137 protein-coding genes and 2 tRNA genes are annotated in these 185,570 nt (G+C 61.3%); 69 read left to right on the plus strand and 70 right to left on the minus strand.

Annotated elements, in window-relative coordinates; translation table 11 throughout:
* The first annotated feature begins 144 nt into the window (after window positions 1–144).
* Both GE027_RS02100 and GE027_RS22995 read left to right on the plus strand, forming a co-directional pair.
* Window positions 145–3,342, plus strand: a complete 3,198-nt coding sequence (locus tag GE027_RS02100) for a PVC-type heme-binding CxxCH protein (protein ID WP_153555518.1) — start codon at window positions 145–147, stop codon at window positions 3,340–3,342.
* 123 nt (window positions 3,343–3,465) lie between these two features.
* Window positions 3,466–5,550: a 3-keto-disaccharide hydrolase gene (locus tag GE027_RS22995; RefSeq protein WP_237607181.1), complete on the plus strand. Its 2,085-nt coding sequence runs from the start codon at window positions 3,466–3,468 to the stop codon at window positions 5,548–5,550.
* A gap of 24 nt (window positions 5,551–5,574) precedes the next feature.
* Here GE027_RS22995 and GE027_RS02110 read toward each other — a convergent pair whose 3' ends face one another.
* Window positions 5,575–6,612, minus strand: a complete 1,038-nt coding sequence (locus tag GE027_RS02110) for a Kelch repeat-containing protein (RefSeq protein ID WP_153555519.1) — start codon at window positions 6,610–6,612, stop codon at window positions 5,575–5,577.
* 105 nt (window positions 6,613–6,717) lie between these two features.
* On the opposite strand from GE027_RS02110, the gene GE027_RS02115 reads away from it, so the two are divergent.
* Window positions 6,718–7,662, plus strand: a complete 945-nt coding sequence (locus GE027_RS02115; RefSeq protein ID WP_162006539.1) for an endonuclease/exonuclease/phosphatase family protein — start codon at window positions 6,718–6,720, stop codon at window positions 7,660–7,662.
* Between the two features lie 20 nt (window positions 7,663–7,682).
* Here the strand turns inward: GE027_RS02115 and GE027_RS02120 are convergent, their stop codons facing one another.
* Window positions 7,683–8,438: a 3-keto-disaccharide hydrolase gene (locus tag GE027_RS02120; RefSeq protein WP_153555521.1), complete on the minus strand. Its 756-nt coding sequence runs from the start codon at window positions 8,436–8,438 to the stop codon at window positions 7,683–7,685.
* Window positions 8,439–8,572: 134 nt separating this feature from the next.
* On the opposite strand from GE027_RS02120, the gene GE027_RS02125 reads away from it, so the two are divergent.
* The gene (locus GE027_RS02125; protein ID WP_153555522.1) at window positions 8,573–11,152 is read left to right on the plus strand and encodes a DUF4838 domain-containing protein; all 2,580 of its coding nucleotides are present in this window, start codon (window positions 8,573–8,575) and stop codon (window positions 11,150–11,152) included.
* Window positions 11,153–11,179: 27 nt separating this feature from the next.
* Entirely contained in the window at window positions 11,180–13,684 is a 2,505-nt protein-coding gene (gene uvrA, locus GE027_RS02130; RefSeq protein WP_237607182.1) for an excinuclease ABC subunit UvrA, read from the plus strand.
* 13 nt (window positions 13,685–13,697) lie between these two features.
* Here the strand turns inward: uvrA and GE027_RS02135 are convergent, their stop codons facing one another.
* On the minus strand, window positions 13,698–15,242 hold the full coding sequence (locus GE027_RS02135) for a neutral/alkaline non-lysosomal ceramidase N-terminal domain-containing protein (protein WP_153555524.1): 1,545 nt from the start codon (window positions 15,240–15,242) through the stop codon (window positions 13,698–13,700).
* A 193-nt stretch (window positions 15,243–15,435) separates the two neighbouring features.
* Here GE027_RS02135 and GE027_RS02140 point away from each other — a divergent pair, with 193 nt between their 5' ends.
* The 7 genes from GE027_RS02140 to GE027_RS02170 all read left to right on the plus strand — a co-directional run bounded on the left by GE027_RS02140 (window position 15,436) and on the right by GE027_RS02170 (window position 22,386).
* Complete coding sequence (locus tag GE027_RS02140; RefSeq protein ID WP_153555525.1) at window positions 15,436–16,476, plus strand: NAD-dependent epimerase/dehydratase family protein; 1,041 nt, start codon at window positions 15,436–15,438, stop codon at window positions 16,474–16,476.
* A gap of 4 nt (window positions 16,477–16,480) precedes the next feature.
* Window positions 16,481–17,554 (plus strand): dihydrodipicolinate synthase family protein, encoded by a 1,074-nt coding sequence (locus GE027_RS02145; protein WP_153555526.1) that lies wholly within the window; start codon window positions 16,481–16,483, stop codon window positions 17,552–17,554.
* Between the two features lie 291 nt (window positions 17,555–17,845).
* Entirely contained in the window at window positions 17,846–18,856 is a 1,011-nt protein-coding gene (locus GE027_RS02150) for a DUF1559 domain-containing protein (protein ID WP_153555637.1), read from the plus strand.
* Window positions 18,857–18,891: 35 nt separating this feature from the next.
* The gene (locus tag GE027_RS02155; RefSeq protein WP_153555527.1) at window positions 18,892–19,317 is read left to right on the plus strand and encodes a hypothetical protein; all 426 of its coding nucleotides are present in this window, start codon (window positions 18,892–18,894) and stop codon (window positions 19,315–19,317) included.
* A gap of 388 nt (window positions 19,318–19,705) precedes the next feature.
* Window positions 19,706–20,107: a hypothetical protein gene (locus GE027_RS02160; protein ID WP_153555528.1), complete on the plus strand. Its 402-nt coding sequence runs from the start codon at window positions 19,706–19,708 to the stop codon at window positions 20,105–20,107.
* Window positions 20,108–20,209: 102 nt separating this feature from the next.
* The gene (locus GE027_RS02165) at window positions 20,210–21,271 is read left to right on the plus strand and encodes a DUF1559 domain-containing protein (RefSeq protein ID WP_237607185.1); all 1,062 of its coding nucleotides are present in this window, start codon (window positions 20,210–20,212) and stop codon (window positions 21,269–21,271) included.
* A 152-nt stretch (window positions 21,272–21,423) separates the two neighbouring features.
* Window positions 21,424–22,386: a nitrilase family protein gene (locus GE027_RS02170; protein ID WP_153555529.1), complete on the plus strand. Its 963-nt coding sequence runs from the start codon at window positions 21,424–21,426 to the stop codon at window positions 22,384–22,386.
* A 318-nt stretch (window positions 22,387–22,704) separates the two neighbouring features.
* Here the strand turns inward: GE027_RS02170 and GE027_RS02175 are convergent, their stop codons facing one another.
* Window positions 22,705–22,977, minus strand: coding sequence for a DUF3565 domain-containing protein (locus tag GE027_RS02175; protein WP_153555530.1), 273 nt, complete (start codon window positions 22,975–22,977; stop codon window positions 22,705–22,707).
* A 324-nt stretch (window positions 22,978–23,301) separates the two neighbouring features.
* On the opposite strand from GE027_RS02175, the gene GE027_RS02180 reads away from it, so the two are divergent.
* Window positions 23,302–24,606 (plus strand): Lpg1974 family pore-forming outer membrane protein, encoded by a 1,305-nt coding sequence (locus tag GE027_RS02180; RefSeq protein ID WP_153555531.1) that lies wholly within the window; start codon window positions 23,302–23,304, stop codon window positions 24,604–24,606.
* On the opposite strand, the gene GE027_RS02185 is transcribed toward GE027_RS02180, so the two are convergent.
* The 8 genes from GE027_RS02185 to GE027_RS02220 all read right to left on the minus strand — a co-directional run bounded on the left by GE027_RS02185 (window position 24,545) and on the right by GE027_RS02220 (window position 30,423).
* A complete protein-coding gene (locus GE027_RS02185; RefSeq protein WP_153555532.1) occupies window positions 24,545–25,069 on the minus strand; it encodes a YbaN family protein in 525 nt (174 codons plus the stop codon). The genes GE027_RS02180 and GE027_RS02185 overlap by 62 nt on opposite strands.
* Window positions 25,062–25,205 carry a hypothetical protein gene (locus GE027_RS02190; protein WP_153555533.1) on the minus strand — a complete coding sequence of 48 codons (144 nt, stop codon included), beginning with the start codon at window positions 25,203–25,205 and terminating at the stop codon, window positions 25,062–25,064. The genes GE027_RS02185 and GE027_RS02190 overlap by 8 nt, the downstream gene beginning before the upstream one ends.
* A gap of 68 nt (window positions 25,206–25,273) precedes the next feature.
* Window positions 25,274–25,609 carry a cupin domain-containing protein gene (locus tag GE027_RS02195; protein WP_153555534.1) on the minus strand — a complete coding sequence of 112 codons (336 nt, stop codon included), beginning with the start codon at window positions 25,607–25,609 and terminating at the stop codon, window positions 25,274–25,276.
* Between the two features lie 125 nt (window positions 25,610–25,734).
* Window positions 25,735–26,064 carry a hypothetical protein gene (locus tag GE027_RS02200; RefSeq protein ID WP_153555535.1) on the minus strand — a complete coding sequence of 110 codons (330 nt, stop codon included), beginning with the start codon at window positions 26,062–26,064 and terminating at the stop codon, window positions 25,735–25,737.
* Window positions 26,061–26,879: a 4Fe-4S dicluster domain-containing protein gene (locus GE027_RS02205; RefSeq protein WP_237607187.1), complete on the minus strand. Its 819-nt coding sequence runs from the start codon at window positions 26,877–26,879 to the stop codon at window positions 26,061–26,063. Before GE027_RS02205 ends, GE027_RS02200 begins: the two co-directional genes overlap by 4 nt.
* 13 nt (window positions 26,880–26,892) lie before the next feature.
* Window positions 26,893–27,702, minus strand: a complete 810-nt coding sequence (locus tag GE027_RS02210) for a nitrate reductase cytochrome c-type subunit (protein ID WP_237607188.1) — start codon at window positions 27,700–27,702, stop codon at window positions 26,893–26,895.
* Complete coding sequence (locus GE027_RS02215; RefSeq protein WP_237607189.1) at window positions 27,699–30,149, minus strand: molybdopterin-dependent oxidoreductase; 2,451 nt, start codon at window positions 30,147–30,149, stop codon at window positions 27,699–27,701. Before GE027_RS02215 ends, GE027_RS02210 begins: the two co-directional genes overlap by 4 nt.
* The gene (locus GE027_RS02220) at window positions 30,130–30,423 is read right to left on the minus strand and encodes a chaperone NapD (protein ID WP_153555537.1); all 294 of its coding nucleotides are present in this window, start codon (window positions 30,421–30,423) and stop codon (window positions 30,130–30,132) included. Before GE027_RS02220 ends, GE027_RS02215 begins: the two co-directional genes overlap by 20 nt.
* Window positions 30,424–30,636: 213 nt before the next feature.
* Here GE027_RS02220 and GE027_RS02225 point away from each other — a divergent pair, with 213 nt between their 5' ends.
* From GE027_RS02225 to dsrP, 3 genes are read left to right on the plus strand one after another with little or no spacing between them, the layout of a single operon-like run.
* The gene (locus tag GE027_RS02225) at window positions 30,637–31,320 is read left to right on the plus strand and encodes a hypothetical protein (RefSeq protein WP_153555538.1); all 684 of its coding nucleotides are present in this window, start codon (window positions 30,637–30,639) and stop codon (window positions 31,318–31,320) included.
* Window positions 31,307–32,260: a 4Fe-4S dicluster domain-containing protein gene (locus tag GE027_RS02230; protein ID WP_153555539.1), complete on the plus strand. Its 954-nt coding sequence runs from the start codon at window positions 31,307–31,309 to the stop codon at window positions 32,258–32,260. Before GE027_RS02225 ends, GE027_RS02230 begins: the two co-directional genes overlap by 14 nt.
* A 20-nt stretch (window positions 32,261–32,280) precedes the next feature.
* Window positions 32,281–33,531 carry a sulfate reduction electron transfer complex DsrMKJOP subunit DsrP gene (gene dsrP, locus GE027_RS02235; RefSeq protein ID WP_153555540.1) on the plus strand — a complete coding sequence of 417 codons (1,251 nt, stop codon included), beginning with the start codon at window positions 32,281–32,283 and terminating at the stop codon, window positions 33,529–33,531.
* A gap of 170 nt (window positions 33,532–33,701) precedes the next feature.
* On the opposite strand, the gene GE027_RS02240 is transcribed toward dsrP, so the two are convergent.
* The 7 genes from GE027_RS02240 to GE027_RS02270 form a co-directional block, all read right to left on the minus strand.
* Window positions 33,702–34,316, minus strand: a complete 615-nt coding sequence (locus tag GE027_RS02240) for a response regulator transcription factor (RefSeq protein WP_153555541.1) — start codon at window positions 34,314–34,316, stop codon at window positions 33,702–33,704.
* A 96-nt stretch (window positions 34,317–34,412) separates the two neighbouring features.
* Window positions 34,413–35,171, minus strand: coding sequence for a 5'/3'-nucleotidase SurE (gene surE / locus GE027_RS02245; RefSeq protein WP_153555542.1), 759 nt, complete (start codon window positions 35,169–35,171; stop codon window positions 34,413–34,415).
* Window positions 35,172–35,210: 39 nt separating this feature from the next.
* On the minus strand, window positions 35,211–36,386 hold the full coding sequence (locus GE027_RS02250; RefSeq protein ID WP_153555641.1) for a glycosyltransferase: 1,176 nt from the start codon (window positions 36,384–36,386) through the stop codon (window positions 35,211–35,213).
* A 2-nt stretch (window positions 36,387–36,388) separates the two neighbouring features.
* Window positions 36,389–37,600 (minus strand): glycosyltransferase family 4 protein, encoded by a 1,212-nt coding sequence (locus tag GE027_RS02255; RefSeq protein ID WP_153555543.1) that lies wholly within the window; start codon window positions 37,598–37,600, stop codon window positions 36,389–36,391.
* Window positions 37,601–37,606: 6 nt separating this feature from the next.
* Window positions 37,607–38,242, minus strand: a complete 636-nt coding sequence (gene hpt / locus GE027_RS02260; RefSeq protein WP_153555544.1) for a hypoxanthine phosphoribosyltransferase — start codon at window positions 38,240–38,242, stop codon at window positions 37,607–37,609.
* Between the two features lie 186 nt (window positions 38,243–38,428).
* Complete coding sequence (locus GE027_RS02265; RefSeq protein ID WP_153555545.1) at window positions 38,429–39,172, minus strand: MBL fold metallo-hydrolase; 744 nt, start codon at window positions 39,170–39,172, stop codon at window positions 38,429–38,431.
* A gap of 72 nt (window positions 39,173–39,244) precedes the next feature.
* Window positions 39,245–40,468: a GIY-YIG nuclease family protein gene (locus tag GE027_RS02270; protein ID WP_153555546.1), complete on the minus strand. Its 1,224-nt coding sequence runs from the start codon at window positions 40,466–40,468 to the stop codon at window positions 39,245–39,247.
* Between the two features lie 248 nt (window positions 40,469–40,716).
* On the opposite strand from GE027_RS02270, the gene GE027_RS02275 reads away from it, so the two are divergent.
* Together GE027_RS02275 and GE027_RS02280 are read left to right on the plus strand one after the other, a co-directional pair.
* Window positions 40,717–42,327: a vWA domain-containing protein gene (locus tag GE027_RS02275; RefSeq protein WP_202617303.1), complete on the plus strand. Its 1,611-nt coding sequence runs from the start codon at window positions 40,717–40,719 to the stop codon at window positions 42,325–42,327.
* A gap of 165 nt (window positions 42,328–42,492) precedes the next feature.
* On the plus strand, window positions 42,493–45,291 hold the full coding sequence (locus GE027_RS02280) for a hypothetical protein (protein ID WP_153555548.1): 2,799 nt from the start codon (window positions 42,493–42,495) through the stop codon (window positions 45,289–45,291).
* 154 nt (window positions 45,292–45,445) lie between these two features.
* Here the strand turns inward: GE027_RS02280 and GE027_RS02285 are convergent, their stop codons facing one another.
* Together GE027_RS02285 and GE027_RS02290 are read right to left on the minus strand one after the other, a co-directional pair.
* Entirely contained in the window at window positions 45,446–46,456 is a 1,011-nt protein-coding gene (locus GE027_RS02285; protein ID WP_153555549.1) for a zinc-dependent peptidase, read from the minus strand.
* A gap of 104 nt (window positions 46,457–46,560) precedes the next feature.
* Window positions 46,561–47,853, minus strand: a complete 1,293-nt coding sequence (locus tag GE027_RS02290; protein ID WP_202617304.1) for a hypothetical protein — start codon at window positions 47,851–47,853, stop codon at window positions 46,561–46,563.
* 468 nt (window positions 47,854–48,321) lie between these two features.
* Here GE027_RS02290 and GE027_RS02295 point away from each other — a divergent pair, with 468 nt between their 5' ends.
* Window positions 48,322–49,599: a S1C family serine protease gene (locus GE027_RS02295; protein ID WP_153555550.1), complete on the plus strand. Its 1,278-nt coding sequence runs from the start codon at window positions 48,322–48,324 to the stop codon at window positions 49,597–49,599.
* A 142-nt stretch (window positions 49,600–49,741) separates the two neighbouring features.
* Here GE027_RS02295 and typA read toward each other — a convergent pair whose 3' ends face one another.
* Both typA and GE027_RS23000 read right to left on the minus strand, forming a co-directional pair.
* Complete coding sequence (gene typA, locus GE027_RS02300; RefSeq protein ID WP_153555551.1) at window positions 49,742–51,559, minus strand: translational GTPase TypA; 1,818 nt, start codon at window positions 51,557–51,559, stop codon at window positions 49,742–49,744.
* Between the two features lie 347 nt (window positions 51,560–51,906).
* A complete protein-coding gene (locus tag GE027_RS23000; protein ID WP_153555552.1) occupies window positions 51,907–52,455 on the minus strand; it encodes a hypothetical protein in 549 nt (182 codons plus the stop codon).
* 614 nt (window positions 52,456–53,069) lie between these two features.
* Between GE027_RS23000 and GE027_RS02310 the strand changes: the two genes are divergently transcribed.
* The 10 genes from GE027_RS02310 (at window position 53,070) to folD (ending at window position 62,739) form a co-directional block, all read left to right on the plus strand.
* Window positions 53,070–54,407 carry a Na(+)-translocating NADH-quinone reductase subunit A gene (locus GE027_RS02310; RefSeq protein WP_153555553.1) on the plus strand — a complete coding sequence of 446 codons (1,338 nt, stop codon included), beginning with the start codon at window positions 53,070–53,072 and terminating at the stop codon, window positions 54,405–54,407.
* A 4-nt stretch (window positions 54,408–54,411) separates the two neighbouring features.
* Window positions 54,412–55,698, plus strand: coding sequence for an NADH:ubiquinone reductase (Na(+)-transporting) subunit B (locus tag GE027_RS02315; RefSeq protein WP_153555554.1), 1,287 nt, complete (start codon window positions 54,412–54,414; stop codon window positions 55,696–55,698).
* Window positions 55,685–56,650 (plus strand): Na(+)-translocating NADH-quinone reductase subunit C, encoded by a 966-nt coding sequence (locus GE027_RS02320; RefSeq protein ID WP_153555555.1) that lies wholly within the window; start codon window positions 55,685–55,687, stop codon window positions 56,648–56,650. The genes GE027_RS02315 and GE027_RS02320 overlap by 14 nt, the downstream gene beginning before the upstream one ends.
* A gap of 3 nt (window positions 56,651–56,653) precedes the next feature.
* Window positions 56,654–57,280, plus strand: coding sequence for an NADH:ubiquinone reductase (Na(+)-transporting) subunit D (locus GE027_RS02325; RefSeq protein WP_153555556.1), 627 nt, complete (start codon window positions 56,654–56,656; stop codon window positions 57,278–57,280).
* Window positions 57,281–57,287: 7 nt separating this feature from the next.
* On the plus strand, window positions 57,288–57,932 hold the full coding sequence (gene nqrE, locus GE027_RS02330; RefSeq protein ID WP_153555557.1) for an NADH:ubiquinone reductase (Na(+)-transporting) subunit E: 645 nt from the start codon (window positions 57,288–57,290) through the stop codon (window positions 57,930–57,932).
* An 85-nt stretch (window positions 57,933–58,017) separates the two neighbouring features.
* Entirely contained in the window at window positions 58,018–59,247 is a 1,230-nt protein-coding gene (gene nqrF / locus GE027_RS02335) for an NADH:ubiquinone reductase (Na(+)-transporting) subunit F (RefSeq protein ID WP_153555558.1), read from the plus strand.
* Between the two features lie 81 nt (window positions 59,248–59,328).
* Window positions 59,329–60,519, plus strand: coding sequence for an FAD:protein FMN transferase (locus tag GE027_RS02340; protein WP_162006540.1), 1,191 nt, complete (start codon window positions 59,329–59,331; stop codon window positions 60,517–60,519).
* Entirely contained in the window at window positions 60,512–60,751 is a 240-nt protein-coding gene (nqrM, locus tag GE027_RS23270; RefSeq protein WP_237607190.1) for a (Na+)-NQR maturation NqrM, read from the plus strand. Before GE027_RS02340 ends, nqrM begins: the two co-directional genes overlap by 8 nt.
* A gap of 356 nt (window positions 60,752–61,107) precedes the next feature.
* Window positions 61,108–61,752 (plus strand): PilZ domain-containing protein, encoded by a 645-nt coding sequence (locus GE027_RS02350; protein WP_153555560.1) that lies wholly within the window; start codon window positions 61,108–61,110, stop codon window positions 61,750–61,752.
* A gap of 93 nt (window positions 61,753–61,845) precedes the next feature.
* Window positions 61,846–62,739: a bifunctional methylenetetrahydrofolate dehydrogenase/methenyltetrahydrofolate cyclohydrolase FolD gene (gene folD, locus GE027_RS02355; RefSeq protein ID WP_153555561.1), complete on the plus strand. Its 894-nt coding sequence runs from the start codon at window positions 61,846–61,848 to the stop codon at window positions 62,737–62,739.
* Between the two features lie 118 nt (window positions 62,740–62,857).
* Here folD and GE027_RS02360 read toward each other — a convergent pair whose 3' ends face one another.
* Complete coding sequence (locus GE027_RS02360) at window positions 62,858–65,299, minus strand: efflux RND transporter permease subunit (RefSeq protein WP_153555562.1); 2,442 nt, start codon at window positions 65,297–65,299, stop codon at window positions 62,858–62,860.
* 317 nt (window positions 65,300–65,616) lie between these two features.
* Between GE027_RS02360 and GE027_RS02365 the strand changes: the two genes are divergently transcribed.
* The 4 genes from GE027_RS02365 (at window position 65,617) to GE027_RS02380 (ending at window position 68,561) form a co-directional block, all read left to right on the plus strand.
* Complete coding sequence (locus GE027_RS02365; RefSeq protein WP_153555563.1) at window positions 65,617–66,228, plus strand: hypothetical protein; 612 nt, start codon at window positions 65,617–65,619, stop codon at window positions 66,226–66,228.
* Window positions 66,221–66,499: a hypothetical protein gene (locus GE027_RS02370; RefSeq protein WP_153555564.1), complete on the plus strand. Its 279-nt coding sequence runs from the start codon at window positions 66,221–66,223 to the stop codon at window positions 66,497–66,499. The genes GE027_RS02365 and GE027_RS02370 overlap by 8 nt, the downstream gene beginning before the upstream one ends.
* A gap of 1,344 nt (window positions 66,500–67,843) precedes the next feature.
* Window positions 67,844–67,930, plus strand: a tRNA-Ser gene (locus GE027_RS02375).
* A gap of 151 nt (window positions 67,931–68,081) precedes the next feature.
* Complete coding sequence (locus GE027_RS02380) at window positions 68,082–68,561, plus strand: cupin domain-containing protein (protein WP_153555565.1); 480 nt, start codon at window positions 68,082–68,084, stop codon at window positions 68,559–68,561.
* A gap of 39 nt (window positions 68,562–68,600) precedes the next feature.
* Here GE027_RS02380 and GE027_RS02385 read toward each other — a convergent pair whose 3' ends face one another.
* The 3 genes from GE027_RS02385 to GE027_RS02395 all read right to left on the minus strand — a co-directional run bounded on the left by GE027_RS02385 (window position 68,601) and on the right by GE027_RS02395 (window position 70,906).
* Window positions 68,601–68,945 (minus strand): hypothetical protein, encoded by a 345-nt coding sequence (locus GE027_RS02385; RefSeq protein ID WP_153555566.1) that lies wholly within the window; start codon window positions 68,943–68,945, stop codon window positions 68,601–68,603.
* Between the two features lie 152 nt (window positions 68,946–69,097).
* On the minus strand, window positions 69,098–69,964 hold the full coding sequence (locus GE027_RS02390) for an alpha/beta fold hydrolase (RefSeq protein ID WP_153555567.1): 867 nt from the start codon (window positions 69,962–69,964) through the stop codon (window positions 69,098–69,100).
* 42 nt (window positions 69,965–70,006) lie between these two features.
* Window positions 70,007–70,906 (minus strand): halocarboxylic acid dehydrogenase DehI family protein, encoded by a 900-nt coding sequence (locus tag GE027_RS02395; protein WP_162006541.1) that lies wholly within the window; start codon window positions 70,904–70,906, stop codon window positions 70,007–70,009.
* 210 nt (window positions 70,907–71,116) lie between these two features.
* Here GE027_RS02395 and GE027_RS02400 point away from each other — a divergent pair, with 210 nt between their 5' ends.
* Complete coding sequence (locus GE027_RS02400) at window positions 71,117–71,974, plus strand: endonuclease/exonuclease/phosphatase family protein (protein WP_153555569.1); 858 nt, start codon at window positions 71,117–71,119, stop codon at window positions 71,972–71,974.
* Between the two features lie 186 nt (window positions 71,975–72,160).
* Here the strand turns inward: GE027_RS02400 and GE027_RS02405 are convergent, their stop codons facing one another.
* Window positions 72,161–72,496: a helix-turn-helix domain-containing protein gene (locus tag GE027_RS02405; protein WP_153555570.1), complete on the minus strand. Its 336-nt coding sequence runs from the start codon at window positions 72,494–72,496 to the stop codon at window positions 72,161–72,163.
* A gap of 141 nt (window positions 72,497–72,637) precedes the next feature.
* Here GE027_RS02405 and GE027_RS02410 point away from each other — a divergent pair, with 141 nt between their 5' ends.
* From GE027_RS02410 to GE027_RS02435, 6 genes are all read left to right on the plus strand, one after another.
* Window positions 72,638–75,769: a BPTD_3080 family restriction endonuclease gene (locus GE027_RS02410; RefSeq protein WP_153555571.1), complete on the plus strand. Its 3,132-nt coding sequence runs from the start codon at window positions 72,638–72,640 to the stop codon at window positions 75,767–75,769.
* Entirely contained in the window at window positions 75,766–77,688 is a 1,923-nt protein-coding gene (locus GE027_RS02415; RefSeq protein ID WP_153555572.1) for a DUF262 domain-containing protein, read from the plus strand. Before GE027_RS02410 ends, GE027_RS02415 begins: the two co-directional genes overlap by 4 nt.
* 42 nt (window positions 77,689–77,730) lie before the next feature.
* Window positions 77,731–80,817, plus strand: a complete 3,087-nt coding sequence (locus GE027_RS02420; protein WP_153555573.1) for a site-specific DNA-methyltransferase — start codon at window positions 77,731–77,733, stop codon at window positions 80,815–80,817.
* Entirely contained in the window at window positions 80,814–83,180 is a 2,367-nt protein-coding gene (locus tag GE027_RS02425) for a protein kinase domain-containing protein (protein WP_153555574.1), read from the plus strand. Before GE027_RS02420 ends, GE027_RS02425 begins: the two co-directional genes overlap by 4 nt.
* Entirely contained in the window at window positions 83,173–85,233 is a 2,061-nt protein-coding gene (locus tag GE027_RS02430; protein WP_237607191.1) for a UvrD-helicase domain-containing protein, read from the plus strand. Before GE027_RS02425 ends, GE027_RS02430 begins: the two co-directional genes overlap by 8 nt.
* Window positions 85,234–85,338: 105 nt before the next feature.
* Window positions 85,339–91,566 carry a DUF4011 domain-containing protein gene (locus tag GE027_RS02435; protein ID WP_153555575.1) on the plus strand — a complete coding sequence of 2,076 codons (6,228 nt, stop codon included), beginning with the start codon at window positions 85,339–85,341 and terminating at the stop codon, window positions 91,564–91,566.
* 374 nt (window positions 91,567–91,940) lie between these two features.
* Here GE027_RS02435 and GE027_RS02440 read toward each other — a convergent pair whose 3' ends face one another.
* The 4 genes from GE027_RS02440 to GE027_RS02455 all read right to left on the minus strand — a co-directional run bounded on the left by GE027_RS02440 (window position 91,941) and on the right by GE027_RS02455 (window position 95,812).
* Entirely contained in the window at window positions 91,941–92,831 is an 891-nt protein-coding gene (locus GE027_RS02440) for a TIGR02452 family protein (protein ID WP_153555576.1), read from the minus strand.
* 120 nt (window positions 92,832–92,951) lie between these two features.
* A complete protein-coding gene (locus GE027_RS02445) occupies window positions 92,952–93,632 on the minus strand; it encodes a YqjF family protein (RefSeq protein ID WP_237607192.1) in 681 nt (226 codons plus the stop codon).
* Between the two features lie 198 nt (window positions 93,633–93,830).
* Window positions 93,831–94,553, minus strand: a complete 723-nt coding sequence (locus tag GE027_RS02450) for a ZIP family transporter (protein ID WP_153555577.1) — start codon at window positions 94,551–94,553, stop codon at window positions 93,831–93,833.
* 149 nt (window positions 94,554–94,702) lie between these two features.
* Window positions 94,703–95,812, minus strand: a complete 1,110-nt coding sequence (locus GE027_RS02455; RefSeq protein WP_237607193.1) for a ThuA domain-containing protein — start codon at window positions 95,810–95,812, stop codon at window positions 94,703–94,705.
* 531 nt (window positions 95,813–96,343) lie between these two features.
* On the opposite strand from GE027_RS02455, the gene GE027_RS02460 reads away from it, so the two are divergent.
* The 8 genes from GE027_RS02460 (at window position 96,344) to GE027_RS02495 (ending at window position 110,705) form a co-directional block, all read left to right on the plus strand.
* Window positions 96,344–97,369, plus strand: a complete 1,026-nt coding sequence (locus tag GE027_RS02460; RefSeq protein ID WP_237607194.1) for an AAA family ATPase — start codon at window positions 96,344–96,346, stop codon at window positions 97,367–97,369.
* Window positions 97,366–98,376, plus strand: a complete 1,011-nt coding sequence (locus GE027_RS02465; RefSeq protein ID WP_202617305.1) for a DUF58 domain-containing protein — start codon at window positions 97,366–97,368, stop codon at window positions 98,374–98,376. The genes GE027_RS02460 and GE027_RS02465 overlap by 4 nt, the downstream gene beginning before the upstream one ends.
* Entirely contained in the window at window positions 98,373–100,523 is a 2,151-nt protein-coding gene (locus GE027_RS02470; RefSeq protein ID WP_153555579.1) for a BatA domain-containing protein, read from the plus strand. Before GE027_RS02465 ends, GE027_RS02470 begins: the two co-directional genes overlap by 4 nt.
* 44 nt (window positions 100,524–100,567) lie before the next feature.
* The gene (locus tag GE027_RS02475) at window positions 100,568–104,356 is read left to right on the plus strand and encodes a hypothetical protein (RefSeq protein WP_153555580.1); all 3,789 of its coding nucleotides are present in this window, start codon (window positions 100,568–100,570) and stop codon (window positions 104,354–104,356) included.
* A complete protein-coding gene (locus GE027_RS02480) occupies window positions 104,353–106,785 on the plus strand; it encodes a glutamine amidotransferase (RefSeq protein ID WP_153555581.1) in 2,433 nt (810 codons plus the stop codon). The genes GE027_RS02475 and GE027_RS02480 overlap by 4 nt, the downstream gene beginning before the upstream one ends.
* 56 nt (window positions 106,786–106,841) lie before the next feature.
* Window positions 106,842–107,987, plus strand: coding sequence for a hypothetical protein (locus GE027_RS02485; RefSeq protein ID WP_202617306.1), 1,146 nt, complete (start codon window positions 106,842–106,844; stop codon window positions 107,985–107,987).
* A 202-nt stretch (window positions 107,988–108,189) separates the two neighbouring features.
* Window positions 108,190–109,737, plus strand: coding sequence for a hypothetical protein (locus GE027_RS02490; protein ID WP_153555582.1), 1,548 nt, complete (start codon window positions 108,190–108,192; stop codon window positions 109,735–109,737).
* A 245-nt stretch (window positions 109,738–109,982) separates the two neighbouring features.
* Window positions 109,983–110,705, plus strand: a complete 723-nt coding sequence (locus tag GE027_RS02495; protein ID WP_153555583.1) for a hypothetical protein — start codon at window positions 109,983–109,985, stop codon at window positions 110,703–110,705.
* Window positions 110,706–110,725: 20 nt separating this feature from the next.
* Here the strand turns inward: GE027_RS02495 and GE027_RS02500 are convergent, their stop codons facing one another.
* The 3 genes from GE027_RS02500 to rpsU form a co-directional block, all read right to left on the minus strand.
* Window positions 110,726–112,567, minus strand: coding sequence for a dockerin type I domain-containing protein (locus tag GE027_RS02500; protein WP_153555584.1), 1,842 nt, complete (start codon window positions 112,565–112,567; stop codon window positions 110,726–110,728).
* Between the two features lie 382 nt (window positions 112,568–112,949).
* Window positions 112,950–113,023 (minus strand) — tRNA-Val (locus GE027_RS02505).
* A gap of 189 nt (window positions 113,024–113,212) precedes the next feature.
* Window positions 113,213–113,410 (minus strand): 30S ribosomal protein S21, encoded by a 198-nt coding sequence (rpsU, locus tag GE027_RS02510; RefSeq protein ID WP_153555585.1) that lies wholly within the window; start codon window positions 113,408–113,410, stop codon window positions 113,213–113,215.
* Window positions 113,411–113,779: 369 nt separating this feature from the next.
* Here rpsU and GE027_RS02515 point away from each other — a divergent pair, with 369 nt between their 5' ends.
* The 3 genes from GE027_RS02515 (at window position 113,780) to GE027_RS02520 (ending at window position 116,768) form a co-directional block, all read left to right on the plus strand.
* Entirely contained in the window at window positions 113,780–116,209 is a 2,430-nt protein-coding gene (locus tag GE027_RS02515) for a YidC/Oxa1 family insertase periplasmic-domain containing protein (protein WP_153555586.1), read from the plus strand.
* Between the two features lie 118 nt (window positions 116,210–116,327).
* Complete coding sequence (locus tag GE027_RS23005) at window positions 116,328–116,498, plus strand: hypothetical protein (RefSeq protein WP_202617307.1); 171 nt, start codon at window positions 116,328–116,330, stop codon at window positions 116,496–116,498.
* Between the two features lie 39 nt (window positions 116,499–116,537).
* Window positions 116,538–116,768 (plus strand): hypothetical protein, encoded by a 231-nt coding sequence (locus GE027_RS02520; protein ID WP_153555587.1) that lies wholly within the window; start codon window positions 116,538–116,540, stop codon window positions 116,766–116,768.
* A 382-nt stretch (window positions 116,769–117,150) separates the two neighbouring features.
* On the opposite strand, the gene GE027_RS23275 is transcribed toward GE027_RS02520, so the two are convergent.
* The 4 genes from GE027_RS23275 to GE027_RS02545 form a co-directional block, all read right to left on the minus strand.
* Window positions 117,151–118,224: a DUF4142 domain-containing protein gene (locus tag GE027_RS23275; RefSeq protein WP_237607197.1), complete on the minus strand. Its 1,074-nt coding sequence runs from the start codon at window positions 118,222–118,224 to the stop codon at window positions 117,151–117,153.
* Window positions 118,225–118,402: 178 nt separating this feature from the next.
* A complete protein-coding gene (locus GE027_RS02535; protein ID WP_153555588.1) occupies window positions 118,403–119,530 on the minus strand; it encodes a GTP-binding protein in 1,128 nt (375 codons plus the stop codon).
* 10 nt (window positions 119,531–119,540) lie between these two features.
* Window positions 119,541–120,335: a YggS family pyridoxal phosphate-dependent enzyme gene (locus GE027_RS02540; protein ID WP_153555589.1), complete on the minus strand. Its 795-nt coding sequence runs from the start codon at window positions 120,333–120,335 to the stop codon at window positions 119,541–119,543.
* A 41-nt stretch (window positions 120,336–120,376) separates the two neighbouring features.
* Window positions 120,377–121,240 (minus strand): DUF58 domain-containing protein, encoded by an 864-nt coding sequence (locus GE027_RS02545; RefSeq protein ID WP_153555590.1) that lies wholly within the window; start codon window positions 121,238–121,240, stop codon window positions 120,377–120,379.
* A 53-nt stretch (window positions 121,241–121,293) separates the two neighbouring features.
* On the opposite strand from GE027_RS02545, the gene GE027_RS02550 reads away from it, so the two are divergent.
* On the plus strand, window positions 121,294–121,437 hold the full coding sequence (locus tag GE027_RS02550) for a hypothetical protein (RefSeq protein ID WP_153555591.1): 144 nt from the start codon (window positions 121,294–121,296) through the stop codon (window positions 121,435–121,437).
* A gap of 176 nt (window positions 121,438–121,613) precedes the next feature.
* On the opposite strand, the gene GE027_RS02555 is transcribed toward GE027_RS02550, so the two are convergent.
* The 3 genes from GE027_RS02555 to GE027_RS23545 all read right to left on the minus strand — a co-directional run bounded on the left by GE027_RS02555 (window position 121,614) and on the right by GE027_RS23545 (window position 129,267).
* Window positions 121,614–125,558, minus strand: a complete 3,945-nt coding sequence (locus tag GE027_RS02555) for a hydantoinase B/oxoprolinase family protein (RefSeq protein WP_153555592.1) — start codon at window positions 125,556–125,558, stop codon at window positions 121,614–121,616.
* A 566-nt stretch (window positions 125,559–126,124) separates the two neighbouring features.
* The gene (locus GE027_RS02560; protein WP_237607199.1) at window positions 126,125–126,700 is read right to left on the minus strand and encodes a class I SAM-dependent methyltransferase; all 576 of its coding nucleotides are present in this window, start codon (window positions 126,698–126,700) and stop codon (window positions 126,125–126,127) included.
* Between the two features lie 26 nt (window positions 126,701–126,726).
* Window positions 126,727–129,267, minus strand: coding sequence for a hypothetical protein (locus GE027_RS23545; RefSeq protein WP_153555593.1), 2,541 nt, complete (start codon window positions 129,265–129,267; stop codon window positions 126,727–126,729).
* Window positions 129,268–129,592: 325 nt separating this feature from the next.
* Between GE027_RS23545 and topA the strand changes: the two genes are divergently transcribed.
* Together topA and GE027_RS02575 are read left to right on the plus strand one after the other, a co-directional pair.
* Entirely contained in the window at window positions 129,593–132,313 is a 2,721-nt protein-coding gene (gene topA / locus GE027_RS02570; protein ID WP_153555594.1) for a type I DNA topoisomerase, read from the plus strand.
* Window positions 132,314–132,488: 175 nt separating this feature from the next.
* Window positions 132,489–132,668, plus strand: a complete 180-nt coding sequence (locus GE027_RS02575) for a DUF6800 family protein (RefSeq protein ID WP_153555595.1) — start codon at window positions 132,489–132,491, stop codon at window positions 132,666–132,668.
* 80 nt (window positions 132,669–132,748) lie between these two features.
* Here GE027_RS02575 and GE027_RS02580 read toward each other — a convergent pair whose 3' ends face one another.
* A complete protein-coding gene (locus GE027_RS02580; protein ID WP_153555596.1) occupies window positions 132,749–133,423 on the minus strand; it encodes an NAD(P)H-hydrate epimerase in 675 nt (224 codons plus the stop codon).
* Between the two features lie 204 nt (window positions 133,424–133,627).
* Between GE027_RS02580 and GE027_RS02585 the strand changes: the two genes are divergently transcribed.
* Window positions 133,628–133,852, plus strand: coding sequence for an FmdB family zinc ribbon protein (locus tag GE027_RS02585; protein WP_153555597.1), 225 nt, complete (start codon window positions 133,628–133,630; stop codon window positions 133,850–133,852).
* On the opposite strand, the gene GE027_RS02590 is transcribed toward GE027_RS02585, so the two are convergent.
* The 3 genes from GE027_RS02590 to nagB form a co-directional block, all read right to left on the minus strand.
* Window positions 133,843–135,222: an MATE family efflux transporter gene (locus GE027_RS02590; RefSeq protein ID WP_153555598.1), complete on the minus strand. Its 1,380-nt coding sequence runs from the start codon at window positions 135,220–135,222 to the stop codon at window positions 133,843–133,845. The genes GE027_RS02585 and GE027_RS02590 overlap by 10 nt on opposite strands.
* A 12-nt stretch (window positions 135,223–135,234) precedes the next feature.
* Complete coding sequence (locus GE027_RS02595) at window positions 135,235–136,239, minus strand: rhomboid family intramembrane serine protease (protein ID WP_153555599.1); 1,005 nt, start codon at window positions 136,237–136,239, stop codon at window positions 135,235–135,237.
* Between the two features lie 114 nt (window positions 136,240–136,353).
* Window positions 136,354–137,139: a glucosamine-6-phosphate deaminase gene (gene nagB / locus GE027_RS02600; protein ID WP_153555600.1), complete on the minus strand. Its 786-nt coding sequence runs from the start codon at window positions 137,137–137,139 to the stop codon at window positions 136,354–136,356.
* 286 nt (window positions 137,140–137,425) lie between these two features.
* Between nagB and GE027_RS02605 the strand changes: the two genes are divergently transcribed.
* Together GE027_RS02605 and GE027_RS02610 are read left to right on the plus strand one after the other, a co-directional pair.
* Window positions 137,426–138,862, plus strand: a complete 1,437-nt coding sequence (locus tag GE027_RS02605) for a lipase family protein (protein ID WP_153555601.1) — start codon at window positions 137,426–137,428, stop codon at window positions 138,860–138,862.
* Between the two features lie 351 nt (window positions 138,863–139,213).
* On the plus strand, window positions 139,214–140,362 hold the full coding sequence (locus tag GE027_RS02610) for a hypothetical protein (RefSeq protein ID WP_237607201.1): 1,149 nt from the start codon (window positions 139,214–139,216) through the stop codon (window positions 140,360–140,362).
* On the opposite strand, the gene GE027_RS02615 is transcribed toward GE027_RS02610, so the two are convergent.
* On the minus strand, window positions 140,359–141,636 hold the full coding sequence (locus GE027_RS02615; RefSeq protein ID WP_153555602.1) for a BON domain-containing protein: 1,278 nt from the start codon (window positions 141,634–141,636) through the stop codon (window positions 140,359–140,361). The genes GE027_RS02610 and GE027_RS02615 overlap by 4 nt on opposite strands.
* A 213-nt stretch (window positions 141,637–141,849) precedes the next feature.
* Here GE027_RS02615 and GE027_RS02620 point away from each other — a divergent pair, with 213 nt between their 5' ends.
* A complete protein-coding gene (locus GE027_RS02620) occupies window positions 141,850–143,691 on the plus strand; it encodes a hypothetical protein (protein WP_153555603.1) in 1,842 nt (613 codons plus the stop codon).
* 115 nt (window positions 143,692–143,806) lie between these two features.
* On the opposite strand, the gene GE027_RS02625 is transcribed toward GE027_RS02620, so the two are convergent.
* The 4 genes from GE027_RS02625 to GE027_RS02640 are packed head-to-tail and all read right to left on the minus strand — an operon-like array spanning window position 143,807 to window position 149,326.
* Window positions 143,807–145,513: an ABC transporter permease gene (locus GE027_RS02625; protein ID WP_153555604.1), complete on the minus strand. Its 1,707-nt coding sequence runs from the start codon at window positions 145,511–145,513 to the stop codon at window positions 143,807–143,809.
* A complete protein-coding gene (locus GE027_RS02630) occupies window positions 145,510–146,481 on the minus strand; it encodes an ABC transporter ATP-binding protein (RefSeq protein ID WP_153555605.1) in 972 nt (323 codons plus the stop codon). Before GE027_RS02630 ends, GE027_RS02625 begins: the two co-directional genes overlap by 4 nt.
* Window positions 146,478–148,814, minus strand: a complete 2,337-nt coding sequence (locus tag GE027_RS02635) for a hypothetical protein (RefSeq protein WP_153555606.1) — start codon at window positions 148,812–148,814, stop codon at window positions 146,478–146,480. The genes GE027_RS02630 and GE027_RS02635 overlap by 4 nt, the downstream gene beginning before the upstream one ends.
* Window positions 148,814–149,326 carry a hypothetical protein gene (locus GE027_RS02640; RefSeq protein WP_162006542.1) on the minus strand — a complete coding sequence of 171 codons (513 nt, stop codon included), beginning with the start codon at window positions 149,324–149,326 and terminating at the stop codon, window positions 148,814–148,816. The genes GE027_RS02635 and GE027_RS02640 overlap by 1 nt, the downstream gene beginning before the upstream one ends.
* A gap of 155 nt (window positions 149,327–149,481) precedes the next feature.
* Between GE027_RS02640 and GE027_RS02645 the strand changes: the two genes are divergently transcribed.
* Window positions 149,482–150,984, plus strand: coding sequence for a TlpA disulfide reductase family protein (locus GE027_RS02645; RefSeq protein WP_153555608.1), 1,503 nt, complete (start codon window positions 149,482–149,484; stop codon window positions 150,982–150,984).
* Between the two features lie 8 nt (window positions 150,985–150,992).
* Window positions 150,993–151,703 (plus strand): 4'-phosphopantetheinyl transferase family protein, encoded by a 711-nt coding sequence (locus GE027_RS02650; RefSeq protein ID WP_153555609.1) that lies wholly within the window; start codon window positions 150,993–150,995, stop codon window positions 151,701–151,703.
* A 148-nt stretch (window positions 151,704–151,851) separates the two neighbouring features.
* Here the strand turns inward: GE027_RS02650 and GE027_RS02655 are convergent, their stop codons facing one another.
* The 4 genes from GE027_RS02655 to GE027_RS02670 all read right to left on the minus strand — a co-directional run bounded on the left by GE027_RS02655 (window position 151,852) and on the right by GE027_RS02670 (window position 158,253).
* Entirely contained in the window at window positions 151,852–152,883 is a 1,032-nt protein-coding gene (locus tag GE027_RS02655; RefSeq protein WP_237607203.1) for an AAA family ATPase, read from the minus strand.
* A 71-nt stretch (window positions 152,884–152,954) separates the two neighbouring features.
* Entirely contained in the window at window positions 152,955–155,960 is a 3,006-nt protein-coding gene (locus tag GE027_RS02660; protein WP_153555610.1) for a PVC-type heme-binding CxxCH protein, read from the minus strand.
* Window positions 155,961–156,117: 157 nt separating this feature from the next.
* Window positions 156,118–157,119, minus strand: coding sequence for a 3-keto-disaccharide hydrolase (locus tag GE027_RS02665; protein ID WP_153555611.1), 1,002 nt, complete (start codon window positions 157,117–157,119; stop codon window positions 156,118–156,120).
* Between the two features lie 750 nt (window positions 157,120–157,869).
* The gene (locus tag GE027_RS02670) at window positions 157,870–158,253 is read right to left on the minus strand and encodes a hypothetical protein (protein WP_153555612.1); all 384 of its coding nucleotides are present in this window, start codon (window positions 158,251–158,253) and stop codon (window positions 157,870–157,872) included.
* Between the two features lie 399 nt (window positions 158,254–158,652).
* Here GE027_RS02670 and GE027_RS02675 point away from each other — a divergent pair, with 399 nt between their 5' ends.
* The 3 genes from GE027_RS02675 to GE027_RS02685 all read left to right on the plus strand — a co-directional run bounded on the left by GE027_RS02675 (window position 158,653) and on the right by GE027_RS02685 (window position 162,216).
* Window positions 158,653–159,219: a YaiI/YqxD family protein gene (locus GE027_RS02675; RefSeq protein ID WP_153555613.1), complete on the plus strand. Its 567-nt coding sequence runs from the start codon at window positions 158,653–158,655 to the stop codon at window positions 159,217–159,219.
* Between the two features lie 127 nt (window positions 159,220–159,346).
* Entirely contained in the window at window positions 159,347–160,378 is a 1,032-nt protein-coding gene (bioB, locus tag GE027_RS02680) for a biotin synthase BioB (RefSeq protein WP_237607204.1), read from the plus strand.
* A gap of 269 nt (window positions 160,379–160,647) precedes the next feature.
* Entirely contained in the window at window positions 160,648–162,216 is a 1,569-nt protein-coding gene (locus GE027_RS02685; protein WP_162006543.1) for a C25 family cysteine peptidase, read from the plus strand.
* A 37-nt stretch (window positions 162,217–162,253) separates the two neighbouring features.
* Here the strand turns inward: GE027_RS02685 and GE027_RS02690 are convergent, their stop codons facing one another.
* Complete coding sequence (locus GE027_RS02690) at window positions 162,254–162,466, minus strand: hypothetical protein (RefSeq protein ID WP_153555616.1); 213 nt, start codon at window positions 162,464–162,466, stop codon at window positions 162,254–162,256.
* A gap of 292 nt (window positions 162,467–162,758) precedes the next feature.
* Here GE027_RS02690 and hemL point away from each other — a divergent pair, with 292 nt between their 5' ends.
* Complete coding sequence (gene hemL, locus GE027_RS02695; RefSeq protein ID WP_153555617.1) at window positions 162,759–164,075, plus strand: glutamate-1-semialdehyde 2,1-aminomutase; 1,317 nt, start codon at window positions 162,759–162,761, stop codon at window positions 164,073–164,075.
* A 146-nt stretch (window positions 164,076–164,221) separates the two neighbouring features.
* On the opposite strand, the gene GE027_RS02700 is transcribed toward hemL, so the two are convergent.
* The 7 genes from GE027_RS02700 to GE027_RS02730 all read right to left on the minus strand — a co-directional run bounded on the left by GE027_RS02700 (window position 164,222) and on the right by GE027_RS02730 (window position 173,510).
* Window positions 164,222–165,037, minus strand: coding sequence for a hypothetical protein (locus GE027_RS02700; protein ID WP_237607205.1), 816 nt, complete (start codon window positions 165,035–165,037; stop codon window positions 164,222–164,224).
* Window positions 165,038–165,263: 226 nt separating this feature from the next.
* Window positions 165,264–167,459 carry an assimilatory sulfite reductase (NADPH) hemoprotein subunit gene (locus tag GE027_RS02705; RefSeq protein ID WP_153555618.1) on the minus strand — a complete coding sequence of 732 codons (2,196 nt, stop codon included), beginning with the start codon at window positions 167,457–167,459 and terminating at the stop codon, window positions 165,264–165,266.
* On the minus strand, window positions 167,456–169,243 hold the full coding sequence (locus tag GE027_RS02710; RefSeq protein ID WP_153555619.1) for an aspartate kinase: 1,788 nt from the start codon (window positions 169,241–169,243) through the stop codon (window positions 167,456–167,458). The genes GE027_RS02705 and GE027_RS02710 overlap by 4 nt, the downstream gene beginning before the upstream one ends.
* A gap of 95 nt (window positions 169,244–169,338) precedes the next feature.
* Window positions 169,339–170,565 (minus strand): cofactor-independent phosphoglycerate mutase, encoded by a 1,227-nt coding sequence (locus tag GE027_RS02715; protein ID WP_153555620.1) that lies wholly within the window; start codon window positions 170,563–170,565, stop codon window positions 169,339–169,341.
* 95 nt (window positions 170,566–170,660) lie between these two features.
* The gene (locus tag GE027_RS02720; protein ID WP_153555621.1) at window positions 170,661–170,954 is read right to left on the minus strand and encodes a hypothetical protein; all 294 of its coding nucleotides are present in this window, start codon (window positions 170,952–170,954) and stop codon (window positions 170,661–170,663) included.
* Between the two features lie 562 nt (window positions 170,955–171,516).
* Window positions 171,517–172,479, minus strand: coding sequence for an ABC transporter permease subunit (locus GE027_RS02725; protein ID WP_237607206.1), 963 nt, complete (start codon window positions 172,477–172,479; stop codon window positions 171,517–171,519).
* A complete protein-coding gene (locus GE027_RS02730) occupies window positions 172,476–173,510 on the minus strand; it encodes an ABC transporter ATP-binding protein (RefSeq protein ID WP_153555622.1) in 1,035 nt (344 codons plus the stop codon). The genes GE027_RS02725 and GE027_RS02730 overlap by 4 nt, the downstream gene beginning before the upstream one ends.
* Before the next feature lie 176 nt (window positions 173,511–173,686).
* On the opposite strand from GE027_RS02730, the gene GE027_RS02735 reads away from it, so the two are divergent.
* The 5 genes from GE027_RS02735 to GE027_RS23550 all read left to right on the plus strand — a co-directional run bounded on the left by GE027_RS02735 (window position 173,687) and on the right by GE027_RS23550 (window position 177,438).
* A complete protein-coding gene (locus GE027_RS02735; protein ID WP_237607207.1) occupies window positions 173,687–174,694 on the plus strand; it encodes a DUF1573 domain-containing protein in 1,008 nt (335 codons plus the stop codon).
* Window positions 174,695–175,014: 320 nt separating this feature from the next.
* Window positions 175,015–175,689: a ribulose-phosphate 3-epimerase gene (rpe, locus tag GE027_RS02740; protein ID WP_153555623.1), complete on the plus strand. Its 675-nt coding sequence runs from the start codon at window positions 175,015–175,017 to the stop codon at window positions 175,687–175,689.
* Between the two features lie 31 nt (window positions 175,690–175,720).
* Window positions 175,721–176,317 (plus strand): histidine phosphatase family protein, encoded by a 597-nt coding sequence (locus tag GE027_RS02745; protein ID WP_153555656.1) that lies wholly within the window; start codon window positions 175,721–175,723, stop codon window positions 176,315–176,317.
* A 90-nt stretch (window positions 176,318–176,407) separates the two neighbouring features.
* Entirely contained in the window at window positions 176,408–177,202 is a 795-nt protein-coding gene (locus tag GE027_RS02750; protein ID WP_153555624.1) for a class I SAM-dependent methyltransferase, read from the plus strand.
* Window positions 177,203–177,315: 113 nt separating this feature from the next.
* Window positions 177,316–177,438 (plus strand): hypothetical protein, encoded by a 123-nt coding sequence (locus GE027_RS23550; protein WP_261344026.1) that lies wholly within the window; start codon window positions 177,316–177,318, stop codon window positions 177,436–177,438.
* A gap of 80 nt (window positions 177,439–177,518) precedes the next feature.
* On the opposite strand, the gene GE027_RS02755 is transcribed toward GE027_RS23550, so the two are convergent.
* From GE027_RS02755 to GE027_RS02785, 7 genes are all read right to left on the minus strand, one after another.
* Window positions 177,519–178,316, minus strand: coding sequence for an ankyrin repeat domain-containing protein (locus GE027_RS02755; protein WP_153555625.1), 798 nt, complete (start codon window positions 178,314–178,316; stop codon window positions 177,519–177,521).
* Between the two features lie 212 nt (window positions 178,317–178,528).
* Complete coding sequence (locus GE027_RS02760) at window positions 178,529–178,861, minus strand: hypothetical protein (protein WP_153555626.1); 333 nt, start codon at window positions 178,859–178,861, stop codon at window positions 178,529–178,531.
* Window positions 178,862–180,842: 1,981 nt separating this feature from the next.
* A complete protein-coding gene (locus GE027_RS02765) occupies window positions 180,843–181,220 on the minus strand; it encodes a hypothetical protein (RefSeq protein ID WP_153555627.1) in 378 nt (125 codons plus the stop codon).
* A gap of 568 nt (window positions 181,221–181,788) precedes the next feature.
* A complete protein-coding gene (locus GE027_RS02770) occupies window positions 181,789–182,778 on the minus strand; it encodes a tetratricopeptide repeat protein (protein WP_153555628.1) in 990 nt (329 codons plus the stop codon).
* A gap of 1,092 nt (window positions 182,779–183,870) precedes the next feature.
* Window positions 183,871–184,422, minus strand: coding sequence for a hypothetical protein (locus GE027_RS02775; RefSeq protein ID WP_153555629.1), 552 nt, complete (start codon window positions 184,420–184,422; stop codon window positions 183,871–183,873).
* 101 nt (window positions 184,423–184,523) lie between these two features.
* Entirely contained in the window at window positions 184,524–185,006 is a 483-nt protein-coding gene (locus tag GE027_RS02780) for a hypothetical protein (RefSeq protein ID WP_153555630.1), read from the minus strand.
* Window positions 185,007–185,128: 122 nt separating this feature from the next.
* Window positions 185,129–185,570, minus strand: a 442-nt coding sequence (locus GE027_RS02785; protein ID WP_237607208.1) for a hypothetical protein, incomplete at its 5' end; no start/stop codon positions are given.

Raw genomic sequence — 185,570 nt, forward strand, 5'->3', positions numbered from 1 at the left:
CCCCGCGGTCCAGCGCTTCGCGGCTGATCGTTGGCGGTGCGCGCCGGCGACCACAACGCCTCGAAGCTTCGGCTACACTAAAGAACCCACCGCTGGACGCGTCGCCAGCCGAATCCCCACCCGAAACTAGCTCCTCTCCGACTTATGAAAACTCTGTCCTACGCGCTGTGGATGTGGTTGTTGTGCCCGAACGACTACGCTTTGGCCGTGTTGGCTTCGCAAACGTACGCCCAAACGATTCGCCAATCCCAGCCGGTCCCTTACTGGCGACTGCACGACGGTAACCGTAACGGGTCCCGTGACGGAGGCCGCAACGATAACTTTGCTAACTTCCAGGGCATCATCGACGAGGTCGCGGTTTACGATCGCCCGCCGGCCCGCGAAGAAGCCAAAACGCACTTTGTCGCCGCCGGAACAAAACCGACCGCCGCAAAACCGACCGCCGGAACAAAACCGACCGCCGCAAACCCAAATCCGTCGCGCGAACTTCGGCCGACCGCCGCGGAAGACTCCTTGAAAGCAATCCACGTGCGAGATGGTTTCGAGGTCCAGTTGGTCGCCAGTGAGCCGCTGGTTCGAGATCCTGTGGCCATCGACTGGGGCCTCGACGGCCGATTGTGGGTCGTGGAGATGGCGGACTATCCGTTGGGCATCGATGGCCAAGGCAAGCCCGGTGGGCGCATCCGCGTGCTGGAAGACGAAGACGGCGACGGCCGCTACGATTCGGCGACACTATTCGCTCAAGACCTCAGTTTCCCCAACGGAATCCTGGTCTGGGGCGATGGCGTGCTGGTAACGGCCGCGCCCGAGATTCTGTATCTGGAAGACAGTACCGGCGACGGCAAGGCCGACATCCGCCGCAGCGTGTTCAGCGGGTTTTTGGAGGGTAACCAACAGTTGCGTGTCAACGGCCTGCGGTGGGGACTGGATAACTGGGTTCACTGCGCCAGCGGCAGCCACCATTCGGGGTACGGCAAAGGCAACCAGATCACGTCGGTGCTGACCGGCCGTGCCACCCGTATCGGTAGCCGCGACTTTCGCATCCGGCCCGACCGGGGCGACATCGATCCGCAGAGCGGACCTTCGCAATACGGTCGCAACCGCGACGACTGGGGCAACTGGTTCGGCGTCCAGAACAGCCTTCCGCTGTGGCACTATGTGTTGGCCGATCACGACATCCGTCGCAATCCTCACTTCGCCCCGCCCGACCCCAAGCGACAGGTGGTAACGCCCAGCAACCCGCCCGTTTATCCGGCGGCACAGCTGCAGAAACGCTTCCACAGCTTTGACCAATCCGGCCGCTTCACCTCCGCGTGTTCGGCGATCATCTATCGCGACGAGGTGTTGTTCCCGCGGGTCGATGGCCAACAGCACGCCTTCACCTGCGAGCCGTTTCACAACCTGGTCCAGCACAACATTCTCAGCGACGACGGAGTCAGTTTCCGCTTTCACCGCGATCCGGCGGAGGCAGACTTTGATTTCTTCGCCAGCGAGGACCGCTGGTGTCGTCCGGTGATGGCCCGAACCGGCCCCGACGGCGCGCTGTGGATCGTGGATATGTACCGCTACATGATCGAACATCCGCACTGGTTGCCGCAGAACGGCAAAGATGAACTTCGGCCGCATTACCGCCTGGGTGAAAACCATGGCCGCATCTATCGCGTCGTGCCGAAAGGGCAAACGCTCACCTCGCCGCGGCTTGCCGCGTCGACGAGCGGCTTGCTCGATGCGCTGAAAAGCTCCAATGGATGGCAGCGCGACGCGGCCCAGCAACGACTGGTTCGCGGCAAAGATCCCCAGCAACATGCCGGCGTTGTGGTGCAGATCGAAGCGTTGGCAACCAGGGGCGAAACGCCGCTCCAGCGGCTGCAGGCGCTGTGCACGCTCGATGGCATGCAGCGCCTGCGCACCGGCGTTCTACAGCAGGCCCTGCAGGATCCGCACGCCGGCGTCCGCCGCCAAGCCGTCAGGCTGGCGGCACTGTACCCGGTCGACGTAACGCAGCTCGCCTCGCTCGTCAACGACCCCAACGCCAAAGTGCGGCTGCAGTTGGCGGCGACGCTGGGCGCCTACGACGACCCGCTGGCGGCGGAGTGTTTGGCCCGGTTGGCGGCCGCTTCCGCCGACCAGCCGTACATCCTGGCGAACGTAATGAGCTCGCTTAATCGACGTAACATTGCGGCGGTGCTGACGGCGGCGATTGCGATGCCGGCCGAAGCAAACGCCTCGCAAACGTCGCAGCGCCGCGTGCAACAGCACCTGTTTGCACAGGTCGCCGCTCTGGGTGACGCCACGGCCATCGGACAAGTCGTAGAGCGAATCTGCTCCGCCGCCAACCGGACGATAGAACCTTGGCAGATGGCCGGACTGGCCGAGCTCTTGGACGGCTTGGCAAAGCGCAAGTTCTCGCTGACGCAGTTGACTGCCGAGCAACAGCAATTGATCGACCAAACCATCGAAGCGGCCCGGTCGGCCGTTTCGGCCAGGGCCGAGCAATTGCATCCTTCCACGGCCGCCGCGCTGCGGTTGTTGCTGCGGCAGGATGAAGCGTACCAGGACGATCTGCGGCGATTGGCGGACCTGTTGACTCCCCAGTCGGCGGTCTCGCTGCAGTTGGCGGTCGTCGATCGCCTGGCCCAAAAGGACGATCCGCAGATCGCCGACGTGTTGCTGACGCCCTGGCGTTCCTACGGCCCTTCGCTGCGGGCCCGCGTGCTGGATGTGCTGGCCAGCCGTACGCAGTGGAATTCCGCCTTGCTGGCAGCGGTGGTTGCCGAACGGGTTTCCAGCGGCGAAATTAGCCCCTCGATGCGAGAGCGTTTGTTGGCGACCAAAGACGCGGCGCTGCGTGCCGCTTGGACCGAAGCCTTCACCGCGTCGACCAGTCCGGATCGGAAAGCGGTGCTGGAGCAATACCAGTCGGTGTTGACCTTGGAGGGCGACATCGATCGCGGACGCAAAGTATTTGCAGCCAGCTGTGCAGCCTGTCACAAGTTCGGCAACGTCGGGCACCACATCGGCCCCGACCTGGCCTCGATCACCGACAAACGGCCACAAACCCTGCTGGCCAACTTGCTCGATCCCAGTGCCGAAGTCGAAGCACGCTACTTGACCTATATCGTCGTTACCGTCGATGGCCGCGTCCATAACGGTTTGTTGGCAACCGAAACGGGCAGCAGTATCACGCTGCTATCCAACGAAGGCAAACGCGAAACCATCCTGCGATCGGAGATCGAGGAATTGCGTGCTTCCGGAAAATCGCTGATGCCCGAGGGGCTGGAAAAAGATCTCTCGCCTCAAGCGATCGCCGACGTGATCGCTTTGCTGAACGAGAAACCCTGACGACGACCACGATCGCTAACCCACCTTACCTTTTGTTACTCCTTCCCGATGCAGAGAACCAGAATGAACCGCTCGCTTTGTCATTCATCCACGTCCATGCTGCTTTTGTTGGCATTGGTTTGGATGAGTCCCACAGTTCCCACGACCCACGCCGAAGTGCCGGACGGTTTCACGCCGTTGTTCAACGGCACCGATCTGACGGGCTGGAAGGGGTTGGTCGGCAATCCCAAGTCGCGAGCCGCGATGTCGGCCGACGAGCTCGCCGCGGCACAAAAAACAGCCGACCAGCGCATGCGTGCGCACTGGAGCGTCGTCGATGGCGTGCTGCAGTTCGACGGCCAGGGCGACAGCCTGTGCACCGCGAAGGACTACGGCGACTTTGAAATGTACGTCGACTGGAAGATCCTCGAAGGCGGCGACAGCGGAATCTATCTGCGAGGCAGCCCCCAGGTACAGATCTGGGACACCGAATATCCAGACTACTTTCGGCACGGGGCCGAGAACGGTTCGGGATCGCTGTGGAACAACAAAGACAACCCACGTTTTCCGCTGGTCAAAGCCGACAAGCCGGTGGGTCAGTGGAACACGTTTTTCATCCGCATGGTCGGGGAGAGAGCAACCATCAAACTGAATGGGCAACTGGTTGCCGACAACGTCGTTCTGGAAAACCTCTGGGACCGCGATCTGCCGATCTACCCCCGCGGCCAAATCGAATTGCAAAACCACGGCAACACGCTGTACTTTCGCAACCTGTATATCCGCGAAATCCCCGCCTCAGAAGCCAACGAAATCCTGGCCTCGGAGTCTGCGGAAAAGTTTGAAACCGTTTTTAACGGACGTGACTTCACGGGTTGGAGCGGCGCTCTAGAAAACGCTGAAATCGTCGACGGGGCGATTCTGTGGAAACAGGGCAAAGCCGGCGTCATCCATACCGACAAACAGTACACCGATTTTGTCGCCCGCGTGGAATTCAAACTTCCGCCGGCCGGTAACAACGGTCTGGCGCTACGTTACAGCGGCAAAGGCACGGCGCACCAGGGCGGGCTGGAACTGCAGGTGCTGGATTCCGAACACCCCAAGTACGCCAAACTGGATCCGCGTCAGTACCACGGTTCGGCCTATGGTCTGGTGCCGGCCCACCGCGGTTACCTGCGGCCGACCGGCCAGTGGAATTTCCAGCAGGTCACCATGCGGGGATCGAATCTGAAGGTCGAATTGAACGGAACCACGATCCTGGATGCCGACCTTTCGGAAGTGAAAGAATCGAAGGATGGTCCGGTGAATCCGAATGCGCTGCGCAAGACGGGTCACTTTGGCTTTGGCGGACACAGTGATCCGGTTGCGTTTCGCAATGTCTCGATTCGCGAACTGCCGGGCGAACCCGCTTCGCCGCCCACTCGCGAGACGGCGATCAGCCCCACCGATGGCCCGATCGAACTGTTCAACGGCCGCAACCTGGAAGGCTTCTATCCTTGGCTGCGAGATTCGCAGTACGCCGACCCCAAGAAGATTTTTACCGTCAGCGACGGCCTGCTGCGCATCTCTGGCGACGGCTATGGCGGCTTGATTACCAATGAACGATACCGCGATTACCACTTGGTTCTGGAATTCAAGTGGGGCGAGAAAACCTGGGGCGATCGAGAGGATCGCGCCCGCGATTCCGGCTTGTTGGTGCACGCTTGGGGACCCGACGGCGGATTCTGGAACACCTGGCCGGCATCGATCGAAGCGCAGATCATCGAAGGCGGCGTCGGAGACATTCTGGTGTTAAGTGGCGAGGATCCGGAAACCGGTCAAGCGTATCCCGTTTCCTTAACGGTGGAGGTCGGCAAAGACCGTGACGGTGAGAAAGTTTGGCAAAAGGGAGCCGAACGCGTGACGCTGTCCAGAGGCCGCATCAACTGGTTCGACCGCGACGAGGACTGGGCCGACAAAGTGGACTTCCGCGGTAAGCACGATGTGGAAAGCCCGTTCGGCGAGTGGACGCGGATGGAAGTCATCGCCGACGGTGGCCACTTGCTGTACAAGGTCAACGGCGTGGTCGTCAACGAAGGCTTCGAAGCCTCGCCCGATGCAGGCCGCTTGGTCCTGCAGACCGAGCAGGCCGAAATGTTCGTTCGCAAGTTCGAACTGTGGCCCCTGGGCGAAGCTCCGGCGACCGATGCGGACGCCGCGTCTGAGCCAGCGGAAGCCCCGGCGGCAGAATAAATCGCCAGCGTTATGGGGTCGCGTTTATTTGCCCCAGTCCTGGGGTAAATGCAGTGACCAGACTTCGTTGCTGAGTGGTTTGGCGTGGCCTCCCGCCACGAAAATTCGGTCCTTGAACACATAAGCCGAATGCTCGTGGCGGGCTTTCCAAACCACGTCGCTGTCCAGCCGTGTCCAGTCGCGACCATTTTGCGAATGCCAGACATCGTCGTGGTTCGTCGAACCCGGTTGCGACCATCCGCCCAGAACCCACATCCGGTCGCGGTACACGACCGACGAGAACCATAGCCGGGCGGCCCACGGGGCCGCATCGGTTTCTTTTCGCCACCGAACGCCATCGGCAGAGCTCCAGACATCATTGAAAGCCTGGTATTGCGGGACATAGTTGCCGCCGCCCATGACATAGATGCGGTCGTTCAAAACGACCGCCTGGTGGTAGGCTCGCGGAGCCCAGGGAGCCTGGGCGGTTGCCAATTCCCAGGAGCGGCCGTCTGCCGAAGACCAAACGTCGTTCTTGAGGCTGTCCGCGTCGCCAAAATAATAATTCTCGCTGCCGCCCAGGATCCATATCCGGCCGCGGAACTCGACCACCGCGGCGGCCAATCGCGGTGACCACCCCGCCGCCGCGGTTTCCTGAGTCCACTGCCTGCCGTCGGTGCTGGACCACACGGCGTTGCTGGCCGAATGGCCCTCGAGTCGTCCGTTGTACCAGCCGCCCATGAACCACATCCGCTGGTCGAACGTGATCGACATGGACAGGTCGCTGTGCAGCCACGGCGCTTCCGGGGTGACCTGTTCCCAGTGGCGACCGTCCGCCGAACTCCATACGTCGCGCGGGGGAGCTTCGTAGGAATTGAACCAGCCTCCGAACAACCACAACCGATCGTTGAAAACCACCTCGCCCTGCGAGTCGCGAGCCTGCCAGCCGGCCTCAGGCGTGACGAGTTGCCAGTCGTAAGGCTCCGCGGCCAGAGCCTGGGAACAGCCCACGGGCAAAGCGACAACCGCCGCCAGCAAACAGGCCAGAAGGAGCTTCGCCGCGATATTCTGTGTCAAACGCATCGGTCTCGCCAATCAGTAGGGTAAGCAAATCGTGGGTGTCGCCGTACCGTTGATAACCTACTAAACTTTGCGCCCGAAATGTTCTTTCCCACCAAGCGAAGTGATATGCGACGATTCAAATGTTTGTTGATCGTTCTGTGCGTCTTGCCTCTGACGTGCTTGACGCCTCTGACCTGTTTGCATGCGGAAGAGGTCAGGGTGATGACCTTTAATGTCTGGAATGGCGGAGACAGTGGCGGTCAACCGCTGGAACAGACGGTCGAAGCGATCCGTCAATCACGGGCCGATATCGTGGGGATGCAAGAGACGCATGGACGCGAAGTCGACGGCGTACGCCCCGATCATGGCCGACGCATCGCACAGATGCTGGGGTGGAACTACGTCGATCAGGGCGGACGGACCGCGATCCTGTCCCGGTTTCCGCTCGGTGCGACCACCAAACGGAAGTGGGGCGTCGAAGTCGAATACGCACCCGGCGAAACGTTGTTGTTTTTCAACGCACACTTTCCCGCCTCGCCGTACCAACCCTACCAGTTACTAAATATCCCCTACGGGAATGCTCCGTTTATCAGCACCGAATCGGAAGCCATCCAGTGGGCCGAGCGTTCTCGCGGGCCACAGGTGCAGCGTTTGCTGGCGGAGATCCAACAAGCGGTGGCCAGCGGGCGGCAAATCGTCCTGACCGGTGACTTCAATGAACCCTCCTTTCAAGACTGGACGGAGCGAGCCGCGGCGGCGGGTGTCTGTCCTTTGAAGGTCCGCTTTCCGGCCACCCGGCGGATTACCGACGCCGGACTGCGAGACGCATGGCGGGTGGCGCACCCCGACGAAGTCGCTCGGCCGGGCTGGACGTGGACGCCGCTGACCAGCCCAGACGATCCTGACGATCGACACGACCGCATCGACTTTGTCTTCGTCGGGCCGCACGGCATCGCGGTCACGGCCTGCCAGCGCGTCGGGGAACCGGAGAACTCCGAAATCGTTGTCCGGCCCTGGCCCTCGGATCACCGGGCGGTGTTGGCTACGTTGAACCTCGCGACGGAAGAATAAGCACGGCTCGGCGGGTCAGGCTACTTTTTACCGGCCGACTCGGCCAAGACCTGTTGGGCTTCCTGCTGGTCGATGTCCCGGACGAAAATGTTTCGCCAGCGGATTTCGCCGCCATGCGTCTGCAACATGATCGGGCCGGTGGCGGGCAGTGGCTGGTCGCGGTCCCAGAAGTTTTCCATGACCGCTCCGTCGACGACCAGTTTGCCGTTCAGCCAAACCCAAGTGCGGTCGCCGATCTGCCGAATTCGAAATTGATTCCACTGGCCGAACGGTTTGTCGGCCAGGACCAAAGGATGACGTCCCGCTTTGCCAGGCGAGTTATTGAACAGGCCGCCGGAACCGAGGTGCGGCTTGCGTGTCGGCCGCTTGGGATCATAAACCTGATTCCAGTCCCAGATTTGGACCTGCGGTGTGCCTCTTAGATAGATGCCACTGTCGGCTTTGGCGACCGTTTTATAATCGACCAACAGTTCGATGTCTCCGAATGCTTCTTCGGTCGTTGCGTAGGGTCCATGCCCATCGTTGACCAGTTCACCGTCCTCGACGCGCCAGTGCTCGGCGAATTCGTCTCGCTGCTTCTTCAGGTTCGCAGCTTTCTTCTCGCCGGTCAGCTTTGCCGCAGCGTGGGGATTCAATCCGTACCAGCCCGTCAGGTCCTGGCCATTGAACAGGGCCCGAAAACCTTCCGGCGGCACGGGGTCGGCTGCGGTCCCGGCGGTGGGCGAAAGCGTGGCGGTGAAGATAACAAGTGCAATCAGAACACAAGAACGATTCATGATGCTCGAACTCAGAAAGAGGACTACAGGCGGGAAGCAACCTGCCACGGGGGGATGAACTGGCAGGCCGCACATGGTTGGCTTACAAATATAACGACCCCGCATACCATCGTCAGAAGGAAGCCGTGGAAATTATGACAGAAGCAACTCCCGGGCTGCGAAACGCCCGATGCACCACCGGCCTGTTGATTCTGTGCGTCTTGTGTGGGACGTCGACCGCGTTGGTGCAAACTGCCGGAGCGCAGAACGAGACCCCACACAGTCAGGCCACGCCGAACGAGGTGGTGCTGGCGTCGGCCGGGCAAGCAAAAATCCCGGTGAGGGTTCGCGAACATGCGGATCCGCAAATTGTGGAAGCGGCGACGGAACTGGCGGAACAACTGAGCCGCATCAGCGGCGCATCGTTCCGCGTGGAAACGATCACGCCGCCGGCCACCGCAAACACACCGGGCATCGTGGTGGGATTAGTAGGCGACGTCCAAGACGTGCCTTTCGACGTGACCCTGCCCGCGCAATCCGGAAGCCCGGATCAGTACCTGCTGCGAACCACCGCCGATGGACTGTACCTGCTGGGCACCACTGCGGAGGCTGTCCAGTGCGCGGTCTGGGATCTGTTGCACCGCCTGGGATACCGGCAGTACTTCCTGACCGACACCTGGGAAGTCGTTCCGCAAACGTCGCATCTGACGGTCGCCGTCAATGTCGTCGAGCAACCCGATTTTGTGACTCGGCAGGCGCCGCGCGGCGCACCCTGGTCCGATACCCAGCTGTGGAACCGGTGGCGGAAACGCAATCGGATGAACGCTTCTTTCTCGCTGAGCACGGGACACGCCTACGGTGGCATCGTCCGCCGGAATCGAGAAACCTTCGAACAACATCCGGAATACTTTGCCCTGGTTGACGGCCAGCGGCGAAACGGGGCCAACGCAAAGTTTTGTATCAGCAACGCAGGTTTGCGAGAGCTGGTGGTTGCCGATGCAGTGCGGCAGATCAAAGCGGATCCGCAGCGCGACAGTTTGTCGGTGGATCCGTCGGACGGCGGTGGCTGGTGCGAATGCCAAGCCTGTGCGGCGATGGGCAGTGTCAGCGACCGCGCGGTCACGCTGGCCAATGAGACGGCCACGGCGATCAACTCGCTGGGAGCGGGCGAAAAGTACGTGGGAATGTACGCCTACAACGATCACAGCCCGCCGCCGAGTATCGAGGTGCATCCGCACGTCGTGATCAGTGTGGCGACCGCCTTTATTCGCGGCGGGTACTCGGTCGAGGAACTGGTTTCGGGCTGGCAGCGGCAGGGCGCGACGTTGGGCATCCGTGATTACCACGACGTGTTTGCCTGGAGCCACGACCTTCCCCGAAAAGCTCGCGGCGGCAATCTCGATTACTTGACCCGCACCGTCGCGTATTTCTACGACCACGGTGCGCGGTTCATGAACTCCGAAAACATGGACAGCTGGGGCGCCAATGGATTGGGGTACTGGTTGACGCCACAGATGCTGTGGGATGTCGACAACACGCAGCGCGTCGATACGCTGGTTGACGATTTTCTGGACCGCGCGTTCGGGGCGGCTCGCAAACCGATGGGTGAGTTTTATCGTTTGCTGAATCGCGACCACGACGCGGTCCGTTCGCATCAGGACGTGGTCGCCAGGATGTATCGCCGCTTGGCCGAGGCCCGCGAATTAAACGAGGATGCGGCCGTCGACGCACGGCTGGATGATTTGATCCTCTACACGCGTTACCTGGAACTGTACGGCCAGTACCGCAGCGCCGACGGACCGCCCCGCCAACAGGCGTTCGAGCAGGTTTGGCGGCATGCCTACCGGATGCGTGACCGCATGATGTTGTCGACCGTCGCCCTGTGCGATCGAGATCGGTTTCGCGATTCCCGCGTGCAGGTCCCCGAAGATCCCAGCGACTGGCAGAGCAGCGAACCGTTCACAGCCGCGGAGATCGCCGAAATCCTCTCGGCGGGCATCGCCGCCAACGAGCCCACGGTGTTGGATTTCGCAGCCAAACGCTACAGCGAAGATCTGGTGCCGGCCAGCGGGCTGGGGCTGTCGCCGGTTCCGCCTGGCCGTTACGACCCACGCGGACGCGGCCGACAACAGGTGTTCACTTGGTTGGCGGAGGATCAGCGAGAGGTTCGGCTGGACGTCACCGGGGGACTGATCGCGCACTACCGGGATCGCGGCAACGTTCGGTTCTGGTTGTACTCGCCCAAGGAAGCCACGCTGGAGGCCGTCGATGAAGACCGCAGCGTGCCACCGGACGGCCAGCCGCGGCAAGTCGTCTTGTCCAGCCCCTACAGTGGCCTGCATCGTTTGGAATGGAACGACGGCAGCGACATGACGCGAGTGGTTTTGCCGAAAGACCTGCCGGTGACGATTCGTTCGACACTGGAGGACCCGATGCGTCTGAGTGGACGTTGGGACCTGTATTTCTACGTGCCGCGGGGGACCAAGGTCGTCGGCGGCTATACGGACTCAACACGCGGCAGGTTGCTCGGTGGCGATAATCAGGTCGTCTTCGACTTCGGTACGATGCCGGCGGCCGGGTACTTCAGCGTGCCCGTCCCGGAGGGGCAAGATCGATCGTTTTGGAAATTCTCTAACTCCCGTGGCCGGCGGATGCTGATGACCGTCCCACCGTACCTGGCGCCCAGTGTCGAGAGCCTGCTGTTGCCGCGCGAAGTCGTCCAAGCGGATCGTTGACAGCCGATGCCACGAAAGTCGAGAACCATGCGAGTTCCCTGTGACCCCGACCACTGCATTCAGGTGCGCGGGGCCCGCGTCCACAACCTGAAGAACATCGACGTCGACTTGCCTCGCAACGCCCTGGTGGTGTTTACGGGGATTTCCGGTTCGGGCAAATCTTCGCTGGCATTCGGGACGTTGTTCGCCGAATCCCAACGCCGTTATCTGGATTCGGTGTCGCCCTATGCGCGGCGGTTGATCGATCAGGTGGACGAACCCGATATCGATGCCATCGACGGGTTGCCGCCGGCGGTGGCCCTGCAGCAGCATCGTGCGGTGCCCTCGGCGCGATCCTCGGTGGGCAGCGTGACCACGATTTCCAACGGGTTGCGGATGCTGTATTCCCGGGCGGGAACTTATCCACGTGGCCAGCGGATGTTGTATGCGGACGCCTTCTCGCCCAACACGCCCGAGGGAGCCTGTCCGCGCTGTCACGGGATCGGGCGAGTGTTTGAGGTCACCGAAGATCTGCTGGTTCCCGACGATACCAAGACGATTCGCGAGCGGGCGATCGCCGCGTGGCCGCCCGCCTGGCAGGGGCAAAACCTGCGTGACATCCTGGTGTCACTCGGTCACGACATCGACAAACCATGGCGCAAACTGCCGCGTAAAACCCGGGACTGGATTCTGTTTACCGACGAAACGCCCGTGGTGCCGGTCTATGCGGGTTACGACCTCAAACGAACGCAGGCGGCAATCGAAGCGGAGGAGTCGCCCAGTTACATGGGCACCTTTACCAGTGCCCGGCGTTATGTGCTGCACTCCTTCGCGACGACGCAGAGCCAACGCACCAAGAAACGCGTCTCACAGTTCATGCAGATCTCGGAATGTCCCGATTGCGAGGGCAAAAAGCTGAAGCGAGAATCGCTTTCGGTGAAGTTCGCCGGTCTGGACATCGGCCAGTTGTCGCAGTTGTCGTTGACCGAACTGGCCGACAAACTGCGTGATCCGGCCCATGCGGCGGCTCAAGAACGCGAGCTGCACCGCGAGAAAGCGATCGTTGCTCAGCGGATCGCCGACGACATTCTGGCCCGCGTCGAAGCGCTGACAATGTTGGGACTGGGATACCTGTCGCTGGAGCGGAGCACACCGACCCTGTCGCCGGGCGAGCTGCAACGGTTGCGGCTGGCCACGCAGATTCGTTCACAGCTGTTCGGTGTGGTCTACGTCCTGGACGAACCCTCGGCGGGACTGCATCCGGCCGACACCCAGGCCCTGCTGAGCGCACTGGACGAACTCAAAGACGCCGGCAATTCGTTGTTCGTCGTGGAGCACGACGTCCGCGTCATCAAGCATGCGGATTGGATCGTGGACATCGGCCCAGATGCGGGGACCCATGGCGGGGAAGTTCTTTATAACGGTCCGGTCAAAGGCCTTCGCAAAGTCAAGCATTCGCATACCGCGCGGTACCTGTTCGCCAAATCGAGGGCCGCGGAGCGCACGGTTCGCAAGCCCACGGGGTGGCTGAAACTCAAGGGCGTCGAGCGAAATAATTTGCGCGGACTGGATGCGGAATTCCCGCTGGGTGTGCTGACGACCGTGACCGGCGTGTCGGGGTCGGGAAAGTCCAGTCTGGTCAGTCAGGCTCTGGTCGAACTGGTCGGCGAGCGATTGGGACACAAGAAAACGGTGGAGCTGCCCAGCGACGAAGGCGATCTGCTGGAACGCGAGCTGGAGAGCGCGACGGGAGGTCGGATCGTGGCGGGAATCGAACAGGTCCGCCGACTGGTGACCGTCGACCAGAAACCCATCGGTCGCACTCCGCGTTCGAACCTGGCCACCTACACCGGTCTGTTCGATCACGTCCGGCGTTTGTTCGCGGCCACGCGCAAAGCCCGCTCGCGGCGCTACGACGTCGGCCGGTTCTCCTTCAATGTTGCCAAGGGACGCTGTGCCAACTGTGAAGGCGCCGGTTTTGTCAGTGTGGAGTTGTTGTTTTTGCCCAGTGTCTACACGCCCTGTCCGGTGTGTCAGGGCCGACGCTACAACGAGAAAACGCTGGAGGTGACGTATCGCGACAAAAACATCGCGGAAGTGCTGGACCTAACCGTGGAATCCGCTCGCGAGTTTTTCGAGGAGGATCCGCCGGTCCTGCGTTCGCTCGATGCGCTGCTGCAAGTCGGTCTCGGCTACCTGCGGCTCGGCCAGCCCGCCACCGAGCTGTCGGGTGGCGAAGCCCAGCGGATCAAACTGGCGACGGAACTGCAGCGCACCCAGCGTGGCGACACGCTGTACGTACTGGATGAACCCACCACCGGCCTGCATCCAGCGGACGTGGCGATGTTGATGAACCAGTTGAATGGGCTGGTCGACGCCGACAACACGGTCATCATGGTAGAACACGACATGCAGGTGGCCCGCACCAGCGACTGGATCATCGACATCGGTCCCGGAGCCGGCGACCAGGGCGGCGAGGTCGTCGCCGCGGGGCCGCCACAGACCGTCGCCAAATCCGAACGCAGTCGCACCGCCCCGTTTCTAACGTCGTGAGGATGTCGTTGGGTTACGGCTTCGCAGGTCGGAGGTCCGCGTCCGCAGCCTCTTGCTCACCCGTCTCGTCCGCCGGGGCGATGGCTTCGATTTGGCGGTGCACCGCGGCGACGATGTCGTTCTCGATGGCCGGCGCCCAGGTGGTCGGCAAACCGTAGTAGACCATCGCGCCGGCGCCTTCATAACCGCCTTCGGCCAGCACGCGTCGCGAGGGAATGTAGGCCATGACATCGTGACTGTAACCGGCCACCCACGTGCCGGGCTCGCCCAGTTCGAATTTCAGCCGCAGAGCATAGTCCACCACCACTTCGCCGCCGAGCCCGATCAGCCGCACGTCGTCGCCGATTCGCCAGACGCTGATCGGATAGGGATAGCTGGGCTCGAGCGGTTGGCCTCGGTCGATCTGTGCCAACAGCATCTGGGCACGCGCGGCGGCGTAGGGATTGTTCGCCTGAGCGTCCTGGCGGAGATGTTCGGTTGTCGGCAGGGGGCCCAGAGGCACGTCCGGCTCTTCATAGGACGTGGCCAGAGCGCCGCGAACCGGCGGCATCTCGGTGGTCAGCAGTACTTTGTCGACCGCCGTGGCCAGACGGCGTCCGTAGTGGCGAGCCAACCGGGTGGTGCGGCGAGGCAAGGGGTTCTGGTCCGCTCCGCACCCCGCGAAGAACAACGCCACGCACCCCGGGTGGCTCTCCTCGAGTTCCCGCTGGGCGAATCCCGGATAGTCGCCCGACCACTCGTAACTGCTCAGCACCGTGGCGTGACAGGCATAGCCGAACAGCACGGCCAACAACTGGCCGTCGGCATCACGGGCGGCCAGGACGGGCACGTCGTGGTCGACTGGCCCCTCTAGCGTGCCCGCCGTGCGGCGCTCCGGCACCGCGCCTTCGGGACGGTTCTCTCGGCGGTTCACCGCGAAATCCGCTCGACCGTGTCCCCACGACAACTCGCACGGTGCCAGCTTTTCGAGCGCGTCGCCGACCACGTCCAGGACGTCTTGTGTGAGCGTTTGCACCCAGTCGTCAATCGCTCGCTGCTGGGCTTCCGGCAGTCGCAGGTAGTGCAGCGGAGCCAGGTTGCGGCCGACCACCGGACCGGAATGCGTGTGCGAGCAACAGATTAGAACCTGATCCCGTGAAAACCCATAGCGCTCTGCCAGGGCCTCGCACAGGTCGACCGAAAGCGTGCGGTCGATGCCCACCAGGTCCAGCGTCAACACCAGCCCGCGTTGTCCCTGGGCGTCCTGCAGTACCAGTGCCTTGGCCCACAGCTCGGTCAGCTTGCCTTCGACCGGTCGATCTCGCGATCCGTAGCCGGCCATAAACAATTTTTCTTCAGGCGTGATCGCTACTTTTGCTGCGCCAGCCTGCCAGCCGTCACGAGCCGGTTCGGAAGGGTTGGCGAACGTCGGAGCGACAAAGCCCACCAGGACCAGAATCAATCCCAAGACGCAAACGCGGGACTTGCTTCGCAGCGGGGCGAGCTGTCGAGACGTTTGCGGTGCTCGCAGCGTCCGGGGGTGCGAAACGGGACAGGCCGACGGTTGATAACACGACATCGATTGAGGACTCCTGGAGGAACGAACGAATCGATACCAGGATAGGCGACCCGCCTCCCCTCGTGGGCGGCGAGCGGAGGCGGCAAAAAAATTGCGGCGTCGATCGAGTTCCGGATCGATCGCCAGCACGTTAGGCTAGGCTCCGCCCGAGAACCTAAGCCGAACGCGCGCCTCCGTAACTGGTGAACCATCGATGACTACCTCTGCATTGCCGGACCTGATCGAGAACGAATCCCAACTCGATGCGTTGCTTGCGCGGCCCAGCGATGCCTTGGTCGAACGGATGGGGTCGCTGGAAGGTGATCTGATCATCTGTGGCGTGGGCGGCAAGATGGGCGTCAGTCTTGCCCAATTGGCCCTCGCCGCGATTCGGCGTGCCGGGGTGCGCAAGACTGTCTACGGTGTATCTCGATTCTCCTCGCCGGAGGCCCGCCGGAAGCTCGATGCGATGGGCGTCAAGACGATTGCCTGCGACTTGCTGGACCGTACGGCTGTCGCCGCTTTGCCTCAGGTCGATCAGGTCGTCTACATGGCCGGCCGCAAATTCGGAACCGGCGATGCGCCGGCCTTGACCTGGGCGATGAACACCCTGGTTCCGGCCAACGTCGCCGACCATTTTCGTGCTTCGCGTATCGTCGCCTTCTCGACCGGTTGCGTTTATCCACTCGCTCGCGTCGGTGAGGCGCCCGACGAGACGGTCCCGCCTGCGCCGGTTGGCGAGTACGCTCAGTCCTGCCTGGGGCGGGAACGGATGTTTGAGTACGCCAGCGAAACATTCGGGACGCCCGTTTGCCTGTTCCGTTTAAATTATGCGATCGACTTGCGGTACGGCGTGCTGTTCGATATCGCCGACAAGGTCTGGAATGAGCAACCGGTTAACAATGGCGTGGAGGCCTTTAACGTGATCTGGCAGGGTGATGCCAATCAGCAGGCGCTGCTGTGCCTGGGTCAGTGCAGCAGCCCCGCCAATGTGATCAATGTCACCGGCCCCGAAACCCTGTACACCGAAGCGGTGGCTCGGCGGTTCGGCGAGCTATTCAACAAACCGGTTCGTTTTGCGACGACGCCGAGCCCGCTGGGATACTTGAGCGACAGCGGCCGCGCGACGGCGTTGTTCGGCGAGCCGTCGGTCACGGCCGACCAATTGATCCGGTGGCAGGCCCACTGGATTCGTTGTGGCGGCCGGTCGCTGGGTAAACCGACACATTTCGAAGTCAGCGATGGAGGTTATTGATTCCGTGCGTATTGAAGATCTGTCCGAGACCCTGTTGGCCGGCGTCCGTCGTGGAATGGTGATCCCGGCCCAGCCCCTGGCCTTGGATGCCCAGCGACGTTTAGATCCGCGCTATCAGACCGCCCTGACCCGCTACTATATCGACGCCGGCGCCGGTGGCATCGCCGTCGGCGTGCATACGACGCAGTTCGCGATTCGCGATCCCAACGTGGGATTGTTCCAGCCGGTGTTGCAGTTGGTCGCTCGCGAGATCGACGCGTATGCAGGAACCAAAGGACGAGAGATTTTCAAAGTTGCCGGGCTTTGTGGCGACACTTCGCAGGCGGTTGCCGAAGCGACGTTTGCGGTTTCGCAAGGCTACCATGCGGGACTATTAAGTCTGGCGGCGCTGGCCGGAGAAAGCGACGCACGGTTGCTGGCCCACTGCCGTGAGGTGGCCGAGGTGATGCCCGTGATCGGTTTCTATCTGCAGCCGGCCGTGGGAGGCCGCGTGTTGTCCTACGGTTTCTGGCGCGAGTTTGCCGAAATCGAGAACGTGATTGCAATCAAGATGGCACCGTTTAATCGTTATCAAACTCTCGATGTGGTCCGGGCGGTGTGCGACGCCGGACGCGAAGAAGCGATCACCCTGTATACCGGCAACGACGACAACATCATCGCGGATCTGATCACCGAGTATCGGATCGTGACCGCCGCTGGTCCTCGTTCGGTGCGCATTCGAGGCGGCCTGCTGGGGCACTGGAGCGTCTGGACACGAAGAGCGGTAGAGATGCTGGAACGGCTGCAGGCGCTGCCCGGCGCCGGCGGTGACATTCCGGCCGAGTGGCTCCGGCAGAACATCGAAGTCACCGACTGCAATGCCGCGTTCTTTGACGCGGCCAACCGGTTTGCGGGCTGCATTCCCGGAATCCACGAGGTTTTACGCCGACAAGGCCTGTTGCCCGGAACCTGGTGTCTGGATCCGGACGAAGTGCTCTCGCCGGGACAGGCCGAGGAAATCGACCGCGTCCTGGCCAGTTATCCCCATCTGAACGACGACGACTTCGTACGGGCTCATCTCTCGCAGTGGTTGGCTTGAACCCTGTGTCGATTCCCCAACCCCGCGGGAATAAATCTTTCGCCGCCCCCCTGACAACCCTCTCCCGTACGGCGTGAGGGTGATGCCCACATACACATTGCGGTGGGCTTAAGGGCGGCGCCTCACCCGAAACGATGCGCAAAGGGGGCGAGGGCGGCCGCGCAGGGGGCGGCTGGCTGGTTATATCGGGTGCGTCAGAAGTGGCATTGTGACTTGACCATTCGGTACTATCCAACCAAGATGACCGCGTCTTAACAATCCGTTTCACAAATCTTTACTATAGTTTTTTTAATGAGTCACAAATATCGCCCCACCCGAGGGGGTTTTACGCTTGTCGAACTACTGGTCGTTATCGCGATTATTGGAGTCTTGGTTGGGCTGCTGTTGCCGGCGGTCCAGGCCGCACGTGAAGCAGCGCGGCGAATGCAGTGCAGTAACAACCTAAAGCAAATGGGGTTGGCATTGCATAATTTTCACGACACGTTCAACGAATTTCCTGCTGGCTATGGTTTCAATAATGATGCCAATAAAGGCAGCTGGCGTAAGGCGTGGGGTTGGGGAGCCCGAATCCTGCCTTATATCGAGCAGGGCAATATGTATGACACCCTGGGCGTCGGCTCGCGGGAATTCAACGACGCGTTGCCGGGCAATGATTCCTCGACTTGGCCTGCTCTGGAGTTGGCCGCCATCCGAACCAACCTCCCGACATTCCGCTGCCCCAGCGACATCAGCCCAGATATCAATACCTCGGTCGATTTCTGCCATTCCGGTGGTCCCGATTCCACCAAGCCCGCCACAAGCAACTACATCGGTGTTTACGCCTACCAGTACTCCAACTGGAATCCCGGCGGAGCTCCGCCCTCGACCAATGGGATTTTTCAGCCGCAGAACGGATCTCGCATGGCTTCGGTCACCGACGGATTATCCAATACGTTCATGGTCGGCGAGCGTGGCTGGGCGCACCAGGCGGGATATTGGGTCGGTGTCGGAAACGTCAATAGCGAAGCGTCTTGGTCATCGCCCAAAGTGGTCGGGCGGAGCTTTATGCTGAAGTTGAACATGCCGCTGACCAGCCGATACTACTCCACATTTTCCAGTTACCATCCCGGTGGAGCTCAGTTTGTGTACGGCGACGGCAGTGTCCATTTCATCGCCGACACGATCGATTTCAACGACGGCCTGAAGACCGATGGTACCCCCCATCACTGGTCGACGCCCTTCAGCAACATCGACAAAACGACCCTCGGTCTGTGGCAACGACTGGGTTGCAAGAACGATGGCCAACCCGTTGAATCCCCGTAATGACTGTTAGCGAGCAACCCATGAAAATGAATCGAATGACAACCAGCTTGGTTGCGTCCAGTGTGTTACTGCTGGCGGTTGGCTGCGGGGATGGATTGTCCACCGCGGAAGGGACCGTGACCATCGACGGGAACCCGGCTGCCGAAGGTCTCTCCCTGCAGTTCACGCCGGTCGATGGCGGTGCCCCCTCGTACGGCAGGACCGACAGCTCGGGGCATTACGTTGCCCAGTTTACGTTTAACCGCGTGGGCATCGAGACCGGCGAGCACAGTGTCAAGCTGGTGCCCGGTGGTGGCGGCGCCGACAGTGGTCAGATGCCGGTCGTTGGCGCCGACGGCAAGGTGCAAGCACCTGCAAATCCCGCCGCAAATCTTCCTGCGGAGTACTACGAGGAAATCCAGCGGGTAACGATCGAACCGGGCAGCAATCAGGTGGACTTGGCTTTGGAAACCCAAGGCTAGGCTGTTCCAAAACCTCCATGGGCAACGCTATGACACGGACCGGTGGCATAGCGTTGCCGCGGTAACGCTCGACTTTTCAAGGGTCTTCTTACCTCTTCGCGCGTTCGCAGGTCTCGCCCATCCGCTGGACCGATACTTTTTTTCCCCCAGAACCGCCGATTTCGCTTGCAGGCGGTGAATACTGGCCCTATAACCGAACACTTGGGGTGGAAAAGCCCCGCAAGCGCTTTTCGGGTGCTGGCAGCCATCGGATGCCGGCATGCGGTCCCGCCGAGCAGTGACGCCCGGCTCTTTTCTTTAAATTTCTGGAATCGCTATGAGCAATGTAGATCTTGGGTGGATCGAACGATCGACCTGTAGGGTTTTGGGTGCGGTCTTATCGGTCGCGATGATCGCTTCGCTGGTCGGTTGCGGTGAGGACACCGGCGGACGCGTCCCTGTCGGCGGCACCGTAACGCTGGGTGGCGAAATGCTCGACCGCGGCACCATTGAATTCCATCCGGTTTCCAGCGGCACCATTACCGGGGGTACGATTCGCGATGGACGATTCGATATCCCGGCTACCAGCGGCGCTTTGCCCGGCAAGTACGAGGTACGGATTTTCTCCACTGACGTGGATGCTGAGGCGGTCGCGCAAGAAGTCCCCGAAGATGCCCCTCCAGGACCCGAATCCGAACGCCGCCCGTTGCAGCCTGAAAAGATCAACAAACGGTACAACATCGAATCCGAGCTGACCGCCGACATTCCAGAGGGCGGAACCAAGGAGTTGTCGTTCGACCTCGAAACCTGAGCCCTTCCAAGAAGCAACAAACGGCCCACGTTGCACCTCGCGCTGGGCCGCATTGGGTGTCCATGATGCCTTCGATTTGTTTTCCTTTCTAATCCTTCTCTTTTGGCTCCGCGACCCATCGAACTTGTCCATTTTCTTGCTTTGGAAGAGGAGTGCAAACTTAAACGCATTGAGACGATTCGAGAGACTTCCTGTCGGGTCAGCCCGCATGCTGTGAAGACGATTACCGCACTGCTGACCTGGGCATCCTTTTCTTTTTTTCGGAGTTATCCTGAAATGTCTAAAAGACAAAAACGCGGTTTTACGCTTGTCGAGCTATTAGTCGTCATTGCAATTATTGGTGTTCTCGTTGGTTTGCTTTTACCTGCCGTTCAGGCCGCGCGTGAAGCTGCCAGACGCATGTCTTGCGGAAACAACCTGAAGCAGATTGGGTTGGCGATGCACAATTACCACGACTCGCTGGGTAGTTTTCCCACTGGAACCTCTTCGTGCTGTTGGGGAACTTGGCTCCCGCTGATCCTGCCGTATATGGAGCAAGGAAACCTCTCCGATTTGTATGTTAGTTGGGGCGACTCCTCCGGCCCCCGTTACTCGCAGTCGCCTAACACGAATGTGACGACCACTCGACTGGAAGCGTTCAGCTGCCCCAGCGACCTGGACAACAGCCCGTTCTCGAATATCACCAACCACAGTTATGCGGTGAACTACGGCAATACCGGTTACAGCCAGCAGGCGACGCTCAACGGCGTGACTTTCGGCGGCGCGCCGTTCTCTCGCCATTCCGGCAAAGAATTTGGTTTCCGCGATGTGATCGATGGAACCAGTTCAACGCTGATGGTTGCGGAAGTCCGGCAAGGTCAGGGACGCGATCTTCGCGGGTTCCTGTGGTGGGGCGATGCCTCGGGGTTTGAAACCTATTTGCCCCCAAACAGCCCGCTTCCCGACCGTATCTATTCCGCGTACTACTGCAACGAAGTCCCCAACATGCCCTGCGATGTTTCTTCCAGCACCAACCCCACGATGTTCGCCTCGCGGTCGCTGCATCCGGGCGTGGTGCAGGCGGTCAACTGTGACGGCTCGGTCCAGATCTTCAGCGATACGATCGACCTGAACCTCTGGCGGGCACGAAGCACCACGCAAGGTGGCGAAGTGATCAACGACTAAACCGGTTGTCCGGCGATGTCCCCAAAACGCGAAGCTAGAAGAGCCTGCTCTTCTAGCTTTTTTACTGCGCCATACGAAGCGATTTCTTGTATCCTGGCACCGCCCTTGCCCGGTCGCTCCTGCCCCCTTCTGCCCCCCACCGAGCCGCAACCGTGACGATCCCTATTGCTTCGGTCCAGTTTCATCACCACCCCGGCGACAAAGCCCGGAATCTGCAGCAGATCGAACGGCTGTGCGAGTCGGCCGCCCAGCGCGGTGCGGCCGTGGTTGCCTTTCCGGAAATGTGCATCACCGGCTACTGGCATGTTCGGCGCTTGAGCGACCAGCAGGTTCGCGAATTGGCCGAACCCGTCCCCGGCGGCCCCGCGACCGGGCGGTTGCAGCGTCTGGCCGAAAGACACCGCTGCATCGTCGCCGCGGGGCTGATTGAGGTCGCGGACGATGGCAGGTTGTTCAATACCTACGTCCTCGCGCATCCGGACGGCCGCGTCGATTCGCATCGCAAACTGCACTGCTTCATCCATCCGGCGATCAGCAGCGGCGACACCTACACCGTGGTCGACACGCACTTGGGTTGCAAACTGGGCGTGCTGATCTGCTACGACAACAACATCGTGGAAAATGCGCGGATCACGGCAATGATGGGAGCCGACATCTTGCTCGCGCCCCATCAGACGGGTGGCTGCGATTCGAAAAGCCCCTGTGCGATGGGCACGATCGACCCCGAGCTGTGGCGGAACCGTCATCAGGATCCCGAAGCGATCCGTGCGGAATGCTTTGGCCCCAAAGGCCGTGAGTGGCTGCTGCGCTGGCTGCCGGCCCGGGCCCACGACAACGGGATGTTCGTCGTATTCAGTAACGGCATCGGCGTCGATGACGATGAAGTCCGGACCGGCAACGCCATGATCATCGACTGCTATGGGCGAATTATGGCCGAAGCGGAATCGGTCGAGGACGAGATCGTGCATGCCGAAATCGATCTCGGCTTGCTGAAGAATTGCACGGGGCGACGCTGGATGCGGGGCCGCCGACCCGAACTGTACACGCCACTGGGCACGCCCACGGGCCGCGAACTGGACCCCCGCGCCGCCCGCTTCGAAGAAAACACGGCGTAACGACAGGCAATCTGCTTAGGAGTTGGCCGCTTGGAAGCCCGACCAGAATCGAACCGTATCAAAGTGAACGACCTGTTCATCGATCGGTGCGGCTTGCGGCAGCGTAGCGGCGTCTCGCGGTGATCTCATCCATAGGACGGCCAGCAAAGATGCCAATAGGAAGCACCAAAAGATCGCCGCGGTTCGCATCGAACGCGCTGCCGACGCGAGGTTTGCCTTGCTCATTGTCTGCTCCACCAATTCCAGTCCGGGGTAGTGCTCGTCTGAGAACACAGATCCCGGCCCGGGGGAAGGGGAGCGCAGGAACAGAGAAAGATCTTATCCGTCGGGTGATGCTGGGCCGGTCGACTCTGGCGGAACGGAAGGCCGCTCGTCGGCCGGAGCGCCTTCGACACATTTCTTGCATTCCAGCTGGAAACCGATCATCGCAGCGCGACCCGCGGCGGTTTGCGTCCAATCTCGGCGGACCAGCGGCGGGTCATGTCGAACGTGTTGGTTGTGGCCGCAGGCCAACTGGGCGACCCAGTGATCTTCGTCGTCACGATGAAAACCCACGATAGCCTGTGGCCGGGAGGTTGCGGGGACGGTCATGGTGTCACGCTCTCGCACAGCGGAACGATTGGATTGGTCGAATCTCGCAGAGCGTATTCAGCGGTCTTGGAAATCATGAAACCGGGCCGGTGGCGGCCGAATCATGCGGAGCCAGGCTCACCAGGAAACTACTCCTTTAGATGCACAATTAATTCTAGCCTTGGTTCGAGCGTTTAGCAATCGCTGCTGCGTGGTTTCCGCATCAACACGGTCTCACCAGCCGCTTCTGTCGCCGCACCTAGCCCGCACAATCGCCAAGTTCCGTGTCGCAGTGCCGTCCTCTTCCGCAACGCTGGCGATCCACATCAAATCCTGCACCCAGACATGCAGATAAGGCAAGTACAGCGAAACGATTCGCGCGGCGCGTACGGCGTCGCTGACCACATGGAGGACGTGACGATGATGAAATGGATGACCTTGGCCGCGGTGTCGTTCCTGACGAGCTGCGGCGCGGCGGCTCAGTGGCAGCACGCTCCACCGGCGACTCCGCCCTACGCGTCCACCCGGCACACGGCTCCAGCTTATGCGGCTCCGCCCTACGCGGCTCCTCAGCATGCGATTCCCCAGCAGGCGGCTCCCCAGCACACGGCTCCGGCCTGCGCGGGTCCCCGGCACGCACTCGCCGGTGGTCCCTGCGGTCACGCGGCGGAGCCCCCTTGGTGTGCACCTTCTTCTCCGGTCGCCGGGTACCCGATGGCTTCCTGCCCGCCTCAACCGGCCTCGGAACGCTTGCGTTGCGACCTGGAGCGCAGACGTCGGCAGTGGGTCGATTGTGGATGGTTGGGCGGCTTCGAATTCCTTTGGCTCCGAGCCAGTTTCGATCAAGACGTGGCGCTGGTCATCGATCCTCCGGTCGGCAATGTGTTGGTGCCGTTCGATTATTCGGCCAATTTCTCGCCGCGAGTCTGGTTGGGGTTGCAGTCGTGCAGCGGTTTGGGATTCCGGACAACCTATTTTGGTTTTGACGAGGATGGTCCGTCCCGATCGGCGGCGGCGGTGGCCGGAGCGACGCCGGTGTACGTCAGTGTGAATGGCGCCGACGGAAACCTCACACGCAACGCCACGGCCAACGTCGGCGAGACGCTTTCGTCGGCGCATTGGTTACAGATTCAAGCGGTCGATCTGGAGGCCACGCACGCAATCGTCTGGGCGGAATTCCGAACCTTGCTGGGAATCGGAATTCGCATCGGCGACATCGATCAAGCCTTTCGCGCGAACGTAACCGACGCGGGCGGGATGCTGCAGCAAGCCGTCGGCAACACCTTGGACTTCACCGGTGCTGGGCCCACCTTGTCGGCTGAACTGACCCGCGACCTGGGACGCAAAGGTTGTCAGCTTTACGCTTCGGGCCGAACATCCCTGTTGATTGGCGACATCGAGCAGCGGATCTATGAAATGAAGGGCGCTTTCACAACCGAGCTGGAAGACTACGCCGAGCAGCGCAAGACGATTGGCAATCTGGAATTAGCGTTGGGGCTGCAGTACGGACAGTCGATCGGTCGTGCGGCCGGTGCTTTCGCCCGTGTCGGTTACGAAGCCCAGTGGTGGACCGAGGCAGGTGGACCGGTCAATGCGACTGACTCGATCGGACTTCATGGTGTCGCTTTTGCTCTGGGTCTGAACTTCTAGCAGGGTCTGAACTTCTAGCAGGGTCTGAACTTCTAGCAGGGTCTGAACAACTAGTGGGGTCCGCACTTCTAGCGGGTTCCAAGTCGACGGTCGGCAATCGCCAGACGACCGAGATTCCATAAACGGCGGCGATCGCGATGAGGAGTTTGACGACGCTCGGCAGGGTGCCAAAGATCAGGGTAAAGCCGACCAAGAGCGTCACCATCGCGAATGCGAGTCTTTTGACGCCGCGAGTCACGCCGCGGTGATCCCGCCAGTGGCGAAGTGGGCCGCCAACAACCGGCCACGCCATCGCCTTGGCATGCATTTCCGGCGAGACGCGTAGCAGAAAGTAGGCCATCAACAGGAGAAACGGTGTGGTCGGAATGCCGGGCAGAAGCACGCCGATCATGGCCAGTGCAAAGAAAAACGCGGCCAGTATCCAGTAAGCGATGCGGCGGAGTCCTCGAGCCGGCTCAACCATCGAAAAACTTTTTGATCACATGCACGCTGGTGATATTCAAGCCGGGTTCGTAGTCCAGCATGAACGTTTGCCAGTAGGGTGACTGGGTCGGATGATCCTGCCGCTCGACGCGAACGGCGAACTGCTTTGGCGACACGGCGAAATTCCTCGGCAACAAAGACTGGACGATGAGCGCTGGGGCGGTCGGTACCGGGGGGTGTGCAATCAGCGGCGGTTGGTAAACACGATCGTCACCAAGACGGTGGAGTCCTCGGTGGCCTCGACAGCGTGCGGTTCGGATTCGGCCAGGTACAGCATGTCGCCCGTTTTCATCGCCCGCGGCGTCCCGCCGGCCGTGAACTGGATATGCCCTTCCAGGCACTGCACGATCAGCTCGCCCGGCGCTTTGTGTTCGGGAAGGATTTTCCCGGCCGGCAGCACCAGTCGAATCGCTTCCATAGCGGCCGTCTTGAACAGGGTGTGCGTCTTGGTGTCCGCGATTTTTTCGCCCAAAGGCTGCAGCGAAATGACTTCGGCGGGATCGGCGTGATGAATGGCCATGGGTTGCGTCTCGGTTAAAAAAAGGATGGGGGTTGGCAACTTCGCAAAGTACACCCAAAGGTACAGAAACAAAGGCCTGTGTCAAGTTGTCCGCACTGCGATGCGGCTTGCCTTTGACGCGACGTTCAAGGGCTGGGCAAGCGATTGCGGATAATCTTTGTGGTCGGGTTGCCCGGCATGATCGTGTCGCACCACATCTCGCCTTCGAACACGTATCGCACCTGAATCGCTTGCGCGTCACCGGCGGCAAACGCAGCCTGGGCTTCGGCCAGTGCGACGGCCGCATCGGTCGCGGAGGATCGCAGCTGGACGTGCTGGACATCGGCTCCGGCGGCCAGGTCCGCGAACAGCTGCAGGACTTGGTCCCGAGCCCATTCGGCCTGCAGGATTTCGGGCAGGGGTTGGTTGTCTTCGAGACGATGAAGGTCTTCGAGTCTCAGCTTTTCCGAACTCATTGGTGGGGCAATCCGGGACGGGTCAGAGCGGGCATCAGAAGGATGGCGTTTTCCGGTGCGGGACAGACATAGCGGCACATGCCACAGCCGGTGCAGACGTCTTCGTTGACGGTGGGTTTGCCGTCGGCCAGTGTGATCGCACCGGCGACCGGACAGCGTTCGCTGCACACCGTGCAGAGCGTATTGTGGTGAGCGAGGCAGAGATGCGGGGTGACCTGGGCGGTGCCCATGATCGGGGCGACCGAGGGGCTCAGGACGCCGGGTTCGCAGGCGGTGATGCAAGGAAAATCCTCGCACATCGCACAGGCCGCCGTGTCGGCTTCGATGATCGGGGTGCCGGCGACGGCGCCGAGACGCTCCGCGGCGGTAACGATCGCGTCGTGGGGACACGCCGTGATGCAGTCGCCGCAGCGAGTGCACCCGGCCATGAACTGCGGCTCGGCGATCGCACCGGGTGGGCGAAACACCGGGACGGTGGGCGGGCTAGGTTGGCGTTTCAGGTCTGTCGCCGGGACCGGATCAATGTTGATGCCGCCGATGTTTCGCGGTTCGGCCCGCGGTGGGCGTTGGTCGGGAGGCAGCGGTTTGGGATAGCGCGTGACCAGCGGCGGGAACCGCGACGCGGGGACGAATCGCCAGAACCGTCCGTGCAGCAAATCGCGGCGACTGCGGTTCAGCTTTCTCGGAGCGAACAGGGCTCGTCCGGCCGCGCGGACCCAGCGGCGCAGCAGGCGGCCGGTTTGCGCGGCGACCGAACGCGGGTTGGTCGGGGTTGGGCGGGACGGGTCGGAGCGACGTTGGTGGCTGGGGGGCAATGCTTCTCCCGAATTAGTTGGTCGCGACATCCAGCGGTGGCAACATGGGAACATTCTCCGGGCTGAACAATTCCGCTTCGGGCATTTGGTCCAGCGTCGCACTCGGCGCGTGGCACTGGGTGCAGTTAGTTCGCCAAGGATGAGTCGATTCCATGCCAGCCCAGCCGTGCGGACCGCCGTGACAGGCGTTGCAGTTCTCGCGCATCCAGCGCGAGTGCGGGATGGTCGGCGGGGCTCCGGGATAGGCCCGCTGGCCCTGCTTGGGAGCCGGCAATCCGGCGAAGCTGGTTTCGACCGAGGCGTCGACATCTTGAAACGGTTTGGGAGCCATCGGTGCATGGCACTGAACGCAGTTTCCCAGGAACTGGTGCGACATCACACTGGCTTGTACGCCGTCGATCTTCACGCCGCCGCCGTGGCACGCGTAGCAGGCGGCATCCGACGTGTTTTCGATTTGATGCGGGATGATCGGCGGGGCGCCGTTATAGGCCCGTCGCGACGCCCTCAATTTGCTAGACGCTTCCTTCTCGGCTTCGCTGGGTTCGAACTTCGTGTACAAATCGTACTCGGACTGCGGCAAGGGCTGAGCCAGTTCGCGCCAGGTTGCCGTCGGGCCCATGGGGGTTTGTGGGACCTCGGCGTAGGAGACTGCCGGAACCAATTTGGGGTTTTGGGCGATCAAGTCCGTGTCGAACCGGGCGACCAACGCCGTTTGGTGCAAGCCGTCCGGCTGGGGAACGCCGTCCATAATACCGACGAAGTAACCGACGACGGCAACGGCGATCACGCCGGCGAGAAAAATCGGTACCAGGCGGCGCATCATGACGACACCTCGGTGCTTTTCACAGAGTTCTTCTTCACCACGCGGGCAGCGCACTTTTTATAGTCGGGCTGTTTGGAGAACGGGTCATGTTCCTCCAGCGTACAGTCGTTGATCAGTTTGGATTCGTCGAAGAAGGGGACGAAGATCGTCCCGGCCGGTGGGCGTCCGCGGCCGTCGATCCAGACGGGCAATTCGGTGCTGCCGCGACGGGTTTCGATCACCACGGTCTCGCCTTGGCGGATGTTGGCCGCCTTGGCATCGGCGGCGTTCATTTCCACATAGGCCGTCGGCATGGCTCGGTTCAGCGGCGCCAGTCGGCGGGTCATCGTGCCGCTGTGCCAGTGCTCGAGCACGCGGCCGGTACACAGCCACAGCGGGTACTCCTCGTCGGGCTGCTCCGGCGGTGGCAGGTAATCGTGAAACCAGATTTGGGCTCGGCCATCATCAGTGGTGGAGTGATAGAAATCGAACTCCTGGCCTTCGGCGACGAATGGATCGTCGAAGGCGGCAAACCGAAATCGAGTCTCCCGCCACGAGCCATCGTCCTGCTGGACGACCGGCCAACGCAAGCCGCGGGCTTTGACGTATTCGTCGTAGGGGGCCAGATTCTTGTGCTTCAGCGTCGTGAACTGGCGGTACTCTTCGAACAAATGCTTGTCGACATTGGTGTCGTAGTAGTGAGCGAAGTCCCAGATCGGGATCTCTTCGCCCTGATCGTCCTCGATGGCGAAGAGGAACTTGTCGTCCTTGTCCCGCATGCCTTCGTGGCCCATCTCGAACAATTTGCGAGCGATTGCGATGGTCATCCAGCAGTCATCGCGAGCCTGGCCCGGCGGGTCGACCATTTTGAACCACTGCTGGGTGCGTCGTTCGCTGTTGCCGAACAAGCCATTCTTTTCGACCCACATCGCCGCCGGCAAAATCAGGTCGGCCAGGGCGGTCGTCGCCGTCGGATAGACGTCGCTGACGATCAAGAATTTGTCTTCCAGACCCTGTTTGCTGTTGAACAGTTTGTTCAGGTTGGGCAGCGTCTGGCCGGGGTTGGTGACCTGGACGAACATCGTGGTGATGTCGCCGCCTTCGTCGGTCGGTTTGGTGAACGCCTCGAACATCTGGACCGTGTGGTAGCCCGGGTCGGGGCTGATGCTGCCGGGACGCACGTTCCAGAACGCTTCGCTCTGGGCGCGGTGTTCTGCGTTGGCAACCACCCGGCCACCGGGCAGGGCGTGGGCCAGCGTGCCGACTTCGCGGACTGTGCCGCAGGCCGACGGTTGTCCGGTCAAACTGGTCGGTGCGTCGCCGGGACGGCCAAAGTGACCGGACATCAAGTGCACGCCGTGTACCAGCGAATTGATCGCGGTGCCCATCGTGTGCTGGTTCATGCCCATGCACCACAGACTGGTGATGCGTAGGTCAGAATCGGCAAACAGATCGGCCAGCATGCGAATCTTGTCGGCCGGGATGCCGGACAGTTCTTCAACCAACTCCGGCGTGTATTTGGCAATTCGCTTGCGATACTCTGCTTCGCTGATCGGTTCGCCTTGCAGGGTCGGCAGCGAGGCTTCGAGTGCTCGGAAGTTGCAGTGCTGTTCGACGAACGCTTTGTCGTAGTTGTCGTTTTCGATCAACAAGTGCATGATGCCCAGGGCGATCGCCACATCGCCATGCGGTTTCATTTCCAGGTAATCATTGGCCGCATCGGTGGTGCGCGTGCGCCGGGTACCGATGTCGATGATACGAACCGTCTCGCCGCGCGAGCGGCGGTCGGTGACGCGGGAGAACAGTACGGGGTGCATCTCGGCCGGGTTGTTGCCCCAGGTGATCAAGACGTCGCATTCGTCCAGATCCTGGTAGCAGCCGGCCGGTTCGTCGACGCCGTAGGTGGCAATGAAGCCGGTGACTGCCGAAGCCATGCACAGCCGAGCGTTGGGGTCGATGTGATTGTTCCCCAGTCCGCCCTTCATGAATTTTTGGGCGGCGTAGCCTTCGGGAATCGTCCACTGGCCCGAACCATAGAAGGCGAACGTCTCGGGCGAATCAAAGATCCGTTTGGCGATGATCTCGATCGCTTCGTCCCAGGCGATCGGTTTCAAGGAGCCGTCCTCCTGACGCAGCAGCGGCTCGGTCAAGCGGTCTTTGCCGTACAGGATGCCGCCGACATGATAGCCTTTGACGCACAGCAGCCCCTTATTTACATCGGCCGCCTTGTCGCCAGCTACCGCGACCACACGACCATCCTCGACACCGACCTGCACGTGGCAACCCGTACCGCAGAAGCGACACGGGGCTTTGTTCCATGACAGACCGTCGCCGTCGGGCAAGTCATCGACCGCCTGGTCGGCTTGCACCACCGGCAGCGAGGCTTTGCCGGCGACCAGGGTTCCGGCGGCGGCCATCGCGGCGGCCTTCATCACTTGACGACGATCGTTATTCAACCGGTTCATCATTGCGCTCGCTCGTTCTAGCCCGCGGGTCGTTTTCGTCCGTGTGTTTGTCAAAAGCCACCAGCGCGATCGCGACATCCGCGACGCCTGGCAATTGTTGCACCGCTTCCCAAACAAGCCTATCGTGTTCTTGTGTCTCCGTGTCGACCACGACTGCCAATTTGTTCTCTTCGGCGTGCCCCAAGTCAACTTCCGGCATCGCCCGCAGGGCGGAGATCGCAGCGGAGCACTGCGCGACCGGACGATCGAACGTGATGACGAGTCCACTGATTGGCATCGCGGAAATCCACAGATTGAGATGCGAAGAGTGCTTTGCGTTGCGGATCGCAACCGCCCAAGACCGTCGGAATGCGGCACGAAGTGGGGTTTCGGCAACGTGCACATGAGCGTATACCTTTAACAGAGACAGCGAAACCTCGGTTAGGGTGAAAAATTGAGAAGGACACTGACAAATTTGGCGCTAGCCGGCGCCGTTTGTTGCACAGTCGCGATGGTCGGGATCGTTGTCTGGCAGCAAGGCCATCGCGCGGGCGAACGGATCGAGCATCCTGAGGATCCATTGGCGGCGAGGTATGCCGGAGCCGCGTCGCCCGACGCCGAATCATCTTCGGCCGCGCAGGTGTCCGGCGAACACGAGGCGGACTCGGCGGAATTGTTTTCCGTGTTGATTCGCAAGCCGGACGGACCGCCGCGAGTCAAGCTGGCCGGCCGCGACCCTCAGGGCCGCAGTCCCGAAGCCGCCTGTTCGACGTGTCACAGCATCCGCGATCCGAATTTCGGCAACACGACACCGGCGACACTGGACGAGTTTCACCAGGGATTGAGCGTCGCGCACGGCAACCTGGCCTGTTACGCTTGCCATAACCCCCAAGACGCCGACACGCTGCGTTTGGCCGATGGCACCGCGGTCGCGTACCAAGACGTGATGACGATGTGTTCGCAGTGTCACAGCCAGCAAGCCGAATCGTTTGCCCACGGAGCCCACGGCGGCATGACTGGGCACTGGGATTTGCGCCGCGGCCCGCAGATGAAAATTAACTGCATCGATTGCCACGACCCGCATTCGCCGGTCTATCCCAAGATGGTCGTCGGCTTTAAACCCAAAGATCGCTTCAACGTACCTGCGGACGACCATCACGATCACGAAGGAGCGGACTCGCATGGCGAACACTGAATCGACCCCTCAACCGACTTCCAAGCCGTCGCTTCCGGTCGTCCAAAACTTTACGCGGCGAGCCGCCGTGAAGGGAGCCTTTGCGACGCTGGGCGCCGGTGCCTTTGTGGCCGCTGTCTCGCCGCTGCGACAGGCTGCGAAGAATACGACGGCGGCCGAGTTCATGCAGCAGCACTACACCGAGCTATCGCCCGAGCAAAAGGCCGATGTGATCGCTCGATTGGAAGCCGAGGCCAAAGAGCAATACGGGGCGGACGTTCAAATCGCCGATGACCGTCCGATCCCCGGCACCAAGTTCGTCTACGCGATCAATCTCAGTGTGTGTAACGGCAACGGCAAATGCGTCGAAGCCTGCCACAAGGAAAACAACCACGACCGTGACACGAACCAGTCCTACATCCGCGTCGTGGAAATGCCCAAGGGCACCATGGACATGGAGAAAGGCTCGACGACCTATACCGGCACGGTGCCCAAGGACGACAAGTTTTATCTGCCGGTACAGTGTCAGCAGTGCGACGAGCCGCCGTGCGTGGACGTGTGCCCGGTAAAAGCCACGTGGAAAGAGGAAGATGGCATCGTGGTCGTCGATTACAACTGGTGCATCGGTTGTCGCTACTGCGAAGCGGCCTGCCCCTACCACGCGCGGCGTTTCAATTGGAAGAAACCCGTCGTGCCGGCCGAGGAAATCAATCCCGACCAAAGCTACTTGAGCAACCGCGTGCGTCCCGTCGGCGTGGTCGAAAAGTGCACCTATTGCCTGCACCGAACCCGCCGCGGTCGCTTGCCGGCTTGTCTCGAAGCCTGTCCGACCGGGGCCCGCGTGTTCGGCAACATTCTCGACAAAGATTCCAATATTCGCTGGATCCTTGAAAACAAACGCGTCTACATCCTCAAAGAGGAACTCGGCACCAAGCCGGCGTTCTTCTATTACTTCGATTAAATACTTCGATCAAATCGACCATGAGCAGTATCACGGCGCCACCGGGCGAGAATGAATCGCACGTCACCAGCTACCCTCGGTTCCTGGGGCGTTCGCTGTGGCTGGCGACCGAAGGCTCGCTGGCGTTTTATGCCTGGATGACGGTTCTGACCGCACTGTTCCTGGTCGGCGCGAACGCCTGGGCCAATCAGGTCGCCGGCGGCATGATCGGGACCAATATGACCGACCATGTCAGTTGGGGACTGTACATCGCCAACTTTACGTTCATGGTCGGCCTGGCCGCGGGCGGGGTGATGATGGTCATCCCGGCGTACCTGTACCGCGACCGCAAGATGCACGACGTCGTGATCATCGGCGAACTGCTGGCCATCGCGGCCATCGTGATGTGTCTGATGTTCGTGATCGCCGATCTCGGCCGTCCCGATCGGTTCTGGCACATGATGCCGGTGATCGGCAAGTTCAACTTTCCGATCTCGATGCTGACCTGGGACGTGATTGTCCTGAACGGTTACCTGCTGTTGAACCTGCACATCTGCGGCTATCTGTTGTACATGCGCTACCTGGGCCGCAAGCCCAACCCGGTGTGGTACGTGCCGTTTGTGATGTTGTCGATCGTATGGGCGATTTCGATCCACACGGTCACCGCGTTTCTATACTGCGGTCTGGGCGGGCGACCGTTTTGGAATACCGCGCTGCTGGCTCCGCGGTTTCTGGCCTCGGCCTTCGTATCGGGCCCGGCCTTCATCATCGTGTCCATGGTGTTGATCAAACGCGTCACCGGGGTTGGTGGCCTGGACCAGCCCATCGCCACGCTGACCAAAATCGTTCGGGTAACCATCCTGATCAATCTGCTGATGGTGACCTCGGAGCTGTTTACTGAGTTCTATACCGGCGGCAGTCACACCAGCGCGGCGAAGTATCTGTTTTTTGGCCTGCACGGCAAGACCGCGCTGGTTCCTTGGATCTGGACGGCGATCGGATTGAACATCACGGCGGCGCTGCTTTTGCTGTGGCCGGGGCTGCTGGAGCTTCGCCGCAGACCACTGCTGGTCGCGGCGTGTTGCATGGCATTTGTAGGGGCCTGGATCGAGAAAGGCATGGGCCTGATCGTCCCCGGTTTTATTCCCAGCACCTTGCACGAAATCGTCGAATACGTGCCCAGTCAACTGGAGTGGAAAGTCACCGTCGGCATCTGGGCGTTCGGTTTGATGGTCTTTACGATCGCGATCAAAACGGCCCTGCCGACGCTGAGGCATCCGGCGGAACATTAGGCCCCCCGCCCTTGGCTTTCGGTCTGTGAAAGTGGCATAGGCTAGTGGTGCGTCGAAGCCCAATCTTAGGGTAGCTGATCTCGCCAGAGATTGGATTGAAGCTGCGAAAAGGTCCAAAGTCTGGCGACTTCAGCTACGGCCAGACCCTCAAATCTAACGCTGACGCAGCACTAGGTGGGCTGGCCGGGGTCTTCGGGGGCGCGCTTGCGGAGCTTTCGCTGCAGCGAGCGGCGATGGATGCCCAGTCGCCGCGCCGCTTCGCTGATGTTGTTGCCGCAGTCGGCCAGCACGCGATGGATGTGCTCCCATTCGCTGCGGGCCAGCGACGGGGCGGGGAATTCCGCATCCGGTTTCGGCAGCGGGCCGGGTTGATCACCCTGCAGGAATTTGGCCAGGATGTCGTCGGCGTCGGCCGGTTTGCTCAGAAAGTTCGTGGCCCCCAGCCGCACCGCGTCGATGCCGGTGGCGATGCTGCCGAAGCCGGACAGAATCAGCACGCGGGTCTCGGGCCGGAGCTGTTTGATCTTCTGCAGCAGGTCCAGGCCGCTGCGGCCGGGCATCCGCAGATCCAGCACGGCCAGGTCGGTGGGCCGCAGGGAAAACACGCTGACCGCCTGGTCGTAGTCCTCGGCTGTCTCGACGCGAAAGCCACGCTGTTGGAAGGCGATGGCCAAGCGGTCCCGAAGGATAAAAGCGTCGTCGACCACCAGAATGCTCTCGGCTCCGGCGTCCGCAGCCGTATAAACCGGAGGGCGTTCGGTTTCGTTGCCTTCGACTGGAACCATCACTATCTGCCTCGTCGTGCGTCGGTCGCGAAAAATTGAATTCTACGTTGGCTGCGGACAGCCCCGGTACTGTAACTATAGCTTGCGTGTCCAGGTTCAGCTGCGGAGGTTCCAGTCCTGCATGTCCGCGGCCAGCTGTCGGCGGGTCAGATCGAACTGCAGGGGCGTCACCGTCACGCGGCCTTCCCGCAGTTCCGTGACATCGGTGCCGTCCTGCGGCGGTTTTTCCGGTGCATTCCAGACCGCCCAGTAGTAGTCGCGTCCGCCGGGATCCTGGCGTTTCTCATAGCGGTCGCCGTAGTGAGCCAGGCCCATCGGTACGACTCGCACTTCGGCCGACCGCAGCGTGGCGGCGGTGGGGATATTAATATTGAACAACCCGCCGGACGCGGCGGGGCGGTCGACGATGCCGCCGATCACGTTGCGAGCGACGACCGCGGCGGCTTGAAAATCCGCATCGGGATCGTACTCCAGCGACACCGCACAGCTGGTCACGCCGAAGAAGGCGCCTTCGATCGCGGCGGCTACGGTCCCGCTGTACAGGACGTTGATGCCGGCATTCAAACCGTTGTTGATGCCGCTGACCACCAGATCGGGACGCCACGGACACAGTTCGGCGATCGCCAGTTTCACGCTGTCCGCCGGCGAACCTTCGACGGCCCAGGCCGCGCTGCGATCCTGACGCATCACGCGTTTACAAACCAAGGGCGTGAGAAACGTGATCGAATGCCCCACGCCGCTTTGTTCGGTCGCCGGCGCGGCCACAAAGACTTCGCCCAGGTGCCGCAGTTGGGCTTCCATCGCGGCCAGCCCCGGTGCGTACACGCCGTCGTCATTGGTCAACAGAATCTTCATCGTGTTTACGAGGTCCCCAAGCGGACGAGAGAAAGGTGTTCAGCTGCGGCGGGACAGCGTTTGATACAGGTCGACGTGACGCTGGGTCATGTCGTCGATCGAAAAGTGTTCGATGATTCGGGCTCGGCCGGCTCGACCATAGTCCGCCGCGCGGTCGGCGTCCTCCAGCAGACCGTTGGTCACCTTGGCGAATTCGGCCGCATCGCCCAAGCCCACCAGAATGCCGGTCTGGCCGTCGACGACCAGATCGCGATTGCCGGGAATATCCGACGCGACCACCGGCACAGCGGCCCGCATGGCTTCCATGACCGCGTTGCTTTGGCCTTCGTAGGCGCTGCCAATCCAGAACGCCTCGGCGTGGGGCAGCAGTTCCGGTACGTCCTGTTGCGGCCCCGCAAACCAAACTCGCTGGGGATTGGTGACCGCGTCGCGGTAACGCATCAATTCTCCGCGTTGCGGTCCATCGCCCAGGATGACCAGCGTGGTATCACCGCGCAGCAGCCCTAGCATCTCGCCGCCCCAGATCAGGTCGCGGTAGCGTTTCTGTGGCCACAGGCGTCCTACGGCGAAGATCAGACGACGCCCGGGATCGACCCCCAACCGCCGACAAGCGGCGTCGCGGTCCAACCGGCCGGCGGCGGCGGAGGAGGCGGCCACCGGCGACGCGCCCGCTGCTTCCGGGGTGTTTGGCCAACGCCGCACGGCGTCGTCGGGCGAGGTTTCGATTCCGTTGGGCACCACATGAAAGCGTGCCGCGTCGATTCCGTGACGAGCATAGAAATCGATGACGCCCTGGCTGTTGGTTGTCAGGCCGGTAGTTCGCCGCGCCAGATAGCGATCGATGGCAAAATGCCGGCTGGTCTTCCACAGATCGACGCAGCGTTCGGAACCGAGGATCGTGGGTACAGCGAGTGATCGGGCGGCCGTCCGGCCGTAGCTGTTGGCGGCGAACAGCCAGGTGTGAACGATGTCGGGTCGCAGGCGTTTGAGGCATCGTCGCAGCCGGAAGTAAGCGGTCGGATCCGCTTTCAAGCGTTTGCCGATCACCGTCACCGGCACATTCGCCTCATCCAGTAGCCGCCGCCGCGGCCCATCGCGCGTCAGCAGCACGACGTGGACATCGAAGCGGTCGCGGGGCAGTCCGGCGGCCAGCAGACACAACTGCTTTTCGGCTCCGCCGCAATCAAGGGTCGGGATTACCAGGCACAGGCGGATCGTCACGGTAGCGGCTCGGCAGTCTTCGGAGTGCCCGCCAGGGTTTTGCCGGTTAATTGGCAAAACAGGCGGAGGTGTTTTTCGACGGAGTGCTGGAAGCTGTGCTGCAGGACGCGTTGGCGGACCAGACGAGCCTGAGCGAGGGTTTGCTGGGGCGTGGCGAGCAGGCGTTCGAGGGCCCCGAGCATCGCCGGGTGATCCTCGGCGGCAAAGCTGGGCAGCGATGCGAAGTCCTCGCCCAGCAGCCGGCGGGTCTCTACCGTATCGACCACCGCGGCCGGCACGCCAGCCCCCAGAACTCGCGGGAAATAATACTCCAGCCCATCCTCGTCGCCGGGCAACACATAGGCGTCCGCCGCCGCCAAGACCTCGTCCAGCGAGGCAAAGCAACCGGGCATCGCCACCTGGCTGCGGACGCCCATGCCCCGCAGGTAGTCGTACAGTTCTTCGCGCAGCTGCCCGTCGCCCACCAGCCAGACCCGCAGCTTGGGATGCCGCTCCAGCAGGGGCGGCAAGGCGCGGGCCAGGGCGTCCAGTCCGGTACCGGGCAGCATCTGGTTGGTCGACAGCAGCACCTGTCCGTCGACCGGGACGAACAGGTCGCTGTTGACCTGCGAAAGGACCCGCCGGGCGGCCTGGCGGTGCGCGTTATCGGGCGGTGCGGTGGGCAGGAAGCCGTTGTCGATACGAACGATCCGATCCTGGCCGACGCCGGCGGCCAGCAAGCGTTGTTCGGCCGACGCGCGGGTGGCGATGATGCGATCGGCTTTTAAACAGATCGAAAACCAACGCCTGGCATTGCGCGAGCCCAACGACCAGGCGTGATCCGAGCGGCGTCCCACGCCGCCGTAGCGGACCACCGAGGCGACGCCGACGCGGCGCGCCGTTTCCACGGCCACCGCACCCTCTTCACGCATCGCGTCGGCGTAGATCAGGTCGTAGCCGGCGGCTTGATCGCGAAGCCAGTTCGAGAGGGCCCGGGTGTAGCGCGACATCGACCAATCGCTGCGCGGGGCCGGAGCCGGCCGAGACAGCTGGGTCTCGCGGACGACCAGGGCCTTGGGCCAAGACGCGGCGTAGCGAGCGGCTACGATGTGAGGGTGCGCACCGCTGCGCCGAAATCCCTCGGCCAGGGCGGCCAATCGACACGCTGCGTCGTCGCCGACATGCGGCCAAAAGCGACGGGTTACCAGCAATGTGCGAAGGACACCCATGACAGCTCACACCGACTCGCGATCGGTTGTCGAATCCGGCGCACGACTTGTCTCGGCCGTACCGCTGGCGTTGCTCGTGTCGCCGGAATCCGCGACACCGCTCTCCAGCGACGGCTCGGCACCGCGCGCGATTTCCTCTTCGTCCAGGATCGCCAGATAGGGCAGATTGCGATACATGTCGCGGTAGTCCAAGCCGTAGCCGACAACGAATTCGTCGGGAATCTCGAAGGCCACAAAGTCCGGCTGGATCGCTACGTCGTGTTGGCGGCGTTTGCGAAGCAGCATGGCGCTCTTGACCGAGCTCGCACCGCGTTGCTGGATGATCTGAACCAACCGCTCCAGCGTCCGACCGGTATCGAAGATATCGTCCACCAACAGCACGTCGCGGCCTTTGATGTCCAACAACATCTGGGTGTCAACCGTCAACTCGCCGGACTTGACGCCCCCGCGGTAGCTGCTGGCCTGGATCACGCCGACCCGCAGCGGCATGGACAGCATGCGGATCAAGTCGGCGAACAACACGACCGAACCGGTCATCACCGCGACGACCGTCAAGGGACGTCCTTGGTAATGGGCATCGATTTCTGCTGCCAGCCGCCGGACCCCGTCGAGCAACTGTGATTCATCGAACAGAACGCGCATCTACCTCTCGACTGTAAACAACCAGACAGCAGGACAGGAACCAACTCTGCAAACGCACCTCAGCGGGTACGGGATGAAGTGTAACCGAAAACGACGCGGTTTCGCAGGTCACTGAGAGGGCTCCGCCGGGGACAGCCGAGCCGGCTAATTTGGTCTCGGCTGGGGACAGCCGAGCTACTCTGGAGCCTAAAACTCCAGGACCATCTTGTCGGCGGCGATTTGGGTTTGCGGAAAGAGTTGCCGAGCGGAATCGATGCCCACCGGGTCGTCGCCGTTCTCCAAGGGATTCAAGTGCGTCAGGACCAATTGTCGCACTTGGGCCATCTGTGCGACGCTGGCCACACGGCTGGTCCACGAGTGCCCGGTCTTCTCGGCCCACTGCGTCTGGTCATCGCGAAAGTTGCATTCGTGCAACAACAGATTCACACCGCGGATCGTCGACACGTAATCGGCGATCGGATCGGCAACCGTGTCGGAGACGTAGGCCAAGGAGTGGCCGGGCCAATCGATCCGGTAACCGACCGAGCCGCCGGGATGTTCCAGTGAGAACCAGCGGACCTGGGGCTTGCCCAACAGCTCCGGCGGCCCATCTTCCAGCGCACACCACTGCACCTCCAAGGGCACCGGAAACAGGTCCTCGGCGAACAGGTGGGTCCGGATCGCGTCCAGTTTTTGGCGTTTGCCCCAGATCCGCACCACCTCCACCGGCCGCTGGTACAGCGTGGCCAGCAGGAAGGTCAACCCGACCACATGATCGAGGTGCGCATGGCTGAGCAGGATGTCGACCTGGTCGGTTTCGATCAACGGCGCCAAGCGAAACATGCCGGTACCGGCGTCCAGCACCACCCCGGCTTCGGGAACCGCGTAACAGGAGGTGTGCCGGTGTTCGTTGGGGTGATACCCCGCCGTACCAAGGCAGTGCAGTTGCATGATGCCGATTCGTCGATTGCCACGGGTGCGGAAGGAAGAGATGGGGGTCGATTATAGCAGCATCGACGCTGGCTAGCCGACGATGGTGTAGCGCCGTGGATTGACCGTGGGACTGCGGTATTTGCGTCCGGCCTGGCTGGGCAAGAACGTCTGTTGGTGAGCCTGTTTGTGTTTGCGAAACCATCTGGCAACCAGCGACAGCGTGTGGGGGTACAAGCTGGCCGGTCCGGCCGTCGGCGGGCCACCGGTTCCCTCCAGTTCGGCGGCCCAGCGGCGCAGATCGGGACGGGCCTGGGCGAACGTTTCTTTGCACTTGGGGGCTACCAAGCGGTCGGCGATCTCGCCGTTGCGAATCAGATACCAGATCCCACTGCCGTCGTATCCGGCAACGGAATAGACGAACGAATAAGTGCGGCGAACATCCGCCAAAAACAGCAGTTTCTTGTGCAGCCGTTCCAGCACCCGCAGGCTGTCTCGAGCCCGCGCGGCCAATTCAAATTGACGACGCAGCGCGGCCGATTCCATCGCGGACTGCAAATCGTCCAGAATTTCCGCATTCATGCCCTCCAAGAAACTCTTGGCCGCGGCCACTTGAGCGTCGTACTGGCTGCGGCTGCATGCCGCCGCGCAAGGCCCCAGACAACTGCCGATCTCCAGCCGCAAACACCCCGGCCGGTGGTCCAGTTGGAACAGCGACAGTTGATCCGCAAAGTGCATCGCTTGTTGGCTGCTGCAATCGCGAAGTTTAAAGTGCTTGTTCAACACGTCGACAGCGTGGCCCATCCGCCCGGCACCGTGGAACGGGCCTTCACAGGCGACGTAGTCCTTGGGCGGAAGACGAGTCAAAAAGAAGTACGGCGCCGGCGCTCGTCCCAGGCAGAGATAAACCGGCCGCTGGCGTTTGGGGATCTCCTGCACGTTCCAGCGCGGCGCAAGCGTGCGGATCAAATGCTGTTCGCGGAGCAGCGCCGCAAACTCGCTGGGCTGCGTCTCCCACTGGATGGCCCGCGTCGCGGCGATGATCCGGCCGCCCTTCTCTTCGGCGTTGCACTCACTGAAATAGCTGAGCAAACGCGAACGCAACTGTTTGGATTTGCCGACGTAGATCAGTTGTCCCTGCCGGTCCAGCATCCCGTACACCCCGGGCAACTTAGGACAGGTCGCTTGAATCTCCTGGCGAAGCTGCTTTTTGCAGTGGCCACCGATCCGCGTCAGGGGCCGGGCAAACGGATAGGGATTAAACGGATCGGGGCCGAAGCCGCCGCGAGGTTCGTCGGGTTTCCACATCGCGTCCATGCTGGACCATCCCTGGGTGTGAAGTGAGCTCGATCAACCTACCACCGAGTTTGCATACCGTCGACGGTTTGTCCGGCGGAAAAATGAATTAATTCCAATCCGCCCCGGGGGGTAGCTCGTCTGATTGGTGTGTCTGGTTTCCCTCCCCCCTCTCCTTCGACTTGCGGAGACGATCGATGACCCTCCTCGGACCGTTCCAGCCGTACCGGCTACCTTCCCGATGCCTGGGATTTGCGCTGTGTGGGTGTGTGCTAGCAATCGCGGGATGCGGGACGGAACAGATCGGCCAACCCGCGGCCGACTCCGCCGCATTGAGCTCGCGGGCGACCTCCGAACCGGCCGGGATGCCGCCGCCGGTCGCGGTCGATGCGGAAGGGCCGCCGGAAACCGACGAGGGCACCGGTCCGGGCTCCGGCGGTGATCGCTATGACGAGATCGTCGAAAACCCGTTTCTGCGCGTCGTGGCGCAACCACTCAGCACGTTCTCGATCGACGTCGACACGGCTTCGTACAGCAAAGTCCGCCAGTTTCTGCTCCAGCACAACCGCTTGCCGCGCCCCGATGCGGTGCGTATCGAAGAACTGGTGAACTACTTCGATTACGACTACGCCGGACCCTCGCCCGAAAAAAGCGAACCGTTTACCACCCATGTTGCGGTCAGCAGTTGTCCGTGGAATGAGGAACATCGCTTGGCCCGCATCGCCATCAAGGGCCGCCCGATGCAGCTGGACCAGCGTCCGCCCAGCAACCTGGTCTTTCTGATCGATTCCTCCGGTTCGATGGATTCGCCCAACCGCTTGCCGCTGCTCAAACGCGGCTTGCGGTTGATGCTCGAGCAACTCGACGGCCAGGATCGGGTGGCCGTGGTGGCCTATGCCGGGTCGGCCGGATTGGTTCTGGACAGTACCCCGGGTGACCAGCAAGCCACGATCCTCGCCGCGATCGATCGCCTGGACGCCGGCGGCAGCACCAACGGCGGGGCGGGCTTGGAATTGGCCTACAACGTCGCGCGGGAAAACCTCGTAGAGGGCGGAACCAATCGCGTGCTGTTGTGCACCGACGGCGATTTCAACGTCGGCCGCACCGGGACCGACCAGATGCTGGACACGGTCGAAATGCAGTCCAAGGCGGGGGTCGAACTGACCGTCTTGGGTTTCGGTATGGGCAACTTCAACGATGCGATGCTGGAACAGATCAGCGGTCGCGGCAACGGCAATTACGCCTTCATCGACACCTATAACGAAGCCCGCAAGGTGTTGGTCCAACAGTTGTCCGGGACCCTGGTCACAATCGCCAAAGACGTGAAGATCCAGGTGGAGTTCAACCCGCACGCGGTCGCGGCGTATCGGTTGATCGGTTATGAAAACCGCGTGCTGGAAAGTCAGGATTTCAACGACGACACCAAGGACGCTGGCGAGATCGGTGCCGGTCACAGTGTGACGGCGCTGTATGAAATCGTTCCGGCCGGCGCGGCGACCGTGGCAGAGCTGCCGGAAACGGATCCGCTGAAGTACCAGACGCCGGCCGAGCCGTCCTTGGCCGCCGCGTCCGGCGAACTGATGACCGTTAAACTGCGTTACAAACAACCCGGCCAGGAGCAGAGTATCCTGCAGCAGTGGGCCGTGGACGACAGCGGGCGGGCTTTCTCCGAAACCGATACGGATTTCCAATTTGCCGCCGCAGTGGCCGGTTTTGGGATGCTGCTTCGCGATAGCCGCTACGCGGGCGACTGGACGCTGGACGCCATTGAAGAGGTCGCGCAGTCCGCGCTCGGTGACGACCCCTGGGGGTTTCGGCAAGAGTTCGTAGAGATGGTCGCGGCCGCCGCGTCACTGCGCCGCGGTACACGCACCGACTGAGCCCTTCGGGCGCGGGCTCCGGTTTTCGCTGCTACGCGGTTCTGCCCGGCTGTGTTAGGATTGCCCTGGGCCCGGGGAACGTACACAGAATCGACTAGCAGGAGTGAAACCATGCGATCCAAACGGATGCATTTTGGTAGGGCGTCAGGGATGGAAGCGAGCGGTTTGTCGATCCCGATTTTGTTGACGGTTGGGCTGGGCGTGCTTGCCGCCGGCCCGTGGATGGCTCGCGCCCAGGGTCCGATCGATCCTGCTCCGGCGGCCCCACCGGCGGTCAAGGTCACGGCGGTGGCCGGAGAACCGTTCGGCGTGGCTCGGGTGCAGCTGCCACTATCGCTCAGCGAGTTCCTGGTTTCCGGTCGAGAGATCTCGGTGACCGATGTCCAAGGCCGCGTCCAATATCCAGTCTCGCGAAACATCGTTCCCGAAGCCGGACCGGCTCGTCCCGACGAATCGATCATCGATCGGGGCGCGCGCCGCCGCCGCGCGCTGAGGCGGCTGGAAATGGCCCTGCAGAATTTGACGACGCCACCCGAACAACGCGCCACCGGACGCGAGGTGTATTTTCTGTTTCGCGGGCGACAGCCCTTTGCGGTTCAGTTCAGCGGGGCGACCGAGCTGGCGCTGGAGGTGCGTCCGACGGCCGCCGCCGATCAGCACCGGATGCTGCTCGATGGCTGGTGGCAAGCCTACGGCGAAACCGCCGTCCACGCGATCGAAAACGCTTCCTACCCACCGTTCGTCGAAACCTATCTGCTGTCGATGCTCAGCCGGCGGCTGGACCTGCCGTATCCGCAAGCGGCTGAGAACGCGTTGGCCGAGCGCGAGCAACAGTGGAGTTCGGTGCTGGAGATGATCGGCGGCACCGAGCGGTTGCGGGCGACGTTGCTCGAGCAGGCCGCGGCCCGTGTGTCGGCCACCCAGGCGCTGGCCAGTCTACCTCTGCCGGAACCGCCGGCTTGGCAAGACGGTCCGCCGATCGATCTGCCCGAGGAGGTGATCGTCGAGGAGACCGCTCGCCACGTCCCGCCGGAATGTTTCTACCTGCGGTTTGGTTCCATTGAGAACTACCTCTGGTTCACCGATCTGTCGCGTCTGTACGGGGGCGACATCACCGCGATGGTCAGCTTGCGCGGCGTCAATCAGGGTGGAACGCGGCGCGTCGAAGACCAGTTGGCGATGAAGTTGACCGAGGTGTCGCGGTTGCTGGGCGCCACGGTCGTCGAAGACCAAGCCATCGTGGGAACCGACCTGTTTCTCTCCGAAGGCGCGTCCCTGGGCGTGTTGATCAAATCCAAGAACAACTTCCTCTTGGATGCTTCGCTCCGCAATGAACGCAGCGGGCGAGCGCGCGCGGAATCCGACGCGACGCTGGAGGATGTGGAGATCGCCGGACGCTCTGTCAGTCTGTTGTCCACGCCGGACAATCGCTTGCGTTCGTTCTTGGCGGTCCACGGAAGTTATTTCTTGGTGTCCAACAGTCGGCATCTGGTCGAACGATTTTTTGCCGTCGCCGATGGAGCCCCCTCGCTGGGCGAAACTCGCGAGTTCCAGTTGGCTCGCCGGCTGATGCCCGTAGACCGCCAGGACACGTTGTTCGCGTACTTTTCACCGGGCATGCTGCGAAACCTGGTCGGCCCCAAGTATCAGATCGAACTGCGTCGCCGTTTGGTTTCCCATGCGGACATTTCACTGCTGCGACTGGCGGCCCTGACGGCGGCCGGCGAGGGGCGGCCGCTGGAATCGATCGAAGACCTGATGGCCGCCGGTTACCTGCCCCGCGGATTCGGACTGCGTCCCGATGGCAGTGGGCCGCTGCGCCAGCAAGACCGCGTCGTCGATTCCCTGCGTGGCAGCCGCGGATCATTCCTGCCAATCGCCGACGTTGCGATCGACAGCGTCACCGAAGAAGAAGCCGCTTGGTATCGACGGCGCGCCGATTATTTCAGCGAACATTGGAAACAGTTCGATCCGATCATGGTTGGCATCGGACGCAACGACATCGAGGGCGGGATGGAACGCTTGACGATTCACGCCGAAGTCGCACCGCTGGTTCCCGAGAAATACGGAACGCTGGCTCGCCAGTTGGGACCGCCGACCCGGGCCTCGATCCGCTTTGCGCCCGACGACATCGTCTCGGTGCAGGCTCACGTGGAGAGTCCGGAACTGGGCGGGACCATCCCGCCGCATCACCTGTTCGCCGCGATCAAAGATGCTCATCCGCCCGAACCAGAACAGTTCAGCGGCGTGCTGCGAACCTATATGGCGCTGCGAGCCCTGCCGGGATACCTGGGCGCCTGGCCCCAGCCGGGACTGCTGGACCGGTTGCCCCTGGGACTGGGCCAAGGGGTGCTCGTGGAACCGGGGCTGACCCGGTTGTTGGGCGGCCTGTACCGATTTCAGGGCGGCGATTTCAGCGTGCTGTCCTTCCAGCCCGAAGTGTTGGCCAACTCGCTGCCGGAAATCGCCGTGGTCCAAAGCGATGACGAAGCCCAGGTTCGGTTGCATGTGGGCAACCTGGTGGGCAGCCAGCTGGAAGGCTGGGTCAATGACCAGCTGTATCAACAAGCGGCCGAGCTTTCGCAGGCCGGCGCGGCGTTCCTGGACCGGTTGAGCGAGCAACTGAAACTGGACGAGGCGTCGGCGCTGGCGGCCAGCGAGCAATTGCTGGACGCCCGGTTGGTCTGTCCGCTGGGCGGTGAGTACGAGCGCCGCGAGACACCGCGTGGCCGGCGCTGGGTCAGCACTGCCTGGGATTCCACGGCCGCCGCCCCCCACCGTCACGCGCCGCCGGACTATACCGCCCCGGTGCTGAAATGGTTCCGCGGCGCCGATGCGAACCTCACGCAGTACGAGGATCGCTTGGTGATCGATGCCGCCATCGATACCCAGCACGAACGTCCGGGTCCCGCCAAGCCGCGCACCCGCTCCGATAGCACCACGATCCGCAAGGCCGATTTCTAGGCGGCCAATGTGGCATAGGCTTCCAGCCTGTGAACAGTGGCATAGGCTTCCAGCCTGTGAACAGTGGCATAGGCTTCCAGCCTGTGAGCAGTGGCATAGGCTTCTATGCCTGTGAAAGTATCTTCACAGGCTAGAAGCCTATGCCACAAGGCTTCTATGCCGCTTTGGCCACGGGCATCCCACGCATCGCTTTGCGGCGGCAACAGCGTTTGTACTTTTCGCCGCTGCCGCAGGGGCAGGGCGAGTTGCGTCCGACCCGCCGCCGCCGTCGACGACGTTTCCCAAAAATCCGCTTCGGGTTCTGGTGATAGATCCGCTGTAGCATCGCGTACAGTTCGGGGTTCTTTTGCTCAAGCAGCGCCGGGGCTTCGAAGAAGTACTCGCTCAGCACCGCAAAGTATTCGGCTTCGTTGGTGTAGGCGTAGTCATCGATATGCTCGCCTTGGCGGACCTCTCGCTTCAGTTCCTCGCCGACCCAGCGAACCCAGGGCTGGTAGGCCGCCTGGTCCAAACCCGGCGGGATCCCGTCCACGTCGCCATCGGCTTTGTCCACCAGATGTGCAAATTCATGGATGCCGACATTGCGTTTATCGGTCTGGTTGCGGAACCCGGCCAACAACGACGGCTTGGACAGAATCATCACGCCGCTCAAATGGCCGACCCCCACCATCCCCAGCGTATTGGCGTTTTCGACGTTGTCGGTCTGGTAGTCTTCGCTGAAGGAACTGGGATAGATCAGCACCTCGCCCAGCCCCGCGTACTCCCAGTCCTCAAAGCCCATGATCGGGATGACCGCACTGGCCGCGACCAAGACCCGCGTGCTCTCCTCGACCTCGGTGCCGATTCCCGTGATCGTGACCTCGTCCAGGAAGACTTTTACCAGATTGCGAAACCGCTCCCGTCGTGGCTCGTCCAGCACGCGAAAGTAATCCACCTGCGATACCAGTGCCGCTTCCCAGACCTCGGGAAAGCGGCTCGCCAGCACCTGTTTGCGGCGCAGTGTACGGCGACGCAACAGGTAGTAGACCAACGGTGCGGTCGCCGCCAACAGCAACCACCAGGGTGCCCAGACGAACGCAAGTGCGCCGCCAACAAGCAGAACGATTGCCGCAACGGTCGCAGCCAGAATCTGGTTGCTGCGATTGCTTTCCGGCGTGACCAACATGGCTGTCTCGTAAAGAAATGAAAACGGTCGATACGAGACAGCGTACTCGGGCGGTCAAACCGTCGACGAAACAGACATCGCGCCGGGACGGAAATCGCGCCGCATCAGAAGTCGGGATGCGTGTCCCGGAGGATTTCCAGAATTTCCTTCCGCACGTGCGCGTCGAGATGCGCGAACTGTTCCGAGTCGTCCTGTCCCTGCAGGATCTCTGTGGCCCGGCGGAGTACGCGCCGGCGGACCTCCTCGGGCAGGCTGACAAAGGCTTCGGAATAGACCAGGAAACTGCAGGGATAACGGAACAGTCGCGTCTGCAAGTCCAGGTCTCGCAGCGATCGGCCTTGCGAATCGCGGACTCCCGCCGCCGCAAACTCCTCGGCAAATCGGCTGGTCCCCGTTACGGGTGATTCCAGCGGATACTCCTCGCACATAAACATCCGCTCCACCAGCTTTTCGGTCACACGATCGATCCGGCGATTGGCACTGTCGCTGATGAAGTCCGGTTCGCGCTCCAACAGACGGTTCATCGTAAAGGATTGATGCAGCGCCTCACGCGTCTCGAAATTGGCCGCCGTGATGGCGTTGTGCATCTGGGTCTGATGCTGCAAGACCATCAGGGCCACGATGTCGCTGTGGGGCGTCAGGTAGGGTTTGGTGGAAACCAAATCGTCCAAGCTGGTAAGGTTCGCACCCTGATCCAAATCCATCTGCTCCGTACCGCTGGTCATCTGGTTGCCCATGTGTCGCATCTCGCCGTGTTGGCCCGTCACGTACCATCCGCCCCAGCGTTCTTCAAACGGACTGGTCTCGTCCGTGACATAGGTTCCTCGGCCCAACAGCGGACGACCGCCGCGGTCGCTGTAAACGCTGCGCATCAGATAGCCCGGAACGTTCTGGGTGCGGCTGGTCGCGTGACACGTCAAGCACTGTCCCTGGTCGCGGACGAACTGAGGACGCGGCTGCGGTGTCTGTTCAAGCGTGTAAAAGATCGCTCCCTGCTGCGGATCGGTGACCGCGATCTCCAGAAAGTCGCCCCGCTGGCACCAGCCTACGTACACCGTTTCGTTGAAGTATAGGGCTCGCGGTCGCAGGGGACTGATGCGGTGGATCTGTTGGCTGGTCTTGGAAAACACCAACGTCTGCGAGCTGACCGGCACGTCCAACTGGTCCAACAAAGCCGGCAGGTACCCGTGCTGGTCATCAAAGTCCAGTTCGACTTCGCCCCGCTCGATCCGCTCGGCCAATTTGGCGACCGCGTCGTGGACCTCGGCATCCAGATAATCGATCGGCGACAATTCATAAGAGGCCGATTGGGCGCTCAGCTGCAGAGGGCAGCACGCCGCGAGAAGCACGATGGCCAGCAAGCGGAAAAACCATCGGAACGCAGGTGCACACGGCATGGCAGGACCTCCGAGAGGGGAGTCGTAGCGAGGCGGGAGAATGGACCGTCGCGAAGCCGGCTGTTCCATAGCAGCTCAGCTGTCCCAATCGAGAATTGTTCCAGTCGAGAATTGTCTCAGCCGCGCTGGGCAAACCCAAAACCCAAAACCCAAACCTCAAAACCCAAAAGCGACACGGGCCCGTTCTAGTCAAAAAAATTGTACACGAAGCTATGCAGATTGCAAGGGCGGAGGGTGGGGCGAAGCGGCCGCCAGCCGGGTGCGGGGGCGCCGGTGCTGGCCGTTGCGGTGGGCCGGTTCGGTAATCTGTACGCTTCGTCGCGAGCTTGAGGCGTGCCGAGCGGTTTTGCGGCGAGCAGCAACGCGTTTTATCGACCTTGTGCGTTGGGGCGCGCCACAATAGAGAAGGTGAGTGGACCACAGGTGCGGTCTGCCGTCGTGCACGCATTCAAAGCAATGGAGATGTTCATGCGTTGCCCTCTGCCGCTGGCTCGCGTGGCGATCCTGGTCGCCCTCTCGCTGGGGGCCGCCCCATCCGCCGTTGTCCCGACTGGGCCGACCGCTGCTTTCGGACAGGTGCCCGGCTTCGGACAAGTTCCCGTCTTCGGACAGGTGCCCGGACGCGCGGCGCCGGCAGCGACCGCGCCGGCCGTTTCCCAGCCCCCGTCCCTGGGACAACCGCCTGCGGCCAACCAGCTGGAACCTTTGCCGTCGACCGAAGCGGTGCGACGTCAGGAAGCCGAGCGCGAACGGCTGTACGAGGAGCTGGCCAGCGAGGTCGCCGCGCTGGAGCGGATGGGAAATCTGGTCAAGCGAGTCGCTCGTCTGGTGCGTCCCAACGTCGTCCACATCGAAGCCCACAAGACCGAAGAGTCGCGGGGCCGGCGAGAATCGTTCGAGGAAGCCGGCTCGGGCGTCCTGGTCGCGATCGATCAACGCTTGTGGGTGCTGACTAACCGGCACGTGATCAAGGGAGCGGGGCCGGACCAGATCGCACTGCGGCTGAGCGACGGTCGCGAGATCCGGCCGCAGCAGATCATCTCCGACGTGAACACCGACATCGCCGTGATCGAAGTCACCGACGACGGGCTCTCGCCGGCCCGGCTGGGGGACAGCAACCGCGTCGAGATCGGCGACTTTGTGCTGGCCATCGGCAGTCCCTTCGGGCTCAGCCACTCGGTGACCTTCGGGATCTTGAGCGCCAAGGGTCGCCGCGACTTGACGCTGGGCGACGAGAAGATCGAATTGCAGGACTTCTTTCAGACCGACGCGGCGATCAATCCCGGCAACAGTGGCGGACCGCTGCTGAATCTCCGCGGTGAAGTGATCGCCCTGAACACGGCCATCGCCAGCAGCAGCGGCGGCAGCGAAGGCATCGGGTTTGCCATCCCGATCAACATGGCCATGAACGTCGCCAACCAACTGGTGCGTCACGGCCGTCTGCAGCGGGCTTACCTGGGCGTCACGCTGGATCCGGACTACACGGCGGCCGACGCGGCCCGCGCCGGGATCGGCTCGCCGGGCGGGGCCTTGGTCAAAGCCGTCCGCCCGGGATCGCCGGCGGAACAGGCCAAGATTCGCCGCGGCGACGTGATCATTCGCTTCGGCGGACGGACGGTCGAAAACGACGATCACCTGGTCGCACAGGTCGGGCTGACGCCGGTCGGGACCGAGGTGCCCATCGTCATCCATCGCGAGGGTCGCCAGTACCAGACCAAGGTGAACCTCGGCCAACTGCCCCAGTGATCCGCGTCGCTGAACGGGCCAGACTGTGGACAGTGTCGCCTTTCGCTCCGCCGAAAGTAGCCGCCGAAAGTAGCCGAAGTCGCCAGACTTTGGACAGACCACAACTCTCCTCGGCTGGGGACAGCCGAGCTACTTTGATTCCTTAGACGCTGGCCATCCGCCGGCCGCCACGACGTCGTTCGCTTTCCTTCAAGCGGATTTTGCGCAGCCGAATTTTGCTGGGCGTGATCTCGACCAGTTCGTCGTCCTCGATGTACTCCAAGGCCGCCTCCAGGGACAGTTCGCGGGGCGGTTTGAGGATGACGTTTTCATCGCTGCCGCTGGCCCGCATATTGGTCAGTTTCTTCTCGCGGCAAGGGTTCACCGTCATGTCGTTGTCGCGCGCGTTTTCGCCGACGATCATGCCTTCGTAGATTTCCTCGCCGGGGCCAACGAAAAACTCCGAGCGCTCCTGCAGGGCGAACAACGCAAAGGGCATGGTCTTGCCCGAAACCATCGACACCAGCACGCCGTTGCTCCGCCGCGGCACCTCGCCTTCGATCGGTTGGTAGCTGTGGTAACGGTGATGGATGATCGCGGTGCCGCGCGTCATATTCAGCAGCCGGGTGCGCAGTCCGATCAGTCCGCGAGCGGGAATCAGAAACCGCAGCAGGCTGTAGTCACCGCGCTGCTGCATCTCTTCCAGCTGGCCGCGCCGCAGCCCCACCAGCTCCATCACCGGCCCCATGTTCTCGGTCGGTACTTCGACGTTCAGCACCTCGAACGGTTCGTGCGGTTTGCCATCGATCTGCTTGAAGATCACCCGAGGCTTACCCACGCTCAGTTCGTAGCCTTCGCGGCGCATCGTTTCGATCAGGATTGCCAGGTGCAGAACGCCGCGGCCTCGCACCGCATAGGCTTCGGCGCCTTCGACCATTTCCACGCGCAGCGCGACGTTGCGTTCCAGCTCCTTCATCAAGCGAGCTTTCAACTGTCGCGTGGTTACATACTTGCCTTCGCGGCCGACCAGCGGCGAGGAGTTGACGCTGAACACCATCTCCAGCGTGGGTTCGTCGACGCGCAGGCGTGGCAGGGCCTGTTCGTGTTCTACCGCCGAGATGGTGTCGCCGATCTCGACGTCGGCCAGCCCTTCGATCGCGACGATGTTGCCGGCCCGGGCCTGTTCGGTCGCGGTTCGTCCCAGATTGTCGAACGTAAACAGTCCGGCGATCTTGGTGACCTGCGAGCCTTCGGCTCGGTGCAGCCGAACCGTCTGATTGGCCTCTATCGTGCCCGAGAGTATCCGGCCCACGGCGATGCGGCCGACGTACTCCGACCAGTCCAGGGTCGTTACCATCATCTGCAGCGGAGCGTCCGGATCGACCTCCGGACCCGGCAAATGATCGACGACCAGGTCCAGCAACGGCCGCATGTCGGTGCCGGGCCGGGTGGGATCGGTGGTCGCAAAACCTTGTTTGGCCGACGTGAACACGTACTGGACATCGTCCAGTTGTTCTTCGCCGCCCAGTTCGGCCAGCAGTTCCAGAGCTTCATCGAGCGCTTCGTTGGGGCGACCGTCGGGCCGGTCCACCTTGTTGACCACCACGATCGGTTTGACACCCGCCTCGAGCGCCTTTTCCAAAACAAAGCGGGTCTGCGGCATCGGCCCCTCGGCGGCATCGACCAACACGAGCGCTCCGTCGGCCATCTGCACGACCCGCTCGACCTCGCCACCAAAGTCGGCGTGGCCCGGCGTGTCGATGACGTTGATCTTCACGCCGCGATAGGGCAACGCAATGTTCTTCGAAAGGATCGTGATGCCCCGTTCGCGTTCCAGATCGTTGGAGTCCAAGATCCGCTCGCCTTGCAGCTGGGCGTCTCGGAACTGGCCGCTTTGACGCAGCAGGCAATCGACCAACGTGGTTTTGCCGTGGTCGACGTGGGCAATGATGACAATGTTTCGGATGTCGTCGCGACGCATGCGCTGTTGCTACCTATGGTGAGCCTAATAACAAATGGATGGGTAGCCCCGCGGGGCCGACCAGAGATGGGTGCCGTCGTAAGCAGGATGACGGCCAAAGAGCTGGTCGGCTGGCCCGGCGCTTGCTCCGCCGGTCGCCGCCCAAGATCCGTGTGTGGGAAGGTTCTCTTTTTTAACGACCGGCCAGCTGCCGGCTAGACCTTTTCTCGAAACGGAGACGATTTCTTTGGGCCTCGGTCGGCCTCGGATCTCCGGCCGCCGTGGCGACCGGAAACCCTTCGGGCCGCTTGCGGCGACCCGAAGAAACAAAACTTCACAGCAACGAAACTTCCGCCCGGGCGGTGGAATCAGTGCTCGTGGTGGCTGATTTCGGCTTTGGCCGCTTCCTCACCGGTCAGCGCCACGATCTCGACTTTGACGCCCGCTTCGTGGTCTGCCGTCATCTTAACGTGGCTGAACAGTGCCGGATCGCTCAGCCGCCAAGCTCCCTCGCCCAAATCCTCGGCCTTTTCAAACGCGTAGGGGTCCAACTGGTCGTCGCCCACCTGGACGTGCATCTCAACGGCTTCGACCTGCTCGGCGTCCTCGGGAAGGATGACCTGCAGTTCCTTGCCCTCGTTCAAAATCACCCACTCGGCTTTCAAGTCGCCCGGCTGGAGCGTCGCAAAGTGGCCGCCGTGAGGGCCGAGATGATGATCGTCGTGGTCATGCCCGTCGTGGTCGTGGCCGTCGTGATCGTGATCGTGATCATGATCGTGTCCGTCATGATCGTGATCGTCGGCTTCGCTGCTGACCGCTGGCGAAACGTCGTCGGCGCCGCCGTTACAGCCACTCAATACCAACGTCGCGGGAAGGACCAGGACGCAACAAGCCGCCCACCATCGTACTGCTGACAAACGTTGAACCATTCTTCACCGAACTCCATACATGAATTGAATGCCTGCACTGGTTTTCCGAAAGCAAACCGTTCCGGGGCAGACGCCAGCTAAAGGGATTCTCATTCTAGGCAGCGGATGCCAAATGGCGTAGGGCCCCGGAGTCGCCACCGAGCAGCGTGTGGTCCATCGTCGCGGAGCGGCGCCGTAGGGCCACGAGAGGGAGGCCTGGACGATGCGCGGCCACCGGTTGGTCGCCCAACGAACGGTTCGAACAACATTTTTGATTCCTTTTTTGCCCCGTTGCTCGGCGCCGCGGGGCGCCGGCGGTTCGGCAACGGCTCCACGCCGGCTTCGCTAGCGGACAACCATTTGCCGTAGCGGCACAATAACGGCCGTCCTGCCGCCGTCGCGGCCAGGGACACCAGAGTGGCGGGAGCCGGGGCGGCCCGGCGACGAGCCGCAGTCGTGCCGCGTAAGCAGCCTCCATGCCAAAATCGACACCTTTGTCAGCTCGATACAATCTGTTAGAAAATGGGCTCCCGCGGTGATGACGTGCGTCGCGGTTTCTTTTTTAAACTAGCTTGTGAAATTTTTCACAAACCTTTTTTGTGTTGGTTCCGGGACGAGCATTCATGACCGTAATCAAGAAGGGTCTCAATTTACCGATCACCGGTTCGCCCGAGCAGCGGATCGAGTTGGCCCCGCACGCGGCTCAGGTTGCGTTGTTGGGCGACGACTACATCGGGATGCGACCGACGATGTTGGTCCAGCCGGGCGATCGTGTCCAACTGGGCCAGCCCATCTTCGAGGACAAGAAGACCGAAGGGGTGGTCTACACCGCGCCGGCGGCCGGGACCGTTGCGGCGGTCAATCGGGGTGCCAAGCGGCGTTTCCTGTCTTTGGTGATCGACGTCGAGGGCGAGGACGCGGTGGACTTTGGCAGCGCGGACGTCGAAGCGATGAGTCGCGAGGCGGTGGTCGAGAAGTTGACCGCCAGCGGGCTCTGGTCGGCGTTTCGGACTCGGCCCTACGGTCGCGTTCCGGCTCCGGCGACCCAGCCGCATTCGATCTTTGTCCAGGCCATGGACACCAATCCCTTGGCGGCCGATCCGGTGGTGGTCCTGTCGCAGCGGAATGAAGAATTCACGCTGGGGTTGTTGGCGATTCAGAAATTGACCGACGGGGCGACCTACGTTTGCAAGACGCCCAAGGCCGAGATCCCCGGTGACGGGGTTCCGGGCGTGCGGGTGGAGACCTTCGACGGCCCGCATCCGGCGGGGTTGCCGGGCACGCACATCCACATGTTGGATCCGGTCGGACCGACCAAGACGGTGTGGTACATCAATTACCAGGACGTGGCCGCGATCGGCTCGCTGTTGCAGTCGGGCTATCTGGATAACCGCCGCGTGGTATCGCTGGCCGGGCCGTTGGTCAACCAGCCGCGGTTGTTGGAGACTCGCATCGGCGCCGATTTGTATCCGTTGGTGGAAGGCCAGTTGGACGAGTCCCGCAAGCCGCGGATCATTTCCGGATCGGTATTCAACGGCCGCCGCGTCGACACCGACGTGCACTTCCTGGGCCGCTACAGCAATCAGATTTCCGTCATCGAAGAAGGTGACCACCGCGAGTTCCTGGGCTGGCAGGGCCCGGGTCTGAACAAGTTTTCGACCACTCGCGTGTACGCTTCGGCGGCACTGAAAGACAAGAAGTTTGACTTCACCAGCTCCACCCACGGCAGCGAGCGGGCGATGGTTCCGCTGGGCACCTACGAAAGGGTGATGCCCTTGGACATTTTGGCAACGCAATTGTTGCGAGCCTTGATCGTCCGCGACACCGAACAGGCTCAGCTGTTAGGCGCGCTTGAGTTGGAGGAGGAGGATTTGGCGCTTTGTACGTTTGTCTGTCCCGGCAAGTACGAATACGGCTCCATCCTTCGCGACAACCTGAACACAATCGAACTCGAAGGTTAAGCCGATGCAAGCACTGCGAGATTTCCTGGACAAAATCCATCCGCACTTTGACAAGGGAGGCCTATTGGAAAAGGCCTACCCGATGTACGAGGCGATGGACACCTTTTTGTATACCCCGGGCGAGACCGCCAAGGGGGCCACGCACGTCCGCGACGCGATCGACCTAAAGCGTATGATGATCACGGTCGTCATGGCGTTGGTGCCGGTCACGTTGTTCGGGATGTGGAACGCCGGCTACCAAGCCAATCTATCGATCGCCGCGATGGAGCAACTGGAGGTGTCGGTCGAACAGGACTGGCATCATGCGGTGCACCAGTTCTTGGGCTTCGAGAACGATCCCGACAACCACTGGGACAACTTCGTGCTCGGGGCGATCTTTTTCATCCCGATCTATGCGGTGTGCATGTTTGTCGGGGGGCACGTGGAGGCGATCTTCAGTGTGATCCGCGGCCATGAGATCAACGAAGGATTTCTGGTCACCGGTCTGCTGTTTCCGCTGACGCTGCCGCCCTCGATACCGCTGTGGCAGGTCGCGGTGGGGATCGCCTTTGGGGTGATCGTCGCCAAGGAAGTTTTCGGCGGTACCGGTCGCAACTTCTTGAACATCGCCCTGACGGCGCGGGCTTATCTGTACTTTGCTCACGCCGGCGACATCAGCGGTGACAAGGTCTGGACGGCCGTGGACGGCTTCAGCGGTGCCACGCCGCTCGGTGCATTGGCGATCGCGCCGGTATCGGAGACGGTGGAGGAGACGCTGGGTTCGATCCAGTACACGTACACCTCCAACACGGCCAGCGAAACATTGGCGGCGCCGATCGACTGGACGTCGGCCTTTTTGGGCACGATCCAGGGTTCGATCGGCGAAACCAGCACGCTGCTGTGTCTGGTCGGAGCCTTGATGTTGATCGCCGCGGGCGTGGGTTCTTGGCGGATCATGGTCAGCGTTCTGGTCGGTGCTTTTGCCACCACGCTGTTGATGAACCAGGTCACCAGTGACACGAACCCCATGTTCGACATTCCCTTCCACTATCACTTGGCGATCGGCAGTCTGGCCTTTGGCTTGGTCTACATGGCCACCGACCCGGTCAGTGCCGCGATGACCAACGGCGGCAAGTGGGTTTACGGAGGTTTGATCGGGTTGATGACGATCCTGATTCGGGTGGTCAATCCGGCCTTCCCCGAGGGCGTCATGCTGGCCATTTTGTTCGGCAACGTATTCGCGCCGCTGATCGACTATTTCGTAATGCAAATCAATATTCGGCGGAGGGTTGCTCGCTATGAAACAGCGTGATTCATTGGCTTACACCATGGGCGTGGCATTCGCCCTGTGCGTCGTCTGTTCGCTCAGCGTCAGCGCCGCGTACGTGTTTCTCAAACCGCGGCAGGAAGAGAACAAGGTGCTCGACCGCCAGCGCAACATCATCGATGCGGCGGGTCTGGCGGCCGACGAACTGGGGATTCCCGCTTCGGACCTCAGTCGCGACCAGGTCGATGAACTGTACCGCGTGGTCGAAGAACGCTTTGTCGACCTCCGCAGCGGTACCTACACGACCGAGGTCGGCAAGGATTACGATCCTCGCGAGGTCATCAACAACGCCGAACCGGACTACATCGAACAGATGCCCGCGGACATCGTGAATCCCCTGGGCAGTGAGATCCGCGAACGCGTGGTTCGCGTCTACTTGATCAAAGATTTCAAGGACCAGAACGTCGTGCGTCAGGTCGTCTTGCCGGTCTATGGCAAGGGACTGTGGTCCACGCTGTACGGCTACCTGGCACTGAAGAAAGACATCGAAACGGTCCAGGGTCTGACCTTCTACGAGCACGGCGAGACGCCGGGCTTGGGGGGCGAAGTCGATAACGCCAACTGGAAAGCCCAGTGGGTGGGCCGCCGCGTCTTTGACGATGAAGGCAATCCCGCCCTGGGCGTCAACAAGGGGCCCGCCCCCGACGAGAACCCCTACGTGGTCGATGGCCTGTCCGGGGCGACGATCACCAGCAACGGCGTGACCAACCTGCTGCAGTACTGGGTCAGCGACCACGCTTACGGCCCGTACCTGGAAAGATTAAGAGCCGAATTGTCCGGCGGCGAACCGGTTCCCACCACCGGCGGCGGTGCTCCACCGGCCAGCGACGCTGCCGGCGAGAACGCCGAGGGTGAGGACGCCACCGAGGATCCGATTCCGGTTGTCCAACGCAAAGATCCCGCGCCGGCCGCCGTGTCGGAAGGAGAGGACCAATAAGCCATGGCTAAGTTAAAAGCAACGGAAGTCCTGTTTGGACCCATCTTCCAAAACAATCCCATCGCCCTGCAGATCCTGGGGATCTGCTCGGCCTTGGCCGTGACGACCAAAATGAGCACGGCGCTGGTGATGTCGATCGCCGTGATCGCTGTGGTGTCCTGCAGCAACGTGGCCGTCAGCGCCATCCGGCACTACATCCCCAGCAGCATCCGAATCATCGTCCAGATGACCGTGATCGCCTCGCTGGTGATCATTGTCGACCAGGTCTTGAAGGCTTACCTGTTCGAGACCAGCAAGCAGTTATCGGTCTTCGTCGGCCTGATCATCACCAACTGTATCGTGATGGGCCGGGCGGAAGGCTTTGCGATGAAGAATGGCATCCCGCTCAGTTTCCTGGACGGGTTTGGTAACGGGCTCGGGTACGGTTTCGTGCTGATGTTCGTGGCCTTCTTCCGCGAACTGTTCGGCAGTGGATCGGTGTTCGGCTATACCGTCTTTCCGATGATTCGCAACGGCGGTTGGTACGATCCCGACAACATGATGCTGCTGCCACCGAGTGCGTTTTTCCTGATCGGGTTTTTGATCTGGGTGATCCGCGTGTTCTACCCCGAACAGATCGAGGAGGCTTAAGGAAGCCATGAACGAATACATCAATATTTTTGTCAAAGCGGTTTTCGTCGAGAACCTGGCCCTGGCGTTCTTCTTGGGGATGTGCACATTCCTGGCGATCTCCAAGAATGTGAAGACGGCCCTGGGATTGGGCGTTGCGGTGGTCGTGATCCTGACGATCACGGTGCCGGCCAATAACCTGATCTTCACCTATCTATTGAAACCCGGCGCCCTGGTCTGGGTCTCGGACCTTTCCGGCGGAGCCTTGTTGTCGCGAGAAAACGCTCAGGCCCTGGACCTGACGTTCCTCAGCTTCATCAGTTACATCGGCGTGATCGCGGCGATGGTGCAGATCCTGGAAATGTTCCTCGACCGGTTTTTCCCACCGCTGTACAACGCCCTGGGAATTTTCTTGCCGTTGATCACGGTCAACTGCGCGATCCTCGGTGCTTCGCTGTTCATGGACCAACGCCGATACGACTTCTCACAGTCGATCGTCTACGGCTTTGGCTGTGGCGTGGGTTGGGCCCTGGCGATTGCCGCCCTGGCGGGGATTCGCGAAAAGATGAAATACTCCGACGTGCCGCCCGGTCTGCGAGGCTTGGGGATCACGTTCATCACGGTCGGCCTGATGGCTTTGGCCTTCATGTCGTTTGGTGGAATCCAGCTGTAAAAACTGTGGTAACGACCCCGAAACCGCGGTTATTTAAGAATCATTTATTGTCGCTTGCTGACCAGCTAATGCGGATTGAGTTTCGATGAACGCACTGATTATTACCTTTGGCGTGCTGATGTTCACCTTGGTGATCCTGGCACTGGTGTTGCTGATCCTGGCCGCCAAGAAACAGCTGGTCGCCTCGGGACCGGTGAAAATCACTATCAACAACCAGAAAGAGATCGAGGTCCCGGCCGGCGGCAAGCTGTTGGGCGCCTTGGCCGACGCCGGCGTGTTCGTGTCCAGTGCTTGCGGTGGCGGGGGAACCTGCGCCCAGTGCGAAGTCCACGTGCACAAGGGCGGCGGTGATATTCTGGCAACCGAAAAGAACCATATCACGCCCAAGGAAGCTCGCGAAGGCAAACGCCTCAGCTGCCAGGTGGCGGTCAAGCAGGACATGGACGTCGAGGTGCCGCCCGAAGCCTTCGACACCAAGAAGTGGGTGTGCAAGGTTCGCAGCAACGACAACGTCGCGACGTTCATCAAAGAACTGGTGTTGGAACTGCCGGCCGGCGAAGAGGTGGCGTTCCAGGCCGGTGGTTACATTCAGATCGAATGCCCGCCGCACGAAGTTCGCTACAAAGACTTCGACATCGACCCTCGCTTCCACGAGGACTGGGACAAGTACAACATCTGGCAGTACGTCAGCAAAGTTGAAGAGCCGGTGGTGCGGGCCTATTCGATGGCCAACTATCCCGGCGAACAGGGCATCATCATGCTGAACGTGCGTGTGGCCAGCCCTCCGCCCCGAGCACCCGAAGGCACGCCTCCGGGCAAGATGTCCAGTTACATCTTTAACCTCAAAGAGGGCGACGAAGTTACGATCAGCGGCCCCTACGGCGAGTTCTTCATCAAGGACACCGAGGCCGAGATGGTTTACATCGGTGGTGGGGCCGGAATGGCTCCGCTGCGAAGCCATATCTTCGAACTGTTCAAACGCGGTAAGACCGATCGCAAAGTCTCCTACTGGTACGGCGGTCGGAGCTCCCGCGAATTGTTCTACGTCGATCACTTCCGCAAGATCGAAGAGGATTTCCCGAACTTCAAGTTCAACATCGCGCTCAGCGAACCGTTGCCCGAAGACAACTGGGACGGCTACGTCGGTTTCATCCACCAGGTGCTGCTGGAAAACTACCTCAAGGATCATCCGGCCCCCGAGGACATCGAGTACTACATCTGCGGCCCGCCGATGATGAACGCGGCGGTCTTCAAGATGCTGGACGACCTGGGCGTGGAGCCCGAGAACATCGCTTACGACGACTTCGGTGGTTAGGATCAACTGATGCGGCGCTCACGCAGGGTGGAGACGAGCTGTTGGAGCTCGGCATTCGCACGAATCGCCGGGTCGCTCAACATGCGTCCCCCCAGCGCCGAAGCGTCCAGCCCGCGTGCGTCCAGCCCGCGTGCGTCCAGCCCGCGAGCGGCCAGCGCGCGAGCGGTCCTAGCGGCCGCCGGTTTGGGGCTGTTGATCTCCCTGACGGGCTGTGGTCCGCCGGCTTCCGAAGCGCCGGCACCCGCCGGGGCGCCGGCTGCTGAAACACCGCGGGACAGCGCCGGTGGCGAGGCCGCGGCCGAACCGCGCGGGAGCGGTGCTGCGGATGCCGCCCAGCCGATCACCGTGATCGAGGCCCGCGGTCGCACCATGGGCACCACCTATTCGGTCAAGATCGCCAGCCCACCGCCGACGCTGCCCGAAGCCTGGCAGTTACAGGTCGACGCGGAGCTGCGGCGGGTGAACGACCAAATGTCGACCTACCTGAAATCGTCGGAACTGAGTCGTTTCAATCGCTCGCAGTCCACCGATTGGTTTGAGGTCTCGCCGGAGACAGCCGAAGTCGTGCAGTATGCGCTGGAGGTGTCGCGGTTGACCGAAGGCGCGTTCGACGTGACGGTCGCTCCGCTGATCAATGCTTGGAGCTTTGGCCCCGAACAGCGGACCAACCAGCCGCCGTCGGAGGCCACGCTGCAGCGGTTGCTCGACCAGGTCGGCTATCAATCGCTCGAAGCGCGTCTGGAGCCGCCGGCGCTGCGCAAGGGAAAGCCCGAGTTGACCGTGGATTTGTCAGCGATCGCCAAGGGTCACGGCGTGGATCGTGTCGTGGATCTATTGGCCGGTTTCGGGTGCGAACACCTGTTCGTGGAAATTGGCGGCGAGGTGCGAGTGGCCGGCGGCCGCGGCGACCGAGACTGGGGAATCGGCGTCCAGCAGCCCGACGGCCAATCCAATCAGATCATGACCGCCCTGCCGCTGGCCGATGGAGCCGTGGCCACGTCGGGCGATTACCGCAATTTTTTCGAAGCCGACGGACAGCGATTTTCGCACACCATCGATCCCCGCAGCGGGCGCCCGGTGCAGGATCCCCTGGCCTCGGTGTCGGTGATGGCGAACAATTGCATGAAAGCCGATGCCTGGGCGACGGCGATCAACGTGCTGGGACATCGCGAGGGGCTGCGGGTCGCTCGCGAACAACAGCTCGATGTGATGTTGATTGTGCGCGAGGGTGACGGTTACGTGTCCGTAAAAACAGGAGTCTTCGATGGATAGCGGTGTGGTGATGACGCTCGTCGGCATCACGTTCGTAGCGTTTCTGGTGGTCCTGGGAGCGATGGCCGTAGGCGTGATGTTCGGCCGGCGGGCGATCAGCGGCTCCTGCGGCGGTTTGGCCAACCGCACCGACGCCGAAGGCAACACCAAGTGCAGCCTGTGCGAGAACCCCAGCGAGGCCTGCAAAGAGCTGAAGAACCGCATGGACACGCCCCAGGAAGACCCCGTCTAGAGTTGCCAGAGTCGCCTTTCGCTCCGCCGAAAGTAGCTGCAGACAAACTTTCGCGGAGCGAAAGGCGACTCTCTCCAAACTTTCGCGGAGCGAAAGGCGACTCTCTCCAAACTTTCGCGGAGCGAAAGGCGACACTTCTCAACTTTCGCGGAGCGAAAGGCGACACTCTCCGCCGAAAGACAGTCTCGGCCCCTCTTGCCGGCACAACCCCACCAAGCCTTCCTCTCCCGCCGGCGTCGCTGGCCGATCCGTCGCTTTTCTCGGGTTGTCGCCGCAGCGACGGTTTCACAGCGACGTAGATTGCAGTGCATCCCAAACCGTAAACGTATCTTCCGGTGCGCTAGAGAGCCCCACAGATGACCGAATCCACGCAAGCCTGCGTCCGCACCGACCAACGCTTTGTCGTCTCCGGCGACGTTCGCGTGCCCGTCGCGGTCGCTGCGGGCAAGCACTGGGACCAGCCGTGTTGCCGGGGGCAATTAAACGACGTCAGTGCCAGCGGATGCCAATTGCAAGTCGACCGGCAATTGCCACCGGAGACTTCGGCGGTGATCGTTCGGATCGAGAAACCGGACCGGGCGTTCGCGATGGAAGTCGCCGCCCGGGTTTGCTGGCAGCGGCAAAGCAGCGTCGGCCAATTTGCGTACGGCCTGCGTTTTCGCCGCGTGCTGCCGGAGGAGATTTTGCAGACGATGATCCTGCGGGGCATCGTCTCGCGGCGGGACAATCTTCGCCAGCCCGTGCGGTTGCCGGTCGAGGTCCATTTTCAACTGGTCTCCCAGCGGCCGGTGCAAGCGGTCGTGGTGGACGTGTCCGAGGGTGGTGTCCAGTTGCATTCGCCGCGCCCGCTGGACGTCGGACAGCGTACGCTTGCGCGACTCGGCGGCGGCCAGGCCGCGATGTTGCGCGTGGTTTGGTCGGTCGCCGCGGGCGACGCACACCGGGCCGGATGCGCCTTTCTGAATGTCGCTTCCAAAGACACCCTTCACGCGGCGGTTTGAAACGTTTTGACGCGTTTGACCGCTTTGCAATGCTATTGCCGGGCGATACGGTAAGCGTTTCTCGACAGCTTCTGATTCTCGGAGTGTTTTGAAATGGCCGCCCGAATTCTCGATGGCAAACAGACCGCGTTGAAGATCCGCGAAGAGATCGCCGCGGAGGTCCGTCAGTTTGTCGATGCTGGTGGACCCACACCCTGTTTGGCGGCGGTCTTGGTTGGCGACGACCCGGCCAGCCAGGTGTACGTTCGAAACAAGCAGCGAGCCTGCGAGAAGGCCGGCATCGAAGGACGCCTGGATCGCTTGCCGGCCGACGTCAGCCAGTCCGAATTGCTGGACGTCGTGCGGCGTTTGAACGAGGACGACGGTGTGCACGGCATCCTGGTCCAGTTGCCGCTGCCACGCGGACTGGACGAGCGTCTCGTGCTGGACATGGTCGACGCTCGCAAGGACGTCGACGCATTCAATCCCTGCAACGTTGGCTTGCTGATGCAGGGTCGGCCGCGGTTTCTGCCCTGCACCCCCGCCGGCATCGTCCAATTGCTGCATCGCTACGAGATTCCGACCGCCGGTAAACACGTGGTCGTCGTCGGCCGCAGCGACATCGTCGGCAAACCCATGGCGATGCTGTTGGCCGCTCGCGACGGATCCTGCGGCCCTTCGGCGGCCAACGCCACGGTGACGCTGGCTCACAGCCGGACCGCCGATTTGGCCGAGGTCGTCCGCAGCGGCGACATCGTGATCGCCGCCGTGGGCCGGCCCGAGATGATCCGCGGCGAGTGGCTCAAGCCCGGCGCCGTGGTCGTGGACGTCGGGATTAATCGCGTGGAAGACCGCTTGGTGGGCGACGTCCACTTCGACGAAGCCATGGAAGTGGCCTCGGCGGTTACCCCCGTTCCCGGCGGCGTCGGACCGTTGACGATCGCGATGCTGCTGGGCAACACCCTGGCGGCGGCGCGGGCGATCCATCAGTCCCGGAATTCTGGCTGAGGTCAACACGCTGCGTCGGCGGCCCGTCGATGTAGTCGAAAACGCATGGTTTATCTGAGCCGTTTGGTCGATAGCCCCGGTTTGGTGCTGTCGAAACCGAGGCTATCGCCTAAACGGCTCACTGATCCGACAACGCGTTCGCATCGCTGGCCTCGTGCTCGGGGGCGAACCATTCGATCAAAGCCGGCAACAGGAACAGGTCGGCAACCAGGGCGACCGACAGAATTGCCACCAGATAGGTTCCCAGCATACTGATCGACCAATAGGCCGAGATGGCCAGCGGCAAGAAGCCAAACATCAGGATCAGCGTCGTTCGTACGATCGCCGCACCGGCGTGCTGCATGGTCGCGACAATGGCCGCTTCGCGATTTCCCGAGACTCGCATCTCACGGCGGTAGCGAGAAAGGAAATGTATCGTGTCGTCCACGGCCAGCCCCAACCCCAAGGTCGCCACGCCCAGGATGTCACTGTCGGCGACGTCGGTGTGCCAGGCCAACATGCCGCCCAGGCTGGCCAGCGGTATCAGGTTGGGCGGGATCGCCAGCAGGCCCAGACGGATCGACCCTAGTCCCAGCGACAGGACCAGCACGATCATCCCAAAGCTGACCGCAAAGCCGTACAAGTGCCCCTGAATGATCTGAGCTACCGCGCTTCCGATCAGCGGTGCAGAGCCCTTTTGCTGGACATCGATCGTCGCGGGCAGTTCACGGTGGGCGCGAGAGAGGATCTCCGTACTCATCCGCTGCAGCTCCAGGTAGGACGTGACCGGCACCTGCACGACGATCCGCAGGGCCGAACGATCGGGGGTCACGAGACGCGCTACCGCCGATTCGTCGATGGCCGCGGCAAGCCGAACCAGGGCCCGAGCATGTTCGGGCGACTCCGGGATTCCGTCATCGGAGGCCGGGTCGATCTGAGCGAGCATCTGGCCGACGACATCGGCGATCGAATCGACTCGCGAAACGGTCAAATCCTGTTGATACGAAGCCCCCAGTTCGCGCATCGCGCGAAAGCTTTCCGGCGACAGCAGTTCCGACGGTGGACCCGTCAGGACCAACTCCACCGCGTACACGCCGCCGAATTCATCGATCAGGAACTGGGTGCTCTGCGCGATCGGGTGTGACGAGCGGAACCGGGCGTGGATGTCGGGATCCAACCGCAGACGGCTGCCAGCGAACAGGCCCGTCGCCAGCAATACCAGAAATAGCCCGCACACCAGCCGTGGCCAACGCATTCCTATCCGGGCGGCGGCCACGGCGATGCGCAGCGTCCGCTGCGAAGACTGCGGGACCACTTGCAGCGTCCTGCCGATGCGGTGCAGTCCACAGAGCATGATCGGCACCAGGACCACGCTCAGGATCAACGCACTTGCAACCCCCACGGCGGCAGAGATTCCGAACTGGCGAATGGTTTGCGAGGGAACCAGGCTCAGCGACGCAAAGCCAATAAACGTCGTCAGACTGGTCAGCGCACAGGCACTGGACATCTCGCGAAACGTTTTGCGCAAAGCAACGTCGTGCGAACCTTCCTCTCGAAGATCCACCGAGTAGGCCGAAAGCAGATGAATGATGTCTCCGGTACTGATCACCGCGACCATCAGCGGCACGGCTACCGTCAGCACCGAAAAGCTGCCGTACAACCATTCGCCGAAACCGATGCCCCACAGCACGGCGACCGTCGCGACCACCGCGATGATCGCAATAGGCTCCAAGCGGCGAAACAATACGAACACCATCACCATGATCATCAGTGCGCCCAGCGGCAGGAGCCGCCTCAGCGTCAGATAAATCTGATCCATCGACGCCGTTTGCAACGCCATCAGCCCCGACCAGTGCAGGGCTTCGGTGCCGACGCTGTGTCGCCGCAAGATCGAACGGACGTCCGCGAGCAGTCGATGCTGCGTGGCAAGCGGCAGCCGATCCGGGCGGTCCACTTCGATCAGCATCAGGTGACTGCGTCGGTCGCGCGACAGCAGCGGTTCGGCGGCCTCCTGACGATCGGCCAGCCACCGCGTCAGCTGAGCGAGTTTGGCGGCGGGCCATTGACGCTGCTCGGAGATGCGCCGTGGCAGCACCGCTTCGACGCGCGGCAGCGTCTCGGGCAGCTTGCCGTCCTTCAGCATCACGCTGAGCGCACTGCGCCGCGCAATCTCTCGCACGCCGCCGCTTCGGGGCAGGTCCAGTACCGGAAGATCGTTGATCGTCGTCACCGATCGGATCAGCGGCAAGCGTTCGATTTCATCGCTAGCTTCTCGCAGCGACAGCAGCTTCGGTGCCGTCCATAGCGCGTCGCCTTCGACGGCAGCGACATAGATCAAGCTGTCCGGATTGCCCGCGAACCAGGACTCCAAGTCCATCGCCGACTCGTACTCTTCAGCCGTATCGACGAACGACTCGGCGAGGCTGGGCGTGAACTCGGTCCGCCACACCTGCCGTGCGGCCAGCAGCGTCAAGCCCGCCACAACCAGCACGATCAACCACTGTAAGCGAAGGATCCCGCGGAGCAGTCGATCGGCCAGGAGTGGCGGCGAGGAAGGAGGGGGAAGCGGTCGGTCCGGCATCGCAATTGTCGTTAGGGGATAAACGCCAAGTGGCGTCAAGCAACTGTGCCGAGCATCGGACCGTGTTCCTTCTGCTACTGCTTGGCCATTGCTGAGCTCGAAGTGCGGAACAGGCCGTCGACATTGTCCGGGCGACCGACGAAGGCTGTCAATTCGGGCGAGGACTTTGCGCTATCGCCGCCGGGCGGTAAGCTCGGTGGCTATCCCAGGTCGGCAACCTGCAGACCACCGTGTATTAAACTACGGACAGGAGGATGACCCTCCACAACCTGCTGCAAGCCATCTTTGGGTATTGCGAATAGACGGATGAGGCAAAAATGGCCTTAGAAATCAAGGAATCTACATGTGTCGCTCGCGGCACATTCAACATCTACATCTTCCAGCCAGGATGGATTGCTGAGACGTTGATGCAAATGCCGGAAGGAACGGAAGGCAAGTTTAGCACCGACCTGAGCCAGCCGGGATTGCAGGCCAGTTTTGATGCCCTGGGGCTGGTCTGCACAATTCGCCCAGATTCGGCGATCGTTACCTGCAGCTCTCCGAACTATGATTGTGGAATACCCGTAGCTCGGATAATGACGGAGCTGCCGCACACGCCTGTCAAAGCGGTGGGGAACAATTTCACGTTCGAATGCGAGCGTGACGACACCAAGCTTAAGAAAGGGCTCGATGACGCCTTTTTGTTTGAGCGGACGAACCTTTCAGGGGTTACTAGGTCCGATGTTGGCGGAGCAATCGAGCGAGATGGAACAACCATCAATCTCGCGCTATCCCGCACTCCCAAAAAACTTACTCTTGGTGTGAATGTTCACCGCTCTACTGCAAAAGCTGCTGATGCTGCCAGGGCTGCTGAGGCGTTTCGTACCGACCGCCGGACGGTGGTCGAGTTAGCTATGGAGGTTTTCGAACTGGAGGTGAAGGATGATTAAATACTACCCCGACCACGAAACCGATATTTCGCAGACCAACGAGCTACAGCAGGGCAATTGGCAGCAGCGAATGTTCGTCCATGTGGTCCGCCAAGACAAAGGGGTACAAGTGCTGAACGTGGCTTGCACCCCCTACCTGCAGATTCCCCCGGGTGAACTATTAGTTCCGGAACTTCACAACGGAACTAATGATTATCTTACCGCTGAGGAGCTTGACGAACTTGCCAAAGGGCCGCAGGTTTCGTGCGATGAACCCGGCTGGGATTACTGAACTCAAAGGCAGTGAGCGGGTGCTATGGCTGGTCCAAGGCTGCAGCGTGGATCGGTTATCCTCGCGGAGGTTAGAGACCCAAGGGGGAAGAACCCTAAAGCCAGGCCGCTGGTTGTGCTTAGTCTTCCAGAAGATGCTTAGTCTTCCAGAAGATATTGATTCAGGGAGGGACTTGGTTTGCGCAGCCGTAACTACCTCTGTCCCTGATCCACTAGAGCCTGATTGCGTACCGCTACCGTGGTCACGGGGTCACAGTCTAACAGGCCTAGACAAGAAAAACGTCGTGCGATGCAGGTGGATCCGTTCCATCCCGCAGGATTCGATCATCAAAATCCTCGGTTGTGTTCGCGAGAGTCATTTTCTGGAGATTACGGAAACGATACGACGCGTTAAGTTATCAAGCTAACCTGCCATCCCGTTCCCACCCCGGCGCGTCCGCTTCCCGCTCCCATTCGGCAACCAGTGCCAAACCATCGCAGACCGATTGCACCGCCCAATTCAGCATGTCAGCCACGGTTGCCGCGTTGCTGGCCAGAGAGACCGCAGACCGCAGACCGGTCACTCGCACCGTGTCCGGCGTGCTTGGATCCAGCACCGCCTCAACATGCGGCGGCAAGCGATTCAGCAGTCCCTACAGTCGCGACAGGGTGGTCACGGCCGGGGAAGCAATCGGCGGCGATGCAACGATCAGCACCGCCGCGGGGCATCGGCTTGTGGTCGGATCGCCGCCACGGTGCCCCCTGGGACTGGCGGAAGCTCAGCAAGACAAAGCGGGACGAGTTGCGATGATGCCACGGGCCCAAAAGAAAACCCTCCGCCGATCGGGCCGGCAGCGGGTCGCGTTCTAAGTGAAGTTTTTGGGCGAGGTCAGTCCTCCCCGTAATCTTGCCAGCGTGGGTATTCCTCGAAGCCTTGCAGCGACACCTACGGTTCACTGTTCAGCGTCTTACCGAATAACCACGTTCGGTATTTCTTCTTCCAGGTGCATTCGGTCCAGCCCCACTGCTTGCGGATGAGGTAACCGAGGACGATTCCAGCTTTGCAACTGACAGACTCGAAAGTTCGTTCGGCGTGATGAAGATTCGGTTAGCGTAAAACGCTTTGCAGTGGGCTGCTTCTGCGGCGGGAGGGTACCGACCGTAGAGGAAGCAGCCCGCTGCGACACGGGCTTCGCACGATGCATCCTATCGAAGCTGCTAAGTGGCCGTCGATGATGGTATTGTGTCTGCCTGCGACCGGTCAGCTTCGTCGATAAACAAGTCAGCGTCAGCTGATCTGGCAAGCAGCTGCAAGCTTGTTAAAATGATCGCCCGGACGCCCGGCGAAAGCCGACAAGCGTCCACCGGATGGGTGGCCGAGTGGTCGAAGGCAGCAGTCTTGAAAACTGCCGTAGGTTTGCGCCTACCGTGGGTTCGAATCCCACCCCATCCGCTGCATCGGGGCGAAGAATGCAGGGCCTGACTCTGCTCAGGTGTCCCGCCGGTTCCGATTGATCGACCGCGCGATCTTTTGCAGGCCGGCTGTCGATGCCACGGCATGTTAGACCCAAAGCGCCCGCAAGGCGGCAACGACGGAGATGGCGATGAGTCGGCAAGCAACCATACGGCGGCCCGGCGAGGGGCAGAGGATCGGCGTCGTGGGCGACGTGTACCGGGTGCTCGCTACCGGCGCGGAGACGGACGGCAAGTACGCGACGATCGATGCCGTCGTGCCGCCCGGCGGCGGTCCGCCTCCGCACACCCACAGCCGTGAAGAAGAATCGTTTCTCGTCCTCGAAGGCGAGATCGTCTTTCAAATCGACCAGCAGCGAATCGTCGCTGGCGAAGGCACGTTTGTGAACATGCCGATCGGTAGCCTGCATTGCTTCAAGAACGAAAGCAACCGGACTGCTCGACTGTTGATCTCGGTCGCTCCGGCGGGACTGGAGCAGATGTTTCTCGAGGTCGGGCATCCCTTGGCCGATGATGCCGAGAACGCGTCGATGCCAAGCGAGGCGGACATCGCGAAATTGGTCGAAGCCGCAGGCCGGTACGGCGTCACAATCCAGACGCCTCCGCAGTAGCCGGCGGCAGCGACGCCTCCCCGCTCGACGCTTGGCGTTTCACGTCTCCACGCGCTGCGATGCTTTCACGTCCTGCATGGGGCTGGAGAGGCTCCGCGCCGGTCGCGGCGAGTAGAAGGGGATGCCGCTGCAACGGTAGACCTCGTACCGCTGGCCGTAGGCCTGGCGAAGACGAACTTCTTCGTGCCACGAACCGATCACCAGATACGCCGTGGCGGCGGTATTGAAGGCCAACAGCTTCGTCGTCATCCGATACAGGCCGTTGCGGTTGCGCTGGCCCAAAACATCTTCGGCAGTTTGCTTCGCCGCCCGACTTGCCAGGGCGCTGTGGAGCAGTCCAAACGCGCCCACGGCGGCGGCGACCTTGACCATGCTGCGTAACATTTCGTTCACCTCTCAAGCGGGTAGGCAGGATTGATTGGGGGAAGCGAGTAACCGTGGCGAACGCCAATACGGCTGATAAGCCGAAAGACTCCTGCCCATCTCCAGCCCGCAAAGGCAACCCCACCGGCTGGAAGCCCATGTCACATCGATGCTTAACGGTTCAGGACCCCGGCGGACAAGAATTCGCTGACGCGTTTGGCGACTTCATCGGGGCGGTCGACCATCACAAAGTGCCGGGCATCGGACAGGGGCACGAATTCTGCGTTGGGGATGTCCGTGGCCAAACGGCGGCCGAAGCGGATGTCCTGGAACTTGTCGTCCTCGCCCCATAAGACCAGCGTCGGAACGTCGATCGACGGCAGCAGGTGGGAGATCTCGGTGGTCTGGTTCGTGTTCAGGGCCGCGGCGTTGCGGACCAGCGACCGCTTGCCGACCTCGGTCCGGTAGGGTGCGAGCAACGCTTCCAAGAAGTCGCTGTCGGGCGATTTGGCAAACCCGCTTTTGAGTGCCAGGGCCAGCCCGCCGATCGTCTTGGATGCCGACACCAGGCGATTGGCCGACGGATGGCCGAACTGCAGCATCAATTCGATGGGCCAGGAATCGTAACAGACCGTGTTCATCACACACAGCTGCGAGACGCGCTCCGGATACAGCGTGGCCAGGCGGAGCGCGACGCCACCGCCGATGTTGTGGGCGACGATCGCGGCCGATTCGATGCCCAGCTGGTCCAGCCAGCGATCGATCGCGGCGGCTTGCCGGTCGATCGAACGGTCGAAGCAATCGCGTTGGTCAGAGAATCCGAATCCCAGCAGGTCCGGCACCAGCGTTCGCCGCTGCGCTGCGACTTCGGGTATCAGGTCTTTCCACAGGTAGCCCCAGGTGGGAATGCCGTGCAGCAACACCACCGGGTCCGCTTGGCTGGCCGCGCCGGCGCTTTCGTCGGTTCGATCGATGTAGCTGAGAAACCGATCCCCCAGCCGCGTCACCCGCTGCTGTGCTTGATAAGTGCGCCAGTTCATACGTGCTTGCCTTGGTTGGACTGGAATTCAGAGAATAAAAACCTACTCGGGCAGGGTCCGGTACGAGGCCGGCCATGGAGACTCGCTCAGACGATCGTCGTCCACGAAGTCTCGCAAACACAGAGCGATGTTGAGGATCAAGCCGGGGAGCAGGCATTCAAAGGCCGCGGTCGTCTCGATCGCTTTGTCGACATCCGCGCCACCCGCTTCGAGCGTGCGGGTGGGCAGGGATATCGGCAGCGGCAACTGCCCAGCCAGCTGCCGGGATCGATCACGCAACCGGTCGGCCGCGTCGGTATAGTCCTGTTGTTGCGTAACTGGTTTGAGCGACCGCCACATGGCCTTCAGATAAGCCGGCCAGAGAGCCATGGTGCGGTAGTCGCTGTTCACCGATTTCAGGTCCAGCGTCTGCTTGATGTCGTCGAAGACCTCCTGCACCGTCGTGTCGTCCGGCTGCTCGTCAACCATGGCCATGGGATACATGTCCGGTGGCGCACCCGGGGTCACGCGGCGAGGCGTTTTGGATACGTCGGCGAAGCTGTCCGGCGCGTGGAGCTCGCCATCCAGAGCCAGCTTGACCGTCGATGTGAACAACAGCAGTTTGGGGTTCACAAAATGGTACAGCTTGAGGGCTTCGTGCAACTGAAAGGCTTGGCTCTCTCCCAAGCCCGCCGCCGGGTGTGCCTCGAGCCTCGACAAACGGATCGCCGATGCGGCCGCGGTGGCTCGCAGCTCGTCGGCCGACTGTTCGAACGTATCGGTTCCGCAGTTGGCTTTCAGCGGATCCCACAGCAGCGGCAACAGATGATCCTGAGCCGCCCACGTGCGGAAGTTCAGATTCACGCCGCTGACTCGCAGGGTCGGTTGGATCTCGGCGTAGACGCGTTCGATCTCGCCGCTCGCTTCGTACTCGTCGATCGTGCGTTTGCTCAGACCTAGCATCGGTTTCCTTCGACAGTGTGGACGGGCCGCGGTGGGATCACTCGATTGAGATGGTTTTCCCGGCATACCGCCGCAAACCTTATGCCGGCTTGGGGGCTATCGGCCAAACGGCTGCCGCAACCGGGGCTATCGCCCAAACGGCTCATTCGTAACGGCTTATAATCGCCGGAACGCAACTTGGAATTTCTGGACACACTCGAGGAGATAATGATGAAGCTTTCACGCCGACAGTTTACGGCTGCCCTGGGAGTGAGTGCGGTCGCCACCGCAGCAGCGCCGCTTGGCGCCGACGACAGCAAACCTGCGCCGCTGCGAGTGATCGCCTACAACATCTACAAGGCGACGGGTTGGCCGAAACAACGCTCCCTGGCAAAACGAGCCGTGGAAGAAAAGCAGATGGCCGAGCGGTTGGCGATGGAGCTGGCCCTGCACGAACCGGACATCATTAATTTTTCCGAGTCGCCCAGCGAAGCGATGACCAAAGCGGTCGCCGAGCGGCTGGGCATGCACCACGTGCGCTTCCCCAGCGGCGGGCACTGGCCAGGCACGCTGCTGAGCAGGTACGAAATGACCGATAGCGAGAACACACCTTTGGGCGGCGAGCGGCCCAAGGACTTGTTTACCCGGCACTGGGGCCGCGCCACGGTCCACGTCGCCGGACGCGATCCCTTAATCGTTCACTCCGCGCACCTGTACCCGACGCCGGATCCCACGGTTCGGCTGAAGGAGGTGCGAGCGATGATCAAGGCGATGAAGCCGGATCTGGACGCCGGCCGATCGATGCTGTTGATCGGCGACCTGAACCATGGTCCCGATAGCGAGGAATACCAGCTGTGGATGGACGCCGGCTGGGTCGACACCTTCGCCCAGGTCGGCGAGGGCGAGGGGCCCACGATTCCTGCCGACACGCCCAAACACCGCATCGATTACGTCCTGGCCACCGGGCCGATCGCCCAGCGGACCAGCGAATCCAGGCCGTTGTTCGAGGGCGCGTTTCGATTAAACATCCAGGACGAGAAATCGTTCGCCCTCAGCGATCACCTGCCCCAGCTGGCGGTTTTTCAGTAGCGGCAGAAATCTTTTGACAAAGCCCGACGACAACACCCTCGCGCGTGGCGGGAGGGTTGGGTTCGTGGGCGCGGGAGCGAGCCACCAACGTCACTTTCAAGATGCCGCATAGTTGGATGTCGGCCTTCGCGATGCACTCGCTGGAGAAACTCCCTCTGGATTGCTGTTCTCGGTCCAGGGCCCCGGTCAATGCCCCGCTTTGCGCTCGGCAGTCTTGACGAGTGATGCAAGGTTTGCGTCGTCCAGCTTCGTGAGCGCGTAGAATAGCTCAGGGCACTTCCTGATCTGTCGTCGTATGGATGCCGGCACTTTGTCGGCGAGTAGCAGCAACTCGTCTTCGTCTGCCTGCAGTTCGTGGGCCAGCTTGTGGATGAATTTCTCGGATGGATAGTCGCCTGACTGCAGCCGTCCTCGTTCAACTTTGCTGACGTACGACATGCTGACACCAAGACGCTGTGCCAACTCGAGCTGCGTCATCGACGCCGCGATTCGAAGTTCCCGTACGCGTAGGCCGAACTTCATTGTGACGTTCCAGCTGGGCTGGACATCGCATCCCTTCACCTCTCAGGCGGAGGATTGCGACACCCGTGATTGTGGGGCCCCTAAAAAGAAAGTAAGCTGTTGGCACTTTTCGGTCAAGCCGCGACGTGGATGGGGGCAGACGTGTCCAACTTTTTCAAGCAACCAATTCTTAATTCGCCGTACGAGTACCCGGGAAAACACTGGGAACTCGACGAGACGGGCCAACCGACGCAGCACGTCAAAGAGTCTCGTCGCACCGCGTCCTTCATCACGCCGATTCCAAAGCCGAAGAAGCGTCGCGGAAAGAAGCAGGCATCCACCGAGAAACAAAAGGAAATCGTATTCGCTCAGGATGAAGGGCTGTCTACCGAGCGGCAGCAATACGATCCCAATCCGGTCATCAACGAACTGCGGCGTGAGATCGACAAGTGGCGACAGATTGACGATCCCGGCAGGTGGAATGTTACGCCCGAAACCGCTCGCCTGTTGCAACACTGGCGGGGCGATCATTTCAGTAGTATCCGGCCATTCTTTTGTCAGGTCGAAGCAGCCGAGGTCGCGATTTGGCTGACCGAAGTCGCACCCAACCTCGACAACAAAATCACGGGCCGCTTTCTCGACGCACTCTATTCTGCCAATGAAGCGGCCAATCCCGGATTGTCGCGGCTGGCCTGCAAACTGGCCACGGGCGCTGGCAAGACGACTGTCATGGCGATGCTGATCGCGTGGCAAACCATCAATTGGGTGCGTCGCAAAACCAGTAGCCGGTATACCCGCGGCTTCCTGATCATCGCTCCCGGCCTGACCATCAAAGATCGACTGCGCGTCCTTCAGCCCAACGATCCGGATAGCTATTACAAGAATCGCGAACTCGTGCCCGGCGATATGTTGCCCGATTTGGAACAGGCCCGCATCGTCATCACCAATTATCACGCGTTCAAACTTCGCAACACGCTGGAGCTGTCCAGCGGGGGACGGGCACTTTTGCAAGGTCGCGGCCCCGAACTGCAAACGACAGAAACCGAAGGCCAGATGATCCGGCGCGTGATGCCCGAACTGATGGGCATGCGGAACATCATGGTCATCAACGACGAAGCCCATCACTGTTACCGCGAAAAACCACCGGAAGAATCCGAAGAGTCGGACTTGAAAGGCAAAGAGGAGAAGGACGAAGCCAAAGAGAACAGCGAAGCCGCTCGCCTTTGGATCTCCGGCATCGAGGCGGTTAATCGCACCATCGGCGTCAGCCGCGTCATGGACCTGTCTGCGACGCCATTCTTCCTGCGCGGCAGCGGATACGCCGAAGGAACGTTGTTTCCCTGGACGATGAGTGATTTCTCGCTGATGGACGCCATCGAATGCGGCATCGTCAAACTGCCGCGTGTTCCCATTGCTGACAACTTGCCCGGCGGCGAGATGCCGATGTATCGCAACCTCTGGGAACACATCCGCAGCGATATGCCCAAGTCCGGCCGTAGCAAAGCATCTGCTCTGGATCCTGGCAAAATTCCGACGCCGCTCGAAACCGCCCTCGACGCCCTGTACGGCCACTACGAAAAAACGTTCAAACTCTGGCAGGAGGCCGGTATCGATGTCCCGCCCTGCTTCATCGTGGTCTGCAACAACACGTCGTCTTCGAAATTGGTCTACGACTACATCAGCGGTTATGAACGTCAAAACGACGATGGGACCTCGCAGACAATCCCCGGTCGACTTCCCCTCTTCCGAAATTTCGACCCCGACAATCACGAACCCTACCCAGAACCACGGACGCTATTGATTGACAGCGGCCAACTGGAATCCGGTGAAGGGCTGCACAAAGACTTTCGCCAATTTAATTCGGAAGCCATCGAACAGTTTCGCAAAGAAATCATTCAGCGTACCGGCGACCGGCAGAAAGCCGACAACATCAGCGACGAAGAACTGCTTCGCGAAGTCATGAACACCGTCGGCAAGAAAGACCGATTGGGCGAATCGATCCGCTGTGTGGTGTCCGTGTCGATGTTAACCGAAGGCTGGGACGCCAACACCGTCACGCACGTGCTGGGCGTTCGTGGCTTCACGACTCAGTTGCTGTGCGAACAGGTCATCGGCCGCGCACTCCGCCGTCAGTCGTACGACCTGAACGCGGAAGGCAAGTTCGACGTCGAGTACGCGGACGTCCTCGGCATTCCATTCGACTTCAACGCCAAACCCGTCGTCGCTCCGCCGCAGAAGCCTCGCGAAACCGTTCAGGTCAAAGCCGTTCGTCCCGATCGAGATTCGCTCGAAATACGCTTTCCACGCGTCAGCGGCTATCGCATCGAGCTACCAAATCAGAAAATCAAGGCCGACTTCAACGACAACCATCGTATGCTGATCACGCCGCAGATGGTCGGGGCGACGGAAACCCGCAACAGCGGCATCATCGGCGAACAGAACGATCTGACGCTCAAGCATCTCGAGGACATGCGTCGCAGCACGCTGCTCTTTCACCTGACCAAAAGGCTGATCGAAGTCGAATGGCGCGAGCCGGGTGAAAGTCCGCGTATGGATCTTTTCGGTCAACTCAAACGGATTGCCAACGTCTGGCTCAAAGACTATGTCGACTGCAAAGGCGGTACCTACCCGGCCCAGTTGATGTACCAAGCTCTAGCCGATCAAGCTTGCAAGAAGATCAGTTCCGCGATCGTGACCGCTCACCAAGACGAAAAGAAAATCAAAGCGATGCTGGACGCCTACAACCCGTCCGGCAGCACGCGGTTCGTTAACTTCAATACCTCCAAAGCGGATCGCTGGCAGACCAGCGTCAACCATTGCCACGTCAATTGGGTCGTGCTGGACAGCGACTGGGAAGCGGAATTCTGTCGGATCGCCGAAAAACACCCCGCCGTGCGGGCCTACGTCAAGAATCACGGACTCGGTCTGGAAGTCCCCTACCGCTTTATGGGCAAAGCTCACAAGTATCGTCCCGATTTCATCGTCCAGGTCGACGACGGTCGCGGCACGCTGGCCGATGGGACACCAGACCTGCTGAATCTGGTCGTGGAGATCAAAGGCTATCGCGGTGAACACGACGTCGAGAAAGCCAACACGATGAAGACGTATTGGATCCCCGGCGTCAACAACCTCGGCACGTTCGGCCGCTGGGCCTTCGCCGAGTTCACCGAAGTGTTTCAAATCGAAGCCGATTTCGAACAACAAGTTGCGGGCCGGTTCGACGAAATGATCGATGACGCAATTCGCCATCAAGGACAAGCGAGTCGTATTCGTGCAGAGGAAGCTACATCATGATGAACGCCGAAGGCATGCCGCTGTCCCAGATCATCGATACCGATGAAGGAGCACGCGAACACTACCACATTCCCAAGTACCAGCGCGAATACACCTGGGGTAAGCACCACTGGGAACAACTGATCGAAGATCTTCACGACAACGATCCCGGCTACTTTGTCGGATCCATTATTGTCGTCAAGGAAGCCCAGCCAAACGAGCACCAAGCGGAAGTCATCTACGAAGTCATCGACGGTCAACAGCGACTGACGACGTTATCCCTGCTGATGGCGGCCATCTACGAACGGCTGAAACAGATCGAGAAAGACATCGACGAGTTTGACGATGACGACGAAGAGCACCGCTTTCGCAATAGTGTCGCGAGCCTGCGCGGAAAGCTGGTCAAACGCAAAAAAATCAAAGACAAATTCGCCAGCGCGCCGTACGGCGGGTGGGTGGAAAAGGGGAAAGCGAACTTTTTGCGGGTCCAGCCGAGCACTCAAAACAACAACTTGGTCGACTACAAGTACATCCTTGGCAGCGTCGGCCTGATCGCCGAACCACCCAAACCTTCCTACCACGGGGTGCGGCTGTTTGCCAAAGCGTTCAAATACTTCCGGTCGATCCTCCCCGAGGACCTGGAAGAGATTCTGGATCTGGTCGCCAAGGTCAACCAACTGTACTTCGTCCATATCGCGGTCAACTCACAAGCCGATGCGTTCACTTTGTTCGAGACGCTGAACAATCGCGGCGAACCGCTTTCGGCGACCGACATTATCAAGAACAAAGTGCTCGGTGAGATCTCCAAGCGAAATGGCGACATCGATGCCGCGTTCGAACAGTGGCAGGATCTGATCGAGTGGGTGGACACGCCCGTTCTGCAAGAACGGTTTCTTCGACACTTTTACCACGCCTATCGGTGGGATGAGGCGATCCGCGTCGACGGCATCTCTCGGGTCACGCGAGCGAAACTGATCCGCGCCTACGAGAAGATCATCAGTCGCGATCCTCAAGGGGTGTTTGATCGTCTACGCGAGGCCGCGATTCGCTACGGTCAACTCATCTACCCGGAGGACGACGAGTCGGGCTTCGAGCCCGCAATGCGTAGCAAACTGATCGATCTGGATCTGATCCAAGCGTCGCCATCCTACCAACTGCTGCTGTATCTGTTTTCGCGGCCATCGTCTGACTTTACCGAACATGATTTCCTCGATCGCGCTGTCGAGCTGATTCGGCGTTACTACGTCCGCCGGAACGTGACGAATTTCCCAAGCACCAGCGACCTCGACCAAGCTCACATCGACCTGATCGCGGCGTGCCATGCAGAGATCGAGCACAACGGACAACTCAGTTTCGATTTCTTCAAGAACAAACTGCTCGTCAAAGGCCGCTACCGAACCGAATCGGAGTTCCGGGAGATTCTTTCGGGCGACATGTACGACATCAATGCTTTGGTAACCCGCTACTTACTGGTTGCCTTGGATGAAACCCGCCAAACGCGCGAGTACGCTCCGGACCTATGGGCACGTAACGATACCGATCGCTTTGTCTGGACAATCGAGCACGTGCTGCCTCAGAAAGAGACGCTTTCAGACGACTGGGTGAACGCTCTCGCCGATGGCGACCGAGAGCTAGCCCAACAACTGCACTGGGAGAACGTGGATCGGCTCGGAAATCTGACCCTGTCCGGTTACAACTCACGCCTTGCGGCACGTTTCTTTGACGAGAAACAGGCCTTGGTCGAAAACAAGACGGTCCTCAGCCACAAAGTGAATCTTGGTTATCGCAACGGCCTTGCCCTGAACTCGATGGAGTTCGATTTTGCTGGCCAGCGGGTTTCGCTGGCCACCGCGGACACGTGGAACGCCGAAATGATCGATGCCCGCACCGAGATGATGGTCGACTCGCTCGTCAAGCTCTTCAGCTTTGACGATGTGTGAACGGCCGCAGCAACCAAGAACGGAAACGATTGACGAATAGATATGGCGAAGAAGAAAAAAACGACCAAGAAGAAGACCGTCGAGACGCTGACGCATGCCGACAGCACGCGGACGAACATCCCGACTGCGGAACAGCAGTCGGTGATGGAGACCGAGGACAAGTATTCGATTCGCGTGGCTTACGAACGTCGTAATCGCGACTTGGATCCGCAGCTGGTTTGGCGGGGCAAGGACGAGCAGGACGCCGGGCCGCTGGTGGCCAATGCGCCGCCGCTGTACATCCAGGAAAAGGTGCACCCCAAGGTCTTGATCGACGACTTGATGCGTCGCACCGACGACCTGAAAGACAAAGGGCCTCCGGAGCAACTCGACCTGTTCGGCGACTTCAACGGCTTGCCCGAAGAAGCCCGGTCGGCCGAGTTCTACCAGCACGACGCCAACTGGACCAACCGCATGATCCTGGGCGACAGCCTGCAGGTGATGGCCTCACTGGCCGAACGCGAAGGCCTACGAGGCAAAGTCCAGTGCATCTACTTCGACCCGCCCTACGGCATCAAGTTCAACTCCAACTTTCAGTGGTCGACCACGAGTAACCGCGTTACGGATGGCAAAACAGAACACATTACTCGTGAGCCGGAACAGGTAAAGGCGTTTCGTGACACCTGGAAAGACGGCGTTCACTCATATTTGACTTACCTTAGAGATCGCTTGTCAGCAACACATGAGCTGCTCAGCGAGTCAGGTTCTATATTTTTGCAAATTGGCGATGAAAACCTTCACCGGGTTCGCTCGGTACTCGATGAGATTTTTGGTGAAAAAAACTTCTGTCGGGTCATTACAATTCGGAAGACTGCTGGAGATACTACGCAGATACTTACCTCACAAGCTGATTATATTCTTTGGTACGCAAAAGACATAAGGACGGTCAAGTACCGACCTCTGTTTCTTCCAAAAGAGGTAGGTGTTGGTGCTGGGACCCAGTACGACAAAAAACTTGACAAATTAAATAGAGGCTATCATCGGCTTAGCCGTTTGGAAAAAGAACGTCCAAGTCTTGTTGATGAGCGTTTCCGGATTTACAGGACGGCTGATCTTCGAAGACAAGGACGAAGCAATACTGCTACCATCGACTATTCCTTCAACGGGCGAGTGTTTCACCCTGGCGCGAATAGGCAATGGAAAACACCGGAACGGGGGCTTGCTCGACTTAACAAGAGCGATCGCCTGGAACTGGTGGGGAATACGCTTGAGTACCGCAGGTATTTCGATGACTGGCAGGTCACAGACCTCACTAACATTTGGCTGGACGCGGGAGGGAGCGGATTTGGCGACAAGAAGACCTATGTTGTGCAAACTATTTCTCGTGTCATTCAACGTTGTGTTTTGATGACAACTGATCCCGGCGATCTTGTTTTTGATCCTACCTGCGGCTCAGGCACTACTGCTATCGTGTGTGAAGAATGGGGACGAAGGTGGATTACGGCAGACACGTCACGGGTTGCCTTGGCGTTAGCGAGATCACGTGTTATAGGTGGCAGATTCCCTTTTTTCCTGCTGGCGGACAGTCGCGAGGGTTTAATCAAGCAAGCCGAAATTGAACGACGCGACATCGCTGATTTCGGAGCGCCAGCAGAGGACATCAAACAAGGTTTTGTGTACCAACGAGTGCCGCATGTTACGCTCAGGTCGATTGCAAATGATTCCGAGATCGACGTCATCTACGAGCAGTTCCAATCCAAACTCGAACCAGTCCGACAGAAGCTGAACTCAGTGCTGGGTGAGTCGTGGGAGGAATGGGAGGTGCCACGCGAAGCGGGGCAGCGGTGGGACGACGAGGCGGTCAAGCTGCACGCGTCGCTGCTCGAACATCGGCGACGACTCGAGTCGACGCTGGAAGTTCTCGAGTCGGTCGAACTGGCCGAGCACGCCGACAGCGTTCGCACCATTATCCAGCAAGAAGCCGCCGCCGACCTGACAAAGCTGAACGAAGCGACGGGCGGCGACTTCACCCTCGACACGCTGCCAGACGAACCGCGAGACCCTTGGCCTGACGAAGCCAAAAAGCTGCACGCCGAGTGGTGGAAGCTGCGGATCAAACGCCAGAAGGAGATCGACGCCTCGATCGCCGCCAAGGCCGACTTTGAGTACCTGTACGACAAACCTTACGAAGACAAAACCAAAGTCCGCGTCGCCGGTCCCTTCACCGTCGAATCCCTCTCGCCCCATCGCACCCTCTCGGTCGACGAAGACGATGAACTGATCGACCCGCTCGAACAAGCTACCGCCCGCGACCAGGGCGACACCGGCCAAGTCGCTGACTTCGCCACCATGGTTCTGGACAACCTGAAAAAATCCGGCGTCCAGCAGGCCCACAAAGAAGACAAGATCGACTTCACCTCGCTTGCCCCCTGGCCCGGCGAGTACATCGTTGCCGAAGGCCGCTACATCAAGGGTGAAGAGGGAAGTGAAAAGGGGGAAACAGAGGTACGCGCCGGCATCTTCGTCGGCCCCGAGTTCGGCACGATCTCGCAGCCCGACTTAAAAGCCGCCGCCCGCGAGTGCGGTGACGCCGGTTTCGACGTCCTGATCGCCTGCGGCTTCAACTACGAGGCCCACGCCACCGAGTTCAACAAGCTGGGCCGCATCCAGGTCTTGAAAGCACGAATGAACGCCGACATGCACATGTCGGCCGACCTCAAGAATACAGGCAAAGGCAACCTGTTCGTGATCTTCGGCGAGCCCGACATCACGGTCCGCGAGTCCAAAGCCAAGGGCGCCAATCTCGGCGACATCGAAGTCCAGATCAACGGTGTCGACGTCTTCCAGCCCAGCACCGGCGAAGTCCGCAGCGACGGAGCCGACGGCATCGCCTGTTGGTTCATCGACACCGACTACAACGAAGAGAGCTTCTTCGTCCGCCAAGCCTACTTCCTCGGCGCCAACGATCCCTACAAGAGCCTCAAAACCACCCTCAAAGCCGAGATCGACAAAGAAGCCTGGGACAGCCTCAACAGCGATACGAGCCGCCCCTTCCCCCAACCAAAATCCGGCCGCATCGCCGTCAAAGTCATCAACCACCTCGGCGACGAAGTGATGAAGGTATTTCGTGTAAAAGGGACCGTTTCGTGACATTTGATGATAAACAGCCTAGTTTGAAATCTCTTGCTTCGATCTGCGCAGAGCGGACGAACAAAATCCTATTTTTTATTGGTGCCGGCCTAAGCCGTCCGGCTGGTATTCCCCTGTGGTCAGATTTAAAAGAACGATTGATTGAGAGACTTGTGTCTCGAGCGGATTCATCGTCCAGACAAGACAAACAAAACCTTCGAGCCATCGTGCAAGTCGTGCGCCTCGAAAAGGACTTTTGGCTCGCGTTTCAGATACTTAAACGCGAGTTAGGCCCCGCTAGCTACACAGCTACAATTCGCGAAGCGATGGCTGTGTCTGATAGATGTGTTGTCCCTAAAGCATATAAACAACTGTGGGCGTTCAATACTGCGGGTATTCTAAACCTCAATCTCGACAGGCTCGCGTCCCGCTCTCACTCATCCGAACGTCCTGGTGCCAATGTTGAGCTATTTGATGGGGCGTCTGCCGGACGTTATACTCACCTAATCAACTCATCCAACCCATTCATTGCTAACTTGCACGGGAACTACAATGATGCGGAGTCTTGGGTTTTTACTAAGGATTCGCTCAGCAGCCTGTTGCGTAGGGATGCATATCAAACATTTATGCGGTCTTGTTTTGCGGCTCACACCGTTGTGTTCTGTGGAATTAGTGCCGACGACGTTGCGGTTGGCGGTTTCCTGTCACATCTAAAGTCTTCTGGAGTCGATACAGGGCAGCACTTCTGGATCACGAACCGAAGTGACACGGAAACAATTGAGTGGGCTGAGAGTGCAGGGCTTCAGGTGATTTTGTATCGTGCGGAGAACGGAGATCACACTGGACTAAACAAGATATTGCAAGTGCTTGGCACAGCTGTGCCAGATGAACCTTCGCCAACACCTGTCATTGCAAGCAAAGACCTCGTGCTAGCTGATGATTCGTTGGCGCTGGAGGGATCTCCTAGCGAAGTAGAAATGTGGGATCCGGAGAAGCTGAGAGGTTTCCTGAACTTTAAAGCGACAGAACTGCTGAACGCAGACAGTGATGGCTCGTTTCGTGAATACGGGGAGTTTTGTCGAGCTTACGACGCTGCGATTCATCGTGCGTGGTACGCAAAGCCGGAAACTGAACGTGACACGCTTTTTGGATTTAAGTTGCTGCGGGAGGTCGGTTTGGGTGGTTTCGGGACAGTGTACGAGGCGATCAGTCCCGATGGTAATCGAGTGGCTGTCAAGTTGCTTCATGAAGCTATCCGGAATGACGCAGAGAAATTGCATAGTTTTCGACGAGGTGTCTCTTCCATGAAGATCCTGGATCGTCGCAACGTTAGTGGTGTTGTCACATATCGCATGGCAGCGGAGATTCCGGCATTTGCAGTGATGGATTTCATTGATGGTGACAATCTTGCAAATGCGGTAATTCAGCGGGGAAGACTTGAGTGGATTGATGTGTTAACCGTTATGAAAAAAATTGTTTCAATTATTCGAGCGGGGCATCAGCTCCCAGAACGGGTTCTGCATCGTGACATTCGACCGCACAACATTATGATCCCGAATTCCTGGGAGGATCCAACAGATTGGGATGTGAAAATCTTGGACTTTGATTTGTCGTGGCATCGCGACGCAATTGAGATGTCTGTCCAGGACCCTAATGCTAGCAACGGTTACCTGCCGCCCGAAATGATCTACAGAAAACAGGGGGTTAGTACGCGGTCAGCGTTAGTCGATTCCTACGGACTTGGTACTACACTCTACTTTCTTTGTACCAAGGAAGACCCAAAGCCAATGGAGCCGGTTTTAGCTGACTGGGAACAAACTGTCGCGAGGAAAATTGCTGGTCGTACCGCTGGTCGCTGGCAGTCACTGCCGAGACGATTAGCAAGGCTCGTCAGAAACAGCACTAAGGAAAAACAAGCGGACCGAATTGATGTGGTGCAGTTTGAGTCTGAGTTGACAAGGATGCTAGTCGCTGAGGAAACACCAAATAATGTCAGAGACGTCGATTTCTGGGCGGAAGAACTTGCGAAACGGAGTTCCGATTTGCCGTTTACATATGATTCCAAGTCCGGCGAGTACGTGTTTACCCTTGGTGGACTGGGCGTTCGTCTATCTTGCTCAGCAATAGAGGATGAAATAGACGTTCATCTTGATTGGAAAGCTCAGGGAGGTGAGCATTACAAAGACGTCCGGAAATGGATTGGCAAGATCGTTGACCAGATTAATGCAGCAATGAAAAGAGGTGGCTGGAGAGGCAAGGTTGAAGCCTTAGGATATCAGTCCAACGGCAAGTTCTCGATCAATACGGCGAGCCTACGTTCGAATTGTGAAACCTTATCACAATCACTTCGGGAAGCCATTGAGATTGGGCAGTTTAATGGATGATGTGCAGTTCCGCATCTCCGACACTTTTACCGACAGCCTGACTCGGCTTGCAGCCGACGAGCAGAAATCTGTCAAGACGACCGCTTTTGATTTGCAGGTCAATCCAGCAAACCCTGGGCTGCAGTTCCATCGCATTGAGCGCTGCAAGGATAAAAACTTCTGGTCCATTCGGGCGGGACGTGATATCCGCGTGATCGTTCACAAGACGGATGCGAGCCTGCTGCTTTGCTACGTTGACCATCACGACAAGGCGTATCGGTGGGCCGAGAAACGGAAGCTGGAAAGACACCCGAAAACGGGTGCCGCACAACTGGTGGAGATCCGTGAAACCGTTCGCGAGATCGAAGTGCCGACGTACGTAGAGGCTCCTCAACAACCTTCGCCTCCTTGTTTGAGTGGCGTCGTTCGAGAGGACTTACTGACGTACGGGGTGCCCGACCAGTGGGTCGACGATTGCTTGGCCGCCGACGAAGATTCGCTGCTGACCATCGCGGATCGATTGCCGGGCGAAGCCGCCGAAGCCCTGCTGGTGCTGGCAACCGGCGGCCGACCGGAACCTCGGAGCATCGCTGCCGATGATGCCGATCCCTTCAGCCATCCGGATGCTCAGCGACGATTCCGCGTTCTCGATAACGCCGACGAGCTCGCGGCGGCCCTGGACGCCCCTTGGGAAAAATGGATCGTCTTCCTGCATCCCTCGCAGCGGGGCTTCGTGGACCGTCGCTTCAGTGGCCCGGCCCGCGTCTCCGGAAGTGCAGGAACCGGTAAGACGATTGTTTCCATTCACCGAGCCGCTGCGGCATTGAAGGCGAACAAAGGCCACGTGTTGCTGACTACTTTTTCGGAGGACTTGGCAAGATCGCTCCGACACAAGGTCAAGCGACTCGTGCCAGCCGAGCGACTGTCGAGCGATTTGCCCGAATTGGAAACTCCCCCCATGCTTGTCGTCGCGTCGATGGACGAGATCGCGAAGCAACTCATTCGCTCTCAGACAACAGCACCGGAAACCGTTGAAGATGGCGAGGTCTTGGAACTGATTGAGTTGATAGCAAACGACAACGAGAAGGTCTCGCTATCTCCGCAGTTCTTACTCGACGAATGGAACGATGTTGTTGACGGCTGGAACCTCAACGATTGGCCTGAATATCGAGACTTCAAACGTCTCGGTCGCAAGACGCGTCTCGGTGAAGCCGGGCGCAGGCAAGCATGGGAAGTGTTTCAGAGACTTCGCGAAAAACTGTCCCAACAGGGCAAGAAAACCATGCCCATGGTTTATGCCCAGTTGGCAGCATCGACCACCAATCCGTTTCACGCTGTCATCGTCGACGAGTGCCAGGACGTCAGTCCCGCTCAGCTTCGGTTTTTGAGCCGTTTAGCGAACCGGAATGCCGGTGAACTATTCTTCGCGGGCGACCTGGGCCAACGCATATTCCAAACTCCGTTTTCGTGGTCATCGCTGGGAGTCGATATCCGCGGACGCAGCCGGACGTTGAAGATCAATTACCGCACGTCTCATCAAATCCGCCGAAGTGCCGATCGGCTTTTGGACCGAACCTTGTCGGATGTCGACGGCAACGAGGAAAGTCGCGACGGAACGGTCAGCGTCTTCAACGGCCCGCCTCCAACCATCCATGTTGCGGATGATGAAGATGCCGAAACGGATCACATCGCCGATTGGTTGCTTACCCGAGTCAACGAAAGCATTGCCCCCTCCGAAATTGCCATTTTTGGCCGCACCGCTGCGCAATTGGCCCGCGCACGCGACGCTATTCGGAAGGCATCCGACCTCTCCGGTCGCGGTCTCGGTGGCATCCGCTTGGCAACGATGCACGGAGCGAAGGGACTCGAGTTTCGCTGCGTCTGCGTCATCGCCTGCGACGACGACATCATTCCTCTGGAAGAGCGGATCCGAGCCATCGGCGACCATGCTGATCTCGAAGACCTCTACAACACAGAACGTCATCTCCTGTACGTCGCCAGCACCCGCGCCCGCGACCATCTTCTGATTACCGGCGTCGATCCGGTTTCCGAATTCCTCGAAGACATTAGGTAAAGCTCGGTAGTTCGATGATCTCCTTTCAGCAAATCGATTCGCAAGACTTCAGAGAAGGCGTTGCTGGTGGAAAGCTAGGCAATACGAGCGGCGGGAGGATCCGTCGTGGCTGATACAGCGTCTAATCCTGGCATCGATCTGGAAACCAAGTTGGAAAGCTGGCGGGAACGCTTGTTGGATCTTGGAAACCGTAATCCGTTGATCAATTGCCGCTTTACCGAGCGGAGCAGTCTGATCGAATTTGATACGCCTTCTACAGAAGTGATCTGGCGTACCCTGGCAGCGGATTCCGAAGCGGGCGCTTCCTCAATGCGTTTCCCCTGGCGGCGCGATCTCATTCCGCCGCCAGCGGACTGGCAAGAGTTCGAGGATGACACGCCCACTGAATCCAAGCCCGACGACGCGCAAGAAAGTGCAACGACCAATGCTTCGGGTTTCAAGCGTCCCAAACGGCGAGAGTGGAATCCACCACTATCGCAATGCCGTGAATCACCGCTGTTAAAGCCGACTGATCTGCTGGTCGATCGCACTGACACCGCGCTGGATCGGAAACTGCGAAAACTGGCTGGCGATGCGCAGTTATCAATGTCGGAGCAAGGCGTCCATTCGCTTTATGCCGCGTTTGGTTTTCTGAAGTGGTATGAGTCCGTCGATTCAGGCGAGCAACGCATCAGCCCGCTTGTATTGGTCCCGGTATCACTATCACGCGAGACAACAAGTGCTCCCTGGGAATTGACCGAGGCCGAGGACGATGCCTTAGACAACCTGTGTTTGCGTCAGAGACTCCACCAGGACTTCAAATTGGATCTGCCTCCGCTACCGGAGATCAGCGAGCTAGAAGAACCGGACGCTCGGTTAGCCTATTTGCAGGCCGTTCGGGAAGCGGTTTCGAACAACGATCGTTGGGAGGTCGAAGATCGCTGCGCGATTGGTCGGTTTGCGTTCCCAAAAATCGCGATGTGGCAAGATCTGGGCGAGCATCGTACCGCAGTTACCGGCAACTCGACCTGTCGCATCCTCGGAGGCGACCATGCGGCCCTGGGCCCGGATTCGTTTGGCCCGATAGATGACGTTCCAGCATCCAATGAGCTCGATGACGCCTTGGATCCTGGCGAAGTCAAAACCATCTTGGACTGTGACTCCAGTCAGCTTGAGGCAATTGCAGCAGCTCGCAGTGGTGTCAGTTTCGTACTTGATGGGCCTCCGGGCACGGGCAAGAGCCAAACGATTGCGAACATCATCGCTGATGCATTGTCAGTGGGTCGTAGGGTTTTGTTTGTAAGCGAGAAGATCGCGGCGTTAGAAGTCGTTAAAAACCGGTTGGAGCAGCGAGGCTTGGGCGATTTCTGCTTGGAATGTCACTCCAGCAAGGCAAACCGGCGAGCCGTCCTCTTTGAACTGGAACGATGCCTCGACCTGCCTGCCGAAGTCTATAAGGACCCTAGTCCGAAACTGGAAGAACTTGCCTCCCAGCGAGAGAACCTGAATCGCTACGCCCGAAACCTGCACCGGCCCCGCGAGCCACTTGGCTTTTCTCCGTTTGAGTTGTTCGGTCGCATCAGTCGCTTGAAGGCGGCTGGAGCCGGATCGAAAACACGGTGTACCATTCCCCCCAAGGTGAAAGCCAATCGGTCGGCTTTCGATAGTCTGCTGCGTCTACTCGATCGTGCAGCCGATTTTGCCGATCTGATTCGCGACTATGAGAATCATCCCTGGCGAGGTTGTCACCGGACAACCCGTTCGCTTTCCCTACACGACGACTTGAAGCATCACCTGGAGATATTGGCGGATCGAAGTCTTCAGTTGGCGGAAGTTTTCAATCCGTTGACCGATGCCAATCTACTGGACCCGGTAACGATTCAGAATTTGAGAACCAAGCTTCAAGTGTGCTCCTCGGCTCTGACTACGCCGGAGATACCGGAAACTTGGCTACGCAATCCCGCAAAGACATCAGCATCAATCATCGAGCTTATCCGTTCGCGTGCTGCCATTGAGGAAATGGGACCATCGCTTGAGTCGCTGGCAACACCCTCCGACCTCTCCCTGACCGTCGACTCGGTGCAAGAACTGAGCGAAGGCTTCCAAGCGTTGCGTCCCGACCCAAATCTAAATGGCCTCTCTGTCAATTTATCGCCAAGACTGTCCGAACAACGCAGTCAGATCGAAGCACAACTGACGCGGATTAAACCGATCCACGACTCCGCCCAACGCCTTCAGGAAACTCTGAATGCATGGCAAACAAAAACGGAGTTGAAACTGCCTAGCGAATTGAAGCTAGCGGACATTCAAAAGCTCTGCGAAGCTGCTGCGATGGCGGTAAGAATCGGCCCGGGACGGACCTCGTGGCTCGAGCCTGAATCGCAACCGTCGATCCAAGCCTTAGCTCAAAAGGCGGTCTCGATTGCCTCCAAGAACGAAACCTTGGCGAAGCATCTCTCCCCGTTCTTGCCAGCCGATCAAATCCTCCCGCTCGCCCAACGCGTTAAGGACGACGATCAGACAGACGACGTGATCGAACAAGTCATCGCATCAGGCATCAAAACGCTGGAGGAAATGGATTCCGCCGTCTCAACGCTGACTCAGATGCTTGAGTCAATGACGTCGTTGGAGGCATCACAGCAAAAACTGATTTCTGGATTAGCTTTGACAGAGTCGGACTGGCCAGAGAAAATACATCCGACGGGCCTTCTATCCGACGCCGTGAAGCAGCTACAGACGACTGGCTGGCTTCTTGGCGGATTCAAGGATCACGAGGACCGCAGTGTCCTTGGCAAGCTGTGCGAAGAGGCAATCAGTGACCTTGAGGATGCGAAATCGATCAAGCTGGGGCTTCAAGATCGCATGTCTCATCGAGCTTTTCGCCAGTCCAGTGAGCCGGTGGTTGCCAAAGGAGCCGCATTCAATTCCCTGTGGAAGCGGTGGTTTGGTGGGTTCGGAAAGTACAGGCTCGAACTAGCGGATTTGTACAACGACAACGTCCCTCAGGGCAGCGATCTTCTCGATGATATTGTGCTGCTACAGCGATATCATCGACGGCAAACGGATGTGCAGTCATCCGCTGCGTACTGGTCTGACCGATTACCAGATGGGTTCGATGCTTTAGAAGTTTCGCATTGGAATCGCCTCTCCGCAGCGTTAGATGGTCTGGATCAATTACAGAAAGCATGGCCGCAACTTGTTGATGGTTTGCCAAACGGTCCCATTCTCATCGAAGACTCGGCGCTCGCCGAGAGCGCCAGTGCCTATGTTCAGTCTTCGCAAGCTTTTCGTTCCGCCCATGCAGAGCTCAGTAAACATGCGCCAGGATTACTCAATCTATCAGACGGCAACTCCGCGAAGTACGACCGGCTTGCCAATTACAAGGAGAGCATCGAGCGTGCCGCCAAGATATGGCGTAGTTGTGAGCAAGTCGCGAACCGTTCGCTTCGTTCTATCGAAGAACTGTCTAAGCTGTGCAAGGCTTTGAAGCTCTACGGGGATCGCAACGAAAACCTGATCGCTGGATCGCAAAGGTACTCGGATTGGTTCCCAGAGAACCTGCAACCCACGGACAGAGAATCTTGGGAAGCGATGAACGACGGCGTCCAAGCAGCCCAGCTGTTCCTGTCGATTGGATTGAGTTCTGGTGATCTGTTGTCAACATGGTGCGACACGCGGTTTCGATCAAGAAACACAGCATGGAAAGAGCTGACGTCCGACCTACAGTCAGCGTTCGCCGCATTTCACGAAGCCATCCAGGCTGATCGCATTACGATAAATGAATTCACCTTTCAGGACTTCATGAAACATGTTCGCGATCAACATCGCAAACTGAGTGACCAGTTGCGGCGCATCAAAGCTGTTGTCGAATTGCTAGATCCTGCATACGACCCGACACTGGAACAACTCGCAAATCTCGCCCAGCAAGCGTGTCAATGCAAAAAGCTCAAGCAGCGTGTCACTGCCGCTGAGTCGCTGCTGAAGACCCAGCAGATCGATGCTATTGACTCAAGCGATTTAGAGCCGGCCGAATGGCTCGAATCCACCACAGCGGCAAACCGGTTAACACCACTCCTAAAGGCTGTCGCCGGAGTGAGGCAGATTCGATCCCAGGTGCAGCAGATTACCGAAGTCGCTGAGTGGTTGGTCGATCAAGATTTTTGGCGGGCCGTGGAATTCTTGGAAACGTTATTCGATTTCGATGAAAGCCTCGTGGGAGAGACATCAATTTCCAAACTCTCCCTGGATCAGCTCGCGCAATGCTGTAACCGGTGGATCGACCAAACGGAATCGCTGGACAGGTGGATCGCGTTTGCGGCTTGGCGTAAGGATGTCGATGCGGCCGGCATGGCGACCCTCATTAAAGAACTCACCGAACGTCGGTTCGAACCCGATCAGGCATCAGATGTCGTTGCCATGCAAGTCTATCGAGAGTTGTTCGATGAACTTGCAGAGACGGATCGAGAATTCGGTGAATTCGACATCGACCAGCACGATCGAGTTAGAGACCGATTTCAGCAACTTGACCAATGGGAAGTTCAAGCCGCCGCAACACAGATACGTCAGTATCAACTTGGTCGATCGGACCGGCCTTCAAACAGCTTTGTCGGTGCTGACTCCAGCGAGCTAGGAATCCTGCAAAAAGAGATCGCGAAGAAGCGGAAGCACAAGCCGTTGCGGCGACTCTTCTCAGAAATTCCAAGTGTGCTGCAACGCCTCAAACCGTGTGTGATGATGAGTCCTTTATCGGTCAGCACTTTCCTGGATTGTGATGAGTTGCGTTTTGATCTAGTCATTTTTGACGAAGCATCTCAGGTGTTTCCGTGGGATGCTTTGGGAGCGATTTACCGTGGCACACAGTTGATCGTCGCGGGTGATGACAAGCAACTTCCTCCGACGAACTTCTTCAGTCGCCAAGATGCTGAATCCGACGATGACGAGGAAGATGACATCGGTGATTACGAAAGCATCCTTTCTCTGTGTAAGTCGGTCGGAATGCCGAACAAGCGACTGAAATGGCACTACCGATCGAAACGGGAGCCGTTGATCGCGTTCTCCAACCGTCATTTCTACGATGGGGAATTGGTAACCTTCCCAAGTGTCGATGACGACGATGGCGTCAGCTTCGAGCACGTCCCGAACGGGCGTTGGGTCGATCGAAAAAATCTGCCCGAAGCGGAACGCGTGGTTGAGATGATCATCGAGCACGTTCGCACGCGACCGGATAAGTCGCTTGGCGTCATCGCGCTCAATTCGACTCAACAGAGGGCGATTGAAGATGCCCTATACGACCTTCGACGAGAACGCCGTGACATCGATGCCTTGTTTCATGGTGCTAGTCAGTTTGGCACCACGGACGAACCCCTGTTCATCAAAAACCTCGAGAACGTTCAAGGAGATGAACGAGATTTCATTTTCCTGTCACTGGGCTATGGCTTCAACAATGCGGGAAAATTCAACAAGAATTTTGGCCCGATTAATAAACAGCACGGAGAACGTCGTCTCAATGTCGCTGTGACTCGGGCTCGCGAGTCGCTGACGTTCGTCGCCTCCGTACGGTCCGCAGACATGGATTTGTCCGGCAGTAAAAGCGAGGGCGCCCACTTGCTGAAGAGCTACCTTAGTTACGCTGAACGAGGCGTTGACACCCTTGATTTGGCGATGCAAGAGATTGCCGGTGGAACAGACAGTCCTTTTGAGGAAGAAGTTGCCAACGCATTGATCCGCCTGGGGCTCGAACCTGTCTCTCAGGTGGGATGTGGAGGTTTCCGGATCGATTTGGCGCTGAAGCACCCGGAACGTCCTGGGCATTTTTGCTTGGCTGTTGAGTGCGATGGTGCGACATACCATTCATCTCATACTGCCCGCGATCGAGACCGCATTCGTCAATCGATTCTGGAGAGCTTGGGCTGGACGATCGTTCGTGTTTGGTCAACCGATTGGGTTCGAAGTCCAGAACGACAGGTAGAGCGCATCTTGCAAGCCTACGAGCAAGCGATTGCTACCCCCACACGAACATCGAATAACGGCCAGGGTGCAACCGAAGAGCTGACCGACGAACAGGATTTAGAGCCAACCGTTATTCACAAAAACAACGGTCATTCCGACCGCGACAAACTGAGTTTCAACTCCATAGACGAGGTGCCAACGGAAACCATCCAGCTAGCCACGAGCTACGTCCTCGGTCAGGCCGGGGCGATGACAATGGACGACTTGGTTCGTCAAACCGCGCGAGAGCTGGGCTTTCGACGTACTGGCCAGAGAATACGTTCACGCATCGAGTCACAGGTGCTTAGCGATGTCAAATCCGAACGCTTGAAGCGATTAGGGGAAAGAATTGCATCTATTGGCTGAGTGAATCTAACAAAGCCAAGAATGGTCCATCCCGGTTTGTCGTGAGAAATCCAAGGATGGTGGATTTTCGAAGGCATGGCGGTGGTGTCCGAATGCTTTGCCTCAGCAAGTCTACAGCCGTCACGCTTAAGTTGCCGCGAGAAACGAAAGCAAGCTCTGCGGGGACGCGGGCACGGCCAGGGATATCGCGGTCGGGGTGCGCCCAGTGGTGTCTCTGGGTGGCGGCAAGCATTGCCTGCCGCCAGCATTTTTGATCCGTTAGACCACACCCTTCGGACACCACCGCGGGTGCCTAAGAAAATCCCGCAGTTAAGATTGGGATGCTCGGACCATCCTGACAGGATGTCGACTAGGCTGGACACTTCGACCGGTTCTTAGCCCGACGAACTCTCGCGGCTGGATGAAAAGACTTCGCAGAATGGCCGAAGAAAACGGCGATTGTCCGACCAATCCGCGATGGCGAAGACCACCTGCCCAAACGTCCCGGCGAATTCGCCTTCCAGAGCGGCTCGGAAGTCGAGCGCCGTTTGCCTTGGGTCGTTAGCGAACACGCCACATCCCCACGCGCCCAAGACCAGGGATTCGTATTCGTAGGCCTGAGCAATCGACAGGACGCGATGAATCCGGTTGCGTAGCATTGGTTCGGCATCGCGACGGCCGATCGTGGGAGCGTACGGTGCCGCACAAGTTAAAAAACTAAGCCGCCAAGGCTGATCGAGTTCCATTCCGGCATCGTCTCGAAAGACCGGTACGTTGGGTGATAGGATCGCCCAGTCACTCGACGCAGCCGGATCATTGCTGCGATGAAACGCATACATCGGATCGGCAACCAACGTCGTGTACAACGCACTGGAGCGGCACAGCGTTTCTTCTTGAGCGGTGGCCCCCCGCAGAAACCCGCCACCGGGCTCAACCCCATTGGCAAAGTTCAGCGCCAACGGCCGATCGCCTCTCTCGGTTAATTCACGTGCCGCCTTAAGGGTGGTCTGATTGATTACCACTACCTGCGTCTCGGGCAGACTTTTGCTGGCGACCTTCGGCAGCGACGAATTCGGCGGTAGAGAAACCTTCGCTGCCTCAGCCGCCCTGATTTCTGCCGACCAGTCCACTAGCCCGTGATCCCCCAGGTACTTTCCTTGCTCAATCGCCTCCAGAGCTGAATGACCAAGTGACTCCGCAAGCTCATACCGAATCTCCAAAACAAGCTGGTTCTGAGCAGCCAGTTCATCGGAATCAACACAACCAGTGAATCGCAAGGTGAACATTGTGTTTACGTCCGCGTAATGGTCCGGACATCGTATCTGCAAGGTTTGTCTATTAGTCGTTGTTTACTGCGCACTCGATCAGTGGCGACGCTGCGTTGGCTAAATGTCAGGTGTTTTGGATTACCGACCGCACTTCGATAACGCCCACGCTCGCACGGTGAGCGGTTCGGCCATCAAGAGGTGCGGCTGGCCTTCGAAGGGAATGCCGATTCCATCGCCCATCCTATTCGTTCGTCGCTCACAGTCCGCCGCCGCGAGTTTCCAGGGTCGATGATCGATCTCGCCGCGATAGATTTGACCACGCCGGTTCGCGGCGTAAAGACAGTACCGGGCGGTCAGCCAATGGGCTAGCGAACCCGGTTCCGCTTCTCGAAACTCGCCGGTCGCACGGTAACTCGCGTCCCACGCAGCCGGCGGCTCGCCGCGATGCGTCCGCCGGCTGCGGTAGTGGATCGTGCCATCCGGGCTGGTTTCCATCGCCATTTTGGCATCCATGTACGGTAGGTGAAACCCCGCCCGAGCCATCCGCACGGCCACTCGACTTTCCGCATCCAGCGAGAAGAACCACACCCCCGGTTTCCCATCAACGGTTACGTACGTCCTCACGTTCAGCTCGAGAAAACGACTCAGCCCGGGGATCGGCGGACAAAAACGAGGCCTCACCGCGGACATCAAGAACGGGACGACGCCTACCCAAGCTTGTCGTTCGTGCTTATCCAGCGTCACTCCGGCGGGCAGCCACCTGGCCACCGCATCCGGTTCTATGGCCCAGTGGGCGAACAACAGTTCAGACCAAGTCATCCGCATCACCCAAGGGCGTCGCGGTAAAGGCCAAGTTCGATCGGATCGATTCTCCATCATGGCTCCTCGACATGGGGTTCCGTCTAGGAGACCGCGATGCACGCCCGAAATTAACTACGGAAAAGAAGGGCCATCAAAGTTAAACGTGAGAAAGCCGAGGATGGAGGATTCTCGGAGGTGGCGCGGATCGCCCCTTTATCAACCCATCCACAATAGGATCAGAGCATAACCTAGGGCCCCGAGGCTGAACGCCCAGAAGCGGCTTTCTCGTTCCTCGGGCAGTTCTTCTTTGAAGGTGTTCAGCAGGATTCCGCCGGCTAAAAATGCGATCACCGAGGCGGTGATGGCTTCGTGGATCTCCGTCGCGATCCCGACCAACCAGCCGAGCATGATCGCAGCGGAAAGCATCCAGCGGCCAAAGCGGCGATACGTCTGCTTGTGATGTTGCCACAGGCCGTGATCGTTGACGACGAAGTGCAATCCGATCCCGACGAAGAACAGCAGCAGGGATCGCAAGCTGCGGTCCTCACGCACCAGCAGGTAACCGATCAGCGCGTTGTAAACGCTGTACGATCCGATGTGCAGCCAAAACACGCCCGCATTCTCTGTGTCGCTGTGTGCCCGGCCCTTCGACTTGGCCGCAAACTTTTCCAAGCCGTAGAAGGCCACCAGGCCGAACAGAGTGAGGACGTAGATAACGTGTTCGCCCGGCAGCGACAAACGGCTGCCTACTTCGCTGAGCGCTTCGTGATACTTCTGCAGTTCCGGCAACAGATGCAGGATCGCGTAGGCCACGGCGACGCCCCCGGCGATCGACAACCATCGGCTCCGCGGAATCACTTCCAGAAAGCGAAGCCGGCTGCTGAACAGATGCACCACCACCAGCGCCAAGGCCGCTAGGAACGAAGAGACGAACAACATGGGGAGTTTCCTTCGAACACGCTAACGCCAGCGGCTTTCACGGCAGGCCGGAGGGTTTCAAGGTAACCCAGCCGGTTTCTGGCTGCGAGTGGCGATAAACGTGGCCATGAATCGCGACAGCGGGTCGTTATCCTCGGGGGGATAACGGCTCAATCGATCGACAGGCCGGGCTGCGGGCGGTGCGGCCACTCGGGCGATCCCGGCGGATCGGGCAGCACGGGCGATTTTCCCAGCCCATAGTCTGCGGGCTGCATGTCATGCCGCTGCCAATAGTCTTTGTCGCGGATGAAGCCGTAGAAGCTGGGGTAGAACGGGTCGACGAAAGCCACATCGGCCTTGGCCGGTACGTCCTGACCGGTCAGATAATAAGCCGCGTTGACGACCAAACGCCGCAGGTCTTCATCGACGAAGTCGACCGATCCGCCGGCCGTGGTGCAGAAGGACTGTCCCATCGCGGCGCCGTCGGGGGCGGTGTAGCTGTGGAGCCAGGCCAGCGGTTGCATCGGGTCGTTCTTGTCGCCCTGGACGTTGGGGCTGGCGGGATCCAGCGATTCGGTGACCGCCCCGCGAAGCAACACTTGGTCTTCGTCGGTCAGGTGCACCACGCCGTAGACGTCCGTAGGAGCGAAGATTTCGTCGACGCCATTTAGAATTGGGTGATCGCGGTGCTCGTCCTGGACGACGCTTCGCGTTCCCTCACGTTTGTGTGCGCCGTGATGGCTGACCCACTGCTCGCCCAGCACTTTGCGGCCGAACTGGCCGTACGGAATCGACTCGCCAAACGTGCCCCCGCCGGTGAAGGCGTGGGTGGCGGTGCGAAGTCCGATAACCGGCTTGCCAGCATTCAGGTACTGCGTCACGTGCTTGGCTTGCTCGGCCGAGGGCCGCCGAAAGCGGGTCGCGATGATCATCAAGTCGGCGTCGTCCAGCGCCTCCAAACCGCGCAGCCCTTGTTGGTTATTTGGATCGATGTAATCCGCTCCGCCGGGACCGAAGGAGAACAGCACCGTGCAGTGGAAACCGTGCTTCTGGCTGAGCAGTTTGGCCAGCATCGGCAGCGACTCTTCGCTGCGGTACTCTTCGTCGCCAGCGATCAACACCACACTCTTGGCCTCACCCTGGCCGTCGGCTGGTTTCAACACCAAAGAATCGGCAGCTTCGGCAGCGGCCAGCGAAGGCAGCATCGCCAGCGTCAGCAAGCCGGCGACCGCCAAAGGCATCTGCAGAACTCGCCGCAGCTGGGCAAACGCAATATTCATAGAGATTCAACTCGTTGGTTAGAAGGTGCCGATTTCAAAACGCTTGACTCCGCAGCCACGCAGTGGCGACGTCAGGTAGCCCCGGGGTGCGAACCTCGAGTTGATACGTCACGTCGCTCTGCGAATGGAGGGACGTTCGTTCCCAAGCAGACGTTCCCATGCATAAATTTCGTTACTAGTTTACTCGTCTCCGGCGGCCTTTCCAACGACCGCTGGGACTCTCGGCAAAGGAGGTTGGCAGGGCAATCTAGGCCCCAGAGTAGCTCGGCTGTCCCAGCCGAGAGCGGACAGGCTCACAGGCTGGAAGCCTATGCCACTGTTCACAGGCTGGAAGCCTATGCCACTGTTCACAGGCTGGAAGCCTGGGCCACTGCTCACAGGCTGGAAGCCTATGCCACTGTTCATAGGCTGGAAGCCTATGCCACTGGTTTTCTCACAGGCTGGAAGCCTATGCCACTGAACTTGCCGACATCTGGTACGATGAACGCGATCACTGCCCGCTTCGTCCCACTAGCCCGTCGAGCGACTGCATTGAGTACTGAAACGACTCCGGAACCGGCCCTAGACAGCGACCAGGAACGCGAGGCCGTCGAACAGCTTCGAGCCAGTCGCGATGCGATCCGCCGCGAGCTGTCGAAAACCATCGTCGGCCAGGACGACGTGATCGAACAATTGCTGATCTGCCTGATGGCCGGCGGCCACTGTCTGATCACCGGAGCACCGGGACTGGCGAAAACCCTGTTGGTCCGCTCGGTCGCTCAGGTGTTTCACTTGGGTTTCCAGCGCATCCAGTTCACGCCCGACCTGATGCCCGCGGACATCACCGGCACGGAGATCCTGGAACAGCAGGACGGCGGACGGCGATCGATGCAGTTCGTCAAAGGGCCGATCTTTTCCAACGTCATTCTCGCCGACGAGATCAACCGCACGCCGCCCAAAACGCAGGCGGCGCTGCTGGAAGCGATGCAGGAGCATCAAATTACCGCGGCCGGAAAACGGTATCCGCTCGAGCAACCCTTCTTTGTGCTGGCCACGCAGAACCCGATTGAGATGGAAGGCACGTATCCGCTGCCCGAAGCCCAGCTCGATCGATTCATGTTCAACGTGATGATCGACTACCTGCCGCGCGAGCAGGAGCGAGCCGTGGTGATGCGGACGACCGCGGCCCGGCCCGAGCCGATCGAGCCGTTGTTCAGCGGCGAAGATGTGCTGCGTTTCCACGAGGTGGTCCGGCGGGTGCCGATTGCCGAGGAGGTGGCCGATTACGCCGTGCGGTTGACCGCGGCCAGCCGTCCGGGTCGCGAGGAAACGCCGGCGTTTGTCGACGACTGGGTCAGCTGGGGAGCCGGTTTGCGGGCGGCTCAAACGCTGGTCCTGGGCGGCAAGGCGCGAGCGTTGTTGGCCGGCCGCGCGCACGTGACCTACGACGACGTCGCCGCCCTCGCTCCGCCGACGCTGCGTCACCGCGTCCTGGTCAGCTACAAAGCCGAGGCCGAAGGCGTGTCGGTGGAAGACGTGATCGCTCGGCTGTTGGAGACGGTTTCGGTGAACGCATGACCGCTGCATCCCATCCTTCCGACACGGGCCAGACGTTCGCAGGCCGCAAGGGCCGAAGACCCGCCGCGGTCGGTGTCGATCCGGCGACCCTGATGCGGATCAAGCACTTGGTGTTGCGAGCCAAAACGGTCGTGGAAGGCTTTTTCAGCGGCTCGCACCGCAGCCCGTTCCACGGTTTTTCGGCGGAGTTCAGCGAGTACCGGCCGTATACGGTGGGAGCCGACCTGAAGAACTTGGACTGGAAACTGTACGCCCGCTCGGACCGCTTCTACGTCAAGCAGTTCGAGGACGAGACCAGCCGCCGCTGTTACTTCGTGGTCGACCAAAGCCGGTCGATGTCGTTCGCCGCCCAGGGCTACAGCAAAGCCGAGTACGCCAAGACCGTGGCCGCGACGCTGGCCTATTACCTGACGCTCAGCCGTGACCTGGTGGGATTGATGACGTTCGATTCGGGCATCGGCGACTACCTGCCGGCACGCCATCGCCACGGTCATTTGCGACAGCTGATGATCTGTCTGGAACGAGCCGAAACGGGACGGGGCACGGACCTGACCTTGCCGCTGGACCGGATCGCGGCGACGATTCGCAAACGTGGAATGATCGTCCTGATCAGCGATATGTTGACGCCGCTGGACGAGATGCGCACGCGGCTGGGCTATCTGCGCAGTCGCGGCCACGAAGTCATCATCCTGCGAGTCTTGGATCCTGCGGAAATCGATTTTCGTTTAACCGGTCCGTCGCTGGTCGTGGATTTGGAAAGCGATCAAGAGATGACCATCGATCCGGCCGGTGCGGCCCAAGGTTACCAGCAACGTTTTGCCCAGCACGAAGCGGAACTGCGTTCGATCTGCAACGACCTGGGCGTGGATTATTACCGGCTGCCCACCGACGCTCCGCTGGACACCGCGCTGTTCGATCTGATCAACGCCCAGTCACGACGCGGCCGCACGGTGATGCGAAACCGGCGGGCGAGTGCGCCGGTCCAATCCGGAGGGGCGAAACGATGAGCTGGCTCGCTCCGGCCTACCTGCTCGGCGCCCTGGCCATCGGATTGCCGATCCTGTTTCATCTGGTTCGTCAGCGACCACGCGAGCGGATGGTGTTCAGTTCGCTGATGTTTCTCCAGCCGACGCCGCCACGACTGACGCGCCGCAGCCGATTGGACGACCTGCTCCTGCTGGCTCTGCGAATCCTGGTTATTTTGCTGTTGGCCTTTGCCTTTACCCGGCCCTTCTTCCGCAGTGATTCCGCGACGCAGTGGAAACCGCCGGGCCGCGACGTGTTGATCCTGGTCGATACCAGTGCCAGCATGCGCCAGACCGGCGTCTGGGACCAGGTGCAGCGGCATGTACGAGAAACACTCGACGACCTCGACACGGACGATCGCGTGGGACTGGTCGCCTTTGATCTTCAACCTCGCACATTGGTGGACCTGGCGTCGGAAGATCCGGAAGCGTCCGCCGGCGAAGCCATCGAGACGGCTATGCGGTCGCTGCGGCCGGGCTGGGCGCGCGGAGATCTACCCCGGGCGCTGACGAGTGCCGCCGATCAACTGGACACGGTGGTCGGCAGCCAAGACGCGAACCACGAGAAACGCCTGGTGGTGATCAGCGACTTGCAGGCCGAGCCCATGTTGCCGGATCTGCAGGGGTTCCCCTGGCCTGCCGACGTGGAAGTGCAATTAAAACGCGTGGCGGCCGAAGCGACCACCAATGCGGCCGTCAGCTTATTATCCGCCCGCGAAGGCGAAGCCGATTCGCAATCCAGACCGGCGGGTCGAAGGGCGCGCGTTTACAACTCGCCACGTTCCCAGCAAGCGCAGTTCGCGCTTCGCTGGATCGACGCCCAAGGCCAACCGCTCGAGCCGCGGCCGATTTCGACCAACGTGCCGCCAGGGCAAACGCGAGTCGTGCGTGTGCCCGAGCCGCCCCGGGACGCGGTCGCACTAGAACTGACCGGCGACCAACAGCCTTTCGATAATCGCTGGTATGTTGCGGAAGCCGAACCGCAACAGCAGACGCTGCTGTTTTTGGGGGAGGATCGCAGCGAGCCGCGAGAGTCGTTGTCGTACTACCTGCAGCGCGCCGCCCTGGACACGCCGCGGCGAAGCATCTCCTTTCAAACCGCGCCTGCCGAATCGAACGATTGGCAGGCATGGGAGGCCGGCGAGCTGGCGATGGTGGTTGTGGCCACGCCGCTCGCTGCGGATGCGGCGGACCCCCTGATCCGCTGGATGGACGAGGGCGTGAACGTGTTGACCGTATTGGCCCAGCCGATCGAAGACCCGCAGGCCGTCGAGCAATTTCTGCACAAGTTGATCGCACGAGAGGAAACCGCCGCGGCGAGCTTGCAGGTTCGCGAAGCCGAAGTGCCGGACTACGCCCTGCTGGGCGACATCGATTTTGGCGATCCGTTGTTTTCGATCTTCGCGGATCCCCGCTTCAGCGACTTCAGCAAAATCCGCTTTTGGTCGCATCGTCAAATTAATATTCCTGAAAGCGACGGAGCGGTTTTTCAGACGCTGGCCCGGTTCGACGACGGGGATCCGGCCCTGCTGCGGTATGCGGGCCGGCGGGGGCAGTTGTGGGTGTTGGCTGCGGGTTGGCAGCCCTCCGCTAGCCAGCTCGCTCTGTCGACCAAGTTTCTGCCGTTGATGGCCAGAATGATGGATGCGAACGCGGGCGAGTCGCGATCGCTGCAACGGCACTTCGTCGGCGATCCCATACCTGCTTCGGCCACCGGGTATCGGCGTTTGCCTGGCCCTGAAGGACGTGGCCCTGAGGGACGTGGGCCTGAGGGACGTGGGCCTGAGGGACGTGAGCTGGACGACAGCGCGGAAGAGCCCAGTCCGGCGGCTTTCGACACACCGGGCCGCTATCAATTCGACTCGAAGGATTCGTCGCGAACCTTGGCTTTCAATGTGGATCCGGCCGAAAGCGAATGGGAACCCATCGACGCCGACGTCCTGGCATCGCTGGATGTGAGGATGGCCGGAGCCGAGCTCACCGTCGAACAACGTGCCCAGCAGGAACGGCAGAAACGCGATGTCGAACTGGAAGCCGGCCAACAATGGTGGCGTTGGTTGGTGGTCGCGGCCCTGGGAGTGCTGTTGGCCGAAAGCGGCTGGGCGGCTTGGCGAACGCGTCGGATGTGACGCGGGCAATACGATCGTTTCTCGAACCCTAGCGGGGACACCTCATGGACGCACGTCTGAAACGTCAGCTGGTTGCGGTGGCACGTCGCCAACGGTCGGTGCGATTGTGGGCCGGCTGGGCTCTGGTCTGGACCGCGTTCGCCGTCGTCGGTTGGGGTGCGTGGTGGTATCGCGGCGCCGCCGACCAGGAACCCGCCGGTGCGACGATGAGTATGCTCTTCCCCTACGCCGGCGGGTGGATCTTGTTGATGGCCGCAGCGGTGGTGGCATTCGTCGTGGCCTTGGTGGTGTGGACGCGACGTGGCGACTGGAACGGCATCGCCCGGCGCGTCGAGGCACGTTTTCCGGCTTTGGATCAACGCTTGTTGACGGCCGTCCAGCAAGATCCTTCCGGCGGCGGCGGGTACTTACAGCAAGCGGTCCTGCAGCAGACGCTGCGCCATGGACGCACCCATTTGTGGGCCGAAGCCTATCCGGCGCGGCGGCTGTGGGCGCTGATCGGACTGAACCTGCCCGCCATGCTGTTGCTGTTGTGGGTGGCATCGCTGTGGGGGTGGTCGCGCGGTGAACCCGAGGTCGCCGCCGGCGGCGCTGCCACCGCGGCAAGTGTTCTGTCCATCGAAGTCCAACCGGGCGACGTAGAAATCGAACGCGGCTCGAGCGTGGTCGTGACGGCTCAGTTGCCCACGGCGATCGAACACGCCGAAGCCAAGCTGCAGACCACGGCGGGGGACGCGAGGCAGACTTATCCCATGCGTCGCACTTTGGACGACCAGTCCGTGGCGGTCCATCTGCCGGCCGTCGAAGAAACGCTGGAATACTTTGTCGAGACGTCCGCCGGAAACAGTCGGTCGTATCAGATCACGGTATTCGAATACCCGGAACTGGTCCGCAGCGATGCTCGGCTGCGGTTTCCCAGTTACACGGGTGAAGCCCCCAAGTCGATCGAGGATACGCGGCGGGTGACAGCCGTGGAAGGAACGGAGCTGACGTGGACGTTTCGGTTGAACAAACCGGTTCGTCAAGCGGTCCTGCGTCCCGAGCAGGGCCAGGACATCACCTTGGACGCCGATCCGGCCGATCCACAGATCGTGACCACGACGCTGACCTTAACCGAATCCCGCCGCTGGACCTTGGTATTGAACGACGATCGCGGGCGGCAGAATAAATTTCCGCCGCGGCTGGTCGCCCGCGTTCTGCCCAACCAACAACCGCAGTTAAAGTTGGTCAGTGCCAGCGATGTGCGCGTCTCGCCGCTGGAGGAGCTGGTCGTCGGGGCGAGCGTTCGCGACGACTTCGGCGTTCGACGCGTGGGACTCAGCTACACCGTCCCGGGCTCGCCGCCGGTCGAAAAGGTTTTGCAGGAACAGATCGGCAAGGGGCAGGCGGCGGAGCTGGCGGAGCAGATTGATTTTGAAAGCCTGCGGGTCGAGCCCGACATGCTGTTGGCCTACCATTTTTGGGCCGAGGACATCGGTCCCGATGGCCAGCCCCGCCGTGTTCGCAGCGACATGTACTTTGCCGAAGTGCGGCCGTTTGAAGAGATCTTTCGCGAAGGCCAGGCTCCGCCGGGCGGGCAATCGTCCTCGCAGGGCCAAGGCGGACAGGGCCAGCAGGCGGAAGAATTAGCGGAGCTACAGAAACAGATCATCAACGCGACCTGGACGCTGGTGCGACGCGAAACCGGTGCTCAGCCCACGGCTACCTTTAAAGAAGACATCCAGCTGACGCTCGAGTCGCAGCAGACGGCTCGGGAGATGCTCGCGGCCATGCAGGCCGAACTGCAGGATCCCCAGTCGTTGGAATACGCCGAGGCCGCCGGGGCCGAAATGGAACGTGCGATTACCGCCTTGACCGAGGCGGCACAGCCGGACCTGTCCGCCCTGCCCGCGGCGCTTGCCGACGAACAATCCGCGTATCAAGCTCTGCTACGACTGCGGGCACGCGAATTCGAAGTGGTCCAGTCCCAGCAGAGTTCTTCCAGCAGCAGTAGTAGCAGTGCCGCGCGCCAGCAGATGCAGCGGCAGCTGGACCAGTTGGAGCTGAAGAATGACGAGAACCGCTACGAGGCCCAGCGGCAGGCGGAGACGCAAGAAGAAGCTGCCGATCGAGAGGCTCGACAAGTCCTGAACCGGCTGGCCGAATTGGCCCAGCGGCAACGGGACATGAACGAACAGATCCAGCAGCTGCAAACCGCCCTGCAAGCCGCCGAGACCGAAGCCGAAAAAGAAGAGATCCAGCGGCAACTGAAACGGCTACGCGAGCAACAACAACAGCTGCTGCGCCAAGCCGATGAACTGGCCCAGCGGATGCAGGAAAACCAGTCATCCAACCCCACCATGCAGCAGACCCAGCAACAGCTGGAGGAGGCTCGCGAGAACGTCCAGCGGGCCGCCGACAGCCTGGCCAACAACAATCCCACTCAGGCCCTGGCCGCGGGTAGCCGAGCCGAAGAACAATTCGAACAGATGCGAGAGGAAGTGCGCCGAGAGACGGCCAACCAGTTCGAAGACGCCATGCGACAGATGCGTTCCGATGCCATCGAGCTGCAGCAGCAACAGGAAGAACTATCGGAGCAGATGCGGCGTCAGGACCGGCCGGCCGAAGCCGCTCCGGGGTTGCGTGCGCCGGAGTCCGAAGCAGCGCTCGGCGATGCGATGCGCGAGCAAAGCGAGCGTGTGGGCGAGCTGCTGGAGGACATGCAGCAGGTGGTCGAGGAAGCCGAGGCCAGTGAGCCGTTGCTGGCCGAACGGCTGTACGAGTCGCACCGTCAGGCTCAGCAGGATCAACTGCGTCGGCGGCTGGAGATGACCGGCGAACTGCTGGATCGAGGCTTGAACGAACAAGCCGACTCCTTCGAACGGATCGCCGGCGAACAAATCTCCGAGCTGCGCGAACAGATCGATTCGGCGGCTGAGACCGTGATCGGTGATGGCACCGAAGGCTTGCGGCGTGCTCGGGAAACGCTGGAAGACTTGAGTAGCGCGGTCGAACAAGAGATTGCCGAAGCCACCGGTCAACCGGCACCGCAAACCGAGTCCGGCGAGCAGTCGTCAACATCCGGGCAGCGCAGCGGCGAACCCTCAGAGGCCGAAACCGGCAACGCCTCGGAGGAGCAGGCCGAACAGGGCCAGCCGGGCGAGCAGGATCAACAGGCCCAGCAAGGTGAACAGCCCCAGCGAGGTGAACAGCCCCAGCGAGGTGAACCGGGCCAGCGAAGTGAACAGAGCCGGCAGGATCAGCCGGGCCGGCCGGGCGAAGCATCGGCACAGCAGCCGAGCCAGGACGGTCAACCGACGCAGCAAGGCCAAGAAGGCCAGCAATCGCAGCAAGGCCAGTCATCGCAGCAAGGCCAGTCATCGCAGCCGGGCCAGCAGTCGCAACCCTCAGCACCGGGCCAACCGGGAGGCCGAGCGTCCGGAGAGCGTGAGCGGATTCTCGACAGCCTTTCGGCTTCGTCCGATACTCGCGGCGGCGGCAATCCGCTGGCAGCGCCGCTGACCGGAGAGGGGTACCGAGAATGGTCCGATCGGTTGCGTGATGTCGAAGAATTGGTCGACGATCCGGAACTGAAAGCCGAAGCCCGGCGGATTCGGGAACGGGCCCGGGAGCTGCGGCGGCAATGGAGCCGGCACAGCGAATCGCCGCAGTGGCCGCTGGTGACGGATATGATCGCCGAGCCGCTGGAGCGACTGGAGATGCGGGTTACGGAAGAATTAATTCGTCGCAGCGCCGAGAAGAACGCGGTCGTTCCGGTGGACCGCGATCCGGTTCCCGAAGCCTTTCGGCATGCCGTCGGCGAGTACTACGAACGGATTGGGAGCGGCCGGTGATCATCGCGACGATCAAACTGGGCGCGCCCGAGTGGTTCGTTCCTTCGATCCTGGTCCTGGTCGTTGCTACCGCCGTCATCACCATCGGCTACTGGCATCGCACGCTGCCGCTGTGGATGAAGCTGGTCGGCGGCGGGCTGAAACTGGTCGCCATCGCGGCTCTGGCGTTCTGTCTGTTGGAGCCCATGCGTCAGGGCGAACGCCCTCGCCCCCAGGCTAACCTGGTGCCCATCGTGGTCGACGAGAGCGAGAGCATGTTGGTCGGGGCGAGCAATCGCGACACGGCTGCGGCGCAGCTGCACGCGATGTTGAAGGACGAGCAACCGTGGCGAGTCCGCTTGGAGCAGGACTTCGCCGTTCGTTCCCACGCCTTCGCCGCCAAGCTGCACGGCGTGGAGTCTTTCGATGCGCTGGACTTCACCGGCACGGCGACCGCTTTGGGCGATGCGTTGGATACCGTCGCAGCCCGCTATCGCAATCGCCCCGTGGCCGGCGTGTTATTGGTGACCGACGGCAATACCAGCGATGGCGGGGACCCGAGCCGACGTTGGCGCGAGCTTGGCGTGCCGGTCTATCCCGTCCTGCTCGAGAGGCCGCCGCTCGGGGACGTGCGGATCGAATCGACGACGATCAGCCAGAGCGATTTCGAAGCGGCACCGGTCACCTTGGACGTGCGGTTGGCCGCAGAGGGCCTAGCGGGCCAAGCCTGTGTGGTGGCACTTCTGGATGGAAAAAACGAACGCGTTGACGAGCGCGACGTCGAGGCGCCGGCCGATGGCGAAGGCTTGGACGTGCGGTTTCGTTTCCGTCCCGAACGCAGCGGCGTGCAGTTCTATACGGTCGCTTGCTACCTGAAATCCGAAGCCGACTCGTTCGAGGAGGGCACGTCGCGGCAGGAAGCAACGCTGGCCAACAATCGGCGGGTCGTGGCCGTCGATCGGCCGCGCGGACCTTTTCGCATCCTGTACATCGCCGGCCGACCGAACTGGGAATTTAAATTCCTGCGTCGCTCTCTGGCTGCGGACGCAGAAGTCGAGCTGACCGGATTGTTGAGGATCGCCAAACGACAACCCAAGTTTAACTTTCGCGATTCTTCTTTGGGGGATACGAATCCATTGTTCGCCGGTGTTGGCGGCACCGAGGAAGAGACGGCCGAGGAATCGGACGAGCCGGTGATCCTACGGCTGGGCGTCGAGCAGGCCGAGCAGTTGCGGGGCGGATTCCCCGCCGACGCGGCCGAGTTGTTTGCCTACGACGCGGTGATCCTGGACGACGTCGAAGCGGAATTCTTTACGACCGACCAACAGTTGTTGCTGCGTCGCTTTGTGGCCGCTCGCGGCGGCGGCCTGATGATGCTCGGTGGTCAGGAATCCTTCGCCAAGGGAGATTACGATCAGACGCCCATCGGCGAGATGCTGCCCGTGTATCTGCGTCAGACAACGGCGGACACAACGCTCCGCTCGGCCGACGCCAGCGAGCCCCGGTTGTACCGCTATCGGTTGACACGAGCCGGGATGCTGCAGCCTTGGCTGCGACTGCGCACCAACGAGGTCGAAGAACGTTTTCGGCTGCAGCAAGCCGTCCCGCTTCACGTGTTAAATCGTGCGCCCGCCATCAAACCGGCCGCCGAAATCCTGGCCACGGTCACCCCCGAAGTCGCCCCTGAGGACGCTCTGCCCGCTGTCGTCGCACAACGTTTCGGCAGCGGACGCACCGCGGCGGTGCTGGTCGGTGACCTGTGGCGTTGGTTCATGCGGCCGCAACCGGCGGGCGAAGCTGCACCCGGCAATCTCCTGGCCTCGGCGGGGCTTCTTCCGGGCGAGTCGGCCGAGGAGCCGGCCCAGCAATGGCGGCAGTGGGTGCGATGGTTGATCAGCGACGTGCCGAGACGAGTAGAGATCCACACGCCGGACGACGTCTCCAACCACCGGCCGCAAACCCTGAATGTTTTGGTCCGCGATGAATCATTCCTGCCCCTGGACAATGCCGCGGTGGAACTGCAGATCACGACGCCTGCCGGAGAACAGCTGACGATTCCCGCATCACAAGACCAGGAACAAGCCGGACGCTACCAAGCCACGTACTGGTCGCCTGAATCCGGCGGGTTCGCGGTACAAGCGGTGGTTCGCGACGAAGATGGATCGCTGCTGGGCGAAACCGAAACCGGCTGGGCCCTCGACCGAGCGGCGGCGGAGTATCGGCAACTGGAAATCAACCAGCCGTTGTTGCAGCGGATCGCGGACGAGACCGGCGGCCAGGTCATCCACCCGGACCACCTGGACGAGTTCGTCGCCGGGCTGTCGACCCGGAAGATGCCGGTGATGGAAACCTGGACCTATCCGCTGTGGCATCGGCCGTGGATGCTGCTGCTGGCCCTGGCCTGCCTGTGTACCGAATGGGGACTGAGACGGTGGAAGGGATGGCCCTGAGCACGCCACAACCTGCTGCCCCCACGAACCATCCCGCCCGAAATCACGAGGGATTAATGAACCGCTTGAAACGCTTGAACCGCTTTCGACGCACGGTTGTCGCCTGGGGATGCAGCGCCGCGCTGGCCACGTCGGTCCTGGCCGATCAGAATCGGCCCGTCGACCGCCCTGCCGCGACAACGAAAAAGATTCCCGAGGCCGAAGCCGACGCAGCCGCCGAGTCCGCCGCGGTCGCCCCCGAGGTCATCGTCGTCGTCGGCGCGGCGGGCGAAGCGACTTACGGAGAACAATTCGAGCGGTGGGCCGCGCACTGGAGAAGCGCGGCCGAAGAGGCTGGCGCGGTATATCACCGTATTGGCGGTGAAGCCACAAGCGGCGAGGCGATAGAAGACCCGGACGATGGCGGTCCGGACGATCGCATTCGCTTGCAACGTTTGCTCGCAAGAGCCTGCCAACCGGCGGAGGAAGCCGCGACGCCGCTGTGGCTGGTGTTGATCGGTCATGGGACGTTCGCCGCCAACGTCGCCAAGTTTAATTTGGCCGGTCCCGATGTCTCGGCCGGCGAACTCGCCCAGTGGCTGGAAGGCTGCCGCCGGCCTTTGGTCGTGGTCAACTGCGCCTCGGCCAGCGGTCCTTTTCTGCAAGCGCTCAAGGGACCGGACCGGGTGGTCGTCACGGCGACACAGAGTGGCGACGAACAGAATTTCGCCCGCTTTGGGCGCTTTCTGGCGGAAGCCATCGGTGACCCGGCAGCCGATCTGGACCACGACAATGCCGTTTCCATTCTGGAAGCTTTCTTGGCCGCCGCTGCCGGCACCCGAGCGTTCTATCGGGCCGAAGGCCGGCTGGCGACCGAACACGCACTGCTGGATGACAACGGCGACGGCGTGGGGACCCCGCCGGAGTTCTTTTCTGGGACTCGAGTTATCAAACGCCCGCAGAGCGATCAAGCGGTCGACGGGGGACGAGCCCGATACCGAGCGCTGGTGGCGCGCGACCAACCTCCGCTGAGCCGTCAAGCGAGGACGCGCCGCGACGCCCTGGAGGGCCAGCTGGAAACGCTGCGGATGCGAAAGACCGAGCTGTCCGAGGACGCGTATTACGAGGCCCTGGAAACGATCGCCATCGAGCTGGCCAAGTTGTACGAAGAGCCCGTTGGGTCCAAGCCGAAAGTCGAGCCGAACGCAGCGTCATCGCGGTGAGGCCCCGCTCCTGCGGACGGCTCAGCAGGACCGGCGACGCCGCTGTCCCTGATTCGCTTGCCCGCATGATCGTTACGCTCGGCACAGCCCTAGACGGCGACCGAAAGACCTTTGGCTCTTAGACGGATTGCAACGATTCGGTGCGTCCGCGCTGTCGATACCGCTGCTATGGCATCAAACGGACTTGAGCCGGAATCGGATAATGGCGTTCACAAACTGTATCTTTCGGCGTTTGGTGCCGGCTGCCCGCGTGCTGATGGCGGTTACCGCAGTCGCACTCATCGCCCGCCCGGCGGATGCTCAATCCTCAGACGGCATCGTCGGGCAAGCAACTCCGCTCGCTCTCGAGGATTCCCCAGCGGACGGCGATAACGAAGCCGGGACGGACGGTACCGGTGCGTCGACATCGCTGCTGCAGCTTCCCCGACCGGTTACCGATGTCGAGCTGTTTGACCGCGGCTCCTTGGGAACTTCCGCGCGACCATCGACGCGGTCGCGATCCGAATCCTTGGCCGCCACCCGATCCAGGACTCGGCAGCGTTCGCGGTTCAGCAGCGTCGCCACCAGCGGTGCGGTCGCCAGCCTCGCGACGATCCCTTTTATGATCGGCGACACCGGGTCGGGCACCTGTTTCTCCCAGCGAGGCATTGTCAACGCGGATATCGGTCATCCCACTTTGACCTGCAGCCGTTTGAATATTTCGGAAAACAACACCGCCCTGCCGGTCGACCGCATCTACTACAGTTATCGCCACTTCCGTAACAGTACCAACCTGAAGGTTTATCAGTTTGAGGAGGTCTACGACCTGGATCGCCATATGCTGGGTTACGAACGCACCTTTTGCGATGGGATCGGCAGCGTCGAAGTGCGTCTGCCAACGGAGTATCGGCTGCGTTCGGATTTCATCAGCATCGTCGATGAGGTAACGGGGATCGCCGATTTGGTAGCGGGCGAAGAACGTGAGGTGGGTCTAGGCAATGTTGCGATCATCACCAAACTGTTACTCCACCATTCCGAGCAAGTGGTGTTCACCGGAGGCCTGGGCGTGACCCTGCCCACGGCCGAAGACGTGCGGTATCGATTGGGAGCACGGACGACCGTAGCGAGCGACCTGATACCGGGGCTGTTCGCCCGCACCACCTCGGTGTTCGACTACAGCTACTCCAACGAGACGGTGTATCTGTCACCGTTCGCGGCTTGGATCATGCGGCCGCAAGCGAGAGATTCGCGGTGGTACCACCAGGGATTCCTGCAGGTCGAAGTCGCCGCAAATCCCTCGACCCTGTCAGCGGTGGGTAGCGGAGCGACGGATTTCACTTTCAACGGGGTCGACGCGGGGTTCCTGGATTTCAACACTCCCAACAACCAGCCGGCCGAGGTCGATGTGTTTGCTCAAACCCTGCTGCGGGTGAATCTGGGCGTCGGGTATCGTCTGACGGACCGCGACACCAGTCGCCCGGTGTCCAATATTCGCTCGTTGTTCGAGCTGCACTACACGACCACGTTGCAACGCGCCAACACGTCGTTCATTCCGCTCGAGCAGGTAGGCGCCGGGGCCGGGACGGTGTTTCCGCAGTTCAGCTCCGTGGGCAACGGTGATCCGCGAACCGATATTCTCAACGCGGCGGCCGGCTTTTCCGCGGATGTCGGTCGAGTGACCATCACCAACGGCGTTATCGCTCCCCTGCGCTCCGGACCCGATCGCGGATTCGATTTCGAATACAACGTCCAAGTGCAATGCCTGCTTTGACCGCCGGAACCGGCGAGCTTCGAACCGAGGGGTCAGTCGAACAAAGGGGCAGGCCTCTTTGATGGTTATCAAGGTTTGGGGATAGAACGGCATCGTCTGCTTTTCGAGGGGCGATCTAATGCCTAGACCACCACGCACCGACGGGGCGAGCAGCCGAATGTTGGTTGATGGTAGCGACCACGGCGAACCGAGCTGGCCGCCCCCGGGAAGCGCAACAGGCGTGGGTGGCGTCCGTAGAGAATCAGTTGGCGAACCATCGTGCCACTCTGCGTCCGTTGAATGCCAACTATTGGCTGCGAGTCGATGAACAGCGTCCCGAGGCCACGGCTTGGCCCGCCCACACGGCCGCATCCCTGGCCGCGTTCTGCATGCCCGTGGGGTTTGAGAGATCCGAACAATTGTCTACCGAGCAAGTCCTGTACAGCAGCATCGGCGCGACGCTGTACCACAATTCGCAGCCCGAGCTCGGCCTCGTAAACTTTAAAAAGGCGGAAGGTTTCGCCAGCGGCGACGACGTGATGTGGCTGCGAATTGCACAGAGCGAATGCTTGGCCGCCTTGGGCCAGGACGAGGCGGCGGCGACACTGTTAGCCGGTCCGGCGTCCAGCAAAAATCCGTCGGTTGCTTCGGCAGCGGCGGCCTCGCTGGGAATCGCCAAGTTGAAGTCCGGAGCCTATGAACAGGGAGCGGCCATGCTGCACAAAGCTCTCCACCAGCCGGGCTCGGCCGATTGGCCGACGCGAGACGAAGCGGAAGCCGACCTCGCTCTGACCCAACTGATCATCGGTGATACCGACCTGCGGCTGAAGGCACTCCATGCGGCCCAGGAAAAGTTCCGCCTGCGCGGCGACAAGGCGTCTCTGCTGCAGTCGCTCGAAAACGAACTTCAGATCCTTCGCCATGAAGGCCGCACCGAAAAAGCCACGGGTATCGAACAGAGAATTCGCGAAATCGAACGCCTGCCTTAACGAGGTGAGGCTCCTGGCTGTCATACCCCACCACGACGCAAACGATTCTGGTAATTCAACCAGTTCACCACCAACAGCGGATCGGTGGGGGTGATCAGACGGTCGTCGTCCACATCGAGAAACCGCGACGGAGCTTCGCTGTCCGTCAAAGGTTGCACGACCGCGAAACTGCTCGTGCGAGCTCGATTCAACGCGTTGATCAGATACAACACGTCGATCGGTTCGACTCTTCCGTTGCCGTCCACGTCGACCGCACGGTAGGGGTTCGACCAGGCGTTATCCGTGGCCACGAACAACTCGACCGTTTGTCCCGCCACCTCGGTATGGCCCCGATGGTACAACCGGCCGCCCGTAAATCGTGGAACCGACGCCTGCCAGGGTTCGAACGTGTTCAGCTCGCCCGCCGCCCCACGGTTGACATACAAACGTCGCGTCAGCGGTTGTTCGGTTAGGATCGAGGCAGCCGATACATCCAGGGTCTGTCCGTCAGAGATGTCGACGTAGCTCTCGAGATCCGGGGCGATCGGTAGCAAGCGGACGGGATTGCGAGCGTAAGTGTAGCGGGTGCGGCCAGCGGCATCGGTCGTCTGGGCGGTAACATAGTACACGCCCGCGGCCACACTGGAGGTCGGCAGCAGGCTTTGATTCATTCGCAGGCGCACAGATGCCTCGACGACGTCTTCGGTCAACGCCACTGCGTTGTCATTCAAGGGATTTTGGTCAACATCCAGTGACAGCGTGATCGTCGCTCCACTGTCGGCGTCGGCATGAAAGTAACGAACCGCCATTGCCTGACCGGCATCGAAGGTCGCTTCCCCGTCGACGTTGCTCAGGTGGTTGACGTTGCTCAGGTGGTTCTCGACGCTCAGCTCCATTACGTTCGGCCAGACAGCTTCGCTCCAATCCAGCCCAATCGTTTCGGCCCTGCCGCCCAGCTCCGGCAACAGGCCTGCCGGCGGCAGCTCGCCGGTCGCTTTCAGCCGGTAAGCGTATCCGGCCTCATCACGCCGTGGATGCGGGCCACCGTACCAGCTGCTGGGCACGGCCTCGAAACCATCGTCGGCCGCCGGGTCGAGCGACTGGTCGATCGTGCCGTGGTACCAGAGGTGAACGTCGGAGTGTTCGTTGTTGTAGCCGCCGGCGGACAGTACGGATTCGGCGAGCTGTAGATCAGCCGCACCGACGACCGGTTCGCCGGTGAAATCCAACGAGCTCTCGCCTTGGGTGCGCCAGTAGTTGTCCCAGAAGGCGACGTTCTCATAGCGCCGCATCGGTGCATCGCCGTAGTCCCGGTCGAACAGTGCCGGTTCGCGGATGCCGTCGACCGGATGCGGGTCCCAGCTGGTCACCTGATCGACCCAGATACCGCGCTGGCCCAGCTGGTGTGCGAGCTGGCCGACCAACGACGCCCCGCGGCTGTGTCCCAGCAGGTGCATCGGCAATTCGACCAGCGGCGCCGACAGGTCGGCCAGGAAGCCAGGCGTGACCAATTGCTCGGCGACCGCGGACGCCACGTCGTCGGTGCTGCGTGCCGATCCAAACAACGACCCGGCCACATCGGACCAATCCAACAGCAGCGTGATCTCCGGGTTTGGCGTCGTCGCGGCAGTGGGATCCGGTCCGCTGTGCTTTGTACTGACGACGTCCAGCGGTCCGCCCTCGCCGCCCGGATCGGTAACCACCACCCGGTAGGTCGCCTGGTCGATATCCAGGTCCTGTCGCTGGCCGATCGCCTTCGCCATGGCCGCCACCCAGCCGTCGGCATCGCTTTTAAAGCCGTGCGTGATCAACGTCACGCCAGCAAGCAAACGTCGCGACTCCAGCGTTTCGACCGCCAACGGACGATGAGAGTTGATGTGCATTGCCCCCCTCGATACGCGTCAGGGGCTCTTCCGGCCAGTGCACCCAGTAGGCACCCCATGGATTGACTCGAACCAGCAAGCCTACACTGCCAATTATCACCTTAACCGAGTCAATCCATCAGATCCAAGGAATGCGGCAAGCCAACGGTCCGAAACCGAACGCGCGAGCGGGATCGTCGATGGAGCCGACAGCGTCGACGCAGCGGTGAGCGGCAAAGCATTCGCCGCCGGTTCGTGGGGCTCGCAGGTGAGGCTGGCGTCTAGCGACCCAGTTCACAGGCTGGAAGCCCATGCCACTAGTTGAGACGGCAAGAGGCTCGAGCCTGGCACCTTGCGGTTCAGCTAAGAGGCTGGAAGCCTATGCCACTACCAGAAAAGAGAGTGGGCGATGAGGGACTCGAACCCCCGACATCTTCGGTGTAAACGAAGCGCTCTAGCCAACTGAGCTAATCGCCCTTGGGTGAGGACCTTGAGTTGCCGGACAGCCTTGGACCGCCACGGGCAACTCAGCGGGTTTTCTCGATGACACTCTGGGGAACCCTTGGGTTCGGTTCCCCGGATCGTTGCTTTCGGTCATGCTGGCCCTGCGACTTGAACATTCAAGCGACTTGAACGTTCCAGGCGGGCTCGGCGGTTAAGACCGGCTTAACCACCAGCTAGCATACGTGTCCGACGACCGCGGCGCTCGGCTCGCAAGCGTGCTCGACGCTTGGTTTCGCTGGGCTTTTCATAATACTCGCGGCGACGCATTTCTTTTTTGATTCCGCTACGCTCGACCAGTTTGCGGAAACGGCGGACGGCCTCCTGAATGCTTTCACGGTCACGGACGACTAACTTAACCATCGATTCTCCAGTGCATAGGTCAGACGATACTCCTCAAAATTTCTAACAAAACAACCGCAAAGCCTGTGCCTGAAACCATCGCTGTGGTCCCTGCGCACCGCTCGCCGTGTAAGGCTGGTAATCTTAGCGGCCCGTAGCCCCCGCCTGCAATGGGAGCCGCTGGCTGGTTCGCGAAAATCCCCAGAAAACAGGGTTTTTCGGCTGTGTCCGGTTTTACCGCTCGCTTTTGGGGCCTTTCCGCACCTTCCTCGGGCGCGACAATCGTTTTCGGGTTCCCAATATCCCTTCGGACCGGCAGAATACCTTGCCAACCACTCATTGTCGAATTGCTTGCGAAAGCTCCCTCTCCCCACTCGGATCGCTCAGCCCGTGGAACGCCGTCTCCTGTCTTGGGTCATCGCCTCGACCGCCTTTCTATTCATCTATATCGCCCTCAACGGCATGTTTGGCCCGCCGCGGAACCAGAACCTGCCCGGCAACGGGGATGCGGATGTGGTCGCCGATGCGGACGCCGACGCCCTGCCCGACGCCGACTTGGCGGTCCCCGATGCGGATCCGGATGCCGAAGATGCGATCGAAGAACCGCCGCGTCCCGAGAAGGCCAGCTACCAGACACTGGGTTCGTTCGACCCCAACAGCGGATTCTTGATGCTGGTGTATCTGAACAGCCGCGGGGCGGGCATCGAACGGGTGGAGCTGACCGAGCGGAAAGAGAACGGTCGGCTGAAATACCGCCGCGTCGACGTGTTGGGTGGCTACGCCGGTTACATGGGCCTGACGAATCTGGACGACCGCGACGGCGCTCGGGTCAACGTGATCGGCCCGGGTACGCCAGTCGCCCTGGCTCGTTCGCTGCAGGACGGCATCGCCGATGGCCTGCAGGCCGGCGATATCATCACCGCCGTCAACGAGGTCTCGGTCGCCGATCGGCTGGCCTACGAAGCGGTCCTGACGGAGATCGAACCCGGCAAACCGGCCACGCTGACGGTCCTGCGGGACGAGCAACCGTTGAAGTATGAAGTTACGCTGACCGAACACCCACTGGACCTGATCCGCATGTCCAGCCGCGGCGGTGCCGACGAGATCGAAGGCAACCTCGATCGCTTGTCCTGCCTGATGACCCTGGCCGGGGTGGGCAACCGCGAGCTGAAAGAGAGCGATCGCGAGATGCCATCGCTGCCCACGCAGCACCGCGAAATCTGGGACGTGGTCGAACAGCCCAGCGCCGATATTGGGCCGCAGACCGCCGCCTACCGCTTGCCGGTCTCGCGCCGAGCCCTGGATCGCATGGAAGCCGCTCCGGTGGATCTGCTGCACAGCTACACGCTCCAGCCGGGCAGCTACATCATCGACATGGAAGTCGGCGTGGAGAACCAGGGTGAAGAGGCTCAGGAGCTGGCCTATCGACTGGAAGGCCCCAACGGAATCACGCTCGAGGGCTGGTGGTATTCCAATAAGATCAGCCCCAACTTTGGCGGTGCCGGCGCTCGCGACGTGATCTACCGCACGGCCGCCGACGGTCACGTGCTGTGGGGCACATACCCGTTGATCAAGGAAGCCCGCGACAAGACGAGCGGGCCCGCCAAGGTGCTATTCGCCCCGCAAGACTCCGAAGCTTCACGAAGCCTGAACTATATCGGCGTCGACGCACAGTACTTTACGGTGGCCTACCTGCCCGAAGGCGAAGCGTCGTTTGATCAATACAAGCGAGCTGGCGCGACGCTGGTGGCCGACGTATCGGACTTGCCCAAACACAAGGAACGAGCCGCCAACACGTCGTTTTTCCTGGACAGCCAAAGCGTCTCGGTCGCTCCGGGAGAGTCGCTGAAACACCGCGTGCGTATGTTCGCCGGCCCCAAACAAGAAGAGCTGCTGGCCACGTACGGGTTGTCCGACGCCATCTACTACGGATGGTTCTCGATGATCGCCCGGCCGCTGCAGCAGTTGCTGCACCTGTTGAAAATGATCGTGCAAAACTACGCCGTGGCGATCGTGCTGCTGACCCTGATGGTGCGTCTGCTGATGTTTCCGCTGGGCCGCCGAGCGGCGGTGCACGCCCAGAAGATGCAGGAGTTGGCGCCGGAGCTGAAGAAGATCGGCGAGAAGTACAAAGACGATATCGAAGCCCGCCTGAAAGCTCAGCGCGAGCTTCAGCAGCGAGCCGGCTTCAATCCGTTGTCCGGTTGCTTGCCGATGTTCATCCAGTTGCCGATCTTCATCGGCTTGTATCGCTGCCTGTCGGTCGACATCGAACTGCGGCAAGCCGCCCTCAGCCCGGCCCTGCAGTGGTGCAGCAACCTGGCCGCCCCGGACATGCTGGCTTACTGGGGCGACTGGATGTGGGAATACTTTGCCGGACGCGGCACCGGATGGCTGGGACCGTACTTCAACATTCTGCCGATGATCGTGATGGTCCTGTTCCTGTTGCAGCAGAAAATGTTCATGCCGCCGGCCACCGACGAACAAACGGCGATGACCCAGAAGGTGATGACCTTCATGACGTTGTTCATGGGCTTTCTGTTCTTCCGCGTGCCCAGCGGCCTGTGTATCTACTTCATCACCAGCAGCCTGTGGGGCATCGCCGAACGGAAGCTGGTCAAGAAGTCGTTGCCGCCCAAGGGAGAAGGGTCTCTGGCATTGGCCGGAGCGGGCGATTCGGTCGCCGCGGGGCCGCAAGGCGCGGGCGGCAGTGGATCCAAAAGCTTTGCCGATCGAGTGCGTGAGCGGATCGCCAACGAACCGCCACCGGCGCCGCGTCCGGCCCAGCGCAAACGTCCGAACCTGAAGAAGAAGCGATAGATAACGTGGCCTCCCTCGGCCACGAACGGTGCTTTGACTCGGCCGCGGTGGCCGAGCGTGTGAGAATCGCCTTTCGCTCCGCAGCAAGCTGTGGAGCGACTGTCCTGGAGTCGGTTGAATGATGCGTTCGTTGTTTATGGGCTTGCTGCTGGTTGCCGGCTTGACATTCGTTGGTTGTGAAGACAAGACCGAGACGCTGCTGGATGTGGAAACGTCCGACGGCAACGTGGAGGTCGAACGCAACGTCGAAACCGGCGAAGTGGATGTTCGAATCGACAGCGATCGCTAGCCGATACTCACGTGCTGCAACGCGTTTAAGGAATCCGTCATGCGTGCCGTTGTGATCATTGTTGTCATTCTATTGGTCCTCGTGCTGCTGGGCTGGCTGAAGTTCAGCACCAATGACGGGAACCCAGCTATCCAGCTGGACACTCAGGAGATTCAGGACGATACGAACCGGGCCGTCGAAGGCGTCAAGGGAGCGGCCGAAAAGGTGGACGAGCAGATCGACATCGAGGTTCGCCGCAAACCCGAAGCGGACGAGAGTGCCACAGAGTAGGACTGTCGTACGCAGAACGCAGGCGTCGCGGTGCGGGCCGATGTTTCTCGTGCTAGGCACGTCGGCATGAATCTTTCGGTGAAACCCCGCGACAACACCCTCCCGCGCAGCGGGAGGGTAAAGCCGAATGAAATGTTGCGACGTGCTTAGTGGCATAGGCTTCCAGCCTGTGAAACCAGTGGTCTCGGCTGGGACAGCCGAGCTACTATGCCTCGTCTCGGCTGGGACAGCCGAGCTACTATGCCTCGTCTCGGCTGGGACAGCCGAGCTACTATTTTTCAGGGCTTTTCGGCTGGGACAGCCGAGCTGCTTTGGGAAAAAAATAGGTGCGTCCCGCCGGTCGGCGGGACGCACCGAATTGCTTCAAAACCGGCCAGCTGGACTAGGAGCGATCGCGGTTGCGACGATCATCTTCCAGCTTCTTGGCCAGCTGCTTGGTCTGCTCCAGGTGCTTTTTGACAGCACTTAGAGCTTTCTGAGCCACCGGCTGCAGCTCTTCGGGGCCCGTGCTTTCGATGGCCTGCAGTTCCGCAACGGCCATCGTGTGAGCGACCGCTTGCTGGCTGAGGAAGGCCATATCGAAATCCTGGCCGTCGTAGTTTTTGAGCATTTCTTTGGTCATCTGCAGCGCGTTGTCGCAAGCCTGCGAAGCGATCTGCTGCAATTCCTGGGGAACCGTTGCCGACGAGGCATCCAGACGCGGACGTTGCGCCTGGTGCGTTTGCGTGCGGTCGTTCGCAGCAAGCAAAGGATCTTCGCTCGAGCGCAGCGGCGGCGTGGTGGTTCGAGGCTGCGTCGGCACGCCGGGCTGCCCCGCGATACCGGGCCGCGTCGTCACGCCGGGCTGGGTCGTCACGCCGGGCCGCGTCGTCGTGCCGGGCTGGGTCGTCGTGCCGGGCTGGGCACTGCTAGTGCGGGAATGGTCGCGGTCACTAGCTCCGTGCGAGGAAAACTGACGCAGCGTCTCATTCAACTGCTGGTGATCGCGAACGATCATCTGCGTCAGCTGTTTGAGTTGCTGGTTGTCGGTCTTGTCCATCGCCATCTTCGCCAGCTCGATCTCGGCTTCGTTGCTTTTGATCAGCTTTTTAACGATCGCTTCTTTGACCGTTAACGCACCGTGTTGGGCGCGATCGCTGGAAACGCGACGAGCTTCATAGGACTCGTTCGCTTCATCCGATGCATCCGCTTGATCGCGTTGCTCGTCTTGACGGCGTTGCTCGTCTTGACGGCGTTGCTCGTCTTGACGGCGTTGCTCGGCGCCGTCCGCCTGATTTCGATCGTCGCCGCGTTGGCGGTCCTGATCGTTTTGCGTTCGCGTCGGTTGGCGATCGTCCTGCTGATTCGCCGCCGGTGGCTGCAATGTCGGCGAGCCGGGCTGCTGGGCGGTCACCGCCGAAGTACCGGCAAAGCTGACTAAAGCCGCCATTGTTGCTAGGAAACCATACTTGGTCATCTCGTGCACTCCTTGGGTCCAATAAAGGTGTTCGACACAGTGCACCCCACTGCATCTCGTCGGACCCGAAGCTGCATTCGTTGTGCCACAATAGTCGCTCGGATGTCCCAACCCAGACCGGGAGGCAACATGACTGGGAGAGTCACACTACGATCCACAGGCGGGAAGCCTATGCCACTTAGGCATTAAGACGATGCGTGGGCTGGGGGGCGCCGGGGCGCAGCGAATGAGCGGACAGACCGGAGGCTTGCAAACCGGTCGAGGCGAGCAATTGCTCGGTCGCCGAGGTGCAGATTGTTTCCAACTGGTCGGGATCCATGGCGACCCGAGCGTTGACGATGATCTGCAGCGGCGCGGCGACCGGCCGGCCCGCTGCCAGACCGATGTCCAGCTGGCCATCGGTGCTGACGATGTTGGCCACGGCCGTGCAGCCGTCGCCGGACAAGGACGCTTTTAGATGCGCAATTTCGCCGCCGGCCAAGGCGATCTGCTGGGCGATATTGGCCACCAAGGATTGACTCAGATAATCCAGGTCGTGCTGTTGGTTGGCCTGAGCCTGCTGGGCCGGCTCGGTCGGTTCCGCGGTGGCGGACAGATTCACCCAGCCCATTTCCGCTTCGCCCGCGGCGTAACGTTCGTAATCGATCGACAGCACGCGGCGGCCGGCCGTCTGCGGCGATTGCAGATAACCGATCACATCGTCCACGCCCTCGCCCGTCTTGGGACTGATCGCCAACACGGGCACGTTCGGCGCCGCTTCGGCCAACAACTCGCGAAACGTTTCAATCTGCTGCGGCGACAGCTGGTCGCTGCGTCCGATCATCAGATAATCGGCTTCGTCCAATTGCTTGCGAAAGATGTACTCCGCGTCGGCCGAAAACCCGCTGCGGCCCGACTGCGGCTGGAGGATGCGCATCCCGTGGCTGGGTTTGAGCAGGACACCGAAGGGAGCCAGTTCGAAGCGGTCGCCGTACATCTGCTGCAGCGGCAGAACGACCGTCGCCACCAGATCGGTACAGCTGCCGACCGGTTCGGCCAGGATCAGATCCGGCGGATTCTCGCCAGCCAAGCTTGCCACGGTTTCGACCAGATTGTCGAAACTGCAGCAAAAGCACGCTCCGGAAACTTCGCCGACGTCGAAACCTTGGTCCTCGAGATGGTGGGTGTCGACCAATCCGGCCGCCTGGTCGTTGGTCACGATCCCGACTCGCTTGCCCGCCGCGGCGTAACGCCGCGCGACCTGAGCGATCAGCGTGGTTTTGCCCGCGCCCAGAAAACCGCCCAATAGTGCAATACGAGTCGTCATAGTCGGTTTCCTACAGGCCTTCAAACAAACGCGAACCGATGCGAACCAGGGTGGCGCCCGCGGCGATCGCCTCCGCAAAATCACCGCTCATCCCCATCGATAATTCCGGCAACAGGATACCGTATTGTGATTGCCAGGTGTCACGCAGTGAACGAATCTTCTCGAATTGACCACGGCTCTGGTCGCCGCTGGTTCCCAGCCCGGCCATGCCCATCACGCCGCACAGCCGGAGGGCATCCTGAGCCTGAATCGCTTCGATCACCGCCGGCGCCTGTTCGGGCGGAATCCCCGTTTTCTCCTCGTCGCCCGTCACGTTAACTTCCAACAGCACGTCCAACGTGCCCCCGGCTCGTGCGGCTTCTTGGCCCACCGTCTCCACCAGTCGCAAACTGTCCAGACTGTGCATCAACGAGAGCAGCGGCACGGTGCGGCGAGCCTTGTTCCGCTGCAGGTGTCCGATCATGTGCCAGCGCACCGCCTCGATGGGCGACTCGGGTTCCCCTGGCGACTCGGGCCCCGCTGGCGACTCGGGCGTAGCCGGCGGCCAGTGCTGTTCGAACCATTGGGCTTTGTCCCACAGGCTTTGCGGCCGGTTCTCGCCCAGATCGGTACAGCCGGCCCAGGCCAGGGCGGCGGCCGTGACCGCATCGACATACTTGGTGACGCCGACGATGCGTACCTGTTCGGGTTGCCGGCCGGCGGCGACGGCGGCGCCGGCGACCTCGTCTCGGACGCGGCGCCAGTTCTCGGCAACCACCTGACGAGTGCGTGAGGGCACCAGGTGCTGGTGTTCCAGTTCGGACATAGCGATTTCGAAAAAGGAATAAAATGAAGGAGGCGGCTGATTCAGATCGACGCCTGCATCATCTTCAACAGTACCGCATCGAAGGGCACATCGGAACAGGCTCGCGTGTGGCTCAGCCCATAGGTGCGACAATACTGCTGGACGTCGGCGTTGAAGGCGGCAAAGCGGCGGCGGTAGGCTTCGCGTTTGCTTTCGGTGATCGTGACCAGTCGTTGGGCTCCGGTTTCCACGTCTTCCAGCTGGACGTCGCCCAGCAGTCCCGGGTCGGCTTCCTGAGCACTGTGGACCTGAAGCACCGAAGGATCGAAACGCTGGTGACGAAGTCGATCGATGCCGCTGCGAAAGCCGTCCTGATCGAACAAGTCGCTGAGGATCAGGACGATGCCGCGCCGCGGAGCCTGTCGTCCGAACTGGCTGGCCACGGCCGCCAAGTCGGTCGAGCGTCCGCTGGTTTTCAAATTCTCCAGAAACCGCAGCAGTCCCAGCACGTTGTCCTTGCCCCGCATGATCGGCAGCGTGTCGACGATCTCGTCCGCGTAAGCCACGATACTGACGCGGTCCAAGTCCGCCAGCGCGATGTAGGCCAGGGCCGCCGCCAATTGCCGGGCAAACAGAAATTTATTTGGCTCGCCCGTATTCATGCTCTCGCTGACATCCAACAGCAAGTACACGTACAGATCCTGCTCCTCTTGGAACCGCTTCAGCAGCAGATCCCCATGACGGGCGTAGACATTCCAGTCCAGGTAACGGAGATCGTCGCCGTGGAGGTAGTCGCGGTGATCGGCGAACTCCACGCCCCCGCCCAGCTGTTTGCTCCGCCGCTGGGCCAGCAGTTGTCCGTTGAACACCCGCTTGGAAAGCAGCGAGAGGTATTCCAGGCGTTTGAGGAACTCGGAGTCGAACATGGGGCGAGTGGCGAGTGATGAGTGGCGAGGGGCGAGGGGCGAGGGTTTCGCGGATGTCGATTGTATCGCAGGTCAGCACGCCGGTCCGCGCAGAGGAGCCGTTTGGGCGAACGCCCCGGTTGTTGGCGTGCGACGAGAACCGTGGGCTAGCGCCCAATGCCATCTACTTTCACCATCGCTTGCGATTGAAGCGTTAGCGGAGCGGCGCAAGCCGCCCGGTGTGTGAAGATTCGCACCGCAAAACCGGACGGCTCGCGCCGTTCCGCTACAAAGGAAGTGGCATTGAGCTAGCGCCCTGGCGGCTGATGGAACCGTGGGCTAGCGCCCTGGCGGCTGATGGGGGTGGGCAACCGCGGGATAGCGCCTGGGCGATTTACGGTTTACCCCAGCCGGCGCCGCCGGGGGTTTCGACGATCAACTGGTCGCCGGGTTGGACGTCCAGGGTACAGCAAGCCGACAGGGCTCGCCGCCGGCCATCGGCAGCGTGCAACCAGTTCGCTCCGCTCGCGCCGCTCTCGCCGCCGGAGAGCGCATACGGGCGGTGCTCGCCGCGACGGCCCGTCAACAACGACAGCGTCAACGGCCGCAGGAACTCCCACTGGCGAATCACGCCGTCGCCGCCACGATGCTGTCCCGATCCGCCGCTGCCGGTGCGAATGGAAAACCGCCACAGCCGCACCGGATACCGGCTCTCCAAGACCTCCGGATCGGTGATGCGCGTATTGGTCATGTGCGTGTGGACGGCGTCGGCGCCGGCGCCTTCACCGGTCGCTCCGGAACCGCCGCAGATGGTTTCGTAATAGCCGAAGGACGGGTCTCCGATCAAAACGTTGTTCATCGTCCCCTGGCTGGCCGAAGCCAATTCCAACGCGCCCAGCAACACGTCGACCACACGCTGGCTGGTTTCCACATTGCCGGCGACCACGGCGGGACAGCGCCGCGGATCCGCCTCGTGCGGCGGGTTCAACAAGCCCGGTGGCAGGACCAGATCGATCGCCTGCATGAAGCCTTCGTTCAATGGCAGCGGTCGATCGATGGCACAGCGGAGCACGTACAGGACGGCCGCGGTGACGATTCCCGGCGTGGCATTGAAACCGTTGGGATGCACGTCGGCCGTGCCGGTAAAGTCGATCGTCATCGCTTTTTCCTCGGCGGCGTCGCCGGCTTGCTGCGACGTCGCTGCGGCAGGCCGCGGGGGGATCGTGATGGTGACCGCGATCGGCGTGCCGTCATCGAGTTGATCCTGAAAGTTCAGGCGGCCGGCGTCGGGGAACCGGGATCGGGCAAAGCGGACGACGGCCTGGCGAGAGATCTCCTGCAACTGCTGCATGCAGGCTTCCAGCACGGCGGCTCCGCCGAGTTTTTCGGCCAGCGCGACGACATCGCCCGCGCCCCGGTGTCCGGCGGCGCGCTGGGCCGCGATGTCGGCCAGGTTTTCGCCGATCGCACGCGTCGGGTACGGGGCCTCGGTCAGCCGTCGCCGCAGTTCCGCTTCGCCGTCGACGCCCCGGCGCATCAGCGCCACATCGCGCAGCCACACGCCTTCTTCGGCCAACGATCCCGCGGCCGGCGGCATGGAACCGGGTGTGACGCCGCCGATCTCGGCGTGGTGAGCGCGGCTGCCCACGAAGAACGCCGGAGCGGTCGCCTGAGGATCGACGAAAACCGGCGCGATGACGGTCACGTCGGGCAGGTGCGAGCCGCCGGCGAAGGGATCGTTGGTCACGTAGCAGTCGCCCGGATACATGGTCGGGTAACGTTCGATCAGATGCCGCACGGTATGGCCCATGGCACCCAGATGCACCGGCACGTGAGGGGCGTTGGCGACCAGCGAGCCGTCACCGCGAAACACCGCGCAGCTGTAATCGCGTCGTTCCTTGACATTGACGCTCTCCGCCGTTCGCCGCAGGACCTCGCCCATCGATTCGGCGATCCCCTGCAGCCGCCGGCCCACGATTTCAACCAGCACCGGATCGACTTCCGGGGCGGCACCCTGTTCATCGCTCACCAGCGGCGCGTCCGACGGCTGGGGTGCGGTACGCTGGGCCAACAGCGAGTGATCCGCTTGCATGGTGGCCGACCAACCGGGATGAACGACCAGGGTGCTGGTATCGGACACGATCAATGCCGGGCCGGCGATGTGTGCGCCGGGCCGCAGCCGCTGGCGATCCAGTCGCGCCGCGCGAATCCAGCGTCCTTCGTAGAACAGCTCGCCGTGGCTCTGCGGTTCGGGCTGGTAAGTCGTTTCGACGGCAGACACCGCCGGCGGTCCGGGCGTCACCAGACGATGCTCCAGCCGCAGACTGACCCATTCCAGCGCATGCTGCGGCCGCTCGTACCCAAAGCGATCGCGATGCTCAGAAGCAAACCGCTGCGGCAAGCTGGTTCGTGGTTCCAGCGGCAGTTCCAGGGACGCTTCGGTGCCCTGGTAGCGCATCTCGACCGTCCACCGCCGCTGGCCGGACTCGTCCGCCGCATCCCGTTTCAACAGTTCGCTGGTCTGCCGCTGGAGGTCGGCTTGCCAGCGGGCCAGCTGTTCCTCGCGGACGTCGTCGAGCGGTTGGTAGACCCCGACCGCTCGAGACACACCCTGATCGGCCATGCCCATGCCCAGAGCGCTCAGCAAACTGGCGTCGGGGTGGTCGAATACGCGTTGCATGTCCAGCGCCGAGGCGACGGCCGTCAGGTGTTGTCCGGCCGCGCCGCCAAAGCCGACCAGGGTCAACGGCCGGGCGTCGACGCCTTCGGCCGTGGTGATGGTGCGTACCGCTTCGGCCATGTGGCCGACGGCGATCTTCCAAAACCCTTCGGCCAGCAACAGGTATTGGGGGCCGTCGCCGGGCAGGGGGCCCGATCCGGATTCCGGACGAGGCAGGCGGTCGACGATTTCCTGCAAGCGGGCAACGGCCGCGTCGCGGTCGAGCGGAAAGGGAAAACGTTCGGGAGCGATCCGGCCGAGGACCAGGTTCAGATCCGTCACGGTCAACGGTCCGCCGCGGCCGTAGCATGCCGGACCGGGGTCCGCGCCGGCGCTGTCCGGCCCGACCAACAACCGGCCACCCTCGGCGCGGCAGATCGAACCGCCGCCGGCGGCCACGGTTTCGATGGCCATCATCGGCGTCAGCATTCGTACGCCGGCTTTGCGCGATTCGAATTGCCGCCGCAGCCGACCGTCGTACAGGCTGACATCCGTACTGGTACCGCCCATGTCCAGCCCGATCACGCCGTCGCGTAGGCGGTGCTGGTGCGCCAGGGACTGGAGGGCCACGACGCCGCCGGCCGGTCCGGACAGGACGCTGTCGGCACCGCGAAAATGCTCGCTGGCGACCAGCGCTCCGCCGCTGGTCATCCACGACAACTCGGCTGTGGCAGGGCCGCCCAGCTGCTGCCAAACGTCCTGCACATAATGCTGCAGGATCGGGCTGAGGTAGGCGTCCAGGGTGGTGGTTTCGGTGCGAGCCACCAGTTTTACCAGCGGCGCTACGCGGCTGGACAAATAAATATCTCGAAAACCAACCTGCCGGGCCAGCCGCTCGAGTGCCACCTCGTGGACGTCATTCTTGTAGGCGTGCAACAGACTGATCGCCAGCGTACGAGCGCCGCGCCGGTAAGCGGACTGGAGCACCGCCGCGGCGGCCGCTTCGTCGATTCTTTCCAGCACGTTGCCTTCCGCATCGAGGCGTTCATCGATCTCCAATACGTCGCGAGTCAGCGGCGGCGGCTTCTGAATGCACAGCTGAAATAATTCCGGCCGATCCTGCTCGCCGATCAGCAATTGGTCGCCGAAGCCGCGAGTGGTCAGCAGCGTGACGGCCGCGCCCTGACGGGTCAGCAGGGCATTGGTGCCGCGTGTGGTTCCCAGCCGAGCCTCCAGTGGCGGCAGCGGTCGATCCAGCGGAAGGCCCAGCAGCTTGCGGACGGCCAGGGCAGGGGAGTGTAACGTCGAAATCAGCTCATAGGGCGAACCGGGCGGCGGGGTGTCCAAGCGGCGATCCAGCACCAAGCGGCCCGTCTGGGCATCGAAATCGCTCACCGTGGCCTCGGCGTGAACCGTACCGTCATCGCCGAGCAGCCGTAGGGTAAAGCCCACCCAGAACCGTTCCGGATCGCTCTGGCGTCGCGGGTCGATGAACCCCGTGCGGCCGTCCACCGCGAACCCTTCGGCGACTTGTCCCTTGGTCACGCCACTGCTGAGCACCTTGGTCGAACGTCGTCCGCGGGCGTCGCTGACAAAGCAATCGGTAAACGTGCCGCCCACGTCCGCCCAGACGCGGACCCGCGCCGAAGAGGGAGTGGAAGCAGGGTTAGTGGAAGTCATGAGGGGGGGTGTCGGTTGTCGGTTGTTGGTTGTTGGTTGTTAGTTGTTAGTTGTTAGTTGTAAGTGGCGAGTTCTTCGTACTCGTGCTCGATCTGAGATTTGAGATTTGCTGACTCCGGCGGTATCTATGTAGGGACCAAATCGTTTTCTCCCCTCTCCCCCGAATCCTGGGGAGCCTAAGCGAGTCAGGATTCGGGGGAGAGGGGTTGGGGGTGAGCGGGGACCAGCAGAGCAGCAACGCCAGTGGCGTGTATCGTGGCGGGACGCGGCGTAGAAACCGTACGCAAACAGTCATTCCGTTGCACCCGAGCTCGCCCCCTCACCCCCGACCCCTCTCCCACCACTGCTTCACTCGCTGACGCTCGCGGCGCCGCGGGGGAGAGGGGAGAGAATGTTGCATTCTATCGCTCCGCGCCATACATAGATTCCGTTAGAGTCAGCAGATTTGAAATGTTCATTTTGCAATTTGCAATTTGCAATCTCAGCTCTCCTGACCCGCATCATTCCGCCAAACTCGCAACTCTGACGAGTTCGGCTACGGCGAGTTCGGCTACGAGCGTTCCAGTTTAGCGCCGGCAGCGATAGACGAACGCTGGCGGCAGATTGCGCCAGACGGTGGCGCTGCGGTGCACGTCGCTGAAGTACTCGTCCAGTTTGCGGCGGAAACGCCACGCGGCCGGCAGCGCCATGCCCTGCCAGTAAGCAAAACTGACGAATTGCCCGCCGGGCCGGAGCACGTCCATCAGGGCCGAAAGGCAGCGGTCCTGTAGCGGTTCTGGAAACGAAGCCCAGGGCAGCCCGCAGAGGACCGCGTCGACCTGTTCGATCTGCTGCTGCCGACACAGCTCGGCGACGTTCTCCACGCTGTCCTCGAAGACCTTGGCCTGAGGGCAGCAGTCGCGGACCACGGCGGCCAGCTCCGGCGAGCGTTCGATCGCAAAGAATTTTGCCTCGGGCGGCAAGCAGTGCAGGATCGAGCGGGTAAAGACTCCGGTGCCAGGACCGTATTCCACTACCGCCTGCACCTTGGGCCACTCGATCCAGTGCACCATTTCGGCGGCCAGGTACCGGGAGGACGGCACGATCGCGCCGACCTGCCCGGGGTGAGATAAAAACGTCTTGATAAACGTGGCAGCACTCAAGGGAGTTCCCCCTCACAGAACGAGGGTTACTCTTGGTTGTTCCACTGCAGCTCCAGGCTGTCGTGGTACTCCTGCTGGTACGCTTGGCTCAACTCGATCGTCTCCTGGGTCATCATGCCCTGGACGGTATCGCGTTCGGTGGCCTGCAGGAATTGCTTTCGCAACTCCTCCTGCGAAGGCGTTCGCTTGGTGGTCTTGACCACGTACAACACCGTGCCCGGCTGGTTGGGCGCCACGCCGCAATGACCGATCGGCTGGGTAAAGACCTGCTGCATGAACTCGTCACCGACCCGGTTCAGCTGTTCCAGGTTGTAGATCATCGGCATCCGCCCCGGCCCGAGCCAGTTCATCCAGGAGAACTCGCCCAGGTCGTCGTAGACGAATTCCTTGCGGTCCTCGGGAACCAACTCCTTCAGGGGCTTGTCCGATTCGTTGGCTTCGGCAGCCAACTCTTCGGCGGCTTGCCGAGCCAACTCACGAGCTTCGCGGTAACGGATCGCGCTGATCACCTCGTCGCGGACCTCGACCAACATCGGCACCTTGTCGGGCGTCTGCTCGGTCTTCCAAGACACAAAGCTCTGGCTGCTGCGGAAGTTGGTGGTTTCGACCGGCGAGTACAAACCTTCGCCGCCGCCGAACATCAGCTGCGGGAAGCTGTCGCCGGCTTGGAACTGACCGGTCATCGACATCGACTGACCGACGGCGGTTTCCTGCAGCGACCCGATGTCGTGAGGCCCGATCTTCTCGTAATCCAGCCCCAACTGCTCGGCCAAAGCTTCGATGTCCGGCCGCTCCGGCGGCGGACCTTCGGCCGTTTCGTCTTCGAGTTCGGCTTGGTAGACGTTGTAGTCGACCGAGTAATCCTGCATGACCTCTTTGACCTTCTCGAGATTCTCACGCACCTGCGTGAACGCCTCGGGGGTCACCAACTGTCGGGCGATCTGGTCACGCACCTCTTCGAAGGGCCGCACATTGGGCTCGTCCGCCGCTTCCGGCTCACCCTCGCCGGGAGTTTCCTCAGCGGGAGTTTCCTCAGCTGCGGGCGTTTCTTCGGCGGGAGTTTCCTCAGCGGGAGTTTCCTCAGCTGCGGGAGTTTCTTCGCTGGCGGGAGCTTCTTCGGGCGTATCCGCATCCGCTTCGGAGGTGTCCTGAGCCCGCATCGCCACGAGCTGGACAGCTGGAGGTTGCGACCGCAAGGCCTGGTCCTCTCCCTCTTCGCCAGCCGGTTCGTCCTCGGCGGGCGACTCTTCCACGACGGGCTCGTCAGCGGCTGGTTCCTCGCTAGCAGGTTCTTCCGAGGCCGGTTCTTCGGTGTCGGGTTCTTCCGCAGCAGGAGCTTCTTCTTCCATCGGCTCGTCACCAGCCGGCTCTTCAGTTGCCGGTTCTTCGCTGGCCGGCTCTTCGGTGACGGGTTCTTCGGCGGCGGGAGCTTCCTCTTCCATCGGCTTGTCACCAGCCGGCTCTTCGCTGGCCGGCTCTTCGCTGGCCGGCTCTTCGCTGGCCGGTTCTTCCGTGGCCGGTTCGTTCGCAGGCGCGTCCTGCATGGGAGCGTCTTCGGCCGGCGTCTGTTCGGCGGGGTCGGCTTGGTTCTCGGGCGTTTCCCCGGGCGGGGCCGTTTCCTCGGCGGGGATCACAAACGCGCCGGCGGCGACCTGTTTCTCGTACTCCGCCCGCAGTTCCTCTTCGGAAACCTCGGCGGCCATGCGTTCGATAAAGGTGTCGAAGTTACCGGAGACGACTTCAAACGTGGCCGTGGGGCGGCGGCGGAAACCGGGGCGGTCGGAGGTATCGTCGGGATAGACCTCTTTGCCTTCCTCGAAGACCTCTTGAATTTCCGCTTCACTGGGTTCGGGATTGGTTTGGTCCAGGTACTCATCGACCAACACCGGATAGGCGACCGCTCCGGCACGCTGGTTCAGACGCAGGTACAGGGCGTACTGTTGGGCGGGCGGGATGGTCGTGCGTCCCGAAGCGAACAGGCCGGCGACCGAGGTTTGCTGGACGGCGTTGGCCAACAGGTGCATCCGCAGCTGTTCGAGCATGTCGTGCTGGCCGAGTTGGCGATCGGTGGCGCGGCGCAGGATCAAATGGATTTGGTCGTCCGACAGTTGGTTGTCGGTGAACTGGCTCAGCCAGACCCGGACGGCCGCGTGATCGAGGTCAAAGCCCAGCTCCTTGGCTCGTTGGGCGTACAGCTGGACCGAGACCGAGGTTTCGGCCGAAGGTTGACTATTGATGCCCCACTGCGAGATCTGTCCGCGCTGCTCGTCGTAGGCAAAGCCCGGCACGTTCAACGTTCCGCCTCGCTCGACCGTCTCCTTGGCCAGCTCCGACAGGAACTGCAGGGTCGCGTAGTGGTTGCGGGTGAAGCGATTGACGCGGTCGTATTCGAAATTCCCCCCGCGGTAACTGGCCACCACCGCACTGTCGCTTCCGCCGGGACCTCGCTGGCGGACCCAGCTGTCGACTGCCGGCAGCACGACGAATGCCAGCATGGCTAAAACCGTCAACGCGATCATCAACGGTTTGAGGTTTCGGCGAAACAGTTCAAAGGGACTGGTGGACATCGTATCCTTATCCAAATCGATCGAAGGGAAGCGAAATCGGGTGGCCCGGGGAACGATTTCGGTCGCCGATCACTTGACAAGCGACTCGACCGCTCCAAACCTAAGGAACCGATTTGCTGAGTAGGTGATAGCCTCGCGGTGCCAGATTGTTTCGCGTCTTGCCCCTGTCCGCTACCACCTTGTACCGCAACCGGCCCGGATTTATGACGATTTTTCTCGCCAGGGGCCGATGGGTAACGTACAGTTGCCGCGTTTTTGCGGTCAAGTCGTTCCTTTCCGCCCGTCTCGATTCCCTCTGCCCGCACGTGAAGGTCCTAGTCTGAACATGGCAAAATCCACCGGTAAAGCGTTGGTGATTGTCGAATCGCCCGCCAAGGCGAGAACGATCTCCAAGTTCCTCGGAAAGAACTACCAAGTGGAAGCCAGCATTGGGCACGTGCGCGACCTGCCTGGCGGCAAGAAGGATGTGCCCGAGAAGTACAAATCGGAAAACTGGGCATACTTGGGGGTTAACGTCGACGACGGCTTCGAGCCGGTTTACATCGTCCCGGACGAAAAGAAAAAACAGGTCAAGAAACTCAAAGACGCCCTCCGGGACGCCGACGAGCTGTACCTGGCGACGGACGAAGACCGCGAGGGAGAAGCGATCAGCTGGCACCTGCAGCAATTGCTCAAACCCAAGGTCCCGGTGCATCGACTGGTCTTTCACGAGATCACTCGCGAAGCGATCGAGGCGGCCCTGGCTTCGCCGCGCACGATCGACGATGGCCTGGTCGACGCCCAGGAAACCCGCCGTATCCTCGACCGCCTGTACGGCTACGACGTGTCGCAGCTGCTGTGGCGCAAGATCGGCCGCGGGCTGTCCGCCGGACGGGTCCAGAGCGTCGCGGTCCGCCTGATCGTCGAACGCGAACGCGAACGAATGGCCTTCCACGCCGCCACCTACTGGGACCTGGAAGGCATCTTCGAAACGGCCCAGCCGCAGAGTTTTCCGGCCACGCTGACGGCCGTCGAGGGCCGCAAGATCCCCACCGGCAAGGACTTCGATCCGGATACGGGACGGCTGAAGAATCCGGACCTGCTGCAGATGAACCAACAGCAGGCCGAGCAACTGGCCGAGCGGCTGCGCGAGGCGACGTTCACCGTCAGCCGAGTGGACAGCAAACCCTTCACCGAACGCCCCAAAGCACCGTTCACGACCAGCACCCTGCAGCAGGAAGCCAACCGCAAACTGGGCCTGACCGCTCGCAACGCCATGCGGGCGGCCCAGAAACTTTACGAAAACGGTTACATCACCTACATGCGTACCGACAGTACCACGCTGTCGGGCGAGGCGGTCAAGGCGGCCCGGGACCTGGTCCGCAGCGAGTACGGCGAGAACTTCCTGCACGGTTCGACACGGACCTATGCCAGCAAAGTCAAAAACGCCCAGGAGGCTCACGAGGCGATCCGTCCGGCGGGCACCGTGTTCCGCAAACCCGAATCCCTCCGCGGCGAACTGAATCGAGACGAGTTCCGCCTGTACGACTTGATCTGGAAACGCACGGTGGCCTGCCAGATGGCCGACGCCCGTAAGCGCCGCACCACGGTCGTGATCGAGGGTGGCGATGCGACGTTTCAGACCAGCGGTACCAGCATCGAATTCGAAGGCTTTCTGCGAGCCTACGTCGAGGGCAGCGACGATCCCGAAGCGGAACTGGCCGACAAGGAAACCCTGCTGCCCTCGGTCGAACAGGGCCAATCGCTGACGGCCCAGCAACTGAACCCCAAAGACCACACCACCAAACCGCCGGCGCGGTACAGCGAAGCCGCTCTGACGCGGATCCTGGAAGAGAAGGGCATCGGCCGGCCCAGTACGTACGCCTCGATCATCGAAACGATCCAGGCTCGCGACTACGTCTACAAAAAGGGCGGCGCCCTGGTTCCCAGCTGGACCGCCTTCAGCGTGGTTCGCTTGCTGGAGACGCACTTTTCGGCCCTGGTCGATTACGAGTTCACCGCCCAGATGGAAGACCTGCTCGACGCGATCAGCCGCAAAGAAGCGGAGCGACTGCGGTACCTGCAGCAATTTTATTTCGGCGAACAGGACGGCATCGGGCTGAAACCCAAACTGGAAGCCAAGATCGACGAGATCGATCCCCGCGAAACGGCCATGTTCTCGCTCGGCACGCCCGACAGCGGCGAACACCGCGAGGAGGTCTTCGTTCGCGTCGGTAAATTCGGCCCCTTCCTCCAGCAGGGCGAACGTCGCGGCAGTATCCCCGATGGCTTGCCCCCGGACGAAATGAACCTGGCCAAGGCGCTGGAGCTGCTGGAATCGTCGTCGCGCGATGACGAACCGCTGGGCATGCACGAGGAAACCGGCAAGCCGATCTACATGAAGGTGGGTCGCTTTGGCCCCTACGTCCAACTGGGCGAGAACGACGACGAGGAAAAGAAGAACAAGTCGATCCCCAAAATGGTCGCGCCGGAGAACGTCACGCTGGAGCTGGCCCATCAGCTGCTCGCCCTGCCGCGAAACCTGGGCCGTTACGACGAACTGGATGCGGACATCGAAGCCAACGACGGCCGCTATGGTCCCTACATCCGCTGCGGCAAAGAAACCCGCTCGCTGCCGGCCGGGATGAGCCCCCTGGACGTTAATCGCGATCAAGCCATCGAACTGCTCAAACAACCCAAGACGCGGGGCCGAGCCGCCCCCAAAGAACCGCTGAAGGTGTTCGACGATCCCTCGCCGGTGAACGAAAACCAGGTGCGCGTCCTGGAAGGTCGCTACGGGCCCTACGTCACCGACGGCGAGACCAACGCCTCGCTGCCCAAGGGGGCGGTCCCCACCGAATTGACCTTCAACGAAGCCCTCGACCTGTTGGCCGAACGGGCTGCGAAGGCGCCGAAAAAGAAAAAGAAAAAGAAGAAGGCCGCCAAGAAGAAGGCTGCCAAGAAAAAAGCCGCGAAGAAGAAGACGGGCAAAAAGAAAGCCGCCAAGAAGACGGCGAAAAAGAAGACCGCGGCGATCAAGAAAAAAGGCGTCCAGAAAAAGCCGTAGCCGAAGTCGCGCGTGCCGTGGACGCGCCGCCCACACCGACCACGCGACCCGCCCGCGGGTCCGTTTGAAATTTCGACGGCATCGGATATGCTGTCGGCCAAACCCGATCTATCGATCCAGTTCCCTATCGATTCATTTCCATCGAACCTCACTTTGTTTTCAGGAATTTTATTCTATGGCCGGAACCGAACGTCGCCGTGAACTTCGTCGTCGCCGTCAACGCGTTGTCAAAACGCGCAAAATCCTCGATCGCGTCAAGAAGGGCAGCATGAGCAAGGACACGGCCGCGCGGAAACTGCGCCGGATGACGACCGGTGCCGACGTGATCATCCAGCGCGAAGGCCTAAACGCCTAGCGATCGGAGGGCGCAGCGGTCGCATAGGCTTCCAGCCCGTGAAGACAGACATTCACAGGCTGGAAGCCTATGCCACTCGCCTAGTGCAGATAGACCGATCGCAGTAGTTTGCGGGGCACTCCGATCGGGATCACGGTGACGTGGCCGGTCCACTGCTTGGACTCGGGTGATTCGAAGCCGCGTTTGCGAGCGACGAAGGTCATCGTCTGATCGGCGCGAAAACATTCGCCCGCGGCCGTGCCGGTATCACAATCGATCCCGCTGGGTAGATCGATCGCAATCCGCAGGGCCGCCGCTCGGTTGGCTGCCGCAGCCGCCCGGCTGTACGGCTCGCGAAGCGCTCCGTGGGCGCCGGTGCCGACCATCGCGTCCACAATCGCGTCGCTGCGGCCAGCGCGCTCGAGCAGTTCCTCGAGCCCCTCTTCTTGAACCGACCAGGTGGGGATCTCGGCCGCTTGGGCGATCCGCCAGTTGACCGCCGCGTCGCCGCGCAGTCCGCTCGGGTCGGTCAACTGGACGATTGCCGGTTCACAGCCCAGCAGCTGCAGGTGACGCGCGATCACGTAGCCGTCGCCGGCGTTGTTTCCGCGGCCAGCCAGGATCACCGGATTGCGGCCCCGGACCAGCGGAGCGATCGCTTCGGCGGCGCCGCGTCCGGCGTTCTCCATCAGCACTAGCCCGGACATGCCGTACTGTTCGATGGCGATTTGGTCGATCTGGCGGACTTGATCCCGCCGCAGCGAAGTCGCAAGCATCGTGATCCATACTCCTGAAAAAAAGCAGCGTGAAACAACACCGTATCTCCGCCGATTGTTTCGGCTGGAAGCGCGTCATGCAATCGTGGCGAAGTCCTTCCCCGGCGGCCAGTTCGGGGTAGGATGAAGCCGTGGGACGCCGGTCTTTCCGGATGTTATATTTTTGAAGTTCACGGTATTTAATTTCTCCGGAGCCAAACGCACATGCCTCTGTACGAGTACGATTGCCAGAGTTGCCAGAAGAGTGTCGAAGTGTTGCTCAGCCACAGCGAGGAAACGCCCGAGTGCCCCGAGTGCGGCGGGAATCGCCTGGAACGGTTGTTGAGCGTGCCGGCGACGCCCAGCGTGCGCAGCGGTGCCGCGCTGCCGACCGCCGCACAGGACTGCGGCGCTCCGCGGTGCTGCGGCGGCGGCGGCTGTCAGATGTAAACTTCGCGGCGATCGATCATGTCGATCGTTCGCCAGCGGCCCTGCAAAAAACGCAGCATCATCGCCACGGCCAACATCCAGATCCAAGCCGTGATCATCCACCACCACCAGCGAAGCGCCTCGCTCGGCGGCTCGAACACATGCCCAATGGTCAGCGCGGCCGCCGAGCAGACGGTGGTCCCGAGCAGCACGAACCAGGTGTCGCCGGCGCCGCGCAGCGCCCCGGCCAGGATCAGCTGGATGGCGTCGAACAACACGTACATGGCGACGAAGCCCAATAGGCCGCGAGCCAGCTGGAGCGATTGCTGCGAGTCGTCGCCCAGGTCGGCCATCCGGTACAGCGACAACAACGTGTCGGGGGCAAACAGATACAGCCCCGCCCAGGCCGCCGAATAGATCAGAGCGACCACCAACGCGCTGCGGACCACACGCTGGGCCAGCTCCGGCCCCGATTCGGTCAGATGCCGTCCCACCAGGACCGAGGCCGCGACCGAGAGCCCCACCAGGGGAATGAAGGCGATCATATTAAAATTGATCGCCATCGTCGTCGCTCGCAGCGGCAACTCGCCCAGCGAGCCAATCTGCAGGACGATCAACGTAAAACCACCAGCTTCGACCACGAACTGCAGGCCGGCCGGCAGCCCGAAGTACAGCAAACGGCGCAGCAGCGGCACGTCCAGCACGCGCCCGCGCACGAAGCCATACACCGACTCGTCGGCCTGTTGCCAGATCAGCAGCACGAACAGCAACGCCTTGAACCAGAAACTGATCGCGCTGGCGATTCCGGCGCCGACGATGCCCATTTCCGGAAAGGGTCCGATGCCGAACACCAGGGCCACATCCAGGATCACATTCAGGATGGCCGTGGCGATGCTGCACCACATGATCGTCTGCGTCTGCTCGGTCCCGCTGAAGAAACCGCTGAGGGCGGTCTCCAGCACCGACCCCACCGCTCCGACCAATAGGATCCGCAGGTACAGCGATTCCATCGGAATCAAACTTTCCGGCTGGGCGGTGACGCGAAACATCCACGGCGCGAGGATGGCGAACAGGACGAACAACGGGATCGTGCCGGCGGTGAACCAAACCGCCTGCCACAGCAAGCGCCCGATCCTCTGACGCTGTCCCGTACCCACGTACTGAGCCACAAAGGCGCCGGTCATCGAAGCGATGCCGAACGGCAGACACAGCAGGCTCCAGAACAGGTTGCCCGCGGCCATCGATGCGCTCATGGCCGACCCGTCGTACCACAGCAACAGCGTGCGATCGATGAACAAGACCAACGAGAACGTGCCGGTGCTGATCATCAACGGCAGCGCCACCCGCAGCACCGCGGCGACGCCCGCCGGACCTGTGTACCAATGGCCCATCGTATTCACATGTTAGAAGCGCAGCTTGACCGCAACGGGAACGGCCACGATTCCCGCGACCAGACCTCCGACGTGAGCCGCGTTGGCTACGTTCGGGATGATGGGAGTCATGCACAATAGACCCCAACCCAGAATCAGCAGCACACTGCTCTGCGGGATCCGAACCGGGTAGGAGGGCTGCATGATCGGACGGATCCACAGGTACCCGAACAACCCGAAGATCACCCCTGACGCCCCCAACTGCAACGGCGTTCCGCCCAGGGCCGGCGGCGCGAACGCCTGGGCCAGTGTGGCGACCACTCCGGTTACCACCACCAAAACCGCCAGAAACCCGCTGCTGTGCAGCCGTTCGATCACACCGCCCAGCGAGAACATCATCAACATGTTAAACGCCAGGTGCATGATGCTGCCGTGCAGGAACGCCGGCGTCAGCAAACGCCAGACTTCACCCCGACCGATCCGATCCAGCGGATCGCGATTACCCTGTCCGTCGTTGCCGTATTGATAGGCCAAGGGGTCGACCATCATCATGCCGCGAAACAGGCGCAGGCCAAACGATTGATCGGGCACCACGATGTCGCCGTCGGGCGTTTCCATGACCTGGCCGTTGATCGGCGGATTGCCGAAGCTGGTCACCAACCCGGCCAGGACGGAAATCACGATCACGGCCATGGTCACCGGGATGGGACGGTTCTGGATGCCCGCGGCGCCACCGGGCATCGCCCCGGCGGGCATCCCGCGTTGCCGACGCGCGTGCTGCTTGGCCGCTGCGCTGATCTGCTTGCGAATCTGATTCGCCTCGGCCGTCGCGTCGAAACGGGGATCGTTCGGAGCGGCTCGAAAGTCTTCCAGAATCCGCCCGGCCGCCTCCATCTGGTCCTCTTCTCGGACCCACAACTCCCACGCGCCGGCCGGCTCGTCCAGGGCGTTGGTGGTGGCGTCGATCCGCTGCGTCAACAGGTAATCCACCAAACGCCGGGCGGTCGGTTCGTCGGGAAGGGTACCGAGTTTGCGCATCGATTCACCGGGGAAAAGGTTGCCGAGAGAAAAAGGTTGCCGAGAAAAACGCGTCGGGAACGAAAGTCAATGGCCAAGCCAGCTTCAGAAAACGTCAGGAAGCATCAGAAAACGTCAGGAAGCACCGCGAAGCGATTCGCGCAGCTGTTCGGCACGGCGATAGTAATCGGCAAAGTCCAGCTCTGCCGCCGCCGCTTCGTCCAGCACGGCGATGCTCTGCGGGTGCAGCTGCAGGGCCGACGCGGTCACTCGTGCCGACACGGCTCCTTCGATCGCCTCGCGCACCGCGGTCGCTTTCTGCTGGCCGGTCGCCAACATCAAACAGACGCGGGATTCCAGAATCGTGCCCACGCCCGTCGTGATCGCCAACTGCGGCACGTCGGCTTCGCTGCCGAAGAACCGCGCGTTATCGCGAATGGTTTCGGCGGTCAGCGATTTTAAACGCGTTCGGCTGGCCAGCGACGAGCCGGGTTCGTTGAAGGCGATGTGGCCGTCGCTGCCAATGCCCAGCAGTTGAATATCGATCCCACCGGCCGACCGGATCTGTTCCTCGTACTGCTGGCACGTGGCGTCTACGTCCTTGGTCAAACCGTCGGGCAGATGCGTGTTCTCCTGCGGCACATTGATGTGCTGGAACAGATGCGACTGCATGAAGTACCGATAGCTCTGCGGGTGGTCCGGAGCCAGCCCCAAGTACTCATCCAAATTAAACGTGTGAACTTGCGAGAAATCCAGCCCCTCTTCGCGGTGCATTCGCACCAGTTCGTGGTAGCACCGCACGGGCGTGCCACCGGTTGCCAAACCCAACACGGCATTGGGCTTGCGACGGACCAGGTCCGCAATTTCCTCAGCCGCACGACGACCGGCTGCCTCGGCGTCCTCGACGATCACAACGCGCACGATTTTCTTTCCTTGCAGAAGGGGGATAGAAGGGAGAGCAAGATTAATGCTGGAGCGTAAGAGCGTAGCAGAGTTGCGTCGATTCGCGGACCACCCTTGACGCGGCCGCGTCGAGCAAAACGCCACCGAGTGGCCCAAACGCGGCCGGGTAGGGCAAAACGCCACCGAGTGGCCCAAACGCGGCTGGGTAGGGCAAAACCCGGCCGGGTAGGGCCAAACGCGGCCGAGGGGCCCCAGACGCGACTGCCTTGCCGGAGGTCGCCGGGTTTTGGTACAGGATCAAACTATGAGTACCGATCCGCCCGCCGACGAAACCGTCCTTTGCATCCACGGAACGTTTGCCGCCAACGCGTCCGATCGCGGGCGGGCCTGGTGGCAGCGGGACAGTGCGTTCTGGCAACGGTTCTCGGCTCGTTTGCCCGCCGGTACGCGTCTGCCGGCGCCCGACACATCCCTGTTTCACTGGTCGGGATCCAACAGCGAGCGGGCCCGAGAACACGCCGCCGCGCGGCTGCTGGAACAATTGCAACAACGTGAACGAGCCGGTGAGCGATACCACTTGGTGGGCCACAGTCACGGTGGGTCGCTGATCTGGGCCGCCCTGCGGATGGCTTGCCGCCGCCAGGTGGTCCTGCACGGTCTCCGCAGCTGGTCGACCGTGGGCACTCCGTTTCTGCACAAACGGTCGCTGCGGCTGTTTCGCTGGACCACCGCCATCCGCTGGTCCGCCGGGCTGGCCGTGGCCCTGCCGGCCGTTGTCCTGGCTTCCGCTTTGGTGGCTTTCGTCTTCGGCCGAGCTCCGGCGTCCTTGGCTCTGCCAGCCATGGCCGCGACAGCCATGGTGGTGGTCGGCTGTTTGTACGTGTGCCTGTGCGTGGCTTCGATGATGGCCACGCCGATCCTGGAATCCTGGCAGATACGACGCGATGAACAGCTCGATCGCCGCGTGATGCAGCTGTACGGCGATCGCTGGCTGGGGTTGTGGTCGCCCGACGACGAAGCGATCAATGGGCTGCGAGCCACCCTGGATATGCCGTTATCTTTTGTAGGACGCTACTCGCCGTCGCCGCAGGTGTTCGCCTCGGACCGCTTGCACGCCCTGGGGCGTCCGCATCAGTGGTTGTTGGGCTGGAGCTTCAACCTGCTGCTCCAGCCGCTGCTCGATCGCGTTGTCACCGCACAGGTTATCAAGACGTTGCAGGGCAACAATCGCCCGGGCGGCAAAATCGTCTCGGTCCATCCGTGGCCGGCCGAAAGCATCCTCCGCCGCGACTATCCGCCGCTGCCCGGTTGGCTGTGCGAACGTTTGGTCCAACGAGCCGACCAGGGAGCACGCAATATGGCGCCGCAGCTGCGCCGCTTGCTGGCCGCTTCGCCCTTGTCGCTCGCCGATCGCCTGGCCACCCAAGTCTCCGGCAGCGAACTGGTTCACACCTCGTACTTCGAGCACGAAGACATCGTCAACCTATTGGCCCTGCACATCGCCTGGGCGACCGACGACCGAAACTATTTGCTCCACGCCTCCCAGCGCTGGCCCCAAGGCGTGATCTGGTTCAGCCGCTTCAAAGCTTCGCTGGGCGTCCGCGTCTCGACCGCTCGCCAGAGCGGAGCTACGTGGGACGTCGCTACGGTCGACCAGGCCCAGCGACGTCAGGACGAAGTCCGCAAACTGTACGCGGAAATCGAAGACCTGGTCCGCGACGCACCCGGCCGCGCCGCCTGAGCCGACGCAGCACGGCGTCGCCTTTTGTCGCCTTTCGCTCCGCCGAAAGTAGCTCCGATAACGTTTACTCTTTCGACGGAGCGAAAGGTGACTCTCTACTTTCGGCGGAGCGAAAGGTGACTCTCTACTTTCGACGGAGCGAAAGGCGACTCTCTACTTTCGGCGGAGCGAAAGGCGACACTCTACTTTCGGCGGAGCGAAAGGCGACTCTCTTTCAATTCGTCTTCCACCGGCCGGTTGCGGTTTGCTAGGGTCCCCAATCGGAATCGAACTGGCCGCCATACATTTCGCGCTCGCTGCGATTCTCCGCTGGTCGGGAATCGCGGCAAGAAGGACAGGTAAAGGAAAACCATGCTTACCGTGAAACATTGGATCCGTCGTCAGGTGGGAATGGTCCTCTGGGGGGCGCTGGCGACTGTGGTGATCACGGCCGCGGGCCCGAGCACCGCGACGGCCGACCCGCCCAGCCTGCTGCGAGTCTTCGGCAAGAAATCTGTCGAGGCCGATCCGGGCCGATCCTACACGTTGACCGAAGAAGATGGTCCCTGGTTGATTCTGGCGGCGACCTTTGCCGGCGAAAGCGGACTGGAAAAAGCGGAGAAGCTGGTCCTGGAGATGCGCAGCGACTACGACTTGCCGGCTTTTATCTACCGCGAGTCGTTCGACTTTTCGGGTCGCGTGCCGGACCTGCACACCACCGGAGCACGCGTCCGCTACGCCAATCCCCAGTCCTACGAAACCTTCTCGGTCCTGGTGGGTGAATTCGACAGCGTCGACCACCCGGCGATCGATCGCACGCTGGAAACGATCAAGACGGCCACGCCCAAGGCCTACAACGGCAAGGGTCAGGACGACAGCCCGCTGGCCGCCGTGCGCCGCTTCCAGCGGCAACTGCTGGGCGAAAAGAAAGAAGGTGGCAAGCCACCGATGGCCACCGCCTTCGTGACCCGCAATCCGCTGCTGCCCGACGATTTCTTCCAACAGCCCGAAGTCGACTCGTTCGTGATGAGCATCAACAAGGAAGTCGAACACAGCCTGTTGGAAAACCCCGGCAAGTTCACGGTCGTCGTGCGCACGTTCGAGGGTTTGTCGACCTTTGTCGATGGCAAACACGACAAGGAATTCAAACCCAGCGCCCAGCGGCTGAACGATTTTGCGCTGCAGGCCCACCGGATGGTCACCGCCCTGCGAGAAAAGGGCGTCGAGGCCTATGAGTTTCACGACCGCCGCCGATCCTTGGTAACGGTCGGCAGTTTCGACGAACTGGGCGTGCGGACGGCCGACGGCGGATTCCAGTACACCCCGGAAATCCTGGCGGTGATGCGCAAGTACTGCGCCGGCAATACCTACACCCGGACCCCCGATGGCCGTCACATGGCGATCAAAGCCAACCACATCGACTGGATTCCCTTCGACGTGAATCCCAAGCCCATCGCCGTGCCGAAAAAGAGCAAGCGCAGCCTGTACACGGCCACGCTGGATGCCCTGGGTCGAAACTAGCGGCCGGAGGACGGATAGATGGGATTCCAGCCGCTGGTGTCGACGCGCGGATCGTAAGGAACGTTGGGATAGTGGGGATAATGGATCGTTCGCTGCGGGGCGAACCGAGTGTTCGCTCGCGTAGCTCCAGCGGGTTGACGCGGGGCTACGGAGCCGGCCGCGGGAACGCTCCGCTGTGTCGCCGCCCTATCGTTGACGTCGCTGCGTAGATTCCTCGGCTGCGGCGCTCCACTGGGCTGGTTCGTCAGACCGTCGTCGCCGCCCGGCGGCACCAAGTCGCGGCGTGGCCGCACCGAGTCGCGGCGTCCGTCCGTGGCCGCACCATTGCCCCGCGGCACGACCGCTGCTGCCGCTCGGTCCACGTCGATGTCCACGTCGACGTCGGGATTGATATCGACGTCCGGAACGACATCGACGTCCGGAACGACACCGACGTTCGGAACAATCGGGGTCGATCCCCCGAGCCCGCGAGGTGCGACAACACCGGTCGAAGGACTGCTCCGCTGCGCCGTCGCGTTTCCGGTGACGTCGCTGGGCGAAAGGTTGCCACCCTCGACGCCGACCACCCCGAGCCGGTTGTCGACGCGCTGCACGCCCGGCTCCAAACTCAACAGCAATTGAGCCATCCGCTGATCGGCGGCCGAGCCCACGCTGCCGTCGATCGTCGCGGTTCGCCCGGCGACGGTGACGTTGGTGCCACGAAACCGCTCGGCCACATTGGCTCCGGCCAACCGCCGCTGGATATTGGCTTGCACCCGAGCGACATCGGCCGGCGGGACCACGATGGACGAGCGCAAACGGGTGCGGATCGCCCGATTCTGCGCACTTTGCGTCTGGTTGTTGAACTGATTAAAAGCGCCGCCGAACAAGCCGCCGAGTCCGCCCATGCCGCCGAAGCCGCCCATCCGGCCGCCAAAGCCGCCGGCTCCCGCTCCGGACGATGCCGCCCCGCCGACGGAGCTGAATCCTCGAACCGTTTCGCTGGACGCCCCGACACTATCGCCCCGTTCGACGCCGAAGACCGCGTCGGAATCCATCGCGCGGCTTTCGATATCGGAGCCCATATCGAGACTGCTATTGGTCTGCCCCGCGCCTTCCCGAGCATTGGTGTTCTGTTGGGCATGCACCGTCGCCGCGGCCCCGCTCGCCAAGGCGACGCAAATCGCCAAGGCGACGCAAACGGCGGATCGGCAGACGATTGCCAATCGCCCCGAACCGGATGGTCGTGGCGAAGCAGTGATCATCTGCAATTGCTTGAAATGCTTGGACCACATGGTATGGCGGTTCCCTGTCAGCGAGAAAAAAGCGGCAAAAAACGGCGTTTGGGCCGTTCGTATCGAAGTGTACGGCGACGTGAAGCCCTCATTTTAACCGCTATGATGAGAACTTGTTCCGCTTTTCCGGCCCAAGCTCGGCATCGCGGCGACGAATCGTCGGGTTGCGCCGCTTGTTTCTCTTCTACAACCTCTGTTCCCAGGTCTCCTCTGATGCGCACGCTGCTCTTTTCGATGCTGGCCACGGCCACAACGTTCGCCTTTGTTTCCGCGGCAAACGCCGACCGTCCGGGTGCGCCGCATCTGTTCCCCCATGACGTGCTGGTGTATGGACGTATCGACGATGCGACCGAGCTGAAAAAGGCTTTCGCCGAATCCTCGATGGGGCGGATGCTGGACGATCCGAAAGTGAAGCCGCTGGCCGGGGACCTGTACTCCGCTGGAGCCGAATTGTTTGAAAGGATCAGCGACCGCGTGGGCGTCTCGCTGGACGAATTACTCAGCATCCCCGAGGGCGAAGTCGCCGTGGCGGTGATTCCCTTTGAACCGGCCGGACAAGCCGAGGATTTGCCGAAGGGCGATTCGCCCGAAGCCCTTCGCGCAAGGATCGAACAGCGGCGGCGACGTAATTCCATGGTGGGAATGATCGCGATTATTGAAACGGGCGATCGGGCGCACGTGATGAAAAACATGCTGGATCGGCTGGGCGACTTGCTGGTCAACCAGGGCTACGTGCTCCGCGACGAAGAAGTTTTTGATACGGAGATCACTGCGTACCGGGCGCCGCAGGTAACCCGTCCAGGGATCGAATTCTGCCAGCGCGACGGCGCGACCATTTTCGGCATTGGCGAAGGGGTGGTCGGCGACGCCCTGCGGCGTTGGGAGGGCCAATCCTCCTCCAAGACGCTGGCCCAAAACGAAGATTTCGCGGCCGTCATGGGCCCCTGCGTGGGGGCGGAAGAAACCGAGCCGCAAATCACGTTCTTTGCCAATCCCTACGGCTTTGGCGAACGCTTCGTCAAAGGCGGTGGCGGTGCCGCCGTGTTCTGGCCCATCCTGGAGGAACTGGGCTTTGACAAATTGAAGGGCGTCGGCGCCAGCATGTTTTCCGGCGGCGACGTGTTCGATGGCATCATGCACGCCCACGTGCTGGTTCAGACGCCACGCGACGGTTTGTTCTCGGTCCTGCGGCCGGCCAGCGGCGACATCACGCCACCGACCTGGGTCGCCGATGACGTGTCCAGCTACACCACGCTGTACTGGGACGTGCCCAATGCCTACAAGGGGCTGGGAAGGATCTTGGATCGCTTTCAAGGCGATGGTGCTCTCGAGCGACTGATCGAAAAGCCCACGGAGCAGCGCTTGGAATTGAACGTCCAAGACGAGATCATCGATCAACTGACCGGCCGCGTGACCTTCGTTCGCTGGTACGAACCGCCGGCCCGGCTGAACAGCCAGTCGCAAATCATCGCCTTCGAATTCAAGGGGGCCGAACAGGCGCAACAGGTCGCCGAAAAACTGGCCGCGGCCGCACCGCGCAGCAGCACGCGAGACGACGAAGGCAACGTGGTCGTGTACGCGATGGGTCGCCCTGGCGGAGATAATTTTCCGCAGAACCTGCGGCGGCCCGAACCGCGATTGGCCGTGCTGGGCAACGAACTGCTGTACTGCGACAGCAAGCAGTTGTTGCAGCGAGCCGTTCGGGCTCGCGGCGGCGCCCTGCCCAGATTGAGCGGGGTGGCGGAATTCGATTTGGTGATCGGCGAAGTCGGCGGCCAGCTCGATGGCCAGCCGCCCTTCCTGATCAGCTTCACTCGCCAACAAGAAATGCTGCGACAGTTCTACGACATGGCGGCGTCGCCCTCGACTCGCCAGCAACTGCAGCAGGCCGGTGAGGGGAATCCGGTGGCCGCGAAACTATCGGAGATCATGCAGCGGCACGAGCTGCCGCCCTTTGATTTGCTTCGCAAGTACTTCGCTCCCTCGGGCTCGTTCGCCTACGACTCGCCCACCGGAATCCACTACACCACCTTTACGCTTCGCGGCGACCGCTAGGCTGCGTCAATTAGGGGATGGCCGTAGCTGAACTCGCCGGACTTTGGACCATGTCGCCGCCGCGGTCCAAGCTCTGGCGAGTTCGGCTGTGCCAAAATCAAACCTGGATGCGGCACTAAGCCTCTTCCAACGCCAGCGGATCGATTTCGGGTTCGTCTTCCCGGCGGCTCCCGCGGATCCGCTGCTGTTCGCGTTCGACGCGAACGGGCGTGGGGATTCGCTGCGGCATCACGATGGGGCCCAGAAAGGCCAGGTGTCCCAGCAGAAACACCAGTCCCGCGCCGAAGACGAACCAGTGGCTGTTCCAACGCCCCGGGCTCTGCACCAACACGCCGATCGTCCACGCCCAATTGGGAAGTTGCCAGTAGCTGTAGTTCGGCTGAGACGGAAAGTCCGCGATCACCATGTACAGCGAGTACGGGACCAGGGCGGCCACCAGCGCCAGGACGACCAGCAGGGCCAGTCCCACGCTGGGCCGGAAATCGGTTACGCGTCGCAGCAGAATCGCCGCCCAGCGCGTGATCACCAGAAAGATGGCGAGGTAACCGAACACGGCCAGCGAAACGGCCGCCAGGCGATCCATCCCGGCCGCATCGCGGGCTTCCAGATACCAGATGCCCCCCCAGACAAACAACAACGCGCTGGCCGCTCCCAGAATCGCCAGCACGACGCCGGTTGATGGTCCGGGCATCAGAAACGTCAGGAAAGCACGTCCCACGAAACTCCGCGGCAATTCGCGGCGAACGCGTGGCGTCAGTACCGGGGACTCGGCCGCCATCATGCTGCCGATCAAGGCCCAGTACACCGCATCGGCGATCCCGATCCAAACCACCAGTTCCAACAAAGACAGCCCCGGGAACTGCGGAATGCTCACGAAACGCCCCGGTTGGTGGATCTCGACGACGGCGTAAGCCAGCAAGCCCAGGAAGACCAATTGCTGGACGAGCAACGCCACACGGACCTTGGTCGAGCGGTTCGCGCAGGCCGGAGCCAACACCGCCGCGGCGGTGGACATCAACAGGTAACTGTTCGTCGCAACCAGGGCCACGCCTCCGAAGGACAGAAAAATGGTCGCCCAGGGCGAAAGCGGATCGGCTTGCAAAATCAACACGATGGCTTGAATCCCGACGACGTACTCGGCCATCGTCAGGGCACCGACCAGGGCGATCAGCGCGGTCAACTGACCTGCGCGACCGGTCGACAGCGGCGCCAGAAACAATCCGAACACGGTCATTTGAACCGCGGCCAATAACACCAATTCCAACAACGCGATCAGGGTCGGCAGGTCCGTCCCACGCAGGGCATAGGCATAGGCGACGCAGGGAATCAGCGTGACGAAATAGAGCATCATCTGCAGCAGCGCACTGCACAGTTTGCCGACCACGACTTGCATCGGCGTGAGGGTCGTCACGCGCAGCAATTCCAGCGTGCCGTCGTCGATCTCTGCGGCCAGCGAACGATAGGCGGCCAGGGGCACCACGAACAACATCGGCACGGCAAGGATCAGGTAATAGCCCACCAACAACTGCGGTGCCGAGGGGCGATAATAAATCGCCGGCATCTGCATCAAACTGCCGGCGACCGACCATCCGAACGAGGCCACCAACAGCAACGAAAACGTGATCAGAAACTGGCGGCTCTTCAGCGCCTGGCGGGTTTCCTTGACGAGGATCGGATTCAGGCTGTCGCCCACCTTTTCCAGCCACGCTTCGACCGCCCGCAATCGCTCGGGCCACGTCCTGGCGTCCTCCGCCGAGCGCGCCTCGGCGCGCTCGTCGACGGGCAGATTGCCGGCGGTCTGGCCGGTGATCGATTCGCTCATTGGACCAGTCCCTCGGTGATGTGCAGAAAGATGTCTTCCAGGCTGCGCTGATGCGAATGCACTTCGGCGATGCGACAGCCCTGTCCGACCAAGGCCGTAATCAATTCGGCTTGGCCGTCAACGTCGCCATGGAAACCGAAGCGCAGCAGTTCGCCATCGCGGATGATGTTTTCGCAGTTCGCCTCTTGCTGCAAAAAGCCGAGGGCAGCATCGATTTCGGCGATGACCCGGATGGTCAATTCACGCGTTTGCTGCTGGGCCTGCTTGATTTCCTCGACCGTTCCGGTCACCAACAGCTCGCCCTGTTCGATGATCCCGACGCGGTCGCAGATCTCGGCCAACTCGGTCAGGATGTGACTGCTGATCAAGACCGTCTTGGATTCCGCAGCCAATGATCCGATCATCCGCCGCAGCTCGATCCGGGCCCGCGGGTCCAGCCCCGCAGCCGGTTCGTCCAGGATCAGGACGGCCGGATCGTGGATCAGGGCACGTCCCAAACACAGCCGTTGTTTCATGCCCTTGCTGAGCCCGCTGATGGGCTTGTCACGCATGCCGCCGATGCCGGTGAAATCGGTCACCCAGTCCAGCCGCCGCTGACGATCGCGGCCGACCAGACCGTAGGCGCGAGCAAAGAAATCCAAGTACTCCGCACAGCTCACATCGCGATAGGTACCGAACGCGTCGGGCATGAAGCCCAGCCGTCGCCGCACCAGTTCCGGATCGTGGATCACCGAGAACCCATCGACAAACGCATCGCCATAGGTCGGCAGATCCAGCGTCGCCAGGATGCGCATGCTGGTCGTCTTGCCGGCTCCGTTGGGCCCGATGTAACCGAACACACTGCCGGCCGGGACGGTGAACGTCACGTCGCGAACGGCAACCGTCTTGCCAAACACGCGGTACAGGCGGTTCAGTTCGATCCCGCCGCCGGATTCGCTGTGCACGCCGACGCCTGTCGCTTGAATCATTCCCACCTCCCAAAACAAAAATGCACGCTGTCCTCTTGGATCCTCGCGTCCAACGCCAGCACATCACGGGTGACGTCGGCCAGCGCGAAATAATGACCGTGTGGGATCTGCCCATCGACCTGCAACATCGCTCGCAAACGCTGTTCGACCACGCCTTCGGTATGCCCGCGATAGGGCTGGGGCAACGTCAGCGTGGCTTCGGATACCAGGTCCATCTCGGAATTGCCCCAGCGACGTCGGTTGCGCGGCCGGTCGAAACCGACTGGGTATTCCAGCACATACTCCGAGTACGTCTCGCGGAGCATTCTGGCGGCTTCCAAATCCGCTAACCGGCGCCCGCTTGCCTTCTGGCCGGCTGCGATTTTCTCGACCAACCAGTAACGTCCCTGAACATCCCGAAACAGCAACGTGCGCAGGGCGAAATCGAAATCATTGCGAACATCGCGCTGTTGAGCGTCGTCGGGCCGAGGCCCCGCCACCTGGATGCCTCCCAGATCAGCCTTGGGCCGGAAGCCGATGAATTGCCGCTGTTGGCGGCTGGGCAGAAAGCCATAGGCCAGCTGCTGGGTGTCGTCCTCCAGGACGATGCGTCCGGCAAAGGTCTGCGTTTCGCTCGGACCGGAAGCGTCCAGATCGGGCTGGGGGTAGGGGTACACGGCGGTCTGGCCATCGAAACGCAGCCCATCGGCCGGCCGAATGCCCGCGAAATACGTCGCCCGCGTCCAACGCAGCCCCGCGCCGCTGGTTGTGTCCACCCAAGTCACTTCGCGGACACGCGTCTGGTAACCAATCCCATCGGAAAGCACCCCGTAACCGAGCATCAGCAACGTGGTCAGTACGGCGAACACCGGAGCCACCAACAACATCAGGTACAGCCGCTTCAGTTTGCTGGTGATGCGATACGCCACCGGACCCACCACCACGGTAAACATTCCCAACAGGGTCAGGAATGCATACACCGGAGGCTTGGCCACATTGGGCAGGACCCATTGCCAGAAGCGGATGTCGCCATAGGCCGGATCGACACCGCGGCGGACCAAAGCCCGCGAGGACGACAGGTTTGCCGTTGTCACCGCGTTCCAGTGCGAGCCGGTTCCGGGGAAAGGATAGGGATCCTGGACGCAGACCAACATGCCGGCCACGTAGGGATGCAGGAAAAAGTCCGCAGCGCCAGCGCCGGTCGAAAACAACCGCCGGTCGCGTCGCGCTCTGGCCAACACCGAATCCGCCGCCGCCGAATCCAATGCCCGAGTGCCCAGCACGCGGTGCACGTGCTCGGCATCGTCGACCGCGTAGAGATACAGCGTACCGCCGGCCGCCGCGAAATCGCGGATCGCCGCCGCCTGCGCCGGTTGCTGGGCTTGCAGCCGCTCCAGCATCGGCAGCGGCATCATCAACACGCTGAGCGATTCGTATCCCAGCCAGTTATCCCACAACTGGTCCTCGTGCAGGACACAGCCCAGCAGCGGAAAGCCGGACAACAATAATTCCTGCTGTGCCGGACTCCAATCGGCAAGCGAGTGCTCGCCGCTGTTGGCACCCAAAAACTGCAAATGTAAATCGGCCCAGCTTTGAATTCCCCCCCGACGGCCGGGCGCAGCAACATTTCTGCTACCGCCCAAAAAGTTGATCAACCGATCCAGTTCGGGCACCCGTTGCCAGGGCAGGGTCGCCGTTTCGTCCCCGTCCGTTTTGCCCCCCTCCGTTTCGCCCCCCTCCGTTTCGCCCCCGTCTTGTTGGTCGGCTTGGTCGGCTTGGTCGGCCCCTTGGATCGCTTCGCGTGGCAACAGCACACCGACGCGATTGCCCATCCATCCGTACCCCGGATTAAAGCCTTCGATACCCACGGTAGCTTGATAACCCGGCAGGGGGCGTCCGCGCTCGGTCACGCGGATCGTGTACAGGGAATCCAAGCTGTACAGCGGCAGGTAGACGTCTTTGCTGACGCTGGACTTTCCTTGTTCCAGTTCCAAGGCGCAGGTGATACGGCTGCGCACCACGCCGGTGTTGTCGCGGCGGTTGGTGACCGGCAAAAAGTGCACCTCCAATCTGCGATCGGCGGCAAAGCGTCCGGGGGCTCGAGCGGTCAGTCGCACCGGTTGGTAACCGGTCCCCAAGGGGGTTTCCGTGTGACAGGCCAGCGTGAACCCATCGATCCGGCGAGCATCGGTGGGCAGTTGGACGTTCCAGAAAAACTGGTCGACCGGGACGCGAGGTTGGGCGTTCTGGACGAACGGAAGGGGCTGCGCCGTGGCGGGGCGGCCGGCCAGAACGTGCCCCACCAACAGCACGCATCCCACGACAAGCGGCGGTAGCAGGCGAGGGCTGGACATTACACTTCCTCCGGGCGATCGGGTCCGTGGGGCGATTTTTCGTCCGCCGCGTCGCTCTCTTCCGCAGCCGCTCCCGCGGGATTTTCGTTCTCGGTGCTCTCGGTGCTCTCGAGCTCGACGGGCGGCGAACGGTCCGCGGGTTCGGAAAGTTCGGTCGATTGCAAGGACAGGTCGACCGGAGCGTGGTGAGGTTGCAGCAGTTCGGCGGGAGGTTGCGGCCCGGGCGTGAAGGGTGAATCTTGGGAACGTAATTTGCGTTCCCCCGACACAAAGGCGGGGAACCAACCGATCAAAAATGCCACGCTGCACAGGGCCATGAACCCCAAGACCAACAGGGCCATGGCGGCGATCGCGACCAGGATCTCGCTGCCGCGCAGCGCCTGGCGGATCACCCATGCCAAGACGATGGCCGCGGTGAAGAGCCACAGGAAGGATCGGATCGAGAACTGAAAAAAGCTGGCCGAACGCGGCGGCTCGGCCCACTGTTTGGAGGATTCGAGAGAAGACAACACAGCGCCCCGGCGAAAAGGTTAGAAAAGCCAGCTTCACCGTTATACACGATATTTGGGCGTCGTTTTCCTCCCTGCTTTCGACTGTTAGACTAGAAACTTGACGAGAGGCGTTTTTCGTCTCTCACACTCCACCCACTTACACGACGAGCTGAACAATGCGAGCTGCATGGTTGTCGGTCCCCTTGATGTTGGGACTGTTGCTACAGATGGGCTGTGATTCCACCACCGAACCGGAGACCGATGTCGACATCGTCCCGGTCACGCCAGGCGACCCGGTGGATACGGTTCCGGCGACGGAGCCGGATCCCGGCGAAGCGGCGGAGAACTCGCTGCAGTTGCCGCCCGCCGATGCGACGCCCGAAGACGCTCCCGCAGCCGAGACCGACGGCCTGCAGGCACCGCCCGTCGAAGAGGGTGCCGCGGCAGCCTCCGATCCTGACGCCATGGTGGCGATCAAACCGGCGACGCCGGACGCCGCCGCCCAGAACGAGCTGGAACCGCAGAGCGAACCCGAACCGCTGTCGATCGGCAGCGAGGCGCCGGCTCTGGATGTCGAACACTGGGTGTCGAAGGATTTCGAGCCGGTCAGTGAATTCGAAGACGGGAAAGTGTATGTGGTCGAGTTTTGGGCCACCTGGTGCGGCCCCTGTGTCGCCAGCATGCCGCACCTGGCCGAAACGCAGGCAAAGTACCAGGACCAAGGCGTGCGGCTGATCAGCATCAGCAACGAAGATCTGGAGACGGTCGAAAAGTTTATGGAGCGTTCGGCTCCCGCCGGTGAAGACGGCGAAGAACGTACCTTCGGCGAGCTGACCAGTGCCTGGAGCGTGACGACCGACCCCGATGGATCCTCCAATGCCGACTACATGGAAGCCGCCAATCAAAACGGCATTCCCACCGCGTTTATCGTCGGCAAAAGTGGGCACATCGAATGGATCGGTCATCCCATGGGTATGGATGAACCGCTGGAGAAGGTCGTCGAGGGCAGCTGGGACCGCGAAGCCTACAAGGCGGAGTACCAGATGCAGGAACAATTGACCGAAGTGCAGATGATGGCCCGCCGCGGTCAATCCGACAAAGCCCTCGAGGCGCTCAACCAGCTGGATACCCAGCAGGTCAGCGATGACATGACCACGCAGATCACCGGAGTCAAAATGCAGATCCTGGCCGGCATGCAGGACAAGACCGAGGAATTTACCCAGGTCGCCAGCCAGTTCCTGGACAAAGCCAGCGATCCGATGCAGATCTATATGGGCACCTACTTCGTCAACCAAGCCGGAGAAGCCCACAAGCTGGATGCCGCCCTGGTCGAAAAGGCGATTGCCAAAGCGGAGACGGGCGTGAAGGATGCCGAGGACCAACTGCGTCCGGCCATGCTCGACACCATTGCTCACCTGCACGAACAAGCGGGCAACCTGGAAGCTGCGATCGCCGCCCAGCAGGAAGCCGTCGACAGCGCCGAAGGCCGCATGAAGGATCGCCTGCAAAGCTACCTTGACGAGCTGAAACAGAACAGCGACTCGGGGGATGCCGAAGCGGCCGCCGAAGCCGAAGCTCAAGAAAGCGCGGACGCCGGTGCGGAACCGGCCGGCGATGCCGAGGACGCGGAACCGGCGGTCGTCGAAGAACAGCCCGCTGGCGAAGAAGCCGCGGAATAGTCGCCCTGATGGGAATCGAAGTTTGGCACGCTGCCGCCGCCGTCGATCAAGGCGGCCCTCTGGAGGCGGCGTGCCAGCGGTGGCTCAGCCGGGAAGAACAGCAGCACGCCGAGCGCTACCGCAAGGCGACCACTCGCAACCAGTTCATCGTTGGCCGCGGGATGGCTCGCCGCTTGCTCGCAGAACGCCTGAACTGCGAACCGCAAGCGATCCGTTTCCGGCATGCCGAGCACGGCAAGCCACATCTGGTGGACGAAGCCGGTATCGAATTCAACGTCGCGCATACCGGCGGTCTGGTGGCCGTCGCCCTGGGCGGATCCGAACCCGTAGGCGTGGACGTCGAGTGCCTCTCGCGAAGGATCGATCTGGGGATTGCCCAGCGATATTTCTCGGCCCCCGAAGTCGACTACCTGCATCGTCAGCCGGCGGCCCAGCAGCCCGAGGTCTTTCTGCGGATTTGGACGCTGAAAGAATCCTTCATCAAAGCCATCGGAACCGGTTTGACCATGCCGCTGGACCGGTTCGCGTTCGCGGCGCTGGACAGCGATCGACCGCAACTGAGTTTTGTCCCCGATGACTCGGAGCAAGCGAGGTTATGGGGCCCGGCCGGCCGTTGGCATTCGCAACTGCTCCGCCCGCAAGCGGATTACTTGATCGCCGTGACCACTCGCCGGGCCGACGCCCCGCCGATCAACCTACAGCCCTTCACAGTGGCATAGGCTTCCAGCCTGTGAGCAGTGGCATAGGCTTCCAGCCTGTGAAGAAAACAGTGGCATAGGCTTCCAGCCTGTGAAGAATACAGTGGCATAGGCTTCCAGCCTGTGAAGATAGTTCCACTCACAGGCTGGAAGCCTATGCCACTGGCGATCAATCTTCGTCGTCATCCTCGTCGCGATCCGGGTGCAGGGGATCGTCGGGATCGAAGAAGAAATCGGCTAGGCCCAGCGGAACGTTGTCGCCGCCCAGCGTCCGCTGTTTGCGTTCGGCCAAGGCTTCCAGATCGATGGCTTCCTCGCCCAAGCACCGCTCGAGGGCTTCGCGCCAGGCTTCGTCGCGCGAGATCGGGTGATCCGGATCCTGGGCCATCCGTTTGAGGGCGAAGCGCAGCAGATTGATGCCATCGCGGGGCGAAAAGTCCAGCTTCAACTCGTGCGCGTGCTGCAAAAACTCCACCGTCATCGCCAGCATCTCCGCCTCGGCAAAGGGCAGGTGGTACTGCAGGATCGCCATCTCATCCTGCTTGTCGGGAAACCCAACCTGCAAGGTCGGCTGCAGACGGCTGAGGATGTAATCGGGAATCTCGAACGTCGATTCGTCCTGGTTCATCGTCACGGCGGCGCGGAAATCGCGATGCGCCGGAATGGAGATACCGGCGACGATCGATTCGACGTACCGCCGCTGGTCGAACAGCGGCGCCAGACTGGCCCAGGACTTTTCGTTCATCCGGTTGCCTTCGTCCAGCACGCACACCCCGCCGCGAATCATCGCCGTGACCAGCGGCGAAGCGTGGTAGGCGATCTTGCCATCCTGGGCCAACACCGGCGTGATCAACAGATCTTCCGGACGGGTATCGGCGGTGCACTGGTAGATGTACAGCGGCAGCTCGCTGGCCTGGGCCGCGGCAATCGCCAATTGGGTCTTGCCGATCCCTGGCGAGCCGACCAACCGCGGCGTCAGGGGCAGGTCGGATTCATCCAACATCACCCAACACGCCAACAACTGGGTCAGGATCTCCCGCTGACCGATCCATTTTCCAGGACTGGAGAATGGTTGGGCAAGTTTGAGCCGAATCCCGTCGATCTCGACGTGTCCATCCACCGGCTCGTTCCCTGTTTCGCTCATCGACAACACCGCTTGACCACAACACTGCTTGACCAGTCGCCACGCCAGCGGTTGCACCTCGCGATGCTACGGACCGCTGCGTGGTGGTGTCTATCGTATCGCGCACCCGGCCGCCTGTCAGTCGCCGGTCAGCGTGCCAACGGAATCGATCCGTCCTGGTACCGCCAATCCTTGACGTAAGTTAACAGATCTCGCATCTGTTCGACGCTGAGCAGTTGTTCGAAGCCCTCGGGCATTAGCGAAACGCCGGCGGTCGAGATGCTTTCGATCTCCTCCCTCGCCAGTTGGACCCGCTGGCCGCCCTGTTGTTGGAGGACGACCGTGTCGCCGGCGTCGGACAACAGCAAGCCATCCAGCAGGCGGCCGTCGACGGTCAGCACACTGTAGCGCAAGAACGCGGCGTCGATCGCGGCGTTGGGATCCAGGACGGCCGCCAGCAAAGCAGCCTTGGTCTTGGTTCGGCTGTCGGAGATATCCGGGCCGACATTGGTTCCCACCCCGCCGACCTGGTGGCACGCCGCACAGTGCTGGGAGAACAGCGCGGCGCCGGCCTGGGCGTTGCCCCGCTGCTCGAGCGCCAGAGCGTATTTGGCGATCACCTCGGAGCGATCCGCCCCGGCGGCCGCAAACGCCTTGGCCGCTCGCTTGCGGACCTCCGCATCGCTGTGCCGTTTCAGGCGATCCACGTTGTTCAGACCCACCAAGGGCATCGTGACCCGGCCGTCCTGAACGCGATCGAGCAACCAGGCGATGGTCTGTTTGTCCCGCAGCAGGGCACCGATCGCCGCTTCGCGCACCGCCGGCGGCAATGCCGTCAGTTCCTCGTCCAACCACTGAAGGGCCCACTCTCGATCGTGCCGGACCAACAAAGCCACGGCGGCTCGCCGCAGTTCGGCCGCTTCGCTCGGCTGCAGCAACCCTCGCACCACCGCAACGTGTTGCTCCGCCGCACCGATCTGCTCGAGCGCCAACTGCCGCAGCGGCAAGGGCTGGGAGGCGTCCGTCACCACCCCTGCGGCCAACTGGCGAGCCTGCTCCAGACGTTGTCCAGCGACTTCGCCCAGGGCCTGCGAACCGCCCGACCAACCGTCGACCAGGGCCAACAGCCGTACCGGATCCTCGGGTGCGTTTCGTAGTAACCGTGAATAAGTATCCGCATCGGACCGGCCGGCCTGCCGTGCCATGGTCTGCCAGAACCGCAGCGGCAAGTCCTTGACCTGCCGGTCCAACAAACGTTCTAGCACCGCGGCGGCGACGGTGGGCGGAGCGGCGGCGAGCACTTTCTCGAACCACTGCTGGTGCCCGTCCTCGGCGGCCAAGCGAGCCAGCGCATCGAGGTCCGGTTGCGGTGCATCCGTTTCGGCCCCTAAGACCAACAGCACGGCGGCGGCCAAGCGAACGCTGGGGTCGGCGTCGTTGGCGGCCTGCCGCGCGAGCGCCGCTGCGTCCTGCCAGCGTTCCGGTTCCGCCGCGACCAACGTCAACGCCAACTCGCGCAGCCGGGGATCGTCCCGCTGGAGCAAGTGTTCCAGATCCGCCGTTTCCAGCCGCTGGTGATAGGCCAAAAACTGAGCCGCCCGCGCGATCGCCTCGGCGGTGGATTCGGCCGAACGCAACACCGCCTGCACCTCCGCGACCAGCGCCGGTGAGAGCGAGCGTTCCAGCAGCAGGCGTGAGGCTACGGCCCGGTGCCAGGGGTTCGGATGGCCTAGCAAGCGGACCGCCGCAGCGGGTTCGAGCGGAGCGATCGCCGCAGCGGGTTGGTGGGCCGCGTCACGCAGCCGCCAGATGCGGCCCTGGAATTCTCCCCAACGCATGTCTCGCCGCGTCTTCAGTTCATCGGGCATCCAGTCCGGGTGCTCGATCACCGCTCGCGACATATCGACGACGTACACACAGCCATCGGGGCCGTGGGCCAAATCCACCGGACGAAACCAATCGTCACGGCTGGCCAAAGCCTCCACGCCCTCGGCTCGCCGGGACCGCAGCAGGCCATGTTCCGAAGCGGTCGTTTGTCGCTGGACAAGGTATCCGGTGGGTTCGCAAATCAGCAGATCCCGCGCCCAGGCCGCGGGCATGCCGGGACCGCAACCGCGGAGCACTCCGCAGGCGGCGCTGAACTGGCCCGCATGCAGATTGCTGGTCGTCCAAGCCTGGGCGATGGGCCGGACCTCGGAATTCGGTCCCACCGCGGCGGCGTCGTGCAGGGCGTCCCGCGGGGTCAACCGCGGACTGCGCTCGACCAACGCGTAGGGCAACACCGCCACGATCGCCGGATTGCGGTTGCTGCAGCCGATGCGGGTGCCAAAGTCGTCGATGGTCAGGCCGTATTGACTGTTGCCGGTCACCGGCCCAAAGAAACCGCCCCGCGGATCAAACGCGAAATCGACGCCGGTTAATTTCAGCGGGGCATCGCTTTGCCAACGCGGGTCCTCGCTGCGGATCTGTCCGCCGCGCAAGCCCCCCGCGACGTACACCAGTCCGTCGGCGGCCAACACCGGATGGTTTGCGCGCAGCTGTTCGTTCTGCTGGGCGAACCCGGTGAACCACACCTCCTGGCGGTCGCAGTGCAAGTCGCCATCGTCGTCGGCGAAAAAGCAGATCTTTCCGGCCAGCGTGACGATCACACCGTTGCGGTACGGCTGCAAACCGGTGGGAAACATCAATCCATCGGCAAAGGTCGTCGCGGTTTCGAATCGTCCATCCGCATCACGATCTTCCAGAACGCGAATGCGTCCCTGCGGCGCTTGGTCGGGGCGGGGCAGGGGATAGTCTCGCATCTCCACAACCCACATCCGACCGGCAGCATCGAAACGGATCGCGATCGGATCCACGACCTGTGGCTCGCGGGCGGCCAGTTCCACGGCCAAGCCATCGGCCGTGACCAACGCCGCTTCGACCTGCTCGACCGAGCGGCTCGGAACGGCCGAATCGGACTCACCGGCCGCCGCGGTTTCCTCCGCCGGTCGCGTCCCGCCATCGGAGTCGTCGGCGGCGGTTAGGTGCGTCGGCGGCAGCCCAGCTAACGCACTCGCCAGAGCCATACACCCCAGCAGGGTTCGCGGTGTTCTCGTCGGTGTTGCGACAGCGCGAGCAGAAGCTTCGAACAACAGATAAAAGAGATTTCGCAGCATGGTATCGACTCGGTGGAACGTGCCGCGGAAAGACCAGCGGCAACGCGATCAAGGCAGGGTATTGGGAAGGGCAGGATGGCAATGGCAAGAAGGAGAGCGACGATTCTAACCGCTCAACCATCGCCGGTGGGAACGGCGAACACCGCGGCGTCCACCATTACTGGGGAACGACCCAAATATTGCGGAACACGACCGGGTTGCCGTGGTCTTGCAAAAACAACGCATCGCCCTCGGGACCTTCTTTGTGACGGCCGGGCGTCGCCGCGGGCAGTTCACGGTTCTCGTGGATGAGGACCCCGTTGTGACGGACCGTGATTCGCGCGTTCTGCGTTTTTTCCCCGGCGTCGTTATAGCGAGCCGCTTGGAAGTCGATGTCATAGGTCTGCCACTGCAGAGGCGGCAAGCACATATTTACTTCCGGTGGCGAAACCTTGTAGATCCCACCGCACTCGTTGTCCTTGCCTTCTAAACCGAACGAGTCCAAGACCTGCACCTCGTATCGGCTCTGCACGTACACGCCACTGTTGCCCCGAGCCTGACCGCGGGCGTGTGGCATAAACGGTGTGCGGAATTCGATGTGCAGGCGGTGATCACCAAACTTCTGCTTGCTCTCGCACCCGCTGGCTGCCAACCATTTGCCCTCGACCAATTTGCCGTTCTTGAAATGTTGTGCGTCCCTGCCGTCGAACAACACCACGGCACCGGCGGGCGGTTCGGCGCCCAGCGTCGGGCTCTTGCGATCCACTTTTTTCAATCGACCCAGCACGTTGTCGTCTCGGATGATTCGCATCTCCTGGCCATCGACCACGATCTCCGCCTTCTTGTGCTGGAAGCGGAGCTGGCCATCGACCAGCTGGGTCTTGATGCGAGTCACTTCATCGCCGCGCTGCCAGCCGTCGCCGGGCAGCCCGCCGGTATAGCCGACGACTTCGAACGTGCCATCGCCCAACGCGATCACCTGGGCGCCGAAGTCTTGCGTCCCGTTCTCCAGTGATACCCCTCCGGCATACTCTCCCTGCATGGCGTAGTCTTCGCCCGCGGCTTGGATCGAGGTGATCGCCTTGCGTTTGTCGGCCGCAGTGGCCGGCAGGAGGATGGCGAACAACAAAGCGGCCGATGCCGTGCCGCGAAGCAGAACGGATAACGCATGGTGCAACATGGGTGGACAACTCAATCGAAGTCGGAAGAAGTAACCAGCCACCGGCGCGGGCAAACGTCCGGAGGCCAAGCCAAAGAAACCGCTAGTATAAACGGCCCGCGAGCCCTGTGCCGGCCGGAGTCCGCCGCGTAGCGGAACGGCCTGTCGATTTATTCGAAAACGCATTGTTTGTGTGAGCCGTTTGGGCGAACGCCCCGGTTCTGTGGTGACGAAACCGTGGCTAGCGCCTAGACGGCTCAGTTAAGGAACCGTTCGGGAATAATTCCGTTGTATACGGAATAGCCCAAGTTGCTCGCTGCAATACCGGCCGACTAGCGATAGACCGCTACGAATGGAAATGCTGGACTCTGAACGGATTCTATGCGTGGAGACGACCTCGGTCGGAATCGCAGAGCGATGGCATGCGGTAGCCCCGGGCGCGAGCCCGGGGGAACACCAAAAAATCATCCGAAAGCCCTGGAAGGGCGACATGAGACCGTGTCAACATGCGCGGGTGGCTACTGCAGTTGATGTCGTCCCTCCGGGACTTGCGCGCGGTGGTGGGGGGCCTTACCCTGGGTTGGCACCCAGGGCTACCACATGTCGCCACTCTGTGGCTGCCGCGCTGCAATTGCATCGGCCCTACAATGCTCCGGCAACCGATAGGAAAAGCCGGAGTTGTTTCCGAACGGTTCCTAATTGACAGGCCGGGAACTCGCCGGAGTTCGAACCGACTCGGCTGGGGACAGCCGAGCTACTATGGCTGCGGTTCTAATGGACCAAGGCCAGGACGGGCGTGGCGGTGGCGGCTACGGGAGCCGGCAGGACGCGGCGGGGCGTCAAGCCGGCAGCCACGAACAACCGGCTGACCGCCGTCATCATGCGGTGCCACTGCTCGATCAATTCGGGCACCTCGATCCGGCCATCCTCGCTCCGCTCCAGCCCCCGCTGGCTGACCGTCACGGTCGTGTCCAGGTGCAGCAGGGCTTCGAGCACCAGGTGGTCGCGGCGATCCTGTTCGCTCAGATCCGGATCGTCGTAGATCCACAGATGCGGCGAGAGCGCTTCGTCGATCAGCCGCATGGCGGCCTGGCGAGCGTTGGGAGCCGAAACGATCAACGACTGCGAACCACAGATGGCGTAATACTTGGGCATCGAACTACCTTCCTTGAGCAAGCGATGGGATGACTTTGCGGCCGGTTTGCCGCCGGGACATCAGGGTTATCGCACGGCCCTGTGACACGTTCGGTCACGACGCTTCGGCAACGCGGCCGATTCCGGCCAGCGGGCTGTCGATCTATCGATCCGCTCAAACGCTAGCCGCGTTTTCGTCAGCATTGGATTTCAGGGTCTGGCCGTAGCTGAAGTCGCCAGACTTTGGACCTTTTCGCCGCTTCCATCCAATCTCTGGCGAGATCAGCTACCCTAAGATTGGGCTTTGACGCACCACGAGGAGATGCGTTGTCGCCTAAACTGATAGCCCGTTAGCATCGCGTGTCAGTCGACCCCAAGCCCGTCCCCGCCCGCCTACCTGTTGAGAAAGCTTTCACACCGATGCGAATTTGGATCGATGCCGACGCGGCTCCCTACGAAGTCAAACAGGTCGTCTTTAAAGCTGCCAAACGGGTGGAGGTCGAGACCCTGTTGGTGGCCAATCAACCGATCGAAACGCCCAAAGCCCTTCCCAACGTCCGCTCGGTGGTCGTCGGTGCCGGAGCGGATGTGGCGGACCGTTACATCGTCGCGCACGCCGAGCCCGGCGATGTGGCCGTGACGGCCGATATTCCGCTGGCCGATCTGTTGGTCCGAAAAGACGTGTATGTGGTCGATCCCCGGGGCGATGAATATTCGCCCAACACGATTGCCTCGCGGTTATCGATGCGCAATTTCGCCGACACCTTGCGCGGCGCGATCGACCTACCCGGCGGCGGGGCTCCCTACAAGGCGACCGATAAAAAAGCTTTCGCCGCCACGTTCGACCGCCTGCTGACCAAAGCCCTCCGCCGAGCCGAGCGGGCAAAGGAGAGGGAGCGGGCAAAGGAGAGGGAGCGGGCAAAGGCCGAGGAGCAGGCAAAGGATGCCGATCAGGCGAAGAGGGACGAGCAGCCCCCGCCGGAGTGAAGCCGCGCCGGCAGGTGATCGTCGCGGAGGTGCTAGACCACGGGGAATCATCCGCGTTACATTAGGGCCGCGCGTCCACTCCGGGACGCCTCGGTATCCCTTCTCCTCGATGAAAGAGCGAAAGTTCATGTCGTCCGAAACGCTCACCGATCCTGCGGAAACCACCAACTCGTACGACGCCATGGCGCGTTCGGTCTTGGCCGGCCAACCGCTCACCAGCGAGCAAGCCCTGTCGATCCTTCAGAGCCCGGACGATGACCTGTTGGAGGTGATGGCCGCGGCCTTCCGCGTCCGCCGACATTATTTCGGCCGCGCCGTCCAGCTGTACTTTTTGATGAACGCCAAGAGCGGCCTATGCCCGGAGGACTGCGGCTACTGCAGCCAGTCGAAAATCTCCACGGCTCCGGTGCCCAAGTACAACATCCTGCAGCGCGACAAGCTGATGGCCGCCGCGGCCCTGGCGGCCGAACGAAACGCCAAAACCTACTGCCTGGTGATCTCCGCCCGCGGTCCCAACGAACGCGAGATGAAAGCGGTCGAGCAGGTCGTTCCCGAGATCAAAGAAAAGTTCGACCTCAAAGTCTGCGCCTGCCTGGGACTGCTCAGCGCCGAACAGGCCCAGCGACTGAAGGACTGCGGCGTGGACCGCGTGAACCACAACGTTAACACCAGCGAGCAGTACTACGAAAAGATCTGCACCACGCACACCCATGCCGACCGCGTCCAGACGCTGAATCACGTGCGCGAGGCGGGCATGGAATTGTGCAGCGGTGGCATCATCGGCATGGGCGAGACGCCCGAGGACGTGGTCGCGATGGCCATCCAGCTGCGCGAGATCGGCGTGGAGTCGATCCCGCTGAACTTCTTGACCTCGATCGATGGCACCCCGCTCGAGCAAGTCGATCGCCTGACGCCGGCCTACTGCCTGAAGGCCCTGGCCATGTTCCGGTTGGTCAATCCGGACCGCGAGCTGCGGATTTCCGGAGGCCGCGAAATCCACCTGCGTTCGCTGCAGCCCCTGGGTCTGTACGCGGCCAACAGCATCTTTGTCGGCGATTACCTAACCACTTCCGGCCAACCGCCGGAAGCCGATTACAAAATGATCGAAGACCTCGGCTTTACGGTCACCAAAGAGGAAGAGCTAGGCGCCAGTTGCTAAAGGAAGCGTTGCCTTTGGCAAGTGTTGCCTTTCGCTCCGCGAAAGTAGCTAACGAATTCTCAACGACTTTCGCGGAGCGAAAGGCGACGCTGCTACTTTCGCGGAGCGAAAGGCGACACTGCTACTTTCGCGGAGCGAAAGGCGACGCTGGCGAATTGTTCTAGGCCGCGACTGGGCGTGATCGCTACACTGGAGGTATGAACCATCCCAGTGCTTTTCCGTTGCGTTTCGCTCGTTCGCTAAGGAATGCGTCCCTCGGGCGTCTCCTGTTGCTTGTCGCCGTCTCGCTGGGCGGCGGCCATTCCGCTCCAGCCCAGGAGTCCTCTCCGGCCCGACGGACCGATGGCCCCGACCTGTTGATCGTCGCTCCCGACGCCTTCCGCGATGCGGCTCAGCCGCTGATCGCGCGGCGCCGCAGCGAGGGGCTGGCCGTTGAAGTGATTCCCAGTGCCGCGGCCGCCGACCGGCTTCGCGACCAGATCCGCCAGGCGGCCGTGCCGGGCAAGACCCGATTTATCCTGCTGCTGGGCGACTGCGGGCTGGGCCGGTCCAACGGCGCGACCGACACGGCTTGGGAGGTGCCGACATTGCATCGCCCGGCCGCGGTCACGGCGGCTTGGGGCACGACCGAGCGGTTACCCGGCGATACCTTCTACGGCGACTTCGACCAGGATGGGCGTCCCGACGCGGTCGTGGGCCGCATCCCCGTCGATACCCCAGCCCAGCTGTCCGCCTACATCACGCGTCTGGTCGCCTACGAGGACTCCAATGATTTCGGTCCGTGGCGCCAGCGAGTTGCCTTGACCGCAGGCGTGGGCGGGTTCGGATTCCTGGCCGACGCGGCCATCGAATCGGTCACACGGAGCATGATCACCGGGTCGCTGCCGGCCTGGACTCGCACGCACGTTACCTATGCCAGTCCGACCAGCCCTTTTAATCCGGGGCTGGAACAGTTCCGCGAAAGTGTGCTCGAGCAGTACGCGAAAGGAGCTCGGTTTTGGGTCTACGCCGGCCACGGCTGGGTCACCGAGCTAGATCGCGTGCCGCCCACCCCCGAGGGACGTCCGGTGTTGTCGGTCGACGATCTGGACCAGTTGCGACTGCAGGGCACCCCACCGCCGATCGCGCTGCTTTTGGCCTGTTACACCGGCGCCTTCGACGCCAAGGAAGACTGTCTGGCCGAGAACATGCTGTTGGCCAAGAACGGGCCGATCGCGGTGCTGGCCGGATCACGAGTGACGTTGCCCTACGGCAACGCCGCGGTCGCCGGCGGGTTGATCCAGGCGGTGTATGAACAGCGGGCACCGCGTCTGGGCGACGCCTGGCTGGCCTCCCTGCAGGAAATGGCCACCGCTTCGGACGCCCAACCGGAACTGGCAAAGCGACGCGCCGTCATCGACACGCTGGCTTCGTTGATCAGCCCGACCGCCGCCGACCTGCCCGGCGAACGTCGTGAACACATGCAGCTGTACAACCTGCTTGGTGATCCGACGCTGCGGCTTCGACATCCCGAACCGCTGGCCGTGGAAGCGCCCGGTAAAGCCGCTGAGGGCAGTGAGATCACGATCCGCGGGAAACTGCCCTTTGCCGGAACGCTCTCTTTGGCAGTGCATCGCGGGGTCGGCAATGTCCCGGCCGGAACCGCTGCCGAGCGGCGTTACCACCGCGCCAACGAAACGCTCGTCACGCAGGTTCAGCTCTCCTTGCCGGCGGGCGAGTTCGCCACCACGGTGTCGATTCCCGCGGGCACCACCGGGACGCTGCACGTGGCGGCGCAATTAAAAAACGCCGACCGCTGGGCGGTCGGCGCTGACAGGGTGCTGGTCTACACGCGTTAGAACGCGTTCGATCAACCGTGCATTGCCCTCGCAGGTCTTATTCGACTTCTTCGACCACTTCGGCGTCGCCATCGGCGTCGGCATCGACGTCGACGTCGACCGGCGCGTCAGCAGGGGGCGTGGCGTCGCCGTCGACAACTTCGGGGGTGGTGGTGTCAACGTTGTCGACCGTTTCCGACTCGCAGCCGCTGAACACGCAAGGGGTGACGACCAACAGAGCAGCAAACATCAAACGCAACAAATGGGTCATGTTCAATCCATAGAACCAAAGGGAAGGGAATTGTTTGCCTGCGATTTTCCTCATAACCAAGCGGATCGGCAATAGCTCGCTAGCAAATATGTGCATTTGCGACCAAATAATTTTTCTCGACCTGTACGTCTGGGAAGTCGGCATAGACGGGGTCGGATACGAAGACTTTGGCGAACCACCTCGGCGGTGCGTGCGCCGTGGTGGCTCGCGCCCGTCCGCTTTTGCGTTACGCTGACAGAACCCATCGTTTTTCGGTCTCCATCCCTCCCTTCTTGGAAACTTCGCTGCTGCAATGTCATCATCCGCGATCAACACTCAAGCTGCGGCCGGTTCGGCCAGCCAATCCGCGTTTCAACGAGCCAGCCGACTGATGCCCGGCGGCGTGAACAGCCCCGCTCGCGCGTTCGGCGCGGTCGGCGGCACGCCGCTGTTCATCCGTCAAGCTCAAGGAGCCTACCTGGAAGACCTCGATGGCCAGCGATTGATCGATTACATCGGCTCCTGGGGGCCAATGATCCTGGGCCACGCCCACGAAGAAGTGCTCGACGCGATCTCGGCCGCGGCCGCTCGGGGCACCAGTTTCGGAGCACCGACCGAAGCGGAGTCGCAACTGGCCGAACAGATCATCGAAGCGGTTCCCAGCATCGAACGGGTGCGGCTGGTGAACTCCGGGACCGAGGCGACGATGAGTGCGATCCGCGTCGCGCGAGGCGTGACCGGACGCGATAAAGTCATCAAGTTTGCCGGCAACTACCACGGCCACGTCGACAGCCTATTGGTGTCCGCCGGCAGCGCGGCCGCCACCTTGGGCGTGCCCGATTCGCCCGGGGTCACGCGCGGGGCCAGCAGTGACACGATCGTGCTGCCCTACAACGACGCCCAAGCGGTCGCCAACGCCTTGGACGAACACGCCGGGCAGGTCGCGGCGGTCATCCTGGAACCGGTCGCGGGCAACATGGGAACGGTGCCGCCTCAGCACGACTACCTCCAACAACTTCGCTCGTTGACCGAACGAGCGGGCACGATCCTGATTTTCGACGAAGTGATGACCGGGTTTCGGCTCGCGTTCGGCGGAGCTCAGCAGTACTACGGCGTGACGCCGGACATGACGACGCTGGGCAAGATCGTCGGCGGCGGCATGCCGCTGGGCGCCTACGGCGGCAAAGAATCGATCATGTCGCAGGTCCTGCCCGCCGGCAAAGTTTTCCAGGCCGGCACGCTGAGCGGCAATCCGCTGGCCGTCGCCGCGGGCAGCACCACGCTGCGACTGTTAAAAGAAGATCCGCCCTACGAACAACTGGACCGCTACGGCGAACAACTGGCGGCCGGGCTGAGCGGTGCGGCAGCCGACGCCGGCTTGCCCCACCAAATGCAACGCGTGGGCAGCATGTTGACGTTGTTCTTCACCGACCAACCGGTGGTCAATTGGGACGACGCCGACCGCTGTGATCGCGAGCGATTCGGCGCTTACTTCTGGGGTATGATCCACCAAGGCGTCTACATGCCCTGCAGCCAGTTCGAAGCCATGTTCTTCAGCCGCCAGCACGGCCCGCGGGAACTGGAGAAAACCATCGACGCCGCCAAAGCGGTGTGCGCCGCCCTGGCCTAAGCCGCATAAGGGACACGAAACCGAGGCTATCGCCTAAACGGCTCAATAAATCGACAGGCGGTTTCCTCCCGCGGCTGCTGTTCCCGCGTCGCAGGAACAGCCGGGGATCCTCACAGGCTGGAAGCCTATGCCACTGGGCATCGACCTCAGCCTTGATCGGCGGCCGAGGCGGTGTTGTAACGGTCCGCCGCGGTGGTCTCGCTGTCGCTGTCGCTTTCACTCTGCCCCGACGGGTCGGCGGCCTGCGACGTGACGTAATTGACGACCGTCATGGCCTGCCGCAGTTCGACGGGCGTGAAGAACGGTACGTTTCCACTGTAGCGGCTTTCCACGCGGTTCTTGGCGGCCAATTCCCGCCACTTCAATCCATCGGTCAGGTGCCAGGTGGCGGCTTGAGCCGTGTTCTGGGCAATCTGGCGACGTCCCAGCATCGAACACAGCGATGCCACGCGTTCATCTTTGGTCACGACGTCCAGCGGGACGATCTTGTAAGCCATTTTGGGCGTCGGGTCGGGCTTGCCGTGCTCCAGGCATACGGTCGTCACGGCCAGCTTGCGGACTTTCTCCGGAGCGATCCGCATCGCACCCATTCCCATGCCCATGCCACCGCCCATGCCGCCCATCCCCATACCGCCGCCCATGCCGCCCATGCCCCCCATGCCGCCGCCCATCGCTTGGCCCATGCCCATGCCACCGCCCATGCCGCCCATGCCGCCCATGCCCATACCGCCGCCCATGCCGCCCATGCCCATGCCACCCATGCCGCCGAACTGGGCGTTGACCGGCACTCCGGCAAACGCGTCAGGCAAACGGATGTGCAGCGGTTTGTCGGTTTTGTTCTTGATGATGACGTTCGCTTCGGCCGCATTGCGGGGGATAAACTTGACGTCGATGTCCCCGTTTTCCATGGCCTGGAAGAATTCCACGTCCCGGGCTTCTTGAGGATCCAGACGTTCCGCCATCGCTGCTGTGCCGAACATCCCGACAAGCAGCCCTGCTGCGACGACGCGGAATGTTACCCAACCAAGTTTCCGAACTGACATGTGCGAACCTTCTGAGCGGTACGTATTAGAAGACTTATTAAAAGACTAGATGGATGGATCGATCCCTCAGCTTCCAGCCTAGTCGATCCCCTGAAAAACGCCAAAAAAAACTTTCCCATCGCGCTTGCTCTCGGCCCGAAGCGGGTTATTTCCCGCATGTTCGCCAAAACCAGTCGCCAAACGACTCCCCCGCGGCCCGCTGGCGACCAAACCTCGCCAGGATCGGACGCAGCAGCAGCGTCAATTCCTCAGGACCGGCGACCGCGCCGACCGCTTGTCCCAGCCGCCGAGAGCTTCCGCCAAGGTAAACGACTCGCCTTCCGGGGGACTCGGCAACCACTCCGACCGGAGCGGTCAAGGGGCGCGAGCAACCGTTCGCACATCCGCTGAGCGCCAGAAAAACTCCGGACGAGCCGCCGGCATCGAACGCTTCCTCGGGTGGGAAAGCCGCTCGCAACGCATCGCTCCACATATCCCACTGGGTTTCGGCCGCGGCAACGGCCAGCGGGCAGGTGGGCAGGGCAGGGCACACCCGACCGGCCGCGTTACCACCGGCCGGCTGGGGCTCGGGTGGTTGGTCGAACTGCTGCGGATCGGCCGTCCGGCCGAACGCGTGCCGCGGCGTCCACTGAGCAAGCCGCCCGGCCCCGGCCGAGCCGGGCGGGTAGGAGACGATCAGGTCGTGGTCCGTGCCCACGCGAACCGTCGCTCCGGCTGCGGCCGCGTCATCCAGCAGCGGCATGTGCTGGGCCGTTAATCGTCCGGCCACCAGCGGCAGCCGAAACCAGAGATGCCCCTCCGCCGTCCGGCCGCCCGGCGGGTGGACAGAGCGGGTTCGAGCCAGATGTCGCTGGGCCGCGTCCGCGTCCCGCCGCACATCCGTTCGCTCGCTGGCTTGCTGGCAGAGTTGTTCGTACAGCGTTTCCACACCGCTGCGAGCGACGACGTACTTCCAGCGTCGAAAGTGCCGCGGACCCGGCGTATCGCGCCGAGAAAACATCCCCAGCAACATCTCCGCCGCCGGCAGGCAGTCGTCATAGGCGACCGTCGCCAGGTACTGGGCGAGCCGCGGAAAGGAGCGTGCGTCGCCCGCCCGATAGGCGGTCGAGCCGCCGACGTACAAATCCACTGCGGCCGGCCGACAGGACGCCTCGGTGCGGACGATGACCGCCAGATCGTTGCTCAACACATCGGCGCAGTCGTGACGATCGCTGGCGACGCCGATCTTGAATTTATGTGGCAGCGGTTCGGCCGCTGGCGGGCCCGATCCGATGGTCTCCTCGCCGTCGGTCGCCGTCCACTCAAAGGCCAATCCCCGCGGCAACATGGCTTGGCCTAGCTGGAGCGCCAGATGCCGTGTTTCGGCCTGTCCCGGCCAACGGTCCGCCGCATCCAACAAGGGCAGCGAACAACACGTCAGATTTCGCACCGCATCGCCGCAGCTGCCGGCCGTGCTGAGCAGACTGGATTCCAAACGCTCGATCACTTGCGGCACGTACTGCGAGTCCACGCCGTGCAACTGGATCGCTTGCCGGATGGTCAATCGCAGCGTGCCATCGCCGAACTCGGCGGCCAAGCGGGCCAGCTGCCGCAGATGCGCCGCGGCCATGCCCCCGGCGGCCGTGCGAACGCGAACCATCCAGCTGCGTCCGGCGGGCAAACGTCGCAGCCGGGGCGACTCGCCGCGGCGTTTCTGTTGGTACCAGCCTCGGTTGCCAGCCGAGACCCGGTAATCCTTGCCCAGCGACATCCCCAGTTCCGGCCCCGGCCTGGTGACGTCGGCAAAGCGTCGCTGGAACGCTTCCTCGTGCAGCTGTTCGGAGGAAGTCGACGACTCGGCCGGCCGCTCCGCTTCCAGCGACACCCACTGCACGCGTCCCAGCCCACACCGCTCGGCCAGCTCGACGGCCCACGGCCCGAGTCGTTCGCTGGCCGGCCCCAGAAACCGCAGCACGCCGACGTCTCCGCCCAGATCGACTTCGGCGGCGGCCAGAACAAGTTGTGCCCCGGCCTGTTGCAGCGTTTGCGACGCGGCATCGAACAGTTCGGCGGCCCGCTGCTGGGCGGCTTGGCCGCGCCGGCGATCTGTCTCGCCGGCTACCCGCAACCACTCTCCGCCCAGCGGTTCGTCGCGACGCCCCTCGCCGGCGGCGGGAATCAGCAGCGTCGCCAGCCACCGGCCGGTCGTCGTCTGGATGACCAGCGTGTCGCCGCGGCCGGCTTGCAGGTTGTGGACCGTGCCGCAGCGGAGCACATGGCCGCTGGGCAATTGACGCACCAACACGCTGCGGATGCCGGGCAAATCATTGCCCGCGGCGGCGGCAGCGTGCTCTCCGGTCATCGCAGCACACCGGCGAACGCTTTATTCAATTGCTGTTTGCCCAGGTCACCCTTATCGCCATCGATCACGGCATTGACCTGCAGTTCGCTGGTGTTGATCATTTCGACGTTGATGTCGGCGTCGGCCAACGAACGGAACATCAGGGTGCCGACATTGGTGTGGCTGCGCAGCCCAATTCCGCTGACGGTTAATTTGGCAATGCCGCCGGCGCCCTGCACGTCGCGGAGTTGGTGTCGTTGGCGAAGGTCGTCGGCGACCTGAAGGCATTTTTCCAAATCGCTGGCGGCGACGGTTACCGTGACGCTGGTACGTCCGTCTTCGCCGTCGATGCCCTGCACGATCATGTCCACGAACACGCCGGCATCCGCGACCGATTCGAACATGTCGGCCGCGATCCCGGGCGAATCGGGGACGCCGCGGAGGGTGACGCGAGCCTGCTCGGGCGTCAGCGCGATGCCCGTCAGCGTCAGCTCTTCCAGCTCGTCGCCATGCAGGCGTGCCACCAGATCGTCGACGTCGGTTTTCTTGCGGCGTTCGGCGCGGATCTGCGCCCAGGATTTCTTGTCGGCCGGTTCCACGTGCAACTCGAACGCTTGATGCACCGCTCGCAGTGCTTTGTCCGCTTGGTCGCGCGAGACCAATACGGAGATTTTAATTTCACTGGTCGTGATCATCTGGATATTCACTCCGGCATCGGCCAGAGCGCGGAACATCCGGTGGGCGACACCCGTCTGCACGGCCATCCCCAATCCGACGACCGACACCTTGGAAACCTGATCGTCGTGAGTGATGCCGGTTGCCCCGATCCGCCGTGCGGCGGCTTGCAGCGCCTGCAACGTCGCATCCAGATCGCTGCGTTGAACCGTAAAGGAGATGTCGGCCCGTTCCTGATTGGCAACGTTCTGCACAATCATGTCGACGGCGACCTTCTGCTCGGCGATTGCCGAAAAAATCTCCAGGCTCGTCCCCGGCACATCGGGCACTCCCAACACCGTCACGCGAGCTTCGTCGCGCGTCAGCGCCGCGCCGCAAACCGCGGCGGCTTCGGACTCCGGTTCGGCGACGATCATCGTGCCGTCGGTGTCACTAAAGCTGCTGCGGACGTGAATCGGGACGCCGAACTTTTTGGCGAACTCGATGCTGCGGCTGTGCATCACGCCCGCGCCTAAACTGGCCAGCTCCAGCATCTCGTCATAACTGATCACATCCACGCGGCGAGCTTCGGGCAACACCCGCGGATCGGTCGTGTACACCCCGTCGACGTCGGTGTAGATCTCACAGGCCTCGGCGCCCAACACCGCGGCCAGGGCCACGGCCGTGGTATCGCTGCCGCCGCGTCCCAAGGTGGTGATGTTCAAATCATCGTCGATGCCCTGAAAACCAGCCGCGATCACGATGTTTCCGGCGTCCAGTTGACGGAGGATCCGGGCCGTATCTATCGACTGGATGCGCGCCTTGGTAAACGTGTTGTCGGTACGGATCCCCATCTGGCCACCGGTCAGACTGACCGCTTTAGCGCCCATGCTGTCGATGGCCATCGCGACCAACGCCACGCTGATCTGTTCGCCGGTGCTGAGCAACATATCCAGTTCGCGTGCCGGCGGTTGCTCGCTGACCTGCGAAGCCAGATCCAACAGTGTGTCCGTATTTTTGCCCATCGCGCTGACGACCATCACGACGCGGTGGCCCTGTTGTTGGGCACGGACGGCTTTGCGTGCGGCCGCGCGAATCTTCTCGGCGTCGGCCACGCTGGTTCCGCCAAACTTCTGAACTATGAGCGTCATCGGAGGAGGGGGTTGTGTGGGGTTGTGCGTGTGGGGTGTCGAAAGCAAAGCGGTGGATCCGAGCACCGCGGTTTCAGGCGAGTTCGGTCGCCGCATCAGCGCCCGTGCTGGATGAACTGGTCCATCAGGTCCCAGCCGGCATCGAGCCGCCGACCGCTGGCCGCCGCCGCGATTTCGTCGTACGTCTGCTGCGAATCGGCTGCGACGCCGCTGCCGGCGATGACAAAGGGCACCATCCCGTGGCTGTGCTTCTTGGTGCCACAGGGAGTCGGATGGTCGGGGGTGACCAGAATACGGTAATCACCGCGGGCGGCGAGCGCCTCGTGCAAGGGCCCGACGATGTGCTGGTCGATCTGTTGCAAGGCTTCGATCTTGGCGTCGTGTCGTCCTTCATGCGAAGCCTCGTCGGGGGCTTCGATATGAACGCACACCAGATCGTATTGATCCAAAGCCTTGACCGCCGCTTGGCCCTTGGCGGCGTAGTCGGTATCGAGGTATCCGGTGGCTCCGGGCACTTCGATTCGCGGCCAGCCCACCAGCGCCGCAATGCCGCGCAGCAGGTCGACGGCCGTGATCATGACGCCACTGACACCGTGTTTTTCGGCAAAAGACGGCAACTGCGGCGCCTTGCCCAAGCCCCACAACCAGAGGTGGGTCGCGGGCCGCTGGCCACGCTGGGTGCGTTGCTCATTGACCGGATGGCCGGCGAAGATCTGTTCGCTGGCATCCATCCACTGCTGCAGCAACGCGCTGCCGGGCCCGCGCGGAAAATCATCGCTGACCACACAATCGGTCAGATCATGCGGGGCGCGGGTGCGGGTTTCGGCCGAGAACGGCGGCGCTTGGCCGGGCTCGCCGCGGTACAGCAGCAGATTCCGGTAGCTGACGCCGGGCACGAATTCGAACCGTCCCGGCCCCTTGTAATCGGCCAACAGGTTTTCCTGAGCCGCTCGCAGCAGTTCGGTAGCGTCTTCGGTGCTGATGTGATCGGCCGTAAAGTCGACCATGACCTGGTCCTGGATCGTCACCAGGTTGCAGCGCACGGCCCAGTCGTCGGGTCCCAGTTCGATGCCCTGTGCGGCCGCTTCCAGCGGAGCTCGCCCGGTGAAGAACTGGTCCGGGTCGTAGCCCAACAGACACAGATTGGCGACTTCGCTGCCCGCGGGCAAATGGGCCGGCGTGTTGTTTGCCAGTCCCAACGAACCGGCCGCCGCCAACGCATCGGTATGGGGCAGCTTCGCAGCCTGCAGCGGCGTCCGCCCGTCCAGCGCCTCGAGCGGTTCGTCGGCACAGCCGTCGGGGATAATGATGGCGTATTTCATCGTGATATCCTGTAAAAGGCTGCAGTGTATCGCTCCACCGCCGCTTGACCAGTAGCCCCGCGACGTCGAGGGGGCCGGGTCCCAAAAGGCCCAGCCTACCGCAAAGCGCCTATCAACTGGACCCAGGGCACGACGACCGCCAACAGGGCCCCCGCCAGCACGAACAGGGCGAGCAAAGCGCTCCCGACGTAGACCCGCCGGCGAGCCCGTCGCCGGTCCACCGCATTGGCGGCAATCACCGTCGCCACCAAAGCGACCAGCGGCAACGCCCTGGCTCCGGGATGCAGGGCCAGCCCAGTGGCTAGCGGCAAGCCGAGCTCGAAATCCTTGACCAGTGGCAAAAACCGGGCTCGGGCGACCGCAAGCACCAAGAAGGTCGCGAGCCACATCGCGACCGTCAACACCCCGATCCAAAGCCCAGGCCGGGGGTTGTCAGTGGAGTTGCTCTGCGGTGGACGATAGGGGTCGGACACAACGCCCCAAGTTATAGCACAAGAACTCCGACGGTCGTACTCCGCAGTTTTCGTACGGAGCGAAGTGGTACTCAGCGAAGCGGTGCTCGTACTCAGCGAAGCGGTGCTCGTACTCAGCGAAGCGGTACTCCCACTCAGCGAAACGGTACTCGTACTCGAACCCGGCATCGATTCGCGTGCGGCGAGTACGAGTACCGGGCTGCGCCCTGAGTACGAGTACAAGTACGAGCCGTTTTATCGTACTCAGCAAAGCGGTACCCGTACTCAGCGTAGCGGTACTCGTACTCGAACCCGGCATCGATTCGCACGCGGCGAGTACGAGTACCGAGCTGCGCCCTGAGTACGAGTACGAGTACGAGTACGAGCTGTCTTCGTACTCAGCGAAGCGGTGCTCGTACTCAGCGAAGCGGTACTCGTACTCGATCCCGGCGGTCCGGCGCGCGAAGCGGGTCCGGTTGCGCTCCCCCGACCGTTCCGGTTACAGCGGGGCGGGAAGATCGCGGCGGCGGAAGACCTGAAAGGCCGCCAGATACGCTGCCAGTCCCAGGGCGAACAGGATCAGCGGATACATCATCGGTCCCAGCGCCTCATCACCCGCTGGGAACAGCCGCCACACGCCTGGCACATCCGGATCCATCATCGTCACGGTTAATTGCTGCGGCCGATAACAGGTCAGAAACGTCAGATGTTCCAGCCACGCCAGCGGCTCGGCGGCTTTGGCCAACCCAAACATCACCGTCTGCAAAACGTAAAACGCGATCACCAGTCCGATCGTCCGCCAGCGATACCGGTCCCAGCTGCTCATCAACGTGCTCAGCCCCAGCAGAAAGAAACCAAACGTGAACAGGTTCACCACGCTCGGTGCAAAAATCCCCGCCTCTACGCGTTCCGACATGCGCACCGTCACCGTCTCCGGCTCGGCACTGGACAGGGGGATCGGAATGTTGAAGAAGGGAATGTTCAACGTCGGCGGCTGGACCGTCTCCTCGAACACCGTCAACTGGATGCCGATCCACATCCCCAGCCAAACCAACAGACACAGCCCCAGCAGGCCGATCGTCGAGACCACCGCGTGGGACAACAACAACCGCGAACGGCTGATCGGCTGGGCCAACAACATTTCCAGCGTCCCCCGGCCCAGTTCACCGCTGACCACGTCCGACCCTCGAGCCACGCACCAAACCACCACGCAGATAATGATCAACGGCTCGTCAAACGTCGCGCCCACCCGGCCGGTATAGGTGACCAACTGGTCGAAGGCGATCGGCGAAAACTTTTCGAAGTCGCGAAACTGTTCGATGATCGTCGTGAACTGCTGCATGTCCAGCAGACTGACCACCCATACTCGCATCCAGGAAAACGCAAATAACGCCAGGCCACAGGCCAACCACAACAGCATCGACTGGTTGACGTACTTCTTGCACAACACGCGATCGATCACGACGTCTCCTCGTCGCTGGCGGGTTCGCTGCGGACCAAGTCGTGGACGTTGTCATAGATCGCCCGCAAACCCAACGGTTCGATCCGCATCCGCTTCAGCCGCAGCGAATCCAACCACGATAACAACGGCGCCAGATCGCCTGCGGTGTCCATCCGCACCCAGCGGGTGCCCGGGGCCGCGGCCGGAGTAAAGGGCTGGATCTCGACCAGACCTCTGAGGGCGTCGGGAACCGGTACGCCATCGATCTGGTCATCGATCTGGTCATCGATTTGGGCGAAGATACGATGCCGCTGTTTGAGCGTATCCAGTCGCAAGCCTCTCGCCAAAATACCGCGACGCAAGAAGATCACCCGCGTGCATACCTCCTCGATCTCCGCCAGGACGTGCGACGAAAAGATCACCGTCCGGCCTTCGTTCTGGGCATCGGAAACCATCTCCAGAATCGCACTGCGAACGGTGGGATCCAGATTGGCCGTGGGTTCGTCCAGGATCAACAGCGGCGTACGAGCCCCCAGGACCACGGCCACCGCCAACTTCTGCCGCATCCCCGTGCTCATGAAGGCGACGCGGCGGTCGAGGTCCAGTTCCAGTCGCTCGGCTACTCGACGGGACCGCACCAGATCGCCATCGGGCTGCATCTCGGCAAAGAACTGCAGTACATCGCTGCCCCGCATGTGCCGCGGCAGCCGAGCTTCACCCGGCAGGTACGAAACCAATCGCCGGACCGCCACGCTGTCGTGCGTGACGTCCAAACCGGCGATCGTGGCCGTGCCGGAGGTCGGAAACAGGTACCCCAGCAACAAGCGCAGCAACGTCGTCTTGCCGGCTCCGTTGGGCCCCAGCAACCCGAACACCTCACCGGCGGGAACCGACACCGTACAGTCGCGCAGGGCGTAGAAGTCGCCATAGCGTTTGGTCAGCTTCGTAGCCTGAACCAACGCTCCCCCGTCGGCGTCCTCAGCACCGGCCACCGCAGCGTCTCCGGCGGGACGAGCATCGCTGTGCGGTACGGAAGCTGGGTCTGGCGACATCGAGACAGCGACAACGAAAGCGGAAAGAAGTGGGGGAACGAACGATCTTAGCAGGCGGTCCAGCGCCCGGTGCCGCGGGGAGGGACCAGAAAACAATCTTTATTTGATTCGCTAATCTTCCTATCCTAAGGCTCGGCCCTCCCCTCGCTTCCTTCGCAACCGCATGACTGTGTTCCATGAGTAGTCTGTGTCACGGTACCGTCTCGAGCTTTCTGTTGGCTTCGCTCGTGTTGGCTCTCTGCCCCCTCCAAGCAACGGGACAGGATTGGGCACGCAAGATGTTCGCCGAAACGAACCACAATTTTCGCGTCGTGGCCCGCGGTGCCAAGGTGGAACACCACTTCGAATTCGAAAACCTGTACGAAGAAGCCGTGCACGTGTCGGCCGTCCGCAGCAGCTGTGGCTGTACCACCCCCAGCGTGACCCGCTCGACCGTGAAGAGCCGCGAGAAATCCGCCATCGTCGCGACCTTCAACACGACCGCCTTTACCGGCCCCAAAAGCGCCACGATCACGGTCGTCTTCGATCGCCCCTACTACGCCGAAGTGCAACTGACCGTCTCCGGCGAGATCCGTACCGATGTGGTCTTCGATCCGCCCGAAGCCAACTTCGGCCAGTTCAAGGAAGGCGAAACCAAACAACTGAAAGTCTCGGTCACACGGCTGAAACGCAGCGACTGGAAAATCACCGACGTCCGCAGCCACTGCACCGACATGCAGGTCAAGCTGTCGCCGCCGATTCGCATCACCAACGGCGTCCGCTACGACCTGCTGCTGGAGACCAAAGCTTCGATGCCCGCCGGCGAGATCCACGAGCAACTGACCCTGTTGACCAACGATCCTCAGGCTCCGACCATTGAAATGTGTGTCAGCGGCCGCGTGCGACCGGCCCTAACCGTCAGCCCGGCCTCGCTGGGCATGGGCAATCTGCCGGCCGATGGCCAATTCGAACGCCGCCTGGTGGTCCGCGCCGACGAACCCTTCGAGATCCTCGACGTGCTGTGCGGCGACGAGCGATTCGTGTTCGACAAACCCACTGGCAAAAAGAAAGTCCATTTCCTGCCGCTGAGCTTTTCCGCTGATCAACAGCCCGGCCGGATCGCCCAAACCATCCGCATCGTCTCCGACCTGCCGAATCGACGATCCGCCGAAGTGCTGGTCACCGGCAACGTCCCAACGCCCTAGCGACCCCACCACAGCGGGGGCAGCGGAAGAATTCTGCCGAATTCTCTTACGGCACTTTCCGTACCCTTAAAGCCCGTAAGACCCAGCGTTTCTTGCTTCGCTCGGCTTGTAGTGCTGCCTTTGCCACCGCTGGCTGGGGCCAAAGCGTTTGCTCGCGAATTGACAAGGCGAGTCGCGGTAATGACAACGGTCGGACTTGCGGGAAACACCCGATACCGACCGCGGCCGGCACGGCTCCTCAGCGGTGGCCGTAACGGGCCCCACACGGACTGGGTTTCCTCTGCAAAACAGTTTTGCTTTACCCCTGTTTTGATGGAACGATGCACCAGGAACGTTTGTCCAAGTTGCGCAGCGCCTCGCCGGCCGTACTGCCCAGTTTGTTGCAGTGCGACTTCGGTGATCTGCGCCGCGAAGTGCGGCAGCTCGAGGCGGCCGACGTCAAAGTCCTGCATCTGGATGTGATGGACGGGCATTTCGTCCCGAACCTGACCTATGGCATGCCGATCGTCGCGGGCCTGCGCCGCCTGACGGACTTGCCGCTGGATGTTCATCTGATGATTTCCGATCCGGCGGCTTACGTCGACGCGTTTGCCGAAGCCGGAGCGGACATGCTGACGTTTCACATCGAAGCGGTCCCCCAGCCGCAATCGTTGATCGATCAAATCCACAGCCATGGCATCGTCGCCGGCGTGGCCCTGAACCCGAAAACGCCCTTGAGTGCTTTGGACGGTTGCCTGGACGCGGTGGATGCGGTTCTAGTGATGAGCGTCGAAGCCGGGTTCGGAGGCCAGTCCTTCGACCCCGGAGCCCCCGAACGGATCGCAGAACTCCGCAAGCGGAGGGGCGACCTATTGTTGGAAGTTGACGGGGGCATTAAACCAGACACAATCGGACTTTGCCGCAAGGCGGGTTGCGATTTATTTGTGGTCGGTTCGGCCATCTTCGGCCAAAACGACTACGCGGCTGCCGTGCGTCAATTACGCGACGCGCTCTAGCCGGTCCTTTACTCGTTTGTCAAAGTTGCAGATGTTACGAGTCGTGTTGGTGCGCCCCGGCGCTACCGAATTCGATGAGCAGAAGCGGATCAAGGGTTCGCTGGATATGCCGCTGTCCGATCAGGGCCGGGAACAGGCCGCTCGGACCGCCAAAGCCCTGCAATCGGTGCAGTTTGGCGGTATCTATTCGGCCCCCTGCGAATCGGCTCAGGAGACGGCCCAGTTGCTGGCCGCCGGTCGCGGCAGCAAGAGCAAGACCAAGGTGATCGAGAGCTTCCGCAATCTGGACCATGGTCTGTGGCACGGCAAGTTGATCGACGATGTGCGTCGGCAATTGCCGCGGGTCTACCGCGAAGGGCTGGAGAGTCCGGAGAATATTTGTCCGCCCTGCGGCGAGACGATCGACGACGCCCGCGAACGGATCGAGGGCGCCCTGCGGAAGATCGTCCGCAAGCACCGCGACGGGGCGATCGCCATGGTGATTCCAGACCCCCTGGCCAGCATCGTGGGCTCATTGCTCTCCGGCGAAGAGCTGCGTGACCTCTGGAAGTCGGAAACCGATGCCGGCACCTGGGAATTGATCGAACCGCTGACCCCGGTCCGCCGCCTGCACCACCTGCTGGCCTAACCGCCACGGAACCTTAACCAACTGTTGGCTGAACCGCCGCGGAACCCTCACCTCCGCGGAACAGCGTTCTTCGACCGCGGCGACACAGCCATGAAAACCGATAACTGGTACGACTACCCCCAGTATTTCGACTTGGTTTTTCGAGACGAAACGGCGGCGGAAGTCCGGTTCTTCGAGGCGGCTTTCAAAGAATTCGCCGAGGGCTCGGTCCGCCGACTGCTCGAACCCGGCTGCGGCGGTGGCCGCCTGATCGTCGACCTGGCCGCTCGCGGCTACGACATGACGGGGCTGGATCTCAGCAAACCCTCGCTGACCTACCTGCGCAGGCGCCTGCGGCGCCGTGGCCTGCAAGCCGACCTGCGACATGAAGACATGGCGTCTTTCCGGTTGGAACAACCGGTCGACGCGGCGTTCTGTACCTTCAACACCTTCCGGCACCTGCTGTCCGAACAGGACGCGGTCAACCACCTGCACTGCGTGGCCCATTCGCTGCGACCCGGCGGGATCTACATCCTGGGTTTCCACATCATTCCGCTCGATGCCGACGAAGACTGCACCGAACGCTGGAAGGCGCGGCACGGCGGGACGGAGGTCAGCGTGACGTTGTCGGTCCGGGATTTTAATCGCGCCCAGCGGCGCGAGCAGATGCGGGCCACGCTCACGGCCCGCCGCGCAGCCACCTCCCGCGTCGCGGCCCGCAAGATCCGCTGCCAAAGCGATTTCGACCTGCGGCTGTACACGGCCCCGCAAGTGGAACGCATGTTCAGAAAGGTCGAAGCGTTCGAACTGGTCGAAACGTTCGATTTCGATTACGACATCGAACACCCCCGCGACATAGACGACGACCTCATCGACGCCCTGTTCGTCCTCCGCCGCGTCCCCTGAGCGACCCCGGTGCGGAACGCCGCACGGGCGCGTTAGATGATGACTATGTTCGCAGACCGTCCCAACTTGAAGTGGGCCTGGCCCCCTCGGCACGACGCCCGCGAATCGTGCCAATGGACGCGCGAATCGCACCGATGGACGCGAGAATCGTGCCGATGGACGCGAATCGAATCCGCCAAACGCTACCGGCGACGAACCGGCGCAGCGTCCTGACCGCGGAAGCCTGGCGACAGTAACGTGGGAATGCACGGGGTGGCGACCATCCGGTCTCTAGTCACCCAAACGCGTTGTCCATTGCGGCCGTGCAGTTGTCTGTTCACCGGCGGTATTCTGTCAGGATGCGGACGACTTCGGCATGATTTCCTGTCTTCACAAGTTCATTGGAACTGTCGATGTAGGCCTGCGTCGCGTCGGTATTCGCGATGGCCTGTTTAATCATTTCCAACTGATCGGCGGACAGCTCCGTGTCGCCGAATAACTCGTCAACGTCGATCTGGATGTTTTCCGCCTCGAGGCAGTCAACGACGTCAGGACCAGGGCCTTTTCCAGCGTGCTGGGCTATTTCCAGCGGAGTTCGGTCGTTGACTGTGTCTCGCATGGATGGATCGGCGCCGTGCTCTAGCAGTAAGCGCACCGTCGAAGGTTGCCCCCTGAACGCTGCTTCCATCAACGGAGTTTCCGATGCATCGATCTCCGTCCGGCGATTCACATCCGCACCCGCGTCGATCAAGAGCCGGGCCTTTTCCACTTGTCCACGGGCGGCTGCCATGTGCAGCGGAGTCCAACCGTTTGTACCGGTCGCATGAATATCGGCGCCGGCCCGGATTAGTTCAGCAACAATCAGCGACGATTGGTCTGCCTCAAATTCGATGGCAGTCAGAAGGCATGTGTAACCATCGTCGACCTCGACGTTCGGATCCGCTCCATGTTTGATCAGGAACCGCACCAACTCGAGATTGTCAAGCGCGATAGCGGTCAGTAGCGGAGTGTCACCAAGATAGTCTCGCTCGTGTACATAGCTCGGGTTCTCGAGAACCCTATTGCGAATCGCGTCCGTGTCGCCCCGCTCGAAGGCATCCGAGGTCCAAGTGTTGTCTGCGTTGCGGGGTGCCATTTTCGTGACCTTCGGCTCCGAGTCATTTGTGCATCCTGCTACCAATACGAATGACAGCAAACAGGTGAAAAGGGTTCGCATTTTTGTGCCTGACCAATGCTCGCCCTTGACCACCCAGTCACGGCAAAAGACTTTCGCATGCCAAGCCGGCCGGCATCACGACTTGGGTGCATCGCATGCTTCGTCCGTCATTCGTGTTGTCCTCGGTGGTGTCAATCGTCCTGAGCCCATCGAAAAGTGATGAACGCAAAGTATCCGGTCAGTGCAATTCGCAATGCCCGGTATGCTCGTTCGGTCAAAGTATCATCGACAGCGACGATTGCGATGAGGGCAAGCGGTATCGTCAAGGCCATCAGCCCAGCAAACACGTAGCCACACCATCGCTGTTGGAACCACATCCCAAGAGCCGGCAGTCCGACGCATGCGCCGAGAACATAGTATCCGGTAAGACCCGTTGTCGCCGCAACGATGATTGCTGCCACACCGAAAAGGATCCATATCGCTGACCAGGCGGTTAGTTCTCCTCCTGGTGGTTTGAAAGCCATTCTGTGTTCCAATCAGTGTGGGTGTCTTTTGTTCCCATGGAATTCCCGTGGTTTTATTCAGACTGCCCGATTTTTCCAGGCATAGCGGTGGTGTCCGAAGGGTGTAATCTAACGGATCAAATAGGCTGGCGGCAAGCAGTGCTTGCCGCCAGCCAAGAACATCAACGGACGCACCCCGACGCAGATATCCCTGACAAGCTCGCGTCCCCGCAGAGCTGGCTTCCGTTTCACGTGGCATCTTGAACGTAAAGGATCAAAACTCCTGAAGCAAGTCATTCGAACACCACCGCGAGTGCCTCCCAATATCCATCATCCTTGGCTTTCCTAAGACGAACCTGGAGGGACCAAACAACTTCCGCCGTCACGAAGTGGCGGAGCTCAGCCTTCCACTCCGAAGTATGACATGGTTCGTTGGTCATTTCGGTCCGGAGCCAAACCGTGCGATGAATTCATCAAGTCTCTTCAAGTAAGCGTCCGTCAACCAGTTGTTGTGACCAGCATTGTCGATTGCGACAAATTGCTTGGGTCCGTTGGCTGCTTGGAAGAGCTTCTCACCGGCCGCGACATAAACACGGATACGCTTGCTCGAGTCTGTAAGTACCGCAACCAACGCGCCCGTGAAGCAACGTGTCCGGCATTCCCATGTGCGACAAGCACCACGGCACGAGGTGTGTCAGCGGGGCAATACCACCCATGTAGCTTCGTTCCGTCTTCAGCGGCGAAGAAGACGTCTTGGAATCGCAAGCCCGACGGGTCCCAGTCGCCATCCGGGAACTTCGAAGGAAAGAAGAGCAGTAGCTCGTCGATTGAGGGGGTCGACCGCTCGATTGTCGAATCGGTCCCCGCTGCTTGCTGTGCGCGGCAACGGCACGCCCCGGCGATTACGAGAATAGCAAGCAGCAGAGGAATGGTCGCGTGTGTCATGTGATACGCTTACCGGACTGGACCTACGAACGATTTAAACAAGGTGGCACGGACACAGGACCAGCAGGTAGCCGATTGGGTTTGGATCGCCCTCGGACGTCAGGGACCTGGGAACGATGAGTGGAATTGCCAACACTGCACCAGCAATTCCCGCCAACGCGAAATAGACTAGCCGTCCACGGTGCTGCCTTGGTCCATTTGCCAGCGGCTCAAACGCTGATTCGCGGCCTCCGTTGCACCGATAGTTATCCACCATCCTGGTTCTGAGGAGTTTTCGCAGTGTATGTATCAACGATTATCGTGGGCTTAGCGAACCCCGCATCCTCGACAGATTTGACAAGTGGTAGAAATCTTGTACGAAGATCAGCGTTGAGCACCCAACTCTTGTCACAGCAGATATCAGCGTGTGGGTTTCGATGCCAAACGGAAAGCCATAGCCGACGTCGTTTGAGGCGGGATCGAAGCTGCTCCGGCTCAACGCCCACACCATCAACCGAGACCATTCCATCCTCATCTATTCGGATGCGAACACAGTTTTCCGGCGGATTGACCCAGACGATGGCGAGCAATGCACAGATCGTTGTGCCTATCAGCATCGAGCGGATGGAGTACCTTAGCTTCGGCATGGAAGCACTTCAATAATGGCATTGATTCGATGACGTGGTTGACCACCCAGCGGCGGCGAATGGCCTACTCCTTCAGCACACCGCGACTTCGTCACGCGTATGCACTGCATGCTTTCTGGGTCGCAGATCGTCCCAACCCGAAATGGTCTCGGTCATTCTAAACTGCCGTCTGCCCAGCGGGCAAACAAGATCGCGAGATAGCGGACCATCGGCGGGAGTAGACAGCCGGCTGACCAGGAGCCACGAAGAAAACAAGCGGCTCGGCGCGAACATGTCGTGTACCATCGGACAGACAGGACCGCGACGACCGTTGCCGCCAGGAAATATAAGCACGTCGCAACATCTAATTCGGCTTTACTCTCCCGCTGCGCGGGAGGGTGTTGTCGCGGGTTTCACCGAAAGATTTATGCCGACGTGCTTAACGCAAGAAGTTAGCAGAACACGCAAAAACTACCCATGACCGACCGGCGAATTGATCGCGCCGCAGAACACAAGCGATAGTAACGGTACCCCTCACCCGGGGACGGCGATTTGATTTTCCATTTGTGAACGTGCGATGCCGTCCTCCGGTGGTCGGCATTGTTATCCGCCGTCACCGCCATCGCAACAGTGATCGAGGCAACCACCGCACCGAGAATTCGACTGTCGCCGGCTTGCGGCATCGGATCGATGCTGAGTAGGCGAACGCTAACCAACTTACGCAATGCACCAGTCCCATTGGCAAAGCTGACTTGATGTAAACGGTGCCCGCCACGACCAATCCTGCGCTTGAACCAATCAGCGACGTTGAAACCACACAGATCATCCATCGTGGAAGCAAGTAAGCAAAGTGTGGGAAACCGGCGTCCGAAAAGAACCACCGGGCACGAAAGTGTGGCAAGGCCAACGAGAAAGCGACCCCAATCGGTACCATGGCGAAGATCACGATTCGCAGCTCCGGTCCGCTGGAAACGGCAGGCCCGCGGTTCGTCTCCAGCATCGTCGCGACCAGAAAGCACAGCGGTGCCAAAAGGACCGCACCAATCAGCGAAAACGGATGCTTCAGGAACATATAGTGTCGAATAACGGCCGCCGTGACCGGCCGGCGAGGGAAAAACAAACCATCAGGAAACGCGTTGACACCGCTCCACTGCACGACATGGTTCGCCGCGATGCCAGTGCAGCAAAGAGCTCGTAGCGACGCTCGACGACGTAGCCTCCGGAGATGACCGGTTGGTAGCCCAGCACCGGATGGCGATATTCAACGTTGGCATGTATGTCACACCCCATCGCAGCAACTTAAGGAACGAACGTTTGCGATAACCGAGTCGCGGCAATTGATTGTCCACTGCGAAATCGCTCGGCTACCGCGACTTCGGTTCATCGCTTGGTTCGCTGCTATTCCTTCACGACTTTGAATCGAAATTCCAGTTTACCGGGCTGTACCTGTTCCACCCTGTTTTTCGGCTCTTCTCCCCGGAGCAGCGAGAACTTATCCATTCCATGCTGGAGAATAAAATCTGCATTCTGCCATTTGCTCCAGTCGGACGGATGTGGCTTGACAGGATGGTTGACTTTAAACACCAGAGCCTCGCCTTTATGGTTTTCAACTGTCACCCAGCGATGTCGGTTTGCGTAGATCAGAAACTCATCTTCGTAAAGGAGGTGGCCGCCCTGGTCTTGCAGCTTCTTTTTGGAAATGGGGCTTGACCCCATGCCTTGATCGGTGATGACGTCACAAGAGCGATATTGGTCTACGGAATCCTTGGAGAACTTAACTTGAAACACCAGTGTGTGTTGCAGGGCTTTTATCGCCATCTCCCGCTGTCTAGCTGCCTCCTCTCGCGCTTTCTTCTCCTCTTCTGTCGGTGGTCCAAATATGGAATCAAGTTCGCCGTCCAGCCACCAGTCAAGGTCTTTGAGTGCCGGATTATCTTTGGACGGTCTATGTTCGTCCGGGATACCCTTCATCTTCCCCTTTGCCTTTAGGTACGCCGATAGGTAGCCGAGGGTGTAATTCGAGAGACACTCCTTGATATCGTCTTTTGAAACATCGTTCAGAATCTTTCGCAAACAACCGTTCGCGCGAAGCTGCGTGGACTGGGAACCCAGACCGTTCATGTGGGTTGTTAAGAAGATACAATACGCGATCTTTCTGTTTTGCGGGACGGCATGACCGTCACGGTGCATGACACCGAGATTCACAAATGCGTCAGCATTCTGTTTGGCGAAAGCTTCTAGCCACCAATCCATGGCTTTCGTGTAGTCCTGCTTTACGCCAATCCCTTCGTAATAATAGATGCCAAGTTGCACCATGGCCTTGTCATCGCCTTCGGAAGCAAGATCCTCGAAGATGCTGATAGCTTCCTTTGTCTTTCCCTGATTCATGAGCCGAACTGCGTCCGCTCCGCTTTTGTCGTCACCCAAACTAGTTGTCGGGGCACAGACTGTCACAAGCGCAACCAGGAGAAGGATTAGGTGGTGTTTCACATTGTTTCCTTTCAGCAAACGTCGGTGGTCACCCGGCGGCGACCCAGGATTCGGTGAACACGACACGACGTTGCCGCCCCTCGAGTGCACCACATGGTTCTTGCGAGGCGACGGGACCAGCTATGCATTGGCCAACCCGATCGACTCGGCAAGCTCCCAAGATACCGGCGGGAAGGGGACCGAGCAACAATCGAGCGCGCAACCTGCGAACCATTACGTCAATGTTCCTACCTCCATTCTCCTACCATCTGCTCGCGAGGGACAGGTAGGAACATGGAGGTAGGAAGATAGGTGGAGGTCGACATTTGTGACCGGTTCTCGCCCGACGGCAGGAACGAGGGTGAACGGGAATGCCAGCAACCATCAGCAAGTCTGGCAATCGACCGCGCATCCGTCGCGGACCTGGGCTTTCCGGGGTTTGGCGCCCGCGGATTGGGCCTTTCGACCGCGCAACGACAGTCAGCAAGAACGTCGGTGGTCACCCGGCGGCGACCCAGGATTTGGTGAACACGAAAAGATGCTGCCGCCGCTCGTGTGCACCACATGGTTCTTGCGCGGCGATTGCATCGGCGGACGGTTCGCCAAGGCTGCCGATCTAGCCCAACTTCAGGATACCGGCCGGATCGGGACCTAGCAACCATTGACCGCGCAACCTGCAAGTCACTGAATGCATTTTCCTACCTCCATTTTCCTACCATCTGCTCGCTAGGGACAGGTAGGAACATGGAGGTAGGAAGATAGGTGGGGGTCGACATTTGTGACCGGTTCTCGCCCGACGGCAGGAACGAGGGTGAACGGGAATGCCAGCAACCATCAGCAAGTCTGGCAATCGACCGCGCATCCGTCGCGGACCTGGGCTTTCCGGGGTTTGGCGCCCGCGGATTGGGCCTTTCGACCGCGCAACGACAGTCAGCAAGAACGGCCGACATCACCGAGGACGAACGAAAGAGTCACCATCAGGAAAACCGTTTTCGAGTCCTTCGGTGGATGTCATGGTTCTGCCTTCCGTTCGCTTGCGGAAATCTGTGCGATCGTCTTGCCGCGTTCGATCGCTTCGGCAACGCCCTCCGGTGTCTGCCCTCGCCGCATCATATCGCGCATGTGTTGCAATTGTCGATCAGGGATCGCATCAGCCGCAATATGTACGACAGAACCGTTCCAATGTTGCACGGTCCAAACGTCGTGGCAAAATCGCGAGATCGAAATGATTCCATCAAGAAAAAGATAGTACCGCTGCGATCCAAGCATGATGCCCATCGCCTTATCCTCGATTGTGATATCCATTTCGCGGCGAGGGTACAGCAGAACATCGATGAGGCCAATGAATAGCCCACGAAAGAGATACGATACCGAAACCGCAAGCAAACCAAACACGACCATCCCCATCGGATCAAAGGATATGGTCATTGCGATCATCCGCGACGTGAAAAAGGCGACCAGGATGATGATAAATGGAGTGAAGAAATAGCCCCAAATGTGAAGATGTGGGATCAAGCGTTGCCGCCGATTCAGCGTGTATCGAATTGCGGTTGAGTCGGCCATCGAGTCTTCTATTGATTGGCAGAACGTCGGTGGTCAGTGGGTACGGCCGATTGATTTTCAATTCCTAAACGCCTGATGCCGTACTCCACTGCACGACATGGTTACCCGCCGTCGGGGCGAGGAACGAGGCGTTGCAGTTTAGAGCGACCGGCACGCGACACGACAATCGTATCAGGGTTCAATGCAGCAGCAAGTTGCGGATGAATTTTAGCTCCGCCCGGCAAAATCAATGCAAGCGGGTTCTCTTTGAGACGCTCTTTTGCCTTTTCGACATCAATGTCATCGCCATTCACAGTTCGGAACTTCAGTTGACGAACATTAAAAATCACAAGTTTGGACTGAAGGAGCGCGACATCTTGAGACCGATTCGCTAGGCTTGGCTGATCGCGCTGCATTTCGACATGGTAAGCGGATTGCACCGTTTCGAAATAGAGTAGCGCACCGGTGAATACCATGTGCCCGCCGCTACGAGACGGTTCAATCGTCGCGTTCACAATCGTCTGAGGAGATGTAAACATGTCGTCAGCGATTGCGGGGCCAAAAGAGAACAAAGCAACCATGAATGCAAATGTTTGACGTGTCAATGTGGTCTCCAGTTCTGTCGGGTAACGTCACGCGTCACCCGGTACGCGCGAAAGATTTTCTACTTCAAAACCGCCCGGCTCGCGTACTCGGGTGCACGCGATGGTTACCGGCACCTGCAAAGTCACTCGATTAGGTCGAAATCATTGAGATCGATCATATCAAGAGAGTAAAGAAGATAGAACGTCGGGTAGAAAAACAAAATCATTACGACAAATAAGCCCACTACATTGACCACCCAATATCCAACACCCGGAATGCCCCGGGTCCAAATCAGGTACAGCAACGAAGCTAAGGGCCACGTAAGGAAGAAAAGTAGCCAAACCGTCGATGGGACACTTCGAGCGTGCATCTTTGAATCACTGATAGCCCATGTAGTCGCGGCAGTCGCAAACGCGATCGCTGCGAGCGCGTATGCAGAACCACTGTTTGGCAAAACCACCTGACTGAAGCCCCAGAATCCGGCCAAACCAAACAGGGTGTAGACGCTCAACCGTCGCAGGCGTTCAGTCGGCGTGATGATTGGGTTCGGCAGGGTGGCGTCAGTGGTCAATGTCCAATCCGGT

This window comes from Roseimaritima sediminicola (assembly GCF_009618275.1).
GTDB classification, from domain to species: domain Bacteria; phylum Planctomycetota; class Planctomycetia; order Pirellulales; family Pirellulaceae; genus Roseimaritima; species Roseimaritima sediminicola.

Coding starts and splice junctions, on each gene's coding strand:
- GE027_RS02100 (WP_153555518.1), top strand. CDS start 145: ATGAAAACTCTGTCCTACGCGCTGTGGATGTGGTTGTTGTGCCCGAAC.
- GE027_RS22995 (WP_237607181.1), top strand. CDS start 3,466: ATGAGTCCCACAGTTCCCACGACCCACGCCGAAGTGCCGGACGGTTTC.
- GE027_RS02110 (WP_153555519.1), bottom strand. CDS start 6,612: ATGCGTTTGACACAGAATATCGCGGCGAAGCTCCTTCTGGCCTGTTTG.
- GE027_RS02115 (WP_162006539.1), top strand. CDS start 6,718: ATGCGACGATTCAAATGTTTGTTGATCGTTCTGTGCGTCTTGCCTCTG.
- GE027_RS02120 (WP_153555521.1), bottom strand. CDS start 8,438: ATGAATCGTTCTTGTGTTCTGATTGCACTTGTTATCTTCACCGCCACG.
- GE027_RS02125 (WP_153555522.1), top strand. CDS start 8,573: ATGACAGAAGCAACTCCCGGGCTGCGAAACGCCCGATGCACCACCGGC.
- uvrA (WP_237607182.1), top strand. CDS start 11,180: ATGCGAGTTCCCTGTGACCCCGACCACTGCATTCAGGTGCGCGGGGCC.
- GE027_RS02135 (WP_153555524.1), bottom strand. CDS start 15,242: ATGTCGTGTTATCAACCGTCGGCCTGTCCCGTTTCGCACCCCCGGACG.
- GE027_RS02140 (WP_153555525.1), top strand. CDS start 15,436: ATGACTACCTCTGCATTGCCGGACCTGATCGAGAACGAATCCCAACTC.
- GE027_RS02150 (WP_153555637.1), top strand. CDS start 17,846: ATGAGTCACAAATATCGCCCCACCCGAGGGGGTTTTACGCTTGTCGAA.
- GE027_RS02155 (WP_153555527.1), top strand. CDS start 18,892: ATGACAACCAGCTTGGTTGCGTCCAGTGTGTTACTGCTGGCGGTTGGC.
- GE027_RS02160 (WP_153555528.1), top strand. CDS start 19,706: ATGATCGCTTCGCTGGTCGGTTGCGGTGAGGACACCGGCGGACGCGTC.
- GE027_RS02175 (WP_153555530.1), bottom strand. CDS start 22,977: ATGACCGTCCCCGCAACCTCCCGGCCACAGGCTATCGTGGGTTTTCAT.
- GE027_RS02180 (WP_153555531.1), top strand. CDS start 23,302: ATGCAGATAAGGCAAGTACAGCGAAACGATTCGCGCGGCGCGTACGGC.
- GE027_RS02185 (WP_153555532.1), bottom strand. CDS start 25,069: ATGGTTGAGCCGGCTCGAGGACTCCGCCGCATCGCTTACTGGATACTG.
- GE027_RS02195 (WP_153555534.1), bottom strand. CDS start 25,609: ATGGCCATTCATCACGCCGATCCCGCCGAAGTCATTTCGCTGCAGCCT.
- GE027_RS02200 (WP_153555535.1), bottom strand. CDS start 26,064: ATGAGTTCGGAAAAGCTGAGACTCGAAGACCTTCATCGTCTCGAAGAC.
- GE027_RS02210 (WP_237607188.1), bottom strand. CDS start 27,702: ATGATGCGCCGCCTGGTACCGATTTTTCTCGCCGGCGTGATCGCCGTT.
- GE027_RS02215 (WP_237607189.1), bottom strand. CDS start 30,149: ATGATGAACCGGTTGAATAACGATCGTCGTCAAGTGATGAAGGCCGCC.
- GE027_RS02220 (WP_153555537.1), bottom strand. CDS start 30,423: ATGCCAATCAGTGGACTCGTCATCACGTTCGATCGTCCGGTCGCGCAG.
- GE027_RS02225 (WP_153555538.1), top strand. CDS start 30,637: ATGGTCGGGATCGTTGTCTGGCAGCAAGGCCATCGCGCGGGCGAACGG.
- GE027_RS02230 (WP_153555539.1), top strand. CDS start 31,307: ATGGCGAACACTGAATCGACCCCTCAACCGACTTCCAAGCCGTCGCTT.
- dsrP (WP_153555540.1), top strand. CDS start 32,281: ATGAGCAGTATCACGGCGCCACCGGGCGAGAATGAATCGCACGTCACC.
- GE027_RS02240 (WP_153555541.1), bottom strand. CDS start 34,316: ATGGTTCCAGTCGAAGGCAACGAAACCGAACGCCCTCCGGTTTATACG.
- surE (WP_153555542.1), bottom strand. CDS start 35,171: ATGAAGATTCTGTTGACCAATGACGACGGCGTGTACGCACCGGGGCTG.
- GE027_RS02255 (WP_153555543.1), bottom strand. CDS start 37,600: ATGGGTGTCCTTCGCACATTGCTGGTAACCCGTCGCTTTTGGCCGCAT.
- hpt (WP_153555544.1), bottom strand. CDS start 38,242: ATGCGCGTTCTGTTCGATGAATCACAGTTGCTCGACGGGGTCCGGCGG.
- GE027_RS02265 (WP_153555545.1), bottom strand. CDS start 39,172: ATGCAACTGCACTGCCTTGGTACGGCGGGGTATCACCCCAACGAACAC.
- GE027_RS02270 (WP_153555546.1), bottom strand. CDS start 40,468: ATGGACGCGATGTGGAAACCCGACGAACCTCGCGGCGGCTTCGGCCCC.
- GE027_RS02285 (WP_153555549.1), bottom strand. CDS start 46,456: ATGTTGGTCACGCCGGAAAGCAATCGCAGCAACCAGATTCTGGCTGCG.
- GE027_RS02290 (WP_202617304.1), bottom strand. CDS start 47,853: ATGCCGTGTGCACCTGCGTTCCGATGGTTTTTCCGCTTGCTGGCCATC.
- GE027_RS02295 (WP_153555550.1), top strand. CDS start 48,322: ATGCGTTGCCCTCTGCCGCTGGCTCGCGTGGCGATCCTGGTCGCCCTC.
- typA (WP_153555551.1), bottom strand. CDS start 51,559: ATGCGTCGCGACGACATCCGAAACATTGTCATCATTGCCCACGTCGAC.
- GE027_RS02310 (WP_153555553.1), top strand. CDS start 53,070: ATGACCGTAATCAAGAAGGGTCTCAATTTACCGATCACCGGTTCGCCC.
- GE027_RS02315 (WP_153555554.1), top strand. CDS start 54,412: ATGCAAGCACTGCGAGATTTCCTGGACAAAATCCATCCGCACTTTGAC.
- GE027_RS02320 (WP_153555555.1), top strand. CDS start 55,685: ATGAAACAGCGTGATTCATTGGCTTACACCATGGGCGTGGCATTCGCC.
- GE027_RS02325 (WP_153555556.1), top strand. CDS start 56,654: ATGGCTAAGTTAAAAGCAACGGAAGTCCTGTTTGGACCCATCTTCCAA.
- nqrE (WP_153555557.1), top strand. CDS start 57,288: ATGAACGAATACATCAATATTTTTGTCAAAGCGGTTTTCGTCGAGAAC.
- nqrF (WP_153555558.1), top strand. CDS start 58,018: ATGAACGCACTGATTATTACCTTTGGCGTGCTGATGTTCACCTTGGTG.
- GE027_RS02340 (WP_162006540.1), top strand. CDS start 59,329: ATGCGTCCCCCCAGCGCCGAAGCGTCCAGCCCGCGTGCGTCCAGCCCG.
- nqrM (WP_237607190.1), top strand. CDS start 60,512: ATGGATAGCGGTGTGGTGATGACGCTCGTCGGCATCACGTTCGTAGCG.
- GE027_RS02350 (WP_153555560.1), top strand. CDS start 61,108: ATGACCGAATCCACGCAAGCCTGCGTCCGCACCGACCAACGCTTTGTC.
- folD (WP_153555561.1), top strand. CDS start 61,846: ATGGCCGCCCGAATTCTCGATGGCAAACAGACCGCGTTGAAGATCCGC.
- GE027_RS02360 (WP_153555562.1), bottom strand. CDS start 65,299: ATGCCGGACCGACCGCTTCCCCCTCCTTCCTCGCCGCCACTCCTGGCC.
- GE027_RS02365 (WP_153555563.1), top strand. CDS start 65,617: ATGGCCTTAGAAATCAAGGAATCTACATGTGTCGCTCGCGGCACATTC.
- GE027_RS02370 (WP_153555564.1), top strand. CDS start 66,221: ATGATTAAATACTACCCCGACCACGAAACCGATATTTCGCAGACCAAC.
- GE027_RS02380 (WP_153555565.1), top strand. CDS start 68,082: ATGAGTCGGCAAGCAACCATACGGCGGCCCGGCGAGGGGCAGAGGATC.
- GE027_RS02385 (WP_153555566.1), bottom strand. CDS start 68,945: ATGTTACGCAGCATGGTCAAGGTCGCCGCCGCCGTGGGCGCGTTTGGA.
- GE027_RS02390 (WP_153555567.1), bottom strand. CDS start 69,964: ATGAACTGGCGCACTTATCAAGCACAGCAGCGGGTGACGCGGCTGGGG.
- GE027_RS02395 (WP_162006541.1), bottom strand. CDS start 70,906: ATGCTAGGTCTGAGCAAACGCACGATCGACGAGTACGAAGCGAGCGGC.
- GE027_RS02400 (WP_153555569.1), top strand. CDS start 71,117: ATGAAGCTTTCACGCCGACAGTTTACGGCTGCCCTGGGAGTGAGTGCG.
- GE027_RS02405 (WP_153555570.1), bottom strand. CDS start 72,496: ATGAAGTTCGGCCTACGCGTACGGGAACTTCGAATCGCGGCGTCGATG.
- GE027_RS02415 (WP_153555572.1), top strand. CDS start 75,766: ATGATGAACGCCGAAGGCATGCCGCTGTCCCAGATCATCGATACCGAT.
- GE027_RS02420 (WP_153555573.1), top strand. CDS start 77,731: ATGGCGAAGAAGAAAAAAACGACCAAGAAGAAGACCGTCGAGACGCTG.
- GE027_RS02430 (WP_237607191.1), top strand. CDS start 83,173: ATGGATGATGTGCAGTTCCGCATCTCCGACACTTTTACCGACAGCCTG.
- GE027_RS02440 (WP_153555576.1), bottom strand. CDS start 92,831: ATGTTCACCTTGCGATTCACTGGTTGTGTTGATTCCGATGAACTGGCT.
- GE027_RS02445 (WP_237607192.1), bottom strand. CDS start 93,632: ATGACTTGGTCTGAACTGTTGTTCGCCCACTGGGCCATAGAACCGGAT.
- GE027_RS02450 (WP_153555577.1), bottom strand. CDS start 94,553: ATGTTGTTCGTCTCTTCGTTCCTAGCGGCCTTGGCGCTGGTGGTGGTG.
- GE027_RS02455 (WP_237607193.1), bottom strand. CDS start 95,812: ATGAATATTGCGTTTGCCCAGCTGCGGCGAGTTCTGCAGATGCCTTTG.
- GE027_RS02465 (WP_202617305.1), top strand. CDS start 97,366: ATGACCGCTGCATCCCATCCTTCCGACACGGGCCAGACGTTCGCAGGC.
- GE027_RS02470 (WP_153555579.1), top strand. CDS start 98,373: ATGAGCTGGCTCGCTCCGGCCTACCTGCTCGGCGCCCTGGCCATCGGA.
- GE027_RS02475 (WP_153555580.1), top strand. CDS start 100,568: ATGGACGCACGTCTGAAACGTCAGCTGGTTGCGGTGGCACGTCGCCAA.
- GE027_RS02485 (WP_202617306.1), top strand. CDS start 106,842: ATGAACCGCTTGAAACGCTTGAACCGCTTTCGACGCACGGTTGTCGCC.
- GE027_RS02490 (WP_153555582.1), top strand. CDS start 108,190: ATGGCGTTCACAAACTGTATCTTTCGGCGTTTGGTGCCGGCTGCCCGC.
- GE027_RS02500 (WP_153555584.1), bottom strand. CDS start 112,567: ATGCACATCAACTCTCATCGTCCGTTGGCGGTCGAAACGCTGGAGTCG.
- rpsU (WP_153555585.1), bottom strand. CDS start 113,410: ATGGTTAAGTTAGTCGTCCGTGACCGTGAAAGCATTCAGGAGGCCGTC.
- GE027_RS23005 (WP_202617307.1), top strand. CDS start 116,328: ATGATGCGTTCGTTGTTTATGGGCTTGCTGCTGGTTGCCGGCTTGACA.
- GE027_RS02520 (WP_153555587.1), top strand. CDS start 116,538: ATGCGTGCCGTTGTGATCATTGTTGTCATTCTATTGGTCCTCGTGCTG.
- GE027_RS23275 (WP_237607197.1), bottom strand. CDS start 118,224: ATGACCAAGTATGGTTTCCTAGCAACAATGGCGGCTTTAGTCAGCTTT.
- GE027_RS02535 (WP_153555588.1), bottom strand. CDS start 119,530: ATGACGACTCGTATTGCACTATTGGGCGGTTTTCTGGGCGCGGGCAAA.
- GE027_RS02540 (WP_153555589.1), bottom strand. CDS start 120,335: ATGTCCGAACTGGAACACCAGCACCTGGTGCCCTCACGCACTCGTCAG.
- GE027_RS02545 (WP_153555590.1), bottom strand. CDS start 121,240: ATGTTCGACTCCGAGTTCCTCAAACGCCTGGAATACCTCTCGCTGCTT.
- GE027_RS02550 (WP_153555591.1), top strand. CDS start 121,294: ATGTCGATTGTATCGCAGGTCAGCACGCCGGTCCGCGCAGAGGAGCCG.
- GE027_RS02555 (WP_153555592.1), bottom strand. CDS start 125,558: ATGACTTCCACTAACCCTGCTTCCACTCCCTCTTCGGCGCGGGTCCGC.
- GE027_RS23545 (WP_153555593.1), bottom strand. CDS start 129,267: ATGTCCACCAGTCCCTTTGAACTGTTTCGCCGAAACCTCAAACCGTTG.
- topA (WP_153555594.1), top strand. CDS start 129,593: ATGGCAAAATCCACCGGTAAAGCGTTGGTGATTGTCGAATCGCCCGCC.
- GE027_RS02575 (WP_153555595.1), top strand. CDS start 132,489: ATGGCCGGAACCGAACGTCGCCGTGAACTTCGTCGTCGCCGTCAACGC.
- GE027_RS02580 (WP_153555596.1), bottom strand. CDS start 133,423: ATGCTTGCGACTTCGCTGCGGCGGGATCAAGTCCGCCAGATCGACCAA.
- GE027_RS02585 (WP_153555597.1), top strand. CDS start 133,628: ATGCCTCTGTACGAGTACGATTGCCAGAGTTGCCAGAAGAGTGTCGAA.
- GE027_RS02590 (WP_153555598.1), bottom strand. CDS start 135,222: ATGGGCCATTGGTACACAGGTCCGGCGGGCGTCGCCGCGGTGCTGCGG.
- GE027_RS02595 (WP_153555599.1), bottom strand. CDS start 136,239: ATGCGCAAACTCGGTACCCTTCCCGACGAACCGACCGCCCGGCGTTTG.
- GE027_RS02605 (WP_153555601.1), top strand. CDS start 137,426: ATGAGTACCGATCCGCCCGCCGACGAAACCGTCCTTTGCATCCACGGA.
- GE027_RS02610 (WP_237607201.1), top strand. CDS start 139,214: ATGCTTACCGTGAAACATTGGATCCGTCGTCAGGTGGGAATGGTCCTC.
- GE027_RS02615 (WP_153555602.1), bottom strand. CDS start 141,636: ATGTGGTCCAAGCATTTCAAGCAATTGCAGATGATCACTGCTTCGCCA.
- GE027_RS02620 (WP_153555603.1), top strand. CDS start 141,850: ATGCGCACGCTGCTCTTTTCGATGCTGGCCACGGCCACAACGTTCGCC.
- GE027_RS02625 (WP_153555604.1), bottom strand. CDS start 145,513: ATGAGCGAATCGATCACCGGCCAGACCGCCGGCAATCTGCCCGTCGAC.
- GE027_RS02630 (WP_153555605.1), bottom strand. CDS start 146,481: ATGATTCAAGCGACAGGCGTCGGCGTGCACAGCGAATCCGGCGGCGGG.
- GE027_RS02635 (WP_153555606.1), bottom strand. CDS start 148,814: ATGTCCAGCCCTCGCCTGCTACCGCCGCTTGTCGTGGGATGCGTGCTG.
- GE027_RS02645 (WP_153555608.1), top strand. CDS start 149,482: ATGCGAGCTGCATGGTTGTCGGTCCCCTTGATGTTGGGACTGTTGCTA.
- GE027_RS02650 (WP_153555609.1), top strand. CDS start 150,993: ATGGGAATCGAAGTTTGGCACGCTGCCGCCGCCGTCGATCAAGGCGGC.
- GE027_RS02660 (WP_153555610.1), bottom strand. CDS start 155,960: ATGCTGCGAAATCTCTTTTATCTGTTGTTCGAAGCTTCTGCTCGCGCT.
- GE027_RS02665 (WP_153555611.1), bottom strand. CDS start 157,119: ATGTTGCACCATGCGTTATCCGTTCTGCTTCGCGGCACGGCATCGGCC.
- GE027_RS02670 (WP_153555612.1), bottom strand. CDS start 158,253: ATGCCCAAGTATTACGCCATCTGTGGTTCGCAGTCGTTGATCGTTTCG.
- GE027_RS02675 (WP_153555613.1), top strand. CDS start 158,653: ATGCGAATTTGGATCGATGCCGACGCGGCTCCCTACGAAGTCAAACAG.
- bioB (WP_237607204.1), top strand. CDS start 159,347: ATGTCGTCCGAAACGCTCACCGATCCTGCGGAAACCACCAACTCGTAC.
- GE027_RS02690 (WP_153555616.1), bottom strand. CDS start 162,466: ATGACCCATTTGTTGCGTTTGATGTTTGCTGCTCTGTTGGTCGTCACC.
- hemL (WP_153555617.1), top strand. CDS start 162,759: ATGTCATCATCCGCGATCAACACTCAAGCTGCGGCCGGTTCGGCCAGC.
- GE027_RS02700 (WP_237607205.1), bottom strand. CDS start 165,037: ATGGCGGAACGTCTGGATCCTCAAGAAGCCCGGGACGTGGAATTCTTC.
- GE027_RS02705 (WP_153555618.1), bottom strand. CDS start 167,459: ATGACCGGAGAGCACGCTGCCGCCGCCGCGGGCAATGATTTGCCCGGC.
- GE027_RS02710 (WP_153555619.1), bottom strand. CDS start 169,243: ATGACGCTCATAGTTCAGAAGTTTGGCGGAACCAGCGTGGCCGACGCC.
- GE027_RS02715 (WP_153555620.1), bottom strand. CDS start 170,565: ATGAAATACGCCATCATTATCCCCGACGGCTGTGCCGACGAACCGCTC.
- GE027_RS02720 (WP_153555621.1), bottom strand. CDS start 170,954: ATGTGGCTCGCGACCTTCTTGGTGCTTGCGGTCGCCCGAGCCCGGTTT.
- GE027_RS02730 (WP_153555622.1), bottom strand. CDS start 173,510: ATGTCGCCAGACCCAGCTTCCGTACCGCACAGCGATGCTCGTCCCGCC.
- GE027_RS02735 (WP_237607207.1), top strand. CDS start 173,687: ATGAGTAGTCTGTGTCACGGTACCGTCTCGAGCTTTCTGTTGGCTTCG.
- rpe (WP_153555623.1), top strand. CDS start 175,015: ATGCACCAGGAACGTTTGTCCAAGTTGCGCAGCGCCTCGCCGGCCGTA.
- GE027_RS02745 (WP_153555656.1), top strand. CDS start 175,721: ATGTTACGAGTCGTGTTGGTGCGCCCCGGCGCTACCGAATTCGATGAG.
- GE027_RS02750 (WP_153555624.1), top strand. CDS start 176,408: ATGAAAACCGATAACTGGTACGACTACCCCCAGTATTTCGACTTGGTT.
- GE027_RS23550 (WP_261344026.1), top strand. CDS start 177,316: ATGGACGCGCGAATCGCACCGATGGACGCGAGAATCGTGCCGATGGAC.
- GE027_RS02755 (WP_153555625.1), bottom strand. CDS start 178,316: ATGGCACCCCGCAACGCAGACAACACTTGGACCTCGGATGCCTTCGAG.
- GE027_RS02760 (WP_153555626.1), bottom strand. CDS start 178,861: ATGGCTTTCAAACCACCAGGAGGAGAACTAACCGCCTGGTCAGCGATA.
- GE027_RS02765 (WP_153555627.1), bottom strand. CDS start 181,220: ATGGATGATCTGTGTGGTTTCAACGTCGCTGATTGGTTCAAGCGCAGG.
- GE027_RS02770 (WP_153555628.1), bottom strand. CDS start 182,778: ATGAATCAGGGAAAGACAAAGGAAGCTATCAGCATCTTCGAGGATCTT.
- GE027_RS02775 (WP_153555629.1), bottom strand. CDS start 184,422: ATGGCCGACTCAACCGCAATTCGATACACGCTGAATCGGCGGCAACGC.